194 protein-coding genes and 1 tRNA gene (1 of these 195 running past the window's edge) are annotated in these 230,686 nt (G+C 38.0%); 103 read left to right on the forward strand and 92 right to left on the reverse strand.

The window, feature by feature from the left end; genetic code table 11:
• The first annotated feature begins 124 nt into the window (after window positions 1-124).
• From FHT21_RS12455 to FHT21_RS12465, 3 genes are all read left to right on the forward strand, one after another.
• Window positions 125-2,833, forward strand: a complete 2,709-nt coding sequence (locus FHT21_RS12455; protein WP_167294970.1) for a PQQ-dependent sugar dehydrogenase — start codon at window positions 125-127, stop codon at window positions 2,831-2,833.
• Between the two features lie 233 nt (window positions 2,834-3,066).
• Window positions 3,067-3,702: an HAD family phosphatase gene (locus FHT21_RS12460; RefSeq protein ID WP_167294971.1), complete on the forward strand. Its 636-nt coding sequence runs from the start codon at window positions 3,067-3,069 to the stop codon at window positions 3,700-3,702.
• An 8-nt stretch (window positions 3,703-3,710) separates the two neighbouring features.
• A complete protein-coding gene (locus FHT21_RS12465; protein WP_167294972.1) occupies window positions 3,711-4,031 on the forward strand; it encodes a DUF962 domain-containing protein in 321 nt (106 codons plus the stop codon).
• Between the two features lie 286 nt (window positions 4,032-4,317).
• On the opposite strand, the gene FHT21_RS12470 is transcribed toward FHT21_RS12465, so the two are convergent.
• Window positions 4,318-5,502: a proline dehydrogenase family protein gene (locus tag FHT21_RS12470; RefSeq protein WP_167294973.1), complete on the reverse strand. Its 1,185-nt coding sequence runs from the start codon at window positions 5,500-5,502 to the stop codon at window positions 4,318-4,320.
• Between the two features lie 94 nt (window positions 5,503-5,596).
• On the opposite strand from FHT21_RS12470, the gene FHT21_RS12475 reads away from it, so the two are divergent.
• From FHT21_RS12475 to FHT21_RS12520, 10 genes are all read left to right on the forward strand, one after another.
• Window positions 5,597-5,803, forward strand: coding sequence for an RNA-binding S4 domain-containing protein (locus FHT21_RS12475; protein ID WP_090497219.1), 207 nt, complete (start codon window positions 5,597-5,599; stop codon window positions 5,801-5,803).
• On the forward strand, window positions 5,803-6,861 hold the full coding sequence (gene aroB, locus FHT21_RS12480; protein ID WP_167294974.1) for a 3-dehydroquinate synthase: 1,059 nt from the start codon (window positions 5,803-5,805) through the stop codon (window positions 6,859-6,861). Before FHT21_RS12475 ends, aroB begins: the two co-directional genes overlap by 1 nt.
• Window position 6,862: 1 nt before the next feature.
• Window positions 6,863-7,825 (forward strand): sterol desaturase family protein, encoded by a 963-nt coding sequence (locus tag FHT21_RS12485; protein ID WP_167294975.1) that lies wholly within the window; start codon window positions 6,863-6,865, stop codon window positions 7,823-7,825.
• 526 nt (window positions 7,826-8,351) lie between these two features.
• A complete protein-coding gene (locus tag FHT21_RS12490) occupies window positions 8,352-9,185 on the forward strand; it encodes a prephenate dehydratase (RefSeq protein WP_167294976.1) in 834 nt (277 codons plus the stop codon).
• Window positions 9,186-9,259: 74 nt separating this feature from the next.
• On the forward strand, window positions 9,260-10,084 hold the full coding sequence (locus tag FHT21_RS12495; RefSeq protein ID WP_167294977.1) for a hypothetical protein: 825 nt from the start codon (window positions 9,260-9,262) through the stop codon (window positions 10,082-10,084).
• 100 nt (window positions 10,085-10,184) lie between these two features.
• Window positions 10,185-11,324, forward strand: coding sequence for a chorismate mutase (locus tag FHT21_RS12500; protein WP_167294978.1), 1,140 nt, complete (start codon window positions 10,185-10,187; stop codon window positions 11,322-11,324).
• Window positions 11,325-11,526: 202 nt separating this feature from the next.
• On the forward strand, window positions 11,527-12,795 hold the full coding sequence (gene aroA, locus FHT21_RS12505) for a 3-phosphoshikimate 1-carboxyvinyltransferase (protein ID WP_167294979.1): 1,269 nt from the start codon (window positions 11,527-11,529) through the stop codon (window positions 12,793-12,795).
• Between the two features lie 88 nt (window positions 12,796-12,883).
• Window positions 12,884-13,981, forward strand: coding sequence for a chorismate synthase (gene aroC, locus FHT21_RS12510; protein WP_167294980.1), 1,098 nt, complete (start codon window positions 12,884-12,886; stop codon window positions 13,979-13,981).
• Window positions 13,982-13,990: 9 nt separating this feature from the next.
• The gene (locus FHT21_RS12515) at window positions 13,991-14,599 is read left to right on the forward strand and encodes a DUF1684 domain-containing protein (protein WP_167294981.1); all 609 of its coding nucleotides are present in this window, start codon (window positions 13,991-13,993) and stop codon (window positions 14,597-14,599) included.
• A gap of 115 nt (window positions 14,600-14,714) precedes the next feature.
• Entirely contained in the window at window positions 14,715-15,470 is a 756-nt protein-coding gene (locus FHT21_RS12520; RefSeq protein ID WP_167294982.1) for a LytTR family DNA-binding domain-containing protein, read from the forward strand.
• 1 nt (window position 15,471) lies between these two features.
• Here FHT21_RS12520 and FHT21_RS12525 read toward each other — a convergent pair whose 3' ends face one another.
• On the reverse strand, window positions 15,472-17,727 hold the full coding sequence (locus tag FHT21_RS12525) for a tetratricopeptide repeat protein (RefSeq protein ID WP_167294983.1): 2,256 nt from the start codon (window positions 17,725-17,727) through the stop codon (window positions 15,472-15,474).
• A gap of 331 nt (window positions 17,728-18,058) precedes the next feature.
• Window positions 18,059-20,479: an alpha-ketoacid dehydrogenase subunit alpha/beta gene (locus FHT21_RS12530; protein ID WP_167294984.1), complete on the reverse strand. Its 2,421-nt coding sequence runs from the start codon at window positions 20,477-20,479 to the stop codon at window positions 18,059-18,061.
• Window positions 20,480-20,650: 171 nt separating this feature from the next.
• Between FHT21_RS12530 and FHT21_RS12535 the strand changes: the two genes are divergently transcribed.
• The 4 genes from FHT21_RS12535 (at window position 20,651) to FHT21_RS12550 (ending at window position 26,105) form a co-directional block, all read left to right on the forward strand.
• Complete coding sequence (locus tag FHT21_RS12535; RefSeq protein WP_167294985.1) at window positions 20,651-21,043, forward strand: DUF1573 domain-containing protein; 393 nt, start codon at window positions 20,651-20,653, stop codon at window positions 21,041-21,043.
• A gap of 63 nt (window positions 21,044-21,106) precedes the next feature.
• Window positions 21,107-22,306: a pyridoxal phosphate-dependent aminotransferase gene (locus FHT21_RS12540; protein WP_167294986.1), complete on the forward strand. Its 1,200-nt coding sequence runs from the start codon at window positions 21,107-21,109 to the stop codon at window positions 22,304-22,306.
• Window positions 22,307-23,117: 811 nt separating this feature from the next.
• Window positions 23,118-23,375, forward strand: a complete 258-nt coding sequence (locus FHT21_RS12545; RefSeq protein WP_167294987.1) for a helix-turn-helix transcriptional regulator — start codon at window positions 23,118-23,120, stop codon at window positions 23,373-23,375.
• Between the two features lie 906 nt (window positions 23,376-24,281).
• The gene (locus FHT21_RS12550) at window positions 24,282-26,105 is read left to right on the forward strand and encodes a M60 family metallopeptidase (RefSeq protein WP_167294988.1); all 1,824 of its coding nucleotides are present in this window, start codon (window positions 24,282-24,284) and stop codon (window positions 26,103-26,105) included.
• A gap of 486 nt (window positions 26,106-26,591) precedes the next feature.
• Here the strand turns inward: FHT21_RS12550 and FHT21_RS12555 are convergent, their stop codons facing one another.
• Window positions 26,592-26,744, reverse strand: a complete 153-nt coding sequence (locus FHT21_RS12555) for a hypothetical protein (RefSeq protein ID WP_243853984.1) — start codon at window positions 26,742-26,744, stop codon at window positions 26,592-26,594.
• 331 nt (window positions 26,745-27,075) lie between these two features.
• On the opposite strand from FHT21_RS12555, the gene FHT21_RS12560 reads away from it, so the two are divergent.
• From FHT21_RS12560 to FHT21_RS12570, 3 genes are all read left to right on the forward strand, one after another.
• Window positions 27,076-27,759 (forward strand): phosphatase PAP2 family protein, encoded by a 684-nt coding sequence (locus FHT21_RS12560; RefSeq protein ID WP_167294990.1) that lies wholly within the window; start codon window positions 27,076-27,078, stop codon window positions 27,757-27,759.
• Complete coding sequence (locus FHT21_RS12565) at window positions 27,760-29,289, forward strand: glycosyltransferase family 39 protein (protein WP_167294991.1); 1,530 nt, start codon at window positions 27,760-27,762, stop codon at window positions 29,287-29,289.
• A 134-nt stretch (window positions 29,290-29,423) separates the two neighbouring features.
• Window positions 29,424-30,377, forward strand: a complete 954-nt coding sequence (locus FHT21_RS12570) for an alpha/beta hydrolase (protein WP_167294992.1) — start codon at window positions 29,424-29,426, stop codon at window positions 30,375-30,377.
• Window positions 30,378-30,436: 59 nt separating this feature from the next.
• On the opposite strand, the gene FHT21_RS12575 is transcribed toward FHT21_RS12570, so the two are convergent.
• A complete protein-coding gene (locus tag FHT21_RS12575; RefSeq protein ID WP_167294993.1) occupies window positions 30,437-30,634 on the reverse strand; it encodes a hypothetical protein in 198 nt (65 codons plus the stop codon).
• 279 nt (window positions 30,635-30,913) lie between these two features.
• Between FHT21_RS12575 and FHT21_RS12580 the strand changes: the two genes are divergently transcribed.
• The gene (locus FHT21_RS12580; protein WP_167294994.1) at window positions 30,914-31,885 is read left to right on the forward strand and encodes a Gfo/Idh/MocA family oxidoreductase; all 972 of its coding nucleotides are present in this window, start codon (window positions 30,914-30,916) and stop codon (window positions 31,883-31,885) included.
• Window positions 31,886-31,983: 98 nt separating this feature from the next.
• Here FHT21_RS12580 and FHT21_RS12585 read toward each other — a convergent pair whose 3' ends face one another.
• The 5 genes from FHT21_RS12585 to FHT21_RS12605 form a co-directional block, all read right to left on the reverse strand.
• Complete coding sequence (locus tag FHT21_RS12585) at window positions 31,984-32,601, reverse strand: hypothetical protein (protein WP_167294995.1); 618 nt, start codon at window positions 32,599-32,601, stop codon at window positions 31,984-31,986.
• Window positions 32,602-32,608: 7 nt separating this feature from the next.
• The gene (locus tag FHT21_RS12590) at window positions 32,609-33,001 is read right to left on the reverse strand and encodes a hypothetical protein (protein ID WP_167294996.1); all 393 of its coding nucleotides are present in this window, start codon (window positions 32,999-33,001) and stop codon (window positions 32,609-32,611) included.
• A 257-nt stretch (window positions 33,002-33,258) separates the two neighbouring features.
• Entirely contained in the window at window positions 33,259-33,840 is a 582-nt protein-coding gene (locus FHT21_RS12595) for a peroxiredoxin family protein (RefSeq protein ID WP_167294997.1), read from the reverse strand.
• Between the two features lie 57 nt (window positions 33,841-33,897).
• Entirely contained in the window at window positions 33,898-34,113 is a 216-nt protein-coding gene (locus tag FHT21_RS12600) for a hypothetical protein (protein ID WP_243853986.1), read from the reverse strand.
• Window positions 34,114-34,165: 52 nt separating this feature from the next.
• Window positions 34,166-34,756, reverse strand: a complete 591-nt coding sequence (locus tag FHT21_RS12605; RefSeq protein WP_167294999.1) for a sigma-70 family RNA polymerase sigma factor — start codon at window positions 34,754-34,756, stop codon at window positions 34,166-34,168.
• A gap of 202 nt (window positions 34,757-34,958) precedes the next feature.
• Here FHT21_RS12605 and FHT21_RS12610 point away from each other — a divergent pair, with 202 nt between their 5' ends.
• The 12 genes from FHT21_RS12610 (at window position 34,959) to FHT21_RS12665 (ending at window position 43,654) form a co-directional block, all read left to right on the forward strand.
• On the forward strand, window positions 34,959-35,189 hold the full coding sequence (locus tag FHT21_RS12610) for a hypothetical protein (RefSeq protein WP_167295000.1): 231 nt from the start codon (window positions 34,959-34,961) through the stop codon (window positions 35,187-35,189).
• A 172-nt stretch (window positions 35,190-35,361) separates the two neighbouring features.
• Window positions 35,362-36,465 carry an XdhC/CoxI family protein gene (locus FHT21_RS12615; protein WP_167295001.1) on the forward strand — a complete coding sequence of 368 codons (1,104 nt, stop codon included), beginning with the start codon at window positions 35,362-35,364 and terminating at the stop codon, window positions 36,463-36,465.
• Between the two features lie 16 nt (window positions 36,466-36,481).
• Window positions 36,482-37,072, forward strand: a complete 591-nt coding sequence (locus tag FHT21_RS12620) for a nucleotidyltransferase family protein (protein WP_167295002.1) — start codon at window positions 36,482-36,484, stop codon at window positions 37,070-37,072.
• Complete coding sequence (moaA, locus tag FHT21_RS12625) at window positions 37,069-38,049, forward strand: GTP 3',8-cyclase MoaA (RefSeq protein WP_167295003.1); 981 nt, start codon at window positions 37,069-37,071, stop codon at window positions 38,047-38,049. Before FHT21_RS12620 ends, moaA begins: the two co-directional genes overlap by 4 nt.
• Window positions 38,050-38,056: 7 nt before the next feature.
• Window positions 38,057-39,235: a gephyrin-like molybdotransferase Glp gene (gene glp / locus FHT21_RS12630; protein WP_167295004.1), complete on the forward strand. Its 1,179-nt coding sequence runs from the start codon at window positions 38,057-38,059 to the stop codon at window positions 39,233-39,235.
• Window positions 39,236-39,238: 3 nt separating this feature from the next.
• Window positions 39,239-39,979 carry a sulfite exporter TauE/SafE family protein gene (locus FHT21_RS12635; protein WP_167295005.1) on the forward strand — a complete coding sequence of 247 codons (741 nt, stop codon included), beginning with the start codon at window positions 39,239-39,241 and terminating at the stop codon, window positions 39,977-39,979.
• A gap of 1 nt (window position 39,980) precedes the next feature.
• A complete protein-coding gene (locus FHT21_RS12640) occupies window positions 39,981-40,478 on the forward strand; it encodes a molybdopterin-binding protein (protein WP_167295006.1) in 498 nt (165 codons plus the stop codon).
• A 4-nt stretch (window positions 40,479-40,482) separates the two neighbouring features.
• Window positions 40,483-40,716 carry a MoaD/ThiS family protein gene (locus FHT21_RS12645; protein ID WP_167295007.1) on the forward strand — a complete coding sequence of 78 codons (234 nt, stop codon included), beginning with the start codon at window positions 40,483-40,485 and terminating at the stop codon, window positions 40,714-40,716.
• 5 nt (window positions 40,717-40,721) lie between these two features.
• Window positions 40,722-41,828, forward strand: a complete 1,107-nt coding sequence (locus tag FHT21_RS12650; RefSeq protein WP_167295008.1) for a HesA/MoeB/ThiF family protein — start codon at window positions 40,722-40,724, stop codon at window positions 41,826-41,828.
• Window position 41,829: 1 nt separating this feature from the next.
• Window positions 41,830-42,273 (forward strand): molybdenum cofactor biosynthesis protein MoaE, encoded by a 444-nt coding sequence (locus tag FHT21_RS12655; protein ID WP_167295009.1) that lies wholly within the window; start codon window positions 41,830-41,832, stop codon window positions 42,271-42,273.
• A gap of 1 nt (window position 42,274) precedes the next feature.
• On the forward strand, window positions 42,275-43,183 hold the full coding sequence (moaCB, locus tag FHT21_RS12660; protein ID WP_167295010.1) for a bifunctional molybdenum cofactor biosynthesis protein MoaC/MoaB: 909 nt from the start codon (window positions 42,275-42,277) through the stop codon (window positions 43,181-43,183).
• 129 nt (window positions 43,184-43,312) lie between these two features.
• Window positions 43,313-43,654 carry a hypothetical protein gene (locus FHT21_RS12665; protein ID WP_167295011.1) on the forward strand — a complete coding sequence of 114 codons (342 nt, stop codon included), beginning with the start codon at window positions 43,313-43,315 and terminating at the stop codon, window positions 43,652-43,654.
• Window position 43,655: 1 nt separating this feature from the next.
• Here FHT21_RS12665 and FHT21_RS12670 read toward each other — a convergent pair whose 3' ends face one another.
• From FHT21_RS12670 to FHT21_RS12700, 7 genes are all read right to left on the reverse strand, one after another.
• A complete protein-coding gene (locus tag FHT21_RS12670; RefSeq protein ID WP_167295012.1) occupies window positions 43,656-44,327 on the reverse strand; it encodes a hypothetical protein in 672 nt (223 codons plus the stop codon).
• 246 nt (window positions 44,328-44,573) lie between these two features.
• Window positions 44,574-44,762, reverse strand: coding sequence for a cold shock domain-containing protein (locus tag FHT21_RS12675; RefSeq protein ID WP_025142821.1), 189 nt, complete (start codon window positions 44,760-44,762; stop codon window positions 44,574-44,576).
• 162 nt (window positions 44,763-44,924) lie between these two features.
• Window positions 44,925-45,215 (reverse strand): hypothetical protein, encoded by a 291-nt coding sequence (locus FHT21_RS12680; protein WP_029277549.1) that lies wholly within the window; start codon window positions 45,213-45,215, stop codon window positions 44,925-44,927.
• Window positions 45,216-45,715: 500 nt separating this feature from the next.
• Window positions 45,716-46,606 carry an SMP-30/gluconolactonase/LRE family protein gene (locus FHT21_RS12685; RefSeq protein ID WP_167295013.1) on the reverse strand — a complete coding sequence of 297 codons (891 nt, stop codon included), beginning with the start codon at window positions 46,604-46,606 and terminating at the stop codon, window positions 45,716-45,718.
• A 39-nt stretch (window positions 46,607-46,645) separates the two neighbouring features.
• Window positions 46,646-48,409, reverse strand: a complete 1,764-nt coding sequence (locus tag FHT21_RS12690) for an ABC transporter ATP-binding protein (protein ID WP_167295014.1) — start codon at window positions 48,407-48,409, stop codon at window positions 46,646-46,648.
• Window positions 48,393-50,129, reverse strand: coding sequence for an ABC transporter ATP-binding protein (locus tag FHT21_RS12695; protein WP_167295015.1), 1,737 nt, complete (start codon window positions 50,127-50,129; stop codon window positions 48,393-48,395). The genes FHT21_RS12690 and FHT21_RS12695 overlap by 17 nt, the downstream gene beginning before the upstream one ends.
• A 187-nt stretch (window positions 50,130-50,316) precedes the next feature.
• Entirely contained in the window at window positions 50,317-50,919 is a 603-nt protein-coding gene (locus FHT21_RS12700) for a phospholipid scramblase-related protein (protein ID WP_167295016.1), read from the reverse strand.
• Between the two features lie 358 nt (window positions 50,920-51,277).
• On the opposite strand from FHT21_RS12700, the gene FHT21_RS12705 reads away from it, so the two are divergent.
• Complete coding sequence (locus tag FHT21_RS12705) at window positions 51,278-52,123, forward strand: S1-like domain-containing RNA-binding protein (RefSeq protein WP_167295017.1); 846 nt, start codon at window positions 51,278-51,280, stop codon at window positions 52,121-52,123.
• Window positions 52,124-52,460: 337 nt separating this feature from the next.
• Here the strand turns inward: FHT21_RS12705 and FHT21_RS12710 are convergent, their stop codons facing one another.
• The 3 genes from FHT21_RS12710 to FHT21_RS12720 form a co-directional block, all read right to left on the reverse strand.
• On the reverse strand, window positions 52,461-53,132 hold the full coding sequence (locus FHT21_RS12710; RefSeq protein WP_167295018.1) for an MCP four helix bundle domain-containing protein: 672 nt from the start codon (window positions 53,130-53,132) through the stop codon (window positions 52,461-52,463).
• A gap of 111 nt (window positions 53,133-53,243) precedes the next feature.
• Window positions 53,244-54,677 (reverse strand): AAA family ATPase, encoded by a 1,434-nt coding sequence (locus FHT21_RS12715; protein ID WP_167295019.1) that lies wholly within the window; start codon window positions 54,675-54,677, stop codon window positions 53,244-53,246.
• A 314-nt stretch (window positions 54,678-54,991) separates the two neighbouring features.
• Window positions 54,992-56,131 carry a putative sensor domain DACNV-containing protein gene (locus tag FHT21_RS12720; RefSeq protein WP_167295020.1) on the reverse strand — a complete coding sequence of 380 codons (1,140 nt, stop codon included), beginning with the start codon at window positions 56,129-56,131 and terminating at the stop codon, window positions 54,992-54,994.
• 391 nt (window positions 56,132-56,522) lie between these two features.
• On the opposite strand from FHT21_RS12720, the gene FHT21_RS12725 reads away from it, so the two are divergent.
• From FHT21_RS12725 to FHT21_RS12745, 5 genes are all read left to right on the forward strand, one after another.
• A complete protein-coding gene (locus tag FHT21_RS12725; RefSeq protein WP_167295021.1) occupies window positions 56,523-57,329 on the forward strand; it encodes a DUF3822 family protein in 807 nt (268 codons plus the stop codon).
• Window positions 57,320-57,853, forward strand: coding sequence for a 16S rRNA (guanine(966)-N(2))-methyltransferase RsmD (gene rsmD / locus FHT21_RS12730; RefSeq protein ID WP_167295022.1), 534 nt, complete (start codon window positions 57,320-57,322; stop codon window positions 57,851-57,853). The genes FHT21_RS12725 and rsmD overlap by 10 nt, the downstream gene beginning before the upstream one ends.
• A gap of 430 nt (window positions 57,854-58,283) precedes the next feature.
• Window positions 58,284-58,745 carry a pantetheine-phosphate adenylyltransferase gene (gene coaD / locus FHT21_RS12735; RefSeq protein ID WP_167295023.1) on the forward strand — a complete coding sequence of 154 codons (462 nt, stop codon included), beginning with the start codon at window positions 58,284-58,286 and terminating at the stop codon, window positions 58,743-58,745.
• A 263-nt stretch (window positions 58,746-59,008) separates the two neighbouring features.
• Window positions 59,009-59,512, forward strand: coding sequence for a sigma-70 family RNA polymerase sigma factor (locus tag FHT21_RS12740; RefSeq protein ID WP_167295024.1), 504 nt, complete (start codon window positions 59,009-59,011; stop codon window positions 59,510-59,512).
• Window positions 59,502-60,107, forward strand: coding sequence for a hypothetical protein (locus FHT21_RS12745; RefSeq protein ID WP_167295025.1), 606 nt, complete (start codon window positions 59,502-59,504; stop codon window positions 60,105-60,107). Before FHT21_RS12740 ends, FHT21_RS12745 begins: the two co-directional genes overlap by 11 nt.
• Before the next feature lie 139 nt (window positions 60,108-60,246).
• Here FHT21_RS12745 and FHT21_RS12750 read toward each other — a convergent pair whose 3' ends face one another.
• Window positions 60,247-60,858 carry an NUDIX domain-containing protein gene (locus FHT21_RS12750; RefSeq protein WP_167295026.1) on the reverse strand — a complete coding sequence of 204 codons (612 nt, stop codon included), beginning with the start codon at window positions 60,856-60,858 and terminating at the stop codon, window positions 60,247-60,249.
• A 494-nt stretch (window positions 60,859-61,352) separates the two neighbouring features.
• Between FHT21_RS12750 and FHT21_RS12755 the strand changes: the two genes are divergently transcribed.
• Window positions 61,353-62,228: a hypothetical protein gene (locus tag FHT21_RS12755; RefSeq protein ID WP_167295027.1), complete on the forward strand. Its 876-nt coding sequence runs from the start codon at window positions 61,353-61,355 to the stop codon at window positions 62,226-62,228.
• A 74-nt stretch (window positions 62,229-62,302) separates the two neighbouring features.
• On the opposite strand, the gene FHT21_RS12760 is transcribed toward FHT21_RS12755, so the two are convergent.
• Entirely contained in the window at window positions 62,303-63,346 is a 1,044-nt protein-coding gene (locus tag FHT21_RS12760) for an NAD(P)-dependent alcohol dehydrogenase (RefSeq protein WP_167295028.1), read from the reverse strand.
• Between the two features lie 98 nt (window positions 63,347-63,444).
• A complete protein-coding gene (gene nudK / locus FHT21_RS12765; RefSeq protein ID WP_167295029.1) occupies window positions 63,445-64,023 on the reverse strand; it encodes a GDP-mannose pyrophosphatase NudK in 579 nt (192 codons plus the stop codon).
• 56 nt (window positions 64,024-64,079) lie between these two features.
• Between nudK and FHT21_RS12770 the strand changes: the two genes are divergently transcribed.
• The 8 genes from FHT21_RS12770 (at window position 64,080) to FHT21_RS12805 (ending at window position 74,646) form a co-directional block, all read left to right on the forward strand.
• Complete coding sequence (locus tag FHT21_RS12770) at window positions 64,080-64,832, forward strand: DeoR/GlpR family DNA-binding transcription regulator (RefSeq protein WP_167295030.1); 753 nt, start codon at window positions 64,080-64,082, stop codon at window positions 64,830-64,832.
• Between the two features lie 378 nt (window positions 64,833-65,210).
• Entirely contained in the window at window positions 65,211-65,876 is a 666-nt protein-coding gene (gene pyrE, locus FHT21_RS12775) for an orotate phosphoribosyltransferase (RefSeq protein ID WP_167295031.1), read from the forward strand.
• Between the two features lie 37 nt (window positions 65,877-65,913).
• Complete coding sequence (locus tag FHT21_RS12780; protein WP_167295032.1) at window positions 65,914-66,312, forward strand: SRPBCC family protein; 399 nt, start codon at window positions 65,914-65,916, stop codon at window positions 66,310-66,312.
• A 142-nt stretch (window positions 66,313-66,454) separates the two neighbouring features.
• Window positions 66,455-69,130: an alpha-L-rhamnosidase gene (locus FHT21_RS12785; RefSeq protein WP_167295033.1), complete on the forward strand. Its 2,676-nt coding sequence runs from the start codon at window positions 66,455-66,457 to the stop codon at window positions 69,128-69,130.
• A 665-nt stretch (window positions 69,131-69,795) separates the two neighbouring features.
• Complete coding sequence (clpB, locus tag FHT21_RS12790) at window positions 69,796-72,396, forward strand: ATP-dependent chaperone ClpB (RefSeq protein WP_167295034.1); 2,601 nt, start codon at window positions 69,796-69,798, stop codon at window positions 72,394-72,396.
• A 148-nt stretch (window positions 72,397-72,544) separates the two neighbouring features.
• Window positions 72,545-73,198 carry an outer membrane beta-barrel protein gene (locus FHT21_RS12795; RefSeq protein WP_167295035.1) on the forward strand — a complete coding sequence of 218 codons (654 nt, stop codon included), beginning with the start codon at window positions 72,545-72,547 and terminating at the stop codon, window positions 73,196-73,198.
• An 11-nt stretch (window positions 73,199-73,209) separates the two neighbouring features.
• A complete protein-coding gene (locus FHT21_RS12800) occupies window positions 73,210-73,839 on the forward strand; it encodes a hypothetical protein (RefSeq protein WP_167295036.1) in 630 nt (209 codons plus the stop codon).
• A 162-nt stretch (window positions 73,840-74,001) separates the two neighbouring features.
• Window positions 74,002-74,646: an outer membrane beta-barrel protein gene (locus FHT21_RS12805; protein WP_167295037.1), complete on the forward strand. Its 645-nt coding sequence runs from the start codon at window positions 74,002-74,004 to the stop codon at window positions 74,644-74,646.
• Between the two features lie 279 nt (window positions 74,647-74,925).
• Here FHT21_RS12805 and FHT21_RS12810 read toward each other — a convergent pair whose 3' ends face one another.
• Window positions 74,926-76,128 carry an MFS transporter gene (locus FHT21_RS12810; protein WP_167295038.1) on the reverse strand — a complete coding sequence of 401 codons (1,203 nt, stop codon included), beginning with the start codon at window positions 76,126-76,128 and terminating at the stop codon, window positions 74,926-74,928.
• A gap of 103 nt (window positions 76,129-76,231) precedes the next feature.
• Here FHT21_RS12810 and FHT21_RS12815 point away from each other — a divergent pair, with 103 nt between their 5' ends.
• Both FHT21_RS12815 and FHT21_RS12820 read left to right on the forward strand, forming a co-directional pair.
• A complete protein-coding gene (locus FHT21_RS12815) occupies window positions 76,232-76,789 on the forward strand; it encodes an NAD(P)H-dependent oxidoreductase (protein ID WP_167295039.1) in 558 nt (185 codons plus the stop codon).
• Between the two features lie 318 nt (window positions 76,790-77,107).
• Window positions 77,108-77,710, forward strand: a complete 603-nt coding sequence (locus FHT21_RS12820) for an outer membrane beta-barrel protein (protein WP_167295040.1) — start codon at window positions 77,108-77,110, stop codon at window positions 77,708-77,710.
• A gap of 83 nt (window positions 77,711-77,793) precedes the next feature.
• Here the strand turns inward: FHT21_RS12820 and FHT21_RS12825 are convergent, their stop codons facing one another.
• Window positions 77,794-79,446: a M28 family metallopeptidase gene (locus FHT21_RS12825; protein WP_167295041.1), complete on the reverse strand. Its 1,653-nt coding sequence runs from the start codon at window positions 79,444-79,446 to the stop codon at window positions 77,794-77,796.
• A 128-nt stretch (window positions 79,447-79,574) separates the two neighbouring features.
• Window positions 79,575-82,319 carry a S8 family peptidase gene (locus tag FHT21_RS12830; protein ID WP_167295042.1) on the reverse strand — a complete coding sequence of 915 codons (2,745 nt, stop codon included), beginning with the start codon at window positions 82,317-82,319 and terminating at the stop codon, window positions 79,575-79,577.
• 203 nt (window positions 82,320-82,522) lie between these two features.
• Here FHT21_RS12830 and FHT21_RS12835 point away from each other — a divergent pair, with 203 nt between their 5' ends.
• Entirely contained in the window at window positions 82,523-83,359 is an 837-nt protein-coding gene (locus FHT21_RS12835) for a M57 family metalloprotease (RefSeq protein WP_167295043.1), read from the forward strand.
• A 512-nt stretch (window positions 83,360-83,871) separates the two neighbouring features.
• Here FHT21_RS12835 and FHT21_RS12840 read toward each other — a convergent pair.
• Window positions 83,872-86,379 (reverse strand): DPP IV N-terminal domain-containing protein, encoded by a 2,508-nt coding sequence (locus FHT21_RS12840; protein WP_167295044.1) that lies wholly within the window; start codon window positions 86,377-86,379, stop codon window positions 83,872-83,874.
• A 176-nt stretch (window positions 86,380-86,555) separates the two neighbouring features.
• Here FHT21_RS12840 and FHT21_RS12845 point away from each other — a divergent pair, with 176 nt between their 5' ends.
• From FHT21_RS12845 to FHT21_RS12855, 3 genes are read left to right on the forward strand one after another with little or no spacing between them, the layout of a single operon-like run.
• Window positions 86,556-87,434, forward strand: a complete 879-nt coding sequence (locus FHT21_RS12845; RefSeq protein ID WP_167295045.1) for a polysaccharide deacetylase family protein — start codon at window positions 86,556-86,558, stop codon at window positions 87,432-87,434.
• Window positions 87,435-87,452: 18 nt separating this feature from the next.
• Complete coding sequence (locus FHT21_RS12850) at window positions 87,453-88,313, forward strand: polysaccharide deacetylase family protein (RefSeq protein ID WP_167295046.1); 861 nt, start codon at window positions 87,453-87,455, stop codon at window positions 88,311-88,313.
• Between the two features lie 38 nt (window positions 88,314-88,351).
• Window positions 88,352-89,521, forward strand: coding sequence for a DUF3298 and DUF4163 domain-containing protein (locus FHT21_RS12855; RefSeq protein ID WP_167295047.1), 1,170 nt, complete (start codon window positions 88,352-88,354; stop codon window positions 89,519-89,521).
• Between the two features lie 186 nt (window positions 89,522-89,707).
• Here the strand turns inward: FHT21_RS12855 and FHT21_RS12860 are convergent, their stop codons facing one another.
• The 4 genes from FHT21_RS12860 to FHT21_RS12875 all read right to left on the reverse strand — a co-directional run bounded on the left by FHT21_RS12860 (window position 89,708) and on the right by FHT21_RS12875 (window position 91,952).
• Window positions 89,708-90,160 carry a 3-oxoacyl-ACP synthase gene (locus FHT21_RS12860; protein ID WP_167295048.1) on the reverse strand — a complete coding sequence of 151 codons (453 nt, stop codon included), beginning with the start codon at window positions 90,158-90,160 and terminating at the stop codon, window positions 89,708-89,710.
• A gap of 46 nt (window positions 90,161-90,206) precedes the next feature.
• Window positions 90,207-90,551, reverse strand: a complete 345-nt coding sequence (locus FHT21_RS12865; protein ID WP_167295049.1) for a DUF1801 domain-containing protein — start codon at window positions 90,549-90,551, stop codon at window positions 90,207-90,209.
• Window positions 90,552-90,694: 143 nt separating this feature from the next.
• Window positions 90,695-91,270: a nitroreductase gene (locus tag FHT21_RS12870; RefSeq protein ID WP_167295050.1), complete on the reverse strand. Its 576-nt coding sequence runs from the start codon at window positions 91,268-91,270 to the stop codon at window positions 90,695-90,697.
• A 121-nt stretch (window positions 91,271-91,391) separates the two neighbouring features.
• Window positions 91,392-91,952 (reverse strand): hypothetical protein, encoded by a 561-nt coding sequence (locus FHT21_RS12875; protein WP_167295051.1) that lies wholly within the window; start codon window positions 91,950-91,952, stop codon window positions 91,392-91,394.
• A gap of 438 nt (window positions 91,953-92,390) precedes the next feature.
• Here FHT21_RS12875 and FHT21_RS12880 point away from each other — a divergent pair, with 438 nt between their 5' ends.
• From FHT21_RS12880 to FHT21_RS12900, 5 genes are all read left to right on the forward strand, one after another.
• Window positions 92,391-94,013, forward strand: a complete 1,623-nt coding sequence (locus FHT21_RS12880; RefSeq protein ID WP_167295052.1) for an ATP-binding cassette domain-containing protein — start codon at window positions 92,391-92,393, stop codon at window positions 94,011-94,013.
• 167 nt (window positions 94,014-94,180) lie between these two features.
• Entirely contained in the window at window positions 94,181-94,876 is a 696-nt protein-coding gene (locus tag FHT21_RS12885) for a DUF4397 domain-containing protein (protein ID WP_167295053.1), read from the forward strand.
• Between the two features lie 122 nt (window positions 94,877-94,998).
• Window positions 94,999-95,583, forward strand: coding sequence for an RNA polymerase sigma factor (locus FHT21_RS12890; RefSeq protein WP_167295054.1), 585 nt, complete (start codon window positions 94,999-95,001; stop codon window positions 95,581-95,583).
• A complete protein-coding gene (locus tag FHT21_RS12895; protein WP_167295055.1) occupies window positions 95,576-96,811 on the forward strand; it encodes a hypothetical protein in 1,236 nt (411 codons plus the stop codon). Before FHT21_RS12890 ends, FHT21_RS12895 begins: the two co-directional genes overlap by 8 nt.
• Window positions 96,812-96,852: 41 nt before the next feature.
• A complete protein-coding gene (locus FHT21_RS12900) occupies window positions 96,853-97,482 on the forward strand; it encodes a Uma2 family endonuclease (protein ID WP_167295056.1) in 630 nt (209 codons plus the stop codon).
• Between the two features lie 82 nt (window positions 97,483-97,564).
• On the opposite strand, the gene FHT21_RS12905 is transcribed toward FHT21_RS12900, so the two are convergent.
• Window positions 97,565-98,071 carry an FKBP-type peptidyl-prolyl cis-trans isomerase gene (locus FHT21_RS12905; protein ID WP_167295057.1) on the reverse strand — a complete coding sequence of 169 codons (507 nt, stop codon included), beginning with the start codon at window positions 98,069-98,071 and terminating at the stop codon, window positions 97,565-97,567.
• Window positions 98,072-98,331: 260 nt separating this feature from the next.
• Here FHT21_RS12905 and FHT21_RS12910 point away from each other — a divergent pair, with 260 nt between their 5' ends.
• Together FHT21_RS12910 and FHT21_RS12915 are read left to right on the forward strand one after the other, a co-directional pair.
• Entirely contained in the window at window positions 98,332-99,870 is a 1,539-nt protein-coding gene (locus tag FHT21_RS12910; protein ID WP_167295058.1) for a P-loop NTPase fold protein, read from the forward strand.
• Window positions 99,871-100,275: 405 nt separating this feature from the next.
• Window positions 100,276-100,551 carry a hypothetical protein gene (locus FHT21_RS12915; RefSeq protein ID WP_167295059.1) on the forward strand — a complete coding sequence of 92 codons (276 nt, stop codon included), beginning with the start codon at window positions 100,276-100,278 and terminating at the stop codon, window positions 100,549-100,551.
• A 61-nt stretch (window positions 100,552-100,612) separates the two neighbouring features.
• Here the strand turns inward: FHT21_RS12915 and FHT21_RS12920 are convergent, their stop codons facing one another.
• Window positions 100,613-102,628 (reverse strand): thioredoxin domain-containing protein, encoded by a 2,016-nt coding sequence (locus FHT21_RS12920; protein ID WP_167295060.1) that lies wholly within the window; start codon window positions 102,626-102,628, stop codon window positions 100,613-100,615.
• Between the two features lie 131 nt (window positions 102,629-102,759).
• Here FHT21_RS12920 and FHT21_RS12925 point away from each other — a divergent pair, with 131 nt between their 5' ends.
• Window positions 102,760-103,857, forward strand: coding sequence for a dipeptide epimerase (locus FHT21_RS12925; protein ID WP_167295061.1), 1,098 nt, complete (start codon window positions 102,760-102,762; stop codon window positions 103,855-103,857).
• Between the two features lie 194 nt (window positions 103,858-104,051).
• Here FHT21_RS12925 and FHT21_RS12930 read toward each other — a convergent pair whose 3' ends face one another.
• Window positions 104,052-104,948 carry a glycoside hydrolase family 25 protein gene (locus FHT21_RS12930; RefSeq protein ID WP_167295062.1) on the reverse strand — a complete coding sequence of 299 codons (897 nt, stop codon included), beginning with the start codon at window positions 104,946-104,948 and terminating at the stop codon, window positions 104,052-104,054.
• 140 nt (window positions 104,949-105,088) lie between these two features.
• On the opposite strand from FHT21_RS12930, the gene FHT21_RS12935 reads away from it, so the two are divergent.
• Window positions 105,089-106,336, forward strand: a complete 1,248-nt coding sequence (locus FHT21_RS12935) for an MFS transporter (protein WP_167295063.1) — start codon at window positions 105,089-105,091, stop codon at window positions 106,334-106,336.
• A 20-nt stretch (window positions 106,337-106,356) separates the two neighbouring features.
• On the opposite strand, the gene FHT21_RS12940 is transcribed toward FHT21_RS12935, so the two are convergent.
• Entirely contained in the window at window positions 106,357-107,337 is a 981-nt protein-coding gene (locus FHT21_RS12940) for a glycoside hydrolase family 43 protein (RefSeq protein WP_167295064.1), read from the reverse strand.
• A gap of 59 nt (window positions 107,338-107,396) precedes the next feature.
• Here FHT21_RS12940 and FHT21_RS12945 point away from each other — a divergent pair, with 59 nt between their 5' ends.
• A complete protein-coding gene (locus FHT21_RS12945; RefSeq protein ID WP_167295065.1) occupies window positions 107,397-107,648 on the forward strand; it encodes a hypothetical protein in 252 nt (83 codons plus the stop codon).
• 176 nt (window positions 107,649-107,824) lie between these two features.
• On the opposite strand, the gene FHT21_RS12950 is transcribed toward FHT21_RS12945, so the two are convergent.
• Window positions 107,825-109,195, reverse strand: a complete 1,371-nt coding sequence (locus FHT21_RS12950; protein WP_167295066.1) for a dipeptidase — start codon at window positions 109,193-109,195, stop codon at window positions 107,825-107,827.
• A gap of 291 nt (window positions 109,196-109,486) precedes the next feature.
• On the opposite strand from FHT21_RS12950, the gene FHT21_RS12955 reads away from it, so the two are divergent.
• From FHT21_RS12955 to FHT21_RS12965, 3 genes are read left to right on the forward strand one after another with little or no spacing between them, the layout of a single operon-like run.
• A complete protein-coding gene (locus FHT21_RS12955) occupies window positions 109,487-110,467 on the forward strand; it encodes an SGNH/GDSL hydrolase family protein (RefSeq protein WP_167295067.1) in 981 nt (326 codons plus the stop codon).
• A 55-nt stretch (window positions 110,468-110,522) separates the two neighbouring features.
• A complete protein-coding gene (locus FHT21_RS12960) occupies window positions 110,523-111,077 on the forward strand; it encodes a PH domain-containing protein (RefSeq protein WP_167295068.1) in 555 nt (184 codons plus the stop codon).
• Window positions 111,070-112,575, forward strand: coding sequence for a PH domain-containing protein (locus tag FHT21_RS12965; protein ID WP_167295069.1), 1,506 nt, complete (start codon window positions 111,070-111,072; stop codon window positions 112,573-112,575). The genes FHT21_RS12960 and FHT21_RS12965 overlap by 8 nt, the downstream gene beginning before the upstream one ends.
• A 48-nt stretch (window positions 112,576-112,623) precedes the next feature.
• Here the strand turns inward: FHT21_RS12965 and FHT21_RS12970 are convergent, their stop codons facing one another.
• Window positions 112,624-113,511, reverse strand: a complete 888-nt coding sequence (locus FHT21_RS12970) for an NmrA family NAD(P)-binding protein (protein WP_243853989.1) — start codon at window positions 113,509-113,511, stop codon at window positions 112,624-112,626.
• A 78-nt stretch (window positions 113,512-113,589) separates the two neighbouring features.
• On the opposite strand from FHT21_RS12970, the gene FHT21_RS12975 reads away from it, so the two are divergent.
• A complete protein-coding gene (locus tag FHT21_RS12975; protein WP_167295070.1) occupies window positions 113,590-113,943 on the forward strand; it encodes a helix-turn-helix domain-containing protein in 354 nt (117 codons plus the stop codon).
• 411 nt (window positions 113,944-114,354) lie between these two features.
• Here the strand turns inward: FHT21_RS12975 and FHT21_RS12980 are convergent, their stop codons facing one another.
• Entirely contained in the window at window positions 114,355-114,678 is a 324-nt protein-coding gene (locus FHT21_RS12980; RefSeq protein ID WP_167295071.1) for a DUF493 family protein, read from the reverse strand.
• 427 nt (window positions 114,679-115,105) lie between these two features.
• Window positions 115,106-115,342, reverse strand: coding sequence for a hypothetical protein (locus FHT21_RS12985; RefSeq protein WP_167295072.1), 237 nt, complete (start codon window positions 115,340-115,342; stop codon window positions 115,106-115,108).
• A 184-nt stretch (window positions 115,343-115,526) separates the two neighbouring features.
• Here FHT21_RS12985 and FHT21_RS12990 point away from each other — a divergent pair, with 184 nt between their 5' ends.
• On the forward strand, window positions 115,527-117,830 hold the full coding sequence (locus tag FHT21_RS12990) for a UvrD-helicase domain-containing protein (RefSeq protein ID WP_167295573.1): 2,304 nt from the start codon (window positions 115,527-115,529) through the stop codon (window positions 117,828-117,830).
• 96 nt (window positions 117,831-117,926) lie between these two features.
• Here the strand turns inward: FHT21_RS12990 and FHT21_RS12995 are convergent, their stop codons facing one another.
• Window positions 117,927-118,712: an NIPSNAP family protein gene (locus tag FHT21_RS12995; RefSeq protein WP_167295073.1), complete on the reverse strand. Its 786-nt coding sequence runs from the start codon at window positions 118,710-118,712 to the stop codon at window positions 117,927-117,929.
• 315 nt (window positions 118,713-119,027) lie between these two features.
• Here FHT21_RS12995 and smc point away from each other — a divergent pair, with 315 nt between their 5' ends.
• From smc to FHT21_RS13015, 4 genes are all read left to right on the forward strand, one after another.
• Window positions 119,028-122,567, forward strand: a complete 3,540-nt coding sequence (gene smc / locus FHT21_RS13000) for a chromosome segregation protein SMC (protein WP_167295074.1) — start codon at window positions 119,028-119,030, stop codon at window positions 122,565-122,567.
• A gap of 296 nt (window positions 122,568-122,863) precedes the next feature.
• The gene (locus FHT21_RS13005) at window positions 122,864-123,838 is read left to right on the forward strand and encodes a M28 family peptidase (RefSeq protein WP_167295075.1); all 975 of its coding nucleotides are present in this window, start codon (window positions 122,864-122,866) and stop codon (window positions 123,836-123,838) included.
• A 182-nt stretch (window positions 123,839-124,020) separates the two neighbouring features.
• A complete protein-coding gene (locus tag FHT21_RS13010; RefSeq protein WP_167295076.1) occupies window positions 124,021-124,392 on the forward strand; it encodes a BlaI/MecI/CopY family transcriptional regulator in 372 nt (123 codons plus the stop codon).
• Window positions 124,392-125,726, forward strand: a complete 1,335-nt coding sequence (locus FHT21_RS13015; RefSeq protein WP_167295077.1) for a M56 family metallopeptidase — start codon at window positions 124,392-124,394, stop codon at window positions 125,724-125,726. Before FHT21_RS13010 ends, FHT21_RS13015 begins: the two co-directional genes overlap by 1 nt.
• On the opposite strand, the gene rsmG is transcribed toward FHT21_RS13015, so the two are convergent.
• Both rsmG and FHT21_RS13025 read right to left on the reverse strand, forming a co-directional pair.
• Window positions 125,727-126,362, reverse strand: a complete 636-nt coding sequence (rsmG, locus tag FHT21_RS13020; protein WP_167295078.1) for a 16S rRNA (guanine(527)-N(7))-methyltransferase RsmG — start codon at window positions 126,360-126,362, stop codon at window positions 125,727-125,729.
• A 26-nt stretch (window positions 126,363-126,388) separates the two neighbouring features.
• Window positions 126,389-127,606, reverse strand: coding sequence for a glycosyltransferase (locus FHT21_RS13025; RefSeq protein ID WP_317169951.1), 1,218 nt, complete (start codon window positions 127,604-127,606; stop codon window positions 126,389-126,391).
• 141 nt (window positions 127,607-127,747) lie between these two features.
• On the opposite strand from FHT21_RS13025, the gene tgt reads away from it, so the two are divergent.
• The 5 genes from tgt to FHT21_RS13050 all read left to right on the forward strand — a co-directional run bounded on the left by tgt (window position 127,748) and on the right by FHT21_RS13050 (window position 136,014).
• Window positions 127,748-128,878, forward strand: a complete 1,131-nt coding sequence (gene tgt, locus FHT21_RS13030; RefSeq protein ID WP_167295079.1) for a tRNA guanosine(34) transglycosylase Tgt — start codon at window positions 127,748-127,750, stop codon at window positions 128,876-128,878.
• Between the two features lies 1 nt (window position 128,879).
• Window positions 128,880-129,983, forward strand: a complete 1,104-nt coding sequence (locus tag FHT21_RS13035; protein ID WP_190326091.1) for an LptF/LptG family permease — start codon at window positions 128,880-128,882, stop codon at window positions 129,981-129,983.
• 2 nt (window positions 129,984-129,985) lie between these two features.
• A complete protein-coding gene (locus tag FHT21_RS13040; protein WP_167295080.1) occupies window positions 129,986-130,864 on the forward strand; it encodes a DMT family transporter in 879 nt (292 codons plus the stop codon).
• A 2,062-nt stretch (window positions 130,865-132,926) separates the two neighbouring features.
• Window positions 132,927-135,731 carry a hypothetical protein gene (locus tag FHT21_RS13045; RefSeq protein WP_167295081.1) on the forward strand — a complete coding sequence of 935 codons (2,805 nt, stop codon included), beginning with the start codon at window positions 132,927-132,929 and terminating at the stop codon, window positions 135,729-135,731.
• A gap of 4 nt (window positions 135,732-135,735) precedes the next feature.
• A complete protein-coding gene (locus tag FHT21_RS13050) occupies window positions 135,736-136,014 on the forward strand; it encodes a lipopolysaccharide assembly protein LapA domain-containing protein (protein WP_167295082.1) in 279 nt (92 codons plus the stop codon).
• A 228-nt stretch (window positions 136,015-136,242) separates the two neighbouring features.
• Here the strand turns inward: FHT21_RS13050 and FHT21_RS13055 are convergent, their stop codons facing one another.
• The 8 genes from FHT21_RS13055 to ispE all read right to left on the reverse strand — a co-directional run bounded on the left by FHT21_RS13055 (window position 136,243) and on the right by ispE (window position 144,199).
• Window positions 136,243-136,536 carry a hypothetical protein gene (locus FHT21_RS13055; RefSeq protein ID WP_167295083.1) on the reverse strand — a complete coding sequence of 98 codons (294 nt, stop codon included), beginning with the start codon at window positions 136,534-136,536 and terminating at the stop codon, window positions 136,243-136,245.
• Window positions 136,537-136,690: 154 nt separating this feature from the next.
• Window positions 136,691-137,413, reverse strand: coding sequence for a pirin family protein (locus FHT21_RS13060; protein ID WP_167295084.1), 723 nt, complete (start codon window positions 137,411-137,413; stop codon window positions 136,691-136,693).
• 83 nt (window positions 137,414-137,496) lie between these two features.
• Window positions 137,497-138,189: a DNA alkylation repair protein gene (locus FHT21_RS13065; RefSeq protein WP_167295085.1), complete on the reverse strand. Its 693-nt coding sequence runs from the start codon at window positions 138,187-138,189 to the stop codon at window positions 137,497-137,499.
• Between the two features lie 23 nt (window positions 138,190-138,212).
• The gene (locus FHT21_RS13070) at window positions 138,213-140,462 is read right to left on the reverse strand and encodes a family 20 glycosylhydrolase (RefSeq protein ID WP_167295086.1); all 2,250 of its coding nucleotides are present in this window, start codon (window positions 140,460-140,462) and stop codon (window positions 138,213-138,215) included.
• A gap of 151 nt (window positions 140,463-140,613) precedes the next feature.
• Window positions 140,614-141,375: a hypothetical protein gene (locus FHT21_RS13075; RefSeq protein ID WP_167295087.1), complete on the reverse strand. Its 762-nt coding sequence runs from the start codon at window positions 141,373-141,375 to the stop codon at window positions 140,614-140,616.
• Window positions 141,376-141,466: 91 nt separating this feature from the next.
• A complete protein-coding gene (locus FHT21_RS13080; protein WP_086547091.1) occupies window positions 141,467-142,633 on the reverse strand; it encodes an aminotransferase class I/II-fold pyridoxal phosphate-dependent enzyme in 1,167 nt (388 codons plus the stop codon).
• A 171-nt stretch (window positions 142,634-142,804) separates the two neighbouring features.
• On the reverse strand, window positions 142,805-143,221 hold the full coding sequence (locus FHT21_RS13085) for an OsmC family protein (RefSeq protein WP_167295088.1): 417 nt from the start codon (window positions 143,219-143,221) through the stop codon (window positions 142,805-142,807).
• A 174-nt stretch (window positions 143,222-143,395) separates the two neighbouring features.
• Window positions 143,396-144,199 (reverse strand): 4-(cytidine 5'-diphospho)-2-C-methyl-D-erythritol kinase, encoded by an 804-nt coding sequence (ispE, locus tag FHT21_RS13090; RefSeq protein ID WP_167295089.1) that lies wholly within the window; start codon window positions 144,197-144,199, stop codon window positions 143,396-143,398.
• A 97-nt stretch (window positions 144,200-144,296) separates the two neighbouring features.
• Here ispE and FHT21_RS13095 point away from each other — a divergent pair, with 97 nt between their 5' ends.
• The 6 genes from FHT21_RS13095 (at window position 144,297) to FHT21_RS13120 (ending at window position 152,323) form a co-directional block, all read left to right on the forward strand.
• Entirely contained in the window at window positions 144,297-144,605 is a 309-nt protein-coding gene (locus FHT21_RS13095) for a hypothetical protein (protein ID WP_167295090.1), read from the forward strand.
• Between the two features lie 74 nt (window positions 144,606-144,679).
• Entirely contained in the window at window positions 144,680-145,474 is a 795-nt protein-coding gene (locus tag FHT21_RS13100; protein ID WP_167295091.1) for a thymidylate synthase, read from the forward strand.
• A 254-nt stretch (window positions 145,475-145,728) separates the two neighbouring features.
• Window positions 145,729-146,247 carry a dihydrofolate reductase gene (locus tag FHT21_RS13105; RefSeq protein WP_167295092.1) on the forward strand — a complete coding sequence of 173 codons (519 nt, stop codon included), beginning with the start codon at window positions 145,729-145,731 and terminating at the stop codon, window positions 146,245-146,247.
• Window positions 146,248-146,688: 441 nt separating this feature from the next.
• Complete coding sequence (gene secDF / locus FHT21_RS13110) at window positions 146,689-149,670, forward strand: protein translocase subunit SecDF (protein WP_167295093.1); 2,982 nt, start codon at window positions 146,689-146,691, stop codon at window positions 149,668-149,670.
• A 339-nt stretch (window positions 149,671-150,009) separates the two neighbouring features.
• Window positions 150,010-151,344 (forward strand): NAD(P)/FAD-dependent oxidoreductase, encoded by a 1,335-nt coding sequence (locus FHT21_RS13115; RefSeq protein ID WP_167295094.1) that lies wholly within the window; start codon window positions 150,010-150,012, stop codon window positions 151,342-151,344.
• Between the two features lie 118 nt (window positions 151,345-151,462).
• Entirely contained in the window at window positions 151,463-152,323 is an 861-nt protein-coding gene (locus tag FHT21_RS13120; protein ID WP_167295095.1) for a hydroxymethylglutaryl-CoA lyase, read from the forward strand.
• A 118-nt stretch (window positions 152,324-152,441) separates the two neighbouring features.
• Here FHT21_RS13120 and FHT21_RS13125 read toward each other — a convergent pair whose 3' ends face one another.
• From FHT21_RS13125 to fbaA, 4 genes are all read right to left on the reverse strand, one after another.
• Complete coding sequence (locus FHT21_RS13125) at window positions 152,442-153,143, reverse strand: energy transducer TonB (protein ID WP_167295096.1); 702 nt, start codon at window positions 153,141-153,143, stop codon at window positions 152,442-152,444.
• Window positions 153,144-153,260: 117 nt separating this feature from the next.
• On the reverse strand, window positions 153,261-153,683 hold the full coding sequence (locus tag FHT21_RS13130; RefSeq protein WP_057933453.1) for a GNAT family N-acetyltransferase: 423 nt from the start codon (window positions 153,681-153,683) through the stop codon (window positions 153,261-153,263).
• The gene (locus FHT21_RS13135; RefSeq protein WP_167295097.1) at window positions 153,658-154,164 is read right to left on the reverse strand and encodes a low affinity iron permease family protein; all 507 of its coding nucleotides are present in this window, start codon (window positions 154,162-154,164) and stop codon (window positions 153,658-153,660) included. Before FHT21_RS13135 ends, FHT21_RS13130 begins: the two co-directional genes overlap by 26 nt.
• 140 nt (window positions 154,165-154,304) lie before the next feature.
• The gene (gene fbaA / locus FHT21_RS13140; RefSeq protein WP_167295098.1) at window positions 154,305-155,384 is read right to left on the reverse strand and encodes a class II fructose-bisphosphate aldolase; all 1,080 of its coding nucleotides are present in this window, start codon (window positions 155,382-155,384) and stop codon (window positions 154,305-154,307) included.
• Between the two features lie 310 nt (window positions 155,385-155,694).
• Between fbaA and accD the strand changes: the two genes are divergently transcribed.
• A complete protein-coding gene (accD, locus tag FHT21_RS13145; protein ID WP_029276271.1) occupies window positions 155,695-156,540 on the forward strand; it encodes an acetyl-CoA carboxylase, carboxyltransferase subunit beta in 846 nt (281 codons plus the stop codon).
• A gap of 544 nt (window positions 156,541-157,084) precedes the next feature.
• Window positions 157,085-157,549, forward strand: coding sequence for a YciI family protein (locus tag FHT21_RS13150; protein WP_167295099.1), 465 nt, complete (start codon window positions 157,085-157,087; stop codon window positions 157,547-157,549).
• A 92-nt stretch (window positions 157,550-157,641) separates the two neighbouring features.
• Here FHT21_RS13150 and FHT21_RS13155 read toward each other — a convergent pair whose 3' ends face one another.
• A complete protein-coding gene (locus tag FHT21_RS13155) occupies window positions 157,642-158,157 on the reverse strand; it encodes a hypothetical protein (RefSeq protein WP_167295100.1) in 516 nt (171 codons plus the stop codon).
• 260 nt (window positions 158,158-158,417) lie between these two features.
• Between FHT21_RS13155 and FHT21_RS13160 the strand changes: the two genes are divergently transcribed.
• The gene (locus FHT21_RS13160) at window positions 158,418-159,965 is read left to right on the forward strand and encodes a M20/M25/M40 family metallo-hydrolase (protein WP_167295101.1); all 1,548 of its coding nucleotides are present in this window, start codon (window positions 158,418-158,420) and stop codon (window positions 159,963-159,965) included.
• 209 nt (window positions 159,966-160,174) lie between these two features.
• Here FHT21_RS13160 and FHT21_RS13165 read toward each other — a convergent pair whose 3' ends face one another.
• The 6 genes from FHT21_RS13165 to glmM all read right to left on the reverse strand — a co-directional run bounded on the left by FHT21_RS13165 (window position 160,175) and on the right by glmM (window position 167,959).
• The gene (locus FHT21_RS13165) at window positions 160,175-161,179 is read right to left on the reverse strand and encodes a cytochrome d ubiquinol oxidase subunit II (RefSeq protein ID WP_167295102.1); all 1,005 of its coding nucleotides are present in this window, start codon (window positions 161,177-161,179) and stop codon (window positions 160,175-160,177) included.
• Between the two features lie 6 nt (window positions 161,180-161,185).
• Complete coding sequence (locus FHT21_RS13170; protein WP_167295103.1) at window positions 161,186-162,508, reverse strand: cytochrome ubiquinol oxidase subunit I; 1,323 nt, start codon at window positions 162,506-162,508, stop codon at window positions 161,186-161,188.
• 245 nt (window positions 162,509-162,753) lie between these two features.
• Entirely contained in the window at window positions 162,754-163,653 is a 900-nt protein-coding gene (locus tag FHT21_RS13175) for an MBL fold metallo-hydrolase (protein WP_167295104.1), read from the reverse strand.
• Window positions 163,654-163,734: 81 nt separating this feature from the next.
• Window positions 163,735-163,938: a hypothetical protein gene (locus FHT21_RS13180; protein WP_167295105.1), complete on the reverse strand. Its 204-nt coding sequence runs from the start codon at window positions 163,936-163,938 to the stop codon at window positions 163,735-163,737.
• A gap of 1,356 nt (window positions 163,939-165,294) precedes the next feature.
• Entirely contained in the window at window positions 165,295-166,443 is a 1,149-nt protein-coding gene (locus tag FHT21_RS13185; protein WP_167295106.1) for a cysteine desulfurase family protein, read from the reverse strand.
• A 130-nt stretch (window positions 166,444-166,573) separates the two neighbouring features.
• Complete coding sequence (glmM, locus tag FHT21_RS13190) at window positions 166,574-167,959, reverse strand: phosphoglucosamine mutase (protein WP_167295107.1); 1,386 nt, start codon at window positions 167,957-167,959, stop codon at window positions 166,574-166,576.
• A gap of 364 nt (window positions 167,960-168,323) precedes the next feature.
• On the opposite strand from glmM, the gene FHT21_RS13195 reads away from it, so the two are divergent.
• Genes FHT21_RS13195 through FHT21_RS13205 form a run of 3 tightly spaced genes read left to right on the forward strand, consistent with a single transcriptional unit; the run spans window position 168,324 to window position 170,335 of the window.
• The gene (locus FHT21_RS13195) at window positions 168,324-169,055 is read left to right on the forward strand and encodes a class I SAM-dependent methyltransferase (protein ID WP_167295108.1); all 732 of its coding nucleotides are present in this window, start codon (window positions 168,324-168,326) and stop codon (window positions 169,053-169,055) included.
• Window positions 169,052-169,615: a phosphatase PAP2 family protein gene (locus FHT21_RS13200; RefSeq protein ID WP_167295109.1), complete on the forward strand. Its 564-nt coding sequence runs from the start codon at window positions 169,052-169,054 to the stop codon at window positions 169,613-169,615. The genes FHT21_RS13195 and FHT21_RS13200 overlap by 4 nt, the downstream gene beginning before the upstream one ends.
• A 3-nt stretch (window positions 169,616-169,618) precedes the next feature.
• Window positions 169,619-170,335, forward strand: a complete 717-nt coding sequence (locus tag FHT21_RS13205; protein WP_167295110.1) for a ZIP family metal transporter — start codon at window positions 169,619-169,621, stop codon at window positions 170,333-170,335.
• Between the two features lie 208 nt (window positions 170,336-170,543).
• Here the strand turns inward: FHT21_RS13205 and FHT21_RS13210 are convergent, their stop codons facing one another.
• The 8 genes from FHT21_RS13210 to FHT21_RS13245 all read right to left on the reverse strand — a co-directional run bounded on the left by FHT21_RS13210 (window position 170,544) and on the right by FHT21_RS13245 (window position 176,343).
• Window positions 170,544-170,687 carry a DUF5522 domain-containing protein gene (locus FHT21_RS13210; protein ID WP_167295111.1) on the reverse strand — a complete coding sequence of 48 codons (144 nt, stop codon included), beginning with the start codon at window positions 170,685-170,687 and terminating at the stop codon, window positions 170,544-170,546.
• Window positions 170,688-170,738: 51 nt separating this feature from the next.
• A complete protein-coding gene (locus FHT21_RS13215; RefSeq protein WP_167295112.1) occupies window positions 170,739-171,680 on the reverse strand; it encodes an exonuclease in 942 nt (313 codons plus the stop codon).
• Between the two features lie 43 nt (window positions 171,681-171,723).
• Window positions 171,724-172,341: a dephospho-CoA kinase gene (gene coaE / locus FHT21_RS13220; RefSeq protein ID WP_167295113.1), complete on the reverse strand. Its 618-nt coding sequence runs from the start codon at window positions 172,339-172,341 to the stop codon at window positions 171,724-171,726.
• Entirely contained in the window at window positions 172,341-173,288 is a 948-nt protein-coding gene (locus FHT21_RS13225; protein ID WP_223833370.1) for a YbbR-like domain-containing protein, read from the reverse strand. The genes coaE and FHT21_RS13225 overlap by 1 nt, the downstream gene beginning before the upstream one ends.
• Before the next feature lie 119 nt (window positions 173,289-173,407).
• Complete coding sequence (gene yajC / locus FHT21_RS13230) at window positions 173,408-173,725, reverse strand: preprotein translocase subunit YajC (RefSeq protein ID WP_167295114.1); 318 nt, start codon at window positions 173,723-173,725, stop codon at window positions 173,408-173,410.
• 67 nt (window positions 173,726-173,792) lie between these two features.
• A complete protein-coding gene (locus FHT21_RS13235; RefSeq protein WP_167295115.1) occupies window positions 173,793-174,251 on the reverse strand; it encodes a DUF1573 domain-containing protein in 459 nt (152 codons plus the stop codon).
• A 2-nt stretch (window positions 174,252-174,253) separates the two neighbouring features.
• Window positions 174,254-175,204, reverse strand: coding sequence for a transcription antitermination factor NusB (gene nusB / locus FHT21_RS13240; RefSeq protein ID WP_167295116.1), 951 nt, complete (start codon window positions 175,202-175,204; stop codon window positions 174,254-174,256).
• Window positions 175,205-175,254: 50 nt separating this feature from the next.
• Window positions 175,255-176,343 (reverse strand): Glu/Leu/Phe/Val dehydrogenase, encoded by a 1,089-nt coding sequence (locus tag FHT21_RS13245; protein ID WP_167295117.1) that lies wholly within the window; start codon window positions 176,341-176,343, stop codon window positions 175,255-175,257.
• Between the two features lie 562 nt (window positions 176,344-176,905).
• On the opposite strand from FHT21_RS13245, the gene FHT21_RS13250 reads away from it, so the two are divergent.
• On the forward strand, window positions 176,906-178,696 hold the full coding sequence (locus tag FHT21_RS13250; protein ID WP_167295118.1) for an ABC transporter ATP-binding protein: 1,791 nt from the start codon (window positions 176,906-176,908) through the stop codon (window positions 178,694-178,696).
• Window positions 178,697-178,775: 79 nt separating this feature from the next.
• Window positions 178,776-179,099, forward strand: coding sequence for a DUF3276 family protein (locus tag FHT21_RS13255; RefSeq protein ID WP_167295577.1), 324 nt, complete (start codon window positions 178,776-178,778; stop codon window positions 179,097-179,099).
• 78 nt (window positions 179,100-179,177) lie between these two features.
• Here FHT21_RS13255 and FHT21_RS13260 read toward each other — a convergent pair whose 3' ends face one another.
• Window positions 179,178-179,639, reverse strand: a complete 462-nt coding sequence (locus FHT21_RS13260; RefSeq protein ID WP_167295119.1) for a DUF5362 family protein — start codon at window positions 179,637-179,639, stop codon at window positions 179,178-179,180.
• A 200-nt stretch (window positions 179,640-179,839) separates the two neighbouring features.
• On the opposite strand from FHT21_RS13260, the gene ychF reads away from it, so the two are divergent.
• Together ychF and FHT21_RS13270 are read left to right on the forward strand one after the other, a co-directional pair.
• Entirely contained in the window at window positions 179,840-180,940 is a 1,101-nt protein-coding gene (gene ychF / locus FHT21_RS13265) for a redox-regulated ATPase YchF (protein WP_167295120.1), read from the forward strand.
• Window positions 180,941-181,325: 385 nt separating this feature from the next.
• A complete protein-coding gene (locus FHT21_RS13270; protein ID WP_167295121.1) occupies window positions 181,326-183,002 on the forward strand; it encodes an RDD family protein in 1,677 nt (558 codons plus the stop codon).
• A gap of 402 nt (window positions 183,003-183,404) precedes the next feature.
• Here the strand turns inward: FHT21_RS13270 and FHT21_RS13275 are convergent, their stop codons facing one another.
• The 5 genes from FHT21_RS13275 to FHT21_RS13295 all read right to left on the reverse strand — a co-directional run bounded on the left by FHT21_RS13275 (window position 183,405) and on the right by FHT21_RS13295 (window position 189,178).
• Complete coding sequence (locus tag FHT21_RS13275) at window positions 183,405-184,019, reverse strand: HAD hydrolase-like protein (protein ID WP_167295122.1); 615 nt, start codon at window positions 184,017-184,019, stop codon at window positions 183,405-183,407.
• A 9-nt stretch (window positions 184,020-184,028) separates the two neighbouring features.
• Window positions 184,029-185,405 (reverse strand): magnesium transporter, encoded by a 1,377-nt coding sequence (mgtE, locus tag FHT21_RS13280; RefSeq protein WP_167295123.1) that lies wholly within the window; start codon window positions 185,403-185,405, stop codon window positions 184,029-184,031.
• A 320-nt stretch (window positions 185,406-185,725) separates the two neighbouring features.
• The gene (locus FHT21_RS13285) at window positions 185,726-186,721 is read right to left on the reverse strand and encodes a glycoside hydrolase family 43 protein (RefSeq protein ID WP_167295124.1); all 996 of its coding nucleotides are present in this window, start codon (window positions 186,719-186,721) and stop codon (window positions 185,726-185,728) included.
• A gap of 20 nt (window positions 186,722-186,741) precedes the next feature.
• Entirely contained in the window at window positions 186,742-188,061 is a 1,320-nt protein-coding gene (locus tag FHT21_RS13290) for a glycoside hydrolase family 43 protein (RefSeq protein ID WP_208398915.1), read from the reverse strand.
• Between the two features lie 100 nt (window positions 188,062-188,161).
• Complete coding sequence (locus FHT21_RS13295; protein WP_243853990.1) at window positions 188,162-189,178, reverse strand: family 43 glycosylhydrolase; 1,017 nt, start codon at window positions 189,176-189,178, stop codon at window positions 188,162-188,164.
• 430 nt (window positions 189,179-189,608) lie between these two features.
• On the opposite strand from FHT21_RS13295, the gene FHT21_RS13300 reads away from it, so the two are divergent.
• Window positions 189,609-189,965 (forward strand): response regulator transcription factor, encoded by a 357-nt coding sequence (locus FHT21_RS13300; RefSeq protein ID WP_167295126.1) that lies wholly within the window; start codon window positions 189,609-189,611, stop codon window positions 189,963-189,965.
• Between the two features lie 236 nt (window positions 189,966-190,201).
• On the opposite strand, the gene porV is transcribed toward FHT21_RS13300, so the two are convergent.
• Together porV and FHT21_RS13310 are read right to left on the reverse strand one after the other, a co-directional pair.
• Entirely contained in the window at window positions 190,202-191,374 is a 1,173-nt protein-coding gene (porV, locus tag FHT21_RS13305) for a type IX secretion system outer membrane channel protein PorV (RefSeq protein ID WP_167295127.1), read from the reverse strand.
• 86 nt (window positions 191,375-191,460) lie between these two features.
• Complete coding sequence (locus tag FHT21_RS13310) at window positions 191,461-193,911, reverse strand: beta-galactosidase (protein WP_167295128.1); 2,451 nt, start codon at window positions 193,909-193,911, stop codon at window positions 191,461-191,463.
• Window positions 193,912-194,296: 385 nt separating this feature from the next.
• On the opposite strand from FHT21_RS13310, the gene FHT21_RS13315 reads away from it, so the two are divergent.
• Entirely contained in the window at window positions 194,297-195,994 is a 1,698-nt protein-coding gene (locus tag FHT21_RS13315; RefSeq protein WP_167295129.1) for a cellulase family glycosylhydrolase, read from the forward strand.
• Window positions 195,995-196,080: 86 nt separating this feature from the next.
• Here the strand turns inward: FHT21_RS13315 and FHT21_RS13320 are convergent, their stop codons facing one another.
• Both FHT21_RS13320 and FHT21_RS13325 read right to left on the reverse strand, forming a co-directional pair.
• Window positions 196,081-197,355 carry an alginate lyase family protein gene (locus FHT21_RS13320; RefSeq protein WP_208398916.1) on the reverse strand — a complete coding sequence of 425 codons (1,275 nt, stop codon included), beginning with the start codon at window positions 197,353-197,355 and terminating at the stop codon, window positions 196,081-196,083.
• A gap of 557 nt (window positions 197,356-197,912) precedes the next feature.
• On the reverse strand, window positions 197,913-199,577 hold the full coding sequence (locus FHT21_RS13325) for an alpha-L-fucosidase (protein ID WP_167295130.1): 1,665 nt from the start codon (window positions 199,575-199,577) through the stop codon (window positions 197,913-197,915).
• Window positions 199,578-199,771: 194 nt separating this feature from the next.
• On the opposite strand from FHT21_RS13325, the gene FHT21_RS13330 reads away from it, so the two are divergent.
• Both FHT21_RS13330 and FHT21_RS13335 read left to right on the forward strand, forming a co-directional pair.
• Window positions 199,772-199,843: transfer RNA gene (locus FHT21_RS13330), tRNA-Arg, on the forward strand.
• A 354-nt stretch (window positions 199,844-200,197) separates the two neighbouring features.
• The gene (locus FHT21_RS13335; protein WP_167295131.1) at window positions 200,198-201,781 is read left to right on the forward strand and encodes a patatin-like phospholipase family protein; all 1,584 of its coding nucleotides are present in this window, start codon (window positions 200,198-200,200) and stop codon (window positions 201,779-201,781) included.
• 438 nt (window positions 201,782-202,219) lie between these two features.
• On the opposite strand, the gene FHT21_RS13340 is transcribed toward FHT21_RS13335, so the two are convergent.
• Entirely contained in the window at window positions 202,220-203,302 is a 1,083-nt protein-coding gene (locus tag FHT21_RS13340; RefSeq protein WP_167295132.1) for a cellulase family glycosylhydrolase, read from the reverse strand.
• Between the two features lie 46 nt (window positions 203,303-203,348).
• Here FHT21_RS13340 and FHT21_RS13345 point away from each other — a divergent pair, with 46 nt between their 5' ends.
• Genes FHT21_RS13345 through FHT21_RS13365 form a run of 5 tightly spaced genes read left to right on the forward strand, consistent with a single transcriptional unit; the run spans window position 203,349 to window position 210,991 of the window.
• Entirely contained in the window at window positions 203,349-204,698 is a 1,350-nt protein-coding gene (locus FHT21_RS13345) for a sensor histidine kinase (protein WP_167295133.1), read from the forward strand.
• A 20-nt stretch (window positions 204,699-204,718) separates the two neighbouring features.
• A complete protein-coding gene (locus FHT21_RS13350; RefSeq protein ID WP_167295134.1) occupies window positions 204,719-206,716 on the forward strand; it encodes a cellulose biosynthesis cyclic di-GMP-binding regulatory protein BcsB in 1,998 nt (665 codons plus the stop codon).
• A gap of 9 nt (window positions 206,717-206,725) precedes the next feature.
• The gene (locus FHT21_RS13355; RefSeq protein ID WP_167295135.1) at window positions 206,726-207,556 is read left to right on the forward strand and encodes a hypothetical protein; all 831 of its coding nucleotides are present in this window, start codon (window positions 206,726-206,728) and stop codon (window positions 207,554-207,556) included.
• A 1-nt stretch (window position 207,557) separates the two neighbouring features.
• Window positions 207,558-209,423, forward strand: coding sequence for a glycosyltransferase family 2 protein (locus tag FHT21_RS13360; RefSeq protein ID WP_167295136.1), 1,866 nt, complete (start codon window positions 207,558-207,560; stop codon window positions 209,421-209,423).
• Window positions 209,420-210,991, forward strand: coding sequence for a hypothetical protein (locus FHT21_RS13365; RefSeq protein ID WP_167295137.1), 1,572 nt, complete (start codon window positions 209,420-209,422; stop codon window positions 210,989-210,991). The genes FHT21_RS13360 and FHT21_RS13365 overlap by 4 nt, the downstream gene beginning before the upstream one ends.
• Window positions 210,992-211,264: 273 nt before the next feature.
• Here the strand turns inward: FHT21_RS13365 and FHT21_RS13370 are convergent, their stop codons facing one another.
• The 12 genes from FHT21_RS13370 to FHT21_RS13425 all read right to left on the reverse strand — a co-directional run.
• The gene (locus FHT21_RS13370; RefSeq protein WP_167295138.1) at window positions 211,265-213,712 is read right to left on the reverse strand and encodes a glycoside hydrolase family 95 protein; all 2,448 of its coding nucleotides are present in this window, start codon (window positions 213,710-213,712) and stop codon (window positions 211,265-211,267) included.
• A 95-nt stretch (window positions 213,713-213,807) separates the two neighbouring features.
• Window positions 213,808-215,418: a glycoside hydrolase 43 family protein gene (locus tag FHT21_RS13375; RefSeq protein WP_167295139.1), complete on the reverse strand. Its 1,611-nt coding sequence runs from the start codon at window positions 215,416-215,418 to the stop codon at window positions 213,808-213,810.
• 102 nt (window positions 215,419-215,520) lie between these two features.
• Window positions 215,521-217,098, reverse strand: coding sequence for a DUF5013 domain-containing protein (locus FHT21_RS13380; RefSeq protein ID WP_167295140.1), 1,578 nt, complete (start codon window positions 217,096-217,098; stop codon window positions 215,521-215,523).
• Window positions 217,099-217,107: 9 nt separating this feature from the next.
• Window positions 217,108-218,979, reverse strand: a complete 1,872-nt coding sequence (locus FHT21_RS13385) for a LamG-like jellyroll fold domain-containing protein (RefSeq protein WP_167295141.1) — start codon at window positions 218,977-218,979, stop codon at window positions 217,108-217,110.
• Between the two features lie 13 nt (window positions 218,980-218,992).
• The gene (locus tag FHT21_RS13390; protein WP_167295142.1) at window positions 218,993-220,642 is read right to left on the reverse strand and encodes a DUF5008 domain-containing protein; all 1,650 of its coding nucleotides are present in this window, start codon (window positions 220,640-220,642) and stop codon (window positions 218,993-218,995) included.
• Between the two features lie 8 nt (window positions 220,643-220,650).
• The gene (locus FHT21_RS13395; protein WP_167295143.1) at window positions 220,651-221,355 is read right to left on the reverse strand and encodes a hypothetical protein; all 705 of its coding nucleotides are present in this window, start codon (window positions 221,353-221,355) and stop codon (window positions 220,651-220,653) included.
• A 17-nt stretch (window positions 221,356-221,372) separates the two neighbouring features.
• On the reverse strand, window positions 221,373-222,941 hold the full coding sequence (locus FHT21_RS13400) for a RagB/SusD family nutrient uptake outer membrane protein (protein ID WP_167295144.1): 1,569 nt from the start codon (window positions 222,939-222,941) through the stop codon (window positions 221,373-221,375).
• Between the two features lie 9 nt (window positions 222,942-222,950).
• A complete protein-coding gene (locus FHT21_RS13405; RefSeq protein ID WP_167295145.1) occupies window positions 222,951-226,136 on the reverse strand; it encodes a SusC/RagA family TonB-linked outer membrane protein in 3,186 nt (1,061 codons plus the stop codon).
• A complete protein-coding gene (locus FHT21_RS13410; protein WP_167295146.1) occupies window positions 226,129-227,193 on the reverse strand; it encodes a DUF5007 domain-containing protein in 1,065 nt (354 codons plus the stop codon). Before FHT21_RS13410 ends, FHT21_RS13405 begins: the two co-directional genes overlap by 8 nt.
• 32 nt (window positions 227,194-227,225) lie before the next feature.
• Window positions 227,226-228,437 (reverse strand): carbohydrate-binding protein, encoded by a 1,212-nt coding sequence (locus FHT21_RS13415; protein WP_167295147.1) that lies wholly within the window; start codon window positions 228,435-228,437, stop codon window positions 227,226-227,228.
• Between the two features lies 1 nt (window position 228,438).
• Window positions 228,439-230,010, reverse strand: coding sequence for a RagB/SusD family nutrient uptake outer membrane protein (locus FHT21_RS13420; RefSeq protein WP_167295148.1), 1,572 nt, complete (start codon window positions 230,008-230,010; stop codon window positions 228,439-228,441).
• 8 nt (window positions 230,011-230,018) lie between these two features.
• Window positions 230,019-230,686: the final stretch of a SusC/RagA family TonB-linked outer membrane protein gene (locus tag FHT21_RS13425; protein ID WP_167295149.1), read on the reverse strand. 2,278 nt of this gene lie beyond the right edge of the window; the window shows 668 of its 2,946 coding nt (coding positions 2,279-2,946); its start codon lies beyond the right edge, outside the window — the gene reads right to left on this strand; the stop codon is at window positions 230,019-230,021.

Genomic DNA, 230,686 nt, shown 5'->3' on the forward strand with positions numbered 1-230,686 from the left:
GATTTGCAAATTTTAAATCTCTCCGGCCTAAAATACTCGAGCCCCCGTTCGCATAAATTTTGATACAATACCACTACCTATAAAACTATATCCTATATTTAATAAAAATCCATTAACCAAATAAATGAAAACAACTTTTACCCTACTGTTATCTGCTATTGCATTAGTATTTATATCGGCAACTACACTAAACAAAAACATTTACGAGCGTAAGGCTTTCGAATTTTTTCCTAAACATAAAATAGACACACCAGATCAGGACCGCTTTGTAAAAGTTACCCTGGCACAAGGAGAATTTACTGAACCTACCGAAATGACCATCCTCCCTAACCTGGATATTTTGGTAGCACAGCGCAGAGGTGAAGTATTGATTTATAAAAATCAGACTAAAAAAATTAAAGAAGCAGGCAAGCTTGATGTTTATTTTAAAACGAGCACTCCAGGAGTGAATGCAGAAGAAGGTTTGTTGGGCATGGCTGCAGATCCAAAATTTGCGGTTAATAAATATATCTACCTTTTCTACAGTCCGTTTGATAAATCGGTAAACCGACTATCCAGATTTAAGTTAATAAACGATCAGATTGTAAAAGAATCAGAAAAGATCGTTTTAGAATTTTATTCTCAACGCGAAATCTGCTGCCACACCGGTGGATCTATTGCTTTTGGATCTGATAATTTACTGTATGTTTCAACAGGCGACAACTCTACTCCTTTTGATGCACCTAAACAACAATATGTAAATAAAGGCTATGCCCCGCTCGACAACAGAAAGGGATTTGAACAGTACGATGCCAGGAGATCGGCTGGAAACACCAACGATTTACGGGGCAAAATTTTAAGGATTAAAGTAAACGAAGATGGAACTTACAGCATTCCTGATGGTAACCTTTTTTCTAAAAACGATCCAAAAGCCAGACCAGAAATTTATGTTATGGGGAACAGAAACCCTTATCGTATTTCTGTTGATCAGAAAACTAACTTTTTATACTGGGGCGAGGTTGGGCCTGATGCAAGTAATGATGATGATTTAAGAGGTCCTAGAGGCTACGATGAAGTAAACCAGGCCCGTAAAGCGGGTAATTTTGGTTGGCCCTTATTTATTGGGAATAACTATCCTTATAAAGCTTACGATTATACCAATGGAACAAATGGGAATGCATTTGATCCTGCAAAACCAATTAATAACTCGCCAAACAATACGGGATTGGAACAACTTCCGCCAGCACAACCTGCTTATATCTGGTATCCATATGGCGAATCGAAAGAATTTCCACAGGTTGGTGCAGGTGGCCGCACGGCAATGGCCGGTCCGGTGTATTATGCCACGGCAAATTCAGCATATCCGGCTTATTATAACGGAAAACTGATCATTTATGAATGGGTACGTGGATGGGTTAAAGCAGTTACGATGAATGCGCAGGGCGATTACCTGAGCATGGAGCCCTTTATGTCTAAAGTCTCTTTAGCAGCACCTATTGATATGGAATTGGGGCCTGATGGTAAATTATACATCCTCGAGTATGGCAAAGGATGGTTTACCAAAAATCCTGATGCTGCAATTACCAGAATCGATTACCTGAAAGGCAACCGCCCACCTTTAGTTGTAAGCCTGAACATTGCAAAAACCAGTGGTTTGCTCCCATATAAAATGACGGCAACTGTTACCGCTAAAGATCCTGATGGTGATCCTTTAACTTATGTATGGAACTTAGGAAAAGGAATAACCAAAGTAACCACTACGCCAACGCTCCAGTATACTTTTACTAAAGCAGGTGAATATCCGGTAAACGTTACCGTAATAGATAATAGTAAAGCCTCGGCAAAGAGCCAGGTAATACCGGTTTTTGCAGGTAACGAATACCCAATTGTAAATATTGACTTAGCTGGAAATAAGAGTTTTTACTTCCCGAATAAACCGGTTGATTATAAAGTTTTAGTAAGCGATAAAGGTGCTAAAGTGAATAACAATCGTATATACATTTCAAATACTTATACCGAAGGAACCGATTTAGCAGGCGCACAATTAGGGCACCAACAGGCCGCACAAACTATGATTGGCAAAGTACTAATGCTAAAATCTGATTGTAGTACCTGCCACAAAGAATCGGCTGTTTCTATCGGGCCAGCCTTTGAAAAAATTGCAGCAAAATATAAGAACGATAGTAAAGCGGTTGATTATCTGGCTTCAAAAGTGATTGGCGGTAGCCACGGCGTATGGGGAGAAGTACCAATGCCTGCACATAGCACTATGAAAGAAGCTGAAGTGAAAAAAATTACGGAGTGGATTATGACTTTGGGTAATAAGGAAGCTGTTAAAGCATCGCTCCCAACTTCTGGCAAAATTGTTCCGTCAGCAGCTACTGATAAAAAGAAATCGGTACTAACCCTGAAAGCAACTTATACGGATGCAGGTGCTGTGGGTTTAAAACCTTTAACCACTACAAATGTCATCAATCTTAAAAGCAGTATCATTGATGCCGATGATATTAAAGATTTTGGAGGTTTTCAGCGAAAAGATGTTTTTGGAGGTGAAAAACTTGTCTTAACTAAGGATAATGGCTGGTTAGCCATTAAAAATGTCGATTTAACCGGCATTTCGGGCTTTGGTTTTTCTTTCTTAAACCTTGATCAAGGTGCTGATGGAGAAATTGAAATCCGGTTGGATGATAGTAAAGGCATTATGATCGGAAAATCTACTTTTAGAAAAAGTATCCCGATCAATATGCTTTCGGATGGAAAATTTCATTCTATTTATTTTATATTCAAAGAATTAAAAACGAATGACAAAAAGAATAGGCCAATTATCCAATCGATAACAGTAGAGCCGAAATAGGTCTATAAATAAAATTATTTTGATGCTGCGTCATTCCCGCGAAGGGGGGAATCTTAATGCAAATAGAAAATACCACTAAAGCATTAAGATTCCCAATCAAGTTGGGAATGACGCATACTACAAAGTATTACTCTCCAATTAAGCACTTCGGGTTTTTTATTGTAAAAAAATGCCGATTAATGCCCTCCATTAAATCAGCAATAATATCTTTGCAGCAAATCCCGATGATTTACATGCAAAACATTAAAAACATTATTTTCGATTACGGAAACTTAATATTTGATATCGATTTCAGAATTGCTCAGGCTTCTTTTCAAAAATTGGGTATTACCGATATTGAAAATTTCTTTGCCCACAAAGCACACAATAAACTATTTGATGATTTTGAAACAGGTGCAATTTCTCCTGCTGAGTTTAGAGCAGGAATTAGAAAAGCCGCAGGAAAGCCAGAATTAACCGACCAGCAGATTGATGATGCATGGAACAGCCTTTTAATTGGAACCATACAGCAAAACCACGATTTATTGCTTGAAGTAAAAGAAAAATACCGTACTTTTTTGTTAAGCAACAACAACGAAATCCACTACGACTGGATCATCAATTACCTGCAAGCAACCTTCCAGATCAATAATTACGATGATTATTTTGAGAAAGCTTATTTCTCCCAGCACATGAAACTGCGTAAACCCAATACCAATATTTTTGAACAGGTATTAAAGGAAAATAATCTCTATCCGGCCGAAACCTTATTTATAGACGACAGCCCTCAACATATTGAAGGCGCCAAAAAAGTAGGATTAAATGCATTATTAATGACCGAAAAACCGGCACAACTGGGCGCCTTTTTAAAAGCGAACGGAATTTTGTAAATTAGTATATGTCGGAAAAAAAGTTTAAGTCGCTAAAAGAGTTCTACCCTTTTTACTTATCAGAACATAGCAATACCACATCGCGTATTTTACATTTTATCGGTACCGGATTGGTTTGCCTCGCTTTCTTTACTGGCTTTCTTTTTCACAATTGGCATTTCTTTCTGGCCATACCCGTATTGGGATATGGTTTTGCATGGGTTGGGCATTTCTTTTTCGAGAAAAACAAGCCTGCTACTTTTCAATATCCAGGTTATAGTTTAGTTAGTGATTTTATCCTTTTTTACGACCTATTAACGGGAAAACAATCTTTTGTAGTAAAGAAATAGTTTTCAGTAGTTTAAAAAACTACCTTTCAACATAAACTCGATTGAAGCGGCATCCCCCAATCCTTCATTGGGGATATAGCGCAAAGCGAGGTTGCATGTTCCGAAGGACTACTGCATGTTCATTTCCAAAAAAATAATGATAATTATAAGATATGAAAGATGCTGATCCCGATGCAAAATCGGGACAGTATGACGATGCGAAAACAAAAACAGTTGGCAATTTTCAATTGGCAGTATCAATTACCACCCAAAACTGAAAACGACCAACTGTGAACTGAAAACTGAACTACAGTTTCCTTCTTTTTAATTCTCTTTCAATCAAACCTAACTCACGGCCTGTTTGTCCGGCCACCGAAGTATTTTCTTGTGCTCTTCTGAATAAATAAGGCATTACCGCTTTAATTGGTCCGTAAGGAACATATTTTGCCACATTATAATTAGAATCAGCAAGATTAAAGCTTAAGTTATCACTCATCCCCAACAACTGGGCAAAATATACATGAGGATGATTATGCGTTATATTTTTTTCCTCCAAAAGGTAAGTTAATAAGCGGCTGCTATCTTCATTGTGCGTTCCGGCAACAATGGCAATGTCTTCAATATGATCAATACAATAACGTAAAGATTCATTGTAATCGCGGTCTGAAGCTGCCTTATCTGGCTGAATTGGCGAAGGATATCCCATTTCTGCTGCACGTTTACGTTCTTTTTCCATATAGGCACCCCGAACCATTTTCACGCCCAGAATAAAACCATCAGCTTTGGCAATCAAATGGTCGGCTTTCATATCGGCTAACTTATCATGACGGTACATTTGGTAAGTATTGTAAACAATAATCCGTTCACGGTTAAATTTACGCATCATCGCTAAGGCCAATTCATCGATTGTATCCTGAATCCAGGTTTCCTCAGCATCGATCATAATTGGTACGCCTTTATCGAAAGCTGTTTGGCAGATCATTTCGCAACGTTGTTTTACCTTTTCGTACTCAGCCACTTCACTGGCATTTAGGGTTTCTTTAGCATCTAATTTTTGCAATAAGGCAAAACGGCCAATTCCGGTAATTTTGAAAACCGTAATCGGAATTTTAACATCACCATCAGCACGGATAATGGTACGGATAATTTCGGCACAGGTTTCGTCAAAAACCTGCTCTTCTTCTTCTCCTTCTACCGAATAATCTAAAATGGTGCCTACACCGCCTTTATGTAGTTGTTCAATGGCCTTATCACATTCCGCAATGGTTTCGCCACCGCAAAACTGCTGAAAAATAGTTGCTTTAATAGCGCCTTGGATCGGCAAACCGATATTTAAAAAGAAGTTTGTAATGGCCGGACCAACTTTAGTAAGAAAATTACTCCCGATCATTTTAAAAAGCCAGTATGCTTTTTTTAGTTCGTGGTTAGATTTTTGACGGAAAGCTATTTCCGTGTTGTCGAAATTTGGTTGTTTGTTGGGGGATAAGTCCATTTTTACTTTAATAATAAGTCAGATTGGTGCAAAATTATAAAAAGCATTGGTTGTTAAAACTAAAAACCTCTAAATAATCGTATTTTTGCAGAAAATGATACAATTCAAATTAGAGGGCGAATTTATTCCATTAATCCAACTGCTAAAAGCAAGTGGATTGGTTGGCAGTGGCGGTGATGCCCAAACCGTTGTTGAGGATGGTTTAGTAAAAACTAACGGTGAGGTCGAATTCCGCAAACGCTATAAGGTTAGAGTTGGAGATATTATTACTTTTGGCGAAAATAAAATAGAAATTATTTAATGGAACCACTAACCAGCGCAGGCCACACCCTTTATTTCGAAAGCAGTTTAACAGCACTAAAAACACTTTTAGAAAGCAATAAATACAGCAAAGTTTTTGTACTGGCTGATGAGCATACCAGCGAGATCTGCTTACCGCTATTCCAGTCACTTTTAGATGATTTTTCGGAATTTGATCTGATCGAAACTTCAGCAGGAGAAGAAAATAAAAATATTGATTTTTGTATCGGTATCTGGAAAACCCTTTTGGATTTTGAAGCCGACCGCAAAAGTTTGATGATTAATTTAGGTGGTGGCGTGATTACCGATATGGGTGGATTTATTGCTTCAACTTATAAAAGAGGTATAGATTTTATCAATATACCCACTACCCTTTTATCGCAGGTTGATGCTTCGGTAGGTGGCAAAACAGGGATCGATATCGACAATGTAAAAAACATGGTAGGTACCTTTACCTTGCCACAAATGGTTTTTATCGAAACTGCATTCTTAAAAACATTACCACAGCGCGAGCTTTTATCGGGCTTTGCCGAAATGATTAAACATGGCTTGATTTATGATAAGCCATATTACGAAAAATTAAAAGAAAGTAATTACTTAACCCCTTCGGCAGAAGATATTTATAGGTCTGTAGAAATTAAAAACGAGGTGGTTACTATCGATCCGCATGAAAAAAACCTGCGTAAGATTTTAAACTTCGGGCATACTATTGGGCATGCCATAGAAGGTTATTCTTTAGCAAATGACGAGAATCCCTTAACACATGGTGAAGCCATTGCCATCGGATTTGTTTGTGAGGCAGCTTTATCAATCAAAAACAGCACGCTAACGAAAGCGGAACTGAATGATATTAGCGGATATATCCTATCGTTATATCCTAAATACCAGATTAAAAAAGAAAGCTTCGATACCCTTTTAGAATTGATGCAGAGCGACAAAAAGAACGAAGATGGAAACATCCTCTTCTCGCTTTTAGAAAGCACAGGTAAATGCACGTTTAACTGCCGTGTAAGTACAGCTGATATTTTAAGCAGTTTAGATTATTATAACAGTTTATAAAATGAATTTTACCGGAAGTGATATTTCTGTTATCGGGCTATTTGGTTTCGTAATCGTTTTAACCTTGGTTGAAATGTATTTCAGCTATGCGCACGACAGAAAATTATATACCAAACGCGATACCTGGACGAACATTTACCTGATGACGGCCGCTATTGTGATTAATTTAGCAACAAAAACAGGCACTTTTTTTCTACTGCAATACTGTTATCAATTCCGTTTGTTCCAAATCCATAACATTTGGCTTTACTGGTTTGTTTTGATTTTAGCACAAGATTTCCTATATTGGTTTTTGCATACAGTTGGCCATTACGTACGCTTTTTCTGGGCGATGCACGTTACGCATCACTCATCTGAACATTTCAACTTAACCACCGGATTCCGTTCAACCGTTTTCGAGCCATTGTACCGTGTTTTCTTTTATTTGCCCTTGGCTTTTATGGGTTTCACCGCTGTTGATATCCTTTTTGCCTACCTGGTGACCCAAATTTATGGCAACCTGGTTCACACACAGTACAACATTAAGCTTCCCAAATGGTACGGGTATATTTTCGTAACGCCATCACACCATCGCGTGCACCATGCCAGTAATGTACGTTACTTAGACAAAAACATGGGTATGGTTTTAATTCTTTGGGACAGATGGTTCGGCACTTTTCAGGAAGAGTTACCAGAAGATGTGGTTAAATACGGTTTAACTACTCAGCCTGAAGATACTGGTGCGGTTAATATTATTTTCCACGAGTTTATTGCATTGAGTGCTGATGTTAAAAAAGCGCCAACTTTTATGGATAAAGTGAAATACATTTTTAATCCGCCTGGATGGAGCCATGATGGAAGCACTAAAATTGCTAAAATTATGCAACAGGAATTACGTGAGGAGGAACAGAAAAGATATGAAGCACTGCAACAGGACAAAGTAAAAGGGCTTAATGATCGAGGAGAATTAAGTTCTACAGGATAAAAATAATCTAAAGGTCTGTGTCTCCACAGACCTTTTTTGTTAATATTTCATTTACTTTTTTAGCCACAGATGCACACAGATAAACACTGAAGAATTTTAGTATTCGAAAAATCTGTCATTCCCGCGCAGGTGGGAATCTTAATACTTTTGCATTAAAATTCCCAATCAAGTTGGAAATGACGATCTCGCGCGACTGATCATGTCTAATCAATTTTCTAACCCTAACCATATAAAAATCCGTTTTTAAGCCATTTCAAGAAGCAAAAAGACCCATCAATAAACTAGTCCATTTTTAACAAAATTAAATTTTATTAAAAATATTTTCAATTTCCTATTGACAAATTAAATTTTGTTACTACATTTGGCTCAACAAAAAAAGAAATGCAAATTACAAACACATATTACTTTGGTTACTTTTACTATTTTAGTGAGAGCCGGGGCTAATATGCAAAAAGATATATAACAATATTAAAATGTATAAAAAAGTCCCGGCAAACAGCCGGGACTTTTTTGTTTTAACGCAAAAATGGAAACGACAAAACGAGTAGCAATTCAGGGTATCAAAGCATCTTTCCACGAGGAGGCCGCCTACAAATTCTTTGGTAAAGACATTGAAACTGTTGAGTGTAATTCTTTTAAAGAAACCTGCGACAAACTAGAGCAAAACGATGCCGATTTCGTAGTAATGGCTATCGAAAACTCTATCGCCGGCAGTTTATTACCAAACTATACACTGATCAGAGATTTTGGTTTTTCGGTTGTGGGTGAGGTTTACTTACCTATCCAATTGCACTTAATGGCATTACCAGGTGTAAAGTTTGAGGATATTAAAGTGGTTACCTCACACCCTATTGCCATCCGCCAGTGTATCGATTTCTTTTACGATTATCCGCACATTAAAATTGTAGAGAGCAACGATACTGCTGCCTGCGCAAAAAGGATCCAGGAAGAGCAATTAACCGATACCATGGCCATTGCAAACAGTTTAGCTGCAGAACTTTACGGTTTGAATATTTTAGAACGCCGGGTAGAATCGAACAAGAAAAACTACACCCGTTTTCTGATCCTTAAAAAAGATAAAACAGACGAAGGAAAGAAAATAAACAAAGCATCAATCTGTTTCCAGGTTGGCCACAAGGCAGGCTCACTGGCAACGGTGTTAAATATTTTCGCAGAACAGGATGTAAGCCTAACAAAAATACAATCTATGCCTGTTTTAGGTAAAAGAAACGAGTATTACTTTTACGTCGATTTAGAATGGCCAAGTACCGAAAAATATGATAAGGCCATTAGAAAGGCATTAAAATATACATCGAACTTTAACATCCTGGGTGAGTACCAGAAGAATGATAAAGTATAAAAGAGTTAACCAAAACAGTTTTAACAAACAATAAAAAATAAAGATCAGGTAAGGTATCTTAATAGAACAAAAAAATGGAAAAGAAGAGAATTTTAATAGTTGGGCTTGAAAGAGATGAAGTAAGTACTATTAAAGAAAACTTGGGTTTCGAGTACCTAATTGTTCATTATTATATGCTGCCAAATATAAAATTAATTGAAGGTGAGCTCTTTGTAGAAAGTAGCACTATTCCAGGCAAATATTTACTTGTAGATAAAGTAATATTTCATGGAATATTTGAAACTGATTTCGATTTCATAACCCTATTGGCACTTTGGAACGGACCATGTTTACCTAATGCTACAGGCATGATGGATTTGAGAAATAGAATTCCAGGTTTAGTAAGGGCTTTAAATGTTTCAAAATTTAACGGAACTAAAAGAGGTATGCTAATAGGTGAGCAGGAATACTTTTCGGATAAAGAAGTGGTTGCAAAATGGGGAATCTGGCATTGTGGAGAAGATAAAAACAAGTTCGTTGGAGAATGGAAAAGCACTGAAACTTCTGTTATTGAAGAATTTATTGAAGGAGAAGCTGTTAGAATTATGCTTGTTGGAGATCAACACTGGCAAATAAGGCTTACAGGCGAAAATTGGTTAAAATCAATCCACAATGAAGGTTCATGGGAGATGGATGTAGATGCTGATTTACTTCAGGACACTAAAAACCTGGCCAAGCATTTTAACCTGCAAACAGTTGGCGTAGATTATATGATTGGATCAGATGGACAAAAACATTTATTAGAAGTAAATCATATCCCCAATGTAACGGTTTTTCCATTCATTAATAAAGCATATATCAAGTTCACAAAAAACTGGATACAACAATCAGTCAATCGATTTGAACAATTAACAGGTTAACAAAAAAAACAACAATTTTCAGTTGGCAGTTTTAACCCAACAATAAAAACAATACAACAATTAAACAATCGAATTACAAAATATTACAATCCATAAAGTCATGAAACTTAATTTAAACATCCAACCATTAAACACCTGGTTAAACGTAAACAACGAACCATTAATCATTTCTGGTCCTTGTAGCGCAGAAACTGAAGAGCAATTATTAACTACAGCGCACTTATTGGCTGCTACCGGTAAAGTATCGGTATTGAGAGCTGGTATCTGGAAGCCACGTACCCGTCCGGGAGAATTTGAAGGTATCGGAAGTATCGGTTTAGAGTGGTTAAAACGTGCTAAAGCAGAAACTGGTTTACCAACGGCTGTAGAGGTTGCGAATGCAAAACACGTTGAAGAAGCTTTAGCAGCTGGTGTAGATATCCTTTGGATTGGTGCACGTTCTACTGTAAATCCTTTCACCGTTCAGGAAATTGCTGATGCTTTAAAAGGCCATGATGTTCCGGTATTGATCAAAAACCCGGTTAACCCTGATTTACAGTTATGGATTGGTGCAATTGAGCGTATCAATGGCGCAGGAATTACCAAAATCGGTGCTATTCATCGCGGTTTCTCTTCATTCGAGAAAAGTTCGTTCCGTAACGAGCCAATGTGGGAACTTGCTATCCAATTAAAAACGCTTTGCCCTGAATTACCGATCATTAACGATCCAAGTCACATTTGCGGTAACCGCGAGTTAATCCCTTACATTTCTCAAAAAGCATTAGATTTAGATATGCAGGGTTTAATGATCGAATCTCACGTAGATCCTTCAGTTGCCTGGACAGATGCTAAACAACAAGTTACACCAGCTGCTTTAGCTGAATTGGTTGACCGTTTAACTGTTCGTGAACCAGAGGTTGCAAACGAAGCTTCTGCTGATAAATTAGCCGAATTACGTAAGTCAATCGATAAAATTGACGATATCCTATTGCAGAAATTAGGCGAACGTATGTCTATCGTAGCTAAAATCGGTGAATTTAAACGCGATAACCAGGTAACTATTTTACAGGTTAACCGTTGGGATGCCATTATTCAAAAAGGTCAGGCTTTTGCAAAAGCATTAAAATTAGATTTAAACTTTACCGAAAAATTCTTAGAATTGGTACACGGTGAGTCGATCCGTAAGCAAACTGAAATTATGAATGCTGGTAAAGCTGAGCAAGGTATTGCTGCAGAGCAACATACCGAAGTTAAAGCATAATAAAGGTGGAGGGTTGAAGGTTGAAGATGGAGGGTAAAACCAAAGCTGAAAACCAAATGCCAGGAATCTAGCATTGCTGTCATCCTGAGCCTGTCGAAGGACTTATAATTATTTCGACAACTCAACATGATATTAAAACAAATATAATGTGGTGTCAGATGGAAACATCTGACACTTACATTTGAGCATAAAACAGAATAAAATGTCGAAAAACGCCTTAGTTTCTTTTAAAGGAACCAAGAATATTAATACGGAAATCCAATTAACAGGCTCGAAAAGCGAATGCAACAGGGCTTTAATTATTAGCGCTTTAAGCAAAAAACTGGTTAAAGTTGAAAACCTTTCTAATGCTGCCGATACGGTAACCCTAAATGGTATCCTTAATAATCTTGAAGAAGAATTAGAAGTAGAAATCCAGGAATCAAAAACAGTTGATGTTGGCCCTGCAGGAACCGCTATGCGTTTCTTATCGGCTTATCTTTCGGCTAAAAACGGCAATTTCTTACTTACCGGGACCGAACGCATGAAACAGCGCCCAATTGGTATTTTGGCAGAGGCTTTAAAAACCATCGGCGCTGATATTTCTTATGCAGAAGCTGAAGGTTTCCCTCCTTTGAATATTGTTGGTCCTTTAAATCAAAAAACTGCTGAAGTTAAAATTAAAGGTGATATCAGTAGTCAATATATTTCGGCCTTGCTGATGATTGCTCCTATCCTACCTCAGGGTTTAACTTTAGAAATTGAAGGCGAACTTACCTCTAAACCATATGTAGATATGACTTTAGATATGTTGGCTGAAGTTGGCATTGCGCATTCTTGGAACGGAAATTCAATTTCTATTAAACCACAGGCTTTTAAACCAGGCAATTTGGTTGTAGAGCCCGATTGGAGTGCAGCATCGTACTGGTATAGCATTGCAGCATTAGCTGATGAAGCAGAAATTAGTTTACCTGCATTAAAAGAAAAAAGTTTGCAGGGCGATAGCCAGATCAAAAATATCATGAAGATTTTTGGTATTGCTACCAGCAAAACCGATAATGGAATTGCCATTAGCAATTTAGGGCTCACTTTAGATACAAAAGAAGTTCTAGACTTAAAAACCTGTCCGGATTTAGCACAAACTATTGTAGTTATTGCAGCAGCTTTGGGCAAAAACATGGCCTTTACAGGCTTAGAAACCTTAAAAATCAAAGAAACAGACCGTATTGCAGCCCTTCAGAACGAATTGGCGAAAATAGGTGTTACTTTTACAGAAGATAATCTGGTTTATACTTTAAACACAGACAACCTTCACTTTCCTGATAAAGTTACTTTTGCAACCTACGAGGACCACCGTATGGCAATGGCTTTTGCTCCTCTTGCCCTTTTGATCAACGAAGTTGAAATTGAAGAAATGCAGGTAGTAGAAAAATCTTATCCTTATTATTGGGAAGATTTGAAAAAAGCGGGATTTGATGTTAATATCAAGTAGCAAGAAGGAAGTATCAAAAACCAAGTATTAAGATTGGGTGTTAAAATCCAATCAATAATTTAATCAATCTATAATTCAATCAAAAATAATGGCAGGCAACTCATTCGGACAACTATTTCGCATTACAACCTTTGGCGAATCTCATGGCGTAGCCATTGGGGTAATTATTGATGGCTGTCCGGCGCAATTGGATATCGATATGGATTTTATCCAATCAGAACTTGACAAACGTAAACCAGGTCAATCCAAAATTACCACTCAAAGAAAAGAAAGCGATACCGTTCAGATTTTATCGGGTGTATTTGAAGGGAAAAGTACCGGTACGCCAATTGCACTTTTAATTCCTAACGAAGATCAACGGTCAAAAGATTACGGTCATAATGTAGATGTTTACCGCCCCAGCCATGCCGATTATGTTTACGATGCAAAATATGGCATCCGCGATCACCGCGGTGGCGGCCGTTCTTCTGCCCGCGAAACTGCTGCCCGTGTAGCTGCAGGAGCCATTGCAAAACTATTTTTAAAGCAACAGGGCATAGAAATTTTCGCACACGTAACTTCAGTAGGCACAATAGAAGCCCCTAATTTAGAAAGCAATGATTTATCAGCTTTATTGCAAATTAGAGAAGAAAATATTGTACGTTGTGCTGATCCTGCAACCGCACATGAAATGATTGAGTTCATAGATTCAGTTAGAAAAGATGGCGATACCGTTGGCGGAAAAATAGGCTGCATAGTAAAAGGCTGCCCTGCCGGCTTAGGCGAACCTGTTTTTGATAAATTGCATGCCGATTTAGGCAAAGCCATGCTAAGCATTAATGCCGTTCATGGTTTCGAATATGGCTCTGGTTTTGCCGGAAGCGAATTAAGAGGATCACAGCACAATGATATCCCTCAGCCAAAAGCTGCTGATTCGAAAGTTTTTAAAACCACAACCAATTATGCTGGAGGTATTTTAGGTGGCATTTCTAACGGAATGGACATTACCTTTAAAGTGGCATTTAAACCTGTAGCAACCATTATGCATAACCAACAAACCATAAATGCAGCTGGCGAAGCTTCGGAGATTAAAGGTAAAGGCCGCCATGATCCTTGTGTGGTACCTAGAGCAGTAGTAATTGTTGAAGCGATGGCTGCACTGGTTTTAGCTGATCAGTTTTTAAGAAACAAAGCAAGCATTATTTAATTTTTGTTAATGAGAACCATCACCTTCTTATTGCTATTAATCAGCATGAATAGCTTTGCACAAAGTTATGCTGAACAGATCTCAAAACATCGTGAAACCTATAAACAGGATTTCATTAAAGATGGGCGGTCACCGCTCAAGAAAAGCGACCTGCAAAACCTTCACTTTTATGATGCAGACAGTGCGTATAAAATTTTGGCTGATGTAGAAATACTGAAGAATGAAAAGGTTTTCAAAATGCCTACTTTTAACGGCTCTAGTAGCGATTATTATAAATATGCACATGTAAATTTCGTTCTGAATGACAAAAAAATTCAGATGACTTTATATAAAAGTGTTTCTTTATCAACCAACCCAGTTTATAAAGACCACCTCTTTCTGCCTTTTACTGATGAAACTAATAATAAGGAAACTTATGGAGGAGGCAGGTATATCGATCTAGATGCAAAAGAAATCGTAGATAATCACATCGAAATCGATTTTAATAAAGCCTACAATCCTTATTGTGCCTATAGCGACGGATACCGTTGCCCTGTACCACCAGAAGAAAACGACCTACAATTGGCCATAAAAGCTGGCGAGAAATTATACACTGGCGAAAAGAAACATCAAAAATAAATTTAACTTTGCGTTATTGATAGAACTTTAGCTAGACTGTATTATAACCTATATTTTAGCGTAACTTTAACTAAAAATACCTGTTCTATAAATAAATTATATATCCTATATCTAAATGATGTACAGCTGCTTAATTGTTGATGATAATGAAATTGAAAGAGATGCAATAGAAATGCATCTTAAAAAAATTCCATCATTAAATATTATTGCTGTTTGTAGTAATGGTATAGAAGCTTCCCAAATTTTATCAACCACTTCTGTGGATATTGTTTATTCTGATATTGATATGCCGGAGCTTTCAGGTATGGATTTATTAAAGAGCCTAAAAAAGCAGCCCTTATTTATTTTTATCACGTCATTTAGCGAATACGCGGCAGAAAGCTTTAACCTGGATGCCCTGGATTTTATTGTTAAGCCTGCAACATTCGAGCGCATATTAAAAGCTACCAATAAAGCAATCGAATATATTGAATTGAGGAAACAAGTAAATAAACTTCCTGCTGAAAATTTAAACGACTACGATAAAAAAGACGATGATTATTTCTTTTTTAGGGAAACAAAAGGCATAACCAAGCTGAAATATAATGATGTAATTTATATTGAAAGTATGGGCGATTTTTCAAAGCTGTTTACCAGTATCGATAAACATGTTATTTTGGTAAGCCTAAAAAATCTAGAAAAACAACTGCCTTCGAAAATTTTCTCAAGGGTACACAAACAGTACATCATTAATATCAACCACATTGCAACCTTAACCAATCATGAGGTTCATTTAGATCATAACTTTCTGGTTCCGATAAGTGCCACTAACAGGCAGGAATTATTGGAAAAATCAATTGACAAGAAAATTCTGTCTAGATTTTTAAAATAAGTTATTTCTGCAAGATTATTTTAAAATAACTTCCACCTTCAGGATTAATATCAGCGCTAATTTTACCATCCATCATGCTAATAAAGGTTCTGCAGAGCAATAAACCTAAACCAGTACCTTTTTCTTTATTTGTACCCAAGGTGCTCATCCCCGCACCTAAATAACCTGGCTTATTAAAATGTTCCACCTGTACAGGGGTTAAACCGATGCCTGTATCCGAAACTTTAATTTCTAACGCATTTCCAACAGGACGAGCACTAGCTGTAATGGTACCACCATTTGGTGTAAATTTAATTGCATTACTTATGATATTGCGAATAACCAGTATGAACATGTTCGAATCTGCTTTACAAAATGTTTTGGCTGGCACTAAATTCTGAATAGCCAAATGCTTTTGATTAGCGTTATCGTGCAAAGAAAGAATAACGTCATTAATCAGCTCATGAACGTCCAATGATTCTAAGTATGGGTTAAAACCCTGCATCTGGCTGGCTGCCCAATTGAGAAGGTTCTCCATCATTGTGGAGGTATAAGTGAGGTTATTTTTTAGTGACGCAGCGTATCTGTTTAATTTATCCTGCTCAATATTTCCACCTTCTAACAACTGCATAAAGGAAATTAATGAATTAACAGGTGTACGCATATCATGGCTTACTACACTAAAAATGCGGTCTTTAACTTTACTTAACTGCTCTAATTCCCGTTTTTGCGTATTGATAATCTTATTCAGCCTGGTTGTTTTCCGCTGGTTAAAAAATATAACAACAGCAATAATCAGAATAAGTGTTGTGGCTATGGTAAGGAATAATTTAACACGTTCATCAAATTTAATCTGTTGTACCTGTTTACTAATCTGCTTATCCTTTATCCCGGCGGCTAACTTTGCCTCAAATTTAGCATTAGCAAATTTACTATCCTGGGCCAAACGCTGGATATCGAGATCAGCTTTTGCTTTTTGAAAAGTTAGCAGACCCAATGCTTTTTCTTTATCACTCAATACTAATTGTTGCCTCTTTAGTGCAAGTTCCTGTTGTTGTCTTTTTAACTCCCCTTCTGTAAGTTTTTGCTTCAATAAATAGTTGCGCTCTTTAATGCCAAAATCGAGCTGCATTTGCCTTCTGGTAATTTCTTTTTCCTTTTCCTGGTCGAAAATTTTATCTCTAACAGCAATATACTGCCTGTAATAGGCTAAAGATTTGTTATAATCTTTTTGTTTTTCATATACGGCACTTAGTCCTAAAGTAGATTGTTTTTCAATATCCAGTAGTCTGTTATCTTCTGCAATTTTTAAGCTATTATTGAGTAATATGATTGCATTTTCAAAATCATTTTCTTTTTGGTAAAAGTTTCCCAAAGCATATAAACTTGAGGCATAAGCTTCTTTATCTTCTCCTGTTTTATTTAACTCAACCGATTTTTGATACGATTTTAACGCCGCATCCTTTTGTCCTATTGAAGCGTACAAATCGGCCAGATCTCGTTTAACGGTAGCTATTAAGCCCGTATCTCCAATAGCTTCTGATACCTTCAACGATTTGTTGTAATATGCCAAGGCCAGTTTTATTTTCTGGCTGGGCATTACATTCATCTCCTTTAATTCACGTTCTGAAGCTTCAAAATAATTGGTTCCGATCAGGCCATAAACAACCGCTACACCTCTAGTATTTTCGCCATCTTTAGCAAATACTTTTAGCGCCATGTTCATGTAAACCAATGCCTGACTCTGATTTCCCAAACTTTGGTAAATAGTAGAGATATTGGTATAACAACTGGCCATATCGGTTTCATTGCCCATTTTTTCGTAGATAGCTATGGCCTTTTGATTAACTTCCAGTGATTTAACATAATCAGGAATGCTGCTATATAAAGCGCCCAGGTTGAGGTAAGTACCCGCTACCATATCCAAATTTCCTACTGAAGAAAACTCATTAACGGCATAATTATAGTTTTCTTCTGCTTTTTGATAATCAGACCTTCCATGATACATTAAACCCCTCCGGTAATAAGCCATGGCAGAGAATTTTTTCAGATTTTTCTCATGCGAAAGCTGAATGGTTTTATCCACATATTCTTCTGCTTTCTCTACATTTTTCATCCGCATGTATTGGCGGTAAACCTCCGTCAATATTTTGATCTTAGTAGAATCTAATTTTAGATTCTTTAAATTTAAACTTAAAAGGCTATCCAGTTTTTTCTGCGGTGCACCCACCTGACCAAAGCTGGCTGTGCACAAAAATGAAAAAAAGAGGAACAGCATGCCTTTTTTAAAAAAACATGTTTTACTAACTAACTGAGCATTTACAAGATAGCGCTTCATTTTCAGATCAAACTAATAACTTGTTTTTATCGGAAAACACGAAAAATCTTGAAAACTACAGCGTTTTAAATCCGGGATGAGATAAAACATTCTGAAATAACAAAATAGTGTTTGATTTATAAAAGTAAATAAAAAACTGATCAATAGGTAACGAGTTTTTTACCTTTTCATCAAAATCTCAAATCATTTAAGCATAAACAAAATAAGAAACTGATTGTAAACCTTTTAAATTATTCAGATCATTAAATTTTATACCCTAGTTATTACTTTATTAAAAAAGTGAAGGATATTTTACTGGGTTTGCATCATGCATCATCTGGTAAATGGTTTCGATTACATCATCAACTGATGGTTTACTGAAATAATCACCATCCGATCCAAATGGCGGACGATGCGCTTTAGCCGATAATGTTTTCGGCTGACCATCTAAATGGAAATAACCTTTTTGTTCTTCCAGTACCTTTTGCAGTATATATGCAGATGCACCTCCTGGAACATCTTCATCTACAACCAATAATTTACTTGTTTTGGCAAGAGAATTTACACAAACCTGGGTAGTATCAAAAGGTAAAAGCGTTTGCGGATCTATAATTTCTACAGAAATACCCAACAAGCTCAATTCTTCTGCTGCCTCCTGAACAATTCTTAAAGAAGAACCATAGGATATTACTGTAATATCGGTTCCTTCTTCTAAAACCTCTGCTTTGCCTAATGGAACAGTAAAATCGCCAACATTACTAGGTAGTTTTTCTTTAAGCCTGTAACCGTTTAAACACTCAATTACTATTGCAGGTTCATCAGCCCTAAAGAGGGTGTTGTACATTCCGGCAGCTTGGGTCATATTTCTTGGTACGCATAAATGCATTCCTCTTAAAGAACCTAAAATCATGCTGATTGGTGAGCCTGAATGCCAGATTCCTTCCAATCGATGACCACGGGTACGTACAATAACCGGTGCTTTTTGAATCCCTTTGGTGCGATAGGAAAGCGATGCTAAATCGTCGCTAAGAACATTCAATGCAAAAATTAAATAATCAAGATATTGTATTTCGGCAATCGGCTTTAAGCCCCTCATGGCTAAGCCTATACCCTGCCCCATAATGGTCATTTCTCTAATTCCGGTATCGGTAATTCTCAATTCACCATATTTGGCCTGCAAACCTGCAAAACCCTGATTTACATCACCAATATTTCCTAAATCTTCTCCAAAAGCAACTAAACGTGGATCGCGCGCAAAGTTTTCGTTAAAACAGGCATTAAGTACTTCCCTACCGTCAACCATTTTCGATTGCTCATCATATGCTGCATTAACCACAGCAATCATATCCGGGCTTTCTTTACCGTCTGTGTGTAGTTTAGAGTTGTAACGGTCGTAATTAAACTTATCTTGTTGTTTATACCATGTTAACAGCTCATTGCGCTCCGGAGAGCTAAAACCAGCCGATAAACGTATCGCTTTTCGTGCAGCAGTATATACTTCCCGACGTTGTGCATCTGCAGTTGAAGCCAGATTTGCAGCAATTTTAGCCAGTTCAGGTTGATGTTTAGCTATACCACTAATTAAATCAACAACTTGTTTTTGTTCTGGTTTAATACTATCCAGAAACTCATTCCAGGCTTCTTTTTGTGCATTACGTACATAAACCTTTGCATCTTTTTCAACCGCTGCAATTTCTTCTTCGGTTGCTACCGCCGAATCGAGCATCCAGGCCCGCATTTTCAGGATACAATCATGCTCATTTTCCCAAGCCAAACGGTCTTTTGATTTGTACCTTTCGTGCGAACCAGAGGTGGAGTGCCCCTGGGGCTGAGTAAGTTCGGTAACGTGAATTAAAACAGGTACATGTTCGTCTCTACAAACATTTATTGCTTTTTCGTACACCTCGCATAAAGCTGGATAATCCCAGCCCTTTACTTTATAAATTTCATATCCCGGCTGATCAGCATCACGCTGAAAACCTTTTAAAACTTCTGAGATATCTTCTTTTGTAGTTTGGTATTTTGCCGGAACCGAAATGCCATAGGCATCATCCCAAATCGAGATGGCCATGGGGATCTGCAAAACACCTGCAGCATTAATGGCTTCAAAAAATACCCCTTCCGAAGTTGATGCGTTACCAATAGTACCAAAAGCAACCTCATTTCCGTTTACAGAAAAGTGTTTTAAGTAATCGAGCTCTTTATTCTGTCTGAATAATTTAGATGCATAAGCTAAACCTACCAAACGGGCCATCTGGCCACCTGTTGGAGAAATATCTGACGAGCAGTTTTTAATCTGCGTTAAATCGTTCCAGCTGCCATCTTCATTAACAGATTTTGTTGCAAAATGGCAGTTCATTTGCCTCCCGCCCGAAAATGGATCGGCTCCATCAGTGGGATTGGCATAAAGCTGTGCAAAAAATTCTTTAATAGTGGAAATGCCTGTTGCAAAGGCAAAAGTTTGATCGCGGTAATAACCCGAGCGCCAATCGCCGTTTTTAAAAGCTTTCGCCATGGCCACCTGGGGCACCTCTTTACCATCACCAAAAATACCAAATTTAGCCTTCCCTGTTAATACTTCCCTACGGCCTAAAATGCTGGCCTGCCTACTTTCAAAGGCTATTTTATAGTCGTTTATGACGATAGATTTAAAATCGTTAAAACTGAGTTCGGAAGCATCAATAGTGTTGGTCATCAATTTTTCATTCGGCATAGTAATCAAAGATTGGTTGCGGCAAATATATACAAAATTAAAAGTTTGCCTTTATCCTCCATTGTAAAATTATATATGGATTTGTAAAATATATTTGGAATAGTTTTTGTTTTAATATGAAAACATTAAATTTGTTTTAGAATTTTAAAAAATAAATTACAACCACATAACATGAAAAAGATCTTAGTATTATTCGCTTTTGTTTTAGGTTTAAGTGTTGCTGTAAATGCACAAACTAAACCTGCAGAGTTTAAATTCGAATCGGAAACTCACGATTTCGGTAAAATTGTTTTGAACAAACCAGTAACTTACGATTTTAAATACACCAATATTGGCGAAGAGCCTTTAATTATCACTAAAGCTGAAGCAAGCTGCGGCTGTACAGTACCTAAATACACTTCTACGCCATTAAAAAAAGGCGAAACTGGTGTAATTTCGGTAACGTTTAACGCTGCTGCTGGTCCATCAACTTTTTCGAAAGCCGTAACCATTACTTCAAATGCTAAAACACCAATTAAAGTGCTTTACATCAAAGGTGAAACGGTTGCAGCAGCTTCAAAATAATTTTTTTAAACGATAATATTTAAAAAGTCCCGATTTTCATCGGGACTTTTTTATTTTTGTGCCATGCCAAAAATTTCACAAAAAGGTGTGCAGATGCCTGCATCGCCAATCAGAAAGTTAACTCCATTTGCAGATCAAGCTAAAAAAGATGGTAAAAAAGTTTTCCATTTAAATATTGGTCAACCAGATATAGAAACGCCAGAAGGAATGTTAAACGCCATCAAAAACATTGATTTTAATGTTTGGGCCTACACTCCATCAGAAGGTACACTTGCATACCGTTTAAAACTTACCGAGTACTACAATAAACTAGGCTACAATATTACACCTGAAAATATATTGGTAACAGTTGGTGGCTCTGAAGCCATTACCATAGCCATGCAAACCTGTGTAAACGAGGGCGATGAAATTATCATTCCAGAACCTTTTTATGCCAATTACAATGGCTTCGCCTGTATGAGCAATGTGGTTGTAAAACCAATACTTTCTTATATTGAAAATGGTTTTGCATTACCACCGATTGCCGAATTCGAAAAATTGATTACTGAAAAAACCAAGGCGATTATTATCTGTAATCCCAACAATCCTACTGGTTATTTGTATTCAAGAGCAGAATTAGAGGCTTTAAAAACACTTTGCGTTAAATACGATCTATTTTTATTCTCAGATGAAGCTTATCGCGAATTCTGTTATGATGGAAGGGAATTTATCTCGCCCATGCACTTGGACGGCTTAGATGAAAATGTTGTTATTATGGATACGGTTTCTAAACGTTACAGCGCTTGTGGTGCACGTTTAGGCTGTTTAATTACCAAAAATAAAGACGTTATTGCATCAGGGTTAAAATTTGCACAGGCAAGATTAAGCCCAGGTATGGTTGAACAAATTGCCGGTGCCGCAGCTGTAGATACGCCAGATAGTTATTTTGAAAAAGTAAATACTGAATATACTTTACGCCGTGATACTTTGGTTGGCCGGTTAAATCATATTGAAGGCGTTTTCTGTCCTAATCCAGGTGGTGCATTTTATGTAGTAGCAAAATTCCCTATTGATGATGCCGATAAATTCTGTCAGTGGATTTTAGAGGACTTTAGCCACAATAACCAAACGGTAATGATGGCGCCGGCAACCGGGTTCTACTCTACCCCTGGTTCTGGTAAAAACGAGGTTCGTATGGCATATGTATTAAATACCGACGATTTAAATGCTGCTATGGACTGTTTGGAAATAGCATTGAAGCAATATCCAGGAAGAATAGGTTAATTGTAAAAATTATTAAACCGATTAATTGTTGAGCACAGACTCAGTTTTAACAATTAATCGGTTTAAACAGTTAAGGAGGTACAGTTAATTTTATATTTTGCATATCTAGCAATAAAAAACAACCCTAAATAACTGCAAAAAAGCAGAACTAAGGGAGTTTAATCCCACTACTCATCCGCTTCTGGTGCATAGGAACTAATCCGATAACCACTCCATTTTAGCAAGGCAATAAGCGTACTGCAACGGTTTTGCGATCACGACAGCATTTAATATCAAAACCCATCCTAATGACCGGGTGATAACCCTGATCGTTATCCCAAAGGATGATTATTTTAATAATTGTTTATTCAGGAGAGATTTTAGGCGTAATAAAAAACAGAAATCAGACTGGTTCTTTTATTAATGAATGCAGAAGAGATCCATCCTATAGAACTGGCGTTTGCTTATAAATTGACTAAAAGCAAACAGATAATCTTATGTTATGGGTCTTGACGGAGAGAGAAAAGTGGGCTTCCCAAACCATAACCTCATAATGTTTCTCACGCCTTACGTTGAAATGGAATTACAGCAGAAGCCCACTCTTATTTTGGAAAGCTAAAGGTAGCAATTCCGCTATAAGAAATGGGATAAAATCTGCTGTCCTGCTCCAACGGCGTGAGATTTGAGGTTGCAAGACTCTTAATTTTACCTGTACTGGTTTTATTTTTTTTAGCGTAAATATAGATAAAAAAAGCCGATCGTCAAGTAATTGCATGACGATTTAAAATAAAATATAAAAGACATTGCCAATTATATTTTTATTAGCAATGAAATGATTAGTGAGAAAGAAAAAATAGTCCTGAAAAAATTCGGTCAGCATTTAAAATCGTTAAAGGAGAAACAGAAACTTTCTTATCGTGAATTTTATAAGAGAAGTGGAGTTAATACCGGAGATATTATTAAATATGAAAATGGAGAAACCAGCCCAAGTTTTATTACCATAATGAGATTGGCAATAGGTTTAAAAATCCATCCAACAGCACTTCTTGATTTTAATTTTGGAATAGACTTTAGCGCTGGGCTGGAATAGTATAAGTCTTCACAATATAGTAGCAAATATGAAGATTATGAGCCATCAAAGGAGGAAATAGCAAATTACGCAACGCTAACTATTAAAATAAAATCATCAAAGCGGGGAAAAACATACAATAAGAATAGTTCCTGATCTTGATAGCATACTAAGCATACTAAAGGTTAATGCAAATATATTCAATCAGCCGAAGTAAAATTGGAAGAAGGGCTGTTTAGCATTCAAACAAGTAACCTGATTAACAAAGGTCTCAACGATACAGGTTTCCATACAGATCTTGAAAATATCCGGCAATGATTGCTTCATACCCATGCAGACAGGGCAGAGATCTCTTCCGGACCGAAAGGTAATTATTTTGAAGTGTTAATTTCAATCAACTTATAAGAAGCCCGATAAAATTCCTATTATATACTATTGTTTTCATCATAAGAAACAAAAGTGGTATACAAAATTTCATGCACTAAACTACAACCTACCTCCCTTAAGGAATATTTAGCACTATCTAAATTTATAAACAATGAAAAAGATTGTACCATGCATCACTATCGAAGATGAGCCTGAATCACTATGCACAATTGGAGGTTATATTAGTCAGAAGCCAAGCCTATGGCTTACCAAAACTATTGCTGTTTCGTAATCAAGATAAACGTAGCAATGGTTCAAAGTTTAAAGCATATATAGCGGTTTCTACTGTAATTAACAGGCAGATCAAACGTTTGCGCAGTCTTTTTTCTTTCACTAAAATGTAAATATGAATATATTGTATTGACATTTTAAGCAGACTTAAATTAATTTATATTAAGATTAAAACTGGCGAACTAAACATTACAGCAGCTAATTATCGTCATGCTTCTATTTTTGAGGAACATGGCTGCTTATAACCCAATACTTACTAAAACCTAAAAAATGAAAAAACAATTATTATTCCTAACCGTTTCGGCAATTGTAGGGCTTTCGGCCTGTAAAAAGACAGCCGTATTACAAGATGAGGCTGTAAATAGCAAAAAAACTATAAGTGGTGTTAGCATACAATCCCTCACTCAAACCAATGTTTTTAATGTCACCGAAAAAATTAGCGCATCAATTGAAAGGGACCGCTTAAAAAACGGATACTACTTAACCGATTTCACTGCAACCGGTTTATACATGGCCCCAGGTGCTACTTTAGATATCACCGTAGAACAAACCACCGGAACCCGCCTGCCAAAATTATTAATCGGCACCTATTCTAGATATGGCACTTGGAACACCCAACCTACATCCGTACAGTTAACTGCGGGTACCAATACCATTACCAATGCTGTTGGCGGATTATTATGGATCAGGTACACCAATTCTACAACTGGCTCTACCGCTAAAGTAACTTTTAATAGCGGTTACCAATACGCTCCATATTACAAACTTGGCGTAACCAACAATTCAGACTGGATTAATCAATTACAAACCTACACTACTCCTGATGTAGTTTTAGAGGGCTCAAATTGTTTTATCGTAGTATCAAGAACTAAGGCAATACAGTACCAAGCAGAAGATCAGAGTGCTATATTGAACAAAATTACACAAATTATTGCACTAGAGGATGATTTGAACGGCTTAGACAACTCTTTGCCTGCACATGCGAAAAATGTGCACACCTATCTTTTAACGCAGCATGAAGATCCAGCCTATTATTTTTTCGCTTATGATTATCGTACGGCCTATATTACCTCAGATGTTAATGCCATTTTAACATTAAGTGCAGTAGGTACCAATGGCTGGGGATTATGGCACGAATTAGGCCACCAGCACCAAATGATGTGGCGTTGGGGAGCCTTGGGTGAGGTTTCTGTAAATTTATATAGTTTATATGTGCAGCGTACCCTTACCCCTTCTATCAACAGGCTGGTAAACGATGGGGTGTGGCCAAAAGCTTTTACCTATTTAGGGAAACCTGCTGGCACCAAAGATTATAACGGATCAACAAGTTATACCAATCCTTTAACCGATCTGTTTATCAGGCTCTGCATGTTTCAACAATTAACCTTAGCCTATGGTGATAATTTTTATAGAACCCTGGCCAAGGACATGCGTGTTGAAAATCCAACCTTAGCTAATGATGATGCCAGGATGCGTTATTTCATGCTAAAGGCTTGTAGTATATCAGGCAAAAACTTAAGTACTTTCTTCCAAAAGTGGGGATTGAATTTATCTACTTCAGCAGCTACAACACAAATATATGCAGACATGGCAGCATTGGGTTTACCAGCGCCAAGTACCGATCCCTCTACCCTACAAGATAATGTTGCACCTTTAACCGAACTGAGTAAAACTGGCTGGAGCATAAACTCTTTCAGCTCTGAAGAAACCAGCGGTGAGGGAGCTATTAATGGCAGGGCTGCTACTTTAATCGATGGTAGCCACAGTACGTTCTGGCACTCACGCTGGACCACTTCCGCAACAAGTTATCCGCACCAGGTCGTGATTGATTTAGGATCTTCGAAATCGGCAAATGGCTTAAGTTTAGTGCAAAGAAGCGGATTGAGCCGGGCGATTAAAAACTTTCAGGTTTTAACAAGTACCGATAATATAAATTTCACATCGGTAAACAATTATGTAGCTCAAAATGCTGCCGGAATACAATATTTTGCGTTTGGCAGCACCAAAACCTTAAGATACCTTAAGGTAATTATGAACTCTGCACAAGATGGTTTGCAGTTTGCATCGCTGGCAGAGCTGGGATTATACAATTAACAATTTCATAAAGAAGCGGTCTCAAAAGTGAGGCAGCTTCTTTTTATTCTGATCAACAATAGAAAGCACACCTGAACACGCTTTCCGGTTTACTTAATACTTTTTCATTTTTTGGGCCAACAATGATTTTCCTTCTGCTTATTTTAGGTGCAATCTCTTGGTCAAACCTTAATTTTGCTTCATCTATATAGTTTAACTCTGCTGGAGCTGGGACAACCCAATTGCTTTTTCGGCCCTCGATATTCATTGTACCTGATGAAGGATCGATTGTTAAGTCAGTAAACAAAGTATCCTGGTATATAGAGATAAATAAAACCCGGGAGATAAAAATTAAGATATAGCAGCTTATTTTTTGCTTCCTGACTAATCGCCAGAAAGCAAAAGAGCCTGTCTACTGCTGTTATAATTATAGCGGAAACAGCACTTTAATGAGGAGTCTGATGGGCAGGCTGAGTATAAACCGGGTAAAAAATCGGTTTTGTAGGCTTAAAGGTTATTTACTTCAAAACCGCGATAGCTCAGCATTTCTGCATTATGCGAAACAATTAGGCGAAGTTTTAATCTTTCGATGATTGCTTTGGCTTGAGCAATATTTCTTTGCATATCGTTTATTCCCCTAATTTCAATTCCCCCAGACATTAGTTTAAATTTGCTGGGCTCAAACTTATCAATAAATTGCTGTAGATCTGGGCTAATCTTTGCCTGACTGTTTTGCATAATCAATTATTAATCTTTTGCCACAAAGCAAGACAAATCGTTTTAACTTATCAGCATTTTCATATTAACTTATTAAGAAATGTTAACAAGCACTTTCTTTCCTGTAATCACTTCCCTTGCATTGATAATTGAGGTTATTTCAATCAACATACAGATCGATAATTAATTCTAAATCTAGCCGCATGACATAAACATGACGCTACCTTAACTTTCAGGTGATATACAGCCAATAGTTTTGCATTAAAACCTGGACATGCGCACGATAAAAAGATTGACTGAACTCAATTACTATTTCTTTACTGCAATGTCAATACTTCTGTTGGCACTCATCTTTAATTTTAGCTTTTCTAAAACAGATGGCTTCCTCATTTTTAACTGGTTTCATCCAACCTGGCTGGATATTTTTTTTAAGTATGTTACTAATCTCGGAGATGGTTTAATCAGCATTCTGGCTGCGGCTATTCTGCTAGCATTTCGGAAAAAGAAAAAAGCAATTACTATGGCTCTTGCTTATATTTATTCGGGACTGCTTATCCAGATCGCAAAAAGGATATTCCACATGCCACGGCCGAAATATTTTTTCGAGCAAACTTTATTTCAGTATACTCATTTTGTTGATGGGGTAAAAATGCATGATCAAAATTCTTTTCCTTCAGGTCATACCGCATCTGCTTTTGCCTTGGCCACTGTATTGGTTTTGGTTTTCAGGAAAAAGAAAATCTCCCCTTATTGTTTATTTTTCGCATTTTTAATTGGTTATTCACGCATATACCTGGCACAACATTTTCTTATTGATGTATTTTTTGGTGCAATAACCGGTATAATCTGCGCAGTGGTGAGCTATCATCAAGTATACGATCTTCAACTTTTCAGATCGGCCAAGCTAAACAGAAGATATAAGCAGCTTAAAATTACCAATCAGGCTAACCCTATTTAAGTGAAAGAAATACCTGTTAAACTTTGGCTTTTTACAATGGTTATGACTGTGATCAAAGTGATCATAGCCTCAACAATTGCCCTTGGAAACGACGAGGTATATTATTGGACATATGCTTTAAATCTGGAATGGAGTTATTTTGATCACCCTCCATTTGTGGCGTGGTTAATTAGAACAACAACTGCAAATTTATATATCCACAACGAATTAGCGGTTCGGCTAGGCGCCATAATATCATCCACAATAGGTACAATAATTGTATATAAAATAGGTAAATTACTCCTTAATAACCGTGTTGGCTGGCTGGCTGTTTTGCTTTATTCTTCGTCTTTTTACTGCAGCATTATTGCGGGGACATTTATTTTGCCAGATAGCCCTCAAATGGTTTTCTGGTTATGGAGCATCTTTTTGCTGCTTAAAATTACCAAATCTGTTCACCAGGGTTTACCCACATTAAGTCTCTGGTGCTGGTTCGGGGTGGCAACAGGTCTTTGTATGATGTGTAAAATTCATGGTGTCTACCTGTGGGTGGCCGTTGTACTGTTCGCTCTGTTTAGCAATAGAAAATTGATGGCGCAAAAAGGCATGTATTTTTCTGCCTTAATTAGTTTAATTATGGTATCTCCATTCATCATCTGGAATATCCAGCATCATTTCATCACCTATACCTATCACAGTAACCGGGTTAGCCTGTTCCATGCTGGCATAAATCCATTGGCTTTCGCCAGAGAAATAAGCGGCCAAATATTTTACAACAATCCTATTGTTTTTTTTCTGGCATGGATTGCAGTTTTTAGCTTCACCAAAACCAAACACCATCTTAAAAGCGAAATACAGCTGCTATTATATTGTGCGCTACCACTTATTGCTACGCTGGTTTTTCTTTCCATTTTTAGAGATACATTGCCGCATTGGTCTGGCCCAGCCTATAGCTGTTTAATATTTCTCTCGGCATTGAAACTGGAGTCTTTTACCTTATCAAAAGTAAAAGCCATTATTGCTGCTAGTATGCTGTTTTTCTTGTTCGTAGTAAGTGCAGGTCTTATCGCAATTAATTTTTACAAGGGCACACTTTCACCGCAAAAAGACCCCATGCATGTAGGCACGGGCGATCCCACCTTAGATTTATACGGCTGGAAAGAGACCGGAAGAATAGTTGACTCTGTTTACCATGCCGATAATAAATTATCGGAAAGGAATAAGACAGTCAGAACTATTGTGATTACAAAGTGGTTTCCTGCAGCACATTTAGATTTTTATGTTTGCATCAGAACTGGTCTGCAAACCTATGGCCTTGGAGAAATATTCGATCTTCACCAGTATTATTGGTCGAACCAAAACAAACAGAAATTATCTGTTGGCGACAACGCATATTACATTGTCCCTTCTAATCTTTACGATGAAAACAGTATAAATTTTATCAAATCTCAATTTAAAAATTGTAAACCACCAATTATTGCACCTATTTTCAGAAACGGTGTTATTTGCAAAAACATCTTATTATTTAGGTTAAATGGCTATAAAAGATAGTACAATAGCAACTATAACGAACTAATATTAATGTTTAAAATCTAATTGCACCAGAGCTGAAAATGCAATAAATTAGCATAGAAATTAAAGCCAATCTGATTTGGCAATTAGCGAACCTCTTCCTAAAAATTTAGATGATACCCAATAACAAAGTATATCCGCTAAGCATACTGTTCCTGACGCTTTTATTTAGTTCTCTATCTTCAGTAGGGCAGATTGTACTCCAGGATAAAAAATTTCATGTAGACACTAAAATATTTTCGCAAACCGATTCAGGCGCACTGAAATTAGATATTTATTACAGTGGTAAAATAACAGAAACTAAGCCAACAGTACTTTTTGTATTTGGCGGAGGTTTTGTAATGGGGCGCAGAGACAGCAAGTTATTTGATCAATACTTTAACGCTTTAATAGCGCATGACTATAAAGTAGTTTCAGTTGACTATCGACTAGGTCTTAAGGGCAAGAAATTCCCCAGCCCATTTAATACTTCTAATTTAAAGGCAGCTATTGATACCGCTACTGCAGATGTTTTCGACGCGACAGCTTATCTGATCAAAAACGCAAAAGAACTCGGTATCGATACGGCTATGATCATCCTATCTGGATCAAGTGCGGGTGCTATTACGGCACTACATGCCGATTATAACAAGCGAAATGCGACAGCGTTATCGGCTAAACTTCCACCGCATTTTCAATACAAAGGCGTAATTTCATTTGCCGGCGCAATATTAAGTTATCATGGCGCCCCCAAATATGCCATAACTCCAGCACCTACCATGCTTTTCCATGGTACAGCCGATAAACTTGTACCCTATAACAAAGTGAGATTACTTAACAGGGGCTTTTTTGGCTCCAAGTATCTTGCACGCACTTTCAGTAAAAACGGGTACCCTTATTACTTTCAGTATGTGCAAAATATGGGGCACGAGATAGCTGGTTCACCGATGGTTGAAAACCTGCCAGATATTTTGTGGTTTATAGAAAATTACATCATTAAACAAAAACGCTACTTTATGGAAGTAGACTTTAAAGATGCCGACAAAAAACCTACTTTTAGCATACCACCTGCTTTAAAAAAGAGGTAGCGTAGCGTGCTTCTTTATCTTAAGGTCAATATCAAAAACTATCTCTTTATCTTAACAGATTAGTTTTCATGTTCTCCGGCCTCCCCGGTCAGTATCTTTTCCATTTCTATCATCATCTGCTCGGCCAGGCGTTGTTTAGCTTGCAATTTAGAAAGATAAGCATCTGCAAATGTTACTTCAAGCTCATCCATAATAAAAGCATATTTTGCCTTAAGTTCTATAAGATCAATCTGAAGCTTCTTGGAAAGATTTTGCATGCTACAAAGCTAAAAAAAGGGAGGTTATAATTTCAGATAAAGCTCTTATTTTTCTTTTTTTAAAAAAAATACACCAAATAGACAAACTCATTAAAACAATCTCCTAATTCTTTCGTTTATAAATTGATTCCGGCGTGGTTTCCGGAATAGTTTGTTTGGTTAGTTGATTAGGGATCACTCCCAAAGTGAATCCCTTTTCTTTTTTACGAAGCTTTCTATCTATTGAGCATAGTTTCCAGCCAATATTTTCTAAATTCAGCCTTTCAAATCGATTATACAATGGAAGAAATCAGATGGGGCATTATTGGCTGCGGAGATGTGACTGAAGTAAAAAGTGGACCAGCTTTTAATAAGGTAAACAACTCCAAACTTGTTGCTGTAATGCGCCGCGATGCAAAGAAAGCTGCTGACTATGCCAGGCGACACCAAGTGCCTAAATGGTATGATGATGCTTCTCAACTAATTAACGATCCGGAGGTGAATGCCATTTACATTGCTACGCCACCCCTACAGCACGAAGCTTACACTATTGAGGCTTTAAAAGCCGGCAAGCCCGTATATGTAGAAAAACCCATGACTTTAGATGCCAAAGCTGCTCAACGCATGACTGATGCAGCCAACAAATTAAATGTGAAGCTTTGCATAGCTCATTACCGCCGGGCTCAACCCATGTTTTTGAAAGTTAAAGAACTATTGGCTACACATACCATTGGCGATATCCGTTTAGTCCGTTTAAAAATGCTCCAATCGCCGAACCCCACGCTTATTGCAAAAACAGCCGATAATTGGCGGATCAATCCGGCCATTTCTGGTGGTGGTTTATTCCATGATCTAGCTCCGCATCAATTAGACCTGATGACTTATTATTTCGGCGCTGTGAAAAATGCGATGGGCATTGCCACCAGGCAGCAGGAAAACACCGAGGTGGATGATCTGGTTGTGGGTAATATCCTGTTCCAAAACGGAGTTGTTTTCACTGGTACTTGGTGTTTCTCTGTAGCGACACAAGGTCAGGCTGATGTTTGTGTAATTTATGGTTCAAAGGGTCAAATCAGTTTCCCAATGTTTGGCAATAAAGTCACGGTTACAACGGATCAGACGGAAGAATTTATGTTCGAGCCTTTGCAACATGTACAACAACCTATGATTGAAAAAGTAGTTAATTATTTTTTAAGTAAAGGAGAAAATCCATGTAGCGGTGAAGATGCACTGATAACCATGAAATTAATGGATGATTTTACACGGAAGTAAGAATAATTCGACGAAGGATCATTTTAATTGAACCATGTTAGATATAAAAGGGTACTTCTTGTTTTTAGTTTATGCGATATAAATGGCTTAAAGTCAGTTTATACTATTTTTTTTCGCTCTTTATCTGTCATAATCCTAAAATTATTGAGAAACTGAAATCTACGTATTATGATGCCTATAATTCTATTGTAAAACGATTTCTTACAGTTTTGTGAAGAGGTGGCATCTTTCTTATCTAATAAATATGGTAAAATATTCTTAGGTATTCTCCAAAAATCAGGAGGAGGATTTTCTTTGAAAATAAACAGATAAAGTTTTAATGTTTCCAAATACCAATCCTGATGTTTATTGTATTCCACAATCCCACCCACATTGGGATAATGATGTAAATTCCGACCCAAAACCAATGGGCAGAATTTTTCCCAGTACTCTACCGTATATAGCAGGTGCATATGCCATACCTTATCAACCACAACAGAAGGCGATGCCCCGTTCTGCGATATGCAACAGAGATATACAAAACGCTTATACTCTGCTATCGCCAATAAAGTGAACCGCCTTGTCCAACCCTCGGTAACTGCTAATTTGCGTGAAAAAGGGATTGCAAAATCTTCATTATCTGGCGAATAGGCATAAATTCGTTGCCACAAAGGATCGTCTGCATAATTTACCTCTCTTTCATCAGGTAATATCGTGATATATTCAGGTTTCATCATCAACTATTTAGCAGCCACAAGAAACTGAAGATTCATAGATATAAACGGTTTTGGGATAATAATACCTGTTAAGCAACTGGCAGAAATCGTCGAACCTTTCCTGTAGGTTAGTGTCCAATAAATTTAATGTAAAATCCAATGCAGGTAAGGGGCCAACAGAAACCGAAAGTTCACGGTTAACAATCTGTATATCGGTTATAACCTTCCATTGGATAAGGGCAGCATGGTCATAGTAATGAAGTCCTTCTTCACAAACCATTAATAGCACTGTTTTTTCTTCACGCTGAGCCCAATAACCCACTACCCTTACGGTTACTAATATAAAAGTTAGTATAGCAGAAGCATAAAGGGAGATAGATAAGTTCCTTTTATCTTCCGAAAAAAAGGAAATAATAACCATAACAATAAATGAAAATAAAAACAAGGCGGCCGTACAAGAACAATTTCCAGGGTCCCAAGCCTTTTTATACAAAATCATTTCATCTTTTACCATAAGCCTCAAAATCTGAAGATAAGAAAATAACAGATAAAAAGCTGAATTTTAGCGCTAAAAGTCTTAGCATTGATCGATCAATGCTAAAACAAAAACAACCATTCTTGTTGCCACAGCTTAAATTTGTAGAAGCTGAAAGCCAATCGATTGCTATTATTAACAGCCTAAAGTTTAGAAAGCAAAAGTTTTACCGAGGCTCTTTTTTGATAATTGGGGTCGAAATGAACATATTTAATTTTCCCTGAACGATCGATGATATAAGTTGCAGGAACGGGTAAAGTATGTCGGGTATTCCCATTGTTATCTTCTAAATTTATACCATAGCCCTTGTATTTGGTAAAGGTAGCTTCATCCATAACAAAATTAACATTATAGGCTTTCATAATTGCATCGTCTTTATCCTGAAGAATAGAAAAGCCAGCATTTGTTTTTTTTATGGTTTTATCAATGTTTTCTTTCGTTTCGGGTGTAACACCGATCACGTAAGCATCTTTTCCACTTAATAAGTTTAAAGAATCTTGCAGCTCTTTAATGTGTTTATTACAGTATGGGCACCATTGACCGCGATAAAAAAATAATACGACAGAACGATGCGCTTTAAGTGCACTTTTCAAACTCACGGTTTTACCGTTTTGGTCAACTCCGCTAAACATAGGCGCTTTATCACCCTCCTTTAAACCTTTTTGTGCTTTTGTTTGCAGCGATAATACAACAGCTAACGCTGTAAATAAGATAATCCTTTTCATGTTGTCTTTATGTTTTTTCCTCTTAGTCGAATCAGCAGCATTAACCTTACAGTTAAATTAATTTTTATTGATTTCTTTTTCAATCTTCTCCGTTAATATTTTTTTAAAAGCTTCATCCAGTTTAAAATCGCTGTTTTCAAAACCTACAAACACCTTATTAATCAATATACTCTGCCGCTGATAAATTTTGCATACCGAACAGCCTGCCAGATGTATATGCAATTGTAGCATTTCGGCAGCGGTAATTTTTCCGGCAATTCTTTTTTCGATCAAAAAAGTAGCTTTTTTACAGTTATAGATTATATTTCTCAGCGCGCTCGTCATATCAGTTCCAGTTTTTTTGAAGGCAGGCCCTCAGGTTAAGTTTTGTGCGGTGCATAATTACCCAGAAATTAGCAGCAGTGAGTTTAAGTTCGTTACAGATCAACTCTGATGCGAGATCGTCCATGTGTTTCATCGAGAATACCGAGAACCATAATCCGGGAAGTTTAGCCAAACATTCATTTAATATGCTGCCAAGCTCTTTCATTATCAAAGGATTACCTACGTCCAAGCCAAATGCTCTCGGATAGTCTTTTTCAGTCCAATGTCCTGATTCCGCATCAAAAAAATCCTGCTGTTCATCTTCTACGCTTATTACCTTTAAATTAATGGCAGATCGTTTCCGGTAAAAATCGGCAATCTTGTTTTTAAGGATGGCCGTTAACCATGTTTTTTCCTTACTGTTGCCCTCAAAATCATCTAATCGCTGCAAACCTGCCAAAAAGGTATCCTGCACCAGATCTTTGGCCACATCTTCATCTCTTAATCTCGACATGGCAAAACCATAGAGGTAATCGGCATATTTTTCAACCCAGCTTAGTGGGTCTGAATGATGGCTCTTGACTGCATATTCCTTATCCGTTTCGTTTTGCATGTTTTGATATTATCTTATTTAAATATACTCCTTAATTTATTGGTCGTTCGAGATGAAATAACCTTACAAATTATTTTATTTTTTTTTAGAAATGCTTGTTTAACTGATTAGGCTAAATAAAAATTAAAAAAATCATCCTGATTTAAAGTAATTTCTAAAGTTGTACGTCTACTCTTGATAACAAACCTAAAAACATTTTATTATGATAGCCGTTTTCAAAACAAATGTATCCACGGATAGCGAATTAAACGTAATCAGCCCATTGCTGAACAGCCGTTTCAAAGAAATTAAATGGAATATCGATTTATGGGATTCTGATAAAATCCTTCGGGTAGATTCGCCAAGAGATTGGACAAAAGAAATTACCGAGCTCTTTAACAGCATTGGTTTGCGCTGTATTAACCTCGAAATTTTTCATTCAGCGCCTTTTTAAACCTATTTTTCTTTAAAAAGAGTATGGATTCTACTGCTTAAAAACTCCTTCAGGTTTAATTGTTGCAGCCTCGTTATTGGGATTGCTTCCATAAGGCATATCTTACGGCGTTCTTTTGACCATTTTGTAATAGATTATCGTTAAATTGCATCATCTATTGCATCAATCCCTAATGAAAGAAATTACCGATATCATAAAGGCATATCAAAAGGCAACGAAAGAAAAGAAAAAAACAGCCCTCGCAACGGTAGTTAAGGTAGAAGGTTCTTCTTATCGCAGGCCAGGTGCCAGGATGTTGATTACTGAAGATGGCCATTTAACAGGAGCCATTAGCGGCGGTTGTTTAGAAGGTGATGCCTTACGGAAAGCACTTTCGGCAATAGTACAGCAAGAAAACAAACTCATTACTTACGATACTACAGACGAAGATGATGCCAAATTTGGTGTACAGTTGGGCTGCAATGGCATTGTACACATTCTGTTCGAACCCATTATAGAAACGGACGACTTAAACCCCATCGCTATTTTAACCGCTTTGCAAAGCAAAAGGGAAAACGCTGTATTGGTTACACTTTTTTCGTTAGCGGATAAGTTGCAATTGGGCACGAGCATGCTTTTTAGAAATAAACCTATCCTATCTAAAATCCCAAAATCTATCAGTGATGAAGCAATTAAGGATATCCAAAAAGTTTCTGAAAATAAAACTACAACATTTAAGGTCTATGAACTCGGCAGTCAACAGATTGATGCCTTTCTGGAGTTTATCCAACCTCCAATTTCATTAATTATAGCAGGTGCGGGCAATGATGCACAGCCTTTGGCAGAAATGGCTTACCTTTTAGGCTGGGAAGTAACTGTGATAGATGGAAGGCCTGCCCACGCCACACTTCAACGTTTTCCAAATGCAACCAAAGTTTTAGTGAGTAAAGCCGAAAATGTGTTACCACAAATTCAGATAGATGGGCAAACAGCTTTTGTACTGATGACACATAATTACAGCTACGATCTCGAACTACTTAAATATCTATTGGGTACAAATGCACCATATATTGGCACACTAGGGCCTAAGAAAAAGCTAATCAGAATGTTAGATGAACTGGATTTAGCAACCCCAATAAACGAAACACGAGTGCACGGGCCCATAGGGCTTGATATTGGCGCAGAAACCGCAGAAGAAATTGCCATTTCTATCCTCGCAGAGATTAAATCCGTTTTTACCGGGGCATCGGCTATATTCTTAAAAGAGAAGAAAAAACCGATCCACGTTTACGAATAAAAAAATAATTAAGCAATTGAAAACGGGCATCATCATATTGGCAGCAGGCAACTCTTCACGTTTAGGAAGACCAAAACAGCTTTTGGACTACAAAGGAAAAACACTCTTAAAAACGGTAATAAATGAAGCTTTAGAAACAAATTGCAAACCTGTTATTGTTGTTTTAGGCGCATATGCGAAAGAAATAGCCGGCCAACATCAGCATGACCAGATTAACTTCGTTATTAATGAAAGCTGGAAAAATGGAATGGCCTCAAGTATTGTTGCCGGACTTTCAACCTTGGTTAAAAAAAATAGTGAAATTGAAAGCATCATTATTGCCGTGGCTGACCAGGCTTTTATAAAAATGAGTAACTTTAATAACTTAATTGAAAAGCAGAAAGAAACAGGCAAAAATATCATTGCCAGTTCATATAATGAAACGATAGGAACTCCTGTTCTCTTCAAAAAAGACTACTTTGAAGCACTTTTATCGCTTAAAGGGACTGAAGGGGCAAAAAGCATATTAAAGCAGTATCCGCAGGATCTGGAGACAGTAGCTTTCGAGCATGGAGGAATTGATATTGATACAGAAACAGATTACAATAATTTAATTAGCCAGCAATGATAGCAGATTCTTTTGGAAGAGTACACGATTACCTACGGATATCACTTACAGATAACTGCAATTTTCGCTGCTTTTATTGCATGCCCGAAGAAGAATACGACTTCACCCCTGCTTCCCGGCTCATGCAAACCGAAGAAATTATTAAGCTGGCAGAAGTTTTTGTAGCCAATGGCGTAAAAAAAATCAGGCTTACGGGCGGTGAACCATTGGTGAGAAAAGATGCTGCTCAAATTATTGCGGCATTGGGTAAACTTCCGGTTGAGCTTGTAATTACCACAAACGGAACCCGCATTGCAGAAATGTTGCCTGTATTAAAAGAAGCAGGTATTAAAACCATTAACATTAGTCTGGATACATTACAGCCTGAGAAGTTCTTTATGATTACCCGCAGGGATGTTTTCCATCAGGTACGCAGCAATATAGAACTGCTTTTGCAGCATAAAATAAAGGTGAAAGTAAATATGGTGGTGATGAAAGGGCTTAACGACAACGAAATTAACGATTTCATCAGTTGGACCAAACACAACCCCATCCAGATCAGGTTTATTGAGTTCATGCCCTTTAGCGGTAATAAATGGACGAGCAATAAAATGTTTTCTTTAGATGAAATCCTATCCGTGGTTGAAAAAGATTTCACCGTATTACCTGTTAAAGGAGAACCGCACGATACGGCCAAAAGTTTCATGATCCCTGGTCACGAAGGTTCGTTTGCCATTATCAGCACCATGACCAATCCTTTTTGCGATACCTGTAACCGCATGCGCCTAACCGCAGATGGCAAACTCAAAAACTGCCTGTTTTCGGATAGCGAAACCGATCTGCTTACTGCATTGCGGAAAAATGAAGATGTGCTTCCGTTAATCCAAGCGACTATATGGAGCAAAAAGAAAGCATTAGGCGGGCAGTTGGCGGGTGATTTCGAAAAAATTGATGCAACTACTATTCAAAACAGAAGTATGATTACCATTGGAGGATAAAATTTTCATGATCAGCGTAAAAGAAGCAAAACACCTCATTTCTCAACATATAAAAGCATTAAATCCCATTTCTATTGACTTGGCAAAAGCATCAGGGCTCATTCTTGCAGCCGATGTTTATGCAAAATATGATATTCCCGCATTTAGCCAGTCAGCAATGGATGGCTATGCATTAAAGTTTGAAGATCGCGAACAAGAACTCAGCGTGGTTGGCGAAATGGCTGCTGGAACAGCAACTAACATTACAATCCAAAAGGGCGAAACCAGTAGAATATTTACAGGTGCTCCGCTGCCCAAAGGTGCCGACACCGTAGTGATGCAGGAAAAAATTACAAGGATAGATGGAAAAATCACCTTACAGGATCTCAATTTAAAACCTGGCTTAAATGTACGCGATAAGGGTTCGGAGATAAAAGCTAGCGCATTGGCTATGGAAAAGGGGGATTTTCTTAGTCCTGCCGCTATTGGCTTTCTGGCAGGGATTGGCATTAACGAAGTTAGCGTTTATCCCATGCCAAAAATTTCGATTATTGTAACGGGAAAAGAATTACAGCAACCGGGTAAGCCTCTTGAATTTGGACAGGTTTATGAATCGAATTCCTATTCTCTTTCTGCTGCTTTAAAACTTGAAGGGATTGAACAGGTTGCCGTTTATGAAGCTGACGATGATCTCGGGATCTTAAAAAACGTACTACTAAATGCAATGGCAAACAGCGATGTTGTTCTGTTGACAGGAGGTGTAAGTGTTGGCGATTATGATTTCGTAATTGAAGCAGCCTCACATTGCGGCATCAAACAGATTTTTCATAAAGTGAAACAGAAACCAGGTAAACCTTTGTACTTTGGCACAAAAGATCAGAAGCTAATATTCGGACTTCCAGGCAACCCTTCATCTGTACTCAGCTGCTATTATAATTACGTATTGCCATCCATAAAATCCTTATCACATCAAAACAATAGTGTTATTGAGGTTCAGGCAGAGCTTACACATCCCTATTCCAAGCCTGCGGGACTAGCACATTTCCTAAAAGGCAAATATGAAAATGGACTGGTCACCCCGCTCAGTGCGCAAGAATCTTACCGATTAAGCTCCTTTGCACAGGCCAATTGCCTCATCTGCCTCGATGAAATACAAGAACACTTTAATAAAAGTGATACCATAACTGTAATGATTTTACCAAACTAAACCATGCAAGAAAGTTTTATACTCTTTTACTGTTTACTTTTTATTGTTGCTTTTTTATATGCTTCAGTAGGGCATGGCGGAGCAAGCGGCTATCTTGCATTAATGGCTATTTTTGCTGTTTCGCCCGCCATCATGAAGCCTACGGCATTATTGCTTAATCTGTTTGTTTCTTCCACTTCCTTTATCCAGTTTTATCGCGGTGGTCACTTTAAGTGGAAAACCTTTTGGCCTTTTGCCGTTGCCTCTATACCACTCTCTTTTGTGGGCGGTATGATGGTTATTGAAAGTTCCATTTATAAAAAGATTTTAGGGTTACTTTTACTCATCCCGGTCATCCGTTTTTTCTTCTTTAAAAATACCGATCCTAAAGATTTCAAACCATCAAATATTCCTTTATCACTTACTATTGGCGGTATTATCGGTTTGCTTTCGGGCATGATCGGCATCGGGGGCGGAATTATCCTTTCCCCTGTCCTATTATTGTTAAAGTGGACAGATCAAAAGCAGACGGCGGCAATTAGTGCAGCGTTCATCTTTGTTAATTCAGTTGCTGGTTTAGGCGGCCAGCTGATTAAAGGCTTCGAATTTAATAGTCATATGCTTGCTTATGTCGGAGTAGCTTTTGTTGGTGGCATTTGCGGTGCTTATTTTGGCGCCTTAAAATTTCCGCAAACCGTTTTAAAAAATGTGCTCGCCTGCGTATTAGCGCTAGCCGCTTATAAATTATTATTTACACATGCATAATATGAAATACCTTATCATCGCCGTATTATTTTTAAGTTTTGCTGCAAATGCCCAAGAAAGCAAGCAATTTATAATCGAAGGGAAGGTTAAAAAGCCATTAACAATCACTCTAGACAATTTAAGTACTTATAAATCCGTTAGTTTGGATAGTATGACGATTTTTAACCATTTGATGCAACGTAAAAACAGTATCAAAAACATTAAAGGTGTGCTTTTAAAAGATATTTTGGCCAAAGTAGAAATAGATGCTGCTTCACCAAAAACACTTAGCGAATACTACCTTGTTTTTACCGCAACTGATAACTATAAAGTAGTGTATTCGTGGAACGAAATTTTTAATTCACCAACCGGAAACCAACTGATGGTTTTAAGTAATTATGATACCGATCCAGTCAAGACTGAAAAAGGGAATATCGCCATTATTACACCCAGCGATTTCGCTACAGGAAGAAGATTTGTAAAAGGATTGAGTAAAATCAGCATCTTACAGGTAAATTAGCACCATGGAAATCGAAATAATCAGTTTTGGCCAAATTACCGAATTCATCAAGAATCAAAAGGTTGATATTGCAGGCATTCGCGATACCGATACATTTAAACAATACCTCGAAGATCGATTTCCAGCCTTAAAAGGTATGAAATACAAACTTGCCTTGAATAAAAATATTGTTCAACAGAATACGGAAATTTTAAACCAGGCTACAATAGCCATAATGCCACCTTTTTCTGGTGGTTAAGCAATATGAGTGCAGAGCGATACAATAGGCAGATTATCCTTAAAGGGTTTGGGGAGGAAGCACAACAAAAGCTTTTAAGGGCAAAAGTACTTGTTATTGGCGCTGGAGGTTTGGGCTGTCCTGCGCTGCAATACCTGGCTGCTGCTGGCATTGGCCATATTGGCATTGTTGATGATGATACCATTTCATTATCCAATTTACATAGACAGATTCTTTTTACTACAGCCGATATTGGAAAGCCGAAAGTAGAGATTGCGGCAAAGCGCCTGCAGGAAATGAATACCCAGATCGGTATTATCCGTCATCCGATCCGTTTGCAGAAAAACAATATCCTCGATATTCTATCCAGATATGATTACATATTAGATGGTACAGACAATTTCGAATCCAGATACCTGATTAACGATGCCTGTGCACTACTTAACAAACCACTTATATTTGCCGCAGTTTCGGGTTTTGAGGGGCAGTTAGCCATATTTAACGCTCCAGATCATTTTACTCCCAGCACCAATTACCGCGATATCTTCCCCATCCCCCCCGATAAAGGAGAAATAGCCAATTGTGCCGAAAATGGTATTTTAGGTGTATTACCAGGCATATTGGGTACCATGGCAGCCGCAGAAACCATCAAACTGATTGCCAAAATTGGGCAGCCGTTAACCAATAAAATATTAAGTTATAATTTACTCACACAAGAACAATACACCATCAACATCAGTCACGGAGGCGGTTATATCCTGCCTAAAACTGTTGATGAATTTTTAAATATGGATTATCAGGATACCAGCGAAGGACCACAGGGGTATATAGAAATTGATGCCAGCGAACTGGTTAAACTTCAACAGTTAGAATCGACAATTTTAATCGATGTACGTGAAAGGCACGAAGTACCGATATTGGATAAACAAATCTTTACACAGGTACCAATGTCGGAGTTTGGCGCTTTTATGAGCAAAGAGTTTTACCAAAAACATGTGGTTTTAATCTGCCAGCATGGAATCAGAAGTGTAGCAGCGGCAGAGGCCATGCAGGAAAAATACGGTGATGCCAAAAAGATTTACAGTTTAAAAGGTGGTATTGTAAAATGGAGAGATCATTTTCTCAAACCCTAACATGAGCGAAAAAAAAATTAAAAACATATTTGTTGATGGTTCAATAGCACCTGCTTTTATAGCCGATAGCATTGCCAAGCACAATAGCAAAACTGCTATTGGTGGCCATAGTATTTTTATGGGTCAGGTGAGAAAAGATGAAATTAACGGCAAATTTGTTGCAGCGATTGATTATACCGCATACGAAGACCTCGCGCTTGAAAAAATGCATCAGATCAGAGAAGATATTTTCCAAAAATATCCATTAAACTGTATGCACATTTATCATAGCTTAGGCAGAGTTAAAGCAGGCGAGATCTGCCTCTTCGTTTTTACTTCATCGGCACACCGCAAACCTGCAATAGCAGCCTGTAGTGAAGTAGTAGACCGATTAAAAGCTGAATTACCGATCTGGGGAAAAGAAATATTCGAAGACGAAACCCACCAGTGGAAAGAAAATATTTAATATGGTAAACATCACAAAAAAATCCAATACCTTAAGGATTGCCATTGCAACCGCTACTGTAAAGGTATCGAAACAGGAAACCATTGATGCCGTTGAGCAACGCAAAATTCCCAAAGGTGATGTATTTGAATTTGCCCGTGCAGCAGGATTATTCGGCGTAAAAAAAACAAGCGACGTGATTCCGGATTGTCACCCGCTTCCGATTGAATACACTGCTATTACTTACGAAATTGTGGGTTTAACCATCATTATTAATGTTGAAGTACATACCATTTACAAAACAGGTGTAGAGGTTGAAGCGATGCATGGTGCCTCGGTTACCGCCTTAACCATGTACGATATGTTAAAACCAATTGACAAGGGAGTCGAAATCGAAAATATCAGGTTATTAAAAAAATCGGGAGGAAAATCTGACCTTAAAAACGCGAAATTCCCTGAAATAAAAGCTGCAGTAGTAGTCTGTTCAGACTCTATTTTCGAAAATAAAGCACAGGATAGCGCTGGCAAAGCAATTATTTCGAGACTCACCCAGTGGGAAATCAATGCTGAGAAATATGAAATCGTACCCGACGGAATCAATATCATCCGGAATAAAGCCAGTGAGTTAAGTAAAAGCGGTTATCATCTGATCATTTTTACAGGAGGAACCGGCCTTTCACCACGCGACGTAACTCCTGAAGCCATTGCGCCTTTAATTGACAGGAACATTGAAGGGATTATGGAAGCCGCCCGCCGTTATGGCCAGGAACGCATGCCTTATGCTATGCTTTCGCGTGGTGTAGCAGGTTTTATTAGTGAAACATTGGTGCTTACTTTCCCAGGCTCGAAAGGTGGTGCAGAAGAAAGTATGGATGCGCTTTTCCCACAGGTTTTACATTTGTTTAAGGTTATTAAAGGGGAAAAACATTGATCCTAGACTTTATTAACCAGATTGAAAATCCGTGGGCATAGATCAAGATCACAGATCCTGATCAACAATATTAAATCTAAACAGCAAAAATATTTTTTGTGATAAAAAATTAAGTCCTACTTTTGCGGCATGTCGTCTAAATATAAGATTTTATACTTTTTCCAGAATTCTGATACTGCTATTCTAGAAATTCAACGTCTTGGTTTGCCCGAGAATGCTGATGCAGAAGCGACCTACCACTGGCTTTACTTTGATAAAATTACAGGCTCTTTGATTAAATTATGGTTCAGATCGATGGATTCTTCTACCGAAATTGAAGAACGCTATTTTGAACAGGGTTATCTTAAATTTAATAAAACAGAGGCTACATACATCGAAAAGCACAATTCTTCGCAACAAAAACTCAATAATATGGGCAATAGAGCTATTGGAGATGAAATAAGTGTTTTATTAGAAAATTATCTGAAATAATTTAAGCCATCTCTGGCAGTTCTGATTCTAAACCAACTTTATTTAGAGGATAACGGGAGGCATGAAAATCCTGAAGCGACTGACAAAAACCAGGGTACCATTCTTGTTTTTGCATACTTTCTAAAAGTTGTGCACAGGCGAGTACATCAGCATCAGCCTGGTGCAGTGCCTGGGCTACAAAATTAACCACATCCCAAATACCTTCCATCATAAAAAACCTAAAGGCAGATAGAATTGCAGACCATTGCACTTTTTTAGCCAGTAGCAAAAAGAAACGCGATACAGGGCTGCACAAACGTTTAAAAGCCATGTAATCATCTTCGGCGCCCTCCAGGTTTAAAAGGCCATCACTGTAGGGCAGATTTACAATTTCTGCAGCAATTTTATCACGACCATAGAAATAAACACTGCCTGCACAAATGGAAGATATCGATATTAACGCCAAATGATCGTAGATTTCGGGATGCATTTTCAACTTTCCATTACGTACAAATACCAATCCGCCCTTTTTTGCAGTGCCAGCTTGTGTATTCATAGCTGATAAACTTAAAAGCTCAAATTCGCCTGCAAAATTAAGTGCCATTACAAACTGTGCCGCAGCCATAAAAGTACCCCGATCTAGCGGTTTATTGTTTATAACAGGTTCCTGAATTGAAAAAATAGAAAGTTGCAAAAATATTTAATTTGTTTGGTTCCGGCCGAGTAGATCGACATTGGCAAAAATAAAAATCCAATTCAAAAAACAACGATATAGATAACGAGGTAAGTCGATCAGAATGGTAATCAACTAGAAATGAGCAGGAAATTTTTTCAACCTTTTTGTTCAGTAAATCGTATCCCTAAGTTCGATAGTGTAATAAAGTATCCGTGCAAAAAAAAAGCAGGACTAAATCCTGCTCAAAATCTTTTGGGGGAAGAATTAAACAACTCTTACTTTCACTGCATTAAGGCCTTTTTTGCCTTCTTGAACTTCATATTCAACTGTATCATTTTCTCTGATTTCGTCAATCAGGCCTGATGCATGCACAAAAATCTCAGATCCGCTTTCTTCTTTAATAAAGCCAAAGCCTTTTTCTGAGTTAAAAAATTTTACTGTTCCGTTTTTCATTATACTGGATGTTTTTAAATTAAAAACCAAAAATAGGATTAAAACCCAAAAACCAAAATTACTGGCAAACAAAATTGCTAATTATGCACAAAAAGATTTACAACTGTAAAAATTATTGCTGCTATTTTACAGTCTAAGCTATTAACCGCGAATGTTTACGGGTTAAAAAGATTTTCCTTGCGTAATAGAAGAATACCAATTAATCGGGTGCGACCTTAAATTCATGCCATCACTTTCAATATGATACAAGATAATAGGCATACTAAAATCGACAAAACGTTCTACCTGTCTGGAAAGTTTACCGAGAAAATCCATGCTCGATATGCCCTCCTTTAAATGAACGTAAATTACACTGCCTGTTTTAAACTCAAAGCGTTCTACCACTCCTGGCCACTCTGTTTTTATCCTGGTGAGGAAAGCTTTGATTTTGGTTTCTTCTTTTAGATTTTCCATAAGCTTATCAGGTTTTTTTAATATATGCTAATTTAAAAAATTATTCCAAATTAGGTTAATTGTAACAGGACCTATACAATTCTGGATATTAAATTTCAACTCCTGTGATTCGCTAGCCTAAACTTTTTTCAGAGGCTTAAATACAAGAAAGATGTCTCTAAATGCTCCGGTAAATATGAAAGCTGTTTTGATAATTGGACCATGAACGGGCAAAAGTTCTGTCATAGGGTTATTCAAACATCGATTTATTAAAATAGGATTGTATGTATAAAATTCTTTGTTACTCCCTTTCAAGATTAGACAATAGATGAAATTAAAAAAGCCCTTCAATCCTGAGAGGGCTTTTTCATAGTCGTCTATCCCTATAAGTAGGAATTTCAAAACTAATTAATGCTTTTTATATTTTTTGGGGTTGAATAAACTGAACAGATTTTTTTTTTGGCTTAATTCATCTTTGTTTTTTTAGCTAAATATGCCATTTAAACGACTATAATACACTACTACTCTACTCCCTTTGCATTAGTAGGAATAACATACAGCGATTTTGAAGCCGTAATAAAAAGCAAGTTTTTATCTTTTCCACCAAAACAAACATTACCACACCACTGTTCAGGCACTTCAATATGACCGATTTGTTCGCCTGTTGGTTTGTAAATATTCACCCCTTTTCCGGTTACATAAATATTTCCCTCACTATCTAAAGTCATCCCGTCAGAATGCTGGTTAAGAATAAGTTGTCTGTCTGCTAATTTGGCATCGGTACCAATACGATAACGATAAGTTTTATTCGCATCCATATCGGCCACATACAAAAATTTACCATCTGGAGTACCTACAATACCATTAGGTTTAATCACATCATTAGCAACGATAACAGCTTCTTTTTTCCCTTTTGGCAGATAGTATACCTTTTGGCCTTGAATCTCCGGCGCTTTTCTACTCCAGTAATCGCGCTGATAATAAGGATCGGTAAAATATATTCCACCTTTAGCATCCAACCAGATATCGTTCGGACCATTTACCTTTTTACCTTCATAATCGCTGAAGAGCACTTTTATCTTCTTGTTTTTATCGATAGACCAGATCTGGTTATGTTCGTCGGCACACACAATCAAGTTTCCTTTCTTATCAAAATAAGTTCCGTTTGCCCTACCCGATTTATCCATATATAAACTCAAATTACCATCAATATCGTATTTCCAGATCTTATCGTTCGGTTGATCAGTAAAAAAAACGTTTCCCTGTTTATCAACAGATGCACCTTCAGTAAACTTAAACTGCGACGAAATCAACTTTAAACTATCCTGGACAAAAAGGTTTTTTCCTGCACTTTGTGCAAATGAAATGGTGCTTAAGGCTATGAAGGCAAAAAAGACGAAATATTTTTTCATTTTTATTTTTTAAAAAAACCTGATAGGTTTATAACGATATCAACTTACCCGTTTTCCTTTCAGCAACATATTTAATGCATCGTTCAGCGTTCCGGCTTTTTGCACTTCGCCTTCATTTACAAAATAAATTTCGTCGGCATTTTCAATAGTATTTAAACGGTGAGCAATAATTACCAATGTAGTTTCTTTTGATAGTTTATTTAAAATGCTTCCCAAAAGTTGTTCGGTTATGGTATCGATATTGGCTGTAGCTTCATCAAGAATCAATAATTCAGGATTTCTAAGCACGGCACGCATAAAAGCTATCAGTTGTTTCTGTCCCAAACTGATACTATCTGATGTTGAAGTAATCTGTGTATTTAATCCTTCATCAAATATGGCTAAAAGTGCATTCAGGTTGGCCTCTTCAATTATTTTCTCTAGCTGCCCATCACTTACCTCCTTATATAAACTGTTGCCATATAAAATATTCTCTTTTACTGATCCAGTAAATAAAAATGGCTCTTGCAATATGAAACCGATTTTTTGTGTCCGTTCTTCTGCAGAAAATGAACGGATATCCCTGCCATTTAATAAAACAGTTCCTTTTGTGGCATCGTATAAACGGGAAATTAATGAAGCAGTTGTAGTTTTCCCACCTCCGGTTGGTCCAATTAGGGCGTAAGTTTTACCTTTTTCGAACCTTAAGTTAATGTTATGCAGGATTTCTTTACTATCATCATAAGAAAAATGAACATTTTTAAACTCGAGCAAAGCAGCATCTGAGGTAATATTTTCATCAACTTTAACCTGTTTTAAGTTACTCTCTAATGATAAGATCTGTGATATCCTGTCCCAACCTGCCATGGCAACCTGAAAACTGGTCCAAAGTGCGGCCAACTGCCTCAGCGGATTATAAAAATTGGTGGTATAAGAAATATAACTCACCAATAAGCCCAAGGTGAAATTGCCCTTAGAAATTAAATAAATACCAAAAAGTAAGGTAATTAGTTGCGCAATACTCGATAATAGCCCATAAACAGGTACAAAAATATTGTTGGCCAAACCTGCACCAATCGCCGTTTTATAATTTTCGGTATTGGCTTCGTTAAAACGTTTCCTAAAATAATCTCTGCGGTTAAAGGCAATAATCACTTTAAAGTTGTTCAGGCTTTCCTGTATTTCGGCGCTCATTCCGCCAACACTTTTTAAATTTTTAGCATTTTTTCCCTTTACCCAAGGCGATAAAGCCACTGTAAAAAGAACAATTACAACCGCCGGCGAAAGTGTTGCCGCACCAAGTTCTGTGTTAATTGAAAGCAGGAAAATACCTGCGCCGATCATGGTTACAATACTGCCTATAAACTGCATTAGCGACTGCGAGAAAAACTGGTTCAGCTTATCGGTATCGTTATTCACCCTCGAAATCAGATCACCTGCTTTATTCTGGTTAAAAAAAGAAACAGGTAATTCCTGTAATTTATTAAAAATGGCATTACGTAAAGTGTATAACATCCGCTGGCCTACCCCGCCCATTAACCTGGTTTGAGTGTAACCGGTTACCATGGCAATCATATACATTACCAATAGTATACCACCAAAAACAAGAACACCATGAAACTGTTTGGTGCGGATATAAGTATCAACTGTATGGCCGACCAGCAATGGCCCTAAAAGCAATAAGCCTGAATTTACCAAAATGGCAATCAGTGCCAGCCAAAGGTTTTTACGTTCGACTGAAATGAGTTTAAGCAGGCTTTTCAGTGCTTTAAAAGTAGATTGCTTTTCCTGCCTGGTACTAAGCTGGTTAAGATTGTAGTTCATAATTACTGGTGCTCTGTTGTGAATTGTAAATCTGAACATATTCCGGACTGCTTTTCAGCAATTCCTGATGGGTTCCTTCTGCAATGATTTCGCCCTGCATCAGCAAGATCACTTTATCGTAATGTTCAACAGAAGCTATTTTTTGTGTAATGGAAAGTAAAGTTAAACCTGGATAATTTTGTTGGATGTTCTCTAAAATCCTTTTCTCCGTATTGGTATCAACACGGGCCGTAAAATCATCAAGCAATAAGATCTTCGGATTCACCGCTAAAGCCCTGGCCAGCATAATCCGTTGTTTTTGTCCACCCGAAAGGCTGTTTCCCCGTTCAGAAACAATGGTGTTCAACTGATCGGGTAAAGCGCTTACAAAATCTTTAAGTTCGGCAGTAGCAATGGCCTTAGCCAGCGATTCGTCTGTAACGGTATCGCTAAAGGCAATATTTTCCCTAATGCTCATGTTGAACATAATGCTGTCCTGAAATACAAAACCAACCTGTTGATGGAAATTCTCCTGATTGTATTGTTTAATCTCTTTACCATCAAACAATACCAATCCCGAATCGGCATCTATCAAACCTGTTAAAATATAGAGCAATTGTGTTTTACCCGCAGCCGTAGGCCCAATAATGGCCGTTTTAGAGCCCGCTTTTGCAGAAAACGAAACCGATTTTAAAATCGGTTTTTGACCGAAATTCATGTTAATATCTTTCACTTCCACATCGCCCTTTAATTGTGTTGTCAGCGTACCTGGATGTTTAACCTCAGCAGCATTCAGCACACTTTCTATTCGCTGATACGATGCTGTAGCCTGTGCAATAACATTGCTCATAAAACCGATTACCAAAATAGGAAATATGATAAGCGTGAGGTAACTGCTAAAAGCCGTAAACTCTCCCAACGTCATCGAATTGGTAATTACAAAATGACCGCCCAGCACCAAAATGCACAAACCAGATAAATTGGCTGTAAAAACAATAACTGGGATCAAGGCTGCAAACATCCGCAGAATGGATATCCCTAAATCTCTCGCTTTGGCATTTGCATCTAAAAATTTATTGTATTCTAAAGCTTGCGAATTAATTACCCGGATTAAAGCCGAGCCTAAAATACTTTCGCTGATTACTTTGTTCAGCCAATCGATTACTTCCCTGCTTTTTTTGAAAAGCACTTTTACCTTGCTTAATACATAAAAAAATGCACCGCCAATAATCGGCACAATCGCAATTACACAAAGTGCCAGTTTCCAGTTGATCATTAAGAGCAAAATACTCGCCCCAACAATTAAAAATATAGATGAACAGATAGAAACGATAGCCTGCGAAACAAACATTTTGATCGAATCGGCATCGGCCGTAAGGTTAGTCAACAGCTTTGAGGGGTTAGCCTGAATAATGTAGGCGTGGCTTTGTCTCGAAATCTGATCAGACAACCTTGTTCTTAAATCTCTTGCTACACGTTCAGAAGCATAGGTTTGTACAATGCTCTGTAAATAAGTAAAAATAAAAACCAGAACAATGGCCAGCGAAAACTGAAGCAAGATGGATTGAAGATTGAAAGTTTTGTTGGTATAAGAATCGATACCACCGGCAATAATCTTTGGTAAGAGTAAGTTGATGCCGTTACTGAGCAATGCAAACAAGATTAGCATAAAAATTAAGCCCCTGTAGTTTCCAAGTAAACTGAAAATACTTGGCTTTTTGGCTTCTTTGGTTTTTTCCATATCAAATGAAGATACCTTAAATTGTAGGTTCCAAATTTAGCCGAATTAATTGATATCGATTGTAAGAAAGATATTAAGGAAGAAAGATATTTATGAATGAGCGAAATAACTATACAAAAATTACGTACCATTCAGTCATTCGCTCATTCAACAATTAACCGATTTAACGGTTTAAACAATTAACCACTTATTTACTTTCCTTCAAAACCATATCAATGGTAATGGCAGTAGCCACAATTGCTACCTTCTGGTTGCTTTCCGCATAACTGGGATCGATAGAAACATTGTATTTATCGGCTGTGGTAAAAACTTCTTTCAAAGCGCCAGCCCATTTTTTATTTATTTTGCCCATTTCGGCACCTACATTATTGGTAATGCTGAAATTCCAGGCTTTCCAATCGCCAGATATTTTTGCAATCTCCTCTCCTGATTTCGGGCTCGAAATGGTAAAAGTTGGCTTGAAGAATTTAAATTTTTGCTTAATAATACCCACTTCAACACCTAAGGGATCGGTAACGATAATTTTCGACATCCAGAATGTCCAGCCTCTGGTAATGGTAGCCTGTAATTGGTCGTTGGTATCAGTAATTTCTAATTTAAAAGGCATCATTCGCTTATCAACCAACAAGGTTAGAACCTTGTGCCAGCCAGAAATACGCTGTTTAATAATCCCGATCTGAGCACCCTGATCGTTGTAAACTTTGTACTCGTTCGCAAACTTTAAAAAGTTTACTTTCTCGTCAATAAAATATTCATCGCTTAAAAAAAATGGAGGAATCTGCTTGTTCATATTGTAGATTTAATATTAGATAAGTTGCGAAAATATATAATTTTCATTGACTATCCTTAATTTTCTAATAGAGCGTTAATTACCATAAGAGTCGTCACCCTAAATTTATTTCGGGGTCTTTATTAAAAAAGATGCTGACCACGTAGTAGCTACAAGACAATTGAAAACACTATTTCTACTTGTAAAATAAATTCAGCATGACGTAATGATTAGAAATGGCTAATTTAGTCGTATCCTAGCTTTAATTCCAGACAAAACATTAGGATACCTTTCAACTTTATTTAAAAACCAATTTGCAACTAAACATTGCTACCTTTGCAGCAAAAGCCATTGAAGAAAATGGTTAAACCCAAAACAAATGATTGAAATAGGAAAATACAACGAGTTAAGGATTTTAAGCAAAACAGAAGCCGGATTAAACTTAACCGACGGCGATAAACTAGTGGTACTGCCTTACCAATATGTTCCAAATGGTGTAGAAATTGGCGATAACATTAATGTTTTTGTATTTGTGCAAAAAGATGGCCGCTTAACAGGAACTACTCAAAAGGCATATGCCGAAGTGGGCGATTTTGCTTTTTTGAAAGTAGTTTCTGATGGTGATGATGGCGTTTTTATGGACCTTGGTATTGATAAAGACGTATATGTTCCGGATCGCGAGCAAAAAAGGCCCATGCAAAAAGGCTATAAGTATGTGGTTTACCTATATTTAGACGAAAGTGCCGGTCGCTTGTTGGCTTCTTCTAAACTGTATGATTTTGTTGAAGAAGAGGACTTCGATTTCGAAGAAGGAGACGAAGTAAGTTTATTGATTACCGAAGAAACCGATCTTGGTTTCAATGCCATTATCAACAATACTTATATCGGTTTGCTATACAATAATGAGGTTTTCGATAATATCCAACCAGGTGATCAGCGTAAAGGCTGGATCAAGAAAATCCGTGTTGAAGGCAAGATCGATCTAACCCTGCAACCTAGCGGTTATGGTCATATCCTCGATTCGAAAGAGATGGTGTTAAAAGAACTGAAAAAAAGTGGTGGTGTGATTGAATTGGGCGACAAAAGTTCCCCAGAAGATATTTACCATCGTTTCCAGATCAGTAAAAGTGCTTTCAAAAAAACCATTGGTTCATTATACAAAGAGCGCTTAATTGTACTTTCTGACGATTCGATCAGATTGATTACAGACGACGAAGCAGAATAATTTATTTCATAAAATCATTACGATTGGTCGTCATTCCCAACTTGATTGGGAATCTTAAAGCGCTTGCATTACGATTCCCGCCTGCGCGGGAAAGACGACCAATCATGAATTAACCAGTAAAACTTACTATAGATCTAATTCAAATTAAACTTCTCGCTCTGAACTATTTTATCGGTTGGTGTCACACCGACCGAAAGGGGCATACTCAACTCCAAATTGGATAAATATAATATAGTGGATGGATAATGTTGGTCGGTGTGACACCAACCAATAGACAAGAAGGATCTCCACTACGGTTGAGATGACGAATTGACTTCCGTGTCTCCGTGGCAAAAACCTAATTCAGATTAAACTTCTCATTATGAATCTTAACCACATTCGAGGCCGAAACAATGGCCACGATCATAATTCCGATTACAATAGCTAAAATAACCTGCAAGGTAGAATATATCTTTGTTCCCGAAACGAAGATCTTTGAACCTTTAATCAGCTCATTCCCAACTTTAGATTGTATTTTAATGAGCGCCGAAAGTTTAGCCAAAGTCTGGTTTGTAGCTTCCCTACCCAACGACTCATAAATTGCCCTCCCCTCTGTACCAGCCATGTTCAAAATTTTAACCTCCAATCCTTGCTGAACCGTTAATGCCCTTTTAAGATCGTTTAGAAAACTTTTTTCCTGCTTTACCAATAAAGTAAGTTCATATTTATTAATTACTGAATCTATTTTACGGTTGTGTTTATTCATTTTAACCAAACCCGCTGAAGGATGAATAATGTTGTTACCCAATAATATATCTTGAAGGATCTCTTTTTTATAATAAAGGTTTTCTGCAATAAAATATAGGTCTGTTGCCGGAACAAGCCTGTCATTGTACATGGAAATAAAAGATTCGTTAATCTGCTCTACACTTTTATCTTCCAAAAAGCGGATCAACAAGGTGCAGCACATGATGCAGAAAAGCAGGAAAGCTATTTTTAGCTTGTTTTTAAGACTAAAGGCAAATTTCATAATATAATTGGTTAGTATCTAAACTTCACTGGCTTTGACCGTCACCCTGAATTCATTTCAGGGTCTTGTAGCAGGAAAGATGTTGAAATAAATTCAGCATGACGATAGCTACTAAAAGTAATCCTCCTGCGCGGTTTTCGCGAAAAGTTGTGGCGCAAAATTGACTAAATATAACTCTTTTTTTGCTCGTGTTACAGCCGTGTATAACCAGCGGAGAAAATCGAGATCAATCATTTCTTCAGTTAGATAACCCTGATCAGCAAAAACAGCATCCCACTGTCCACCCTGTGCTTTATGACAGGTTACCGCATAAGCAAACTTAATTTGCAGGGCATTATAAAAAGGATCAGCCTTAATGGCCAGCATCCGCTGCCGCTTATTGGCAATGTGTTCATAATCTTCATTAAGCCCATCAAACAACTTTTTATTCTGCTCGTAAGGTAGATTTGCACTTTCTAAATTTAAGGTATCTAACATTACTTTGCAGCTAATCTGTCCTGCAGCGGGGAAATCCATAAACTCTAAAGTGGCATCAGCAAAACGGAATCCATAACGTTCTTCTTCTCCCCTCACACGAATCACCTTTGCCATATCACCATTGGCAATAAAAGCCGTATCCTCGTTCTCTGGCAGCCAGAAATAATTGTTGCGCACCACCATAATCTGATCGCCACCTGTTAACTCTTCCTCGCGATACAGCAACCTTGCTCTAATCTGCTGGTTATACACATTGGCCGATTTATTGGAACGGCAAACCACCAGGGTATTTTCCATGCCGAATTTGCGGTAAGCATACTCCAGTCCTTCAACCAAACGTGCCCCGGGCATATTATAGATATCTGTATAACTTTTAGTCAGAAATTTAGGCATCGGATTTTCGGGATTTTTAGCAATCTGATTTCTCAACATTGTGGCATTTGCTAAAATACCCGATTTCTTTCCTTGCCTAACCACTTCCTTTAACTCGACAGATGATACCGTTAACGCAAATTTATCTTTGAGGTACTGTTCGTTCAGGGCCGGGCTATCTAAACTCCCCACAGGCGGTAACTGAGCGGTATCGCCCACAAAAAGCAAAAAACAATTTTTGGTGTTATATACAAACTCGAGCAGATCTCTTAATATCGAAGAACCTGTTTCGTTAAATTCATCGGCTATCATAGAAGCCTCATCGATAATAAACAATGTATTTTCGGCGAGGTTCGGTGCCAACTGAAACTGCATTTCCGGCGATGCTGCAGAGCGTTTGCGGTAAATCCGTTTATGTATAGTTAGCGCCTTCCGAAAAGAATATTGACTCATTACTTTCGCGGCCCTTCCGGTTGGTGCCAGTAACTCACTACGCAGGTTAAATTGTTTCAAGACCTTTACCAAAGCTGCTACAGAAGTAGTTTTACCCGTACCTGCATATCCTTTCAGCACAAAACAGCGGTACTCATCGTCCTGTTGCAAAAACAACGCCATCCGTTCGCAAAAAAGCAATTGCTCCTTAGTTGGGCTATGTTCGTATGCAGAAGCAATAAGCTGGCTTTTATCCTTGATCATTTAGGGTTTTGATTCTGAATTGGTAAATTATATAAAATTCGCTACCTGAAAATTGAAAAATTGGTTAATCCGTTAACGGTTTACGGCTACCGTTCGTAAAAAACTTTTTTTTGTTTTGAAAAGCAGTTGCAGTGCTAATCGGTTCCGGCAGCCCGTCTTTCCGCTATATCCCCGATGAAACCTATGAAACACTTAAAAATGGCCCTTAAATCGGGGGATGCCGCTTCAATACGGTTTAAGCGGCAAAGATAATGCTCTTTTTTAAGTGCATTCTGCCTAAACAATAAAACAATGTAACAATCGAGCAATTTTCGTTATAAGAGAAGTGTTTCAATGCGGTGCGCCATTACCATATTTTGTTTTTTGCTATAGCTGAAAATAGTAAAATGGCCATCCTGAGAGGCTACCAAACCAATAGACTGTGGCTGATCGTTAACAAACTGTGCCACAGAAAAATGTCGCGTACCGCCAAGCTGTCCTGGATAAAGAATTTTATCTTCACCACCAACAATCGGCTCCGAAAATGCAATCTGTTCTACCGTTGGTTTACCTTTAGCACGACCGATTTTTGCACCAAATGCAATCAGATCAAATTCTTCGTTGATGATTGTTGCACCATCAACCGCTGTTAAACCCGCCAAATGATCAACCTCGCGACGCACAGCGCCCTGCGAAAAAATTTCGCTCTGATTACCACTCTGTTTCGCCAGGTTGGATAATCCACAGAATGGAGGTTCTATCAAATACTGTATCGGGTGGATAATCGATTCTTCCCATTTCGTATCGCCTTTCGGCACAATTAACAAGGCTCCCCCCCGACCATGCGCACGCATAGAAACCGAAAATTGAATCAAAATATTGATCGGATCATTCCAGCTGGCTAAAACAGTGAGATCTAACAAGGCCTGTAAAATAGGCGGGCAATCCTTATTCGTACAACTTCTATCGTCTACAATGCGGATCTGCTCCCCTTTTAGCACAGCAACGTTGGTAAACTTACCAATGCCATAAATCCTCCTGTGTTTAATTACAATTAATCCAGGTTCCGAAACATCAACCACAAAACAAAAGTTCGGAATATTAAGGGTTGTGCCCCAGATATAAAGTTCGCCATCCTCTTCCCAAACGCCCAGATGGATACCAGAACGTTCAATCCCAGGTGCTATTTTGGTCAAGGTATTGGCATTTAACGCTAATTTTTTGGCAAAATGCAATGGTTTCGAAGTTTGTTCAGGAGGCAAAAAAGCAATCGAAATCCGTGGCGAATGCCCCTCCTCCTTACGTAAGCTGCTCCAAAAAGCAACATCAATTATTGCTTCAATTATTTTTTGACCTGGTTGAGTAGCCAAATCTATCTCACCTTGTGCAATTGCATTTTTATGCAATTTAACAAAATGTTGCTCAATAGTTGCTGCAATCGTGTTTGCCGCTTTGTAGGTAGGCTTGTAACTCATGTTCCGAATTTAAGCCGAATATTTCGATTTTTGAATATCCTAAAGGTTTGATTTTGGTAAAAAAACACAGACATTTTTACCACAGACCTTTACAGATAAACACAGATATTTTTGATGTTCTTTTTACCGCAAAGCGCGCAGAGATAAGATTAACCACAAAGACGCAAAGAACACGAAGTTAACTGTATATTTGAGCGAATATTAATTCACTCAAGTGTCTCTTGTAGTAAAAAAATCATTGGTTCATTGGGCAATTAGTAAGCAAAATGACTAGGAATTGTTTCCATGAACTCCGTGTTTCCGTGGCAAAAAAACTAAAGCACTGGGGGCAAAACCAAAAAATTCACCCCCATCTTACCGTTAATCCTCAAAAAAGTCTATTTTTGTTTCAATGAGTAACAACAGTCTCTTATTAGTCGATCCGGATTTTAAAGCTGATGCATCTGCAAACTGCCATTTATTATTAAAAATAACGAATGACAGCTTTTCTTATGCTGTGGTAGGTAAGGATACGGAAGAGATTAATATCATTTTTGATAAACAAGGCTGTGAAGATGTACAGAAAGAACTAAAATCTGCATTCGAAACCGATCGTTATTTATCATTAAACTATGCAACGGTAAAAGCGGCAATCCATACCTCGAATTTTATTTTTATCCCTGATGAATGGTTTGATGGCGAAAACCTGACCGTTTATTCAAAATATTTAGGTTCCGATGCTAAAGTTTATACTAAACACAACGATAAGCTGGGTTTTAATACTATTTTTTGTTTAGATGAGGATTTGAAAGCAAATTTGCCTGAAAAAACAGATTTATTTCCCCAGTCTGAACCCCTCATGGCTTTATTTAGCCATTTGGCAGACGAATCTTTATTAATCGATTTTACAGCAGTATCTTTTAATGTATTATACATAAAAGATAAAAAGATTGTTTTTCAAAACCATTATCAATCAGAAAACGCGGAGGAGTTTAATTATTTCCTGTTGTTAATGATCGAACAACTGGATTTAACTGATACTATTCCCGTTTATTTACAAGGAATTATTAACGAAGATGATGAGCATTACAACTGCTTATTAAAATATTTTAACCAACTTTATTTCTTCCTTCCTGCTGGAAAACAAAATAGCGAGCTATTGGCCGATATGCCTAAGCACTATTTCAGCGGTCTACTTGCTTTAGATTTATGCGAATAATTGGTGGTAAATTAAAGGGCATCCGTTTGCAGCCCCCTGCAAATTTACCGGTACGCCCAACTACGGATATGGCCAAAGAAGCGCTTTTCAATATCCTCAACAACAAATATGATTTCGAAACCTGTTCTGTTTTAGATTTATTCTGCGGTACCGGAAATTTAACTTTTGAATTTGCCTCGCGAGGCGCAGAAAGTATTTTAGCAGTTGATATGGACTATGGCTGCGTAAACTGGGTTAAAAATACGGCAAAACAATATCAGTTCGATCAGATTGATGTGCGTAAAGGTGATGTTTTTAAATTATTAAAACAGATGACCGGCGCTTACGACCTGATCTTTGCCGATCCACCCTACAATATGCCTAACATTCCACAGATTCCGGTAATGGTAAAGGAGCAACAATTACTCAAACCTAATGGCTTGTTAATTGTAGAACATCAAAGTAACATGAAACTGAACAGCCAGCCCGGCTACACCGAAACCAGAAAATACGGCAATTCATCGTTCAGCTTTTTTGAGTTATAGTAGTTCAATCGTTCGTTGGTCATTAGTTCATTGGTTAATGGCGCATCGTTAATTTATTTTTAGAATTGAGCACACAGCGTGCTATGGCAGTCTTCAGTCCTGCTTTCCATTGCAATCAGGCTTAAAATGAGCGGTCTGCTCCAGCTATAGTCCTGTTGAACTTCTTAATGTCCTTAATTTCTTAACGGTAAAAGATTAAGCCAGGTGCATTGCGTAAATCTGTGTTTCTGTAGCAAAAAATACCGAAGACCCTGAATCGTCATGCTGAATTTATTTTACAAGTAGAAATAGTGTTTTCAATTGTCTTGTAGCTACTACGTGGTCAGCATCTTTTAGTATAAAGACCCTGAATTAAATTCAGGGTGACGACCGACTTAATTTGAAATGAATCCAACTTCGTCCTTTCGCCATAAAAATCTATATTTGAATCATGAAGATAGCGCTATTTCCAGGCTCATTTGATCCGATCACTATTGCTCACGTAAACATTTTACAACGTGCCACTCCACTTTTCGATAAAATTGTAGTGGGTATCGGACTAAACAGTTCTAAACAGAATTTCTTAAGTGCAGAGCAGCGTCTCCAGATTTTACAGACTGTTTTTAAAGGCTATCAAAATATCGAAATCCAAACTTACGAAGGTTTAACTGTAGATTTCTGCCGAAAAATCGATGCCAAATATATGGTACGCGGTATTCGTTCAGCATCCGATTTTGAATATGAAAGAGCCATCGCACAGATCAACCAGACCATGATGCCCGAAGTAGAAACCATTTTACTTTTAAGCAAACCCGAATATTCTGCCATCAGCTCCACCATTGTACGCGATATTTTAAGAAACCACGGAGATGTAAGTCCATTTGTGCCTAAAGAAGCACTTAAATTTTTATAGTTTTTAATCATGTGCTGTCTGGTGTTACCACCTGACAGATAGATGCATTTATATACATATTTCTAATCTGCGTTTTGTGTCAGATAGAAATATCTGACACCACGATCACCATCATAAACTTCAGCCACTAAAAAATGTCAGTCTGAGCGGAGTCGAAGCCTTTTACCCTATCCTTGTTCATCCTCCTTTGCAGTAGTTTAATATTATTTAAATTTAAAATGTAACGTTTTAAAGAATCGGTTACCAATGGGTTATAATATTAAATGAAAGAAGCAGAAAATACATTCCTCACCCTGATCAATCAGCACAAAGCGATTATACATAAGATTTCTAAAATGTATATGAACAGTGCCGAAGAACAACGTGATCTGTTTCAGGAAATCGTATTACAGCTATGGAAAGCCTATCCCACTTTTAAGGGCAAGGCCAAATTTACCACCTGGATGTATCGTGTCTGTTTAAATACAGCTTTAATCTATTTTAAAAAGGACAATAGAAAGGTAGATAAAACACCATTGGATGAAAATATTGATGTAATAGATGTAAATGAAAGTGCCGAAAAGGAAGAAAAACTAGCCTATCTGTATACTGCCGTGCAAGAGCTGAATGTTATAGAAAAAGCATTGATATTTCTCTTCCTCGAAAATCAATCCCATCGCGAAATTGCCGAAAACCTGGGAATTAGCGAAGTAAATGCGCGGGTTAAACTCAACAGAACTAAAGAAAAATTACAATTCATTATAAAGAAAAACGGTTATGAATTTTGACGAAATAAAAAATGAATGGAATGCTGAAAGTCCGGAAGGAAACAACATTTCTACCAGCATGCTTAAAATAAAACAGGCACATACCCCAATTGATAAAATAAGAGGAAAAATGAAACATGAGTTTTTCTACCAGATTTTCTTTTTGATGCTCATGGCCTTTGTTCCTTACCTTTTTGGTTTCTCATCGGTAATGAACCAGGTATTTTTAATGTTTTATGCCATCATCTGCGGATTTACAGCTTATTATTTTTTTAAGTTTTACCTGTTCTATAAAAACTCTTACGATATGAGTTTAGATACACGCAAAAACATCCTCTGGTTTTTCTACGAAATGAAACTGAATATCGAACTGTATAAAGCCCTCACCTACATTATTGCCTTTATCGGCATCGCATTCATTACAGTTTATTTGTTTATAGAAAAGGCTTCTATTTTCAATAAAATTTTAGCTAAGCTTTCACCTGTTTACATCTTATTAAACTGTTTTGTTACCATTCTGATTATTGGCGTTATAACAGAACTATGGGCCTGGTTTTATTACGGAAAATACCTAAAACAGGTTAAAAAAGTAGTCGACGAGTTGGATTATGAATAATCTGTGCAGTCAGATGTTACCATCTGACTGATAAAGTACCAATCCATTGATTTTTAGATGAATTTACATGCATAAGATAGCAATATCTGACACCACAAAATGTGTAGTTGGATGTTACCGTCTAACGCTTTGGGAGTTCTTACAAAATCCCGCCAGCCCTCAGCACATCCATAATTGACGGAAAAGTATTTTTAACTACTGGCGAAATGTGGTTTTTATCAAGCCAAACTGCTTCATCAATGCCTTCTTCTTTTTGAGGAATCAATTTTGGTTCGCCTTTAACCTTCATTTTGTACCAGTTGGTTTTCTTGATTACCATTTTAGTCCCAATTGGGTAAACATGATAGGTTTTACAAAGTTTTTCTTCGCGCTTAAAAACCCTGATTCCGCACTCTTCCTCTACCTCACGAACAGCAGCTTCCTTCATTTTTTCACCTTCTTCTAATTTTCCTTTGGGCAGATCCCACTTTTTGTTCCTAAAAATAAACAAAAAATTACCATTTGCACTCTCTACCAGGCCACCAGCGGCCTTAATAATGGTACAATCTTTCTTTAATTTTTTAAAGGTTTCCTGAGGATTTTTTGTCAAGAAAATATAACTCTTTTTAGAGCCATTTTTTAGTTTTTTGTAGAACGTTTGTAGATTGAAATCCTGAAATTCTAGTTGTTGAATTTTTTCTTTTTGCTCTGGCAAAAAGTCTGATATAAACAAAGTGTTATCGTTGATATAAATTCTATAATTTCTTGGCATATATTTTTAACACACATTAAATAGAGATTAGTGCTTTTTTTTTAGCAACCTGCTCCTTTCCCGATTACATTTAAAGAGTTCTTTCTGCGAAACCTATATATTTTGCAATGCTCTAAAAGTAGAAAAATTGTTGGGTTATTTATAGGATATAAAAAAAGGTTACAACAATTAATGTTGTAACCTTATCTAAATTAACGCTCTCAATCAAAGATTGATGCAAGGCTCTCACCCCTTGCTTGATACAAATATAGAATAATTTATTAAACTGATAAAAAAAATCAAAAAATATTTTGGCAATATTAAAACACCGCATATAAACAACTGAAGACTAACAGATTATATTTAAATAAAAAATATTCCTCCTTCAAAACCCAGATACACTAGATTGTAAAAAAAATGGTTTAATAGTAATAATGGAACATTTGAACGGAAAACAGCGTTTATAATTCCGTCAAGGATAAATATTTTTCATAATTTTAGCTTTTTAATCTACTATGCCCATACCTTCATTATCAGAAAAAGATCTGGAAGCATACCGAAATGATCTTTCTAAACCGGAAAAATCAACAGGCGAGCTCTTCATCAAATTAAATGGGCTTTATCAGCGTTTTGCCAGTAACGAACAGCTTTTGGCAGATTTCGAATATGTTTCGGCACTTACTAGCCTCGAAAATAGCTATGCTTCAAAAAAAGAGCATTTTAACAAAGAAATTATTGAGCTTAAAAGACAGTTTAAACAACTGGATAACCGCATTGTAGCTGCAGAACAGAAACTTCGCCACGGCATCCCTGAAGACCTGTTGGTAATGGACAAAATTATTGCCGAACAGGAATCTATTGTAGAAGATCAGGAAAAACTGAACAATGCCGAAACCCATATTGTAGAGCAGGTACGGAAAATCGATATCGAACATGGTAAAGAGCTTCAAAAATTAGAACAGCAACAGAATAACAGGGAAATTCCTTTTAAAAGCAAGTTTTCTGCCTTTAACCAACAGATCAAGAATGCTGAAAAAGAAATTACTTTAAAAGTTAGCGGTTTTTCACTCCTTGCGATTATCGGTATTCCTTTAATTATAGATTTATTTTTTGGCATGATAGGCCTGCCTACCTTCGCCAAGAATACAAACAACATTATCTTTAACCATTATATTTTTCTGATCAGCCTGATATTGGTCGAATTATTCTTTGCCGATAAAATCAGAAACAGGATTTCACGGATATTATCGATATCTTATCTTAAAGATTCGCTGAATACATTGGGTAACCTATTAACCGAAAACGAAAGACAGCTAGCCAAAGTAGAATCCGAACACCACATCACGCTGTCCGAATTTTTAAAGAAAAATGGAGATGCTTTAAATTATTAAGCCTATCCTTAAACAAAAAAGGGATTTAGAAATATTGCGATCTCTAAATCCCCATAATTTTACTCTGGACTGAACTACAATGTAGCCATATCAATCACAAACCGGTAACGCACATCACCTTTTTGCATCCTATCGTAGGCATTGTGAATATCTTTTATATCGATAAGCTCGATATCAGATACAATGTTGTTTTCTGCACAAAAATCCAACATTTCCTGAGTTTCGGCAATACCGCCAATACCTGATCCGGCTAAACTTTTTCTGCCACCCAATAAACTGAAAGCAGCAATTTCTGCTGGTTTTGGTGGAACACCCACACAAATATGTGTACCATTTGTCCTTAATAAAGAAAGGTACATATTAAAATCATGCTCAGCAGATACAGTATCCAAAATAAAATCGAAAGTACCTTTAGCTGCTTTAACCTGTGCAGGATCGGTAGTTACCACAAAATGGTGTGCTCCTAATTTTTTAGCATCCGCTTCTTTTTTTGGTGAAGTACTTAATACCGTTACCTCAGCGCCAAAAGCTACACCAAATTTCACCGCCATATGGCCTAAACCACCTAAGCCAAGTACAGCCAGTTTATGGCCTTTTCCTACTTTCCAGTATTTTAACGGCGAATAGGTGGTAATACCTGCACATAAAAGTGGTGCTACGGCAGCAAGATTTAATTTATCTGATACATGAAGTACAAATTCTTCCCTTACTACAATCGTATCCGAATAACCACCATAAGTTGGTGTTTTACCATCTCTTTCAAAACTATTGTATGTTTGTGTATTTCCTTCTAAACAATATTGCTCTAAATCTTGTTTACAGTTTTCGCAAACCTGGCAAGAATCTACCATACAACCTGTACCAGCAAGATCGCCCACCTTAAATTTCTTAACGTGATCTCCAACCTTTACTACCCTGCCCACAATTTCGTGACCAGGAACCATTGGGAATATTCCTGGAAACCAATCATTTTTTATCTGGTGCAGATCTGAGTGGCAAACCCCACAGAAAAGTATTTCGAACTGCACATCATGGGGACCTACTTCCCGGCGCTCAAAATTCCAGGGTGCAAGATCAGTTTCGGCATTTTGTGCCGCATATCCTTTTGTTGCTATCATAAAAATTTAAATTAATTAGACCACAACAAATGTAAACAGCAGTTTGTTAAGAATAATTACGCAAATCAAATAAATCATTGCAAAATTCAAACAATCAACTACAACATCAATCCCTTTAATTGGGCATACTGCAGCAGCATAATGGTTTTACCATCCTTTATTTCACCAGATTTTATCATTTCAAGTGCCTTTTCAAATGGTAATTCCAAAACCTCTATATCTTCATTTTCTTCTTCTAGTCCACCTCCATCATGCAGTTTCATGTCGTATGAATATGCTGCAACAAAAAAGTATAATAGCTCTGTAACTGAGCCGGGCGACATATAGGCCTCGAACACTTTTTCTACCTGATCGATCCTAAATCCAGTTTCTTCTTCAGTTTCTCTTCTGATACAATCTTCCGCATTATCCTCATCCAATAGTCCGGCACAGCACTCAATCAGGTAACCTGTATCATTTCCATTAATAAATGTTGGTATCCTGAACTGCCGTGTAAGTACAACCGTTTTAAATTGTTTATTATACAATAAGATTGTAGCGCCATTACCTCTATCATAAGCTTCTCGTTCTAAAATAGATTTAGTGCCATCAATCCCCATCATTTCGAAAGTTACTTTTTTAAGTGTATACCAATTATCTGATAGAATTTGGGTATTTAGGATATTAATATTTTTCATAAAATGATTATTTTTGATTGATTATGATTATTTTTGATCGAATTAAATCATTATATATGACATTTCAAAAAAGGGCGCATAAAATTCTCGAACTTTTAGAGGAGCTTGGCGAGGTTGATATTAGGCAATTAGCAGCTGAGATTAATGTTTCTGAAGTTACCGCAAGAAGAGACCTGACCATTATGGCAGCTAACGGACTGCTTTACCGTACCCATGGAGGTGCAATGAAAATAAGTGAATTAATAAAACCAGTATCATTTGCCAATAAAGCTGTAGTAAATTTAAAAGCAAAAGATGCGATCTGCAAAAGGGCTGCCGAAGACATTATTGATGGCGATGTTATATTTATCGATTGCGGGAGCACAGCTTTTAGGTTATGCCAGTTTATCAAAAACAAAAAAATAAAGGTGATTACCAATTCTCTACCGGTAGTAAATGAACTACAGCACAGTGCCGTAACCATTAACCTTATTGGAGGTGAGGTTGATACAACCAGACAAGCTGTTCATGGAACGATGGCATACGAACATATTACCAGATATCGCGCTTCGAAAGCCTTTTTAGGTGTAGATGGGATCACTGCCGAGGGATTATATGCAGGCAGTGAGCACGAGGCTTCCAATACTTTAGCTATGGCATCGCAAAGCGATTGCGTTTATATGCTTTGCGATGCCAGCAAAATAGGAAAAACATCATATTTAAAATTTAATGATTTATCGCTCGTAGATATTTTAATTAGCGACTATAATGGGTCCGAAATAATAGAATTCCAGTCCAAAGGGATATCAGTACTTTCAGTAAAGGTATAAAACTGAGGAATAATAGATTGGGCATTCAAAAAGCTAAATATGAGTCTGGTTAGCGGGTGGAGAGTACTGAAATAATCGGATCTAAAACAATTACACCCGAGTTTGGTTAAGACAGCCGGTTTTTAATGAACGTTACAGAAAGTTAACAACATGATAATTATAATATAATGAGCGTTGCTTTTAGCCCCTACCATTCTTTATTACACTGATTTACAGGAAGTCGCAAGAAACAGCTTTTAGCATCCATCAAAATTTCCGATATTTGTAGTACTGGAATGTCGAAATCAAATCCCGATTCCTACATTTTCTTCCCCAATGTAAAACAAAGGGGTTTAATAAACGTTATGACAAACACAAATAAATCTGTAATTTTGAGCCATGTATAATAAAAGTGATATTGAATTAAAGGTAGCGGAATTTTTATTACAGATAAAAGCAATTAAATTACAGCCAAACAATCCCTTCACTTGGGCATCAGGCTGGAAATCGCCAATTTATTGCGACAATAGAATTACCCTTTCCCACCCTCAAGTTAGAACTTACATCCGCCAGAAACTGGCACAGGCCATACAAGAAGAGTTTGGTTCGGTAGATGTTATTGCAGGTGTTGCAACCGCAGGTATCCCACAGGGCGTTTTAGTAGCTCAAGAGCTTGGCTTACCTTTTATTTATGTAAGAGCGAAGGCCAAAGAACATGGCACTGGAAGTTTAATTGAAGGTGAAGTGGTAGAAGGTCAGCGTGTGGTAGTGATCGAAGATTTAATTTCAACCGGAAAAAGCAGTTTACAGGCTGTTGAAGCACTAAGAGCTGCAGGCTTATCGGTAGCTGGTTTAGCAGCAATTTTCACTTATGGTTTCGAAAAAGCAGACGAAAATTTCGCAGCTGCAAAATGTCGTTACTTAACCTTATCAAACTATGGCGCTTTAATCGATTATGCTGCCGAGCACAGCATTATTGCCAAAAGTGATATGGAATTATTGAGCAAATGGCGTTTAAACCCTTCAGAATGGGGACAAGGACAGGTTTTGAGTTCGGAGTCTTAAGTTTTGAATAAAAACAAAAACCAATAAAAAATATATAATGACTGTTATTGAAAGCACAGTAGAGGTAAATAAACCGGTTACAGAGGTTTATGCATTTCTATCCAATATGAACAATCATCAGCAACTGATGCCAGAAAATATCTACAACTGGGAATCTACTGAAGATGATGCACGGTTTACCATCCAGAATATGGCAAAATTGGCTATTAAGATTTCTAGCCGTATCGAAAACCAAGAAATAACAGCAATTCCGAGCGAAAAAGCACCTTTTGATGTAGCATTAAAATGGACGGTTACAGATAACGGAAATGGAACAACTACAGCCAAACACATCATCTCAGCAGATTTGAACATGATGATGAAAATGTTGGCATCTGGTCCACTACAAAAACTGGCTGATCACCAAACGGAAAAACTGAAAGAGATCTTAGGTTAAAAAAGTGATTGCATAGATTTAATTGACTGCACAGATAAAAAAGACGAGCTCATCCTCGTCTTTTTTTATGCGTAAAAATTCTATTGTATTCTTATAACAGTAGATTATTTTAATACCTTAGTTTTCGGAATAACTTTAAACTATGAATCTCAGATTTCTTCAGGTAACGACTCTATTTTTTGCCCTTGCTCCTATTTCCAAAACATTTGCTCAATCCCTTACCGCTTTAAAAACCGAATATTTGGTTAACCCCATCGGCTTAGACAATCCTAACCCGCGTTTTACCTGGCAAATGAACGATGCCAGCCAAGGTGCCAAACAAACAGCCTACCGCATTCTTTTAGATACCGATTCGGCCTCGCTTGTTAAAGCCAATGCAAAACTTTGGAATACGGGTTGGGTTAAATCAGATAATCATCTGGTTATTTATTCTGGTCAACCACTAAAACCTTTTACTAAATACTTTTGGAGGGTTGATATTACAGATGGAAAGCAAAAGAAATCGAACAATACATCTATCGCCAGCTTTGAAACGGGCATGATGAAAATGGAAAACTGGCAGGGCGCCTGGATTTCGGATACCGAGAATATCCAACTTAAACCTGCGCCCTATTTCAGAAAGACCTTTACTACAAATAAAAAAATCAGGTCGGCTAGAGCCTACATCGCCGCAGCTGGCTTGTACGAACTCTCTATCAACGGCAAAAAAATCGGCAATCATCGAATGGACCCAATGTACACCCGTTTTGATAGAAGAACATTATACGTTACCTACGATGTAACTCCGGCCATCAGCCAGGGCAAAAATGCCATTGGTATTTTACTGGGCAATGGATGGTATAATCATCAATCAACTGCAGTTTGGTACTTCGACCGCGCACCATGGCGTAACAGACCAGCTTTTTGTCTTGATATACGTATCACTTACGAAGATGGCACAACCGAAATCATTAAATCGGGTAAAGAATGGAAAACAGCTTTAAGTCCGATTATTTTTAATAGTATTTATACCGCCGAACACTACGATTCCCGCCTGGAAAAAGCAGGTTGGAACATGCCAAACTTCGACGATACAGATTGGAAAAATGTGATTTACCGTTCAGCACCCTCTAAAAATATTGTTGCGCAGGCCATGCACCCTATCCGCAATGTTGAACAAATAGCTAGCAAAAGTTTAAGGAAATTTAACGATACCACATACCTGTTCGATCTGGGCAGAAATATTTCGGGGGTAAGCAAAATCACGTTAAGTGGCCCGGCAGGAACGGTGATAAAACTGAAACATGGAGAGCGTTTATATGCCAATGGACACGTGGATATATCGAATATTGATGCCCATTACCGTCCAACTGATAATACTGATCCATTTCAGACGGATATCCTGATTTTAAACGGAAAAGGTGAACAAAGTTTTATGCCTCATTTCAATTACAAGGGTTTTCAATATGTAGAAGTAAGCAGTTCTATTCCCATCGAATTGAAAAAAGAAAATCTGGTGGGTTACTTTATGCATAGTGATGTTCCAGTTGTTGGTGATGTTAAATCTTCAGAATCGATTATTAATAAAATCTATTACGCCACCAATAATTCTTACCTGTCGAATCTTTTTGGCTACCCTACAGATTGTCCGCAGAGGGAAAAAAATGGCTGGACGGGCGATGCTCAGATTGCGATAGAAACTGGTCTTTATGGATTTGACGGCATTACCATTTACGAAAAATGGCTAGCCGATCACCGTGATGAACAACAGCCAAATGGTGTTTTACCTTCCATTATCCCTACCGATGGCTGGGGTTACGAATGGGGTAACGGACCAGACTGGACCAGTACAATCGCCATTATTCCATGGAATGTTTACCTGTTTTATGGCGACAAAAAACTACTTGCCGATTGTTATGAAAATATCAGAAAATACGTAAACCACATCGATGAAACCTATCCAACTGGTTTAATCACCTGGGGTTTGGGCGATTGGATTCCGGTGAAATCAAAATCTCCTGTCGAACTTACCTCTACCTGTTATTATTATGCTGATGTGGTTATTTTGGCAAAGGCAGCAAAAATTCTAGGTAAAAATGATGATTATGAAAAGTACATCGCCCTGGCAAAAAAAATTAAGGGTGCCTTTAATGCAAAATACCTGAACAAAGAAAAAGGAATCTACAATACTGGTATCCAAACTGAAATGAGCGTTCCGTTGTACTGGAAAATTGTTCCTGAAGAATCGATTGCCCTTGTTGCTGAAAACCTGGCCAAACGTGTAGAAGCCGATGGTTTCCACTTGGATGTGGGATTATTGGGCACAAAAGCCATTTTAAATGCATTGAGCGAAAACGGCTATAGTGATATTGCTTATAAAGTTGCCGCTCAAAAAACCTATCCAAGCTGGGGCTGGTGGATGGAAAATAGCGCCACCACTTTATACGAGAACTGGCCTATAGATGCAAAATCGGATATTTCTATGAACCATATTATGTTCGGAGAAATTGGTGCCTGGTTGTACAAATCGCCAGGTGGTATTAAGCCAGATGAAAAACAGCCTGGCTTTAAACATGTGATATTGGATCCTCATGTTATGGAAGGCCTAAATTCTTTTGAAGCCAGTCACATTGGTCCGTATGGCAAAATTGTAAGTGCTTGGAAAAGAATTAATAATGGAATCAGATACGACATTACCATTCCAGCGAATTCTACGGCGACCATTAATTTACCACTTATACGAGGTATGAATATTTATATAAATGGTAAAATAAACAACATTGGGAAGATAGATTTAGAAGCTGGTAAGTATATAATTGAACATAAAGCCAGTAAGTAAAAGATGTTCCTTTTTATCGGAATTGATAGGCTGCGAAGAATCGTCATTCCCAACCCGATTGGGAATCTTAATGCCATAAGCTTTAGGATTCCCGTCTACGCGGGAAAGACTAAGGCCTTTAATACACCTCGCAGGTCTTAAGCGTACAATATTAAATTAACCATCTCACTTAAGTGCACTCAGGCGACTTAGGTGGTCAATATTATTAGAAAAGCGGGGTTCAGCGCATTTTGGTTACATTAGTCCTGCTATCCCTCCAAGTCCTCACTCATTCTTCGCTCCGGGCTTTCCGTTCTATCAGGTTTATATAACAAATTCAGTGGTTTTTGGCCACACATTATGCAGACCTTAAGATATCTTTCAGCGATAAATACCGCGTTAGGGATTGTAAGGGTTCAGTACCGATCCTTCTTCGGTACCGCAACGAAGCGGAGCCCTGAAAAGCCTGCACCCTTGCGCAGCTTGGGGAACGCCCAAATCAGTTGGCAGTTAATGGTTGGCAATTTATCATACAAACCTCACAAGTTTAAAATCTACATACGACAAAATTTCAGCACAAAACACTATAAATCAGTAATTTAGTCATTAAAATAAAAATATTACCGACAAAATTTCCGATTGTAAAATCAAAATGGATGTGGCATTTGTTTTGACTTAAAAGGGATATGAACTTCAACAATTTTACTATAAAAGCCCAGGAAGCAGTTCAACAGGCTTCTGAAATAGCCCAAGGCAATCAGCAACAGGCTATTGAAACGGCACACCTGCTTAAAGGTTTGCTTACTGTTGATGAAAACGTGGTTTCTTATGTTTTAAAGAAATTAAACGTCAATCTAAATTCATTAAATCAAAATTTAGATGCAGAAATTGCCAAGTTCCCGAAAGTGAGTGGAAGCAATGTCTATCTGTCATCTAACGCAAATAGCGTTTTACAAAAAGCACAGACGTTTTTAAAAGAGTTTAAAGATGAATTTGTATCTGTAGAGCATCTATTATTGGGTATCTTAGCCGTTAACGATAGTACTTCTAAATTATTAAAAGAACAGGGTGTTAACGAAAAAGATCTTAAAAAAGCCATTATTGAGCTGCGTGGTGATACCCGTGTAACCGATCAAAATGCCGAGGCCACCTATCAGGCCCTGAGCAAATATGCAAGGAATTTAAACGAATATGCAGAAAGCGGAAAACTAGATCCAGTAATTGGGCGCGATGAGGAAATCCGTCGGGTAATACAGATTTTATCGCGCAGAACCAAAAACAACCCTATTTTAATTGGCGAACCTGGTGTGGGTAAAACCGCCATTGCCGAAGGAATTGCTTTTAGGATTATTAAAGGTGATGTACCTGAAAACTTAAAAAGCAAAGTGGTTTATTCACTAGATATGGGTGCTTTAATTGCAGGTGCAAAATACAAAGGCGAATTTGAAGAGCGTTTAAAAGCCGTAGTTAAAGAAGTTACCCAAAGCGATGGTGATATTATCCTGTTTATCGATGAGATCCACACTTTGGTAGGTGCTGGTGGCGGTGAAGGTGCTATGGACGCAGCGAATATTTTAAAACCTGCCCTTGCCCGTGGAGAACTGCGTGCCATTGGTGCAACAACTTTAGATGAATATCAAAAATATTTAGAAAAAGATAAAGCGTTAGAACGTCGTTTCCAAAAGGTGATGGTTGAAGAACCTGATACCCAGGATGCGATTTCTATCCTCCGTGGCTTAAAAGAACGTTATGAAACACACCATAAAGTAAGGATTAAAGATGAAGCAATTATCGCGGCCGTAGAAATGAGTCAGCGATATATTTCAGACCGTTTCTTGCCAGATAAAGCCATCGATTTAATGGATGAAGCTGCATCTAAATTGCGCATGGAAATGGACAGTGTGCCCGAAAATGTGGATGCTTTAGACCGAGAAATTATGCGTTTAGAAATTGAACGTGAAGCCATTAAACGTGAAAAAGACGATAGGAAGGTTAAAGAACTTTCAGAAGAAATTGCTAACCTATCAGCAGAGCGTGATGAATTTAAAGCGAAATGGCAAGGTGAGAAAGACTTGGTAGATGCCGTAAATAACGAACTGGAGCAAATTGAGCACTACAAATTAGAAGCAGAACAAGCTGAACGTGCAGGCGATTACGGTAAAGTTGCCGAAATCCGTTACGGAAAAATTAAGGAAGCACAAGATAAGGTTGAAAAACTTAAAGCCGATTTAGAAAGCCAGCAAAGCAATAGCCGTATGCTTAAGGAAGAGGTTACTGCTGATGATATTGCAGGTGTGGTAGGCCGTTGGACAGGTATTCCGGTTACGAAACTGATAGCCAGTGAGCGTGAAAAACTGCTTCATTTAGAAGAAGAATTACACCAGCGTGTAGCTGGTCAGGACGAAGCAATTGAAGCCATTTCTGATGCCATCCGCCGATCGCGTGCAGGCTTACAGGATAAGCGCAAACCAATTGGATCTTTCATCTTTTTAGGTACTACTGGTGTAGGTAAAACGGAGCTTGCAAAAGCCCTTGCGGAATTTTTATTCAACGATGAAAATGCCTTAACCCGCATCGATATGAGTGAATACCAGGAGCGTCATGCTGTATCGCGTTTAATTGGAGCGCCTCCAGGATATGTGGGTTACGATGAAGGCGGACAGTTAACCGAGGCCGTTAGGCGTAAACCTTATTCGGTAGTATTGCTTGATGAGATTGAAAAAGCACATCCAGATGTATTTAACATCCTGTTACAGGTATTAGATGATGGACGTTTAACCGACAATAAAGGTAGAACGGTGAATTTTAAAAATACCATCATCATCATGACCTCAAACATTGGTGCGCATTTAATTCAAGATAATTTCAAAAACTTAAGCGATGAAAACCGTGAGGAAGTAATTGCGAAAACCAAAAACGAATTGTTCGAGGTATTAAAACAGACCATTCGCCCAGAATTTTTGAACAGGATTGATGAGCTGATTATGTTTACTCCGTTAAACCGCAGCGAAATCAGAAATATTGTAAGCTTACAGTTTAAACATGTACAGCAAACATTGGCTGAAATGGGTATAGAAATGGAAGCCAGTGATGAAGCTTTAGATTGGTTGGCACAATTGGGTTACGATCCGCAGTTTGGTGCTAGACCATTAAAAAGAGTGATCCAAAAAAGAATCTTAAATGAGTTGTCGAAAGAGATATTGGCGGGTAAGATAGATAAAGACAGCAAAATTAAGTTAGATATGTTCGATCATAATTTTGTGTTCCTGAACCAAAAAGCTGATTAAAAACATAATAATCAAATCCCATAGATTAATTTCTATGGGATTTTTTTGTTTATAATTCACCCATCAAAGTAACTAACATGATAGTTCGTTTTCTTGTTTTTTGTTTCAATAATGATTATTATTGATTACACACAAAAACACAAATAAAATGAAACCTAAATTAATCATCATGGCGCTGCTATGCGCCGTCAGTTGGCGCAGCTATGCCCAAACTGAAAAGGGATCCGGATTTATTGGCGGAAGTCTGAGTTTTGGAACTTCTAAGCAAAACAGCTCATCACCTAGCTTAAACACATTTACCCTAACGCCAAGAGGAGGTTATTTTTTAGCCAATAATTTTGCCATTGGTTTAGAAATTCCCTTAAATCTTTCGAAGCTCAGGGGTGAAAATTATATCGCATGGAATGAAGAATACGGGTATTACGAAGAACAGCTTGGGGTAAAGGAATTTAGCTTTGGTTTTTCTCCTTTCGTACGCAAATATATTGCTGTTAAAGAGCGCTTCAAGTTTTTTATGCAAGCTAATCTACTCCTTCAAATCAACACCTTTAACAGGATCGATGATGAAGGTTACCTGATCAGAACTGATGCTAAAATAAAGGGATGGGGTGCAAGTGTAAGTCCTGGCTTCAGCTATTTCATATCAAAACATGCAGCATTGGAATTTTCATTGCCCGTTGTATCTTTCTTCCATCAAAATTACTATGCAGAAGAATCGCTTTACAACTACGACAAAACCAATAACCTAAGGCTCGCCCTGCAAAATTTCACACCGACATTTACTTTCAACTATCATTTTTAATATCCAATAAGATGAGAAACATATTCAGCTGGTTAAGCCTAAAAATTTTAGGCTTAACCCTTCTATTAACCAACGCATTTAATGTGAAGGCACAAACTGCAGAGATCAACGAAATAAGATATTATAGAAGTATTTTCCCCGAAGAAAACGAGAAACCCGAATATATCGGCGATGAAAAAATAGAATATTACCGGAGCATTTTCCCAGAGGAGAACGGAAAGATCAAATCTATAGGTGATAAGAAATTTGAATACTATAGAAGTATTTTTCCTGAAGAAAATGGAAAAATTAAATCTATTGGCGATAAAACATTCGAATATTACAGAAGCATTTTCCCTGAAGAAAATGGTAAAGTTAAATCGATCGGCAATATTAAGTTCGAGTATTATCGGAGCATCTTTCCAGAGGAAAACGGCAAATTAAAATCTATCGGCAATACGACAATTGAATACTATAGAAGCATTTTTCCCGAGGAAAATGGAAAAATTAAATCTATCGGCGGCACACAGATAGAATACTATAGAAGCATTTTTCCCGAAGAAAATGGCAAGATTAAATCAATTACAGGCAAAACCGATTGCGATTTTATTTCCTCACCTATCGAACTGTATTACTTTATCCTGAATGCAAATTCGAAGTAAAATACAATCCGTTCATTCTTATATAGAACACCGATCTAATAAATCAGATCGGTGTCTTTTTTTATCACTGTCAATCAAAAACTTAACACAAAAATAACTAAACACATAGTTTTATATTGTTTTTTTATGCTATCATTGAATACACAAAAAACACAAATGAAAATGAAAAAACAGTTATTAACGTTGGTAGCGGTATGCGCTATCGTCATGGCAGCTCATGCCCAAACAGAAAAAGGAGATAACCTAATCGGAGGAAGTTTTAATATTTCTTCATCAAAAACAGAGTCGCCAAATTACGAGAAAAGGAATTATTACACCATTAACCCAAGTTACGCACATTTCTTTTCTAAAAACTTAGCAATTGGATTAACTGCAGGTTTTAGTTATAGTAAAAATTTCAATAGTAATTTTGATTCTAATTTCAACACAACCTCTACAAGAACAAGTAAACAAAAAAGTTTCTCAGTGGGTCCTGTAGTGAGATGTTATATAGATATTGTTGACAAACTTAAAGCCTTTGGACAGTTTAGTGGAACGATTGGTATTGTAAAAACTAATGAAACCAGTACCTATACTTATAATTATCCACCTAGTTCAAAATTCACACAGTACCATGCATCTATACAGCCTGGCCTAGCATTTTTTCCGACTAAAAAACTGGGCATAGAGCTTGGCTTCCCTTTATTATCGTACAATAAAATTGATTACGACGGTAAAGAGCCTTCAAATATTTGGTACGAAACAGAAGCATTTGATTTTGGGTTTAACACTTTTAACCCATTTCTTGGATTTAACTTTCATTTTTAAGCTAATAGAGACTGTTCTACAAAATTAATTTCGAATCTAATCTGCCACACTGTCCCAAGGACTCCTACGGAGAGCCTGTCGAAACGCTAAAAACATATATTTTGGCTAGTCCTTCGACAGGCTATCATTTACATACTCCAATAGAAGGTCGTCATTCCCGCGCAGGCGGGAATCTTAATGCACGCAGCATATTGTGTTAAGATTCCCAATCAAGTTGGGAATGACGATTTTTCGCGGTATTTCGATTAGCTAAAATCTCGGTTAAAAGACAGTCTCTTTTTATTTCTTCTTTGCCTCAATATTAGGCAAGAAACCAGTTAATAAACCGATTAAGGGTAGAAACGCACAAACATTAAATACATATTCAATACTGGTAGAATCAGCTAGTTTCCCTAGTAATGCCGAACCAATACCGCCCATGCCAAAGGCAAAGCCAAAAAACAGACCGGCAACCAAGCCTACTTTTCCAGGAATCAATTCTTGTGCATAAACCAGAATTGCAGAGAAAGCCGATGCTAAAATCATCCCGATGGGAACGATCAGTACACCAACCCAAAATAAACTGGCGTGTGGAAGCAATAATGCAAACGGTGCAGTACCCAATATAGATACCCATATTACATATTTTCGGCCTATTTTATCGCCTATTGGTCCGCCCAATAACGTTCCGGCAGCTACAGAAAATAAGAATACAAATAAATAGATCTGTGAGGTTTGTACCGAAACATGAAATTTACCGATCAGATAAAAGGTGAAATAGTTAGTCAAACTCGCCATATAGAAATATTTCGAGAAAATCAGCAAGAGTAAAATACAAACCGAAAAAATCACCTTAGTTCTCGAAAACTGGTTCACAACAGTCTGAATATTGATCTTTTTACTTCTCGAAAGCATAAATCCTTTATACCAGTTACCTACATAGGTTAAAATCATAATGGCAAGGAGTGCAATTACAGAAAACCAGATCACGCTGAACTGCCCGTAGGGAACAATAATCCAGGCCGCCAATAGTGGACCTAAAGAACTACCTGCATTACCACCCAACTGAAAAACAGATTGTGCCAATCCCCTCTTTCCTCCTGATGCAGCGTGCGCCATCCTTGAGGCTTCGGGATGAAATATAGAGGAACCAATTCCGATAAAAGCAACAGAAATTAGCATGGTATAAAAATGGCCCGCTTGTGATAGCGAAATCAAACCAATCAGCGTAAATCCCATGCCTATCGCCAGCGAATATGGCTGAGGTTTTTTATCGGTATACAAACCTACAAATGGCTGTAATAAGGAAGCAGCCAATTGAAAAGTAAGCGTAATTAAACCAATCTGCGAAAAACTTAAATGATAACTGGTTTTAATAACGGGGTAAATTGCAGGAATTAACGATTGTATGGTATCATTAAGTAAATGCGAAAAACTTAAGGCGAAAAGTATCGGGAAAACAGTTTTTTCAATAATTGATGTGGTAGTCGTATTCTCAGTCATGACGGTATCTTATACCGTCAAAAATAGCGATTATAAATTTTTAAACTATACGATATGTCCTTGCAAAAACCAAACATTTTGATAAAGTTTTGGTTTTATAACTATGGAAAAGAATGGAAAAATTGTTGGTTTATGCGGAAGTCTAAGAAAAGGCTCTTATAATGCGATGTTGCTTAAAGTTGTAGGTAGTTTAATTCCCCAAAACATCCACTTCGAAACGGTGACTTTTGAAGACGTTCCTATTTATAACGCAGACCTTGATTTACCAGAAACAGAAGAAAGACCAGCAAGTGTGGTAAAATTTAGAGATGCTTTAGCCACTGCAGATGCTTTTATTATTGTTTCTCCTGAATATAATTATTCTATTCCCGGTGGGTTAAAAAATGCCATCGACTGGGCGAGTCGTGGAAAGGATTCGCCCTTAATGCATAAACCAGTTGCCTTAATGGGCGCAACACAGGGAATGTGGGGAACAGTTAGAATGCAAACCGCGTTTTTGCCTGTTTTTACCTTTTTAAATATGAATCCGGTATTACAACCAGAAGTTTTAATTGCTCAGGCTCAAAACAAATTCGATGCTGAAGGAAAACTGACAGACGAGAGAAGCATCGATATTATTAAAAGGAAAATAGAAAATTTAATTTCTGCTTGTAAGGTTTAACTCAAAACCGCAACAACTCTTCTGCAAAATCTGCCATTTTAGACACAAAAAAATCTGACATTTATACAAAAAAAGTCAGATTGTCAATCTGTCATGTCTAAAAAATTAATCAATCGATTGATTTTTAGTCACACGAAAATAATATTGACTTAACACTAATTTTATATCTATTTATCAATTAGGCAGTTGCCCAAAAACTGATTTTTTGATGACGCAGACAAAGTTTTTTGGCACAAGTGTTGACTTTTATTCAAATATAGTCAGAAATTAAAAAAGTAAAATTGACTATATTTTAATAACAAATAAATAATAAAAAAGATGAAAAAACTATTATTATCTTTAGTAGCAGTAGCAGGTTTAGTTTATGGTGCACAAGCACAAACTGAAAAAGGAAATTTTATGTTAGGCGGTAATGTAGGTGTAAACTCTACAAAAGTAGACGGCGCTCCAAAAGCAGATTTCAGCTTTAGCGTATTACCAAGTGTTGGTTATTTTATCAGCAATAATTTTGCTATCGGTACAGGTGTTGGTTACGAATACGATAAAAAAGTAAGCAACAAAACTCAAGAAGGTACTTTTAAAGTTGCTCCTTTCGGTCGTTACTATGTTGGTTTATCTGATCAATTTAAATTCTTCGGACAATTATCAGTGCCATTGGCATTTGGTGAATTAAAAGCAACTGATGCTAACGGCGATAACGCAGTTAAATTGGGTAGTACAACCAAAATCGGTGTAGAACTTGCTCCAGGATTTGCTTTCTTCCCAACAAAAAGAATCGGTATCGAACTTTCAGTTAAAGGTTTAAGTTATGAAAACTACACTTTAAAAGCAGAAGGAACTGGTGCTAAAGTTAAAACCAATACTTTTGGCTTAAACGCTGATACTTTCGCACCAAGGTTAGGTGTACAGTTCTACTTTTAATTAATTCTCCCTTAAGGGAAACTTAATAAAATGACTTTTTTTTTCGAAGAGCGTCCCGGTTTACCATCGGGACGCTTTTTGTTTTATTTCTTTTCGCGAATGGCCTTAAATTCAGATCCGTCTTTCCATTTAGGATAAGAATCTTCATTACTGATGCGATACCCCATATCAAAAAGCATCCGAACATCCTCTATAATACCTGATAAATCCCATTTTTTGGCATCAAAATTATCCTGTGGCGAATGGTAGCGGAATTTGGTAAAATCGGCCACCTGCTTTAATCCCCATTCCCTACCGTTTTTAATGTTATCTACCCCTGAACCTGTAAACAATGAAGGCACACCAACTTTGGCCAAATTAAAATGATCTGAACGGTAATACAATCCCGATGATGGAACAGGATCCGGAACGATTACCCGCCCCTGCTTTTTAGCCGCAGCAGCAGCATAATCTTCCAGTTCTGACTGACCGAAGCCATACACGACAATATCTTTCGTTTTACCTGCAATGCCCATCATATCCATATTGATATTGGCAACAGTTTTGGCTAATGAAAAAACAGGATGTTTGGCGTAATACTCAGACCCTAAAAGGCCTTGCTCTTCTGCTGTATAAGAAATAAACAAAATGGTACGCCCAGGTACTTTAGGCAACTTTTTAAAGGCCGAAGCAATTTCGAATAAAGCGGCTAAACCTGTTGCATTATCAACCGCACCATTATAAATAGAGTCGCCTTGTATTTTCTCTCCTACACCTAAATGATCCCAGTGTGCCGAATAAATAATAGCTTCATCTTTACGCTTATCGCCTGGTATTTTAGCCAGAACATTATAAGTAACCGATTTTTTGATCGTATTTTTAACCTTTAGTGAGGTAGTAATATTTAAATCAACAGCTTTAAAACCTTTTTTACGGGCACTTAAAGCCAATTGATCAAATGATTTACCATCCAGTGCAAATAGCTGTTTCGCCTTATCTAAAGTAATCCATCCCTCTACTACAGCCCTGCTCATTCCATTGTCTTCGCTTTGCAGCGTAAGTTTAGATTTCGACCAGCCACTACGCACAACTGTCCAGGGATAAGCTGCTGGCTCTGTATCATGAACAATAATAATCCCAGTAGCTCCTTGTCTTGCCGCTTCTTCAAACTTATAGGTCCATCGGCCATAGTAAGTCATATTTTTACCTTTAAACAAGGTCGAATCGGCAAAGCCTGGATCATTAATCAACACCACCACTGTTTTTCCCTTTACATCTAGGTTTGCATAATCGTTCCAGCCATACTCGGGCGCAACAATGCCATAGCCAGCAAAAACCAGCGGTGAGTTACTCATACTTACCTCATCTTGCACACGGCGGGTACCGGCCACAAAATCGGTTAAATAATTTAAGGTTAACGATGCTGTTTTTCCTTTGAGCACCATTTTATCTTCCGGCACAGATTTAATCTCTACCATGGGTACCTCCTGAAAGAAACTATCTCCATTACCAGGTTGCAGGCCCAGTTTTTCGAACTGCGTTTTTAAATAATTAATAGTTTTCGTTTCTCCATTGGTAAACGGTTTTCGCCCTTCTAAACTATCAGCTGCAATTACAGATAAATATTGGGTTAAACTCGAATCATTAATGGCTTTTACGGCTAAAGAATCGACACTAATATCAGTGCTTTTTGTGCCTTGCTTGCAGGAACTAAAAAAAAGGAGCGCACAACTGGAAAGTAGAAGGATTTTTTTCATTTATAAAGAATTGAATTTTAATAAAAAATTGCATTTGCTGAAAAATACGAAGAAATTAGGAGTTTCTGTGTTTATCATCCCAAATTTGAGGGTCTACCGCTGATCACACAGGTATACGCTGATAAGACTTATTTCTTAATCAGCTTAAATTTCTTTAACTGCTGCCCGTTTTTATTGATCACACCAACATAAACACCTGTTGATAAAGCGTTGAGCAAAAAACGGTTCGAACTTGTAGCCTTTTCCTCAAAAACCTTCTGTCCTAAGATGTTAAAGATAGATAGGCTATAATCTTCGAACGATCCGCTCAAAATGGTTAAATAATCGGCTACCGGATTGGGAAAGAAAGAAAATTCATTCTCTTTCAGGTACACTACTGATACCAGATCGCTCTGCACCTGACCGCTGGCGGTTTCGAAAGTAACGCGGTAAAACTGGATTCCGGCTTTTGGCTTTTCATCAAAAATCGTATAATCGAGTTGATTTGAAATTGGCTTGGTCTGCTGTAAAACACTAAAAGTATTTGGTCCGGTCTGTTTTTCCCAAATGATATTCTTTAAATCCAAAGTAGTGCCGACACTTAAATCAATTCTTACCCGGTTATCATCAGTCAAAGATGCAAACAAGTTTCTTACATAACAGGCAATCCCCTGCTGCGTATAATCGATGGTATAACTTTTTAAACCTGTAAAACCTATCCCGTTAGCTGCCACCGCAAAATATTTACTATTAATCTTGTTTGCGTCAAGCTTAACTATGGTATCAGTAAGGGTTAGCACTGGAGAGAGGATATTATCTACTACATTATATAGCGTATAATCTTTTGCCCCAGGTTGTGGATTCCAGTTTAGCGCAATTCCATCTTTGCATGCATAGCCAACGTTTAACACCCTTGGACTCGAAATAACAAAAGATTGGCTCAATATTATATTGCCTTCCACTTCCATTTTTATCATCGCTTTAGCAAACAAATCAGGAGCATTCCAATGGTAAAAACCTTTACTTAAATCGACACCAGCAGCAATTGTTTTCCATGTGACGCCTTCATCATAACTCACTGATAGGTTTCCTGTTTTGCTTGTATAAGTATTCTCCCAGCGGATGTAGTTATCTTCATTGGCAAAGAAGTATTCGTTTTTTTCAGGACTAATAAAGGAAAAAGTGTTTTTGAATATGTAACGATAAGCCAATGCAAAAGGTTGGTTATTGCCCTGAGTAATTCTGTTACCCTTAACATGAATATTATAAGCACCTGTAGTGGGATTATCGAGCGTAATCTGCTGAACGTTATTGATAATATCTGCCTTACGAACTGCCGGTTTTGAGAGGGAATCTAAATGAGGAAAACTACTTAACACCCAGGGTAGCGTTAAATTTCCTGCGGGATTTTCGACACTTAAATCCAATCCATTAACCAAGCTTTGCGCTGCATTTACAACTGCTGGTGGATCGTTCCAGGTGATGGTCAGTTTCACTTCAGCTACATTAGTCGGAATGGCCAAGGGAATAAGCAAATCCTGATTTCTGGCCACTTCGTACAATAACGCCCTATTTTCGTCTAAAGTTTTTAACGATTGTGCTACATTGAGTTTTCCATAACCATACACAAAATCAACCTGTGGTGTACCTAAATCATCGGCAGAATTAATTACTGTTGCTCTGATTAGTGACGCGGGAGCCGCTTTTTTATATTTCTGCTGATAAAATTGTTCTAACATAGCAATCGATCCACTAGTAATTGCTGCAGCGCCTGATGTTCCGTCTTCACCTAAAGCAACAAGTTCAGGTTTTACACGACCATCGTAGGCAGGGCCTTTACTGCTTAGATTTTCGGAAATATTTTCCCTGTTGATACCTCCTATCACTAATAAATTTTTCGCCTGCTTAAAATTTCCCGTTAAATTGGCACGAGCAGTCATACCTTGATAAAATCCAACAGAAGGTGTAGTTGTTCCTTTATTTCCGGCAGAAAAAACATGGATCAAAGTATCGGTTTCGAAGATCTGTTTATCATAGGCCGCTGCTTCCATTCCGTAATCGTTATCGATATCAGTACCATAAGAATGATTTTGAACTTTAATCTGAAGTTTGTTTAAATCGGTTATTAGGTCAGGCATCAGATTAGTAAAATCAGAATAAGCAAGTTTGGCCTTTGGTGCTGCCCCCAAACCCCGGATAAAGGAATTACCGTTTCCTAATGCTAGGGTTGCCATAATGGTAGCATGAGTAGTTGGCGTTTTACCAATAGTGGCCCCTGCAACGGTTTTTCCCAATAAATCAAGGTCCGTAGCATCGTACATCCCTTCTTTAAAAGAAACATTTATACCCGTGCCATCAACACCGGGAAAAAGATTTCGGGCGTTAGAAATCTGGTTTAAAGCCAGGTCTAGTCCATTAATTACCACTTCCTCTTTAGCCACAGCCAAAACATCGGCGTATAAAACATCGCCGAGTTCTAACAACAACATTAAATCAGCTGGTGAGAGGTAAACTGTACAAATGTTGTTTACGTTATCGGCTGATTTTATCTTTTGGCTTGCAACAGCCTTTGGTAACGCATTTATATTTTTGAAGGCCAGCCGAACCAGGATAGAATCGTTCTTTTTATTGCTTTTACTGAGTACTTTCATCAATCTATCGCTAACCTTCCAAAGTCCATTGGCTTGTTGCTGTGAAACTATACTATTAGAAAAGTTAGAAACATTTGATTTTTCGACAATAAAATAATCGCCCGAGAGACGTTTTTTGGGTTTCAACAATTGAATTTCCGCAGTTGTTAAAGTACGGTTGAACCTAACCAAAATAGGCTGATCGTCATTTAGTTTTAAAGTATTGCCTGTTTTTGAAACATATTTTTCAAAATATTTTTCCATTCCGCCAGGTTGTATCTGTGCGTTTAAACTAAGAACAGACAGACAAAAACATATAAATAAAAATACAGTGTTGACTTTCAAATATTATTTTATTGTAAAATTTTGTTTACATCGTTTATCTTCTCTAAATTAGCATTTATAAGGTAATCCACAAATTTTATTAACTAACTTATTCAACCTAAACTAATTTAATTCTATTCAAGATGAAAACAAACAAATTTTTATCGATTGCAGCCGCATGCTTTTTAATCACTAACCTATACTCGTGTAAGAGTAATAATACAGAAAATGCAGTTGAAAGCAAAACTGATATTTCAGCCGACAAGTTATCACAGATCAAATCTTTAGGCTTCAGTACTAATAACATCCGTAAAATAGATGAAGGATATTTGGTAGAGGGTGATATTCTTTTAACTGAGAATAACCTAACTGAAACTTCTACTGGTGCAAATTTAAACATTGCCGAAACCGAACAGTACCGAACCACAAACCTGGTTAAATCATTACCACGTGTAATTACCGTTTCGGTAACTAACCTTCCTCAGGTATATAGTGATGCCGTAAACACCATGATTTCGAGATACAACTCATTAGGCTTACGCATTACTTTCCAAAGGGCAAGCGCAGGTACAACCGGAAACATTAATGTTGTAGGTTTTAACGAAGGTCCGAGCGGTGGTTTTATTACCTTAGGTTCTGCAGGTTTCCCTACCTCATCCGGAAATCCATACAACCAGATCAGAATGAATACCAATGCAGCTGCTTATGGCACCAACCCCAATTTACTTTACCTTGCTTCTGTGATCCAACATGAAGTTGGTCACTGCATCGGTTTCCGCCACACCGATTACATGGACCGCGCCTTTAGCTGTGGCGCAAGTGGTGCGGGTAACGAAGGTGCATCAAATGTTGGGGCAGTTAGAATACCAGGAACTCCTTCAACTCCTGATGCTGGCTCATTTATGTTAGCTTGTTCTAATGGTGGTAACCGTACCTTCAATGCAAATGATGTAATTGCCGTAAATTACCTTTACAAATAAGATCAAAAAAACAAGGATTACCTAAACTTAAGATATGGCCTCCCGATGTAAAAATCGGGAGGCTTTTTTTTAAAAGGGAAAATTGACGACACAAACTAAAGATGCGTTAAATAAACTCAGCCAACGCTAATAAAAAACCAGGCTTAATAATGTTGAGTTTTGGTTTTGGAGCGCAAGGTTTCTACAGGACCATAAGTTTCTTCCCGTTTTACGCTTATACGCTTCGCTTCCTCGTACCTCGTTGCTGCAGGGTATCGCTGCAACCGGGGCTAGGTGGCCAAGGCAGCATTTCATTTTTGAGGCTGCATGAGCACCTATTCCGTTCCTAATACTAATCGGGTAGATTGACACGGCTAATAGGATTAGCCTCTCAATGACGACTCATATTGAAATAGACCCTGAAATAAATTCAGGGTGACGCTACGATTAAAATTAGCCTTATAATCACGTTTTATCGTTATAAAAATGGCCTACGTTTCCATAGGCCATCAAAATAAACTATTGTAATAAAACTATTTTCCGTTCTGTTCGATATCTCTATCCATTTCTACCAGATCAACATCACTTGGTTCAGAAAAATCGCCGATTAAATATTTGTTAAAATGATCAGCCAGTTTCCAGAAAGCATACTCTGTCATATCTCCAAAACCATGGCGCTGACCAGGAATAATCAAGAAATCGAAACGTTTACCTGCTTTCATTAGTGCATTGGCTACGCGGATTGAGTTTGCCGGGTGTACATTGTTGTCTACATCGCCATGCATCAATAACAAATGACCCTTCAGATTTTTAGCCAGATCAGGATTTTTATCAATGCTGTATTTAAATGAGGTATCCCCTTTTAACGAAATGGTTTCTTTTACGCCATGGTGTTTTTCGCTCCACCAGCGGTTGTAAATACTATTATCGTGGTTTCCTGCATTCGAAACAGCAGCTTTAAAGAAATCCGGATAAACCAACATAGCAGCTGTCGACATAAATCCACCTCCAGAATGGCCTGTAATGCCCACTTTAGATTCGTCTATGTATGAATACTTTGCAGCCAATTGCTCAATAGCCGTTTTCTTATCTGCTAAACCGTAATCCCGCAGATTACCATAACCGTAAGTATGGTACCATTTAGACCGCGAAGGATTTCCACCACGGTTTCCCACTGTAATTACAATATAACCAAATTGAGCTAACCTTTCGGTACGGTCCATACTTTTGCTGAAAGCTTTGTTTACAGCTTCGGTTTGTGGCCCCGGGTAAACATATTCGATAATCGGATATTTTTTATTGGGATCGAAATCGAAAGGTTTATACATTACGCCATACAGATCAGTTATTCCATCATCTGCTTTTACTTTGAAAGGCTCAGGGAATTTGTAACCCGCCGCCATAAGCAATGAAAGATCTGTAGTTTCAAGATCCATTACTTTTTTGCCTGCTCCATCATAAAGTGTAGCTTTTGGCGCAGTATTTACTCTCGAATAATTATCTACAAAGAAAGTATTGTTATCATTCATATTCGCCACATGGTCAAAATCACCCGCATTTAATAATTTCATGTTCGAGCCATCAAAATTGATGCTATATAAATGTAAGTAATAAGGATCTTCTTTACCTTCCCTACCATTTGCCGTGAAATAAAGGATACGTTTTTTCTCGTCGATATTTACGATATTTTCACAGTGGAAAGCACCTTTTGTAATCTGGTTTTTCAGCTTTCCATTTTCGTCAAAAAGATAAAAATGTGCCCAACCATCGCGCTCACTCCAATGAATTAGCTCTTTACCATCATTTACCAAGCCTGGGCGGTTAACTTCGACATAGGTATTAAAACGTTCGTCGATTAAAGGTGTTACTTTCCCGGTGGCAATATCAACGGTCCCGATGTCGATACGTTTTAAATCGCGACTGGTACGTGAAAAATAGAACCTGCTATCGTTACCCAACCAAATAGATGGGCGAAATTCGTTATCACGGTCTTTATTTAATGATGGTTTGCTCCAAACCGAAACACTTTGATCTTTAAAAGCCGAAACATTGAGTTTTTTATAAGATTTTGCAGCAAAATCGAATAACAAAACTTCATCCTGAGGGGCTTCGGCCTCTCCTGGCATCTGGTATTTATAGGTTTCTAAAGTTGGCCGACCAGGTGTAACACTATTAATTACCCAAAGATCTTTAACCTTACGCGAATCAGTCCTATCCAATACAAAATATTTCGAATTCGGCGACCAAAGCACATAAGCACCGCGGCGTTTTTTATTATTTTTTTCGTTCTCTACGTTATTCTCACCATCGCCATCATTTCCATAAGAATAGAATTTAACCCCGTCTTTAGTAAGCTGATGCTCTACAATGGTACTATCATCTTCATTTTTAACCGCTTTTTTGTAGTTCTCTTTATCCATCCAATACAAGTTGTAATTACGGGAGAAGATAATGGCCGAAGAATCGGGCGCTACCGATCCCCATGATGGTTTTGGTTTTGGTTTACTGAAATTTGGCACTTCAGTTAATTTAGCACTTGCCAGTTCGTATTTGAAAGAAAATATTTTTTTCTGCATGGAATCAGCCGCTTTTTTATCTTTTCTATCTTTTTTTAGCTCATCAACAGTGCTTTTTATTTCGAAAGAAATACTTTTTTCGTCGGCAGCAAATTTTAAGTTTTCGAGCGGCAAATGTTCTGCATCAAATGGATCGCGAACAATCAGGGTAATATCTGCCGCTAGTTTAGCATTATCAAACATTATTTTTTTGCTTTTTGATGCAGGATCTACCAGGTACCAAAATTTTCCTTTTGGACTTTCAAAAGTGTACCAGAAACGGTTGCTCAATTTTAGCCAATGTGGGTCTACAGCAGTAGAGTAAACCATTTTTTTTAGTTTATTTGGCGAAAAACGCGAAGCAAGCTGATAATTTGCTTTAGGTTGTTGTTGAATATTTTCGGTAATGGTAAATGTTTTATTTTGTGCAACAACAGTTAAAGATAAAAACTGCGCACACAACAGGAGTTTATAAAGTTTATTCATTAAAATTTGTTTGAGCCGCTAAATTATTTAATTAAAGGATATTAAGCAGGTTTTGATATGTAATAAATGCGATAGTTAGTGTAATTTCCTGCAACTGAAATTAATTATTAACACAATTTATTTTGATGGATAAATAATTAAGGGATTTTATAGTTTTGTAACTATATATCCTAATAATGAAATACAGCTTTTTAACACTAATAACAGCCGGAGTAATCTTATTTGCCAGCTGCCAATCTAAATCTCAGACAGAAAATTCTACCAGTAAAGATTCTTCTGCGCAGCGCACCAAAACTGCAGCAAGCTCCGGAACACCAGTTGATGTTTCGAAAATAAAAGTGGCTGATGCCAAAACCATCTTAGCCAGAAAACAAGTTCCAATTTTATGTTACCACCAGGTAAGAAACTGGAAACCAACTGATGGCAAAGTAGGTAAAGATTATATTGTAGAAATCCAGAATTTTAAAGATCAGATGAAAATGCTTGCCGATAGCGGTTATCATACCATTTTACCAGATCAGCTTTACGCTTATCTAAACACTGGTGCAGCCCTACCGAGTAAACCGATTATGTTAACTTTTGATGATACCGATATGGACCAGTTTACCGTTGTACGCCCAACTTTAGATAAATTGGGTTATAAAGCTGTTTATTTTATCATGACGGTTTCGATTGGTAGAAAAGGCAAGTTTGTGGATTACATGACGAAAGAGCAGATCAAACAACTTTCTGATGAAGGAAATATTATTGGCAGCCATACTTACGATCATAAAAATTTCAAAAAATATGCAGGCAAAGATTGGGAAGAGCAATTAGACAAACCAACCAAAAAACTGGAAGAAATTACAGGTAAAAAGATGACAGAATTTGCCTATCCTTTTGGTTTATGGAACGCGGAAGGTATTCCTGAGCTTAAAAAACGTGGTTTTAGAATGGCTTATCAGTTATCGACCAAACGTGATGAAAAAGATCCATTGTTCACCATCCGCAGGATTATCGCCAGTGGTTACTGGTCGCCAAAAACATTAAGCAACAGCATTAAAAACAGCTTTTAAATAAGATCGCTACATTCTATGAAAAGTTTCTTGCTCTATGGTGCCATTTCTATACTACTTTTAACCTCTTGCCAGCCTTCTAAGGCTTCAAAAGAAAAAGCAGCTGTAAATACTACCGAAACGGTTAAAATAGATTCTGCAAATGCCAAACCTGCCGATAACAAAACTATTTTGGCGCGGAGGGAGGTGCCCGTTCTGTGTTACCATCAGATTAGAAACAATATTGCCAGCGATAGTAAAAGAGCTCACGACGATATTATTGCCCCTGATAAATTTAAGGAACACATGAAAATGTTGGCCGATAGCGGTTACCATTCTATTTTGCCCGATCAACTGTATAATTATTTGGTTTACGGTGCTAAATTACCCGAAAAGCCAATTATGATCACTTTTGATGATACAGACGAAGATCAATTTACCATTGGGAATACCACATTAAAAAAACACGGTTTTAAAGGTGTTTATTTTATCATGACGGTATCAATCGGCAGAAAAGGGCGGATTAATTATATGACCAAAGAGCAGATTAAACAATTGTCTGACGAGGGAAATACGATTGCCAGCCATACCTACGATCATAAAAACTTTGCTCAGTTTACCGACGAAGACTGGACAACCCAAATTGATGCCCCAACTAAAAAACTGGAAGAAATTACAGGCAAAAAAGTGGAATACTTCGCCTATCCTTACGGTGTTTTTAAAGCTTCAACTTTACACAAGCTAAAAGAGCATGGCTTTAAAGCAGCATTTATACTTTCGACAGCGCGGGATGAAAATTATCCACTTTATACCATTAGGAGAATAATTGATCCAGGAAGATACACTGCAAAAAACCTATATTATAGTATTAACAAGAGTTTTAATAAAACAAAATTATAGTTTCAACTGTAAATAGTAAGTAATCAATTCCTTAGCTTATGAAATATTCTTTTCTTTTTTGCCTTTTAGGATTACTGATCATATCTGCTTGTAACAACCCTAAAAATGGAGCCAATACCACTGAAACTACAAATGATAGTACAGCGAATGCAAAGGCCCAACTTACAGAAAGTTTTTACAAGAGATTGGAAGGTACCATTGCAGGCAAAAAAGTAGTGATGCATTTGCAAAAGGTTGATGATGATTTAAGTGGTACTTATTATTATGACGGCTCATGGCTTAACCTATCAACCGATACTTTAATCGGGAAAGATAGCATAGTACTTACTGAATATAGTTTTTATGAATCATATTTCACACCTGATTTTAAATCGCCCCATTTAGCTTTAAAATGGAATGGAAATGGTTTCAGCGGCCATTGGGAAAGTGGCGATAAAACCAAAAAATACCCGATAGCCTTAACAGAAAAATATCCGGAGGGCAGCTATCCTTTCAGTGCCGGAATTTACAAAGACTCCATTAAGGCATTTTCCGATCAGCCAAAATCACCTACAGCAGAAATCAGTTTTGAATACCTGGAAAGCAAAAGTAATGATGAATACGGCAACTGGCTAAACTCAGAACTTAAAAAAATTTCAGGAGTAAAATCACAGGTCGATCGCTCAATCGGTTTCAAAAATATTGCAGCTGCCTATTTCAAAGACTATAAAACCCAGGTTGCCGAACAACAAAAAAATGGCCGCGACAATGATTTCCAGGCATGGATGAATTATACCAACAACAGTCAACAATCGGTTAATTATAACGATAATGGCTACGTAGTAATCGATTTGCTAACTGATGCCTATACTGGCGGTGCACATGGCAATTACAGCAGCGTAATGTATTGCCTTGATGTGAAGAACAAAAAACAAATGGTTCTTGATGATATCATAAAAATAGATTCGAATACCTTACAAAGCATTTTAGAACGCAATCTTCGTAAAGAATATAACATTAAAGCCAAAGATGCATTGAGCACCATTCTTTTTGATGACTTTATAAAACCAAATAACAACTTTTATTTCAATGCCAATGGTATCGCTTTTATGTATAATCCATACGAAGTAGCGAGTTATGCCCAAGGGCAGATTGTGGTATTTATTCCTTATTCGGATTTAAAGACTTATCTGGCACCGGCTTTTGCAGAGCGGATGGGAATTAAATAGCTCATCAGGTTACAATTGGCAGTTCTCAGCTTTCAGTTAATTGGAAACTGTAAACGACCAACTTAATTCTGCTTATCATTTTAAATCAGCGGGAATAAATGTAAAAGAAGCTTCAGAACTAACTGTGAATATAGAACCGTTACCTGTACACATAGAACTGAAAATTGCAAATTGCCAACTGAAAACTTATAATATCTCTTTCACAATATAATCTTTCCCATTAAACTTAAAACTTTCGCCTGTAGCTTTTCCAATCAAAAATCGCCCGATTGGCGAAACCTGTGATACTGCGAAGAATTTCTGTCCATCGATATTTAATTCACCTGCACTGATGCTGATGTAAAAATTACCTTCTGAAGTGAGCACTAAACTCCCATTTTTAACCAATCGATCTGATTCTACATTTTCGATCTGCTGTAAAGCAATTTTCTGTTGCCCTGCTTCGTACAGTAATTTACTGTTCCGATCCATCTCCTGCTGCATCATTTCGCGTGTGGTCTCATATTTATCACCCGCACTGCTTTTCGTATCATCGTTTGATGCCTGTCTGGCCTGCTGGAGCGAATATTCGATATTTTCTATCCTGTTTTGTATAAAAGTTAAGCAAAGCTGGTAAAGTTTAGATTTTAATGCAGACATATAAATAATGGAAAGTATAAAACGGATGTATTAAATTGGAAGATGGCTATTTTCTTAAGGCAAAAGCCTGTTTTAAAACAGATTCGATTTTCTTTTTAGGAATATCTTGAAGGTGGTTGACCAATAAAATTTTCATTCTGGCTCTTTTCTCCTGCAACAAATCTTCGTGTTCAATTTTATTTCCATCAACCAAACCAATGTAAGGCTGATGGAGTTTTTTGTGCGTCCAAAGATAACAGAACATTTTTCCTTTATGGTAATAAAAAGGCATTCCGTATTTCCAATGCTCGGTGATATCAGCATAGCCGATTAAAAGCGACCTTAAATATTGAAGGCAACTTTTAATCGGCTCATCTTTTTGGTCAAAATAGTTCTCTAACGGACTTAGCATAATATTAAATAAATAGAAAAATCGTCATTTCGACCGAAGTGGAGAAATCTTTTAAATTTCATTTCAATATTTGCGTCAAAGATCTCTCCATTCCGCTAAGCTCCAGCCGAGATGACGAAGACTCAGGACTAAAGACTCAAGGACTACCCCTCTATCCACCTCACCTTTTCTTCCATCGGAGTCCGGTTTGGTGCCCATGGTTTTTCATTATGATAGCCCATGTAAAATAAGCCGATGCACTTTTCATTTTCGGCCAGGCTTAAGAAATCGCCTAAATCGTCAATTAACGGTGGAGAGCTCCAGTAAGCGCCAACCTGCAAACTTTCTGCAGTTAACGCCATATTTTGAACCGCGCAGGAAACCGCGGCCAACTCTTCCCACTCGGGTATCTTACCACTCACCTGCATATTGATGGCAATAATACAATCAGCCTGACTGGTCTTTTCTGCAAAACTATCATACTTTTTCTGAAGAAATTGTTGAGGGGAAACCAACGCTTTATATAGTTTACCTAGCTCCTCTCCTAGTTTAGTCAATCCAGCTTTTCTGATTACGACAAAGCGCCAAGGTTGGGTTAATTTATGTGTTGGGGCATAATTGGCAGTCTCTAAAATCTGATTGATCACCTCAACCGGAATTTCTTTTTTGATATAGCTGGCAGGAAAAATACTGCGACGTTCTTTTATAACTTTTGAAATGATGTCGTATGTTGTACTCATTTGGCAAATATAAGGTAAAAGGCTTACGGAAGAAGGTAGAAGGCTAAAAGCCAATAAAGATTTGACGCTATGCTAACTGAAAATAAGATATAAGGCAGGAAGATGGAGGGTTTGAAAGCTGTTAACTGACAACTGACAACTGTTTCCTGATCTGTTTAACTTTCGCGAAAAAAGCAATACTTTCTTTATCCACCAGAAAATCCATGGTCTGCAGCAGTTCTTCCTTAATCCAACTGTGTTTGACATTTAAATTGGCCAAAATGTTTAAGCAATGTGACTTTACAGCTACCGGAATCTTTTCATCAATTAACCAGGCAAAAACAACCGCTACCAAATGATCGGTATCATAATCGGCAAGAATCTTCTTAATTTCTATTGAGGCGTTTTTCTTGGTCATAAGAGCCATAATTTTAACATAATGCCTCAATGCCGATAAATTGTTTTGTTGCGGAAATTTCTCTAAAAAATAAAATACATAAGGCAGAAATCTTTGCTGGTGGTTAGTAAATACATTTTCTAAAATCCATGCGGCCCTGAAACCGATCTGTTCGTCATGATAAAAACTTAAATCGATCAGATCTTTTACCGAAAAGGTACCTTCTGAAGCTATGGCTGCTAACTTTTCTACTTTGCTTTTCTGAAGGGTTGTTTTTATGTTTTCGAGCAGGGAGTGGTTAAGCATGGGACTAAAATAAATATTTTACGACAAATTACCTTGATATTGGTCGTCATTCCCAACCTGATTGGGAATCTAAGTGCTATATGTTGCGTGCATTAAGATTAGCTTCGCTGAGCACTTCGTGGTTCCCGCATGCGCGAGAATGACGTGCTCTTAGTTTAATTTTCTTATTAAGTTTTAATTTTCCTGAACAAGATTTTAAGCCATTGGCCAAAAGCTTCTCCCCTTTGTAAAATAAACCCGGTAGTAGCGAACACGGAGAGTAGCGGAGTAAAGCGAATAACGGGGCCTCACTCTCCATAAAGAACCAAACCCTCCATTTCCAAAGCCTTTCAATATTCCAACACATTTCAACTTTTAAACTTTCCAACAATCCAACCATTAAACACCTTCCTACCCTCAACCTTTTTCCGTATCTTTGCGGCTTATTTCAATTATAGCATGATTTCAGTTTCTAATTTATCGTTACGATACGGCAAACGCACATTATTTGAAGATGTTAACCTAAAATTTACCCAGGGCAACTGCTATGGTGTAATTGGAGCTAACGGCGCAGGTAAATCTACTTTTCTAAAAATTTTATCAGGAGAAGTTAGTCAAACCTCCGGTAGCGTGGCTTTTACTCCAGGCGAAAGAATGGCGGTTTTAAAACAAAATCACTACGAATTTGATGAGTTTTCGGTATTAGAAACCGTAATGATTGGTCATAAAGAACTTTATGCCATTATGAAAGAGAAAGATGCCATTTATATGAAAGAAGATTTCTCTGAGAAAGATGGCGAACGCGCCGGAGAGCTTGAAAATCTGTTTGCGGAAATGGATGGCTGGAACATGGAAAGCAATGCTGCAACCATGCTGAGCAATTTGGGCATAACAGAAGATAACCACTATAAACTGTTAAAGGAACTCGATAATACACAAAAAGTACGTGTATTATTGGCACAGGCCCTGTTTGGCAACCCGGATATTTTACTACTGGATGAGCCTACCAACGACTTGGATATTGAAACCATTGCCTGGTTAGAGAACTTTTTAGCTGATTACCAGAACATTGTATTAGTTGTATCGCACGACAGGCACTTTTTAGATGCAGTATGTACGCATATTGTGGATATCGATTTCGCTAAAATGAGCATTTATACCGGTAACTATACCTTCTGGTACGAATCTAGTCAGCTGGCACTAAAACAACGCAGCGACCAGAATAAGAAAATGGAAGATAAGGTGAAAGAGCTCCAGGAATTTATCCGCAGGTTTAGTGCAAATGCTTCTAAATCAAAACAGGCTACTTCCCGTAAAAAAGCTTTAGATAAGATTGATATTACCGAAATTAAAGCATCGAGTAGAAAATACCCGGCCATTATATTCAACAATACCGGTCGTGAGGCTGGCGACCAGATTTTACAGGTAGAAAACCTGGGTAAAAACGGAAATGATGGTGTATTATTCGATAAAATCACTTTCATGGTTAATAAAGGCGATAAAATTGCCATATTATCTCAGAACAGTTTAGCTACCGCCGCATTTTACGATGTTTTGACGGGCAGAGATACAGACCATAAAGGTGAATTTAAATGGGGGGTTACTATTAGTACAGCAGACATTCCGAATGATAACTCTGAATATTTTGCAGGTAAAGATGAAAACCTGGTAGATTGGTTGCGTGAATACTCAGGCACTGATGCTGATGAACAGTTTGTCCGCAGCTTTTTAGGTCGAATGTTATTCTCTGGTGAAGAAGTACTTAAAAACGTGAAAGTGCTTTCAGGAGGAGAGAAAATGCGTTGTATGTTCTCCAGAATGATGTTACAACAAGCTAACTTATTAATGTTTGATGAGCCAACCAACCACTTAGACTTAGAATCTATCGAAGCTTTGAACAATGGCATGAAAGATTTTAAAGGTACCATATTGTTTACCTCACGAGATCACCAGTTAACAGAAACCGTTGCCAACCGAATTATTGAAATTACACCAAAAGGCACTATCGATAAGTTGATGACTTATGATGAATACATCAATAGTAGCGATGTTGCGAAATTAAGAGAAGAGATGTATTCTTAATTACACTTAAAATATTTGTTTTAAAGCCACATGCATACCATGTGGCTTTTCTTTTATAAAAAAATGAGTACGGCTGTAGCGTTTTCGTTCCGTTAATCGTTTTACAAGAAAAAAAGCGTTAATGGCCATTAACCAATTTTGTTTAAAAATTGATTTAAAACATTAAAATGAAAACGGATTTGAAAAATTTTAGCACTACAACAAAAATTATACTCTCTCTCCTTGCTATAACTTTAACCATAACTGCCTGCAAAAAGGATTTTAACAACGATCCGATAGAAGCTGCCGGTATTGGCTTTGTTCATGCATCGCCAGGAACAGCTGCTCTTGATTTTATATTGGATAACCAAAAAATAAACAGCTTTACTTACACTAAAGATTTGGGTTATTATGCAGCTTATCCTGGAACAAGATTGGTAGGCGTTGCTAAAAAAGATTCTTTAAAATACTTAACAAATGCTACAGCTACATTAAAATCGGGATTCTTTTATTCGGTTTTCGTGGTAGATACTTTAAAATCTACAAAACTTTTGATCCTTGAAGATGATTTAAAAGCACCTGAAACTGATAAAGCTAAAGTTCGTTTTGTAAACTTAAGTCCGGGTTCTGCTCCGTTTGATTTAGCAATTGCAGGTACAGATGCACCTTTATTTACTGCTAAAGCATTTAAAGAGTTTACCACTTTTAGCAATATTACACCAAATGACAGCTATACTTTCCAACTAAAACAAGGCGGAGCGGTTAAGGTTAGCTTACCAACCGTTAAAATCGAAAAAGGCAAAATTTATACCATCTGGGCTAAAGGTTTATCGAGCAAAACCGATAGTACAGGCCTTGGTTTATCAGTGATGACGAACAAATAAAAATATTTCACCCTACCTGTGAAAACGAAAATTGACATCACCCAAAAATTGGGTGGTGTTATTTTTCTTAAATTTACAATAATTAATCATGATAAACCTTTAATAAATAGTCCTTTACAAGGGTGATAAAAAAAATACTCAGTTTTGAGGAAATTTTAAAAGGCTGTGTAAAAAACGACAATAGCTGTAAAGAAATGATGTATAAATCATTTTATGGCTATTTAATGGGCATAATTTTAAGGTATACAAAGAATCCTTCGGATAGTGAAGAGCTTGTAAATGATAGCTTTATCAAGATTTTTAAACATGTTGGTGGCTTCAAAGCACCAAAAAATCCGGAAGAATTACAACGATCGTTTAAAGGTTGGATTGCCCAGATTGCTTCGCGGACGGCGATAGATAAGATCCGGAGTTCTAAGGTTCAGTTTTATGTTGATGATTTAGCAGAAAGTGAACATCCTGTTACCCAGGTTTCGATTGCTTCGGAGCTACACGTTAATGATATTTTGAATTTACTAAATCACTTACCAGATACGCAGAGACTGGTATTTAACTTATATGAAATTGAGGGCTTTGCCCACGATGAAATTTCGAAGATGTTAAACATTCCGGAAAGTTCCAGTCGTGTTTACCTCACACGTTCTAAAAATAAGTTACGTACCCTTTACCTAAATACCATGGTTAATTCATACGAAAAAAATGGATAAGGAATTAATTGAGCATATTACCGCGCAACTCCAAAACCATGAGGAAACATACCCTGATGGTGCCTGGGAGCGCTTTTCGGAGAAAAAAAATAAGAAAAGAGGCATTACATACTGGCCTTTATGGGCTGCTGCTGCCTTAATTTTCATCTTCGGAGCTGTATTTTTTGCACAAAACAATATAGATCAGAAAAAAGATGTTACAATAGCTAAATCTAAAGCAGACCATAATCCTGCTCATGGAAATACAGATATCTTAATTTCGCCGAAAAATATTAAACCACCATTAAACAATAATGTTAACAACCATACAGCAGCTGTAACTAATTTAGTTGGTAATCACCCTACCAAGACTACAGAAAATTTAAAACCAATATTGGAACAACAGCATGGTTATGGATCTATCAATACATCAGAAGAATTAGAATTAAATCCTATTAATAACAATTTATTAGATAATAAACTTTCTGGTATAAATCTTTCAAATTTAAAATCAAAAGAATTTAATATTTTAACAGAAAAGAAAAAGCCTCAACCCAGCCCACAAACAAATTTTGAAAAGTTGCTTGCTCATGATAGTTATGCAAACCAACAAAAACCTGCCAATAAGGCAAGTGGGAGCTCTAAATGGCAACCTGACGTATACATTGCCCCTGCTATGGGTAACGACAATAAGGTAACCATGAATTATGGATTTTCTTTGTCGTATGCCATTGCCAATAAATTATCAATAAGTTCTGGCGTATCATATGCTTCTATTAGTACAACAGAATCGTTAGATGCCTCTGCACCACAAACCTTATCGGGCAAAAACCTAGCTTCAGTTGATGCTAAAGTGCGTGGAATTAATGTTCCTTTAGAATTAAAATACAATATAAGTGACAAACTTTACACCAATATTGGGGTATCTGCACTTGCTGTTTTAAATAATTCGCAGCAAAACAGCTATATCGTAAACCAGGTTCAAAGCTTTTCTTCTCCGGCGGTAAACGGTTATGCAGATTCTAAAACCATGATCGTGAAAGAAAAAACTGTTGAGCCGCAACCTGAAGCTACTATAGATCCTGATAAATATATCGGATTCTACAATTTCTCTTTGGGCTATAAGCAAAAAATATCCAAAAAGAATAACATCGCTATAGAGCCCTTTTTAAGGCTACCCATGAAAACTTTTTCTAAAGAAAACCTTAACCTCACCAATGGTGGACTGCGATTGAAAATCGATTTTTAAAAAAAACTAAGATATTTAGTATATTTGGTTAAATACCTCATATGAAAAATATCAAGCCATACCCTACCGAAGAGGAGTTACCTCCTATTAAAACCCTTAATGAGGTAGATTTCTCTGCTATTTACAGTTATGCAGATTATATGCGCTTCGAATTTGAAGAACGCTTAGAGATTATTAAAGGACACTTATTCAAAATGAGTCCTGTCCCTTCTCGAATTCATCAAGGAATTTCAGCCAACATTTTTGCCCCTATATACAATATACTCAAAGGGAAACCATGTCGTGTCTATTCTGCTCCTTTTGATGTACGTTTGGCCAAGAAAAGTGTAAATGATAAAGAAGTTTTCACCGTAGTGCAGCCTGATATCGTGGTAGTTTGCGATCCGGCTAAATTAGATAACCGTGGCTGTATTGGTGCCCCGGATATTGTTATCGAAATTTTATCACCTGGCAATAATAAAAAGGAACTGATTAACAAATATGAAGTCTACGAAGAAGCAGGTGTTAAAGAATACTGGATTATAAGTCCTTCTCACAAAACATTTTTCAGGTATATCCTTGATGATAACGGCAAGTTCCAGCCTACCAAACTGCTCACTGAGGGCGAAGAGGTTACAACAGCGATAATGCTAGGCTTTAAGCTGGTTTTAGATGAGGTTTTTCAAGATTAGACCTGGATATCAACAAAAGAAGTCAAGTTTAAAGGGCAATATGCTATTAAACTTGACTTCTTTAAAATCGATTATCTATAATTTAGTGACCTGAATGACCATCAGCTCCGTGAGCATGACCATGAGCCAATTCATCTTGAGTAGCTTCACGTACGTTTAAAATCACACCGTTAAATACTAAATTTTTACCAGCCATTGGGTGGTTTAAATCTACTGAGATGGTTTCGTCGTGAACAGCAGTAACACCTGCTCTAAACTGGTTACCATTGTTATCTTGCAACGGAATAACATCACCAACATTTGGTAATTCGCCACCAGCTTCAGTAAACATGGTTTTTGGAAGGTCAGCAAAAGCCCCTGGATCGATATCACCGTAACCATCTGCTGCAGATAGCTCGAAGGCATATTCATCACCAGTCTTTAAACCAGTTAAATGTTCTTCAAATTTAGGCAACATCATGCCAACGCCATATAAAAATACTAAAGGATTTTGTTCGTCAGCTTTTTCTACAAAAACTTGTTGTCCTTCTTCGTTAGTAGTATGCAATTCGTAAGTTAACGCTACTACAGAGTTTGGTGAAATATTCATTTAAATTAATTTATTGTAAATACTCTAATGCGTCCTCAACAGTGTTAACCGGCAACTGGCATACTTTATTTCGGCAAATATCTTTTAACTTGATTTTATGCTCGTAGCGCAAAGATAACCTAATTATTAGTTTAACAAAAAAAGTGTTTAATTGTTGTCAAACAGAAATTGAAATTTGTTTATAGTTCGAAAACTAGCACTAATAGATATTAGGACTACTGGTACTTTCTTTAGTTCAACATTTGTAATTATATTTAAAAATGAATATTCTAATTGACAACTCAACTGTTAAATCTGATTTTGACAAACACCTAAAACAATATAATAATAAACGAATTCTATTTACCGCATCTTTCGGATCCGGGAAATCATTTTTCCTAACTGAGTACTTCAAAGAGAATGAAGATTTTCTAGATATAACGCTATATCCAGTAGATTATTCAGTAAGTTCAAACGAGGATATATTTGAAATTATTAAATACGATATTATAGATTCGCTATTCGAAAAATATTCGAAGCTCTTAGAATTACAAATCAATGACTTCTCAAACCTGTTAATCGCACAAAGTTTTTTAACTAACAGAATAGACTTAATGCCGTTAGTGAAATCTATTATGAAAAATAGCAGTATTGACGCTGAACAAATATTAGGCGTCTTAGAAGCCTCAAAAAACATCGCATCACAATTTCACGATTACAAGAAAGAGTTAAGTGTAGATGAAAGAAGTCTGTTATTATCTTACATGGAAGGATTTGAAAACAAAAAAGGTTCTATAAGAGAGAATGATGACATAACGATTTTAATAAATGATTTTCTAATAAGAATTAAGGAAAAGACAATAGGAAAAGAGTTTGTTTTGGTAATTGATGATCTAGATCGTTTAGATCCAGATCAGATATTTCGGTTATTTAATATTTTCACTGCTCACCATGATAGCAGAAGAGACTTTAACAAATTTGGATTTGATAAAATCATTTTTGTTTGTGATTTGAAGAATTTAGAATTTATGTTTCAACACAGATATGGTTTAAAATCCAATTTTGATGGATATATTGATAAATTCTATTCACACAAGCCTTTCTTTTTTAATCATAAAACCTTTTTAAAAGATAAGGTGAACTCTTATCTTTTAAAAAGCCCAGATGAAAAAGGTATTGAAGATCTCAGTGACAATTCCTATATAACTATCTATGGCACAAATTCCGATTTTTTTCATTCTGTAGTTAGCCTTAGTAATAAAATGATAGATAATGACTTATTAAGGGCAAGGCATTTTCAAAAATTTAATAAATACTCATTACCAATAGATAAAATTAGAATTGGTCATCGCGAATTTTTACCAGTACAGTTTCCACTTTTGGTCATGTGTCACTTGATGCAACAGTTTTTCCCAAGAATTGAAGATTTTATAAGCTCGATTCACATCTTATCATCAAAATTTGAATCTAACTATGAAGTAAAGTCAGATTATAAATTTCTAAACTGGGAAAATCTATTAATAAGCTATTCAATACCATTTTTCATCGAGAATTTAGACGAAAAGAATTATCGCCATAATGATGAAAAAAGTCACTTTGTCAAAATAAATAATGAATTTGAGAATGCAATTTATTTAGAATATAAGGTTAAAGAAAGTTTTATGTATGACTTTACATCTTTTCATTTTATCAAGGCGGTAATTAATAATACATCACATAACAATCAGGCTGCAGAGAGCGCTTTATCTAAACCCAATCCATATCATATAATTGAATTGGCCCTTAACAAATGCTTATCAAGTCATTTTATAAGTGATTAATCTTTAGACTCAACAACCATACTTATCGGCAATTGGCATACTTTATTTCAGCTAATATTATTGAGCTGGCTATAGTCCATTTAAATATTGATGGACAAAGAAAAGTTATTATTTACCTAATAAAAAAGATGTGTTGATTGTTCAGAAAAGGAACGTTATTTTTTGCATTAGGACCAAATTTAGCACTAAAATTTTTATATAAATCTGATATTTTATATAATGGATAAGGATATTATGAGTGTTTTCAATTATCCACTATCGGATAGTGGGAACTTTCCTTTATTTAATTTATGATAAGGAAATGAACCATAGATTTTTATGAATAATCATTTTCAATTATATTTAAAAAATAACGACTTAAATATGATAAAAACACAAAGGGAGTATAAATATTAATCTCATGCGATGAAAAAGTATTTATTCTGCGGTGCTCTATTCATTTTTTGTTGCTATTGGCTCTTATCTGCTTATGATGCATTAAAAACGACAAATTATGAGTTTAATGGGCTAGTTCAAAAAGTTACACCACCCTCGGGGCAATATAAAATAATTACAGTAAACAACAAAGATTTTGACTTAGAATGGATTAGGTGGTATGATGACTTATATACTATAGAAGTCGGTGATAGTGTAATTAAGAAAAAAGGCACACAATGGATGGATATAATAAAGAAAAGATGACTAATGTAATTATTCCAATGAGTCTTACTAAAAACCTATACAAAATCATTTAACAATAGTGTTATACTATATGCATCAGTTCTAATGCGTCCTCAACAGTGTTAACCGGCAACTGGCATACTTTATTTCGGCAAATATAAACTTTTGTTTCATTGCTTTGCTTACCTTTTAACAGCGGTAGGTTACTTTTTGTTCCACCCAATGTAATTTTGTTCGGAATATAATGTCCGCTTAATGCTAATTTAATACGATCGGTTTCTAAACCAGTAATAGCGATTTCGTTTATGCCATAAATTTCGTTTAACAATTGAATGGCCCAATTTGAATAAGCAGAACCATAGCTTTTAATCTTCGAATGAACCGTAGCAAGCATTTCTGAAGCTTTTTCGGTATATTCTTCTACATCAAAAAGCAAACCCAGTTTTTTTAAATTCTGCGCCATGGTAGAGTTTGAAGCCGGAATAACATTATCCATCACTTCATGTTTGCGGGCAATTAAATCTTCGCTTTCTGCAGAGGTATAAAAAAACATTGGCGAATCTGTATCCGTAAAATTAGCGATAACATAATCGGTCAATGATTTTGCCTCTTCTAACCATTTTTCATCAAAATCAGCTTCGTACAAGGCAATCAGCGCTTCAATAAAAAAGGCATAATCATCTAAAAAGCCCGTAATAGACGCCTTTCCGTTTTTATAATTGCGATATAAGCTTCCATTTTCTGATTTTAAGTGGTTTAAAATAAAATTGGCCGCCGTTGAGGCTTTTTCGTAATATGATTGATGATTTAATACTTCTGCTGCATCTGCCAAAGCTTTAATCATCAAACCATTCCAGGCAGTTAAACATTTATCATCCAAACCCGGCCTGATTCTTTTGCTACGGGCTGCCAATAATTTTTCTTTAGCTAAGTTCACCTTATCATAAAGCACCTCTGCTGTAATGTTAAATTTAGCAAGTAAATCGTCATCGCTGATCGTTTTACGTAGGATATTCATTTGTTCTTCTTCCCAGTTACCTTCTTCGGTAATGTTGTAATAAGCACCAATCAATTGAGCATCTTCTCCCAAAACCTGGTCGAATTCTGCTTTATCCCAGATGTAAAATTTGCCCTCTACCCCCTCGCTATCTGCATCAAGTGCCGAATAAAACAATCCATCTGCTGAAGTCATCTCATCAGAAACCCAATTTATGGTTTCTACAACCGTCTGTTTAAAAGAATCGAACTTGGTACACTGATAAGCTTCTGCATATAAACTGATCAATTGTGCATTATCGTAAAGCATCTTTTCGAAATGTGGCACGTGCCATTTATCATCAACAGAATAACGGGCAAAGCCGCCCCCAATCTGATCGTAAATACCGCCTCTGCTCATTTCTTCGAGCGTATGACAAACGACTGTAAAAACAGATTCATCGTCTTTTAAAAAGCCATAACGTAATAAAAAGACCCAATTATTGGGTAAAGGAAATTTTGGTGCACGGTTATAACCTCCGTAACCAATATCGAAATGGCGTTTCCATGGATCTATAATTTCCGTTAAATGTTCAGGAGTATACGCTTCTGCAGTAACTGCAGGGATTATCTTTTCGCTGTCTTTAATGCCCGAGGTTAACCGCTCAGCATATTGGATAGCCTTATCTGGTTCATTTGCCCAAAGTGCAGCAACATTTTCGAGAATATTGATCCAATCGTTTTTCCTAAAATAGGTTCCGCCATAAATTGGACGCTGATCGGGCAAGCAGATACAGTTTAAAGGCCAGCCTCCACTACCTGTCATGAGCTGGATGGCATACATATAAATCTGATCAATATCAGGCCGCTCCTCACGATCAACCTTAATGCAGACAAAATGACGGTTCATCACTTCAGCTACTTCATGGTTCTCGAAACTTTCGCGTTCCATTACATGGCACCAGTGGCAGGCCGAATAGCCAATGCTCACCAATATGAGTTTATTTTCCGTTTTTGCCTTTTCTAACGCTTCTGCGCCCCATTCGTACCAATCAACAGGATTATGAGCATGTTGCAACAAATATGGTGAAGAAGCGTGGATTAGGTTATTGGTATCAGACATGGCTGCTAATGTAAAATGTAAGCGGGAAAGAGGAATTTTAATTTGAGGTGTAAATCTATTAATAATCTACAAACCTGTTTCTATTTAGTTTTTGTTTTTATACTTTAGTTGGAAATCTAGGCTTACAACAAATGAAAATCACCCATACCGAAATATACCGCTTTAGCATACCAATGGAACCTTTTGTGATTGCAACCGGAACCATGCATTTTGCCCAGAATGTATTAGTAAGGATTTATACCGATACCGGTATTCACGGCATTGGAGAATGTTCTGCTTTCCCGATGATTGTAGGCGAGACACAGGAAACCTGTATTGCGATGGCTAAAGACTTCGCTGCCATTTTAAAGGGTAAAGATCCTTTAGAGATTCCAGAGCGAATGAATGATTTATTGGGTTATGCCGATCATAACAATACTATTAAAAGCGCTTTTGATATGGCATTATTTGATATTGCGGCCAAAAATGTAAAATTACCACTGTATAAATTTCTTGGCGGAACCAAACGCACCATAGAAACTGATATGACCATTGGTATCGACACACCAGAGGGAATGGCTGCTACAGCGTTGAAATATAAAAGCCAGGGTTGCCGTATTCTAAAGATTAAGCTGGGCAAAAAAGTGCATGATGATATAGAAAGGGTAAAACATATCCGCGAGGCAGTAGGTGAAGATTTGATTTTACGCCTGGATGCCAATCAGGGCTGGAGTTTTGATGATGCTTTATTTGCTTTAGGCGAGTTAGAAAAATACGATATCGAATTTTGTGAGCAACCTATGCGCACCTGGTATGATGATCAATTACCAGAGCTGAATGTAAATTCGCCGATTAAGCTCATGGCCGACGAAAGCTGTTACAGCCATCACGACGCCCGTAAACTGATCAATAGCCAATCTACCACTTATTTAAACATTAAATTTTCGAAATCCGGAGGTATTTTAGAAGCACAAAAAATTCATGAAGAAGCCTTACAACGGGGCGTAAAATGTATGATTGGAAGTATGCTCGAAACCAGGATTGCCTTAAGTGCGAATCTCCATTTTGCTTATGCCAGTCCGAATGTTGAATTCTTCGACCTCGATACTGCTTTATTGGGGCATTTGGTAGATCCGGTTGTTGGCGGTCTCACTTATAATGGTTACTTTCTTGATGTTCCGGAAGAAATCGGTATCGGCGCTGAAGCTGATGAATTTTTCTTAGCGGAATGCGAAAGTTGGACGGTTTAGTTCAGTTGTTTATTGGTTTCCCGCCTGGTGCCTTTAGGAGATTAAATTATCCATTAGCTAATCACCGATTCATTATTGACTAACGACCTATTGAGCCTACTAAACAGATTGCTTCGTCGGCTGAAAAGCCTTCTCGCAATGACGAAAACGGTTATGCATCATGCTTAATGAGCTAATAAACTGTAAACCAATAACTAATGAACTAACAATCTATCTAACGCCAGACTATCGCCATTAAAAGCATTAAAATCAACCACATGGCCAATGCCATTGATTTTGGCTTTATCAGAGTGCTGCCAAAATTTCCAGCGGCTTTTATCCATCCTTAGTTTTGGTTGATAATAATGGGCGATCCATAAGGGATAATCATCAAAATGATCAACTAAATAATCTTCATAAAATTTAAGCCCGGTATAAACAATCGGCCTAACTTTGGTTTTCATTTCTACATAATTCAGAAAATCGGACAGTTCTGCCCTCATTTTCAAAGGAGAAACGCCATCTAGAGATTCAATATCCACAACAGGAGGTAAATCTCCTTTCTCGATTTTTACTACCTGTAAGAAAAATTTAGCCTGCGTTTTACCGTCTTTTTTTGGTCTGAAAAAATGATATGCACCGCAAATAATCCCTGCTTTTGGGGCTTCGCGCCAATTGCGTTGAAAATAAGGATCAACCAGCATTAATCCCTCTGTGGCTTTGATAAAGGCAAAACGGATACTGACCTCATCTTCTTTCATTTCCTTTACCTTTTGCCAGTTTATTTTACCCTGGTAATAAGAAACATCAATACCATGAATAGTATATTTTTTGGGTATTTTGATGTTAAAACTTTCGTAGGTTCTGTAATTTGGGTCTTGCCCCCAATCTTTAACCCAGCGCCAGGTAGCCACAAAACTTCTTAAAACATAACCGTAATAAAATGGGGAGAGTAAAACCAACAATAAACCTGCAATAACCAATTTAAGTTGAACCGAAATACCACCTTTCTTTTTTCTGCCCGTTGCGGATTTTCTGGCTGCAGGTTTCCTAACGGCAGGTTTTCTGGCAACTGGGCTTTTGTTGATTGGGGTTCTTTTCTCTGGCGGCATTTGATTGGTTTCCGGATGCAAATTTGTAAAAAATTATGGGATATTCTTTGCTCATATTTTTTAATCTAACAAGCGGATATTGAATTCAGATGATTAATTAATATCTGGCTTTTGCTATTTTTACTGCATCTAAATACACCATGTTTAAACTTATTTTCAACACCTATAAAACATCATTCAGCGGATTAAGCAAAGAAACCTGGCTTTTAAGTATTGTAATGATGTTTAATAGATGTGGAAGTATGGCCGTTCCGTTTATGGGCTTATATGTTACCCAAAGTTTACACCGCTCGGAAATGGAAGCTGGTTTGATTATCACCTTATTTGGCGTAGGATCAATTCTGGGTTCGGCAACAGGAGGAAAATTGACCGACATGATTGGTTTCCGCCCGGTACAGATCCTCTCGTCGATAGTAGGCGGTTTACTTTTCATCCTATTTTCTACCATTACTCACTTTTACAGTCTATGCATTTTAACTGTTGTTATCAGCTTTTTTTCTGAGGCATTCCGTCCTGCGAATTTCACGGCGGTTGCACACTACGCTGCAGAAGGGGCTATAACAAGATCGTACTCTTTAAACAGACTTGCAGTAAACATCGGTTGGTCTGTAGGTATTAGTTTAGCAGGAATTATTGCTTCAATTAATTATAAGCTTTTGTTTATTGTTGAAGGTGGGGTAAGCATTATTGTTGGTTTATTAATCTTATCGTTTTTGCCACAAGTAAAAGATTTTATTAAAAAGGCTAAAGAAAACGCCAGCAACATGGTTATTATAAAACCATGGGAAGATGTTTTCTACGTAAAGTTCATTCTGCTTACTACTGTTTTTATTACCTGTGCTTTCTTAATGTTTAGGGTTGTTCCGGTATTTTTTAAGGAACAATGGCATATTGATGAATTTCAAATTGGAATTATTATAGGTATCAATGGGGCTGTAATCGCTTTGTTTGAAATGATCATGATCAACAAGATTGAAGCCAAAAGATCGCCAATGTTTTTTATTATTGTTGGTGCGGTTCTATTTTCAATTTCGTACATTATTTTAAGTGCCCCCGTTAGTTTCCATATTGTTGCAGCAGTACTTACCATTGTAGTTTTTACCTGCGGAGAGATGCTCACCTTACCTTTTATAAACACCATCGTAATTAGCAGAAGTAACGAACATAACAGAGGTTTATATGCCGCAGGTTATACCTTGAGTTGGTCGTGTGCGCAGGTTGTTGGCCCATTGTTTGGCTTCTTTATCGCTAAAAACTTAGGCTACAACTGGCTTTGGCTGGGGCTTGCCGCAATGCTTTTATTATGCACATGGGGGTTTAACACATTGAATAAAAAGCAGGCAAAAACTATTTTGCAAAAAACTGAAGTGCAGCTGGAAATTGAATAAAACCTCCAGCCGAACAGCAATTATTTAACTTTCTGGGCTTTTACACCTTCGTTGGTAATTTTTACAGGAAGAATGTTACCGTCTGCGTCAAACTTCATTTCATCAATACAGGTTACGCGATGATTGCCATCGGTTTCGGTTAATGGGCGACGGTGATAAACAATGTAATATTGTCCTTTTTTCTCGTTAATAATTACAGAGTGATGGCCTGCACCTGTAGCAATGGCCGCATCTTGCTTTAATATTTTGCCAATCCGCTTAAACGGACCGAAAGGCGAATCGCCAACAGCATAAGCTACTGAGTAATCGGGACCAGTCCAGCCACCCTCGCTCCACATAAAATAATATTTACCATTTCTAATGAACATATATGGCCCTTCTACATAGTTATCAGGTGTAATTTCTTTAAAAGTTGTACCATCTTCAAAAGGCAAAAAGCCAGTAAAATCTTTATTCAACTTTGCAATATTGCAGTGTTTCCAGCCACCATAAATTAAATAATACTGGCCATCTTTATCTTTAAACACAAACTGATCAATAGGTTGGGCGCCATTATGGAATTTATCTACTAAAGGTTTCCCTAAATGGTCTTTATATGGCCCCTCTGGTTTATCGGCAACGGCTACGCCAATTCCACCAATTTCTTTATCACTCTGAATATCGTTGGCACCAAAAAACAGGTAATATTTTTTATCTTTTTGAACAATTGCAGGAGCCCACATGGCTTTGTTGGCCCATTTTACAGCGGCAGTATCTAGAATATGCGGGTGTTTTTTCCATTTCACCAAGTCGTCTGATGAAAAGGCATCTAAAAAAACCTGTTCTTTATACCTGGCCGAATAAGTAGGATAAACCCAATACTTATTGTTAAAAATAGCAGCATCAGGGTCTGCGTACCAACCTTGAAATATTGGATTTCCAGACTGATTAATCGTTTTAGTATCTTGAGCTAAAGAAGTAAGTCCAGATAAAAGTAAAAGAGATGAGAATAGGTATTTCATGGGTACAATTTAGAAAAAAATCTGTGGTTTAAAAATTTGAGGAAAGGTTTAACCGCAAAATGCGCGAAGAAAAGGCGCAAAGAACACTGAGTTTCAAATTTAAGAAGAGTTTTTGGAAAGCAACTGCAATGCTTATCGGTTTCGATAGCCCCGCTCCCGTTCCTGCTCCGATGAAGAATCGGGAGCATCCACTCAGATCGGGTTTAGATGGCAGGGATAGCGATGCTATTAGCGTTTTAAAGCAAATGCCAGGAACAGGCTCCGCTTCGAAGAACCAGCCGCTGTTAAATAAACCCGACAAAGCTAAATAGCCCGGAATGAAGTGCAACGAAATGAGGACTATAAGCGGTGGCGGGACTATAGTACCTATGAAAAACAAACCGCTCATTTTCAAAAAAATCAAGATTTACTTTCATAAAAAATCCCTGCTTATATAAATAGGCAGGGATGGTCTTCGACTCCGCTCAGATTGACAAATTAAGCGTCTCTATTTGCTCAGCTCAGCGAAATATTTATGGAATAGCGGCAATGTTTCTATTCCTTTATAATAATTGTAAATATCATATTTCTCATTAGGAGAGTGTAGTGCATCACTATCTAAACCGAAGCCAAAAAGCACCGATTTAATACCCAATACATCTTCGAACAGCGCTACAATAGGAATACTGCCACCACCACGTGTTGGAATAGCTTTTTTACCAAAACTATCTTCAATTGCCTTTTCGGCTGCCTGGTACGCAATACTATCAGTTGGGGTAACTACTGGTTCGCCACCATGGTGAGGCGTAACTTTTACCTTTACATTTTTAGGTGCAATGCTTTCGAAATGTTTGGTAAAAATCTCAGCAATTTCTTCTGAGCTCTGGTGCGGAACCAAACGCATAGAAATTTTTGCATTGGCTTTACTAGGTAATACGGTTTTTGCGCCCTCGCCAATATAACCGCTCCAAATTCCGTTTACTTCCAAAGTTGGGCGGGTACCCGTGCGCTCCAGCGTCGTATAACCTTTCTCACCCCAAACTTCTTCAATATCAAGATCCTTTTTATATTCTGCTTCATCATAAGGTGCAGAATTTAAGGCTTTTTTCTCTTCATCTGATAATTCTACAACTTTATCGTAAAAAGCAGGAATGGTAATGTGGTTATTTTCATCATGTAAAGAAGCAATCATTTTACAAAGGATAGTTGCCGGATTGGCTACTGCCCCACCATAAACGCCTGAGTGTAAATCGCGGTTCGGACCAACTACTTCTACTTCCATGTAAGCTAAACCGCGTAAACCGGTTTCTATTGATGGATGCTCCATGCTAATCATCGAAGTATCAGAAATTAAAACCACATCGGCTTTTAAACGCTCGGCATTTGCATTTACAAAAATACCCAGATTAGCAGAACCTACTTCCTCTTCACCTTCGATCATAAATTTAACGTTGCAGGCCAGCGTGTTGGTTTCCATCATCAGTTCGAATGCTTTTACATGCATATAAAACTGTCCCTTATCATCGCAGGCACCACGGGCATAAATTTTGCCATCGCGTACAGTGGGCTCAAAAGGTGGTGTATGCCAAAGTTCTAATGGATCTGCCGGTTGAACATCGTAATGACCATATATTAAAACAGTTGGTAAAGAAGCATCTATAATTTTTTCGCCATAAACAATAGGATATCCTGCGGTTGGGCAAATTTCTACCTGATCAGCACCTGCATCCTTTAATTTCTGTGCAACATAATCGGCAGTTTTTAAAACATCGCCTTTATATTTAGGATCGGCACTAACCGATGGAAAACGCAATAACTCAAACAACTCATCTAAAAAACGTTGTTTGTGCGTTTCTACGTATTTTTTAATCTCTTGCATAACAAAATTAGTTTGAGCAAATATAGGCTTTACCAAATAAAAGGCACAGTAAACCGTTAAATTATCCCACATAGGCATAAAACTTTGCTTATCGTCAGATCGTAATGCGTTTAATTAAATTTTAAAACTCTAAATCAATGTGTTATCTTAAAACTTAAAACTGTCTTTTAATAGATACAAAAAAATGTTTTAATGTTGTAAAAAAAAATGACATAACCTTATTTATATTTACTTTTTTGTAAATTGCGCGAATAACAGATATCCTTAATCCTGTACGAAAGAATTTTAACAATGAAGTTTAGCGCAAAAGTTTTTCTATATCTGCTGCTGCTTCTTGTTGCCCGCATTTCTTTGTTCGCTCAAGGTACAACTCAACCCCCAACTCGTGTAAGTTGCCCGGAAGCAGCACAATATTATTCTAAAGACAGTATAAATATTGTAACCTTTGGAGCCAGTACGGTAGAAGGCGTAAAAGGTCTTGGTTTTCAAACCATGCTCCAGAACAATTTTTTAAATTGTTATACGAACAAGATAGTGGATATTACCAATCATGGTATTGGGGGCCAGACTACTTTTCAGGGATTGCTCAGAATTGATAACGCAATAGCCAATAGAACCGGCTTTATTGTGATTGATATGGGAATTAATGATGCTGTTTCGATTGCTGCCGGCAAAGGAAGTGTAGCTGAAACCGTAGCTAATATGCGCGTTTTGATTACAGCGAGCCTTAAACAGAAATTAATCCCGATTTTGTGTACGCTTCAGTTTGTTGATGATAGGACCATTAAAGGTTATGTTGCTGTAAATACCAATATCAAGAACCTTAATACGGCATACAAAAAATTAGCAACAGAGTATAAAATATATTTAGCTGATGTAAATGCGGCAATGAGACGTGATTTTTCACTTTATCAGGATGCATTTCATCCAAATGCACGCGGCTATAGATTGGTGAGCTATGTTATTTTCGACACTATTAATAAAGCCATTTTTGATAAATTTTTGAAGTTTACCGTTACTCAGAATTACCCAAACCCTGCAGCAATGCAAACGTTTATTGATATCGTTTTGCCAGAAACAGATAAGATTAATGTGCAGATTTACGATTTAATGGGCCGATTGATTAAAACAGTAGTAAACGAATACCTTAATACAGGAAAACACACTTTAGAAATCAATACCTCTACTTTTGTTCCTGGTATTTATTTCTTCAAAATCTCTTCCGATTCTGGTCAATACAATTCTGCAAAAAAGTTTATTGTAGCGAGGTAACAAAAGATTTAAACATGAGTCTATTTATAGATTAATATGTTTTATATCTTTAACCATGACTACTGAAACCGTTTTCACCAATGAAGTTATTGATCTTGATCTTCTTCCCAAATACGAAGACCTTCAGTTAAGCAGGCCACATCCCGATTATTGGAAAATCATCTGTATTAATCTGTTGATCTTTTTTGGCCTGCTGGGAATAACTATTGGTATACTCCTATTTTTTATTGATGAACTAAAACCAAACGCAAAATGGATTATCCCGCTTTATTTGTTTTTCCTAGCCATCTTTTTGCTACTCTATCGCGCCAGCTTTAAGAAACGGGGCTATGCTGTCCGCACACACGATGTAATATATAAGAGTGGGATTATTGCCGAATCGACAACAATTGTTCCTTTAAACAGGATTCAGCATATTGAATTAAATGAAGGGATTTTTTCCAGAATATATAAACTGGGATCGCTACAGCTATTTACCGCAGGTGGCCAAACCGGGCATATCCATATTTCGGGCATCGCAATTGACGAAGCAAAGCGTATTAGAGATCTGCTGTTGAAAAAACTAGACCTGCTTGAAAACCCAACAACTGAATTGAATCTTAATGAATAACGATTTTAGCAAACCACAGCGCGAATCGGCCTTTGGTATTATTATAATGGGCGCTCATACCATGCTAAAAATTGGTAAAGCGAGTTTTTTCTTATTCGTTATCGCATTTGTAAAAATGTCGAGCACTTCTTTTGCCTATCTCATATTAGGCATTTCTGCTATCGTTGTATTCAGTTTTATATTCGCCTATTTATGGTACTTAAAATTCACATTCTTTCTAGATAAAGAAAAACAGGAATTTGTGGTGAATAAGGGGATATTCAATCGCGACCAGGTCATTATTCAACTCGATAAAATACAGCAGGTCAACATTAACCAGAATATTCTGCAGAAAATTATTGGTGTTTATGGGTTAAAAATCGATACTGCCGGTACTCATGGAGAAGAAGTAAGCATAAGAGCTATTGACGAAACTTCGGCTTACGACCTTAAAGAACATTTATTAAATGGAAAAGCAGCAATTGAAACACAATCGGAAATTGAGCAGGAAAATGGCAAGACAGAGGAAGCACCTTTTTTAAAAATAAGTGCCTGGACTTTGTTTAAAGTTGGACTAACCTCTAATTACGGACAAAGTTTGGCTTTACTTGCTGCTTTTTTTTACACGGTTATTTACGAGGGAAGGCAGTTGCTTGATGCTTTTAAAATTAATAAAGATGAAATTCAGAGCACAGTAACGGGTATGTTAACCATTGTTACAGTTTTTATCTTAATTGCATGCCTTTTAATTGTACTGTTAATTATTAACCTGGTTAGAACCTTTTACAAATATTTCGAACTAGAAATTAGTGAGCATAAAAACACACTGTTACTCTCTTCAGGACTGATTGCAAAGAAAAATACACTGATTAGCCCAAATAAAGTCCAGATTACAAAATACAGTCAGAATTACTTTCAGAAAAAGATGAATCTGCTAAACATGAGTTTAAAGCAGGCTCATTTTGGCCAAAGTAAAAAAGGGCATGAAATACAGGGAAACACTTTAGAAATCCCTGGATGTAATGCTGGTGAACGGGATGAATTGTTAAAAATGATATTGGGCCAAACACCTTTGAAATCAAAAATATTTATCCCTGACTGGCGTTTTTTGAATTTACCGATTTTCTTTAAACTGATTTTACCAGTTGCGGCATTTTTAATCATTGCGTTTAATATCCCCGAGGTTAAACCTTACATCACTGCATCAATTGTTTATTTTATAGTTGGCACTTTGATGATTTATATCAGCTACCGCCGACATCGGATTTCCGTAAGTCAAGATTTCATTATCAAAACCAGCGGAATTTGGGATATTTCGAATGAAATTGTAGTGCCAAATAAGATTCAGGCCATTACCACTTTTCAGTATCCTTGGCACAAAGGCGTGGATGTTGGCCACCTCACTTTACATACAGCTGCAGGTCAGATTCACTTTAAATATGGCAATTATACCGAAATTAAACAATTGGTAAATTACTGGCTGTATCAGGTAGAAAGCGGAAATGGAGATTGGATGTGAACCATACAGTTGTCCCGGCTGCTAACCAGAACAACTGTTATTGCTTAATTAATTATCATATGCAGCAGCAAACTCAGCAGCAAAATCTTTAAGCTTAATGCTACCTAAAATAGGTCTGTTTTTATAATAATCTACAAAAAGTTTATTGCTCCTGATCGCATCGCCCATTTCTACATAGTTTTTGGCTATTTCTTCAGGTAAACCGGCTCCTACCATTCCGTTAAATGCATCTTCATCGCTAAATTCTATCCATGGCAATTCTGGTTTACCAATTGCAGTACCTAATACTTTTGCAACATCTGCCGGCGTACTTTCATCCTCACTGGCTACATACTGTATGGTTTTACCTGTAAAATCACTTGCTAATACTTCAGCAGCTACTTCAGCAATGTTACGGGGGTGCACCAAAACAAGTTTTGCATCGGAACCAAAATTAGATCCCAATATATTTGCATGCTTAACCATATCAATGTTAGCTAAAAAGTTAATGTAAAAATAACCGGCACGCAAATGTTTTACATCCACCTCATTTAATGCAGCAAAAATATTTTCTACATCATGCAAGCCGGCAATCGGACCAGTTCCATCTGGCAGATCTGCACCTACACTACTTAAGTTCACCACTTTTTTAACCCCCGAGTCCTTTATAGCAGCAGCATAATTTTCGCCGATACCCTTAATATATGCTCTGAAATTTGGTGCTGCAAAATTCGGCGGCACCATGGTGTAGATGGCATCAGCTCCAGTGAAAGCATCCTTTAAAAATTCAATATCGCTTACACTACCAATTAATGGTATTGCGCCCAGCGATTTAATTTCTTCAACTCTACCAGCGTTACTGCTAATAATTTTTACTTCATGGCCTTTAGCCACCAATATTTCGGCTAGCGGCTTTGTAATATTACCTGTTGATCCTGTTAATGTTATTTTCATCATTTTTTGTTTTTAAATATTGTATACAAAGCTATATTTGTACATACTTTTATACAAGTACTTACCCCAAAGTATGTAACCATGACAGCGATTAAAGAGAGTTCGACCCGTAATTTTAATAAAGGTGTAGCATTAACCAGCTGTCCTGTTACTTTTGTAATGGAGAAAATTGGCGGTTATTGGAAGCCGATTATTATTTTTCATTTAATGAGTGGGCCAAAACGTTACAGTGAGTTAAAACGTGCGATACCACAGATTACGGAGAAAATGCTTATACAGCACTTAAAGCAATTGCAAAATGATGACCTTGTTCATCGAGATGCGCAAGCCATTATTCCGCCTATAGTTACGTACAGCCTCACAAAATCGGGACAGGATCTATTTCAGGTATTAGATTCGATGGTAGATTGGGCCATTAAAAATGGCTCTGTTTAACCATCATATGTACTCATCTGGGCAATCAAATGACGAATAAATATATAGATAGGTGTTAAACCCTAAATAGAAGCAGAAAATAATGATATAAACCTTAGTGAAGCATTACCCCTGCGGTAAGAAGACAAGACGAAGCGAAACACGTGAACCAATTTGATTACCTTCACAGGTATTCCGCTCCGAAAAGAAAATTAGTCGATAAATAGACGAAATATTTTTTATTGGTTGAAAATGAAAGGACGGTTTTTCATTGGAGATTGCAGTCCTGCTGTTCGCTGTAGCCCTCATGCTTCGGTGCTGCTGCTGCCATCAGGTTTACGAACAGCGTAGGTACAAAAGCAGCCTCAAATGAAATATGAATCTAGCTTTTCTAAAAACCAAAAGAAAATTATTTTAAATATGCAGGAGCGCCTACAGTATCATAATTCCTTTGATGTTACCTACTTGCTTATAAACAGCTATCACTTCATCAGCATTTTGCACATGCTTTTTTACCGTAATTGAAACATATTTCCCTGTTTTTGAGGCATGTTCAATAAACTCATCATCAGGTAAAATGGCACGTAAATCTTGTATTTTATCTAGTCCGCCAGTGATAATAAATTTAAAATTATAAATACCTGGAAACTGCTCAACACTTTCCAGTTTCTCTTTTAAATTGGCGTAAATATCTGTATTTGCTCCATCAGGGATATCAGTAAATTCAATATCCTTATTTATTCTTTTCTCTTCCATAACGAAAGTATATCAAATTCTATACCCAAATAAACAAGGTGCAATTCTGACAGAATAAACGTTTATTTTAATTAAAATACCGCCATATTGAGCGAATGGAAGGGACGAATGGCTAATGCCCTATAGGTTTGCCTTTTATTCTCAAACAAATATGCAGGATAGCTTCTGACCACGAAGTAGCTATTAGACCTAAAAATTAATAAGAACAGCTAATAAAACGAGTTCAGAATGACGAGCTATAAAATTAAAGCTGTGGGTTTAAACCCTCAATAGTAGCACAAGCCCAATTAAATAAACCTTCGCGAAGCGGATACCGGCCTTGTGGGCATGCCTGCAGCAGTATGAGCAAAGCAAAGGACTACCAAAGCCGATGAAATACGGATGAAGCTTTCCTCAAAATCAATCAAAACAAATTCTTTTTACCATGTTAGGCTATAAGTTTCAACAAGTCTAACGGCATGAGGGATTCTGAAACAAGTTCAGAATGACGAACGATAAAATAGGCTATGGGTTTTAATCCCTCAATAGTAGCACAAACCCAATTTACATAAACCTTGGCGAAGCGGATACCGGCCTTGTGGGCAATGCCTGCAGCAGTATGAGCAAAGCAAAGGACTAACGAAACCAATGAAATACGGATGTAGCTTTTCTCAAAATCAATCAAAACAAGTTCTTTTTACCATGTTAGGCTATAAATTTCAACAAGTCTAACGGCGTGAGGGATTCTGAATCAAGTTCAGAATGACGAACGATAAAATATTACTTTTGGTTTTTAACTAATTACTAACAACTTTGGCAAAAAGCGATAGGAATTGTTATTTTTGAACCTCAAAAAAACAGGAGCCGATTTGGATTATTTAGCAGGATTAAACCCACAACAAAGAGCAGCAGTAGAGAACACAAAAGGACCGGTAATGATTGTTGCAGGTGCTGGTTCGGGCAAAACCAGGGTAATTACCTTTCGTGTAGCCCACCTCATTCAAACTGGTACCGATCCATTTAACATTCTGGTGCTAACCTTTACCAATAAAGCGAGTAAAGATATGCGTGAGCGTATCAGTAAAGTGGTTGGTGCAGAGGCAAAGAACATCTGGATGGGTACTTTTCACTCTGTTTTTGCAAAAATTTTACGGGTAGAAGCCGAGAAAATAGGTTATCCGAGCAATTTTACCATTTATGATACCGATGACAGTAAAAGTGTAATCCGTGCCATTTTGAAAGAAATGCAGCTGGATGATAAATTATACGCCGCGAACTTTGTTTTTAATAGAATTTCATCAGCCAAAAATAATTTAATTTCCTGGGGCGAATATCAAGCTAACGACCAGATACAGGCGGAAGATATTCAGAACAAACGCCCTTTGATTGGTCAGATTTACGAAACTTATGCCAAACGCTGTTTTAGAGCGGGTGCAATGGATTTCGACGATTTATTGTTCAAAACCAATATCCTGTTAAAAGAACATCCTGATGTTTTAAACAAATACCAACAGAAATTCAGGTACCTGATGGTGGATGAGTATCAGGATACCAATTTTTCGCAGTATACCATTGTGAAAAAACTGGCTGCGGCTTATCAGAATATTTGTGTGGTAGGTGATGATGCACAGAGTATTTACGCGTTCCGTGGTGCAAACATCCAGAATATTTTAAATTTTGAACGCGATTATCCTGATTTAAAGGTTTATAAATTAGAACAAAATTACCGCTCTACCCAAAATATTGTTGATGCAGCGAGCAGTATTATTGCCAACAACAAAAACCAGCTCGAAAAAAACGTTTTCTCGGATAATGAACCCGGCGACCGCATTAAGGTTTCGCGGGCTTTTACCGATAACGAAGAGGGCAAATTAGTTGCCGAAGCCATTATTCAGGAGCGAAGTACAAAAGGATATCAACACAACGATTTTGCCATTTTATACCGTACCAATGCGCAAAGCAGGGCGATGGAGGAAGGTTTACGCAAGCTAAATATCCCCTACAGGATATATGGCGGTCAATCTTTCTACCAACGTAAAGAGATTAAAGATTTAATTGCGTATTTCCGTTTAACTTTTAATCCGAAGGATGAAGAGGCTATAAAACGCGTAATTAATTACCCTAAGCGTGGTATTGGCGATACCTCGATTGATAAAATTATTGTTGCGGCAGATCAGCATGGAAAAACCATGTGGGATGTAATTTCGAATGCACACGAATATGTAGACGGGCGTTTAGCCAATCAATTGAACGATTTTGCAACAATGGTGCAAAGCTTCCAGGCAGAGGCTAAAAAGTTAGATGCTTACGATACCGCTTTGTTTATTGCCCAGCATGCTGGTATTTTAAAAGAATTATATACCGATGACAGTGTTGAAGGACGTGCGAGATACGAAAATATTCAAGAATTATTAAACGGTATTAAAGAGTTTGCGGAGCGCGAAGACATTGAAGAAAAAGGGCTGGATATCTTTATGCAGGATGTTGCGCTTTTAACCAACGATGATAAGGATGGGGACAAAAATAAGGATACCGTTTCTTTAATGACGATCCACTCGGCCAAAGGTTTGGAGTTTAAAAACGTGTTTATCGTAGGATTGGAAGAAAACTTGTTCCCATCACAAATGTCGTTAACCAACCGCACTGATTTAGAGGAAGAGCGCCGTTTATTTTATGTGGCCATTACCCGTGCCGAAGTAAAGCTGACACTTACATATGCCACTTCACGCTACCGCTGGGGAACCTTAACCAACTGCGAACCAAGCCGTTTCATTAACGAAATTAATCCGAAATTTTTAGAATTGGATGTAAAACCAGCCAAGTCGAACAGTTTTGAAGGTAATTTTGATGATGACCGCAAAACATGGACTTCGCAGCCGCGTGATTTCTTTAGCAAACCAAAACCAGCGGTCGGCGCTACTACCTCTGCCCCGCCAGCTCGTCCGAAAACAACATCGCTCCTGGCAAAAGCACACGTACCAACACCTGGCTTTACCCCATCTCAACCACATGAATTTCAAGGCGGTATGGAAGTTGAGCACGAAAAATTTGGCTTTGGAAAAATTATCAGTTTAGAAGGAGCCTTGCCTGATGTTAAGGCTACAGTATTCTTCCAGGGTTTAGGCAACAAACAATTACTCCTTAAATTTGCAAAACTGATGATTGTAAAATAGCAGATCGATAACTTTCGATCATAACTATATGTCACAGTGACGAAAGAATAAAAGAGGGTTTTAATCTTATCAGACACCCTCTTTTACTTACAGCTTTTACACCTGCGAATATGGTGTAGGAACTAAAAAGGTATTGCTAATTTTAGAAATCGTATTTGCATATTGGGGATCAGATACTAGTCTTTTCCATTGGGGATCAGCTACAAAAGCAGCCCATCCTTTATTACGTTCTTCCATGTTGTTGCATGTAACCATATAAGTAAGTCGGGGTAATTTATCGCCGGCAATTACTTCTCCACAGAAAACTGGATTCAATTTCGCTCTTTTAAAAATGGGGAACTCTCCATCATTAAACATTTTAATTTTTCTTCTTACAGCATCTTCACTGTAGCCTTCATAGGTTCTTAATTCAAAGATGCGAGGGCCATTTGAAGGGATGACGATTTTAGGCCAACCATCAAAAGCAAGCATCAAAGAAGAGGTAAAGCGGCTATACAAGGCTTTATCAGCTGGTATGCTATGATATGCTGCGCTATTTTTAATATAATCTGCATCTGCTTTTATCTTTATTTTCACAGAAAAATAGTCATCCAAAGATGGGTAAGTCATAAGCAAATAAAATTTAGCTGGCTCTGATGGACTCCATTCCTTAAAAACGCCAACTGCTGCTACTCCATATTTATTCAATGCAGGAATAAGTGCTGTTTTAAAATAATTTTCCAGCTGCGTCTGATCTGAACCAAAGCGAGTTTCATATTCGCGCCATTCGTATATTTCTTTTTGTGGCGCACGAAATTTGTCGGCTGCCATTGCAGGAATAGTGGATACAGCAACGCCTGCAGCAACTGTAAGTGAAGATTGGAGAAATTTTCTGCGTTTCATGGTTGATTATTATTTTAGATTAAATGCTTTTGAAGATAAATAATTATGACCGTAACTAATTATGAATCCGAAAGTAATTTATTGATTCTGGTCTCATATCGCTAGAAATTAAGCTGTAAACCATGCTTATGTTCTGTGCTGAGCCATAGAAGATGGTAAATGTTGTGCCCTGGAGTTTTCTGAAAAGGTCAAACAGCATTTTTTTGATATCTTCAGGTTACAGTAGCTATTTTATTTCTCCCTATCAACAGCTGAGGTCTTGAAAAACCACAAAATTATCCTTATTATTGGAGTCGGTTCTCCCGATTACAAACCATGCAACTTACTAGGTTAGAAATTAAAGGTTTTAAGAGCTTTGGCGATAAAGTGACCATCAATTTTAATGAGGGTGTTACCGCTATTGTTGGCCCTAATGGTTGTGGAAAATCAAACGTAATCGATGCCATGCGCTGGGTTTTGGGCGAACAGAGTACCAAAGCACTTCGTTCAGAAAAGATGGAAAACATCATTTTCAATGGAACAAAAAACCGTAAACAGGCACAGCTTGCTGAGGTTTCATTAAGCTTTGATAATACAAAAAACATCCTTCCTACCGCCTATTCGCAGGTTACCGTAACCCGTAAACTCTATAGAAATGGCGATAGTGAGTACCGCTTAAACGATGTTCAATGTAGGTTAAAAGACATTACCGACCTTTTTCTGGATACCGGTATCGGCTCCGATAGTTATTCGATTATTGAGCTGAAGATGGTTGATGAAATTATAACCAACAAAGAGCATAGCCGGAGGTCGCTGTTTGAAGAAGCATCAGGAATTTCTAAATACAAATTACGTAAAAAACAGACTTTTAGCAAGTTAAAAGACACAGAAGCCGATTTAGAACGGGTTGAGGATTTACTTTTCGAAATCGAAAAAAACCTTAAAACCTTAGAAAATCAAGCGCGTAAAGCTGAACGTTATTATAAGTTAAAAGAGCAATACCGCGAATTGAGTGTTCAATTGGCTACGCACCGCATTGCCTTCTTCCGTACCGACTTAAATGCTTTAGAAACCCAGGAGCAAAATCAGCTGGTAAACCGTACGGAACTTAGTACTAAAATAGATACCGGAGAAGCCGAACTGCAAAAACTTAAACTAGGCAGTATCAGTCAGGAAAAGAACCTTTCCATACAACAAAAGGCTACAAACGAGTTTGTTTCCAAAATCCGTGCTTACGAGAGTGAGAAAAAAGTAAAAAACGAGCAGATGCGTTTTTTACAGGAAAAAGAAACACGTTTATCTGGCGAGCTAGAAAAAGATAAAAACCAGGTTAACCACATTAAATACAACATCAAACGGTTAAACGAAGAGGTTTTAACAGAAACGGAGATTTTTAACCGGTTGGAATCTGATTTAAAAAGCTTAAAATCTACGCTTGATACTTTACGCGAGCAGCAGCAGACCGAGAAAAACAGGATTGACAACCTGATCAAATCGGTTAACGAGTTGCAAAACCAAGTATACCAGTCGCAAAAAGAAATCGATATTCTGAATATCCAAAAAGATGCACTGGTGCAGGAAACCAACCGGAATGTTGATGATACCGAAACCAAAACGTTAGAATTAAAGGCTTTCGATCATGCTTTGGCCGAACTTGATATTCAGGTAAGAGAAAAGCAAGCCAATATTAAAAACCTAACCGAAGCTGAAGAAATCTTAAAAGAGAAATTAGCCGCTTCAGAAATCAACCTGAGTGCGAACAAAGAAAAACTTACGTCCGAAAACCGTAAAAAAGATGCCAAACAGAACGAGTATAACCTCACAAAATCTTTGGTAGACAGCCTGGAAGGTTTCCCTGAATCGATCCGTTTTTTAAAGAAAAATAATGCCTTTGCTAAAAGTGCCTTGCTCCTTTCTGATATTTTATTCTGTAACGAAGATTACCGCATAGCGATAGAAAATTACCTGGAACCGGTAATGAATCACTACGTTGTTGATCAGTATGCAGATGCAGTTCAGGCCATTAACCTCTTAACTGATGCCAGTCGTGGCAGGGCAAACTTTTTTATTTTAGAGAATGTTCCTGATAAAAACCCTGTTATTGGCACTCACGAAGGGCTTATTTCAGCTTTATCAGTAATAGAGGTCGACAAAAAATACCAGCATCTTTGCAACCTGCTTTTACAAAATGTGTACATCGCAGTAGCTGAACAAGAGAATTTATTTAAAGCCACGCCAACCGAAAGCTTAACTATTTTGGCTAAAAACGGAAAATATGCCCAAACCAAATTCACTTTGGCAGGTGGATCGGTAGGTTTATTTGAAGGTAAAAGAATTGGCCGCGCCAGGAATTTAGAAAATCTGGCAAAAGAAATCAAAGCGTCCGAATCGCTGATTAACCAGTACGATGCTGCAATTAAAGCAGAAACAGAGAATATATTTAACCTGAAAGAGGCTTCAAAAATCAATCAAATTAATACTTTGCAACAAGAAATGAACCGTTTAAACAACGAGCATATTTCTGTGCAAACCCGCCGCGATCAGTACCAGGAGTTTATTACCACCAGCGAAAACCGTAAAACAGATATTGCCCAAAAGATCGTATCGATAGAAAAAGCCTTATCTGAAAAATTGCCAGCATTGGTTCAATTGCAAAAAGACCAGCAAGAAGCGCATGTTAATCTGCAGGAACAACAACTAAATTACCAGGAAATTGCCGACCAGGTAAACGAAAGTGCAGGCAAATATAACCAGGATAATATCCGTTTCCACCAACAACAAAATAAATTATCAGGCTTAGAAAAAGATTTGGATTACCGTTTTGTACAGGAAGAAGCTTTAAATAAGCGCATTGCCCAAAACGATAAAGAATTACAGGAAACACTGACCCAAATTACGGCAACCTTACAGCATACTGATCTGAACGACGATACACTTTTAGAAATGTATCAACAGCGTGAAGAGATGGAAAAGGGACTTGCTGAAGCCGAACAAGCTTATTTCACGAGCAAGGGGAGCATAAACGAAGTTGAAAACGACCTGACCAATATCCGTAAAACCCGAGAAGAAACTGATTTCTTATTAACAGAAATCAAGGATAAAAAGAATGCATTAAAGATAGATCTAAATGCCTTAAAAGAGCGATTAGCCGTCGAATTCAACATCGATATCAATGATCTTTTAGAAACAGATACCGAAATTGAAGCTTTAGAAAGCGAGTTCGATCTGCGCCAAAAGGTAGAGCGAATGAAACGCCAGCTCGACGAATTTGGTGCCATTAATTCTATGGCAATGGAGGCCTTTAAAGAAATGGAAGAGCGTTATACTTTTATCCAGAATCAAAAAAAGGATCTTAATGCAGCCAAAACCGATCTTTTACAAACTATTAAAGAGATAGACGATACGGCTAAAGATAAATTTATGCAGGCCTTTACCCAGGCCCGTGAGCACTTTATTGTGGTTTTCCGCTCTTTATTTAATGAAGAAGATAGCTGCGACCTGATTTTATCAGACATCAATAATCCTTTAGAGGCTGATATAGATATTGTTGCCCGTCCGAAAGGGAAAAGGCCTTTATCTATCAATCAGTTATCTGGTGGAGAAAAAACATTAACGGCTACGGCCCTGTTGTTTTCACTTTACCTGTTAAAGCCTGCTCCTTTCTGTATTTTCGATGAGGTTGATGCCCCATTGGATGATACCAACATCGATAAATTCAATAATATTATCCGTAAATTCTCTGATCAATCGCAGTTTATCATCGTATCGCACAACAAACGGACCATTGCCAGTACCGATATCATTTATGGGGTAACCATGGTAGAACAAGGTGTTTCGAGGGTGGTAGCGGTAGATTTAAGGGAAGTAGCAGCGTAAAAGGGTAAAGATAAAGGGGGAAAGACTAAAACTAAACCTGCAAAATACGGAAGAGCTATTTTCTGATCACTATTCCAATTTGTAAATTAAAGCAACAACTTTTGGCGGCCTTGTGTCCTGCTGTACACTGTAGCCTCGCGGAAAAGCTCGGTCTGCCGTTGCCATCAGGTTTATAAACGCAATACAGTGCTTTTAACAACGTTTTCCTTTCTATACGCCAATAATTAATATCTTTAGAAAATTTAAACAATACGTCGTTGTGAGGCAAAAAGCAATGACAACAATACTTATTATTCATGAAAATCCTTTATATTATTCCCTTAGCCATGATGCTAAGCTGCTGTTCATCAGTAAAGAACCAAAGTACAACTAGTAGCGAAAAGCTCGATACCCAATTGCTTAAAGATGTAGAAGTGCTGTCTTCAGATGCTTATCAGGGCCGGAAAACAGGTACCAAAGGTGCAGAAATGGCGCGGGCTTATATTATCGCACGTTTTCAGAAACTGGGTTTAAAATCCTATCCACAACATGTAAACTATGCCCAGGAATTTACCTTTAATAGCAGAAACAGCACTAAAGTAAACGGAACCAACATTATTGGTTACATTCCCGGAAAAGGTAACAATGCCATTGTAGTATCAGCCCATTACGACCATTTAGGCGTAGTAAAAGACGAAGTTTACAATGGTGCTGACGATAATGCCTCAGGAACTGCAGGATTATTAAAAATTGCCGCCTATTTTGCTAAAAACAAACCGAATAACACGATCATCTTCGCGGCTTTCGATGCGGAGGAAATGGGCTTACAGGGTGCAAAGGCATTTGTTGGCAATCCACCAGTACCCATTAACACTATTGCCATTGATCTGAATATGGATATGATCAGCCATAGCGATAAAGGCGAACTTTATGTATGTGGAACTTTCAAATATCCTGATTTAAAAAAATATGTTGATACCACTAAAACCAATATCAAATTACTTTTTGGCCACGATGATCCAAAACAAGGTCACGATGATTGGACAAACCAAAGCGACCAGGGCGCATTTAATGCTAAAAATATCCCATTCTTATATTTTGGTGTAGAAGATCATAAAGATTACCATAAACCTACAGACGAATACTCCACAATAACGAAACAGTTTTTCAGCAATGCAGCAAGTGCGGTATTAGATGTTGTAAAAAGTATCGACAAACAAACCGGCTTACAACAGTTGTTAAAAGATAAAATGATTATGATGGACAATCCAAGAAAATCGGAAAAATTTTAAAAAACTGATTCATAAAAATTTAAACCTGCCCCCATTCGGCAGGTTTTTTTTATGCTTTACAAATTCCAAAACAAAAATTATTAACCTGTTTATCAAATAGTTAAAAATAAAACTATAAAAATAGTTTGTAAACTATTTTTATAGTAGTAACTTCAATTAACCAAACTATAAAAATAGTTGCTATGATAAAAGAACTCACAAAAGCAGAAGAACAGATCATGCTCATCCTTTGGGAAATGGGCGAAGCCTTGGTAAAAGATGTGATCGAAAAAATGAACGATCCCAAACCTGCCTACAATACGGTTTCGACTGTAATCAGGGTTTTGGAAAGTAAAGGTTTTGTAAACCATAAAGCTATCGGCAATACACATATCTACTTCCCCATTATAAAAGAAACTGATTATAAACGTTTTGCGTTCGACAAAGTAATGAACAATTACTTCGAGAACTCTTACGAAAGCCTGGTTTCGTTTCTGGTGAAAGAAAAAAGTATGAGTACCGAAGAGCTTAACGAAATTATCAAATTGGCAGAGAAACTTAAAAAAGACAAGTGATGAGCTGGCTATATTATTTACTCGAAGCAAATCTATACCTCATTTTATTTTATGGGTTTTATAGATTATTTCTCCACAGGGAAACCTTTTATGCATTAAACAGATACTACCTGATTTTCAGCTCAGTGCTGGCCTTTATGCTCCCCTTTTTTCAGTTGGGATTTTTGAAAAAAGAGATAGTCATCAGTTATGCTACATTTACCGGAATTCCGGAAAAACCTTCACTCTTCACCATTGAAAATGGCTTATTGTTATTGTATGCAGTCATCTCACTGGTTTTAATCTTAAAAATATGCCTGGGATTACGCAACCTTAAAAGCATTATCACTAAAGCCAAAAAGACTAAAGAAAACGGTATTACCTTAATTGAGATCGAAAACTCAAAAATGGCATTTTCATTTTTCAATTTCCTGTTTATTGATCCCGAACTTGATCAGAAAACTACCATTTTAAAACATGAAATGGTCCATATCAGGCAAAAACATAGCGTAGATATCCTGCTATTCGAACTGATCCAGATTTCCAGCTGGTTTAATCCAATAACCTATCTCATTAAAAACGATATCAAGCTCATTCACGAATACCTGGCAGACGAAATAACAACCAATAAAGATATCGCCAAATACGAGTATGCCATGTTCCTGATCCAAAATTCCTATGGCAATCAGAAAGTTAGCTTAACCAATCATTTTTTTAACTCGTCATTATTAAAAAATAGAATAAGTATGTTAAATCAAACCAAATCAGCAAAATGGGCCAGGCTCAAATTGCTGTTTATCCTTCCGCTAACCGGATTGATGCTATGCCTGTCTACGATGGCATTTACAAAAGATTACGGCACCATCCAGCTGGGACAAAAAAAGGAAAGCTTAAGTATTGCTTTACAGGATACTACCCGTAAAAAAGCAAAACAGATTAAGCTGGTGCCACCTCCTCCACCGTTACCACCAAATGCCGCCAAGGCAAAAAAAACAGCTCCGAAAGTAGAAGTAATCCGTTTTAAACCACCAGTGGTTAAAAAAGATGGCAAAAGGTTGCCCCCGCCTGTAGTGATTAAAGATGAAAAAGTGGCACCTCCACCCCCACCTGTTGAGCCAAAACCAGCCAAAAGCGGAAATGACAGCGAAACCATTACCGGTATAGCTGTAATGAATGATAATAATAGGGCACAATCTATTACAAGTACTTCACCAGCAGAACAAAAGGAGTTAAAATCTGTAACTGTTGTCGGCTACCCAAGTACAGGCAATAAGAATACAGTTCCGGTTAAGAAGGTAAAAGGAACAAAGATCGTAGAAGTTATAGTTGTGGGTCAGCCCAGCAAAAAGCAATAACTACTGCGGTACGTAAACCACATATTTAGTCTCAAAGAAATCTTCCTCAAAATAAGCTGAAAGTGGATATAATTCTGCTTTCAGTTTTGATTCTTTGATCTCTTCAGCCAAATCACCGCCTTTTAAATACAAAATCCCATTTGGAATGGCATTTAATGAGTCTTTTTTAAATTTGCCCTGTATCCATGGATAGAATTCGCCTAATCGGGTTACTGCTCTCGATACCACAAAGTTAAATTTCTCTTTAATCTGTTCTGCTCTTAAATGGTCGGCCCTTAAATTCTCCAAACCTAATGCCGATGCCACTTCTTTTACCACTTTAATCTTTTTTCCAATAGAATCAACCAGATAAAACTCCGTTTCAGGAAACAAAATGGCCAATGGAATGCCCGGAAAACCGCCACCTGTACCCACATCTAAAACTGATTCGCCGGCTTTAAAAGTACACACCTTAGCTATCCCTAACGAGTGCAATACATGGCGCTCATATAACTCTTCAATATCCTTTCTCGAAATTACGTTAATCTGTGCATTCCAAAAACTGTATAAATCGAACAATTGAGAAAATTGAGCAATTTGTTTTTCACTTAGATCAGGAAAATATTTTAAAATGATATCAGGCTTTACGTCAAGCATATTGTAATTACTAAAAGATTATTAAATTATTTCCAGTTTACCTTTTTCTTGCCAAACAAGGCTAAAAATCCGTTCAGGGTTAAAAATAGAAACAAAAGTATGTCTAAAATCGGGAACCACCAACGCAAATCGCTATAGTTTAAGCGTTTCAGCAATTTTGGGTAAATAAAACACCTGATGATGATACTTAATCCGAGGATTCCTAAGGCTACATATTGGGCCTCACGACTAAAAAACATACATGCAGCAAAGAATGCATAAAACAAAAACTGAAAAACAATCTGAAGACTTAAAATAAACTTATGCTTCGATTTATAGAGTTTTCCTGCGCCAAAATGACGTTTTTTCTGCCTCAGATAACCTCTCCATGTACTATTCGGTTCGCTCCAAACATGGCTATCGCGATGTAAACGAATCTCGGTATTATATTTATTGGCATGTGCATTTACAAATAAATCATCATCTCCTGATGGGATATGCATATGCGCCGCAAAACCTTTATTTTTGAAAAATAGTGCTTTTTTATAGGCCATATTGCGTCCAACGCCCATGTACGGCATTCCTTTTAGCGCAAAAGACAAATAATTTACTGCCGTAAAAAAGGTTTCGAAACGGATAAGTGCATTCAACAGGCTTCTTTTTTTAATATAAGGAGAATAACCCAATACAATTTCTGTATTTTCATCGGCCGGCTGTTGCATGTCCATCAGCCAATGTTCAGAAGCAGGCGTACAATCGGCATCGGTAAAAACCAACCAATCATATTTGGCAGCTTTTATACCCATGGTTACGGCAAATTTTTTGCCTGCAATAAACTTATCGTTATCTAAAATCTTAACTACTTTCAGGTTGCGATGCTTCTTCTCTAATTGTTCTAAAAATTCTTCTGTGCCATCCCAGGAGCGGTCGTTAACCACCACAATTTCAAACTCCGGATAATCCTGACTTAATAATACAGGGAGGTACTGCTCTAAATTTACAATTTCGTTTCGGGCACAAACGATCACACTTATTGGTTTTCGGGCAGATAATGGTATCTCTTCGATACTCACATTGGCCAATTTTAAATGAACAAAAAGTACATAATAAAGCTGAACCAACAGGCAAAAAGCCAGTATCGAGAGCAGAATAATTTCAAGCAGGGTTAATATCACGATGGTAAAATAAATAGGCGCAAATTTCTCATTTTTAATCTGTAAATCACTTTTATGTGGATAAAAAATTAAACAAAAATATGCCCTCAATTTTTGCTATTTTTGGCAGATTTTCGATGAGAAAAAACACATATGAACCGTCTGCCTTCAAAATAGCGATTAGTTTTAATAAAACGTGTTTTGAAGGTGGTAAGCTCCATCTTATAATTGGAGAAAAATAAATAGAAACAGATGAAATTTAGTTTACAGGCTAACGATCCACTATCTAAGGCCAGAGCTGGAACAGTAACAACTGCTCATGGCGAAATACAAACCCCTATTTTTATGCCTGTTGGCACTGCCGGAACGGTAAAAGCCGTACACCAGCGCGAACTTAAAGACGATATTGACGCAAAAATCATTTTAGGCAATACCTACCACTTATATTTAAGACCAGGTCTAGATATCCTCGAAAAAGCAGGAGGATTACATAAATTTATTGGCTGGGACCGCCCGATTTTAACAGATAGCGGTGGTTACCAAGTATACTCTTTAAGTAAAGTTCGTAAAATTAAAGAAGAAGGCGTTACTTTTCACTCCCATATTGATGGATCGAAACACCTTTTCACGCCAGAATATGCAATGGATATTCAGCGTACCATAGGTGCCGATATTATTATGGCCTTTGATGAGTGCACGCCATACCCATGCGATTATACTTATGCAGCGCAATCCATTAAAATGACGCACCGTTGGTTAAAACGCTGTTGTGCCCGTTTTGATAGTACAGAACCTAAATATGGTTTCGACCAAACCCTTTTCCCTATTGTTCAAGGTTCGGTGTATAAAGATTTGCGTATAAAATCAGCAGAGTTTATTGCCAGCATGGACCGTGAGGGCAATGCTATTGGTGGTTTATCTGTTGGCGAACCAGCCGAAGAGATGTACGCCATGACAGAAGTAGTATGCAATATATTACCAGAAGAAAAACCACGTTATTTAATGGGTGTGGGCACGCCGATCAATATTTTGGAGAATATTGCACTGGGTATCGATATGTTCGATTGTGTAATGCCAACCAGGAATGCCAGAAACGGCATGCTTTTTACCAGAAATGGCATTATAAATATCAGAAACAAAAAATGGGAGAACGATTTCTCTCCATTGGATGCAGAGAGCGATCTTCATGTCGATTTAGTAACCAGTAAAGCATATTTAAGACATTTAGTACATAGTAAGGAGATGCTTGGCGCTCAAATTGCTACCTTACATAACCTGCACTTCTATCTTTGGCTGGTAAAACAGGCGAGGGAAAAGATAATTGCTGGTGAATTTTACGAGTGGAAAAACAAAATGGTTAAAGTATTAGGCAATAAGCTATAAAATGAATCTGTTAAAAGGAAGGATAAAAATCATCGATCAGTATATTATCGGGAAATACCTGGGTACATTTATTTATACCCTTGCCATTTTTGTGATCATTATTGTTGTGTTCGACCTATCTGAAAAGATGGATGATTTTATGAAAAGTGGCCTGAGTTTTTGGGGAATCCTCTCTAAATATTACGCAGGCTCTATTCCTTTTTATGTGAATATGCTTTCACCCCTGATCAATTTTATTGCGGTAATTTTCTTTACCGCAAAAATGGCCGATCAAACTGAAATTGTACCAATTTTAAGTGGTGGCGTGAGTTTTAACCGCTTTTTATTCCCTTACCTGGTGTCGGCTACGATTATTTTCTCAGCCAACTTACTTTCAAACCTATACATCCTTCCTTATACCAATACCCTAAAAAATAGTTTCGAGAATACGTATGTAAAACGTAATGATCCTTCCACAAAATCAAACATCCATATGAAACTGGATGACAAAACCTATATCTACATTGATAATTTCGACAACAAAACGAATTCAGGATACCGGTTTTCTTTAGATAATTTTAGTGGAGATGTACTCACCAAAAAGATCGTTGCAGAAAATATAAAATGGGATTCGCTTAAACGAAAGTGGCAGTTAAATAACTACTCCATCCGTAAGATTGACGGCTTAAAAGAAACCATGATTTATGGCAACGGGAAGCAAAAAGACACCATACTCGATATGCGTCCGGATGATTTTTCAGCATACGACAATGTGGTGCAAAATTTAACCACTAAGGAGCTTTCTGATAAGATCAGGAAAGAAAAAATCCGCGGAACCGGGATAATGAACGACCTTCAGTTTGAAAAGTATAAACGCTACCTACACCCACTTTCTGCTTTCGTATTAACGCTGATTGGAGTGGCGCTCTCGTCACGTAAAGTGCGTGGAGGCGTCGGTGTATCTTTAGGTATCGGAATCTTTATTAGCTTCGCTTATATCGTATTTAATCAGTTCACGCAGATGTTTTCAACTAAGGGTGGATTACCTCCTTTTGCTGCTGTTATTATGCCCACATTATTCTTTGGCTTATTAGGTTTTTACCTATTGAGAAAAGCACCAAAATAGCGATGGACGTTACCAAAAAGAATTTACTCATCCTTCATCTTACTGTATTTGTTTGGGGTTTTACAGGCGTGCTTGGCAAATTAATTTCTATCGATGCAGTGCCCATGGTTTGGTACCGGGTATTAATTGCCGCAGCTACACTTTTTGCGTGGTTTTTAATCACCAAAAAGAACATTAAGATCACTAAAAAACAGTTCATTCAATTCTTTTTAACAGGAGGAATTGTAGCCATTCACTGGATATTTTTCTTTCACGCCATTAAAGTTTCTACTGTTTCGGTAACCTTGGTCTGCCTCTCTTCCTTTACTTTATTTACCGCAATTTTAGAACCGTTGATTAAAAAACAGCCGATACAAATGGGCGATATTCTGATCGGTTTATTAATCATTCTGGGAATATACATGATCTTTAAATTTGAAGGACAATATACTTTAGGAATTGTTTTTGGTTTGCTAGCAGCAATTGCATCGAGTCTTTTTTCAACCATAAATTCTACTTTGGTACAAAAAAGCGAACCTTCCATCATCAGTTTTTATGAGCTTGTTGGTGCCTTATTCTGGATCACACTATACCGCTTATATGATGGCACGCTGCTGCATACGGCATTTAACTTAAGTGCTAAAAATTGGCTCTACCTGATTCTTCTCGGCACACTTTGTACATCCGTTGCCTATGTTGCAGGCGTTGCGGTAATGAGAACTTTATCGGCTTTTAGAGTAGCATTAATTACCAACCTGGAGCCTGTTTACGGAATAGTATTAGCCTTCGTTTTTTTTCAAAGCAAAGAGCAAATGACTGGTGGATTTTATATCGGCGCAACGATTATCCTGGCCTCTATTTTTCTCTATCCGATCTACAAAAAGAGAAAAAATCAATTGTAGATACAAACCATATAATTTAAAATTTTCATTGAATCGTATCAACTTAACAGACAAATACAGGCGTATTTATTGAGCACACTTATTTTTTTAAGATAACGCTCAATACTCAAATTCCCTTCTTTAAATCTCTTGATAAAGCTAAGCAAGAGCGCAATAAGAAAGCTTATTAAAGCTAGTCATCATTACGCTTACTTGGTATTATAAAAACCTCCAGTTCGCCTTATACAGACGTACAAAAATCAAATCATTAATAGCAGCGAACAACCGTCCGAAACATCAAAAATTTAACGGGTGAGGTATGCCACATGATTAAACTCCATCAAACCATCACAACAAAAACGACAGATATAAATAAGAAGAATTACAGCTTAAACAATGCAATCTATCCAGAAGTGAAAGACCGAAAATAGTCATCGACCATAATCATGCATATCACCATGAGGATAGAATTATTCATGTAAAAACATACCTAAACCGAGATGAATCGCTACTCCAAATTATTGATCTGAATTAATATTTCGGGACAAAATTTATTAATCAACAAACGGAAGCAGTCATCAAATAAAACCCTTAATTTAAGACTATAGTTAGCGCAAAAAAAAATGAAAATTATAATAAAAAATTGATCAAAATAAGCACTATTTCAAAGCCAAAATAGCAGCGTAATTATAAGTTTTTATTGGGCTATTTATCATATAGATTTAGCAAAAAACAAGCCTATAAAAAAGGCAAAAATCAAAGACAATAATTAACAAAATTTATCGCAGAAACCGAATAGTTAAAGTGATCATAAACCGTAGTAAAAAGTTAATTTAAATAAGCAAAAACGGAACGAAAACAACAAGAAAAAAGAGTCAAAATTCTTGCTTAAAATCGACACCAGATGCAAGGTATTTTCTAGTTAAATTCCATACAACCCTGAATTACCAAATCATAAGTAAACCGGAATGAATTGTCTAAACCATCCTAATCTCCAGTTCAGGATAGTTTTCAACCACAATAAAATCTGACCAACCGAATGCAAAAAGATAAGGCATTCTAAGGTCAATTAGCATAAAAATATTGGTAAAAATTACAGTTGTAAACCTAATTTTCAGCTTGCTTTTTCCCATGCCAAAGAGAAAAAGCCATTTATTTAGAGTTTCAAGAGAACAAAATCTAAAAGAGGAAAAAACCCTATTTAAACGCTAACAGACACGTTTTTTAGCATAAAATTGAAAATTTCATTAAAACATTCCGAAAACACCTCTGCTCATGAATATCGTCAGGAAATTGCATTATAAGATCAAATTATTGCAGATTTTAGGGCTTAAAAGGACCAAAAAATATACAATTTCGGTCTTCGAGATCAAATTTTACACCAGAAAATGAAGCTAAAAATTGTAATTAAATGCACAATTTAAGCTAACCGAACTGGCATTTCACCTGCATAATATTCATCAAAATCAGGTAACAAATGCGAAAAGCAATAGGAAATATCTGAAAAAAGCTGTTCACATAACCGATAAAAAATAACGACATTTTGTCATAAAAATATAATCTCAAATATTCACAAGAATTTTAAACAGCCTATTTACGCTATACATTTTGCTTTAAGGTATCACATACAGCGCACAATTCTGAAGCAGATTTCAGCATGCTTAAAGTGAATTTTAAAGCAGATGATCCCAACCGAAATCCAGACAATCTTCCCAGGATTTAAAGCTTAAAAATATTTGCAATAATCACAAAAATCCAACCGCATTTTAAGCTACTAACTAAGCTTGATCGATTTTTGAAAAACCATACAAAAATTTAAAAAGGCAGTAAAATTTTTAAAGAAAATCGATTAATAAGTGTAAATTAAATTAATAAATATAATGTGTTCAAAAATATTGATCAAAGCTCAAATCAGCAATAAAATTCAATAAAAAACGAAGGCAAAATCAACAAATAAAGGATTTATATAAATTTAATTAATATTTAAAAATCAATAAGTTAAATAATTTTATATAAATTAAATATTCACAAAAATTAACAGTTTTAAATTTTAAAAAACTAAATATTTTAGCAAAGAATTTAGATGAATTTAAATAAACAAAACAAAAAACTAATTATCAAGTACTTAAGTGCGGCTACATTAAGTTTAACATCACTATCGGTTTTTGGACAGATTTTCAGCACTGCACAAAACCCACTTAGTGTAAAATGGAACTATATTTATTCGGGTGGCTTTAAAATCATCTATCCGCAAGAACTGGAAAAAGAAGCCCAAAGAATGGCCAATACCCTACCCTTTATCTACCCCAAAATTGGGTTCGGTTTAAGGCAGCAAAAAACCGTTATTCCACTCCTACTCCAGAACCGCGGAACCGTAGCAAACGGCTTTGTTCAGCTTGCACCTAAGAAGTCGGAATTCTATGCAACCCCACCTCAGTTTTTCGATAGCCAGGATTGGTTAAACAACCTAGCAGTACACGAGCTAAGGCACATTGCCCAGTTTGACAAATTGACAGGAACGCAAGCACACCCCTTCCCTGAACTGGTTTACTTCGCTTACTTTGGTGCAGGTATCCCTACCTGGTTTTTCGAGGGCGACGCAGTGGTTAACGAAACTGCCCTGACTAATTCGGGCAGAGGCAGACAGCCCAACTGGATTATGCCATATCGGACTTCAATTTTGGAGGGCAAAAAAATCTCTTACAGCAAAGCCTATTTTGGCTCGAACAAAGACGTAACTCCCGGCTACTACCAAACCGGATATTTGATGGTATCGGATATGAAAGAAAAATATGGACAGTTCATTTCCGATAGCATACTTAGCGACATTAGAAAAAGACCTGTAAGGCCGTACCCCTTTTCGCAGAGCTTAAAAAAATTTACGACGCAAAATTCCAGAACCTACTTTCTTTCCACCCAAAACAAGCTTGCTGAAAAATGGAAAATACAGGACGAAAAATCTGTTACAGAAAGTTATGAAAGCTTAAATAAAAAAACCGATTTGGCAACCGATTATTTCCTTCCTGTTCGGCTAAATGAAACCCAGGTATTAGCGCTAAAAGAAAGCAAAACAGACGCACGATATTTTGTGATTATTAATAAGAATAAATCGGAGCAAAAATTATTCGGAATTGGTTATCAGGAACAGCCTTGGTTTAGTTTAAAAAACGACCTTTTGATTTGGGATGAAATACGCTACGATCCTCGATACAAACAAAGGAGCTATAGTGTAATCTGCTCGTACAATTTAAAGACTAAAAAATTTAGTAAATTAAGTAGTAAAAGTAGACTTTTCTCTCCCAGCCTTTCTAACGACGGGAAGAAAATCATCGCTTCAAAAGTAGAGCTAAACAATCAATTTAACCTGGTTGTGCTGGATGCTAATTCGGGAAAAATTATAAGGACTTATCCTAACCTTGAAAATGAAATCTTGCAGACACCTTCCTTCGATGAATCAGGAAATAAAATTACTTATATCAGTGTTAGTGAGAAAGGAAAGACTTTATGGCTGATTGATGGAGAAAAAAAATCAAAGCTGATTTCGGACAGCAGACAACAGCTAAGCCGACCGGTTTTTATAAGCAACAAAATTGTTTTCAATGCGCAATTTAATGGGATCGATAATATCTACAGCATAGATCCTGATTCAAAAAAAATAAATGCGCTCAGCGCCTCCAAGTATGGAGCCTTTAACCCTACCGAAACCACTAATGGAAAAATCATTTTTAACAATTATAAAATTAATGGTTACGAAATAGCCGAGGCCGCATTAACAGAAAAACCAATTGGCGAAAACAACTTTATCGATTTCTCAGCAGCCGCAGAAAAGCAGGAAAATGTAGGGAATGTTTTCGACAAGATACCAGACAGCACCTATCAAACAAAACGCTATCATCAGGCTTTAAATCTTTTCAGTTTTCACAGCATTATTCCCGTGATCGACAACGAATATGTTTTTGGTTTGGAGTTACAATCAAACAACCTGCTTAACACGATGGACTTTTATACGGGCGCAAAATACCACCGCGATTTAAAACGTTTTGAGTACACAGCAGATATTAGCTATAAGGCACTTTATCCTGTTTTTAGTGTATTGTACCGCAACCGTCCGAAAAGAGCGTTCTACAGGACTAAAAACACGACACAACAAGGCGATTGGAGGGAGAACTATATCAAACTTAATGCGTCGGTTCCGCTTTCGTTTAACATGCGCAATGAGAACTATGTTTTTACGCTAAATGCGGCAACCAGTTTTACGCAAAGATACTTGCCAGAGAATATGCCTACCGGTTTTATACGCGAGCTTAAATTTCCGCTGGAATACAATTTCACTTTCAACCACAATGTACGCACTACGGAAAGAGATATTGCACCCAAGTGGGCGCAAGTGTTTAGGGTAACCTACAATCACCAACCTTTTGACAAAAATTTAAAAGGAGAAATTTTAGCCCTCGAAAGCTTCCTTTACTTTCCAGGTTTTGCAAAAAACCATTCATTTTTAGCCAGCTTCAATTACCAAAAAGCAAGTGGGGTAAATCAGTACGCAACCGAAATTGCAACCGTTTACGGATACAACAATATTTTGGCGAAAAGTAAATTACAAAATAGTCTGCTTTTCAATTATCGTTTCCCATTTGCTTTTCCCGATTGGGAGTTGGGTCCTCTCGCTTATGTTAGAAATTTTAGGGCAGGTTTATTTTGCCATTATGAGAACATTGGAAAAGGCACAACCTTTAACGATCCGAAAACTTATGGGGTAGAATTAAACACCAGTGTAAACCTTTTGCGCTATCAACCTGTTGTAGATCTAGGAGCAAGATTGGTTTTTGTTAATCAGATTTACAATCAAAATCCGATATTAGAGTTTTCATTTAATTATAGCTTTTAAAACCATGAGTGCAAAAACAATTTCGATCATTATACTGACAGCATTGCTAACCATTTTTTTAATGGTGAATACCGAACCTGTAGATTTCGATTTCCTGGTTACCACTGTCCCAGTTTCTAAACTTCTGGTTATCGGTATCTGCATCATCATCGGTTTTATCATTGGCTTTGTTGTGGGCCGACCAAGAAAAACGGTTAGCAGTTATGATGATGAGATCGAAAGAAACAAACCCACTTCGAATAAAAAAGAATTGAGTGAAGAGGACAGGGATTATATCAGCTAAGAGTTAGGATTTGTAGGGTCCTACGATCTGATACTCAATAGCAAAATCGTCATCTCAACTGGAACGCAGTGAAATGGAGAGATCTGCTTCGATAGATCTCTCGGTTTCGTTACACTTCGCTCGAGATGACGGCGACTGGGGATAATGCTCTTCTTAAACTTTCTGTCAATCACATTGGTTTTTATGCAATAGATTATTTATCGAAATGACGGATATTTTTTTTCGCAATTAAAGTGCCGACATTACCTCGCCATACAACAATCCACTACCCCCACCATAATGCTGGATAATTTTCAGGCCGGGTTTAATCCCTGTAAGTTTTGATCTTAATGCTTTTTCACATTCAACATCAATTCCGTTTCCAAGCAGAACAAGATCAACCTGCTGTTCTTTGCAAATGGAAATTGCCTCATCATCTGAGCATACGCAGATACCTTTCCACTCTGGCCTTGCGTTTAACAAGCGGTTCATTACTGCAGTAATTTCTGTATCCCGGCCAATATAAAGTATAGTAGTTTGCATAGTCTTAAGTTTAAAAATATATCAAAAAAAGAAATCGCCATTCCGATCGGTACACCAATTTTCATCGGTAGGAAAAATTTGGTCTCTACTCCAAGATTTCTCCTCCAAAGGAGTTCCTTTGAAACACTTCTGTCGAAATGACGATTTTTCTAAATTAATTCAGTTCCATAGGAACATCCATTAGTAAAACTTCTGCTCCAGCAGTATTGGCTTTAAAACTGATGCTATCTGTATCCCAAATACCTAAACCATCTCTTTTGCTTAACACTTGCCCGTTTATGGTTACTTCTCCATTGATAACGAAAGCATAAACACCGTTTCCAGCTTTTTTGATCTTGTATTCAGTTTCAAAGCCTTCATCAAACTTACCTAACGAAAACCAGGCATCCTGGTGGATCCATACACCAGCATCATCAGCGTTTGGCGATAAAATCTGCTGAAAATTATTGTGCCTTGCTGCAACATCCAGTGTTTGCTGATCGTAACGTGGGGTAACGTTTTTCTTGTTCGGAAACAACCAGATCTGCAATAAATTTAATTGCTCATCTGCATTTGCATTAAACTCGCTATGGCTAACACCTGTTCCGGCACTCATTACCTGGATTTCTCCATTTTTAATTACAGCCGAATTACCCATACTATCTTTGTGTGCAATAGCACCAGCCAATGGAATGGTAATAATTTCCATATTATCGTGTGGGTGCGAGCCAAAGCCCATTCCACCATCAATACTGTCGTCATTTAAAACCCTTAAAACTCCGAAGTGCATCCTTTCTGGATTGTAGTAATTAGCAAAACTGAATGAATGGTGTGCATCTAACCAACCATGATTAGCATGACCGCGGGTGTTTTCTTTGTGCAAAATAAACTGTGACATAAATTTCCTTTCTTATTTATGATACAAATTTACATCAGCGATGTTTGCCGGGCGTTGATGTAGGATAAGAAAGCTTAGCGCGTTTAGTGTGCAGGGCGTTTAGCATGTCTGGCAAGCACCGCATCGCTATTAAGCTCTCTCAAGGCATCTAAAGCTACCCAGTTTGCTTTTTTATTGTTTTGAGCAAGTATGTTGTTTGCAGTTTCGATGGCCTGCTCATGCAGGAAAGCATTTCGTTTGCCAATTTGCCTCAATGCCCAGTTTATGGCCTTTTTAACAAAATTCCGGTTATCATAAGCCTCTCTTTCAATAATTGGAAGAAAACTTAAAAAAGTTTCGTTGGGTTCTTTTTTAAGGTGTACAGCTGCCTCGGCCATCAACACAAAACCAGTACGTTTCACAAATTCTGCTTCGGCCTGGGCAAACTCAAAAACCTTCGACTTAAAATAAGGCGTTTTAACGAAAAGATTCCCACAAGCCTGATCACATATATCCCAAGAGTTGAAATCTTTCGTCCACGCATTTATTTGCGCTTCTGCGACTTCTTTATAATCACCGATAAAGGTTGCTAAAAGCCGGGCCTCATGAAATCCGGTTTCCCAAAGCAATAAAGATAGCGCTTGGTTTTTACCAATATGTTTGGCCAGCTTTCTTATATTTGGTACCCTGATACCGAAAGCTTTGGAAATATCGATCCCAAAATGAGCCATCTTTTTTAAATAATCAGGCTCGCTAATGGATTCTAGCTCGGAGAGAATAAAAGTGATATCGTTCATGGTATCCTACAAAAATCCTGCTGTTATTCCATAAAAAAATCTGTTGAAGACACAGCTTTGCGTTTTCCTGAATTAAGGCTATATTCTAGCTCCAGGGTATATCCACCGCCACCTTCAAGAAATAATAGTTCAAAAGGATGATACCCTTTTTTTAATGCAATTTGCGCAGATTTTTCAATGGCAAAGTGCATTCCATCATTGTCAATCAAGGTTTTATTTTGCATTTTAAGTATACTTCCATCATCAGACCGTAGGAAAAATGAATAAATACCATCTTCAGCAGCATAAAAATAACCTTGATGGCGGGTAGCAAAACTTCCTGCTTTATTTTGAACAGGAATCTCTATGGCCGGCGTTGTTGCTGTCTCAGTTTTATCAGCCTCAGATATTAAATTTACACTCTTATAAAATTTCGGGAAATAGCTAAACGCTAAGCCTGGCTTTGGATTTTTAAGTTGAACAGCATTTAGATAATTACTTTGCACATAGTTTATCGTAAAAACATCGCCCATTCTACCATTCGCACCAAATATTGCCGCCTTAATAGTTAGATTTTTATTAATGTACACCGATTTATTATAACGCAGGCTGGTTATTTTTGGTTCAGTTCCATCGGTAGTATAGCGAACAACTGTATTTTGAGGCATTTCGATGCGGAGAGACGTAGATGTAAGAAATACATTATGATCCGTAAAACCCTTAAGATCGGCAAAGCGGTAATTGATCCCTAATTTACTCAGAATTTCATATTGCTGTCCCATTTTCCAACTAAACCTATCAAAATCCTGCTGATGACCCCATAAAACTTCGCTCATCGCCAACATGCGTGGGAAAACCATATATTCCAGCCTTTGTTCTGATGGAATGTATTCTGTCCAAATATTGGCCTGCCCACCTAAAACATATTTCTGCTCGTTTTCGTTAAGTCCGAAGCCAATCGGATTAAAGCCATACACCTTTTTCAACGAATGACTATCTTGTTGTGCATCAAAATAGCAATATTCGCCTGGAGTCATAATTAAACGATTACCTTTCTCTGCAGCATGTTTAGGGGCCGTCGGAATCCAGGTACGCCAATACATCAACGTAGCAGTTGGCGAAACGCCACCATCTAAAATTTCATCCCAGCCAATCAGTTCTTTACCCAGGCTGTTGAAGTATTTTTCCATCCGCTTTACGAAGTAACTCTGGATTTCATCAATATTCTTAAGATTTTCCTTATGCATTAATGCTTCACATTCAGGAATATTCTTCCAGCTACTTTTTTCAACTTCATCTGCTCCTAAATGAATATACTTCGAAGGAAACAGATGGGCTATCTCCTTAAAAATATTTTCAGCAAATTCGAAAGTAGTTTCTTTACATGGACAGATTGGATCTGTGAAACTTTTTTCCTTTTGCACCGATCCCGTTGAGGTTAACCACGGAAACTGTTTTGTTGCGGCTTGCATGTGGCCGGGCATGTCTATCTCAGGGATAATTTCAACCCCTGTGCTGGTTGCATATGATACCAGTTCTCTGATCTCTTCCTGCGTATAAAACCCACCATACATTCTTTCTCCATTTATCATTTTGAAATGTTTTTCAGGAATATTGTAATCTGGATTGGTAGTAGCCAGTTTTAAACAGGCAGAATCTTGATTATTTAATTTTCTCCATGCCCCTTTTGCCGTTAGCTCAGGATATTTCTTGATTTCAATTCGCCAACCCTGATCATCGGTAAGGTGCCAATGAAATTTATTAAACTTATAAAAGGAAAGCCGATCGATAAAACGATGAAGGTAATCGATGTCAAAAAAATGACGGGAAACGTCTAAATGAATGCCACGCCATGAAAATTTGGGACGATCGTTTATTTCCAATGCAGGTAATGTCCAGGTATTATTGGTTTTAAAAGCATTTGCAGCAGCCAACTGCTTAAGGGTTTGTACTGCCCAAAAAGCACCCAACTTATCGCTTACAGTAATGATAATCTGTGTAGGAGTAATACGTAAGCTATAGGCTTCTGGTTTTAAATTGGTATCCTTAGTGAACAAAACCCTATTGGCAGCACCATTCGCCCGATCTTTTTTGAGCAGATTAATCTCCTGGATGGCAATCGAAAAAATACTATCAGCATTTGCTGAAATGGTGGTGCTGGCAGAAAAGACAAAATTACCCGGCAATAGTTTAAACGATTCGGGCTGAGGAACAATACTTAGTTGTGCAAAAGTAGATTTAGCAATAAAGAAAAGTGCCAAGCTAAGCACCAAGCTAAAATTATTTATTTTCATTAGAAATATGTTTTGGTCAGGCGATCGAATATTTTTTTGTGAAGATTACCTAGCAGCCCGAAATTACATTTATCGGTTATTAAACTCAAAGTTACCTTAAAAATTATACAAAAAAAGCGAGACAAACACGTCTCGCTTTGATTTATTGACCTTACTTAAATTTTTCATTAAGTATGCTATCCATTAAAATGATATTCTTTTGAGGATCATTTTTGTACAATTTGAAATCGCCCTGCATCACTTTATATTCCTTTGTTCTAGCATAATTTTTCTGCTGTATGCTATCAATTTTTGCCGCCTCGGCCCTATTAAAAATAAGCATTTGCATGTTAAATGTTTGCTTTAATTCTGTTTTTTTACCAGACATCATGCTCATTGAAACCCCTTTAGAATAATCAATTTGTAAGCGCCTATCTTTAGCAGACCATTCGTAAAAAACATCTACAGTAGTTTGCGGACTAAAAGTTGGCTTACCAAATTGCTTCTCTAACTGTTTAACAAATTCGTTGTAAACAGTATCAGATTTAATTTCTGCATCGGCCAAAATCGCTACAGTTTTATTATTGTGGGTTAAAAAAGCGATCCTATTGAAGTATATGTTCTGATAATATGCAATACTATCTATAATCTTACTGTAATACGCTTTACCGTAAAAGGAATCTTTGCCATTCCAAGCCTCTAATTTATAAGCAACCGGATAGTCGAAAGGCAATGAATAGCCTTTTTTCACGTAATAGGAATCATCATTTACATTTGAATCTATTTTGGATTTTAAAATTTCAAGAGGGTTTTCTTTGAAATTAATTTTTTCCAAATTCAGTCCCGCTTTTTTTACAGAAGTTGAAGAACCTTTATCATTTTGATTGCAAGAAAACAAAACCGTACTCAATAACAATAATAAAAAGCTTTTCATCAAGTTCTTTCAAATTAAAACACCCTATTATACCCAAATATTGAATAAAATATTTTTTTTAATGCTTATGATTTTATCCGTTATAAAATTATTAAGCCAAAGCCTGTTCAATATCAGCTAAAATATCGTTAATATGCTCTAAACCAATTGATAAACGGATGGAACCTTGCTCAATACCAACTTCGTTACGCTGCTCTTCGGTAAGTTTGCTGTGCGTACTGGTTGCAGGGTGTGTTGCTATAGAGCGCGTATCAGCTAAATTTGCGGAGATGGAGAACATCTGCAAACCGTCCATAAATTTACGTGCAGCATCTATACCACCTTCAACCACAATGGTTACAATGCCTCCACCCTGTTTCATTTGCTTTTTGGCAATATCATACTGAGGGTGTGATGGTAAAAACGGATACTTTACCAGTTTAATTTTCGGATGTTTTTCTAAGTACTCAGCAACTTTTAACGCATTTTCGCAATGGCGGTCCATACGGATGGCCAGAGTTTCTAAACTTTTAGATAAAATCCATGCGTTAAAAGGCGATAACGCCGGTCCGCTGTGGCGGGCAAAACCAATTACATCAGCAATTAATTCTTTAGTACCTAAAATAACGCCTCCCAACACACGACCTTGACCATCAATATATTTCGTAGCTGAATGAATAGAAATGTGTGCCCCAAATTTAATGGGTTGTTGTAGATATGGCGTAGCAAAGCAATTATCAACAACCAGCAGTACATTATGTTTTTTAGCCAGATCGCCTAAAAATTCAAGATCAATGATATCTATACCAGGGTTAGATGGTGTTTCAACAAAAATCATTTTGGTATTAGGCTTAATCAAAGCCTCCCAGTCTTGTGGTTTATCTAAATCTGCATAATCGAAAGTTACACCCCAGTTAGAAAACACATTGGTTAATAACTGATGCGTAGAACCAAAAACAGAACGGCTTGACACCAAATGATCGCCATTTTTTAAGAAAGCACCGAAAGTAGTAAAAATAGCAGCCATACCGGTTGCCGTGGCAAAACCATCTTCTGCACCTTCTAAAAGGCACATTTTTTCGATAAACTCTGATGTATTTGGATTTGAATAACGGCTATATACATTCCCTTCCTTTTCGTTGGCAAACAAAGCACGCATTTCTTCTGCATCTTCAAACTTATAACTCGAAGTCAGATAAATTGGCGATGAATGCTCTTTGTGTAAACTACGTTCGGTTTGAGTGCGTATAGCTATGGTTTCAAAATTTTCGGATTTCATTTTTAAGTATCAAGATTTGAGTATCAAGGGATGGGTATCAAGATTTGAGTATCAAGTATCAAGATTTGAGTATTAAGTATCAAGATGTGGTGTGAGAACAAAACCGTCATCATAAATTTTAAGATTTACTTCTCGATACTTGCTACTTGTTACTTTATCCTCCCAGCCTTGTTATTTGTTTATTTTATAAGTAAAATTAATAGTTGCTGAACGGCCTAAAATGTTCGATACGGAGCAATATTTATCGAAAGTCATTTGTAGTGCTCTTTGTACTTTGGCCTCGCTTAAATCGCCAAAAAGCTCGAAGTTGATGTCGATCACATCAAAAATCGGGGGCATTTCTTCGTCTTTACGTGTGGCGTTGATGGCAATTTTAATGTCGTTTAAGGGTTCTTTTTGCTTAGTAAGTACATTTACCATATCTATACCACTGCAGCCGCCCAAACCAATTAAAAGCATTTCCATGGGCCTAAAACCTTTACCCTCGCCGCCAATAGCAGCTTTTGCGTCCAATTCTACAGTAAAACCACTTTCGTTTTCTGCTTCAAAATTAAATTTACCGCTTTTGCGGACCAGATTGATGTTCATTTTGTTAGTATCAAGTAGTTTGTATCAGGTATCGAGACAATTTACTAACCTTTTCTTAGTATCAAGTAGTTAGTATTAAGTATCAAGGCCATTACTACAAACCTTATTTTTTATTCAATTCTTCTTATTTTTTGCAATAAAACGCTAAGCTCAAAACGCCGTGCACCATGCAAACTAAATATTGTAGAATACTAAATTGTTTTGCTCCAGTTCGGGCAATTTAACCGCTTCGGGGAAAATTGCAAAAACCGACGAGCCGCTACCACTCATTAAAGCGAATGTTGCGCCTGCATCGTATAAACTGGTTTTTATTTGACGAATTTGGGGATACTTTGCGAATACCGATAGCTCGAAATCGTTAATAACCTTATTTTTCCATGTTGTTGGAGGCAAATGTATGATTTCTTTTAACGATTGCAAAGGTTTTTGCGGTTTTACATGCGCATAAGCATCGGCCGTACTAACGTGTACTGGTGGTTTTACCAAAACTTTATACCAGGCTGACAAATCTAGTTCGCACTTTTCAAATTCATCGCCTTTATTAAATGCGTAAACAGGTTTATTTTTGATAAAAAAAGCACAGTCTGCTCCTAACTGGCGGGCGTAACCTTCCATTTTATCAACAGGTATGCCCAAACTGAACTTATCATTTAATAGTTTGATGAGAAAAGCACAATCAGCTGAACCTCCACCCAAGCCTGCACCCACTGGTATGTTTTTCAATAAATTGATCTGCTGTGCAGGAATATCATAATCCTTTTTCACTAATTGATAGGCTTTAAAACACAGGTTATCATTAGGGTTGCCAGGAATATTGATACCATGAATTTTACAAGAGGTTACCTCCGCATCAGTAATTTCGACGGAATCCTTGATATTGATCGGGTAAAAAACAGTTTCAAGGTTGTGGTAACCGTCAGCACGTTTTTCGGTGATATTTAAGCCTAAGTTTATTTTTGCGTTGGGAAAAGATAGCATTCTAGTCGTGAGTCTGTAGTCAATAGTCTTGAGTCCATAATGTCTAATCAAGCTGGAAACTCATTCTACAAACATACAAAAGTGTTTTTTACTGCTTGTGTTTCTTTTCATTTTATATCGCCAGGCTCTTTGGAGCGCAACAGCAGTAATCATCACTCACTTTGTTCCCGTGTTCCGCTTTTACGCTTCGCTTCGTCGTACCTCCTTGCTGCAGGGTAACGCTGCACCCGCGGCTAAGGGGCCAGTGGCTACTTCTATCGGGGTTGATGAAGAAACCGTAAATTACAAACCTGATTGTAGTGGAAAGCCCACAGCGCAGCGAGGACTTGAAATGAAAAGCAGGACAGGTGGCCCGCCATTGGCACAGCACATTCATTTCCAAAAACAATTATCATTACAATGTTAGTAAGTGAACAGTGTGTATAAAAATGATTCCGAACAGCTGATAAATTTTAGATATTTGTAAATTATCAGAACAGTATGAAACAATATTTAGATTTAATGCAGCATGTGCTCGATCATGGCGCTCAAAAGCACGACCGTACCGGTACTGGAACCATAAGCGTTTTTGGATATCAAATGCGTTTTAACCTTCAGGAAGGTTTTCCGATGGTGACTACAAAGAAACTGCACTTAAAATCTATTATTCATGAGTTAATCTGGTTTTTAACTGGCGATACCAATATTAAATACTTAAAGGATAATGGTGTTCGTATCTGGGACGAATGGGCTGACGAAAACGGCAACCTAGGGCCAGTTTACGGCTCGCAATGGAGAAGCTGGCCAACACCAGATGGGCAGCACATCGATCAAATTACCAATATCATCAATACGATAAAGAACAACCCCGATTCGCGCAGGATTATTGTTTCTGCATGGAATGTTGCTGAAATCGAAAATATGGCTTTGCCTCCTTGTCATGCCTTTTTTCAATTCTACGTGGCCGACGGGAAGTTAAGCTGCCAGTTATATCAGCGCAGTGCCGATATTTTCCTTGGTGTACCTTTTAATATTGCGTCTTATGCTTTGTTAACCATGATGGTAGCACAGGTGTGCGGTTTAGAAGCCGGAGATTTTATCCATACCCTTGGCGATGCACATTTATACAACAATCATATCGAACAGGCCAATCTACAATTAAGCCGCGAGCCTAAAGCATTGCCAACCATGAAAATCAATCCTGAAGTGAAAAGCATTTTTGATTTCAAATTTGAGGATTTTACGCTGGAGAATTACGAAGCGCACCCGCATATTAAGGGGATAGTGGCGGTGTAACATTTGTTCACTGGGTCATTAGCCATTGATTCATTTGTCTGAGGTAATTTCAGATACTTGATCTGAAGATTGTTATTCAGAACTATATACCACTATATACCGAATTACAAACAATCCACTTAAAGCTTAATGCTTATATTAAGTATATTGGCAAAAATATAAACAAATCGTAACTCAGTCGTCGATGCATGTCAGAATCAAGCGTAACAAACCATGCTTAATGTGTTATGCAGACACTAATAAACTAATGACCAATGATCAATGAACTAAAACGCCCTTCGCTTTCAATAGCCGTAGCAGTAGGCGAAAATTTCGCAATCGGCAAAAACAACCAGCTTTTATGGCACATGCCGGCCGATTTAAAGTTTTTTAAACAAACCACTTCAGGACACACGGTTGTGATGGGCCGTAAAACCTTTGATTCAGTTGGCAGGCCGTTACCAAACCGCAGAAATATTGTGATTACCAGAGATACCAATTTACAAATCGATGGTGTTGAAGTAGTAAATAGCTTAGATAAGGCTTTAGAGATAACCAAAACAGAAGAAAAACCAGTATTTATTGTTGGTGGAGCGGAGATATACAGACAGGCTTTACCTAAAACGCAAACACTTTATTTAACCACTATCCATCATAATTTCGACGCGGATACTTTTTTCCCAGAAATAGACCGGAAAGAATGGAAAGTTATCAGCAGTGAACCTCACAAAGCAGACGAAAAAAACAAGTACGACTATACTTTTGAGGTTTTGGAAAGGATTAACTCAATTTAACTGCAAAGTACGCGAAGAATTTTGCAAAAAGCGCAACTTTATTTTATAAGCTGTTCGATTCTTCATCGGAATAAAACGGACAGCAGGACAATCGGGGCCGAAGAAACGCGGGTTTTGCTTTTCAACAAAAGATCTATAAATCACCTTAGAACTCATAGATGAAAAGATGCTTCGTGCCTTAGCATGACAGAGGTTGAAAAAGTTGAAACATCAGCCGGGGGAAACTTAATCCCAAAAGCTGCTACAATTGCTTTCCAAAGCAATTTCATTCTAAATTTAGTTCTCCGAAATAAATTCTGCACGATGAATCTCGAAGGATTATTGCCCGATAAAAATTAATGTTAATAAATTATCAATTAAGGGGTTCTATAATTTAAAAATTTAATTAGATTTGCCGACTTGTTAAAAAACAGCGAAAGACAAAATTATTTTAAACAAACAATGCAAGGAAAAGGTTTTATTAAGTTTATAGCGATAGTATTGGCTATCGTTTGTGCGTACGCACTTTCTTTTACTTTGGTAGCATCCAAGGTAGAAAAAGACGCAAAAAACGCTGCGAAGGGTGATTTAGCCAAAGAAAAGGCTTACTTAGATTCGATGGGTACCGTAAAAGTTTATCCAGTTGTTGGATTTACTTATCAAGAGGTAAAAGCGAAAGAGATTAATTTGGGTCTAGACTTAAAAGGCGGTATGAACGTAACGATGGAGATATCGTTGGCGGAGTTGGTAAAATCATTAGCGGGTAACCCTACTGATGCAAACTTCAACAAAGCAATTCAAAACGCACAGATCCAATTAAATGCCGGTGGTAAAGATTACATCAAAATTTTTGTTGATGAATTCGAAAAATTAAGCCCTGGAGTAAAACTTGCAGATTATTTTTCTAATCAGGATAACGCATCTCAGTTAAAACCTAGTGCAAGCAATAGCGATGTTGAATCTTTCTTAGAAAAAGAAGCAACCAGTGCTATCGATCGTTCATTTACAGTTTTACGTTCGCGTATTGATGGTTTCGGTGTAGTTAGTCCGAACATGCAAAAACAAGAAGGTAGCAACCGTATCTTAATCGAAATGCCAGGTGTACAAGATAAAGAGCGTATTGCTAAACTTTTACAAGGTTCTGCCGAATTACAGTTCTGGCAAGTATACCAGGTACAAGAAGTTGCACCATTGTTAGAAAACATTAATAAAATTTTAGCGGCAACATTAAAAACTGATGCACCAGCTGCTAAAGATACAACCGCTGCTCCGGCTGCTGGTGGTAAATTAGCAGGTTTAGAAAAAGCCGCTGCTAAAGATACTACAGCTAAAGGCGGCAAACTTGCTGGTTTAGGTAAAAAAGATTCGAGCGCGGTTAAAGCCGAACTGATTAAATCTAATCCATTGTATGCTGTTCTTAACCTTCCGATTTACCAAGGCCAAAACGGGCAACAACAATTAATGCCAGGTGCAGTTGTTGGTATGTCATTACAAAAAGATACTGCAAAGGTTAATGCTTACTTAAAACTTCCTGAAGTTGCCGCATCTATTCCATCTACGATGAAATTTATGTGGAGTGTTAAACCTAGAGAAGGTTCGAAAATTTTCGAATTATATGCGATTAAAGTAGTTAGTGCCGATGGCAAACCAGATTTAGGTGGTGAGGCAATCAGCGATTCGCGTGCAGATTTTGATCAAAAGGGTAAACCAGAAGTAACCATGTACATGACCAGCGAAGGTTCTGCAAAATGGAAAAAAATTACTGCAGAGGCTGCTGCTGATCCAAACAACAAAAAATCTATTGCAATTGTATTAGATAATCAGGTTTATTCTGCTCCTACCGTGCAGAACGAAATTGCTGGAGGTGTTTCATCAATCACTGGTAACTTTACTCAGGCAGATACTAAAGATTTATCTAACATCTTAAAAGCTGGTAAATTACCTGCTCCTGCACGTATTGCAGGTAGCTACGTAGTTGGTCCAACTTTAGGTGCACAAGCTATTCACGATGGTTTAATCTCATTCGTAATTGCCTTCATCGTAATCTTAATCTTCATGGCGTTGTATTATCACCGTGCAGGTTGGGTTGCTAACTTCGCATTGTTAATCAACTTATTCTTCATCATTGGTATCCTGGTATCACTTGGTGCAGTATTAACCTTACCTGGTATTGCTGGTATCGTTTTAACCATTGGTTTATCGGTAGATGCGAACATCCTTATTTTTGAGCGTGTACGTGAAGAGCTTGCGCATGGCAAGAACACTGCTTCTGCAATTAAAGAGGGCTTTAAACATGCAATGCCTTCAATTATCGACTCAAACGTTACCTTATTTATTTTAGGTGCTATTCTTTACGTTTTCGGTAGTGGTCCGGTTCAAGGTTTCGCAACTACCTTATGTATCGGTATTCTTTCATCATTATTTGCTGCTGTAGCCATTTCGAGAGTAGTTTTCGAATCTTTATTAAACCGCAAAATCGATGTAAGTTTTGATAACAACATTACCCGTAACGCATTTAAAAACATCAGTTTCAACTTTGTTGGCCGTCGTAAAATTTACTATGTAATCTCTACTATCATTATTATTGCTGGTATTGGTATGTATTTCAAAAATGGCGGTTTAAACTTAGGTGTAGACTTTAAAGGCGGTAGAACTTACTTGGTTCACTTCGATAAAGCCGTTAACACTGAAGATTTAAAAACTAAGTTAAACCCGGTTTTCGGTAACGAAACGCCTGAGGTTAAAACTGCAGGAGAAGATAGTCAGGTAAAAATTACCACTACTTTCCACATCGAAGATCAGGATATTAAAACTGATAAAGTTGTAGAGGATGCTTTAAACAAAGGTTTAGCAGGTTCTAAATATGAAATCGTAAGCTCACAAAAAGTAACGCCTATCATTGCAAGTGATATTGTAAACGGTGCTTTCTATGCGGTATTGATCTCATGTTTATTCATGTTTATCTACATCGTAGTACGATTCAAAAAATGGCAGTATGGTTTAGGTGCGGTAATCGCATTGTTCCATGATGTGTTAATGGTATTATCTTTCTACACTATTTTAGATGGTATTATGCCATTCTCATTAGAAATTGGTCAGGATTTTATCGCAGCAATTTTAACAGTAATGGGTTACACCATGACAGAGACTGTTGTTGTATTCGACCGTATCCGTGAGAAATTAAAAGAATCTGGTAAAGAAGATTTACATGGCGAAGCCCGTAACAATTTAATCAACTTCGCGTTAAACAGTACATTAAGTCGTACCATCTTAACCTCATTAACCGTATTTTTCGTGTTATTGGTAATCTTTGTTTTCGGTGGCGATAGCATCCGCGGATTTATCTTCGCGTTGTTAATCGGTCGTATCATCGGTACATACTCATCACTATGTATCTCTACTCCGATCGTAATTGATCTGGGTAGCTCTGCCGAGAAAAAATAAGAGGTTAATTTCTTAAAATATATAAGCGCTCCGATGTATCGGGGCGCTTTTTTTGTGCCCGCTTTTTTACTACGAAGGCACAAAGTTTTTTTCGAAAAGCTAGGGCTGTGGTTCTTCGGTTCCGATAGTCCTGCTGTTCGTTTTATCCCGATGAAGAATCGGGATGCCCACTCCCATCAGGTTTATTTACCTTTAGTCAGTACAATAAACCACAAAATCGCCCTTCGTCATCCCAACGTTATATCTCTGGTAAAACATCAATTGATCAGCTTAAAAGCTCATGTTTTAAACCTTTTGGCTATCTTTTTGTTACATTAGCAATTAGATAAACCGATACAAATGGATTTACAACTTCCTAAAAGCGAATACCCTAGAGTAGTTATAGTTGGCGGTGGATTTGGTGGAATAGAGTTAGCTAAACGTTTAAAAAACAAACCCTTTCAGGTGGTTATGCTCGATAAACATAACTATCATACTTTTCAACCCTTACTTTATCAGGTAGCTACAGGAGGTTTAGAAGCAGATTCCATAGCATTCCCCCTAAGAAAGATTTTTAAAGGTCAAAAGAACCTGATTTTTCGCGTAACCAAAGTTACAGAAGTTAACGCGGCTGAAAACTGTTTACAAACCGACATTGGTAGAATCAATTACGATTATTTGGTTATCGCCACGGGCTCTACCAGTAATTTCTTTGGTAATAAAGAAATTGAGGCCAATGCAATGCCAATGAAATCCATCCCCGAGGCGTTGGATTTGAGAAGTTTGATTTTACAGAATTTCGAAAAATCGCTGATCGAAAAAGATGTACATAAAAAAAGTGCCCTATTAAACTTTGTTGTAGTGGGCGGTGGCCCAACAGGTGTTGAAACCTCAGGGGCTATTGCAGAGCTTAAAAAACATGTTATTCCGAACGATTATCCAGAAATGGATTTTAGTAAGGTGAATATTTACCTGATCGAAAATTCGCCAGAATTACTGGGTGTTATGTCACCACAGGCACAGAAAAAAGCCAAAGATTTCCTTACCGATATGGGCGTTCAGATCATGAACGAAACCAGGGTACTGGGTTATGACGGACATACACTCACCTTACAGGATAAGGCACCAATTTTAAGTTCTACCGTAATTTGGAGTGCGGGTGTTAAAGGACAAGTATTAGCCGGTTTAGATAAAGCTGAAGTGGTAAGAGGTGGTAGATTGAAAACTGATACGCAAAATTTAGTGGTGGGCTATCAAAATGTATATGCCATTGGTGATGTCGCCGCTATCATTGATGAAGAAACGCCTAATGGTCATCCAGGAGTTGCGCCGGCAGCTATTCAACAGGGTCATCATTTAGCGAAAAATCTGATCAACATCAAAGAAAATAAACCGCTAGAGAAATTTAAATACTTCGATAAAGGCTCTATGGCTACAGTAGGCAGAAACAAAGCCGTTGTAGATATTGGAAAAATCCGTTTTCAAGGCGTTTTTGCATGGTTTACCTGGATGTTTGTACATTTAATGACCTTGGTAGGCTTCAGAAACAAGATTATTGTTTTCGTAAACTGGGTTTGGAGTTATTTCAGTTATGATCGCGGGACTCGTTTAATTATCAGAACCTTTGCCAAAGATCGAAGTGTAGATTATAGAGATGAGATACCAGCAGTAAAAGAAGAAGTTAAGGTTTCTTAGTCTTTAGTCTTTAGTCTTTAGTCTTTAGTCTTTAGTCTTTAAGGTAACTTTGATGATAAAAAATTGTTTCCCTTTTCTTTGCAAAAAACTTTGCGCATTTTGCGGTTAAACCAAAGATATGAGCCAAAACAACTTCAAATTAGTAGAGTGTCCACGCGATGCCATGCAAGGATTGCACGATTTTGTTCCAACCGAACTTAAGGTTGAATATTTGAACCTCTTGCTTCAGGTAGGTTTCGATACACTCGATTTTGGAAGTTTTGTATCACCTAAGGCCATTCCACAAATGGCCGATACAGCTGAAGTTCTGGCGCAATTGGATCTAGGCAACACGAATACTAAACTTTTGGCCATTGTAGCCAATTTAAGGGGCATAGAAAGCGCTGCAATGTATCAGCATATCAATTACCTTGGATTCCCCTTTTCTATCTCTGAAACCTTCCAACAACGTAATACCAATTCAAGTATTACACAATCGTTAAGTACGGTAGAAGAAATGCTCTCGCTTTGTGCTAAAAACAACAAGAAAGCGGTCGTTTATCTCTCGATGGGCTTTGGAAATCCTTATGGTGATGAATGGAATTATGAAATTGTAGAAAAATGGGCCGATGTACTCGTGAGTAAAGGTGTGGAGATTTTGTCTTTGGCTGATACCGTTGGCATATCCACGCCGGAAAAGATAGCCACTATATTACCTAGATTAATTTCAAGATTTAACGGCACAGAAATCGGTATTCATTTACACTCCACACCTGCTGAACGGTTCGAAAAGATAGAAGCCGCTTATCATTCTGGCGTAAAACGTATTGATTCAGCTTTAAAAGGTTTTGGCGGCTGCCCCATGGCCGCAGATGACCTCACAGGTAACATTGCCACTGAAGATGTAATTGCCTTTTTGAATGCACAAGGAGAAAGTTTAAGCCTTAATATGGATAAATGGAATGAGGCAATGGTTTTATCGGGGAGAATTTTCGGGTAGGTTTTTCTTAACCAGCAAACACTGATTTACTCACAATAAAGATTACTTTCTAAAAATAATTCGCTTGTCAACATTAAGTGAATAGCAATGATCTCCTATATATAGATTTTCGCGGTAATTAGTTAAAATTAAAAGGAAGAGTGAATCTCACATCAATAAGCTTCCCATCTTGCTTACCAGGTTCCCATTTTTTCATCAATTTTACTACTCGGACTGCCTCAGCATCTAAAAGTGGGTGAACACTTTTAATTACTTCTGGATCGATTACATCACCATCCTTGGTTACAGTAAAGCGAACAACTACTTTACCTCTCACTCCTTCTTTTTCCAATTCCCGTGGATACTTTGTATTTTTTGAAATAAATTCCGATAGTGCAGACATCCCTCCTTCGTAAGATGGTGCTCTTTCTATGAGTGCCATACCTTTTTCACCTGTTACTGAATTTGTTACTTTAACAAGGTCAGGAGCTTTTTTTAACGCACCATTTTCATCCCATTCTACAACGTTGATCATTTTGCCTTTCTTAAAGACAGATTCCATTTTTTTCTTTCCATCTGGATAAAACCAAACAAAATTTCCATCTTTAATATCAGGATTAAGCGAAGAGTATGTCCCCTCCATTTGTGTCGTATCTGTGCTATAAAAATCTTTCACAAAGAAAGTTCTACGATCTGTATTCTCTTTTATAATTCTGTAATAATGTTTATTTGCCTTATCAGTTTTCACCCATTTAGAATCAAAATAGACAGTATCTATTTTCTGGGCCTTTGATACCATTACCATTCCAAAAAATGATAGTATCATAAATGTTCTTTTCATTATTGTGAACTAGATATTTTTATTATTATAAAATCTCATGGTGGAACAATTGCCATTTTTCCAATCGAAATAAATGACTGGCTTAATTTGAGTTATGAAATCGTTTTTTAAGGTAATCTAAACTTTCTTTACCATTTTAAAATGCTGTATACCAGCCTCCTCAAATTGCTCTCCCTCAGCTACAAAACCAAACTTAGCGTACAAACTCATAGCATCTAACTGCGAGTTCAGGTAAATATAATGTGCATCCTCTGGCAGATCAGATAATGCCTCGGCAATTAAGGCACGGCCTACACCCTGTCCTCTAAAATCCTTTAAAACCGCAAAACGCTCCAGCTTATAACCATTATCCGTTTTACGCCATCTGCAGGCACCACAAGGCTGTCCGTTATTGGTTGCCAGAAAATGTGTAGATTCATCTTCATGTTCCCATTCCAATTCGGGCGGACAGTTCTGTTCGTCTACAAATACAATCTTACGGATAGCAAATACTTTATCTAAATCTTCGGGATGATTAACTTTTTGAACGTGGAGACTCATTATCGTGGTGTTTAAAGTGTTTATTCGATTTTAATTTCATTTCATTTAACGCCTCGGCAACATCAATTGAATGCGAACAATGAATATCGGCCTCTTTTTTGGCAAGAGTGGCAATCGTAACGTAAAATTTATGCAATTGATCCAATTCTTTTTCGCTCAAGTCTTCAATATCTACCATCCGGTTACTTGCGCCTTGCTGTGCAGCAATCAGTTCATTCAATTTCAACTGAATGGCCTTACCATCTTTATTCTGCGCTTTCTGGATTAAAAAAACCATCAAAAAAGTAATAATTGTTGTACCCGTATTAATCACCAATTGCCATGTTTCAGAATAATTAAACAAAGGGCCGGTTAATGCCCAAATGATTACAATCGTCGTTGCAGCAATAAATGCAATCGAGCTGCCCGTAAATTTGGTTGCCGCATTAGCGAACCTCTCAAAAAAGTTATTTTTTTTGGTTTCGTTTTTAGATTTTGCCATTACAATTTGTTTGTTTAAATATAACCATAAAACAAACAAAAGCGCCATAAGTTTTTAAACCCATGACGCTTTTATGATTATTGAATGATTGATTTTTTGAATGATTGAATAAAAATCCAATCTTAAAAAACTATCAAAAATTACAGTTTATCGTTAACATTGATACAGTTTAGATCTTCAAAAGCAGTAGTTAAACGCTTAACAAAAGCTTCTTCACCTTTACGTAACCAAACACGTGGATCGTAATATTTTTTATTTGGCTTATCATCGCCATCAGGGTTACCAATCTGGCCTTGAAGATAAGCTTCGTTCTTTTTATAGTATTCTAAAATACCTTCCCAAAATGCCCACTGCATATCAGTATCGATATTCATTTTAATTGCGCCATAAGAAATTGCTTCCCTGATTTCTTCCTGAGTAGAACCAGAACCACCGTGGAATACGAAATTGATTGGTTTCTCTGCACTTAAGCCGAATTTTTCTTTGATAAAATCCTGAGAATTTTTCAAAATTATTGGTTGCAATTTTACATTACCTGGCTTATAAACACCATGCACGTTACCAAAAGCAGCAGCAACTGTAAAGCGGGGAGAAACTTTGCTCAATTCTTCATAAGCATAAGCCACTTCGCTAGGTTGAGTATATAATTTAGAGCTATCTACATCGCTATTATCTACACCATCTTCCTCACCACCTGTAACACCAAGTTCGATTTCGATAGTCATATTCATTTTAGCCATGCGAGCTAAATATTTAGCAGAAATTTCCATGTTTTCTTCGATCGACTCTTCCGATAAATCCAACATGTGTGATGAAAACAAAGGTTTTCCGGTTTCAGCGAAGAATTTTTCGCCGTAGTCTAAAAGTCCATCAATCCAAGGCAATAATTTTTTAGCCGCGTGGTCGGTATGTAAAACCACGGCAACACCATAATGTTCTGCCAATAAATGTACATGTTTAGCAGCCGATACAGCTCCTAAAATACATGCTTGCAATTTCTCGTTATCTAACGATTTACCAGCATAAAACTGGGCACCACCATTAGACAATTGAATCATAACAGGCGAATTTACTGCCTTAGCAGTTTCCATTACTGCATTTACCGTATTGGTACCGGTAACGTTTACTGCTGGTAAAGCAAACTGATGTTTTTTAGCCTGCTCAAACAATTCTTGAACGGCATCTCCGTAAATTACGCCTTTGTAGCCTTTTAAACTCATTTCTTGTTAATTTTATTAAGTCCGAAGTTATAAAAAAAAATAACATTACAAGCTTTTCTTACCACAGAATTATTTGCCTAACAGCAAAATAAAGCCTATTTAGTGTAAAAAACACATTATCCTTAGTGTAAAAAAGACACACCTCAGTTTTCAGTTTGCAGTTGCCAATAACCAAATACCAGTTTTCAATTACCTGCACAATTGGCAATCTACTATCAACCAACTAAACATTGACTATTTTTACATCTAATAAAGGTTCGACTTTATTTTATTTTTCGTTTCTTTGCAATCCAATTCTTCAAAAAATTATATGGCTTGGTTTAAGAGAGAAAAAAAAGGTATCATCACCACAACAGAAGAGAAAAAAGAAGCACCAGATGGCTTGTGGAATAAATGTCCGAATTGTAAAAAACCGCTACATCAGGCAGAACTTCAGGAAAACAAATATGTTTGCCATTACTGCGATTACCACCTGAGAGTAGGCTCAAAAGAATATTTCGAGGTTTTATTTGATAATAACGAGTTTAAAGAGCTGTTCCCTAACCTAACGTCTGGCGACCCTTTGAATTTTAACGATAATAAACCTTACACCGATAGAATTAAAGAAAGTCAGGCTAAAACGGGCTTAAAAGACGCTATCCGTGCCGGTGTTGGTAAAATCGAAGGACAAGACCTCGTAATAGCCTGTATGGATTTCGCTTTTATCGGCGGGTCTATGGGGTCTGTTGTGGGCGAAAAAATTGCAAGATCGATCGATTACAGCATCAAACATAAAATTCCGTTCCTGATGATCTCAAAATCAGGTGGTGCACGTATGATGGAAGCCGCATTTTCATTAATGCAAATGGCTAAAACATCGGCCAAACTTGCTTTATTGGGCCAGGCTAAAGTTCCATACATCTCTTTATTAACCGATCCGACTACTGGTGGTGTGACTGCGTCATACGCCATGTTAGGCGATATTAATATTGCTGAACCAGGCGCACTGATCGGCTTTGCAGGTCCGCGGGTAATTAAAGAAACCATCAAAAAAGATTTACCGAAAGGTTTTCAAACTTCAGAATTCGTTCTGGAGCACGGTTTCCTTGATTTTATTGTAGATAGAAGAGCCATGAAAGCTAAATTGGGCGCTTTTATTAAAATGATGAACAACTAGTTAGTTCATTGGTCTTGGTGCCAAAAAAAATGAATTCATAATATTTAGAAAGCAGGGCTTTAATAACTTCGGTTAGTTCAGTCCTGCTTTTTGCTTCAAGTCCTCGCTACACTCCGAGCTTTACGCGGCAATCAGGTTTATTTAACATGAGCAAGTGGTTCTTTTGAGCGGACCCCATAACGAGTCTATTAAACTCCCCCCAAACTTAATACACATGTGGGCGCAAACTTTAAATCCCCCTAACCTTTCCGAAGAACGCATCCGGCATCAGAAGATTTGGAAGCAAATGCAAATAAATCTTTGTTGCAGTCCGTTTTAATAAGTACTGAAGTAAGAAATCCTACGAGTGTGCAGGAATAAACAAAAACCCACTACCCCTCACACGGCTTAGGATTGTTTTTAAAGGTTTATTTAGGATTTGCGACAAAGATTCGCAAGCCTTGATTTTTGTTTCCTTTTATCAAGAAAAAGAAAGAAGCCCGTCTGGCCAAGACAAAACCGCTACTTTTTTTCTTATTTTTAAACTAACCAAACCATAACTAAAATGAAAAAGATATTCTTATTAATCTCCCTGATCACCGTTACGCTCGCTATACAAGCGCAGGAGAAAAAAGCCAAGGCCCCTTATGATGAAACTTTAGCTAAAAAACTCGGAGCCGATAATTACGGCATGAAAATGTATGTGCTGGTTATGCTGAAATCGGGTACAAACATTACAGAAACAAAAGCAAAAACAGATAGTTTATTTGCAGGCCACATGGCTAACATGGGCAAAATGGTCGAGATGCAAAAACTCGTAGTTGCTGGTCCGATGGGTAAAAACGATAAAAATTATCGGGGAATTTTCATTCTAAACACAAAATCGATCGAAGAAGCCAAACAATTGTTAGAAAGCGATCCGGCAATAAAAGCCAAGTTACTGGAACCAGAATTATATAATTGGTATGGCTCTGCAGCCTTAGCTGAGTATTTGCCATTTCATGATAAGATCCAGAAGAGCAGTTTTTAGTAATGTCTTGCCGGGAATATACAGAGAAAGTGTGATAGCGGGGTTCAGATATTACCATCTGACCTTTTTAGTTTAGTCAACAGTTTTTTGTGCTATTTTTTTACCACATTAAAAGAACCTGCATCCCACATCAGATCTTCATTAAATTTAGGCACCATTTTGTGCACTTGAGTCGGGGTTTTATCTCCGGTAGTGATAAATTTCCACGTTTTACCTTGATCAGCACTGATGGCGAGTAATGTTGTCCTTAAAATCATTAAGCCCTCATCACCACTGCTTTTATTTTCAACGGAAATAGCACAATGAAGTTCTTTTCCCGCATGGTAAACTTTTGAGATACCCATTATCTTTTGACTAACCGTTTTTATATTAATAAGTTTACTATGTTCATCGTTAGATTTTAACAGCATTACAAACTTATTTCTACCACCTCTATATTTAATTTCTGTAGGGTATAAAAAATTAACATAGTTTTCATAATCTTTTTTTAGATAATTATCTATCATCAATTGTGCTGTACGCTTGGCATTTGCAATAACATTCTGCTGAGAGAAGGAAAACTGTCCAACTAAGAGTAGCAATATTAAAGAGACCGTTTTTTTCATCATTTATAAGTTTGCTTAAAGTATGGAAATGTAGGTAAAAAAAATATATTAATATAATTAAGGAATTCTCTTCAAAGCTTAATGGCTCGCCAACTTCAATCCTTATTTCAAGTATAAATACTTAACCTTATGCCCTTAAGAACCGAAGGCAAAAGATTGCTATCGCAATGACGATCCTCATACTGCAACATTTCCATTAACATCCTTCAACCCTACTGCTTATTTCATAAATTAGCTTATCAAATAATCAACCCTAACTCATTATGAATAAAAAACTACTATTTTCTGCACTATTCCTGTGCACTTCAGCAAGCGTTTTTGCGCAAGACAGGAAAGTAATCGACAATATTGTTAAAGAAGTAAACGAAAACTCTCAATTAGAGAAACTTGCGCACGAATTGCTTGATGTAGTTGGGCCGCGTTTGGTTGGTTCGCCGCAAATGAAACAGGCCAACGATTGGGCAGTTAAAAAATATAGTGATTGGGGCATCTCTGCCAAAAATGAAAAATGGGGCGAATGGGCAGGTTGGGAAAGAGGTATTACCCATATCGATCTGGTAAGTCCACGTGTGCGCACTTTAGAAGGCACGCAATTGGCCTGGAGCCCATCAACCAATGGTAAAGCCATTAATGCAGAAGCGATTATTTTGCCAGAAATTACCGATTCGGTATCTTTTCAGAAATGGTTACCCAATGTAAAAGGTAAAATTGTATTGATTTCGATGAACCAGCTTTCTGGCCGACCAGAAAAAAACTGGGAAGAATTTGCCACCAAAGATCTATTCGAAAAATTTAAAAAAGAAAAAGCCGATGCCACTAAAGCATGGACAGCCAGTATAACTAAAACGGGTTTAACCGCAAAAACGCTTCCTGTAGCTATAGAAAATGCAGGTGCAGTAGCAGTAGTGATCAACAATTGGTCGCAGGGTTTTGGCGTAGATAAAATTTTCGGTGCAAATACTAAAAAGATCCCAACCTTAGATTTATCTGTTGAAGATTATGGCCTGGTTTACCGTTTGGCCTTAAATGGAGACAAGCCTAAATTAAGGATCGAAGCAGATGCTAAGAAGTTGGGCGTAGTACCTACTTTTAATACGATCGCAGAAATTAAAGGCACACAGAAACCGAATGAATATGTTATGCTATCGGCACATTTCGATTCGTGGGATGGCGCAAGCGGTGCTACCGATAACGGCTCGGGTACTATTTTAATGATGGAAGCCATGCGCATTTTAAAGAAAATTTATCCTAACCCAAAACGTACCATTTTGGTTGGCCATTGGGGTAGCGAAGAGCAAGGCTTAAACGGCTCCAGGGCTTTTGTAGAAGATCATCCAGAAATTGTAAGCAATCTTCAAGCTTTATTTAATCAGGATAACGGTACTGGCCGTGTGGTTAACATTGGCGGACAGGGTTTTGCCAAATCGAAAGATTACATTACCCGTTGGCTGGCTGCAGTACCAGACACCATTAAAAACCAGATCAAAACCAACTTTCCAGGATCGCCTGGTGCAGGAGGCTCAGATTTTGCTTCATTTGTAGCTGCCGGGGCTTTAGGTTATTCATTAAGTTCTACCAGCTGGGATTATGGCACATATACCTGGCACACCAACCGCGACAGCTACGATAAGTTGGTTTTCGATGAAATCAGAAGCAATGTGATTTTAGCTGCCATTATGGTTTATATGGCTTGTGAGGATCCTGAAAAAACTTCAACCGAAAAAGCAACCGATTTACCGGTTAATGAACGTACAGGCAAGCCAGCAACCTGGCCTGTTCAAACGAAATCGAACAGAAAAGGTGGTTTGTAGGTAAGATTTTTGAATTGATTTGTAAGGGAGCATTTGGAAACAGGTGCTCTTTTTTTGCAATTCTGAATATGCAGTCATTCTTAGTCATCGCCAGCTCGTCATTCCCGTGAAAACGGGAATCCTAAAGCTTATTGCGCTTCATTAAGATTCCCACCTGCGCGGGAATGACGGCCGATTTTAAAATCTATCAATAGTAGTATTAATTTTTTTTACTCCTCTTTCTTCTGAAATTTATAAAACAGATACCCTAAAAAAGGCAAAATCAATACACTACCTAATAAAAGAGCCAAGCCTAAACTATAAATGGTTTTTTCAGGTCCGGCAGTTTCTAAAAGTGAAATCGCATTTCCGCTTTTTAAACGGATAAAATTCGGGAAATGGGCATAGCTTATTGCCAGGAGGATCATCGTAACCTGGAAGCCTGCCAAAATGCGTAAAACCTTGGTTTTACCTTTAATCAACAGGTACCATAACAACACAAGGGATAAACTGGCCAAAATAATGGCCAATAAACCGACATTACTCTTAAAAACCCATTCAATTAAAGGAATTCCATCACGCTGTGCAGCAATAAATACCATTGCACCAAAAACTACAGCTGCCACATTCATAAATTCGGCCTTTTTAATAAACCGGCGTTTATCATGTGCTTCCTTCGTTTCACCTATAAGGTAAATTGCAGCAAGAAAACCACAGAGCGCGACAGTAAATAAGCCTACAGCAACAGAAAACCAGTTTAACCAGCCAGAAATATAGGCCGTATAGAAATCGGTTGCCTGCGTATCGATATGCCCCGAGATTAAACTTCCTGCAATAATGCCGAGAAATAATGCGGTAACAAAACTCGAATACCTGAATATACGGTTATAAAACCACTGCATATCATCTTTAACAGCATCGTAATGGCGAAATACAAAGGCGGTGCCGCGCGCAATAATTCCGATAAGCATAATCGCCAATGGAATATGCAGATAAACAGACATGGTGGTATAAATATGCGGAAAACCTACAAAAAGGATTACAATGGCAATAATTAACCACATATGGTTTGCCTCCCAAACTGGGCCAATGGCATGATACATGGTTTTACGCGTTCTGCTCCTGTTTTTGGTTGAAGTAAAAAGCTCTATAATACCAGCGCCAAAATCGGCTCCACCCAATAAAAAGTAAAGCAGGATAGCCATGCATAAAAATATAATTACAACTTCTTTCATCTGCTCTTATTTATTAGATTCGGGATTATTGTACAATACAGGAACCATTTTAATCTGGCGGTAAAGCAAAAATGTTACGATAATGCTTAAAGAAACGTAAATTGCCGAGAAGATATAAAATGAGTAAGCAATACCAGGCATCGGCGTAACGGCATCTTTAGTGCGCATAACGCCATAAATAATCCACGGTTGCCTACCAACCTCCGTCACTACCCAACCTGCCTCTAAAGCGATGTAACCAAGCGGAATGGCCACAACAAATAATTTCAACAACCAGCGTTTCTCGGTTAGAGGTTTCTTTTTAAATAGAATAAAGAAATAAGTTAAAGATACTAAAAGCAGCAGCGTGCCAATTCCCACCATAATCTGGAAAGCATAATGGGTTATAGCCACTGGAGGATGTTCGTTTTCAGGAATCTGATCTAAGCCCTTAACTTCAGCATTGAAATCGCCATGCGCCAGGAAACTTAATGCCCCTGGTACCTCGATTGCACCTTTCACCGTTTTATCTTTCTCGTTAACAATGCCACCAATCAAAAGTGGTGCAGGCTTTTCTGTTTTATACAACGCTTCCATTGCAGCAAGCTTAGCAGGTTGGCGTATGGCAACATCTTTTGCAGAGAGATCGCCACTTAATGGCTGTAACAAAGCAGCAATGCAGGCAAATACAGCAGCTATTTTAAAAGCTTTTAAATGAAAATATGCATTTCTGTTCCGTAAGATCATTAAAGCATGAACGCCTGCCACAGCAAATCCTGTAGCGGTAAATGCGGCCAAGCACATGTGCAATGCCTGACTAAACCAGGCTTTATTAAACATAGCCTGTATGGGATCGATATTAAGGTATTGCCCGTTTACAAAATCGAAACCCGTCGGGCTGTTCATCCAGGCATTTGCGGCAACTACCAAAATCCCAGAGGCCAAACCACTTACGCCAACTACCATTCCTGTAAACCAATGGAACCATTTATTTAGCTTATTCCAGCCATATAAGAAAAAGCCAAGGGCTATAGCTTCGATAAAAAAAGCTGTTCCTTCAAGAGAAAAGGGCATTCCGAATATCGGTCCGGCATGATCCATAAATTTTGGCCAAAGTAATCCTAATTCGAAAGATAACATGGTACCCGATACCGCACCAGTAGCAAAAAAAATGGCTACACCTTTGCTCCAGGCCTTTGTAAGGTTTTTATACACCTCATCGTTTGTTTTAAGCCATTTATAATGCGATACGGCCATAAAGAAAGGCATAACCATGCCGATACAGGAAAAAATGATGTGGAAGCCTAACGATAAGGCCATTTGGGAACGGGCTGCAATAAAATCATCCATGGGCTGTAGATTTTGAATTGTAACAAATATAGTTGTTAAACACTAAAGCCTACGGTAATTCAATGACGTTGAAAGAATTATTTTAAATATAGAACGTTTATAAATTGAAAAAAGATTTGGTTGTTCGTTGCTACAGCGATAAATATCTTTATTTAGCCACAGATGCACGCAGACAGGATAGATTCATCCCTTATCTGTGCGCATCCTTTTATCTGTGGTTAATAAATTCTAATAAGCTTGGTTACCTAAACCCCTTTCAGCTCATCATAAGCAGCAGTTAAACTCCTTTGTATGCCATCTCCCTGCCATTCAGGTGCATTTGGAATTGTAGCTGTTTTTAAGATATCTTCTTTGCTTTTGCCAGCTTTGATTTCTCCGCCAACAAAAGTTAAAAGATTCTGAAGGTAATTTTGAAAAGCTTTAACATCTGCTTTACTTCCTGTTACTTTTTCGGGGTCTAAGCTGTGCCCCCAGATAAACAGGGTATCATTATCAAACTGGGCTAAAATTTTATCCAACGCAGTGATCCAATTGCCAATGTGTGCCCCATTTTCTCTATCAATATAAGGAAATTTACGATTGAAGACTAAATCGCCCACATGGACAATATTGGCATGCTCAAAATGGTAAACGGCATCGCCATTGGTATGGCCAGAGCCATAATAATAAGCTTTTATGTTCTCATTCCCTACTTTTGCAGTCCATTTTGTTCCAAAAGTAGCATCGGGTAGTAATTGCTTATCTAAATTATTTGCTTTCTCTGCTGCTCTTTTTTGGTTCACCAGTGAGTTTTGATGTGCCACAACTTTCTCGGCCAAACCTTTAAAGGAGATATTCCCGGAAGTATGGTCGCCATGATGATGCGTATTAATCAGGTATTTGAAAGGTTTTTCACCTAGTTTTTTTAATTCTTCGATCACATGAGGTGCAGTAGCCGGAAATTGAGCATCTACCACTACAAAACCATTGCTAGAATTTAGCCACCCTATTGTACCACCCTGCTCCGTAAATATACCTACATTATTACGCAATGGTTTAAAGTTATAAGCACGTAACAATTCTTGCTGTGCAAAAACATCTGTTTTATAAATTGACAGTAAGGCCATAGCCAATGCCGAATTCTTAATAAAATTTCTTCTTTCCATTTTGGGATTAAGCTAAAAAAACCACAGCAATTGCCGTGGTTTAAATTTAATCATTTTGTTCGTTAATTATATTCTGAGCTATTATATTCCAGAACCTGGTGTCGGTCCGGGCTCATGCCCAGGCCCCAGTGGATTATTCTTGCGTTTATCATCTTTGTTAAAAAGATTAGTGGTTATTTTCGATGATTTATTTTCATCTAAAGAATCATGATCTCTCACATCTCCTACTTTTTTATCTAGCAAATCGTTCTCAACAACTTTACCTTTTTCCTTTTTTGTTTCCATAGCAATTGTAAATTGATGTATTAAAGGAACAAGTGAAAAATAAGATTGTTTTTTCTTAGCTGTTTTGGGAATGGGTTTGGCGATTTAAATTTTCTAGTCTTAGTGTTTCACGAGGACCTCTCCATTAATCTTATTCTTTATGTATGTTTCCGTAGCAAAAACTAAAGTTTTAACGAGACGTTAAGACTAGTAAGATTAATGATAAAAAATTAGTTTAATGGTTGGTGAGTCACCAACCAAGTAATCGGGTTTTTCCTGCAAATAAGATGCAGAAATAAATTCAGCATGACGCAATGCCTAACCTAGAGCAATAAAAAGAAGATACCCGCTGCAAATAATAATCGAAATCAGGCCCTAAATTTATATTTAACGCCCCATCAAACGCAGCATAACATCTTCCAACTGGTGGTTTCCCTGTTAACCAAAGCGTTCCTTTACAGCGCGAACAAGTATTGGCCTCTTTAGAAAAGCCGTTAGCATTAATACCATGTTTACCTTTCGCAATTACAGCATTGCTCCGGGAAGGTTTCCTAATTCGTGAATGCAGCCGAAAGAATGAAATCTTCTTTTATGGATTTTATTGAAATGATTTGAAGATTCAAACGAAAATGGATTAAGGATAAACTTGTAAATGTGTTTCCTTTCTTCATTTAATTTTTCTTCCTGTTTCGCGTTCTCTAGATTTTGATTGTTTTGGCTCTTTTCCATGACGATATAGATTGTTGAAAACATGGTTAGTTTTCAGGGTTAACAATTTTAATCAGAATGCCTTTTTAAACTGCACAATACATTAGTAAAAAAAGCTTTTTAAAATTTGCTTAACCTTATACCACGGGGAATTTGATAAGGTTTCGTTCTGGAACTACATTAAAATGGCGTGAATAGCCTTTATCTTGATTAAATATAAGTCTTATTTTTGAATTTTGCAAGAGAATTTTACTGATTTAAATAGTCAGTTGAAGGCACCTCGAAATTGATTGTTTTTTTTGAAATCAGCCACGGTGGCATTTAGGCAAATACAGTCCTGCTCTCCACTTTATCCCGGCGAAGAATCGGGATGCCCATTCCGATCAGGTTTAAGTGGCACAGCCTTTAATACTATTTTGGGCTGCAGGGTGCAGAAGAAATTAGGCATTAAGCTATTTAACCGCAAATAGCTACACCAGCCTCTGTATATAAACCTGGATTGGAGTATAAAGCCCACAGCGCAGCGAGGACTTGAAACGGAAAGCAGGGCTAACCTTAAAATGAAATGCTGTCTTTGCTTTCCAAAAAAAAATAGACTTCAAACTATGCTTTATCGCATAAAAAAAGTCCCGATTCTCACCGGGACTCTCCTATTTGGTTAATGATATTTTAAGCTAAAGCGTTTTGCTTTACTACCATTTTAACTTTTTCTATTACGTAATCTAATTCTTCCTTTGTAGTGTATTTGCTAAATGAAAAGCGCACGGAAGGGCGATTTGGATCGGCGTTAATACCATTTAACACATGCGAGCCTATATTTGAACCAGAAGAGCATGCGCTACCACCAGAAGCACAGATACCATTGATATCTAAATTAAATAACAACATGTCGGCCATGTCCATCTCCGGGAACGATACATTCAATACAGTGTACAAACTTTTATCGGCATCTGTTTCGCCATTAAAAGCAATTCCTGGGATTTCGGCAATTAACTGTGCTTTCAAATAATCTTTTAAGCCCTGAATGTACGATTGATGCTGATCCATTTCTGCATAAGCAATTTCTAAGGCTTTAGCTAAGCCCACAATACCATATACATTTTCGGTACCACCACGCATATTGCGTTCCTGCGCTCCACCATAAATCATTGGTGGAATTTTAATGTTGCTATTTACATATAAAAAGCCAACACCTTTAGGTCCATGAAGTTTATGTGCCGCGCAAACAATAAAATGGGCTTTAAGCTCGCGTACGTTATGCGGGTAATGCCCCATGGTTTGAACGGTATCGGCATGGTAAATGGCATCGTATTTCTCGCAGATATCGCCAACTTTAACCATATCGGTCAGGGTACCCAATTCGTTATTGGCATGCATCAACGAAACGAATGTACGTTCGTTATTTTGAAGCAGTTCTTCTAAATGGTTATAATCGATATTTCCTTTTTCATCAATATTAACGAAGCTTAATTTATCGATCTCACCATTTTTAAGCATCGTATTTAAAGTATGCTCAACTGCATGGTGCTCTATTTTTGAAGTAATGGCATGTTTAATTCCATAAGCTGAAATTCCGCAACGGATAGCTGTATTATCGGCCTCGGTACCTCCAGAAGTAAAAAATATTTCTGATGGAGATGCATTTAACAGGCCAGAAACGGTTTTACGGGCTTTCTCTACAAGCGTTCTCACCTCGCGGCCAAGCGCATGAATGGCAGATGGATTACCGAAATAGTTTTCCATCACGTTTGTCATTTCTGCGATTACTGCCGTATCTAAAGGCGTTGTGGCCGCATTATCTAAATAGACCCTTTTCATTTCTACGAATATTTAAAAGTTAGTATTGCAAAGATGCCTTGCTAAGGGCGGTCTCTGTTTAAATGTCCGGGGTTTAATCGTTTTATTAAACCCCGAACGTGTTATGCTTAATCCTGAAATCCTTTAAGGATTAAAGGTGTAATATTTCTTTAATGTCAGAAATAATTTTATTCGCCAAATTCTCAGCGATGGTTTCATTTTCTGCCTCACTGTAAATCCTAATGATCGGCTCAGTATTAGAACGACGCAAATGTACCCAAGTTTTATCAAATTCTATCTTCAAACCATCAATTGTACTGTATGGTTGATTTTTATATTTTTCTTCTACCTGTTTTAACAAATTATCAATATCCATTTCTGGCGTAAGGGTAATTTTGTTTTTAGAGATGTGGTATTGAGGGTAACTAGCGCGTAATACCGAGATTGATTTACCAAATTTAGCTAAATGCGTTAAAAATAAGGCAATACCAACTAAGGCATCCCTTCCATAATGCGATTCAGGATAGATAATACCGCCGTTTCCTTCACCACCAATAATGGCATTGGTAGCTTTCATTTTGTTTACCACGTTTACCTCTCCTACTGCCGATGCATTATATTCAGTACCTGCATTTTCAGTTACGTCGCGTAAAGCGCGTGTTGATGAAAGGTTTGAAACTGTATTTCCTGGTGTATTTTTCAATACGTAATCGGCTACTGCTACCAAAGTATACTCTTCACCAAACATGCTACCATCTTCGTTCACAAAACATAAACGGTCAACATCAGGGTCTACTACAATACCTAAGTCGGCATGTTGTTTCTGAACTTCTTTCGATATTTCAGTTAGATTTTCAGGAAGTGGCTCTGGATTGTGCGGAAAATGTCCGTCTGGAGTACAATATAATTCTACCACCTTGCTCACACCCAAAGCTTTTAATAAGGCAGGTATAAAAATACCGCCAGTTGAATTTACACAGTCGATTACTATTTTAAAATCAGCCTTTTTAATTGCCTCAACATCAACCAATGGTAATGCTAAAACTTTATCGATATGCTTTTGAAGGTAAGTATCATTTTTAATTACTTTACCTAGTTTATCTACATCAGCGAAATCAAAATCAGCACTTTCTGCTAAATCTAAAACTTCTTTTCCGTCAGCATCGCTAATAAATTCTCCGCTGGCATTTAATAATTTTAGGGCATTCCACTGTTTTGGGTTATGGCTTGCGGTTAAAATGATTCCGCCTCCCGCTTTTTCATCAGGTACAGCTACTTCTACAGTTGGCGTAGTAGATAACCCCAAATCGATTACCTCAATACCCAGGCCTTGTAGCGTTCCGATAACCAGGTTATTCACCATCTCACCCGAAATACGGGCATCACGTCCTAAAACTATTCTTTTATTGCCTGTTTTTTGCACCACCCAGCTACCGAAGGCAGCGGTAAATTTCACAATATCAAATGGGGTTAAGCCGTCTCCAGCTCTTCCGCCAATGGTTCCTCGTATTCCTGAAATCGATTTTATTAAAGTCACTTTATATAATTTATTTGAGGCTCAAAAATAAGAAAAAAAACAAGATAGCCGTCATTTCAACCTACCTGTGCAAGTTAATTTACATTGTTTTTATAAGATCAATTTTATAGAATTAGGCAAAGCGCCAAAAACAAACGTGTGTTTAATTGAAATGTTCGATTGATTTTTTTTGCTAATATTTTCAGGCTTTAAATAAAGATGATAGGCAAAAGCAATAGTGATGAATTACAAGTTCATTTGCAATGCCATAAAAAAATCAATTCATAATATTCTTGCAACTTTATTGCATAAAAACAAATTCTAACTTTACTAGCGATTGTAAAACCTTATATTTGCATCCTTTTAAGATACAAACGGCTTTTATATGCAGCGCAAGTGGTTTCAATATTGGTTCAATTCGCCATATTATCATATTCTTTATCAACAACGAAATGATGCTGAAGCCGAGTTTTTCATTGATAAGCTCACGCATTTTTTAAATCCTAAAGCCGATGTTAAAATGCTCGATATTGCCTGTGGAAAAGGCCGGCATTCTATTTACCTGAATAAAAAAGGCTTTGATGTTACGGGAATAGATTTATCGGAACAAAGCATAAAGTATGCAAAACAATTCGAAAACAGCAAATTACACTTCCTTGTTCACGACATGCGGAGGCTGTTTTACATCAATTATTTTGATATAGCTTTAAATCTATTTACCAGTTTTGGTTATTTTGATACAGAAAAAGACCATGTAAATGCGCTTAAAACTTTTCGCAAATGCTTAACTGCCGATGGTATTTTGGTGCTTGATTATTTCAACACCGAAAAGATCATCCGTAATTTAAACTCCTGTGAAACGAAATCACTTGATGGAATAACTTTTCACATTACCAAAAATGTTATTGATGGGAAAATTATTAAAAAGATAAATTTCGAAGACAAACAAAAGGTATATAATTTCGAAGAAAGGGTTCAGGCGTTTAGTTTTGAAGATTTTCAGCGTATGCTTACCAAGGCCGGAATGGTGATTGAAAAAACTTTTGGCAGCTATGGTTTAGCTGATTTTGATGAAAACAGCTCAGATCGGTTAATTTTAATTTGTAAAAAAGCATGATAGAAAGCATACAGCAATTTGACGTAGAATTGTTTTTGAAAATCCACCGCGGGCTTTCAAACAATTTTTTTGATTGGCTGATGCCTTTAATGCGTAACCGATTCTTTTGGTCGCCACTTTATCTTTTTATTGTTATTTTTTGCATCAAACAATATAAAAAGCAGGGCTATTACATTATCGGCATGGTGCTGTTCACTTTTGCTATGGGCGATTTAATCGCCTCGAGGGTTGTAAAGCCCTTAGTATCGCGTGTAAGGCCATGTAATGATTTAAGTTTGGCGAACGATATTATTCACCGTGTACCTTGTGGAAGTGGCTTAAGTTTTCCTTCGGCGCATGCTACCAATCATTTTGCCATAGCTGTTTTTTTAATCTGCATTTTTTATAGCAGATGGAAACCTATTTTACCTATTGGTATCTTCTGGGCATTTATTATCAGTTTTGCGCAAGTATATGTTGGCGTTCATTACCCCGTTGATGTAACCGTTGGCGCCTTGTTAGGTATAACAATAGGCATTATCTGTTCGATAATATTTAAAAAATTACAACCTGATTTTTAACTTATGGAAATCTGGAAACTCTGTGTACTCTTTTTTTGTGCCTTTTTAGGCGGAACAGCTATCTTTTTGGTTAAAAGTGATAAATCTAAATTACTTAAACTAATTTTGTCTTTCAGTGGAGCCTATTTATTTGCCATTACGGTTTTACATTTGATTCCAGATGCCTACAGCGGGCCCGACAAATGGCAGATTGGCATTTTTATCCTTATTGGTTTCTTATTACAAATTTTCTTAGAACAGTTTTCAGAAGGTGTAGAACATGGCCACATCCATAAACATCACGATGGGCATGTATTTCCTTTCGGGGTTATGATCAGTTTGTGTTTGCATGCTTTTTTAGAGGGAATGCCATTGGCAAAAGAGCAACATAATGAGCTTATTTTTGGAATTTCATTACACCATATCCCTGCAGCCTTTGCATTAGCAAGTATATTGATGCAGAATCATTTTAAAAAAAGCAGCATTGTATTTTATCTAGTTATGTTTGCTATTATGGCGCCCCTTGGTTTTTACGTAAGTGTTGGTTTAAGCAACGGCACTATTGGAGGCCTTGATGCTTATTTCAATAAAATTATGGGCATTGTAATTGGTATCTTCTTACATATTTCTACCACCATATTGTTTGAATCGAGTGCCGATCATAAAATCAATACCCGTAAAATGATTGCCGTTTTATTAGGGATTGGTGTAGCATTGATCGGTTTCTTTGCCGGGCACTAGTTCAGTTGGCAGTTTTCAATTTTATTATATTAATGATGAGCAAAATTGGGCGCTCAATAAACATGAAGAGATTACTGATGTGCTAAGTTTTGTTTCGATGGGGTTTGAGGTAACACTAAGTGATGTTTATTATCGTGTTCGTTTTGGTCAGGAAAAACGAGACAAAAATTGAGAAGTGTGAACTGAAAATTTCCAACTGCCAACTGCATCACTTCTTCTCTTTCTTCTTCCCATAACCCCATGGACAGTGCTTACATTTATTTTTACAGCAATAACCCCGCTTTAAATGGTAGGATTCGGTAAAAACCATTAACCCATCTTCGTTAAAGTAAAAATCTTCGCCTTCTTTCATAATAGTTTGATTAAAGATTCTGAAACGAGTTCAGAATGACGATCCCTAAGGTTAATTTAATATTTTAACTTCTAGTTTATTTTTAAAATAATCTTTAAGCTGTTTTCCGTCGCCATGCAAAGTCCACACTTGTTTTGGTTTAACTTTTTCTATGGTTTCTAAAATTGCATCCCAATCGGCATGATCGGAAATATAAAGTGAAATCCCGTTTTGTTGCTGCAGATTCTTCCATCCAGAGGCAAAGGCCCGTACTACATTAATCGCCTTATGGTAGCTGTGAAAAACCATTGGAGGAACAATATAAACCTGATGTTCTTGATTATTTTTCATCTCCTTTCTATCGTACATTTTGTAATTCCCTACTTTTATGCCATAATCTTCGTAGATTTTAACAAAGGGCATAATACTGTGGTGAACCATCACATTCTTAGTAGGGCAATACTCGTTGAGCAATTGAATAATCCGTTGGCTTTTGCCCAGAGCGTAAGAACCCAACATAATATTCGCACTGGTTTCGTTCAGCTTTTTAATTTCATTTATGGGAGATGGATGTTTGGTTTCTGGATTGGCAAAGGTACTTTCTGTAATTAAAACGTCTGCTTCTACAAATTCAAAAGGTTCGCAGGTATTATCTGGTTCAATCTTATAATCACCTGTATAAAGATATTTTATGCCCTTATATTCCATTAGTACCTGTGCAGAGCCTAAAATATGTCCGGCAGAATAAAAAGTAATGGTAACCTCTTTTATTTTGAATGACTCATGATAACTTTTAGTAAAAAAATCAACTGCTGCGAATTTGCGGTAACGGTGTTTCATAAAAGTTGCGGTAGCAGCGGTACAATAAACATTCTGGCTTCCACCTATGGCATGATCGCCATGCGCATGCGAAACCACAGCTTCTTTAACTGGCTGTTGTGGATCGAGGTAAAAATCGCCGTAAACACAATATAAACCCATTGGGGTAATGGTAATAAAATCTGCTAAAATCATATAGGATTAAGGCATTTAAGGATGATATGATTGGAGTAGATAATTAAACATTGGCACTTTTAAGCGCTTCCGCAGCCTTTAAAAATTGTTGGTGTAAGGCTAAAACCTGTTCAATTATTGATTGCTGTTCATCATTAACAATAAAATGATCGGCCATTTTCGATTTTTCTTCATCGCTCAATTGTTTATCCATACGTGCTTTAACCTGCTCTGCCGTTACTCCATCACGCAACATTACCCGCTTCATTTTAATATCGTAAGGAGCAGTAACCAGGATAGTGGTATCACACATCTTGTAAGAACCACTTTCGAAAAGCAGCGCTGCTTCTTTAAGCGTATAAGGTGTATTTGCAGGTATGGTTTCTTCCCAGGCATCGAATGCTCTAAAAACTGCCGGGTGGACCAGTGCATTTAATTTTGCAAGCGCTTCTTCGCTATTAAAAACAATGCCGGCAATGTGTTTATTGTTCAATTTTCCATCTTCAAAATAACTATCATTGCCAAAAGCAGCTTTAACCCCTGCTACTAGCACAGCATCTTTACACATGATCTCTTTGGCCACAGTATCAGCATAAAACACAGGGATTCCCAATACTTCAAAAACCTTGCAAGCGGTAGTTTTACCACTGCCTATACCTCCTGTTATACCTACTTTATACATTATTTTTCTACAATGAAATCTATTTTAGAAGGGCTTACACTCACCAATTTACAATAATCTGGAAATTCGGTTATTTTTACCGTAAACTGGCGATGCCCTAAATTTTGCCATTCATCAACATCAATGGTTGCGGTAATAAAACTTTCATCAACCTGATCGTAATTGCTCAAGGCCACTAAAAAGGTTACTTTAACTTTTTTAGGGTAAAGTTTGATGCTGTTATAGCTTCGATTATTGGTGATTTTTAAAGGTACCTCGATAGTTTTTTCAGTAAATTCATCAACAGGGAGCTTAACTTCTACAGATGATGGATAAATGCTTACATTTTTATGGATGCTGTGCTGTAAAGCTACTCTCGTAGTGCTACTACTCTGTATCTTATCCTGTTTAAGCGTATCGGTTGGCCAAAATTTTAACTTTGAAAGCTCCTCCAACGGACCAGCCACCTTTACATATTTGGGATTGAGGATAATTTCACTGGAAATACCATATTGTTTAACAAAACTCAGTTTATCTATCAATTTTACCGGAACTTTTTTCACCACGCGTTTAGTAAAATCGAAATAAAGGGTATCGGGTTTAACAGAAATTACTTTTTGGGTACTTTCTAATTGCCTGTTGATATTAAAAAGCTGATCGGAAAAAACAATAAAATCTTTGGTATTGAGCTGGCTCAGGCTAACAGAAACAGAAGGAGGGCTGATCCTTAAACGGGCAAACAGTAGCTGCCAGCCTGTTCCTTCTACCTGTAAATCTATCGTATCTGATTGCAAAGGATAAAATGCTCTTTTGGTGGGGGTATTTTTAAAAACCAATACAGTTTTTGCTACATAAATATATTTGTTGTTTAATGCCATAAAGAGCCACGCTGCTATAGCCAGCAGCAAGCAGGCCAATAAGCTAAATACGCGTCTTTTTTCAATCTTCGTTAACCTAATGAAGGGCATAATAAATTAATGTTAGCTGTAAGCTGGAAAAATATTATCCAAAATGCATTTAATCAAATGTAGTAAAACAAAAACAGTCCCGAAAGTTTTCGGGACTGCGCTTAAATTTTATTAATTTATTAGGCTTTAGGCGCTACAACTGCTTTGGTTGCATCTAAAGAAACCGCTGATTTATCGAAACGGATCTTTACACCACCTTCAACCTCAATTAAAAAAGTTGTTTCATTCATATCGGCAATGCGACCGTGAATACCTGCAGTAGTTACGATTTTATCTCCTTTTTTTAATTCTTCAACCAATTTTTTATGGTCTTTCGCTTTTTTAACTTGTGGACGAATCATGAAAAAGTAGAAAACTACCATGATGAGTACCATTGGTACAATTGTAGTTAGCATGTTACTACCACCTGCTGCCTGTAATATTACTGTTGATGTCATTTCTTATTTATTTGTGTTTTTGTGAATTTTGATCCTTATGGATGATGCCATAAACAATCGAACCAATTTATTTTTTAGCAAGTACCTCACCTACTAAATGAACAGTGGTTACTGTTGGATTTGCATTTGATGTTACGGTTACTACTTTATCTTGCATGCCCATTTTGCCTTCGCTATTAAAAACTACGCTAATTACACCTTCTTTACCCGGTAAAATAGGCTCGCCTGGTACCTGCGGAACAGTACAGCCACAAGTTGCCGTTGCATTTGAAACAATCAGCGGACTTTTACCTGTATTTTTAAGTTTGAAATCGTGCTTTACTTTTTCGCCTTGTGTTATTTTACCGAAATCGAAAATATCGCGTTCAAAAACAATAACAGGTGCATCTGCAGGGGCAACTTTAGCAGTTTTTGATGTATCGTTGCCAACAGAAACTGCTGTAGCGGTTTCGCTGGTTTTATTATTTGCATTACGACATGCTGCAAATGAAAGTGCAGCAATAGCCAAGATAAATGTTCTTTTCATTTTTAATCTTCGATTAATCCACGGCCAATCTTTTTAATAGTGTTGTTTTTCTTAAGATCGCCTAAAATTTTGTCTAAAATACCGTTAATAAATGAATTACTCTTCGGTGTACTGTAATCTTTTGATAACTCTAAATATTCATTGATGGTTACTTTAACCGGAATAGATGGAAAATTTAACAGTTCACAAATGGCCATTTTCATTAAAATGGTATCCATCAATGCAATACGCTCCGATTCCCAGTTTTTGGTTCTATCGGCAATCATTTCCTGGTATTTTGCATCGTTCTGCAGTGTATATACAAAAAGATCCTGAACAAATTTGCTGTCTTCAATCCAATCGGCACTAATTTCGGTTAATTTATTTTTGAAAGGATCCTCAGATGTAAAGTTTTTCAGGGTTTTGGCTACCATCCCTTTCATCACTTCATGATCTACCTGCCAGTTGATAAATTTCTCTTCGAAAACCTGTAAAATGGCCTGGTTTTTTAAGATGATTTTACGGAAAATGTATTTGATGATGTCTTTCGATGATTCTAAACTTTCGTTCGGATCGGCAAGATAATCGGCATATTCTTTTGATGCTTTTAAAGAATTGTAAACGGTTTTACGGATTTCTGGATCGAAACCCCAATCTACCTTATATTTTTTTATCGCAGAAGCATACTCGGGATTTTGCTGCAATAAAACACTAAACTTATTGTGTAGCAATTTCATATTAGGATTAATATCCTCTGCTGTTTTAATAAACTTATTTGCGCGCTCTGCAGCGTCGTTAGCAGTAAATTCGGTAACTTCTACCATTAAAGATAACATCCAGATGTACATTTCGTACACGCTATCGATGCTCTGCATTAAAGTTTTTAAATCACCTTTAATGTCTTTTTTGTCTGCCATGTGCCAAGCAAAAATATTTTGCAAAGCTTTGATTCTTAAGTGCCTTCTGTTTAACATGAATGTAAGAACGAGTGTGGTTTTTTAAAACCTGTTTTAATAATTATGATTTAATATGACGATTTAATTTTTTTAATGTCTGCAATCCGCTTCTCGGCTATGCGATTGGCAGCAATATTTGTTGATATATTTTCAGTTTTACTTAACTTAATTACACTGCGCGTAGCATCGTAAATATTCTCTGTAAGCTGTACTGTACGTTTTTTACCAAAACCAGTTAACTCCGAATAGCAGGAAATTAACCCACCAGCATTGATCAGATAATCAGGTGCAAATAAAATTCCTTTCTTCAAAAGCAACTCGCTATCTAAAACTTCATCTTTTAACTGATTGTTTGCCGAACCTGCAATAATTGCAAATTTCATTTTTTCAATGGTTTTGTTGTTAACGGTAGCACCCATTGCGCATGGGGCATAAACATCGGCATCGGTTGTAAAAATTTTATCGGCCTCGATCGGTTTTGCTTTATATTTCCGGGCAACGTAAGTTAATTGCTCCTGGTTAATATCGCTAATCAAAACCTCGGCATTTTCTTTTCTTAACAGTGCAACCAGATGTTCACCAACATTTCCGATACCTTGTACTACAATGGTTCTTCCAGCCAGCATATCCGTACCGAAAACTTCTTTAACACTGGCTTTAATCCCTAAATAAACACCCTGCGCAGTAAATGGGGCTGGGTTGCCTGCACCGCCGATAGACTCGGGAACACCAGTAACATAATTGGTTTCCATACGGATATATTCCATATCGCGTGTATTGGTACCCATTTCTTCTGCGGTAATAAATTCGCCATTTAGGTTTTTAATAAACCTACCATAGCTACGCATTAAAGTTTCTGTTTTGTCTTTTCTGGAATCGCCGATAATTACACCTTTTCCACCACCCAGATTTAATCCTGTTATTGCAGCCTTATAAGTCATTCCACGCGATAAACGCAGCGCATCTTCTAATGCTTCGCTTTCTGTACTATAACTCCACATGCGTGTTCCACCTAAAGCAGGACCCAATGTAGTATCGTGTATAGCAATAATTGCTTTTAAACCTGTATCTGGATCGTTGCAAAAAACCAATTTTTTATGGCCATAGGCACTTAATTGATCTAAAATTGAAAAATCTGACGGAGAATTTGCTGGCATATTGAACGTTCGGATAACCTGCTGCAAAATTAAAATAAAAAACCATTATTACGTGTATTTAACAAAAATACAATAAAATTTATTCGATGGAGATGGTTTTTTGGGCTAAACCTGGCAGATTTGCGAAGCCTATAAGATCTAAACCACAATACAATTAGGTAGCCGTATTATTTTAGAAAAACAGGGTTCGGTACATTTGGGTTACAAAAGCCCCGCTATGCACTTCAAAGCCTTGGCTCGTACCTCGCCTGCGGGTTTTACGCTCCTATCGGGTTTAGGAGGCAAAGACATCTGAAGTTTGAGGTAGTGCAAGAACGCTGCGTTAGGGATTGTAAGGGTTCAGTACCGATTCTTCATCGGTACCGCAGCAAAGCGGAGCCCTGAAAAGCCCGCCCCTTGCGCAGCTTGGGTAACGCCCAAATTAGTAAGCCGTTAATTAGCCCTACAAACTCACAGCCTCCAAAACTCGAAGATTGGAAAGAGTGTCATCATTTTTTAAAGCTTAGACCTGAATAGATAAATATGTATTATGAAATAACAAAATTAGCTAAGTTTGTATAGAATGAAACATTTAAGCCGATTAAACAAATACTTTCTTAAATACAAATGGTGGATTATACCCGGAAGTATTTTTGTGGTAATTTCTAATATTTTTGGGGTAGTGCCTGCCCAGGTAATTGGCTATGCTGTTGATCTGATTACCGAAAACATTCAGCTATTTAATCTCTTTTATGGTTTCGATCGGCAGGCCATTATTTACGACATATTTAGTAGTAACCTTTTATTTTTTGGATTGCTGGTTATTGCACTCTATTTATTGCGGGGATTGTTTCTGTTCTTTATGCGCCAAACCATTATTTTAATGTCGCGGCATATAGAGTTTGATATGAAGAACGATATTTACCAGCATTACCAGGAGCTGAGCTTAGGTTTTTACCGCAGAAATAATACCGGCGATTTGATGAACCGCGCTACAGAAGATGTTAACCGCGTAAGGATGTACGTGGGTCCGGCAATTATGTACACCATTAACACTTTTGTTTTATCGGTGCTTATTATCTGGTCGATGTTTGATGTAAATGCCAAACTGGCCATCTATTGCCTGTTGCCCCTCCCTTTTCTGGTGGTGATTATCTACTATGTAAATACGCTGATCTTTAAGAAAAGCGGGAAGATACAGGAGCGTTTATCAGATCTTTCCAGTTTTGTACAGGAACGTTTTTCGGGGATCAGGATTATTAAATCATATGTGCGTGAAGATTATACACGAAATATGTTCTCCATCCAGAGCAACGATTATAAAAAAGATTCGATGAGCCTGGTTAAAGTATCGGCATTGTTTTATCCTACCATGCTTTTATTAATTGGTTTGAGTACCATTTTAACCATATATATTGGCGGTATCCAGGTAATGAATGGCAGTATCACCGCAGGGAATATTGCCGAGTTTATCATTTACATTAACCAGTTAACCTTTCCGGTAACCATGCTGGGCTGGGTTACTTCTTTAATCCAACGGGCTGCTGCCTCACAAAAAAGGATAAACGAGTTTTTAGATATCCCATCTGACATTCAATCGGAAGAAACTGCTGAAATTGAGTTAAGTGGAAATATCAAATTTAATCATGTGAGTTTTACCTACCCTGACACAGGCATTGAAGCTTTAAAAGATGTGAGTTTTGAGATTAATAGTGGCGAATTTGTAGCCATTATCGGAAAGACAGGGTCAGGAAAATCGACATTGGCCAATCTGATTATGCGGATGTATGATGTAGAAAATGGCGTGATAAACATTGATGGAAAGAATATAAAAGCGCTAAACCTTAAAAATTACCGTAACCAGATTGGCTTTGTACCGCAAGAAGTTTTCCTCTTTTCTGATACCATAAAAAACAATATAGCCTTTGGCTTAGACAAGGTTACGGATGAAGAAGTGCATGCGGCAGCAAGAAATGCCTCGGTTTATACCAATATTATCGACTTCGAAGAAAAATTCGAAACGATGCTGGGTGAACGGGGAATAACGCTCTCTGGAGGACAAAAACAACGCGTTTCTATTGCAAGGGCATTGATTAAATCGCCTAAAATTTTAATCTTCGATGATTGCCTTTCGGCGGTTGATACTAAAACCGAGGAAGAAATACTACAAAACCTAGGTAAAATCATGGCCGGAAAAACAAGTATTTTAATTGCCCATAGGATTTCGACCATTAAAAATGCAGATAAAATTTTGGTACTGGACAATGGAAAAATCATTGAGCAAGGCACACACAATGAATTACTTAGTTTAAATGGCAGCTATACCGATCTTTATAACCACCAACTTTTGGAGGAGGAAACGCGAACTATTTAAATTGTATTAAAATTGTATTTTGAACTTTAAATATTTGCTTTATATTTACCGAAACCAAAAACCAACATCAATACCAACCATGGGAGAATTCGACAACAAGGAAAGAGAAGAAGTTTTTTCAAAGAAAGTAAGAGCAGGTAAGAGAACTTATTTCTTCGACGTGAAGGCTACAAGATCGGGTGATTATTATTTAACAGTTACCGAGAGTAAGAAAAGATTAGAAGACGGTGTGTTTGTAAAACATAAAATCTTTTTATATAAAGAAGATTTCGAAAAATTTGCAGAAGGATTAAATGAAACTGTTGATTACATCAAAACTCACCAGGATGTGGTTGAAAAACGTTATGAATATTCTGAAAATGGAGAACATAGCGCTAAAGCAAGCGACGATTTTACTTTTTAAGTAATTATAATTTCAAATAAAAAAGCCTCCCGATTTTAAAAATCAGGAGGCTTTTTTCTGAAGAACTGTTTGCTGGGACTAAACTTTTACCATTCCTGCCCCAAGTATTAAATTCAACAAAAAGAATCCTAATATCCCTAAAATGGTTACAATGCCCCAAAATTTAAAAAGCGATTTTAGGCTTAAAATACAAACATTAAGACTTTCCTGATCACCATATAAAACCGCTTGTTTTCCTTTATTCGAAATCCTGAACAATAACAGGCTTGGATAAAAATATAACAATCCAAATAGTAAATAAACGATAGTTAACATTGTTGTTCCCCCATTACCAAGAGTTCCAAGTTGCTTGGCGGCGGCCGGATTTGTAGATACAATTGATCTAATATTCAGCGAAACCAAGATTAATAATGCAGAAAAGACAAATCCTACAATTGATAAAAATTTAGTCCATTTTGTAATATCGTAAAAATAGCTCCTCATTTCTTCGGTAACAACCAATTTTACTTCCTGGGGCACTTCATTTTCAAAATCTTCCATTTATCTCTATTTATTTTTGGCTAAACATAGATAAAATATAGATTTGATACAATAGCAAGGGTTTAAATAAAGGTTTTAAAAGCTTATCTTTGCGCGGTTTTAGCGGAGACAGGAGATGGAAAATCTAGGGTGGATGAGGTGAGATATAGGGCGATTACCGACTAAAGACTGTGGACTAAAGACTTAAAGACTAATAAATAATGGCATTACAATGTGGTATAGTTGGTTTACCAAATGTTGGAAAATCGACTCTTTTTAACTGTTTATCAAATGCAAAAGCGCAGGCTGCAAACTTCCCCTTTTGTACTATTGAGCCCAATGTTGGCGTAATTACAGTACCTGATGATAGATTAACCAAACTGGCCGAGTTGGTTAAGCCAAACAAAGTGCAACCGAATACAATCGAGATTGTAGATATTGCAGGTTTGGTAAAAGGTGCATCGAAAGGCGAAGGTTTGGGAAACCAGTTTTTAGGAAATATCCGTGCTACGAATGCAATTATTCACGTTCTACGTTGTTTTGATGACGGAAATGTAATTCACGTGGATGGCTCTGTTGATCCGATCCGTGATCGTGAAATTATTGACACTGAGCTACAGCTTAAAGATTTGGATACCGTTGACAAACGCATTCAAAAAGTGGAAAAAATGGCTAAAACTGGTGGCGATAAGGATGCAAAACGTACTTATGAAATTTTAACGGTGGTTAAATCTCATTTAGAAAGTGGTAAATCGATCCGTACAGCGCCATTGGCCCAGGATGATTTCGAATTTATTGAAGACTTGGGTTTACTTACGCAAAAGCCGGTAATGTACGTTTGTAACGTTGATGAAGCATCGGTAATTAATGGCAATAAATATGTTGATCTGGTTAGGGCAAGTGTTGCTGATGAAAATGCGGAGGTTTTAGTGATCTCGGCTAAAATTGAATCAGAAATTGCTGAGCTGGATAGCTACGAAGAGCGTCAGGAGTTTTTAGCTGATTTAGGCTTAACTGAATCAGGCGTAAATAAATTAATCCGTGCAGCTTATAAATTACTAAACCTTTATACCTATTTCACCGCTGGTGTACAAGAAGTTAGGGCCTGGACCATCACAAAAGGTTTTACAGCACCGCAGGCTGCTGGTGTAATCCACACTGATTTTGAAAAAGGATTTATCCGTGCGGAGGTAATCAAATACAACGATTTTGTAACCTTAGGTTCTGAAAATGCCTGTAAAGATGCTGGTAAATTAGGTGTTGAGGGAAAAACCTACGTAGTGGAAGATGGAGACATTATGCACTTCAGGTTTAATGTATAACCCCTAAATCCCCTAAAGGGGACTTTACAATATAGAGCCACTTGAAAGAGTGGCTTTTTTGTTTGAAGATTTTTTTTGCCACGGAGACACAGAAAGCACGGATACCCACTCGATTGGTACGCTGAACTGAATCGAAGTGCGTATTGAAGTGCTTAATTAACCGCAGATGTACATGGTTAAGCACAGATGATTAATGCGGCATTTTCTTTTCCCAATAGGAGCTGATTTGCTACCTCAACCCGACTGACTGGAATCCAGAACGAGAAGTCGGGAGTAATGAAAGTTGGAAGAATCTTAAAAGATGTTTCTGTATTTGCTTTTCCAACACAAAAAGGTATTTTATTAATCACAATAAAAATTGTTATTTGCGATAAAATTAGCGCTCATGCAAAAAATAAAATCTAAGCTCGCAATATTTGTCATTTTAACAGCCCTGTACAAATTAACAGTCGAGTTTTTGCCATCGTTTTTACAAGCCAGGATGTTCTATGCTTTCTTTAATCCCTTTTATTTTAGTTTCCGAATTAAGCAGGTTTTTTCTTATGAAACACTAAACCAGCTGTTTACCATACTGTTTTTAATTAGCGGAATATTATATTATTTAAGTAAGGGAAATGAAAGCAGGCTGCTCAGGTGCTTATTTTCAGTAATTTTAATCGATAGGCTTGTAAGGGTATTCAATCTCTTCTTATTAACCACATTTTCATTTAGCAGCTTTACAGAACGCACAAGCGTCGCCAATATCCTACTGGCGGCTATCGGAAATATAGCTTGGGCGTATGTTTCTTTTAGGATTTTGAAGGATTTTAATGTAAAGAGAAAACTAAGTACAAAAACAGAAGATTATGGTGGAGATATAGTAACTTATTTTGTTGAGGCGAACAACTGGCAAAGGGTATTTCATTTAATAATAGACAGTTTTTTGTTGCTAATTATCTTTTACCCCATAATTGAATCAGTTACCAGGATCGAGGTCATCGTTTCGCTGTTAAATAAAGTAAGTTTTGTTATCGGAGAAAAACCAACCTTATATTTAATATGCGCCTGCTTTTTATTGATTTATTATTTGTTCTTCGAAAACCTATTTCAGTCATCTCCCGCAAAATTTCTTACGGAAACAAGAGTGGTAAAGCAAACCGAAGGACCTTTTAACTTTAAAACTATTTTTGTGAGAACAGTATCTAGATTAATACCTTTTGATGCATTTTCTTTTGTGTTGGCCAATACAGGCTGGCACGATAGATTGTCGGGAACTGCGGTGTTAAAGGAAGAAGACACAGGTGCAAAAGGTTGGAAATATCTTTTTGTTATCCCTGCTGCAGTGATTTTACTGTTTTTGATCGGGTACATAGATACTGAAGCCCGATTTTATTTCGAAAACAGATCTATTGGCAATAAGTTAGAAGATAAAATCGACAGCTTAACTGTTGATGATTTTATTAAATTTGGAAACGTAAAAAACTCAAATACCATTCTTTATTTAAAACCAGAGCGCATTAACGGATCAGAGATAACATGCTCGGTAATTACAATGGATAATGAATATGAGTATCATCCGGAAAAAGAAAACATCGATGTGTTTTATTTAAAGCACAAAAATATATGGCCTTCTATATCCTTAAATAAAGATAAACTGATAAAAGGATTACCCGATAATTTTGTCAGGGCAAAAGATGGATCATCGGAAGGCAACGGCAAGGGAATTATGATTAAAAATATTGAAGGTAATTATGTACTGCTAAGTATTGAACCTTATATGCAGCCGGTACTAGATCTGGAAAACGTGAACGTTTTAAGTGGTCAGAGGTTTATCTTTTCTATATTGAACAAGGGCTGGAAGGTGAAAATATTAAAAATTGAGGCCTCTGAAAATCACATTGACTGGACAATAAGCGATTCAACCATCCGAGATGGCAGGTTCGGAGCAACGATAAGTGGTTTAAAACGCGAACCGACCAATAAGGTAAACGCAAAACTAATTGTGCAGGATACAGTGGGTAAAATTTATACCTATAACATTTCAACCGAAGGAAATTCGGGTGCCATTACCAAAATTAAATAATCAGATATTTTTGAGTTTGGTGTCAGAATCGAACTGACTACACTGGTTTTGCAGACCAGTACACATCCATTGTGCATACCAAACGATTTAAAAATAAAAAAGCCGCTTATTAAATCTGTAATAAGCGGCTTTTAAATCTCTTCTATATCTTTTAGCAGATAAACAAAGTCCACCCATTACTTTTTGAGTAACAAAAACACGAGTTTAAACAATATTTTTCTGTTATATTTTTCACGATGTAAAGATAAACATAATTCTTAATTAACAAACAGTAATTAAAATACTTTGATTGAAACTTGTATTTTACATTAAGATTACCTCCGCGGGACTGACGACTCTTTTATCAATATTACAAAATATATTCTATGTAAATGAGCGAAATTCGCGGAGAATAATTATCAATTAAACCTCTAATCCGTAAGCAGCCAACTGTGCTTTCGTATCTTCGTAATCGGTATGATGAATGCCTCTTAAACCCAAACCTTCGGCAACCTGTACAAAAAGCATCCGATCGTCTATATATAAACTTGTTTCTACATCGCTCTGCGAAATATCGATGGCCACCTTAAAAATATCGGCATCGGGTTTACGAAAATGCACAAAACTTGATGATACGAAGAAATCAACAAATTCATTCAGTTTAAAGGTATTGATGCGGTATTGGTTTAGCTCCCTTCCTTCGTTACTGATTACGGCTACCTTTAGGTTATATTTCTTTTTTAAATCGCAGATTAACTGAATCATTTCCGGGTAAGGAAGCGATTTTTTAAACATAAATTCTTTAAAATCATCGTAACTAAAATTCCGCTCTTCGAAGAAAACGATACGCTCCAGGTATTCATCAAGCGTTAGTTTACCCACTTCGTAAGTATCGAAGGTAAGGTGGTGGCGCTCTTCGAGATCAACAGAGTCGAGGTTAAAAAGTACCGAAGCCTCTCCCCTTGCATGCCTATCCCAGCCATTGGTTAACAAAACGCCCCCGATATCGGTAAAAAGTGTGGTAATTTTCTTTTGCATGATTTAAATTTAAAGTAAAACGCCTTTTAAAATTAATACGGCTACACTGAAATAGATTACAATACCGGTTACATCTACCATTGTGGCTACAAATGGTGCTGATGAGGTTGCAGGGTCGAGTTTCAGCTTTTTCAAAATAATAGGCATCATCGAACCGATTAAACTGCCCCACAAAACAATCCCAACGAGGGTAAAAAATATGGTAGTTGCGATTAAAAACCAATGTGGGCCATAATTATAGAGGTGTAATTCTTGCCAGGTTACAATGCGGACAAAACCGATCGTGCCTAAAATAATACCCAGTAAGGCTCCTGAAACAAGCTCTCGGCGCATTACGCGCCACCATTCTGCAATGGTTACCTCACCTAAGGCCATGGCCTGGATAATTAATGTTGACGCCTGAGAACCGCTATTGCCACCGCTACTCATAATTAATGGGATAAAAAGCGACAGTACTACCGCCTTTTCGAGTTCGATTTCGAAGTGCTGCATGGCTGTTGCGGTTAACATTTCGCCCAAAAACAGAATGATTAACCAACCAGCCCGTTTTTTCACCAGTTTTAAAATTGGGATATCAAGATAAGGCTCGTCCAAAGCCTCGGTACCCCCAATTTTGTGCATATCTTCGGTATATTCTTCATTGGCAATCCACAAAATATCATCAACGGTAACAATACCTAACAGGATGTTATTTTCATCCACTACAGGTAAAGCTACTCGGTTGTTCATCCTGAAGATATTGATTGCATCTTCCTGGGGATCATTTGCTTTTAAGGCAATAAAACGTTTATCGGTCAGTTCACCAATAATGGCTTCAGGATCGGCCAATAAAACCTCACGTATCCTGATATCATCCAGCAACACACCTTCTTTATCAATTACATACACGACATCGATGGTTTCGGAGTTTTTTCCGTAGCGCCTGATGTGCGCTAAAACCCTGCTGATAGACCATTCAGGTTTTACGGCGATGTAATCGGGCGTCATTAAACGGCCAATACTATCTTCTTTATAACCAAGGAGTGCGAGCGATTCTTTACGTTCTTCGGGTGGTAAAAGTGTGATCATTTTTTTTACCACATCACCTTTTAACTCGCTAAAAAGTGCGGTACGATCATCGGGTGGCAGATCTTTGATGATCTGATTGAGTTTATTGCCAGAAAGTTTTTTAATGATGCGCTCCTGGGTAGGAAAATCAAGAATCCGAAAAACATTTACTGCCCTATTAAGGGATAAGGTTTCGATAAATTTAGCTGCATATTGTGGAAGTTCATCAATCAGTTCTTCAACATCCGAAATATTCAGTTGATCGAGATATTGCTTTAAAGCCTTATCATTTTCTTTTTCAAGTAGTTCCTGAATTTCTTCCACAACCATTTCTTCCATACACAGCTATTTAATTTGTTACATGCCTAAACCTCAATTAACGGTTCGCAAAGGTGCATTTTTATTTCTTAAAAAGCCAATGGTGTAGGTTTAAAATCGGTCAGAAAGGTTTCTTAAAATAAAAATAATAGGGAATAAAGTGAATATAGGAGCTTGCTGCTTTATGATTTAATCATTTTTTAACATAAAAGATACCTCAACGCTGGAAGTTATTTTTGATAAGCATTTACAGATTAAAAATAACCTTAATTTTTAATGAAGTGACTGGCTTGATTTTCGTGCTACATATCACGCATTGGGTTTCAGTTTGGGCTATTCGCCTACTTACCCCGTATCGTTGTTCCTTCGGATGTCATGACTATCCTTTTTATTGAGCCGTCTGGGTTATAAAAAAGGCGATCTATGCATACTGATCTGCTAAAGCTGTTGCCGTCCCTTTGTCTTGCTCCATTATGATAGATAAAATACCAATTACCCTTGAACTCAATAATGGCCTGATGATTTGTCCCACTGTTGCCGGCAACCTCGTTCAAAATTCCCCTGTAAGTATATGGCCCCTCTATTTTTTCCGCGGTAGCGTAGGCAATCTTTTCGGGAAACCCAGAGGCATAGGAAAGGTAATATTTTTTCTTGTACTTATGTATCCAAGGTGCTTCCTCGAACTGCATGCCATCAAATTCGATCCTACCTACTTTCCCATCAATTTCTATCATATTCTTTTTTAGTTTAGCATAATAGCATACGCCATTTCCCCAAAAAAGCCAGCCTTGGCCATCATCATCTATGAATACCGTTGGATCTATACAGGTCCAGGAATGCTTAGAGGCAAAACAGTCAGCATTTGTCAGCAAGGGCTTGCCCAGCGCATCGCGGTATGGGCCCTGGGGCCGATCTGCCGTTGCAACACCGATGCCAGAACCGTTTGTACTAATATACCAGTAATATTTGTTATTACGTTTAATCACCTGGCCAGCGTAAGCACTACCACTTTTATCCCAACTGAAATCCTCCAGTTTCAACGGAGTAGGATATTCTGTCCAGTTTTGAAGGTCAGTAGTAGAAAATACGCACCAATCTTTCATTTTATAGCCCTTTTGGCCACCCGCAAAGTCATGCCCTGTAAAAAGCCAGAGTGTATTATCCACAACAATTGCGGCCGGATCGGCAGTATATTTATGGTTAATAATAGGATTACCATTAGATCGAAAATTAAACAGGGAATCGGTCACATTCTGTGCATTAGCAGTATAGACTAGTAGTAGTTGCAGGCCAATCGAGTACAAAAGTATCCTGAAATGGTAAATAGATCTATTCATGGTCGTGTTTGTTATTTTTGTTATTTCTGTCCTGTTGCCAGTTCTTTGGGTAATCCTGGCCATTTTTGCCCTAAACGTTGTGCTTCTTTTGCGGTGATATTGATTACCGTTCCATGTCGGGGATTGAAGTTTTTAATAAAGGATTGCGGTGGGGCAAATAGGAATAGATCTGAACTACGCTGAAACTCATAACGGTGGTCGCGGTACATATCGTACATCAGAACATAATCTGATGAGTTATTTAGTTTAAATATACCCGAACCTTCAACTGAAATATGTTTCTCTGCATAGGCATCGAGGTATTTAAAGTCCTCTATCCACGGCCCTTGCAATGTCTTTGCCGTTGCCTGTTGGATACCGTTCTTGAATTCTTTTCCATTTTCGTCTTTGGTATTACCCTTGTAAAAGAAGTGATAAAGGCCATCTTTGTATATGATGTCGCCATCAATTGCTCCATATTTTGCCTTGAACATCAGTTTTGGTTCTTCTTCAAACGCAGTAAAGTCTTTGTTTGCATAGGCACAATAAAAATCAAGTGCAGGATCATTCTTCAACCGTACCGTAAAATAAACCATATACTTATTTACCGAAGGATCGTAGATGGTTTGCGGAGCCCATACCCATTTTACATTAGGAAACTTTTTTGGATAACTTTTTTCCAGGTCGATGATGTTATGTTTCCAGGTAATCAGGTCGCTTGATCTCATCATAACAATGCCCGGATTGTGTTCCCATCCATTCTTCACGGTAAACATGTCTGTTGCTACCAGGAAAAAATCGTTGATGTTCTCGCCGCGCAGCAAGTGTGGGTCGCGGATACCGCCGGTAGCAGAGATCAGCTCAGATGATATGATTGGCTGGTTATTATTCAGAGCTGACCAGTTTACCGCATCAGCACTGATGCCATAACGCAATTGTTCCTGTAACTCCTTTGGCCCCGTCCCTTCAAAATAGGTAAAAAGGTAGGCGTCAAATGGTGGATCCTCTTTCGCAATCCTGATTTTAAAAGATTTCGTTAACGTTTCCTTTCCAAGGGTAAGATTTGCTGTTAAGATTACATCTACCGCTTTGCCGGCTCTGGGTGCACGTTTGAGTAGTTTCCCGTTATTATCAATATAGGATGGGTTGCTCGATTTCCAGCTGATTGTAGAGCCGTTCCCACCCTTAATGGTTAGTGGCAGATCCCATTTTAGGTTCTGCGTAAAGCCGATTGGGATAAGGAGTGCTTTTTTGTCCTCATCAAGTTTTCCCCGAACAGATGTTACCGACTGCGCCCCTGCAGTCTGTGTACTATATATAACCGCAAGGGTAATAATAACGGTTTGGATCAATTGTTTCATTGTTTTAGTATATCTGTTCAATTTTTAAATTTAGTGCCAGGTTTCTGGAATAATGCCAACCGTTACGTCATACATTGAAGATTCGATTTTGGTTCATATTCTATTTTTTTATTGGATTGATTCCTTTGAGCGTTGGAATGATCTTCCTAATTCTTCCATCAGATTCAAATTCCATTCGGTCAATACATACCTCTCTATTGTATCCAGCATCCCTACCCATTTTTATTCCATTTGGAAACTCGAACCGATGGTACACAATATACCATTCGTCTTTTTTAGGCAACTGGATTACGGAATGATGCCCGGTTCCATAAATCCCTTGAACGGTATCTTTTGCCAAGATGAGATTGTTGTTAGGAATAGTAAGCGCACCGAGTGGAGCGCTGGCTGTAGCATAACGCACTCTGTAATCGGGACTCCGCGTATCGTTCTCCGACCATGAAAAATAATAGATTCCATTTCGGTAAAAAACGTTTGTTCCTTCGCGAAAGGTGTTGTCTGGTTTAAGAATAGTGAGGGTTTCTGATTTGAGGCTAACCATGTCTTCGTTAAGTTCGGCAGCAGCCATGAACCCGTTTCCCCAATAGAGATAGCTTTTACCAGTTTTCGGGTCTGTAAAAACATCGGGGTCTATGGTCAATCCTTTGGTAATGCCCGCAGGTCGCTGGTCCACAAGTGGCTTTCCACTGTCAATAAAAGGCCCTGTAGGAGAATCTGATACTGCGACTCCGATCTTCAAAGCTGCAGTAAAATAATAGAAGTACTTATATTTTCCGTTTACCTTTTTTTCGGCGATACAAGGAGCCCATGCATTACGGTCTGCCCAGGTTACATCTTTTCCCAACTGCAAAATAGTACCTTCATCTTTCCATGAAACGAGGTCTTTTGATGAAAAGACCTTAAAGTAGTTACCTGTCCAGTTCTTGAAACCATCGGTAGTAGGATAGATATAATAACGTTTTGTTTTGTTGGAATAGATGATGTCAGGATCTGCATAATGCCCAGTGAGCACAGGGTTTGCATTGTTTTTAATTTGGGCAACAACAGTCTGCACAAATAGCATGGGTATAGCCAATAGTACCGCTCCCACCCGTGATGAGTAGCATTTAAAATTCATTAAGCGCGCTTGAAGGCCAAAAAAAAGAAAAAAATACAGTTTTGCGAGTTTTTGAGTCCTGAATTTAACGTCTAATTTATTTTTTGCCAATACCTGCATTCGGTTGCGAACAGGGTAGATTTTGATAATCATACTTGATATTTGGTTTTGAAGTTGTCTGACCGTAGAGCTTAGTTTTACGGTAGAAATATAAAGACTAAAATAAATAATAAATGTTATAACAACGTTTATTATTTGGTTTTTTATTTTTGCATGAGGAAGAAACTAATCAAGTGCCCGTTTCTGTGGCAAAATTGCTCATACTGTCGTAAAACAGTGCTGCAATCAGCGAGTCTCTTCCGCTTCAATAAATTGTGGATTTCTTTTTAAAAAAAATAAACCAGAAAAAGATTCAAATGTTAATATACAGGCGAAAACTAATAATGAGCTGATGAGAAAATATATATTGGTTGTTGAAGACAACAGTGATATAAGAGAAATCGTTTATCTTCTCTTAAGTGAAGACTACGAGGTACATTTTTGTGAAGATGCAACAACATTCCGAAACACGATATTTAAGAAACGTCCCGACGCTGTGATTTTAGATGTTATGCTTCCTGACGGAAACGGGATTGATTTATGCTGTGAAATAAAGTCAGATTACAGAACTGGGCACATCCCGGTATTGATGATGTCTGCAAATTCCTCTCTTGAAGAAATCAAAAAGAAATGTAATGCCGACGATTTTATCCCCAAACCCTTTAATATCGATCATTTCATTAATAAGGTTGCGGTTATGGTAGCTTAATTTAGAGATATCTTAGTTACTAACTCATGCATTGGTAATATGCAAATAAAACTGTAAGAGACCGGATAAAGGCTGAACAAAACTTACATACCATAATTTCTTGCATAAATGAGATTTCCATCTTATCCTAAATAATTCATTTACCTGAAACAAAAATACAAAGTAACATTTCAAAGCCTTCACAAAATGAAATCAGTAGTCGTTTGTTCAGAAATTGAGTTTGTTTAACTTTTATTTTATCTGATCTTACTAAAATTTGCCTGCAAACCAAATCTTATGGTATTTCTTAGCGGACTCTGAACTGATCCCATCAGATAGGAGAAATCGAAGGTAAAACGGCTATAACGGACTCCTAAACCAAGGGTAAGGTAAGAAGCGTCTGCCTTTTGAGGATTTTGATAAAGGTAGCCTGTACGCAGGTATAGTGTTTCTTTAAAACTGATTTCTGCACCTGCAGATATGCCCACCTCCTGAAGTTCTTCCCTAAAACCTCCAGGAGCATCGCTAAAAGAGCCGAATATACCTGCAGGAACAGAACGGTCAGGATCTTTACCTTTTACTATATTTCCATCAGCATCGTAAATGGGTTGGGTAGGTGCCATCAATTTGTTAAAATCGAGGGCAAAACTAACTTTTGTTGGGCCTTCTCCCATTTTCAGTGCAGAACCTATTTTAAAATTTGCCGGGAGGAAATACGATTTTAACGAAGTGCCATAAATCATCTTGGTACCAATATTGGAAAGGCCAAGACCAAAACTCAATATTGCAGGGGTTCCACCCAACTGGATCTCCGATTTTTCAAGCGCAGAAACATCTACCGCCACCGCTTTACCTGCCCTAACATTATTAACTGCCCCTCCTCCAATTAAGTTACTGTTAATATAACGCAAATTACCTCCAAGGGCAAATCCGGGACCGAGTTTTAATGCATAGCCTATATCGAGAGCAAATTCGTTTGGATTATAAACGCCGAGATCCTGAAAATTATCATCACTAAAATTTACATTCCCGATTGAAAAATACCGCAATGAAGCCGAAACCGTATTCCGCTCATTCAATCTGTAATAACCTGTAAGGAACGAAATACTCATACCTGAAGCAAGCTGTTTGAGCCAGGGGCTGTATGAAAGCGAAACACCGATATCTCCATCAGGCAGAAATGCCAGTGCCGAGGTGTTAATTGTGCTGGCGTTAGCATCGGCATTAAGCGCAACCCCGGCATTCCCCATTGCCGCTGCCCTGGGCTGTGGCGTAATAAGCAGGAATGGTACCGCGGTATAGATATTACTTAATCTGCTTGCATCAGCCTGGATACCATTAATGGACTGGGCATTAAGACTATAATGCAATACAACAAGACTTAAAAAGAGCCAATACTTAAAAGGCTTAACCGATAAATAATTTTTCATAATAGTTTCCTGATAATGGACTGATTCATTCTGTTCGTTCTTATGCCCAAGTGCCAAGCAGTATGTTTGCAGCCTGTTCTGCCTATCTAATTGTTGTCGTTATTATAACTGCAGATTTCCATTGCCCTGATTACAGCGCCGTTAACGGTTTGCCTTAAGCCGAGCGTAATGTTATTTTTCTCTCCCTCTTTAAGGTTCAGCCAACATTCGGGTATATAGAATTCCCTTTGTGGACCAGCCTCCCAGTGGCGGCCTATGTTATGGCCATTTATATAAATAAATCCATTACCAGAAGCATTGATAAGTAGCCTCCATGTTCTTTTTCCATCATTTTTAGGCAATTTAAATTCTGCCCGGTACCAGGTTAAAAGTGCATTTTGTTTTCCTTTGGGTTGCAGGTTATTTCCCTTGCGTGGGATCTGAAAAGTGGTATCCAGCGGTACAACTTTCCATTGCTTGCTATCAAAGCCATTTTCAGTAAATTTTTGTGCTATACCAGATAAGTTAGCAGAATAATCCCACTCCAACTTTTTATTAATCGCCGTTGTACCATCAGACAGGCCTGCAATGCGGATGCCGCAAAGTTCTTCCATCGGAAAATATCCATGTTCATGTCCTATATTCTCATAAACCAGCCATACTTCATTATGGCCTTCTTTCAGTAGCCCGGTCAAATCGAATTGGTTATCGTATTCGGTTTCTTTTAAAAAAGTAAACGATTTATCGCGTTGGCGGGTAACCTCTGAAACCCACTTTTCAGCCGGAAATATACGGGGAGCAATTTTGCCGTTAACTTCCATATTTATGATATCCCTCGAATAGGTGTTGAATAACATTCGTGTATATTTACTAACTTCTTGTTTATTCAGATTGAAACCTGAGCGGTAACGAACGTAGCGCAAATCATTTATCTCCATTTCAGGTAAAGATTTTCCCTGGTATAAGGGGAGCCAGAGGCCTTGTGCATCTTCATTGTATTGTTGTACTGATTTAAAGCGAAAGCTAACCGGCAAGGATACTTTTGCTATTGGTGCCTGGTAATACCACCAGATGCCTTTTTCAGCACCGCCTGTTGGAGGAATAATCAATACTTTTGTTTCAAGTGGTCCCAAATCGTAACGGATTAAAAGATCGGTTAACATTCCCTTTGTTGTATCGGCTTTATTTTTACTTTTAATCAGGACTTTATTTTCATCCTGATCGATGTTGTACATAGGCTGTCCGGTATCGCTTTTACCCGCTTTAACTGTTGCAGTACCGCTATTACTTTGTTCTGTAGAACTGTTGTGCATAAATACAAAGCGTGTTCCATCTGCAGATATACGTTGTGCGCCCACAATTTCAGCCGGAGCACTTTCAAAGCTGCATAAGCCACCTTTTGAGTTAATAAGCTCATGCCCGTATTTTTTAATGAAATCACCTAAATTTTGTGCAGCATAATATTTTGGAGATAATGCTCCGTTTTCACGGATCGCTGCGTTATAATCATAAGTTGTGGTTTGCCCACGGGCACCCCAGCCTGCAAAATGCGTTCCTCCAACAAACACATAAGGGAAAATACCTGTGGCACCTCCTGCAATTGACATCATTCCGAGGGCATAAAAATGTTTGTCGTTAGAGTAATGCTCTTCACTCAGTTTCCCTCCTACTGTTGCAAACCAACCACCTTGCAGCTCAGTAACGAATCCAGGGGCATTGGGCTGCTGTTGTTTTAAATCGCCCATGCGTTTTGCACAACTAATAGCATCTTTCAAACCAACATAATAGTTATCGCAATCGAAAACCTGCGATAATAAAGGATCTTTGCTTCCGCGGGCTTCAGATGTCAGACAGGTAAATACAGGTATCTTTATCCCCGCGCCGCGCACACAGTTGTACATACGTTGCAAGGCATGAGATTTGTTTGTTGTTTTGTGTGCATTGTACTCATTTTCTATCTGCAAAAGAATAATTCCTTTCTTGCCTTTTTGTTTCGCGGTGATCTGCTCTTTCTGAATAACTTTACATACCGCTTTATACCAGTGATCGTGCCAGTCCAGATAACGGTCATCAGCACTTCGCAGCCAAAAGCCCTCCACATCATCAGGACGGAACTTAGCCAGCCAGCGGGGATAGCCTCCTCCTGCAAATTCGGCACAGATAAATGCCCCTGGCCGGATAACAGTATAGAAACCAAACTCTTCCTGGGCCATACGAATCCAGTCTGTAAGATCTTTGAAATTAAACTGAGAATAGTCATTCAGCCCCTTCGGCATATTTAACTCACAAAGATTCCATGGAACATATGTTTCAACTGTGTTAAAGCCTGCCGACTTTATTTTGGAGAAACGATCACGCCAGAGTGTTTTAGGTGTACGGAAATAATGAAAAGCGGCACTGTAAACAAAAGTTTGTTTGCCTTCTATGTATAAACAGGCCCCATCGTACCTGATTTTATCAGGAAAGGGAAAAGACTTCTGCGGTTGAAGGTTTTGGGACTTTGACGACAGGGTTATTGCCATCATGATCAGGAACTGAAAAATTGTTTTTTTGAACATTCGAAAAAATAGGTGTTTAAAATCTAATCGGGGTGCAGGTAAATACTTTTACAATTGACAAATCAAAATGGAAACAATACTCTGTCGGTTTGTTGTAATTGAATAAAAAGGCAGCAAATACCTCGACATCGCATCCTCTGGCCTTGCGCGATTAACATTTACACTTTTTTATTATAAAATTAACTGCCAATAAAAAACTACGGTACAAAATCGCATTGTTCCTGTTCATTAGTTTTTTAAGCTGCCATGCAAATCATGGTTAACATCTGTAGATAATAATTTAACAAATGAGCCAATATATTTATACATAAGCTACTAATTTCGTTAACATAAGGGGTTGAAAGGTGCTGCATCGATTATAAAATCACTAACCAAATACCATAATATGAGAACACTAAATTACCTAACAGGCATTATGCTGGCTGTTTTAGCGCTAGGCTGCCAAAAACAAAAGATTGAAAATCCTACAGTCCTTCAATCTACAAAACGAGCGGTTACCATGCCAACCGCCACGAGTTATCCCAGTTATAATACTTCGCCACAACCTGCAGACCAATCGGGGGTTGGTAGTACCGCAGCCCAGCTTGCTGCTAAATTTACACTGGGATGGAACGCCGGTAATAGCCTGGAAGCCATAGGTGGCGAAACCTATTGGGGTAACCCCGCACTCACCCAGGCAATGATTGACCAGGTAAAAAGAAGTGGATTTACGGCGGTAAGGCTTCCCTGTTCATGGAACCAGTATATGGCCAACACCAGTACTGCTCAGCTTCAGCAATCGTGGCTTAACAGGGTAAAAGATGTGGTTCAATACTGTGTAAATGATGGTTTATATGTAATCCTGAATATCCACTGGGACGGAGGGTGGTTAGAAAACAACTGCACCACAGCCCAACAGCCCTATGTAAATGCCATGCAAAAAGCATTCTGGGAACAGATTGCAACACAATTGCGCAATTTTGATGAACATGTTATTTTTGCCAGCGCCAATGAACCAGCAGTTTCTGATGCTACAGGAATGGGCGTACTGTTATCTTATCATCAAACTTTTGTAAACGCTGTCCGATCTACCGGTGGTAAAAATAGTTACCGTACCCTTGTAATTCAGGGGCCTAGTACTAATATAGACCATACCAATAACCTGATGAATACCTTACCAACTGATTCGGCTCCTAACAGATTAATGGTAGAAGTACACTACTATACCCCGTTCAATTTCGCAGGACTGCCAGATGATGTAAGTTGGGGAAATGCCTTTTATTATTGGGGTAATGGTTACCACTCCACCACTGATGCTTCGCGAAATGCTACTTATGGGGAAGAAGCAGATGCCGGACCACAATTTGCCCTGATGAAAACTAAGTATATTGATAAAGGTATACCCGTTATACTGGGAGAATACGGCGCAATCAGAAGGCCTAATACTTTATCAGGTGATAACTTAACTTTACACCTGGCTAGCAGGGCTTATTATATCAACCATGTTACCCGGCAGGCGGTGCAATATGGATTAAAGCCATTTTATTTTGATGATGGCGCTTCAGGAAACAATGCATTCAGGATCCTGGACAGGCAAAATATTGGAGGAGCTGACCAACAAGCTTTGGCAGCGGTTGTACAGGCAGGCCAAAATGCCAATACTTCAAGCATTCAGGCCGGGCAAATTTACCAGATTTACAATAGGTATAGCTTTAAAGCCCTTGAAGCTGCCGGTTGGGGCAGCTCAAACGGAACAGTTGCACAGCAATGGTTATATGGTGCAGGCGCTAATCAACAATTTAAGGTAGAGGATGCAGGCAGCGGATTGTTTCGTCTTACCCCTGTTCATGCACCTACAAAGTGCCTGGAAATTTCCGGTTGGAGTACTGCTGATGGCGGACAGGCCGCTTTGTGGGATTACAATGGCACTGCGAATCAAAAATGGTCTATTCAGATAACCGACAATGGTTATTACCGGATAACAAATGCCAATAGCGGGAAAGCGCTTGATATGACAGGCTCATCGTTAAACAATGGAACTGCTGCTGTACAATGGTCGTACTCCGGAGGAAGAAACCAGCAATGGGGATTTGTAAAAATTTAAAAGGCAGGTTCTACAGTTAAATTTAAGACCTACTATACTATAAATAATAAAGGCTTCATCTTAATCGATGAAGCCTTTATTATTATTTAACGGGAAAAGGTCAAGGTCCCAAAGCCTAGCTGATCATAGCCCCCACTATTTGGCCCATAGTCTCCGCCTCCCCCCTCAGGCCGTACTTTTTCGGCGAATTGGGTCGTATACGTAGCTGTTTTACCTTTTACCTTCACATAATAATTGTAAACAAGCTCCCATCCCGGGCGGATGTTACCCCTACCACCACTTGAGATGACCGTTTGATTTGAATTTTCGCAGTTATTATAGGTGGTAAAGGGAACAGTATTGGTTGTATTGATATTATAGGCGGCTATGTATTCGCTAACCCCTAAAAGTGGTGGATTAACATGGCTCCAGGGATTATAATCAAAAAAGTTCTGGCCTTGGTTATACAGCATCTGGCAAAAGGTTCCGAAAAGGGGAACCTCCATTGTAGCATGGCCCTGATCTCTTCCAGCCTCCTGTGCCTGATCCATACCATTAGGATAAGTTGCTGTTGTTACCCTTCCGATGTAGGCGGTACCGGTTCCACTGTGCTGGTAATAATCTATAGCATAATTAATCTTAGCCACATCATCACAAAGAATGCCAATAGCTAACACCGTACATAAGTTAGACATATCCCAGTTAAGCCAGTAATGGGTACCACAGGTGTTGTTATGCCTGTTCAAAAAATCGCTCGAAACCGGATAATATACATTAAGCATGAAATTTTTAAAAGCGGCGAAATCTGCTGCAGACCAACCGCTGTAACCACGCATAATTTCTGCAGCATTTGCCCATTGGTACCCCTGCAGGCCTGCCGCCAGTTGTTTATTGCTATCACCATCAATATACTTGCATTTAACTGCCCAAGCATTCATTATGGCTACGGCATTTGCACCACAGGCTGCATCTCCCTTAATTTTCCATCGTAAGGCATTTTGATAAGCTGCCGCAGCATCCTGACATGCCAGAATGTAATTTTCTCCCCTTCCGCTTGCTGCTCTTCCACGTACGATTGTATCTACCGGCCGTGGTACATAAGTGGCAGCAGAGCGACCATTAGCTACAAGTTTGTTCCAACCATCCAGCCAGGGTTGTGCCCCTGCATTTACCTTGGTTGTCATTCGGGTAAAATCAGCTGCAGAGTGAAGCATCCCTGGGTGTACAACAGTAGTTACCCGCCCAAGGGCAGTAGCAACCATTTGTTTTCCGGGCGCCAGACCGGTGCTCAAATTTGCCGTATCCTCAGCGGCAATTGGTTTACTGCATCCAAATGACAGGAATGCGATGCATAGCATGATTTGATTCATTTTTGTTTTCATAGGGTATATATAAATGAAGATTAACTACTACTACTTAAAGTAATCTTAATAGTCTGCTTATTTTAAACGGTTATACGCTTTTTTAAAGGCAAAGGTTGCCCAATTGGCCGTAACCAGATGCATCAAGTACTGTTCCATACTCCGCTTGTCTTTTGTAATACATAGTGATATGCTTCTGCCCTATTGTAATTTTACGAAAACTCACAAAAACAGCATTAAAATTCTCATTTACAAATATTTACAGCCATTAACAGTGAATTTTTTCAACTTTATTTCTTATAAGACAAAATCAGTATTTTTCTATACTCTTTCCGCTTAATTTTTCTTAAAAAAAAATGATGCAACAACTTGAAGTTGTGCAATTTCAGCAAAAAATCAATTGTTTATTTGCAAAACCAGGACAGTTCAAGGATTTCATTGCGTAGACTAAATTATTCAGTGGTATCAAGAGACAGTGCAGTTACCAAAACTCTTTCAGGAATAGTAAAATACAAAGATTGGATCACCAATACAGGTTGACCCAATCTATAACTGTTAAGCAATTAATTATTTTAAGCTTATGTAATTTTAAGGGCATTAGCGTAGGAAGCCTGTGGCTGATTTGCGGGAAAATAAACCTTTAAACCTTGTGAATTTCTTTCAAAACGCAAATTTTCTTTGGTGGCAAGCAGTTGCACAGTATTTATTTTTCCGGGATAATTTAATGATCCTTCGGCCAGACTGGAAATCAAAACCGAACCTTCAGCAGGCCAGGCCATAACCGTAGCAAACAATTCTTTTTCTTTAACGGCAAACCGGATATCTTTATCACTAAAAGGTACACCTTTGCCTTCATTAAATCCTTGCGCGCTTAATTTAGGTGATTTTTCCTGTGCAGGCCCTTCTCCAAAAATTTTCCATGGCCGGGTGCCATATATACTGTCTCCGTTCGCTTTCATCCATACGCCAATGTCTTCAACGATTTTTCGCTCCAGCTCATCTATTGTACCGTCACCGCGCACAGGAATATTGAGCATCAGATTACCATTTTTGCTTACTACATCAATCAAGGTATGGATTACGGTTTTTGCAGTTTTATAACCATTTCTGTTATAAATTCCCCGTTCGTAATGCCACCCCCCTATACAGGTATCGGTTTGCCAAGGCAGGGGCTCAATGTTGTTGCTCTGCCCACGTTCTATATCCCACACCATAGCCTTACGCTGTGTTTCATTAAGTATTTTTCCGGTAACTACTGCATTAAGCTTGCCTTTGTTCTTAATGCTTTTGTTGTAAAGGTGTGCTGCAATTTTCAACCCTACATCACTAATTGGCCACATGGGCAATTGCGAATCGTCAAAATATACCATATCCGGGTTATATTTGTTGATCAGATCGATAGTGCGGTTATAAAACTTGTTGATGTATGCACTGGTAGGCGGGGTAACACCATTGCCCCAATCCCATTGACTATGTATTGTTCCGTTATTCTGGCTATTTTGACTCAGCTGATGGTTTTGTGCATAAAGTTCCTGCGGATCAAGACCATCCCACCATTTACCTTTCCCATCTGCTTTTGTCAGCTTCCCATCGTATGGAACACCTGCCATAGGGCCGTTTTTGTCTGCACGCTGGCTAGTTTCAAACCAACTCCATGCGTGTGCAGCATGCACACTAACTCCAAATGGCAATTGATGCTTTTTAGCCGCAGCAGCCCATCCGCCAATGATGTCTTTTTTAGGGCCTACTTTGGTAGAATTCCAGTTCTTCTGGTATTTACTGTTATAAAGATCCAGGTTATCGTGGTGGTTGGCCAGCGCCATAAAATATTTGGCCCCTGCGCTTTTATATAGTGAAACAAGCGACTCAGGGTCCCAATTCTCTGCTTTCCAGACATTGATTACATCTTTAAAGCCAAATTTAGAAGGATGCCCATATTTCTCAATATGATATTTATATTTCCAGCTCCCCTCCATATACATTTCCCTGGCATACCAATCGCCAGCTTCTGGTTGGCACTGAGGCCCCCAGTGTGCCCACATGCCAAATTTCGCATCTCTAAACCATTCAGGGGTTTTATAATTAGCGAGCGACTCCCATGTTGGGGAGAATGGTCCTACGAGGATCTTCTCTACAAACTCTTTTGCTCCATCATTATTTGACTGAAATCCGGAAAGTTTATTGGAAAGTAAAACTCCGGGAATACCAATAGCAAGGCTTTGGATTAGTTGTCTGCGGTTCATAAAATTGGTTAGTTTTATTTGTAGACAACAAATTTAGAACGCCATACTCCAACATCCTTGTCATTAACAGACTATTTTTTAAACAAATCCGACATTCCATATAAGTTTCAATACAGTTTCATATAGAAATAGGTGTATTTTTTTTATTTAAAATGCAAAAAAAATAAGTTTTCAAATCCTATATTTGCAGCCTTGCTCCCGTAGTTCAATGGATAGAATTATGGTTTCCGGTACCATCGATATGAGTTCGAATCTCGTCGGGAGCACAAACGAGACAATCAGTTTTTAAGCTGATTGTCTCGTTTTTTTCACTATTATCCGCTATATTAACTCGGATCCTTATTCAGTCTAGTTCTTCGATAATGCCAGTTTTTGTACTCGAGCTTTTCTAAGAAAAAACATCGTTAGCGAGAACTTATTAGGCATAAATGCCTTTATAAGGAGCTTAGTCACTTTGCGAGCTATGAGCTTTCGATCGATGGCACATTGGATAATTTCATCAATAAGCGAGGTAACTGCTTTTAACCAGCACTTATGGGATTTGATTGATTTCGCGTTTTACATAAGCCCATATAATCTTGTTTTTCGATTATCTTAATGGTATCAGGTTCACTTATTATATGAATAATGCTTATTTTAGGATAATTATTGCTGATATAGATGGCGCTCTTATGGAAAATGATAATAAGTCTTCCAACGCTTTTGGTACGGTGAAGTCGAAAGAATGGACAGATAAGAAAAAACGCGGTTTAGTACTGGCAGGCGGTGGCGCGAAAGGTGCTTATACTTTTGGTTGTTTAGAGGCATTTAAGGAGCTGGAAATCGAATTCGATGCAGTTGCAGGAACTTCGGTAGGCGCGTTGAATGCTTTTTTATGGTCTGCTGATGCAATGAAAAAAGGGAAAGCGATTTGGCAAAATTTGAGTTTTGAATCTGTATATCCAGTGAGAATACTAAATCCTAAGTATTTTCATAAACATATAATTAGAATGGTCTCATTTCTGTATGTTTTCCTACGATTGATGTGGGAAATTGCGAAAGGATCGCCTACAATGAGGGAGCATCAAAGGCCGCTAAAATTTACCTTTATTATTCTGGTATCTATACCGATTCTGCTATCCAACGTTGCAGCACATGCTCTATTACCAGATATTCCTTTAAACTTGAGCAATATCATTTTTTTAGCATTAGTTTTTCCTATTACACCAATTGTTTTGGAATTGATAGGCTCAAAAGATGCGGTATACTTTATTTACGGACCAGGTTTGATTCTTCTGTGCATTTTGTTCTTTTATCCAATATTAGATCATTTTGTCCATCTCGATCAGTTCTTCAGTCGCTCTGTTTATCATGAGTATTTGCTTCAACCCATTTTCTGGGTACTATTTTTTATTCTCCTTGCAATGATATTTTTTCTAACTGCTATGCTTGTTTTCAAGGGGTTTATTTTTTCACAAAAATTTTCTGTTTTGGATGCTACGCCATTGAAATCTCATCTGAGAGATGTATTAACTGCAAGTGAACTAAAAGTTCCAATATGGGCTACTGTTGCAAGCAAAGCATCAATCTTCGATCCGGTTAAACCTACCTGGCATATCCCAAGTAATGACAGGGGAATAACTAGCCCGGACGCTATCTGTACTCCTTATCGGGTAGAGAAATGGTGCTCAGAATATATTAGACTTGATATATTGACCAAAGATGAGATAGTAAATTTCTGCGCAGCAAGTGCGGCACTTCCCTTCGGTATTATCCCTCCCTTTAAGCAGGAGAATATTCATTATGTAGATGGCGGGGTCGCTGACAACTGTCCTTTGGTTCCACTTATGCAAATAGCTGAGTTCGATGAAATTTATATCGTGCTCCTGGAATCTTATAAAAATGATGATGAGGCTTTTGAAAGGGAGAAACTCTCGCTGGGCCATTGCCGAGAGAGGCAACGCACTCAGTATTTAAAAGATTATCCGCTACCTGAAACGAAAAGATTTTCAGATCATGTTAATTACGAACCTGTAATCATACCATATGAATTGACTGATTATGCTGAACGGTTAGTTTTCTTTTACCCTAAGCAATCTTTGGGCGGATTTTTATCCGGCACTTTAAATTTTACCCCCAAATACGCATCAGCGCTTATGAATTTGGGGAAGAAAGATGCCCTTGCTAAGCTGCAATCGCTTACAATCTCCTCTATTGCAGAGTAAAGGCCGATTCTATTAAAAAAATGGGAATTCAATTGGTATAAGAAACTAAATTTCAAATCTTTAATAAAAAGGAAAACAGCATTAAAGATTGTAGATAATTTCAAAACTAGTCACTGCTTTTTTTATAAACTAGCCACATATAACGGCGCAAACTGATATTAATTTCCATTACAAAGTGTTCAATTGACCGATTTTAAGCAAATTTAGCTTGTTCAGGATCGCTATCTTTATATTGCTTTTTTGGGCCATATATAGTTTTGCTAAGCAAAAAGCAGCTTGTCGTTAGGATTACTGGGTACAGGAATGAGAGAAATACTAGTGCCAGGTTTATCACCGAGCAATTTGTATAGAGCGGCTCAGGTAGTTTCTCCGAAATACACATTTTTGTTGTCCAGAAACTAGGTTCTGAGTAAAAACATTAAAACAGGCACCTTAACATTACTTTCTGAACAGATCTAACATACAAGGACTCAACGTTCTCATACTCGGCTTACCTTGAAAAATGGAGAAATTTTCATCATATTCCCAGATCATCCATGGAATAGACAGCCGATCGAGTTCATTTTTAACAACGGTTAAATAATTGCATATGCTCTGCTCTGATGCAAATTTCCGGTATACGCCATACTCACTGCACAATATCGGTACATGATGGATATCCGACCATTGCTTTATCATCAGCAATTTGTCGTGTACAGCTCCAGCTTTTCCCTCATTGCGATAATTTTTATAGTTTGCTTCTCCGGCCGTACCCCTCGCAGACGCGGCCAAAGTGGGCATCTGCTGATCAAGATAAGGAAAAGGGATCCCGATGGTAGATACTTGTTCCCCGATCCAATCGGCCCCCTGGTGGGTAAATAAAAAAGGTTCGTAAAAATGAAAGGTATATATGATATTTTTAAACGGCAAAGGAGCTATCCTGCTCAGTTCGTAAATACTGTTATAATTTGAGGCACCCACAATAATTGTCCTATCGGGCGACATCTTCCTTATGCGCGCTATTAGCCTCTGAGCAACCGGGAGCCACTGCTGATCACTTATCACTGGTTCATTCAACAGTTCAAAATAAAGGCTGTTGCAACTGATTTTCCGGTAACGTTTTTCGAGAAATGTCCAAAGCTCCAAAAGTTGTTGTGTATCAAACTGCAGATGGTCTGCCCTGAGGTTGCCATAATGATTTACCAGCACCAACCTGATCCTGTGTTTGATGGCTTTTCTGATTACCGCATCTATATCAGCAAGTAATTTAACTTTTTGTATATCGCTGCCCTGGATATAGAACTGCTGAAAAGCAATGGGCAAGCGGATAGTTTTAAGGCCCAAACTACCAATCAAGCGAAAGTCGCTATCAGTTAATTTATTAAGGTCCAATACCTGGGGGTTCCAATACTGTTCAAGCCAGGATACATTAATGCCACGCCCCAGTTGGTCAGCCTGCAAATGGGGCAAACTACGTTGTTGTGCATAGCCGAATTGCCAAAAAACGGCCAAAAGCAGTAGTATGTATTTTTTTTGTTTCAATTCGTTTTTTTTATTATGTTTAAAATTCACCGCTGCTACGATTAATATGCCAACCAGAACAGATACCTCCGCCGCCATCTATGTCAGTGATGCTGTATATGAAAAGCAATTAACAAAAAAATCGACATACTACGCCAATATCATTATCTGGACGGTTATATTCCTATATCCCTTACTTGGCATATTGGACTATATTTACGCCTACCCTATCTATCAGGCACTTTTTCTCACCAAAATCATCATAGTAGTGCTAATATATGCTGTTTACGACATTTCGATGAGGCTTGAAAAACCTGCATATTTTGCATTGCATACTACAATTATCCTCATATCACTTAATGCTTCCATTATCTGCAATATTGTACCATTCGATATTGCACCTGTATTTTTTATGGTTTTTGCGAGTTTATCGATGCTTTTTAACCTGGTCGTTTTTTGGCATCCTGCAAACTCATTCGGTCATTTCTTCTTAACACTCCTATTTCTGGCCGTAGGCTACCACCTCTTTAACGCGGTTAGCATAGAAACCTATATTACCCAAGGGGCCGGGTTATTTATCATCACTTTTTTTTTCTCCTGTTTTATCCCCATGGCCAGGTACAGTATTATCAGAAAAAATACTTTAAACGATCTGCGTGTGAAAAATACAACGGCCAAGCTCAATCTGCTACATGAAGAACTGGTAGATAAAAACCAGCAGGTTGAAATATCAAATTCCAGGTTAACCAACTTGGTCATGCAACAGGATAGTTTTATGGCCTTTGTGCGGGAGGACATCCTGAGTTTTATCGGTTCGATCAATTTATCGGCCAATGCCATGAGAGATTTCGAACATGAGGACCAGAACCTACATCACATAGAGACCATAAACGAAAATATAATCAGGCTGGAACAGCTTGCCCAACTTTTTCCTAATGATCATTCAGACCTATCAAGTGATATTGTTCTATCTCTAAAAAGAGTCGACCTTCTTACCAGTACCCAGGCAGTAGCCAATTGCATGATTAAGTGTTTTGGGTATCCAGACATAAACTTTAGTATTGCTCCGCAAAAAAAATGGCCGATGGTTCAACTGGATCCGCTTTATATCGATCAGATCCTTTTTAACCTTTTTGCAAACTGTTTTAAGTTCTGCGACAAAAACGACCTTATCGACTGCCGGATGAAGGAAAGTAACAGCAAACTTCACCTTATCATCAACTGCATACCACCCGGCATAGAAGCAGATCGTGTGGCAAACGAATGGGAATCTGCGGTACCAACAGCACAAAGCCTTCAGCAAGGTCTTGGCCCGGGTTTTTACATTGCCAAGCTGCTTGCCGAAAAAATGAGGGGCGAACTCATTTACCACAAATGCCAGGCTCATACTTGTTATGTACTGGCTTTTAACTTATAATATTTCGAACTTTATCCCATATGAAAAAACTATTGATCCTTTTCGCACTGTCTATTTGCTTCTTAGCGGGTTTTGCACAAAAATCGTTCGAATCTTACGGATTTCAGCCCCAGTTGATCAGGGGAATTCAGGGGCAATATATTTATTACATCCGCGTACTACCCAACCAACAGATGGATAAGAGTACCCTTATCATCGACTTCCAGGCATCAAAGATACTGAACACAGCAAAATCGTTTATCCATGTACTGGTTAATGATATGCCTGCTCTGAGCAGCAGTTTTCAAACGGATAGTATCAACAGGTTTAAAGTGCCCATACATCAAAGCAGCAAGGGTACTTCTGATTTTTTAAAAATCACCGTCAGATCACAGCTGATTATTGGCAATGATATGTGCCAGGACGATAAAAATGCTGGTTTATGGCTAAACATTTTGCCAAGCTCTACCATATACTGGGCAAAAAACAAGCAATATGGACCTTCTACTTTAAATCTTTCCAATGCCCTTTTCAGTAAAAAAGCAATTGTTTATCCCAACAATATTTCAGCTTCCGAACTGCAGACGGTTGCATTAACCTATGCCAAACTGTTAAGGAGCACAACTGACCGCATCAACCTTTACCCGATTTCGCAGATGCCACAGGGTCTTGATAATTTTATTGCTATCGGACTGGCGCATAAGCTTAAGTCAAAATTTGGTTCCAAACTTAATATCGCCCCAAAAAAAGGTCAGGGCATTCTCTATCTGAACAAAGAAACCGATACCACAAAGGTTGGATCGCTCAGGCAGATCCTATTTGTAACCGCAGCAGATGTTGCCGGTATGAGTAAAGCTGCTGACGCACTGCTAACCCCGGGGATTTTGGAAAGTAGCTTTCAGGATATATTAAAAGTTGACAGGGCAGGTTATAAGAAATTCGAAAAAAAAAACAGGCTTAATCTTTCAGACCTTGAAGACAGCAACAACCTGATGACGGGTACGGGAAGCTTAAACCATGATTACCAATTTAAAACATCGGCTTTCAGCACCCTTCCGGCGGCACTGAACTGCCAGTTTGAAATCAGGTTTTCTGGTATTGGACAAAAAGATAGAGGCTATTTTAATGTTTATTTAAATGATATCCTGCTTACAAGCAGACAATTGAATGAATCTGGCACATTGCAGGTAAGCGCAACAGTTAACCGCTACCAGATCAAAAAATTCAATGTACTCAGAACAGAATTTGTTTTTTATCCGGTCAATGGAGCATGTCAGGGTAATTTTCAGCATTTTATCGGCCAGGTTGATGCCTCAAAATCTTATCTGGAGGTATCTGATGACCTGGAAGAAAAGCAGGCCAGTTTTTACAGTTATCCAGACGTTTTTCAACAGGGAACGGCCATATTGGTAGCAAAAAACATGCTTTCTTATGCTGTGAGAGCAATTTGTGAATTAACCTACCAATTGAATGATCACCCCAGTAACGAGATTAAATATCGCCCTGTTGTAGATTTCAGCAACAATGCGGCTAAGTATAAAGGACGCAACATTGTATTGATAAGCGATAGGCAGGATCAGTTGCTCCATAGTTTTCAGGAGATGCCATTACAGTATAAAACTGATTTTACCATTTATGGAGAACAGCCTGGTAATGTGATATACAAACTTTCCTCACCAGAAGCTTCGGCAATTTCGCAGATATTCAAGGATGAAAATTATCCCGTGGTGCTTTCGGTTACCACGCCGCCAAATGATGCTGCCGCAGAGCTTTTGGAAAACAGCATCCTCGATTTAAATGAACAGTTGAACCTGCTTTCCGGAAACACACTGATCAACAGCAAAAACAGCCATCTGGTATTCAACCTCGACAGGAACAGCAACAATATTGTTTACCAGGGCGATGGCAATGGCCGTTGGCAAACGTTCTGGCTCAAATACAAATTGGTTCTGCTTGCAGGCGCACTGTTTATCATTTTCTTGGCCTATCTATATGTCCGTTCAAAAGTAAATAAATCACAAAAAATTGTAACCCAATAACATATCGCCATGAATACCAAAGCTGTAAAATTTATTTTCGCAACAATTATTCCATTTTTAATGGTACAGTATGCCATAGCAAGTGGTTTTCCGATGCGAAAGGGCAAAGCGTTACTTGCTCCTTATTTAAGTTATTTCGTGGCCAACCAGTACCGCGACCTTAACGGGCAGAAATACAGTTATGCCAATGGTGGAAAATACAGTTCTTTTACCTTTCAGCTTTATCTGGAATACGGCATTACCGACCACCTCGACCTCGTGGCAAAACTTCCGTTAACTTCTGCGCAGTTTAAAGATAATACACAGCGAAACAGCAATACGGCACTTTCGGATATGGAAATAGGGTTAAAATACAACCTTTTGGAATTTAACCAAAAAAGGTATTTTCTTTCGGCGCAAGCACTGGCGGCAGTTCCGCTGTATGGCAAAAATGGCAATCCAAGCACGGGTTATGGCCAGTTCGGTTCGGAACTTAAACTACTTTTTAGCGGGAGCACTCCGGCGGCTTATTTTAATGTAGAGGCCGGTTACAGGCAATATTTCGGTAATACGTTTGGCAACGTAGGGCAGCTAAGTTACATTGCAACATCAGGATTGCATCTGGGCAAGAACAATCAGCTTATGGGTGAGATAAACGGCATCAGTTCGCTTAGATCTAACCAGTTTAATCCCGAAAATCCTGCTTCGAATACCGAATTTACCTTTATAAAAGCCAATATCAGCTTCGGGCAGCGCATTACTGGTGAGAACTGGATATTCGCAGGCCTTTTCCACGATATATTCAATAGGAACTCGGGCATTGGTCAGGGTGTTACAGTTACCGGGATTATACGCTTTTAACATGGGCAAAAAACAACAGCGTTATATTATAGGAATACTGTCTGATCGTGGTTATATAACGCAAGATGATGTGGTGCGGATTGCTTCATTTGGGGAAACCAGTGGATTATCGCTGGTAAAGATCCTGCTTAATTTTGGGTACATTAGCCGGAAGGATTACCAAAAATGCCTATTGGAAGAGGGCTACGATTTTAAAGATGTACGGTTAGAAGAAACCGACCTGGAGGTAATGATGCGGATGGACCTGAAAACGGTTGATCGCGATCTGATCCTACCGTTGCGAATAGTAGATGGTTATGTGGTAGTTGCAGTTGCTGATCCTACCGCAACAGCAGATCTTCTTTTGATTGAAGAAAAATATGGCTGCCCCGTAAACGTATTGCTTGCTTCCGATCTGGATATCCTTTGGCTCGGACATAAACTACTGGGCGAAAAGTATGTTAAAAAAGCGGTATTCGAACTGCTCAACAGGGACCCGGAAAGTTCGGCACTTGTTACCTTTACCCAACCCCAGCTTATTATCATCTTTTCAGTTATTGCACTGGTTACCGCTTCCCTCTTTCTCAGTTTTATCAACACCACTATAATCATCAATATATTGATGAGCAGCTTTTTTTTAGTAGCCATTGCTTTTAAACTGTTTCTTGCCCTTACCGGTTCAAAGCTCGAGCTTTTTCAGGCAGTGAGTAAAAAAGAGTTGAAAAAGGTAAAAACGAAAGACCTGCCTGTTTTTACCATCCAGTTACCTGTTTACAGAGAAGATAAGCTGATCAAAAAACTGATCTGGAACCTACAGTCGTTGGATTACCCCAGAGAAAAACTTGACATTAAACTCCTGATAGAAGAAGATGACGACAAAACATTAAATGCAGTAAGAGATCTTGATTTTCCGGCTATTTTCGAAGTGGTTGTTGTTCCTTTCCACATGCCAAAAACAAAGCCGAAAGCCTGTAACTATGGCCTGTATTTTTCGCGTGGGGAATACCTTACCATATATGATGCCGAAGATGTACCAGACCAGGACCAGCTCAGAAAAGTGGTGGTTATGTTTAACAAGCTACCCAAAAACTACATCTGTATACAGTGTGCACTGAATTATTTTAACAGGAATGAGAACTTTCTTACGCGGATGTTTACCCTCGAATATTCGTACTGGTTCGATTACATGCTGCCCGGCCTGAGCACACTCGATATTCCTGTTCCGTTAGGCGGTACCAGTAACCACTTTAAGTTCGACAGCCTGATGGAATTGGGCGGCTGGGATCCTTTTAACGTTACCGAAGATGCCGACCTTGGCATAAGGGCTTTTGCAAAAGGCTACAAGGTTGCACTGGTAAACTCTACAACTTATGAGGAAGCCAACAACGAACCTTTCAACTGGATCAGACAGCGTTCCAGGTGGATAAAAGGTTATATGCAAACCTACCTGGTACATATGCGCAATCCTTCAAAACTGATAGAAAAAATAGGTTGGAAAGGCTTTTTAGGCTTTAATTTTTTTATCGGCGCAACACCTGTTACTTTCCTTATCTACCCGCTTCTGCTCCTGCTTTTTATCTGCTACCTGGTATTCGATCTTGATGATATCCGTACCATATTTCCTGATTGGGTACTCTATATTTCGATATTCAACCTGGCCATAGGTAATATACTCATTATCTATGTTAATATGATAGCTGTTTTTAAACGGAGGTATTATGAACTCATTCTATTCTCTATCCTTAACCCATTTTACTGGTTAATGCACTCCATTGCCGCTTATAAAGGGCTTTTGCAACTGATTATCAAACCTTTTTATTGGGAAAAAACAGATCATGGCCTAAGCAAGGTGCAGATGAACAGGGACACAAAATCGGAGACCATATGAGCGCAAAATCCAATAAATCCCTATGCCTGATATCGTTCTTATTGTTCGGATATTATATTTATATCGCTTACCTGCTTTATTCTGGGGGGGTGCACAGTAATGAAGCACTTTTTTTTACCGAAAAATCTGCTCTTCTGCATGAGGGCGATGTGGATGAGATCAAGCTCGCCGGGCTTACTTTTCCTCAGTTGCCTTTCATTTTTTCGTGGGTTTTCTCTTTTTTGGGTATGAGGTTTTCTCCGGTTCTTGCCTCCGCCTTAGGTACTTCAGCGCTTTTCTTCATTATTACAAGTTCGATCAGCGCGCACCAGTACCGAAACTGGTTGTTTTGGGGCATACTCATTACCTTTATGCTGCATCCTGCGTTCATTTTTTTCGCTGTATCAGGAAAAAGTTCGTACATGGTGCTCATCTTCTTCTATCTTTTTGTAATGAGCATTTTCCGGTATTTCCGCACCAATACATCTTACCATATTTCGGTGGCCAGTATCTATTTCACACTGCTTATTTTCTGTTCGTTCAAGTTTTCCTGGCTAATGCTGTTTATCCTTCCCATTATTTTTTTTGTAGCCCTTCAATCCATGACAGTTGCAAAAAACGATCCAATGGATAAGATCGCAATCGCATTCAATACCGAATCGATACGGCGTAAACTGGCCAATAAAACCCTGGCCGTATATCTCATCATATTTGCCCTGCCGATAACTGCGATATTGATTTTCAGGATGCTGAACCAGACCTACACCGGAGATGCCGATTATTATTTAAACAGTCCTTATGCAAATTATAGCGCAATTACAGATCAGACAGATAATCTCAATAATTTAGCTGATAACAAACTGGGGCGTATATTTCCTGAGGTGCATTTTTTGGTAACGGTAAGGATATTGATGTTTGCGCCCCTGTTACTGCTCTGCCTGGGCATTTTCAAGAGCATCAACCGCAACATCTTTATGGTTTTTTCCCTTTTCTTCTTCATGGAATTCTTAAAGATAAAATATCCCAATGTTTATATCCCCATTCATTTTTACGCAGCCTTTATATGCCTTTGTTGGGCTGTTATAGCAAACGCAAAAAGTACCAGAACACTTCGGTTCAATAAACATTTTTATTTCTCGATTATCATTTTACAGCTTGTTACCGCATACCTTACAATGAATGCAAGCCCTCTGCCTGAAGAAAAAAAATACCAGGGCGCACTTGTATCCATAATGACGCAAAAGCCGCTTGAAAGAGACGATGATGAAAAACTATCCAGCTACATCAAAAAGATCAGCGCTAATGATGGCATACTTGCAGATGATGCCAATGCCTACCAAATCATAGCATTAACAGGGTCTGCCAAAATTTTTCTGACTCCAGGCGAAAATAGGTTTTTGGCCGCAGTTGCTCAACCTGTAAACCATGTATCCTACATATTGGCAACCAAAAAAGAAAGCCAATACGATTCCTTTGGACTACTGAATAACAATACGGTACAAACATTACGTTTAAAAGGAATTTCGCTGCATCCGGTCTGCTCCAATAAAAACTGGATATTGTGGCATATCAAAAACGAGAAAAAATAACAATTCAGCGATACATACATCGGTTTCATTGCTTTTCAAGTCACCATCCGGAACACTTCTTACCCTAATAATTGCCAGATCTACAAATTCAACCCTCAGCGTCTTATATCCCGAACGGAGCAACAATCCGTTAGAGATCCTGGTGGCCTTAAAGGCAGATTGAGCAAATGTAACCGTAGCTGCAAGAGAAAATATCAGTATGCATATTATTGTGGATGCGGAAAATTTTAGTGTTGCGTTAACATTCATCTGCCAAACCAGTTTTTTCAAATCTTAGTTCCTTACTTTATAGCTTTTTCCTTTACTGGTTAAAAACGTTGTCAGGTATCCATTTGCTGATTTAGTGACTTTTGTTTTAACCCCATCTACACGAATCGGGGTGCTTGTTCTGATCACACAATTACCCCCATTTCCAGATCTGATCAATGCCGACTTTAATTTACCTGCATTCCACTCCATATCAACGGTAAAAGCGCCTCTGGCCTTTAGTCCAGATATGTTTCCATTCGCCCATGATGTTGGAAGAGCCGGCAATAGATGCAATTCGCTCAGGTGGCTTTGCAAGAGCATTTCTGTAATGCCTGATGTTGCACCGAAATTTCCATCTATTTGAAATGGAGGATGGGCATCGAAAAGATTTGGATATAAACCACCACCTTTTGAGACACTTAAATCGCGCATTAAATCACGAACCAGCTTATAAGCATGGTCACCATCGAGTAAACGCGCCCAGAAGTTAATTTTCCAGGCAAGGCTCCAACCGGTTCCTTCATCACCGCGTAACTCCAACGTTTTTTTGCTGGCCGTAGCAATATCGGCATTGATTAACGGTGATATTTCACGCCCAGGGTGTAAACCATAAAGATGGCTTACATGACGGTGATGCGGTTCTACATCTCTCCAGTCTTTATACCATTCCTGTAAGTTACCCGCCTTGCCAATATGAAGTGGGTATAGTTTCGCTAATTTTGCTTTAAGTAACTTTCTAAATTCATTATCGGTTTTTAATGCTTCTGAAGCTTCGATACAGTTACGGAAATGGTCGCGAACGATTGACATATCCATGGTTGTAGCGATAGAGGTATTTGCTTTTTTCCCTTTATCGTCATAATATTCGTTTTCAGGTGAGAATGATGGGGCGGTAACCAGATATCCATTTTTATCTTCTACCAAATAATCTACTAAAAATTCTGCTGCACCTTTCATCACCGGATAAGCCTTTTTTAAAAAGTCTTTATCCTGGGTAAAGCGATAATGTTCATACAAATGGCGGCTTAACCAAGGAGCTGCCATATACCAGTTTGCCCATTTGGGATCGCCTTTTCCTAAATTCCCTACCGGGTTACTTAAAGCCCATATATCGCTGTTATGATGGGCAACCCAGCCTTTCATATGATAAAAGTCTCTGGCAGTTTCTTTGCCTGTTACAGCCAAATCGTTGATAAACTTAAATAATGGATATTCCATTTCTTCCAGGTTACTGATTGCCGCAGGCCAGTAGTTCATTTGGGTGTTAATATTGATGGTATAATTTGAGCTCCATGGTGGTCTCATTGAGGCATTCCATATCCCCTGAAGATTTGCCGGAGGTCCGCCAGGCCGCGAAGAACTGATTAGCAGGTATCTTCCATATTGATATAAAAGCGTTTCAAATGCCGGGTCGGTTATACCCTTACTAAATTCAATGAGGCGCTCATTTGTAGGAAGTTTTGCATTTGAAGTATCGTTGGCTGTGCTCAGCTTAAATTTAACACGGTTAAAATAACGCGAATAATCAGCTACATGCTCAGTGTATAACTCCTTCCATGGGCGCTTAATCGCTGCTGTAAGGTTATTGCTGCAAATTTTTATCTCATCTTTCCCTTCGCTTACCGGACATTTATCGAAACCGTTAAAACTGGTGGCGGCACAAATAAACAGCAACACTTCATCTGCATTTGCAACCTTCACGCCAGAAGTATCCGACTTAACGCTCCCACCCTTCAAAACAGCGCGAACCTGCATGGCTACCCGCATACCGCGGCAATCGGCATCGTCATAGTTTATTGGCTTGGGATTATAGTTCACATAACTCGGATCAACTTGTGATGGGGCTTTTCCTTTAAAAATAATACCATTGTTCCCATCTGCAGTTATAATCCCCTTAAGCTGACTACTTACACTGGCAAAAAAATTGATCATGCCAGGTTTATTCGCACTTAAACGAATAACAATGGCTTTACCTGGTGCAGTAGCTATCACCTCGCGTTTGTAAGCCACTCCATTTGCCTTGAAATTGACCGAGGCCAAACTTTCATCAATAGATAAGTCTCTTATATAATTCTCAAATTGACCGGGGCCAATATCCTGCTTCAACTTCAGGTCTGCCAAGGGCAGGTAAGATTGAGAATAAACGCCCTGCATTTTCTTTATCTCGGTATTTGCCTCCTGATAATTTTCATTTTTTAAAAGCAGCTCTCGGGTACGTAAAAGGTATTCGGGTGCCTTGGGGTTTACATTAGCTTTTACCGGACCGCCACTCCATAAAGTTGCCTCGTTAAGCTGGAGTAATTCATTAGACGGATCGCCATAAATCATGGCGCCCAACATTCCATTTCCAACAGGTAAAGCCTCAGTCCATTTTTTTGCAGGTGTATTGTACCATAATAAATCATTTTTCTGTCCAAAACATTGAAAGCATAAATTGAAAAAAATAGTCAGGAAAAATAAGAAACGAATCATAAATTATATTTGTGTGTGTATTTTAGTTTAAAAATGGGTGAAAGCGCTTATATGTTTCTCAAATTTGAATAACGAATAGTCGTAAATACCAAACCTTATTTGGTATACTTATACTTAAAGTAATCTATATCCACATAGCCTTTATCTGCAAGTTTATTATAATTGAAGATGCCTATTCTATCGCCCCGGTAACTCCCCCAGGTTAATTGGGTAACATTGCCAATTGGTAAAAACGTTTCCCCATCTAAACTATAGAAGTACCGATTTTGGCCTTGGTAATCCCAGATCGACCTCAGCCAAACCGTGCTTTCTTTTATTTTTATCTCAGGTGATTCCTGCCCATCCGCATGGTACACCATCAACCTCTCCTCACCCTGCTGTATAATACCCAGCATGCTCATAGATGTTGTAGAAAAGTGTGTCAGGCCGGCAAACTGTCCGTCGGCCATTCCACTGATATCCAGTTTCACAGTAGCCTCATTAGCCCTGGTTCGCATACTGCGTTGCGTAATGGTATTACCAGCTCTTAATAAGATTTTTTTCGGATCTTCAGGTTTTATAGGTTGAAAAGCCTTAAGGCGAAGAAACCCTTTTCTTTCAGAGAGTGACCACCTGTCATTTCTGGGTTGGTAGTTCCACTCCCATTGCGGACGTAATGTTACGGATGAAAAATCGTCATCTGTTTGGATTTTTACATTTGGATTAAGGGGAATTGGGGCTTTTCCAGACCATACCATGTTCCCAATACGATCTTCGCCAACCTTACCAACTATCGGCCAGCCATCTACCCAGGTTACAGGTAACAAACTTGCTGCCCTTCCTTCCCAATCGCCAGAGCCATGATGGGTAAAAAACCACCATTGTCCATTTTTCAATTGCATTAGTCCGCCTTGGTTAGGTTCTCTGTCTGTGTTTTTGTTTACGTGGTTTAACTGTTTAATTTCCCACGGGCCGGTAATATTCCGAGATCTTTCCATCATCATCACACGGCCTTCTGCTTTTACTTCGCTAAAAAAATGATAGTATAAGCCATTGATCTTATATAATTTATTTGCCTCACTGCCTGAAGATTGATGAATAATCGTATCAGTATCCATATGCAGGCTCTTGCCATCCTGAGCCATCTTAAAGAGATGAATGTTGTACTTTTTATTGGTTTTAGTATCCAGTTTAAAGTTTGTCGCTATAAAATAAAGCTGTCCGTCATCATCACAGAAAGAAGAACAATCGTCCCATCCCGACACCTTCCAAACCTGGTGTAGTGGCGCCCAGGGCCCTTTAGCATCAGTGGCTGAACTCATAAAAAATCCGTCGTCCGGACTACCGAAATAGACCCAAAATTTATTTTTATAATACCGGATAGACCCAGCCCAGATCCCTTTGCCATAACTATTCATCTTCGTCCAGTCCAAATTAGGACTGATCCGGGTGAGATCAGCAACTACATGCCCCGCAATTTCCCAGTTCACCAGATCTTTAGAGTGTAATACGACCATTCCGGGCGAAAACTGCATGGTTGAGGATATGGCGTAAAAATCATCACCAACACGGATGGCATCTAAATCACTATAATCGGCAGGTATAACCGGGTTATAAAAGGTTCCATCCTTTTGCCCTCCCCAGCTTTCCGTTTTCTGACCGAAAACAGTGGCACTAAGCGTAACAAACAAAAAAGTCTGGTATAAAAAATTAAGTGCAAATTTCATAAATAAAGGTAATCAAGGACGCTTTAACCTCATCTGGTTTTTAAGGGGTTTAACTAATTTACAATTTTGACTTCCAATTCTGAGGATATTTTCTAACAAATACTAAGGGTTTAACGTACGCGTTAACGTTACTCCTGATATATTGACCGATTGGCTACCAGAAAGTGTGGCAACAAAGCCCATCGATACCGTAGCAGCAGCGTTTAGCGTAAAGGTAAATGATTTGCTTCCTGCCCCATTTATGGCCACCCTGCCTACAAAGTTTGCAGGGGTTGTTGGAGCAGCAATATCAGGAATATTAGTGCCTATTGCAGCAACACTGTAGGCGCCTTTGGTGTTATCGGTTGTTACACCTCCACGTACATTTGCATCAAATTTGTAAGTACCCGCCGGCAATAAAACAGTCTGATAAATCTTCCCGTTTGTAATATTGGGTGTTGTTGGAGAACCTCCCGGCTTTCCGGCATCTGAAGCGGTATAACCAGATTCGAAGGCAATTTGGGTGCTATTGTTATTATCAAACGAGCCATAGGCGCCATTCAGTTCGTTTGTCAGGCTGTAAGATTGGTGAGTATTTCCTTGCGCATTAAACAGCCAGCCCGAAAGCACGCCCCATCTGCCCTGATTTGGATCTATGGTGCTGGTTTTAAACGGCTGTGAAGTATTTTTCAACACTTTTGTAATATCCGAAAATATGCGCAGCGGGTCTATTAAATAAACCAGTGTGTTTTTTGCAGCATTTACCTGGTATTTTTCAGGATTAGATAAGGTAAATGCCAATGCAACTTTTGATGGAAATCTTGCAAAGATACTATCGATGTTAACCCTCATTTCAACAATAGCCGAACTCTTATAATCATCCAGGTAAACATCATTAAGATCCAATGCGGCATTTGTAAGAATAGCGGTGCCTGCAGGAAGCAGTCCTTTCGCAAGCAATTTTTTTAATGTATCGGCATTATATGCAATTGATGTTTTAAAGCCCCTTGAGGCTTTTCCGCCTAAATCTACCTGTGCTTTTATGGAGAAACCATTATTATCAAAGCTTACATTATTAGCGGTTAGATTAGGAGAAGTTAGTTGCGTTACAACCTGGTTTGGATTGCTTACCGCAGCAGTAAATGATAAAAAATGTAACTCATCTATTTTAGCTATATCTGCAGTATTCAATGTAAGCACTACAGATTTTTTGCTTTCATCCAATTTTTGCGATTTTGACGGATTGGAAAGCGTGATGGCAAAAACCAGATTTTTACCATAATTCCGCTCAATAGCACTCGCAGAAACGGCTACATTAAAGGTTACACTCTTTGTACCAAACCGCACTTCAACAGATTGAGGCATTGAAAAATCAGGAAAATTGATCACTGCACCATTGGTTACCGTTTGCGAAATTGCCAGCTGTGGCTCAGGCGCAATATTAACGGTAAAGGTAGCATTAGCAGGGTTTTCCAGCGCTATCCGAACAGGAAAAATAATTCTATCGTCTCCTTTTGTGATATCAGCAACATTAACTGCATTAACCAGCGATGGATAGTCAAATTTAAGCACTCCGGATAAGGAACTCACCTCATCAACAAAGTCTTCCTGTTTACAGGAGTACAGAAAAGTGACCGTAAGCACTAAAAAGGTACAAAAGAGGATTACTATTTTAGTATGATTTTTATAAAACGTATTCATATCGACGAATTAATTATTTAAAAATACTTTCCCATCCAAATTCCAGTTTTCCTTGATCGGAATACTTAGCCACGACAAGATCTGTGCGGTTATATCATCCGATCCCGGTACTGTTGCAGATATATCGGGAAGTGAAATTGGACAAACGATGTAATTGCTTTTTTCCCACACGGTACTATTTCCAAGTTCAGTGCCCTTTATAAGGGGTGTACCCCCTTTGAGCACTTTAAAATCATAATTACCATTCTCCGTTAATATTTCATTCTTAAACCTCCCGCCAGCTCCATCTCTGCAAGGCCAGTAGCTTGCGAGATAACTGTAATCAGGGTGAGAACTACTCACATAGGTGTCGCACGAAAATTGCTTGATGGTCTCATCAGATAATGCTTTTCTCCAGATTCTGATATCAGACACATTCCCATCGAAGGGATCTTTGTTTTCATCGGGAATATAACCTATAGTATAGGGTGCATTATAAGTATCGATTAAAGGCCATAAGGTTTCAGGAATTTCTGCTTTAGTATTAAAAATGCCATCGGTATACAGCGAGACGAAACGCTTTGTGCCCTCTGTCCTAATTACAACAGCAATCGCATGCCAGTTTCCATCGGCAATAATAACCTTCTTATCATCGGCATTTACCCCAATCTCATTAGTACCTGCGGGTGTTGCCCCTCTGGCAAGTGAAAAACGCCAGGTCAGCTTTTCTATAGAAAGGCACCAGCCAACACCTCCGGTATTGTTAAGCCTGGTAATCTTTCTGCCAAAGAAACTTGGCCATTGAAATGTATAAGTGCCTATATTTTCCTTTGCAAAAGTGCCTATTGTGTTTTTGTTCTTTCTTACCTTCATTTCAATGGTAAAGTCGCCTTTACTACCGAAATTCAATGGATTTATAGCGGAAGATTTTAAAACGTCATCAAATCTGAGTTCAGCTCTGATCGCACCGCTTTGCAGCGCTGCTTCAGACGCTACTCCCGTAGACGAATAAAAGCGAACGAAGTTTCCGTCATAAACATTGCCGGTAAATGGTTTGTCTATTAGTTTTGATTGATACTTATCGTTATAAAAAAGCGTAAATGTATTGGCCTTTGGGTTTGAAAATATAGTATTATCATTCACTACACTTGCTGCCGCCCCTCCGCGACTGGAAGTAACGATCACCATCCAGTTTTCCTTGCTATAATTTTTTCTATTTTTTAATGCCTCCATGGCCTGGCCAACATAGGTATCAAACTGAAGGATAGCATTTTTGTATTGTTGATTTGAACTCTCGTAAGCATTGGTGCTACCGGCTGTATTTACATTTTTATACATACCCACTACCACACCGGCATTATCATCAGCCAATTCCTTCAAAACAGCATTTTGAATTTCCGTATCACTATTATAGGTTGCCCTCGAATTAACAGAAGCGTCGCTTGTAAAATTGTCTGTAAATGTATTGCTGTAAGAAAAAGTTGCAATTCTAACATTTGCATTTGCCTCCTTAATACGCTGAAATACTACAGGGTACAAATTCAGTTTATTATTGCCGAGTGTTGCACTTGTTACCTCGTGCTTGGCTTTTGATACCCCGGTAAATAGGTCTGCCCATGTGGTCGCCTCATCATAACCTTCATCGCTTACGGAGTAATACGAATAGGTAGACTTTTTTAAAAGGCTGGTCATATTAGGAGGCCCAACTTCTTTTAAAGCCACCCCACGCAATCCATCAACAACCAAAACCAACACTTTCCTTGCTTTCGGACTATTGAAAGTGGTATCGTTTATCACTAAAGGGGCTACCTTGTCAAATTCACTTTGGCAAGAACTTCCCAAAATGGCCACCATCCAAAAGCAGAGCAGCCTTACCATTACCGTTGTAAAATTCTTTTTCATAATTTACTTTTAATTAATCCTCAAGCACTAAACCTTTGATATTCTGAACAGCTTGCGAATCGAATTTTCTAAACGAGCCGAGCAAAACGATGCTTCGCTTATTATCTTTATTTCTCTCCTCTAAAACCCTGTTAATTGTTCCTGTTAACTCGCCCAGGGTATTGTAACCTGGAGCCAAGCCTCCCTGTGGCGATAAAATCATAAATCCTGCACGCCGTACATTGTTATATTTTTTAAAATTACCCGATACCACAATCAAGCCGTTAGACAACTGCTGCGCAAACGACGGATAACCGCTATCAAAGTTTCCCGAAACAAAAGTATCATCAATTGATCCGTCGGCTTTGAGCACTAAAATATTCTGAATGGGCTGGTTGTTAAATGAGCTAAAAACACCTGTAAGTACAAATCGTTGCGTAGTACTGTTCCAGTTGATGCTTGTGATATAACCAGTAGCACCTTTACCTGCCTGAAAAGAATCGTCAACAGTTCCGTCCGTATTAAGCCTAACAATTCCACCGGCTGCCTTATTATCAAATTTTGAAAAAGCCCCTACCAATACCAATTTACCATCGGCCTGCATTACGGCATCTAAAATGTTACCATTACCGCCTTCAAGGGTAGTTCCTCCAGAGAAATGGTAAGTATTATCAAGACTTCCATCTAATTTAAAACGTACTACCTGCCTGATGGGAACAGAGTCACGAACAAGACTATCTCTATACCCGGTTAAGGTTGTATTTCCAGATGTGTAGGTAAACGTTCTGCCCACATCGTACCGGTGGGAGATATAATATTTAACTCCTCCTACGGCAATTATTCCGTTATTGAAGTAAAAAATCCGCTTAATCGGGGCATCTGTTCCTCCATTGAAAACGGGAACGGTAAGTTTTGGATAAGTGGCTCCACCATTCTTTGATGAATAGGTATCAACCTGCTTGAGGTCAATCGCCCCAAGAGAAGTAAGTCTTGTGATATTTTTAACCGGCCCCTTGAGGTCGAATGCAGACATATTTCCCGCAACGAAAATATTGGCATCGTTCGGGCTCGACGTAACAGCACTGAGGTAACCGCTAACTACCCCGGTACCCAATTGCAATGTTCGTTGAACCTCCCCTTCGTACGTAGTCTCCGCTATTTTTTTAATGGCCAAAACAATTCCTTTATCATTAAAGTCGGTAAATTCTCCTACCATCAGGTATTTTCCACTCCTCATTTTATAGGCATCGTAAATGGTGTTATTGGCACCTATTTTTGCCTTGAAGTAGGGATCATCCGATATTTTGCCAAAAACCTTAAACTGTGGACCAAAAAAGACCTGGTCGCCAATTTGTATGGAAGTTGAGCCTGAACTACCTGCAGCAGGAACTTTAACTTTTACCACATCGCCAACAATCGAAACGATCTCCGCTTCTTCACCACTAAACTGGAAATGAAGTTGTGTTTTATATTGTTCGGCTCCTATAACGCTTACCGTTACCACATCATTGGCACTGCCTTGTGCAGGTTCTATAGCACTGGCTGTGTTAAATTTTAATCCTAAAGGCATTTTCCCGCCTATATAGGGGTTTTCAAACTCTGTAACTTCATCCTTGCATCCGGCTAGCAATAGCATTGAAAGGCTGCAGGCCGTAAACCAAATTTTTATTTTAAAAACTGACATATTTCGAATTACTTAGTTAATAATACGTCCTGGATTAAATTTTGAGGATCAGCCCCAAACGGAAAATCTGTACTCAGCACATGCACTACAGCATGTTTAGGCTGCACATCAGAAGAAGTGATGGGGATACTGACCCAATTATCTAAAGGCTGGGATACGTTCGGTATATAAGACAGCAGCAACTGCCTGTAACCCGTGTATTTCACCCCGCCGGCATCCGCATATCTTACACCGATATTAAATACATCTCCGCTATAAGCTACATAGTTTTGGCCCGGGAATATGGCTTTTGCGCCAACATCTATTTGTGGATAATCGTTAAGCTTGTTCGCGCCTTTAAAAATATAGTTGGAAAGATACCTGCGCCAAATCAATCCATCTATATCGGTAAGCGTCTTCACCGTGTCTTTTCCATAGGTAAATAATGTCGAATTGACTTGTTTGATCAACAAAGCAACAGCATAATCCTGCGGGGCGAAAAAGGTAAGGGTATCTTCGCTAAACTGGCGTTCCATGCCGGCTATTTTAATGATGTTCACAATCGTATCAAAACTTCTCGGATTCGACTTTAGGTATTCTAAAGTAGTTCCGGGAAAAACAGGATTAGATTTGCCCCCATCAAAATAGTATTGATCTTTTTTGCAGGCAAAAATGAGCAGGCAAGAAAATAATACGAATAGCCATGGGCTTGATAATTTCTTAAAATAGTTCATTGTGATTATATAAATTGTTAGAACCAGTAATCATTTAATGTCATAAAAGGGTTTCTATCGCGGGCAGCCGGGTCAATCGGCCATGTCCAAGCCCCTCTGTTAAATTGATCGATTGATAGTGGGTTTGAAGTCCATTTTGGATCAAGAATCCGTTTTGTACGTACCAAATCGAAAAAACGGTAGCCTTCCCCAAGCAATTCGCGCCCTCTTTCCTTAAATATCTCATCTTTCAGATCCTGACCTACCAAACCAGATAAAGCGGGAGCATTAGCCCTCATCCTGACCAAATTAATCGTAGCCGTCGCCTCTCCGTCCCTTCCTAAGTTGGCAAGGGCCTCGGCCTGGAGTAATACCGCATCAGCGTACCTAAAGAGCACAAGTGCCCAGTCGGGAAAGCCCAGCACAGATACCGGACCTTCAAATTTAGATAAGGCAAACCGTCCATTTTCCTGATCCCTATTTTGAATCATATCTGCCCGGTAATCACTCCCGTTGCCAAACAGAAAATCGATATATACTTTATTATAATGCAGTTGCGTTGTGGTCCCGTTTTCTTCATGTTTGGTTAACACAACCGGTTCGCCAGGAAATGCTGATTTATAAAAAAGATTGGAACCCGATGTAAAGGCAGAACTTTCCTTCAATTCAATTAAACTTTCACTTGTTCCGCCAAGGAATATCCGACTTGTTTCTTCAATTGGAATAAGCGAATGCTGGTTACTCTGAATAAGTTCGTTCCCTAAAGCAGCTGTTTTCTCATAATAGCTGCTTTTGTTTGCCTCATCAAACCCGGCATTCCACATATACATGTTCATTAAAAGTGAGATTGCTCCTGCTCTGTTTGCCCGTACGCCATTTAAAGCCGGATCATCATATTTCCATGGAAGATTATTTTTTAATGGTTCAAGTTCGGCGATACATTTGTTCAATACACTTACAAATTTCTCCCTGCCCAATGGCGTAGCGTGATTTGCATCGGTATAATAAGCAACATCGCCATATATCCTAACCATAATGAAATAGGTGAGGCATCTGATAAATACAGCTTCAGCCATATACCGCTGTTTATCGGTATCACTTAACCCGGGAATTCCTTTGTTCACCTCCTCATACATGATATTGGTTTCCTGAATAACCCTGTAAAAATCCGTCCAATTGGTATTAACAGCGAAATTGAAAGCCAGCACCGTATTAAATGTCCTGGGCGATGCACCATTAGTTAACCATGGTGAGTTTGCTGTTATTCCATAAACTACGGCCTTCATATCGTTTTTAACCAGATAATCATAAACCACCCTTCGGTTCTGGTCATTGGATTGAAAGCTGGTAACACCTGCGGCGGCTGTATTTGATGCAAGCTCTCCGAGCCTAAATTCGCCTGCAGCTGGCCAAAAGCAAGAGTTAGAGAGTTTATCCCAAAGCCTTGCGTAAATATCAATGGTAAATGCCTCCACATCGGCACCTGTTTTCCAGTAGCGATTTCCAGAGAATCTTTCTATCGATTCAACCTCAAGAAACTTCTTACAACTTGTCCCGGTTAACACAAGTAAAAGAATTAAATAAAACCGTATATTTTTAATGTTCATATTCGTGATTTATAGTTCTAAATTCAAGCCTATTGTATACCTTCTTGCTAGCGGGTATCCCCCGGAATTATCAAAACCAAGTGCAGTTACATTTTCTGGGTTGGGTCCGCTGTATCGGGAAAAAGTGGCCAGGTTATCTCCGGTTAAATAAACACGCAAATTATTAAGTCTAAGCTTATTCGCCAGTTCCTTTGGAATAGTATAACCCAGCGTAACCGCGTTTATTTTAAAATAAGAACCGTCTTCTTGAAACAAACTCTGATTGGTTCTGAATGGAGCAACCAGAGCTGCCCTTGTATAGTTGTAGGGATTCGGATATTTTGCAATGTCGCCTGGTTTAGTCCAAATATCCAGCCCACTCAATGGTAAAACGGCTTGCGTACCAAACGGGTTTCCAGTCATGACCAATCTTTCGGCAATGGCTGTATTCATAATATCACGATCGATAGTGAATGAGCCGTTCAATGAAAGCGAGAAACTTTTATAACTCACTGTTGTTGCAAATCCGCCTGTGTATATCGGTTGCGTATTTCCGATCACCGTACGGTCATCCAGGTCACTTATAACATAATCGCCATTACGGTCAACAAAAATGGGGTCTCCCGCCTGGTAATATCCGCCACCAGAGCTTCCCTGCCGTAACGGAAGCCCGGTTACAGGGTTTACAGGAACATCAGATTGATTGGAATAAACACCTTTGTTCTCATATATAAAATTTGACAGCGAATTACGCCCTACGTGTAACACTGTACCGCCGATTACAATTTGTTGCACGCCCCCAGGCAACCTGGTTAACATATCTCTGTTCATTGCTCCGTTGATGGTGAAAGACCAATTCACTTTACTATTTAATGGAAGCGGGCGAAGCGTAAGAGAAATTTCGTTACCCCAGTTGCGGATTGATACCTCATTGCTTAAAACATTGTCAAACCCTATTATATTGGGAAGGGTTAAAGTTCTGGCCTGGCGATCGATGGCACGATAGTACGACTCAAAAGTTAGTTGAATCTTATTATTAAACAAACCTAAATCATAGCCCAAATTGTATGTTGTTCCTACCGCCGAGCCCAGGTTTTTATTTGGAAGTAAAGCCTGGTCAATTGTTATTCTTGATTGACCGTTATAGGTTCCATTTGGATTATAAGTTCCATAAACAGTAAATATGTTTCCTGTTGGCGTTATATTTTTACCCCACGTTAATCGTAACGAACTATTGGTTAACCATTTCCATTCACTAAAAATAGCTTCCCTTTCCATATTCCATCTCAAACCGATAGAGGGGCTCCTGGTATACGGATCGTCAACACCACTGAAAGAGGTGGCGTCCATTCTATAACTGGCGTCGAAAACGTATTTTCTTCGAAAATTATAGGAGAAACTGCCCGCGAAAGAAACTGCCCGTAAATTACTGTAGGCACGTAATCCCGCACCCCTGGTAGAAGAAGCAGCACTGATAAAGCCAAAAGGGCCCAGATAATGGTCTGAAGACAGCCCCACCTGCTTAAGATCGTTCGCCTGGTATTTTTTAAAATAAACCTCGTTAAAGCCAAATATGGTAAAGTCATGCCCACCTTTTAAACTTTTCGAAAAGGATATTAAATTTCGGTTATAAAGTGTCTTACGGGTATCATTGAAATATTGTATTGCAGCCTGTTGTGTATTGGCAATTGCAGGTGTAAAAGTATAATCAACTGCATTTAAAATATCATAACTACCAGTTGTACGTAATGTTAATCCCGGTATTGGGTAATAGGTAAATTCGAGATTGGTCTTTAAATTCTTAGTTGGATTGCTGTTATCTACATTAAGATTGGCAAGGGCATCATTAGAGGCTAAAAATAATGAGGGACCGGGCAAGAGAGACGATGCAGCCGCACTTCGTGCAATTCCTGTATTTAGCAGGCCAACGCCATTTCCCTTTTTTCGGTCCATAATACTTCCGTTGATCAGAGCGAAAAGTGAAATTTTTGAATTTGGCTTATATTCAAAATTATTACTAAGCGTAAAGCGGGTAACCCCTGTATTTACCTGGATACCAGTTTCCTTATAATAGCCAAAATTGGTCTTGTAATTAAAACTTTTATCGCCACCTTCTACACCGATGTTATGCGTTTGATTATAGGTAGTACCATAATAGATGTCTTGCCAGTTTGTAGAGTTACTATAATAAGGATTTAAACTATCAACCAAAGCCGCAGTAGAGTTTAACAGCGAATTAATATCCTTAAAACTTCCATACTGGTAAATCTGTTGCAGTTTTAAGTCGCGTTCTGCCTTACCGCCAATTGTAGCCCTTAGCTTCGGAGGCGTACTGATAAAAAAATTGGTGGTGTAACGCAATCTGGGTATTGCCGACATTCCCCGGCGGGTTGTGATCAGAATAACACCATAAGCCCCGCGCGACCCATATAACGAGGTTGCCTGTGCATCTTTGAGCACTTCTATATTAGCAATATCTTCCTGGGGGATCAGCGACAGCGGACTTGCGCCACCAAAAGAATTAAAACTATCTGCAGTGGCAGGATCTACATCGGTCGGCACCCCGTCGATTACATACAATGGTGAAGTTGGACTAAGAAAAGCATCCGCATCATTCCCTGTAGTTGATGCGCTGACATCCACGTTCGAAAGTCCCCTCAGCAATACACTACCCCGAAAACCCGGTGCCCCGGTATTTACCTGTATATTTAACCCTGCCACCTTACCTTGTAGCAACTGTTCGGCATTTGCAACAGGAACCTGCTGTAAATCGTCGCCAGAAATCTTTACCGAAGAACCAGAGCTTAAATCGCGGGTCTTGGTAACAAATCCACGTATAACCAGGTCATTTAAAGTGCTTACATCCGGATTTAGTACAATATTAAGGGTCTTGGCAGCAATAACTTCTCTCGGCTCAAAACCTACTATCGTAAATTTTAATCTTGCATTTACCGGTACGCTTACCGTGAAGCTACCGTCAGCCCTTGTTGAGCTAAGCGCTCTATCCGGAGGTCCTTTCAATGTTATACTTACACCTGGCAGGCCAACATTGGTCCCTTTCTCTTTAACGGTACCACTCACAATCAAGGTACCCTGAGCTGAAAGGTCCTTTATCGAGCATAAAAGGATGAACGTGAGTACGGAAAAAAATATTTTCATTTGAGTAAAATCTAAACCAGATAATAATTGATTTTTAAGTTTTATGTCCTTATTCATCTTCAAACTTTGGATTCTCGTTATGAAAGAAAAACACAATCTCCCAATCGCCAGCTTGATAGATATTAAATGGCAATGTCATGGTTGCTACCACCCTAAGACCGCTAAAACCAATTCTATTGTAACTAAAAGTCAATAGTGCCTGAAGCCCGTCTGCGGTGGTGTAAGGTGTGGGTAAGTTTGTTAATGGAATTGGATAGGCTACATCATACTTCACCGAAGTAGGACTAATTACAGGGTTGAATCCATGAATCAGTTTCTGCCAGTTTGTACCATTAAATTTTAAAGGATTGATGGCGATTGAATCCTTGTCGAAAAATTTGATCGTAAGTGTATTTCCATCACCTTTGCGCTTAAAATATACCCAAACATCTTGTTTCAATGTGGTGGTTCCTGCACCTGTCTCTCTAACTAACGGATTACCGGTAGTTACACCAAACATGTTTACCAAGGTTGCAGGTATTAGTCGTTTAACAGCACCAGAAACTTCTTTTCGTGGAACTGCAGTAATTTCATTAAGATGATAGGATGGTTCGTAAGGTCTTGTAGCTAAAGGAGCCAGGAACAAGGGGCCCAAAACTCTTTCACCACCACCATTGCTGATCTTTACATTAAACCGGTAAGCAGTATCTGGTTGGGGTTTTCTAAAATCTGCATCAGTGGCAGATGACCACATAATAAACTCACCAGCCGAATTAACCTGGAAAAGAGGGCGTTCTTCTATACTGCGTTTGGCATTTATTTCTTCAATGCTTTTCTCATTACCCGTATAAGCTTGTTTCCAAACGTAAACATTACGCTTCAGGTTTAATTTATCTGAAGGAGATCGATCAAGATTGGTAAAATCGACAATTTCAAATTTAATCGGGAAACTTGAATTATCCGATTTAAAATAGCTGAATAGGCTACTACGGCCCATAATCGGCCTTAATACGGGTGCCGAAGTATAATTCGCATCCGGACTAAGAAATGGCTTATCTTCAGGTAAATTGAATATTTTTTTGCATGAAGAAAGAAAAAAAACTGCTATTGCTACAAATAAGATAGTTTTTTTCATTATCAATAAGGTTGTTCTATTACTTTGGTTCATTAGTTAACACGTTTAAATACAAAAGCATCAAAACTTAAATCAGGTACGGAGGTCATGGTACAAAAAGTCAGGTAATGATTTCCCTTTGTTAAATAAAAGGTGCCTGCTTTTATTTCATCCATCTTTCCACCGGTTATCGGCAACGCTACACGCCTGGTCAATATTTTCCAGTCTAGCCGGAGATCGCAGTATGCAGGAGGGTTGCCCGTGCTATTTTGTACGCTATAGTGCAATTTGATTTCGTAGTTACCATCTGCGGGTACATCAATAGAATAATTTGTCCATTCACCAGTTCTCATAGCAGCAATCCTGTACCCTTGCCTGTAATAAATACCTTTGTTGTATGCTGCAGGTTGCCCCCAGAGATCTACCCCTTCCGTAGTTCTATACTGCCCACCATCATTCCAGTATCTTCCGTCAATCTCGTTACAAGGGCTTCTGGTATCGTGGTAGGCTACACCGCAGCCTCCATTATCATAATCTTCCGCTTCTAAAGGTTCCGAATCAACATCGAATGTTTCTGGCAGTCTGTATGCAAAATCGCGGAAAGATGTAGAAGGTTGCTTGCTGTAATATCCAAAACCAAAAAAGTTCTTGTCATCAATGATATGTACCAGGCCGTTCTTGGTTGGTATATCGATAGAATAGGCTATGGCCGACGACCAGTTCGCTTTAAACTCCGTTCTATTTTTACTGCTGTAAACGATTGATGATGGCCCCGCGCCCACCTGCCCCATTGCAGACGAAGCGGTGGCCTTAGCATTCAGCTCATATCCGTATTTGTATGCAAAAACATTTATTCCATTAAGAACCGATAACTTTTTAGAAGAAAAAGTGCCTTTGAGTATATAACGGCACATCAGGCTATCTAATTGATCCAAGCGGTAATCCTTCAGGTAGATCGGTTTTTTGCCTGTACGCAATCTTTGTGCATTTAAGTCGTCAGATGCCAATCTAAAACTGGCATTTGTAGAGGCAAAAAGGGTTATTGAATCTGACTTCAGCACATCGGCCAATTTCAACCGGTCGATCACAAATAATAACGAATCGAAGATTCCGGGTTTACTTTTAAGATAATCGTAAGTATTGCCTGAGAAGCCTCCTCCTGTTTCTGAAGAACCACCCTTTAACTCGTTTTTTTGACAGGAAGGTAACAACAATGCACCGGCTACCAAGCCAAGTATCATTATAATAAAACTAAATCTCTTCATATTATTTCCAATAAGGATATTGTGTTAACATTGGATTTTGACTGATCAACGTTCGGGAAACGGGCCAATAGATACCGCCACTTTGGATGAGCTGGTTAAACTTTGGGTCGTTATTTTTGATTTTCTTAAACCTTACATAATCATACCATCGCCAACCCTCTCCCATCAATTCGCGCCTTCTTTCCTTGAAAATGGCATCCACGAGCGGACCATTATCCCGTTCGCTTACATAGGCTGGTACGCTGTTATTGAGCCTGACCTGATTTAAAATAGCAATTGCACCATTTTTATCATTTAATGCCGCTTTCGCTTCTGCCAGAAGTAGTCCCATTTCTGTAAATCTGCTGAAAACGATTGGGCTGGCAAAAACGCCTAAATCTGAGGGCACATTAATACCTTGTTTATTTGGGAAACTAGACCATGGCACGAATATTTTCCTGAAAACAGGATAGGGTTTATCAAATCCTGTAAAAAAGCCGTCGGCCGACCTCACAATCTTCGTTACGCTGTCTACCGTGAAGCGGGCATCTGCTCCCTCGTTATAAATGGAGAATAAACTGTCTTTAGGTACATAAATTGCCGGGATTTTTCGGTTTGGTACAATGGGATCAGCAGCAGTTAATTCTTCTATTACACCCGATGTTGCCAATTCACCCCGGGCTACTGCAAACAATACTGCTGGGTGATTCGCGGCCCACATATACCCGATGTAACGAACGTTTACTGTAAGTCCGTCGTTTACATTACGGAATGTTCCGGCTAATGCTGCTCCAGATCCTGAAGGCCGCACGGTTTTATCAACTATCTTTTGCGCATAAATGGCCGCATTCGCATAATCGCCCCTCCAGGCATACATATGAGCAAGCATTGCCCAAACCGCTTGTTTACTAACCAGGTAACCGTAGCCGTAGTAAGTTGCTATGTTCTGCCCATAATAAGCTCCTGTTTGTTCAGGATCAAAACCATCATAAGCATAAGGCAATTTGGGTTCCGCTTCAAGCAGATCATGTTCTATTGCAGCAAAAACCTTATCCTGGGGATCGCGTGGCTTATTGGTAAAACTACCTTCATGTGAAGATAAAATAAGCGGTACATCGCCCCATATTCTGCACATATAAAAATAAGAGAAAGCCCTTAAAGCTTTTACCTGCGCCCTGTCTAAATTATAAGTTTGCTCTACAAATCTTTTATCCTTTTCATACACTTCATGGATTCTTTCCAGGTATAAATTGGCGGCATTAATTGTGGCATAAAATGGGCGCCAGTCCGAAAGGTCATTGATTAGCTTATAATCGGCATTCAGCATGTTATTGTGAATGGCCTTAAGATCGAGCCTCGAGGTAGGTTCAAAATCGGCCAATCGAACATCTCCGTAAATAACGTGTCGGTTATTATCAGACATTGCAGCCCGGTTAAGTGCATAAACGCCAAACAATGCAGCTCTTGCATCTTCCAATGAGCTCCACATATTGGTTTCCCCGATGGCACGTGTAGATTCTACATCTAAAATCTTCTTGCACCCTAATAAGGGAAGCAACAGGCTGATGAGCATTATATAACTTAATCTTCTCATTTCTAAAACTATTTAAAATCAACTTTTAATCCGGCAATAAACATCGTTGGCAAGGAAAGTCCGTAGCCGGTATCAATACCGCTGGTATTAACCAGTTCGGGGTCGCGCCCGGAGTATGGTGTTATTTTGAATAAATTATTCGCAGAAACAAAAACATAAAAGGACTTAAATTTTGTTGCCTTATTCGACTTCAACAACTTGTCCGTTAGGTCGAAACCAAGGCTAACGCTTCTCAGCTTAAAAAAAGAGGCATTTTCTAAAAACAGGTCCTGCTCTGCCCGATAAGGAACAACCGGACTCCAGGGGTTATATATAGGATATAAAGCCGTATTACCCTGTTCCTGCCAAAACGTAAACTCTTTTACCGAATTGATGCTGTTCTCTGCTTCCTGGTTAATGAAATTGAAGCGGTTAGCCATATTTTGATTCAGCACTTTTCTACCCAAATTAAAATAGAAACTGGTTTGCAAGTCCCATTTTTTGTATCTCAGGCTGTTGTTCCAACCTCCTGAAACCACAGGTAATATATGCCCCGTTAAAATCTTGTCTTTATCGTCAACATTATAATCACCATTAATGTCTGCCCATTTCGGATCTCCTGCTTTTAATTCGGTGCCTTTATAGGTCATTTTATTTCCTGTAGATGGATTTACAGGAACCTCGTCATCGGCATTGT

The organism is Pedobacter sp. SG908, from assembly GCF_011759615.1.
GTDB lineage: Bacteria > Bacteroidota > Bacteroidia > Sphingobacteriales > Sphingobacteriaceae > Pedobacter > Pedobacter riviphilus.

What these genes read in the sequence shown, in the direction of transcription:
- FHT21_RS12455 (WP_167294970.1), top strand. Translation starts at nt 125, where the DNA reads ATGAAAACAACTTTTACCCTACTGTTATCTGCTATTGCATTAGTATTT.
- FHT21_RS12460 (WP_167294971.1), top strand. Translation starts at nt 3,067, where the DNA reads ATGCAAAACATTAAAAACATTATTTTCGATTACGGAAACTTAATATTT.
- FHT21_RS12465 (WP_167294972.1), top strand. Translation starts at nt 3,711, where the DNA reads ATGTCGGAAAAAAAGTTTAAGTCGCTAAAAGAGTTCTACCCTTTTTAC.
- FHT21_RS12470 (WP_167294973.1), bottom strand. Translation starts at nt 5,502, where the DNA reads ATGGACTTATCCCCCAACAAACAACCAAATTTCGACAACACGGAAATA.
- FHT21_RS12475 (WP_090497219.1), top strand. Translation starts at nt 5,597, where the DNA reads ATGATACAATTCAAATTAGAGGGCGAATTTATTCCATTAATCCAACTG.
- aroB (WP_167294974.1), top strand. Translation starts at nt 5,803, where the DNA reads ATGGAACCACTAACCAGCGCAGGCCACACCCTTTATTTCGAAAGCAGT.
- FHT21_RS12485 (WP_167294975.1), top strand. Translation starts at nt 6,863, where the DNA reads ATGAATTTTACCGGAAGTGATATTTCTGTTATCGGGCTATTTGGTTTC.
- FHT21_RS12490 (WP_167294976.1), top strand. Translation starts at nt 8,352, where the DNA reads ATGGAAACGACAAAACGAGTAGCAATTCAGGGTATCAAAGCATCTTTC.
- FHT21_RS12495 (WP_167294977.1), top strand. Translation starts at nt 9,260, where the DNA reads ATGGAAAAGAAGAGAATTTTAATAGTTGGGCTTGAAAGAGATGAAGTA.
- FHT21_RS12500 (WP_167294978.1), top strand. Translation starts at nt 10,185, where the DNA reads ATGAAACTTAATTTAAACATCCAACCATTAAACACCTGGTTAAACGTA.
- aroA (WP_167294979.1), top strand. Translation starts at nt 11,527, where the DNA reads ATGTCGAAAAACGCCTTAGTTTCTTTTAAAGGAACCAAGAATATTAAT.
- aroC (WP_167294980.1), top strand. Translation starts at nt 12,884, where the DNA reads ATGGCAGGCAACTCATTCGGACAACTATTTCGCATTACAACCTTTGGC.
- FHT21_RS12515 (WP_167294981.1), top strand. Translation starts at nt 13,991, where the DNA reads ATGAGAACCATCACCTTCTTATTGCTATTAATCAGCATGAATAGCTTT.
- FHT21_RS12520 (WP_167294982.1), top strand. Translation starts at nt 14,715, where the DNA reads ATGATGTACAGCTGCTTAATTGTTGATGATAATGAAATTGAAAGAGAT.
- FHT21_RS12525 (WP_167294983.1), bottom strand. Translation starts at nt 17,727, where the DNA reads ATGCTGTTCCTCTTTTTTTCATTTTTGTGCACAGCCAGCTTTGGTCAG.
- FHT21_RS12530 (WP_167294984.1), bottom strand. Translation starts at nt 20,479, where the DNA reads ATGCCGAATGAAAAATTGATGACCAACACTATTGATGCTTCCGAACTC.
- FHT21_RS12535 (WP_167294985.1), top strand. Translation starts at nt 20,651, where the DNA reads ATGAAAAAGATCTTAGTATTATTCGCTTTTGTTTTAGGTTTAAGTGTT.
- FHT21_RS12540 (WP_167294986.1), top strand. Translation starts at nt 21,107, where the DNA reads ATGCCAAAAATTTCACAAAAAGGTGTGCAGATGCCTGCATCGCCAATC.
- FHT21_RS12545 (WP_167294987.1), top strand. Translation starts at nt 23,118, where the DNA reads ATGATTAGTGAGAAAGAAAAAATAGTCCTGAAAAAATTCGGTCAGCAT.
- FHT21_RS12550 (WP_167294988.1), top strand. Translation starts at nt 24,282, where the DNA reads ATGAAAAAACAATTATTATTCCTAACCGTTTCGGCAATTGTAGGGCTT.
- FHT21_RS12555 (WP_243853984.1), bottom strand. Translation starts at nt 26,744, where the DNA reads ATGTCTGGGGGAATTGAAATTAGGGGAATAAACGATATGCAAAGAAAT.
- FHT21_RS12560 (WP_167294990.1), top strand. Translation starts at nt 27,076, where the DNA reads ATGCGCACGATAAAAAGATTGACTGAACTCAATTACTATTTCTTTACT.
- FHT21_RS12570 (WP_167294992.1), top strand. Translation starts at nt 29,424, where the DNA reads ATGATACCCAATAACAAAGTATATCCGCTAAGCATACTGTTCCTGACG.
- FHT21_RS12575 (WP_167294993.1), bottom strand. Translation starts at nt 30,634, where the DNA reads ATGCAAAATCTTTCCAAGAAGCTTCAGATTGATCTTATAGAACTTAAG.
- FHT21_RS12580 (WP_167294994.1), top strand. Translation starts at nt 30,914, where the DNA reads ATGGAAGAAATCAGATGGGGCATTATTGGCTGCGGAGATGTGACTGAA.
- FHT21_RS12585 (WP_167294995.1), bottom strand. Translation starts at nt 32,601, where the DNA reads ATGATGAAACCTGAATATATCACGATATTACCTGATGAAAGAGAGGTA.
- FHT21_RS12590 (WP_167294996.1), bottom strand. Translation starts at nt 33,001, where the DNA reads ATGGTTATTATTTCCTTTTTTTCGGAAGATAAAAGGAACTTATCTATC.
- FHT21_RS12595 (WP_167294997.1), bottom strand. Translation starts at nt 33,840, where the DNA reads ATGAAAAGGATTATCTTATTTACAGCGTTAGCTGTTGTATTATCGCTG.
- FHT21_RS12605 (WP_167294999.1), bottom strand. Translation starts at nt 34,756, where the DNA reads ATGCAAAACGAAACGGATAAGGAATATGCAGTCAAGAGCCATCATTCA.
- FHT21_RS12610 (WP_167295000.1), top strand. Translation starts at nt 34,959, where the DNA reads ATGATAGCCGTTTTCAAAACAAATGTATCCACGGATAGCGAATTAAAC.
- FHT21_RS12615 (WP_167295001.1), top strand. Translation starts at nt 35,362, where the DNA reads ATGAAAGAAATTACCGATATCATAAAGGCATATCAAAAGGCAACGAAA.
- moaA (WP_167295003.1), top strand. Translation starts at nt 37,069, where the DNA reads ATGATAGCAGATTCTTTTGGAAGAGTACACGATTACCTACGGATATCA.
- glp (WP_167295004.1), top strand. Translation starts at nt 38,057, where the DNA reads ATGATCAGCGTAAAAGAAGCAAAACACCTCATTTCTCAACATATAAAA.
- FHT21_RS12635 (WP_167295005.1), top strand. Translation starts at nt 39,239, where the DNA reads ATGCAAGAAAGTTTTATACTCTTTTACTGTTTACTTTTTATTGTTGCT.
- FHT21_RS12640 (WP_167295006.1), top strand. Translation starts at nt 39,981, where the DNA reads ATGAAATACCTTATCATCGCCGTATTATTTTTAAGTTTTGCTGCAAAT.
- FHT21_RS12645 (WP_167295007.1), top strand. Translation starts at nt 40,483, where the DNA reads ATGGAAATCGAAATAATCAGTTTTGGCCAAATTACCGAATTCATCAAG.
- FHT21_RS12650 (WP_167295008.1), top strand. Translation starts at nt 40,722, where the DNA reads ATGAGTGCAGAGCGATACAATAGGCAGATTATCCTTAAAGGGTTTGGG.
- FHT21_RS12655 (WP_167295009.1), top strand. Translation starts at nt 41,830, where the DNA reads ATGAGCGAAAAAAAAATTAAAAACATATTTGTTGATGGTTCAATAGCA.
- moaCB (WP_167295010.1), top strand. Translation starts at nt 42,275, where the DNA reads ATGGTAAACATCACAAAAAAATCCAATACCTTAAGGATTGCCATTGCA.
- FHT21_RS12665 (WP_167295011.1), top strand. Translation starts at nt 43,313, where the DNA reads ATGTCGTCTAAATATAAGATTTTATACTTTTTCCAGAATTCTGATACT.
- FHT21_RS12675 (WP_025142821.1), bottom strand. Translation starts at nt 44,762, where the DNA reads ATGAAAAACGGAACAGTAAAATTTTTTAACTCAGAAAAAGGCTTTGGC.
- FHT21_RS12680 (WP_029277549.1), bottom strand. Translation starts at nt 45,215, where the DNA reads ATGGAAAATCTAAAAGAAGAAACCAAAATCAAAGCTTTCCTCACCAGG.
- FHT21_RS12685 (WP_167295013.1), bottom strand. Translation starts at nt 46,606, where the DNA reads ATGAAAAAATATTTCGTCTTTTTTGCCTTCATAGCCTTAAGCACCATT.
- FHT21_RS12690 (WP_167295014.1), bottom strand. Translation starts at nt 48,409, where the DNA reads ATGAACTACAATCTTAACCAGCTTAGTACCAGGCAGGAAAAGCAATCT.
- FHT21_RS12695 (WP_167295015.1), bottom strand. Translation starts at nt 50,129, where the DNA reads ATGGAAAAAACCAAAGAAGCCAAAAAGCCAAGTATTTTCAGTTTACTT.
- FHT21_RS12700 (WP_167295016.1), bottom strand. Translation starts at nt 50,919, where the DNA reads ATGAACAAGCAGATTCCTCCATTTTTTTTAAGCGATGAATATTTTATT.
- FHT21_RS12705 (WP_167295017.1), top strand. Translation starts at nt 51,278, where the DNA reads ATGATTGAAATAGGAAAATACAACGAGTTAAGGATTTTAAGCAAAACA.
- FHT21_RS12710 (WP_167295018.1), bottom strand. Translation starts at nt 53,132, where the DNA reads ATGAAATTTGCCTTTAGTCTTAAAAACAAGCTAAAAATAGCTTTCCTG.
- FHT21_RS12715 (WP_167295019.1), bottom strand. Translation starts at nt 54,677, where the DNA reads ATGATCAAGGATAAAAGCCAGCTTATTGCTTCTGCATACGAACATAGC.
- FHT21_RS12720 (WP_167295020.1), bottom strand. Translation starts at nt 56,131, where the DNA reads ATGAGTTACAAGCCTACCTACAAAGCGGCAAACACGATTGCAGCAACT.
- FHT21_RS12725 (WP_167295021.1), top strand. Translation starts at nt 56,523, where the DNA reads ATGAGTAACAACAGTCTCTTATTAGTCGATCCGGATTTTAAAGCTGAT.
- rsmD (WP_167295022.1), top strand. Translation starts at nt 57,320, where the DNA reads ATGCGAATAATTGGTGGTAAATTAAAGGGCATCCGTTTGCAGCCCCCT.
- coaD (WP_167295023.1), top strand. Translation starts at nt 58,284, where the DNA reads ATGAAGATAGCGCTATTTCCAGGCTCATTTGATCCGATCACTATTGCT.
- FHT21_RS12740 (WP_167295024.1), top strand. Translation starts at nt 59,009, where the DNA reads ATGAAAGAAGCAGAAAATACATTCCTCACCCTGATCAATCAGCACAAA.
- FHT21_RS12745 (WP_167295025.1), top strand. Translation starts at nt 59,502, where the DNA reads ATGAATTTTGACGAAATAAAAAATGAATGGAATGCTGAAAGTCCGGAA.
- FHT21_RS12750 (WP_167295026.1), bottom strand. Translation starts at nt 60,858, where the DNA reads ATGCCAAGAAATTATAGAATTTATATCAACGATAACACTTTGTTTATA.
- FHT21_RS12755 (WP_167295027.1), top strand. Translation starts at nt 61,353, where the DNA reads ATGCCCATACCTTCATTATCAGAAAAAGATCTGGAAGCATACCGAAAT.
- FHT21_RS12760 (WP_167295028.1), bottom strand. Translation starts at nt 63,346, where the DNA reads ATGATAGCAACAAAAGGATATGCGGCACAAAATGCCGAAACTGATCTT.
- nudK (WP_167295029.1), bottom strand. Translation starts at nt 64,023, where the DNA reads ATGAAAAATATTAATATCCTAAATACCCAAATTCTATCAGATAATTGG.
- FHT21_RS12770 (WP_167295030.1), top strand. Translation starts at nt 64,080, where the DNA reads ATGACATTTCAAAAAAGGGCGCATAAAATTCTCGAACTTTTAGAGGAG.
- pyrE (WP_167295031.1), top strand. Translation starts at nt 65,211, where the DNA reads ATGTATAATAAAAGTGATATTGAATTAAAGGTAGCGGAATTTTTATTA.
- FHT21_RS12780 (WP_167295032.1), top strand. Translation starts at nt 65,914, where the DNA reads ATGACTGTTATTGAAAGCACAGTAGAGGTAAATAAACCGGTTACAGAG.
- FHT21_RS12785 (WP_167295033.1), top strand. Translation starts at nt 66,455, where the DNA reads ATGAATCTCAGATTTCTTCAGGTAACGACTCTATTTTTTGCCCTTGCT.
- clpB (WP_167295034.1), top strand. Translation starts at nt 69,796, where the DNA reads ATGAACTTCAACAATTTTACTATAAAAGCCCAGGAAGCAGTTCAACAG.
- FHT21_RS12795 (WP_167295035.1), top strand. Translation starts at nt 72,545, where the DNA reads ATGAAACCTAAATTAATCATCATGGCGCTGCTATGCGCCGTCAGTTGG.
- FHT21_RS12800 (WP_167295036.1), top strand. Translation starts at nt 73,210, where the DNA reads ATGAGAAACATATTCAGCTGGTTAAGCCTAAAAATTTTAGGCTTAACC.
- FHT21_RS12805 (WP_167295037.1), top strand. Translation starts at nt 74,002, where the DNA reads ATGAAAAAACAGTTATTAACGTTGGTAGCGGTATGCGCTATCGTCATG.
- FHT21_RS12810 (WP_167295038.1), bottom strand. Translation starts at nt 76,128, where the DNA reads ATGACTGAGAATACGACTACCACATCAATTATTGAAAAAACTGTTTTC.
- FHT21_RS12815 (WP_167295039.1), top strand. Translation starts at nt 76,232, where the DNA reads ATGGAAAAGAATGGAAAAATTGTTGGTTTATGCGGAAGTCTAAGAAAA.
- FHT21_RS12820 (WP_167295040.1), top strand. Translation starts at nt 77,108, where the DNA reads ATGAAAAAACTATTATTATCTTTAGTAGCAGTAGCAGGTTTAGTTTAT.
- FHT21_RS12825 (WP_167295041.1), bottom strand. Translation starts at nt 79,446, where the DNA reads ATGAAAAAAATCCTTCTACTTTCCAGTTGTGCGCTCCTTTTTTTTAGT.
- FHT21_RS12830 (WP_167295042.1), bottom strand. Translation starts at nt 82,319, where the DNA reads ATGGAAAAATATTTTGAAAAATATGTTTCAAAAACAGGCAATACTTTA.
- FHT21_RS12835 (WP_167295043.1), top strand. Translation starts at nt 82,523, where the DNA reads ATGAAAACAAACAAATTTTTATCGATTGCAGCCGCATGCTTTTTAATC.
- FHT21_RS12840 (WP_167295044.1), bottom strand. Translation starts at nt 86,379, where the DNA reads ATGAATAAACTTTATAAACTCCTGTTGTGTGCGCAGTTTTTATCTTTA.
- FHT21_RS12845 (WP_167295045.1), top strand. Translation starts at nt 86,556, where the DNA reads ATGAAATACAGCTTTTTAACACTAATAACAGCCGGAGTAATCTTATTT.
- FHT21_RS12850 (WP_167295046.1), top strand. Translation starts at nt 87,453, where the DNA reads ATGAAAAGTTTCTTGCTCTATGGTGCCATTTCTATACTACTTTTAACC.
- FHT21_RS12855 (WP_167295047.1), top strand. Translation starts at nt 88,352, where the DNA reads ATGAAATATTCTTTTCTTTTTTGCCTTTTAGGATTACTGATCATATCT.
- FHT21_RS12860 (WP_167295048.1), bottom strand. Translation starts at nt 90,160, where the DNA reads ATGTCTGCATTAAAATCTAAACTTTACCAGCTTTGCTTAACTTTTATA.
- FHT21_RS12865 (WP_167295049.1), bottom strand. Translation starts at nt 90,551, where the DNA reads ATGCTAAGTCCGTTAGAGAACTATTTTGACCAAAAAGATGAGCCGATT.
- FHT21_RS12870 (WP_167295050.1), bottom strand. Translation starts at nt 91,270, where the DNA reads ATGAGTACAACATACGACATCATTTCAAAAGTTATAAAAGAACGTCGC.
- FHT21_RS12875 (WP_167295051.1), bottom strand. Translation starts at nt 91,952, where the DNA reads ATGCTTAACCACTCCCTGCTCGAAAACATAAAAACAACCCTTCAGAAA.
- FHT21_RS12880 (WP_167295052.1), top strand. Translation starts at nt 92,391, where the DNA reads ATGATTTCAGTTTCTAATTTATCGTTACGATACGGCAAACGCACATTA.
- FHT21_RS12885 (WP_167295053.1), top strand. Translation starts at nt 94,181, where the DNA reads ATGAAAACGGATTTGAAAAATTTTAGCACTACAACAAAAATTATACTC.
- FHT21_RS12895 (WP_167295055.1), top strand. Translation starts at nt 95,576, where the DNA reads ATGGATAAGGAATTAATTGAGCATATTACCGCGCAACTCCAAAACCAT.
- FHT21_RS12900 (WP_167295056.1), top strand. Translation starts at nt 96,853, where the DNA reads ATGAAAAATATCAAGCCATACCCTACCGAAGAGGAGTTACCTCCTATT.
- FHT21_RS12905 (WP_167295057.1), bottom strand. Translation starts at nt 98,071, where the DNA reads ATGAATATTTCACCAAACTCTGTAGTAGCGTTAACTTACGAATTGCAT.
- FHT21_RS12910 (WP_167295058.1), top strand. Translation starts at nt 98,332, where the DNA reads ATGAATATTCTAATTGACAACTCAACTGTTAAATCTGATTTTGACAAA.
- FHT21_RS12915 (WP_167295059.1), top strand. Translation starts at nt 100,276, where the DNA reads ATGAAAAAGTATTTATTCTGCGGTGCTCTATTCATTTTTTGTTGCTAT.
- FHT21_RS12920 (WP_167295060.1), bottom strand. Translation starts at nt 102,628, where the DNA reads ATGTCTGATACCAATAACCTAATCCACGCTTCTTCACCATATTTGTTG.
- FHT21_RS12925 (WP_167295061.1), top strand. Translation starts at nt 102,760, where the DNA reads ATGAAAATCACCCATACCGAAATATACCGCTTTAGCATACCAATGGAA.
- FHT21_RS12930 (WP_167295062.1), bottom strand. Translation starts at nt 104,948, where the DNA reads ATGCCGCCAGAGAAAAGAACCCCAATCAACAAAAGCCCAGTTGCCAGA.
- FHT21_RS12935 (WP_167295063.1), top strand. Translation starts at nt 105,089, where the DNA reads ATGTTTAAACTTATTTTCAACACCTATAAAACATCATTCAGCGGATTA.
- FHT21_RS12940 (WP_167295064.1), bottom strand. Translation starts at nt 107,337, where the DNA reads ATGAAATACCTATTCTCATCTCTTTTACTTTTATCTGGACTTACTTCT.
- FHT21_RS12945 (WP_167295065.1), top strand. Translation starts at nt 107,397, where the DNA reads ATGCGCGAAGAAAAGGCGCAAAGAACACTGAGTTTCAAATTTAAGAAG.
- FHT21_RS12950 (WP_167295066.1), bottom strand. Translation starts at nt 109,195, where the DNA reads ATGCAAGAGATTAAAAAATACGTAGAAACGCACAAACAACGTTTTTTA.
- FHT21_RS12955 (WP_167295067.1), top strand. Translation starts at nt 109,487, where the DNA reads ATGAAGTTTAGCGCAAAAGTTTTTCTATATCTGCTGCTGCTTCTTGTT.
- FHT21_RS12960 (WP_167295068.1), top strand. Translation starts at nt 110,523, where the DNA reads ATGACTACTGAAACCGTTTTCACCAATGAAGTTATTGATCTTGATCTT.
- FHT21_RS12965 (WP_167295069.1), top strand. Translation starts at nt 111,070, where the DNA reads ATGAATAACGATTTTAGCAAACCACAGCGCGAATCGGCCTTTGGTATT.
- FHT21_RS12970 (WP_243853989.1), bottom strand. Translation starts at nt 113,511, where the DNA reads ATGATGAAAATAACATTAACAGGATCAACAGGTAATATTACAAAGCCG.
- FHT21_RS12975 (WP_167295070.1), top strand. Translation starts at nt 113,590, where the DNA reads ATGACAGCGATTAAAGAGAGTTCGACCCGTAATTTTAATAAAGGTGTA.
- FHT21_RS12980 (WP_167295071.1), bottom strand. Translation starts at nt 114,678, where the DNA reads ATGGAAGAGAAAAGAATAAATAAGGATATTGAATTTACTGATATCCCT.
- FHT21_RS12995 (WP_167295073.1), bottom strand. Translation starts at nt 118,712, where the DNA reads ATGAAACGCAGAAAATTTCTCCAATCTTCACTTACAGTTGCTGCAGGC.
- smc (WP_167295074.1), top strand. Translation starts at nt 119,028, where the DNA reads ATGCAACTTACTAGGTTAGAAATTAAAGGTTTTAAGAGCTTTGGCGAT.
- FHT21_RS13005 (WP_167295075.1), top strand. Translation starts at nt 122,864, where the DNA reads ATGAAAATCCTTTATATTATTCCCTTAGCCATGATGCTAAGCTGCTGT.
- FHT21_RS13010 (WP_167295076.1), top strand. Translation starts at nt 124,021, where the DNA reads ATGATAAAAGAACTCACAAAAGCAGAAGAACAGATCATGCTCATCCTT.
- FHT21_RS13015 (WP_167295077.1), top strand. Translation starts at nt 124,392, where the DNA reads ATGAGCTGGCTATATTATTTACTCGAAGCAAATCTATACCTCATTTTA.
- rsmG (WP_167295078.1), bottom strand. Translation starts at nt 126,362, where the DNA reads ATGCTTGACGTAAAGCCTGATATCATTTTAAAATATTTTCCTGATCTA.
- tgt (WP_167295079.1), top strand. Translation starts at nt 127,748, where the DNA reads ATGAAATTTAGTTTACAGGCTAACGATCCACTATCTAAGGCCAGAGCT.
- FHT21_RS13035 (WP_190326091.1), top strand. Translation starts at nt 128,880, where the DNA reads ATGAATCTGTTAAAAGGAAGGATAAAAATCATCGATCAGTATATTATC.
- FHT21_RS13040 (WP_167295080.1), top strand. Translation starts at nt 129,986, where the DNA reads ATGGACGTTACCAAAAAGAATTTACTCATCCTTCATCTTACTGTATTT.
- FHT21_RS13045 (WP_167295081.1), top strand. Translation starts at nt 132,927, where the DNA reads ATGAATTTAAATAAACAAAACAAAAAACTAATTATCAAGTACTTAAGT.
- FHT21_RS13050 (WP_167295082.1), top strand. Translation starts at nt 135,736, where the DNA reads ATGAGTGCAAAAACAATTTCGATCATTATACTGACAGCATTGCTAACC.
- FHT21_RS13055 (WP_167295083.1), bottom strand. Translation starts at nt 136,536, where the DNA reads ATGCAAACTACTATACTTTATATTGGCCGGGATACAGAAATTACTGCA.
- FHT21_RS13060 (WP_167295084.1), bottom strand. Translation starts at nt 137,413, where the DNA reads ATGTCACAGTTTATTTTGCACAAAGAAAACACCCGCGGTCATGCTAAT.
- FHT21_RS13065 (WP_167295085.1), bottom strand. Translation starts at nt 138,189, where the DNA reads ATGAACGATATCACTTTTATTCTCTCCGAGCTAGAATCCATTAGCGAG.
- FHT21_RS13070 (WP_167295086.1), bottom strand. Translation starts at nt 140,462, where the DNA reads ATGAAAATAAATAATTTTAGCTTGGTGCTTAGCTTGGCACTTTTCTTT.
- FHT21_RS13075 (WP_167295087.1), bottom strand. Translation starts at nt 141,375, where the DNA reads ATGAAAAGCTTTTTATTATTGTTATTGAGTACGGTTTTGTTTTCTTGC.
- FHT21_RS13080 (WP_086547091.1), bottom strand. Translation starts at nt 142,633, where the DNA reads ATGAAATCCGAAAATTTTGAAACCATAGCTATACGCACTCAAACCGAA.
- FHT21_RS13085 (WP_167295088.1), bottom strand. Translation starts at nt 143,221, where the DNA reads ATGAACATCAATCTGGTCCGCAAAAGCGGTAAATTTAATTTTGAAGCA.
- ispE (WP_167295089.1), bottom strand. Translation starts at nt 144,199, where the DNA reads ATGCTATCTTTTCCCAACGCAAAAATAAACTTAGGCTTAAATATCACC.
- FHT21_RS13100 (WP_167295091.1), top strand. Translation starts at nt 144,680, where the DNA reads ATGAAACAATATTTAGATTTAATGCAGCATGTGCTCGATCATGGCGCT.
- FHT21_RS13105 (WP_167295092.1), top strand. Translation starts at nt 145,729, where the DNA reads ATGATCAATGAACTAAAACGCCCTTCGCTTTCAATAGCCGTAGCAGTA.
- secDF (WP_167295093.1), top strand. Translation starts at nt 146,689, where the DNA reads ATGCAAGGAAAAGGTTTTATTAAGTTTATAGCGATAGTATTGGCTATC.
- FHT21_RS13115 (WP_167295094.1), top strand. Translation starts at nt 150,010, where the DNA reads ATGGATTTACAACTTCCTAAAAGCGAATACCCTAGAGTAGTTATAGTT.
- FHT21_RS13120 (WP_167295095.1), top strand. Translation starts at nt 151,463, where the DNA reads ATGAGCCAAAACAACTTCAAATTAGTAGAGTGTCCACGCGATGCCATG.
- FHT21_RS13125 (WP_167295096.1), bottom strand. Translation starts at nt 153,143, where the DNA reads ATGAAAAGAACATTTATGATACTATCATTTTTTGGAATGGTAATGGTA.
- FHT21_RS13130 (WP_057933453.1), bottom strand. Translation starts at nt 153,683, where the DNA reads ATGAGTCTCCACGTTCAAAAAGTTAATCATCCCGAAGATTTAGATAAA.
- FHT21_RS13135 (WP_167295097.1), bottom strand. Translation starts at nt 154,164, where the DNA reads ATGGCAAAATCTAAAAACGAAACCAAAAAAAATAACTTTTTTGAGAGG.
- fbaA (WP_167295098.1), bottom strand. Translation starts at nt 155,384, where the DNA reads ATGAGTTTAAAAGGCTACAAAGGCGTAATTTACGGAGATGCCGTTCAA.
- accD (WP_029276271.1), top strand. Translation starts at nt 155,695, where the DNA reads ATGGCTTGGTTTAAGAGAGAAAAAAAAGGTATCATCACCACAACAGAA.
- FHT21_RS13150 (WP_167295099.1), top strand. Translation starts at nt 157,085, where the DNA reads ATGAAAAAGATATTCTTATTAATCTCCCTGATCACCGTTACGCTCGCT.
- FHT21_RS13155 (WP_167295100.1), bottom strand. Translation starts at nt 158,157, where the DNA reads ATGATGAAAAAAACGGTCTCTTTAATATTGCTACTCTTAGTTGGACAG.
- FHT21_RS13160 (WP_167295101.1), top strand. Translation starts at nt 158,418, where the DNA reads ATGAATAAAAAACTACTATTTTCTGCACTATTCCTGTGCACTTCAGCA.
- FHT21_RS13165 (WP_167295102.1), bottom strand. Translation starts at nt 161,179, where the DNA reads ATGAAAGAAGTTGTAATTATATTTTTATGCATGGCTATCCTGCTTTAC.
- FHT21_RS13170 (WP_167295103.1), bottom strand. Translation starts at nt 162,508, where the DNA reads ATGGATGATTTTATTGCAGCCCGTTCCCAAATGGCCTTATCGTTAGGC.
- FHT21_RS13175 (WP_167295104.1), bottom strand. Translation starts at nt 163,653, where the DNA reads ATGGAAAGAAGAAATTTTATTAAGAATTCGGCATTGGCTATGGCCTTA.
- FHT21_RS13180 (WP_167295105.1), bottom strand. Translation starts at nt 163,938, where the DNA reads ATGGAAACAAAAAAGGAAAAAGGTAAAGTTGTTGAGAACGATTTGCTA.
- FHT21_RS13185 (WP_167295106.1), bottom strand. Translation starts at nt 166,443, where the DNA reads ATGAAAAGGGTCTATTTAGATAATGCGGCCACAACGCCTTTAGATACG.
- FHT21_RS13195 (WP_167295108.1), top strand. Translation starts at nt 168,324, where the DNA reads ATGCAGCGCAAGTGGTTTCAATATTGGTTCAATTCGCCATATTATCAT.
- FHT21_RS13200 (WP_167295109.1), top strand. Translation starts at nt 169,052, where the DNA reads ATGATAGAAAGCATACAGCAATTTGACGTAGAATTGTTTTTGAAAATC.
- FHT21_RS13205 (WP_167295110.1), top strand. Translation starts at nt 169,619, where the DNA reads ATGGAAATCTGGAAACTCTGTGTACTCTTTTTTTGTGCCTTTTTAGGC.
- FHT21_RS13210 (WP_167295111.1), bottom strand. Translation starts at nt 170,687, where the DNA reads ATGAAAGAAGGCGAAGATTTTTACTTTAACGAAGATGGGTTAATGGTT.
- FHT21_RS13215 (WP_167295112.1), bottom strand. Translation starts at nt 171,680, where the DNA reads ATGATTTTAGCAGATTTTATTACCATTACCCCAATGGGTTTATATTGT.
- coaE (WP_167295113.1), bottom strand. Translation starts at nt 172,341, where the DNA reads ATGTATAAAGTAGGTATAACAGGAGGTATAGGCAGTGGTAAAACTACC.
- FHT21_RS13225 (WP_223833370.1), bottom strand. Translation starts at nt 173,288, where the DNA reads ATGCCCTTCATTAGGTTAACGAAGATTGAAAAAAGACGCGTATTTAGC.
- yajC (WP_167295114.1), bottom strand. Translation starts at nt 173,725, where the DNA reads ATGACATCAACAGTAATATTACAGGCAGCAGGTGGTAGTAACATGCTA.
- FHT21_RS13235 (WP_167295115.1), bottom strand. Translation starts at nt 174,251, where the DNA reads ATGAAAAGAACATTTATCTTGGCTATTGCTGCACTTTCATTTGCAGCA.
- nusB (WP_167295116.1), bottom strand. Translation starts at nt 175,204, where the DNA reads ATGTTAAACAGAAGGCACTTAAGAATCAAAGCTTTGCAAAATATTTTT.
- FHT21_RS13245 (WP_167295117.1), bottom strand. Translation starts at nt 176,343, where the DNA reads ATGCCAGCAAATTCTCCGTCAGATTTTTCAATTTTAGATCAATTAAGT.
- FHT21_RS13250 (WP_167295118.1), top strand. Translation starts at nt 176,906, where the DNA reads ATGAAACATTTAAGCCGATTAAACAAATACTTTCTTAAATACAAATGG.
- FHT21_RS13255 (WP_167295577.1), top strand. Translation starts at nt 178,776, where the DNA reads ATGGGAGAATTCGACAACAAGGAAAGAGAAGAAGTTTTTTCAAAGAAA.
- FHT21_RS13260 (WP_167295119.1), bottom strand. Translation starts at nt 179,639, where the DNA reads ATGGAAGATTTTGAAAATGAAGTGCCCCAGGAAGTAAAATTGGTTGTT.
- ychF (WP_167295120.1), top strand. Translation starts at nt 179,840, where the DNA reads ATGGCATTACAATGTGGTATAGTTGGTTTACCAAATGTTGGAAAATCG.
- FHT21_RS13270 (WP_167295121.1), top strand. Translation starts at nt 181,326, where the DNA reads ATGCAAAAAATAAAATCTAAGCTCGCAATATTTGTCATTTTAACAGCC.
- FHT21_RS13275 (WP_167295122.1), bottom strand. Translation starts at nt 184,019, where the DNA reads ATGCAAAAGAAAATTACCACACTTTTTACCGATATCGGGGGCGTTTTG.
- mgtE (WP_167295123.1), bottom strand. Translation starts at nt 185,405, where the DNA reads ATGGAAGAAATGGTTGTGGAAGAAATTCAGGAACTACTTGAAAAAGAA.
- FHT21_RS13285 (WP_167295124.1), bottom strand. Translation starts at nt 186,721, where the DNA reads ATGAATAGATCTATTTACCATTTCAGGATACTTTTGTACTCGATTGGC.
- FHT21_RS13290 (WP_208398915.1), bottom strand. Translation starts at nt 188,061, where the DNA reads ATGAAACAATTGATCCAAACCGTTATTATTACCCTTGCGGTTATATAT.
- FHT21_RS13295 (WP_243853990.1), bottom strand. Translation starts at nt 189,178, where the DNA reads ATGAATTTTAAATGCTACTCATCACGGGTGGGAGCGGTACTATTGGCT.
- FHT21_RS13300 (WP_167295126.1), top strand. Translation starts at nt 189,609, where the DNA reads ATGAGAAAATATATATTGGTTGTTGAAGACAACAGTGATATAAGAGAA.
- porV (WP_167295127.1), bottom strand. Translation starts at nt 191,374, where the DNA reads ATGAAAAATTATTTATCGGTTAAGCCTTTTAAGTATTGGCTCTTTTTA.
- FHT21_RS13310 (WP_167295128.1), bottom strand. Translation starts at nt 193,911, where the DNA reads ATGTTCAAAAAAACAATTTTTCAGTTCCTGATCATGATGGCAATAACC.
- FHT21_RS13315 (WP_167295129.1), top strand. Translation starts at nt 194,297, where the DNA reads ATGAGAACACTAAATTACCTAACAGGCATTATGCTGGCTGTTTTAGCG.
- FHT21_RS13320 (WP_208398916.1), bottom strand. Translation starts at nt 197,355, where the DNA reads ATGAAAACAAAAATGAATCAAATCATGCTATGCATCGCATTCCTGTCA.
- FHT21_RS13325 (WP_167295130.1), bottom strand. Translation starts at nt 199,577, where the DNA reads ATGAACCGCAGACAACTAATCCAAAGCCTTGCTATTGGTATTCCCGGA.
- FHT21_RS13335 (WP_167295131.1), top strand. Translation starts at nt 200,198, where the DNA reads ATGAATAATGCTTATTTTAGGATAATTATTGCTGATATAGATGGCGCT.
- FHT21_RS13345 (WP_167295133.1), top strand. Translation starts at nt 203,349, where the DNA reads ATGCCAACCAGAACAGATACCTCCGCCGCCATCTATGTCAGTGATGCT.
- FHT21_RS13350 (WP_167295134.1), top strand. Translation starts at nt 204,719, where the DNA reads ATGAAAAAACTATTGATCCTTTTCGCACTGTCTATTTGCTTCTTAGCG.
- FHT21_RS13355 (WP_167295135.1), top strand. Translation starts at nt 206,726, where the DNA reads ATGAATACCAAAGCTGTAAAATTTATTTTCGCAACAATTATTCCATTT.
- FHT21_RS13360 (WP_167295136.1), top strand. Translation starts at nt 207,558, where the DNA reads ATGGGCAAAAAACAACAGCGTTATATTATAGGAATACTGTCTGATCGT.
- FHT21_RS13365 (WP_167295137.1), top strand. Translation starts at nt 209,420, where the DNA reads ATGAGCGCAAAATCCAATAAATCCCTATGCCTGATATCGTTCTTATTG.
- FHT21_RS13370 (WP_167295138.1), bottom strand. Translation starts at nt 213,712, where the DNA reads ATGATTCGTTTCTTATTTTTCCTGACTATTTTTTTCAATTTATGCTTT.
- FHT21_RS13375 (WP_167295139.1), bottom strand. Translation starts at nt 215,418, where the DNA reads ATGAAATTTGCACTTAATTTTTTATACCAGACTTTTTTGTTTGTTACG.
- FHT21_RS13380 (WP_167295140.1), bottom strand. Translation starts at nt 217,098, where the DNA reads ATGAATACGTTTTATAAAAATCATACTAAAATAGTAATCCTCTTTTGT.
- FHT21_RS13385 (WP_167295141.1), bottom strand. Translation starts at nt 218,979, where the DNA reads ATGAAAAAGAATTTTACAACGGTAATGGTAAGGCTGCTCTGCTTTTGG.
- FHT21_RS13390 (WP_167295142.1), bottom strand. Translation starts at nt 220,642, where the DNA reads ATGTCAGTTTTTAAAATAAAAATTTGGTTTACGGCCTGCAGCCTTTCA.
- FHT21_RS13395 (WP_167295143.1), bottom strand. Translation starts at nt 221,355, where the DNA reads ATGAACTATTTTAAGAAATTATCAAGCCCATGGCTATTCGTATTATTT.
- FHT21_RS13400 (WP_167295144.1), bottom strand. Translation starts at nt 222,941, where the DNA reads ATGAACATTAAAAATATACGGTTTTATTTAATTCTTTTACTTGTGTTA.
- FHT21_RS13405 (WP_167295145.1), bottom strand. Translation starts at nt 226,136, where the DNA reads ATGAATAAGGACATAAAACTTAAAAATCAATTATTATCTGGTTTAGAT.
- FHT21_RS13410 (WP_167295146.1), bottom strand. Translation starts at nt 227,193, where the DNA reads ATGAAAAAAACTATCTTATTTGTAGCAATAGCAGTTTTTTTTCTTTCT.
- FHT21_RS13415 (WP_167295147.1), bottom strand. Translation starts at nt 228,437, where the DNA reads ATGAAGAGATTTAGTTTTATTATAATGATACTTGGCTTGGTAGCCGGT.
- FHT21_RS13420 (WP_167295148.1), bottom strand. Translation starts at nt 230,010, where the DNA reads ATGAGAAGATTAAGTTATATAATGCTCATCAGCCTGTTGCTTCCCTTA.